Genomic DNA, 196,778 nt, shown 5'->3' on the forward strand with positions numbered 1-196,778 from the left:
TGTCTACGGTTATCGCAAGATCCATCGCGATCTTCGTGACTTGGGGGAAGCCTGCGGTAAGCACCGTGTGGCCAAATTAATGAGGCGGGAGGGGCTGCGTTCGCAAACTGGCTATCAACGCCGTAAGGGGCATTATGGAGGCAAGAGCCCACAGGCTGCCCCAAACACGCTGGCACGTCAGTTTAAGGTGCCAGCCCCCAACATCTCCTGGGTGACTGACATTACCTACATCCGCACTCAAGAAGGGTGGTTGTACCTGGCGGTGGTGCTCGATCTGTTTTCTCGCCAGATCATCGGCTGGGCCATGAAGCCACGCATGACGGCAGATTTGGCGGTTGATGCGCTATTGATGGCTGTCTGGCGGCGCAAGCCAACGCAGCCGGTACTGGTGCATTCTGATCAGGGCAGCCAGTTTACCGGTGGTGAATGGCAGGACTTCCTGAGGGCTCACAATCTGAGTTGCAGCATGAGCCGACGTGGCAACTGTCACGACAACGCTGTCGCCGAGAGCTTCTTTCAGTTGCTCAAACGGGAGCGGGTCAAGCGCAGGATTTACCCGACAAGAGACGAAGCCCGCAGCGATGTGTTTGATTATATCGAAATGTTTTACAACCCAATCAGGCGCCATGGTTCCAATGATGGGCTGTCACCGGTAGAGTTTGAAAAGCAGTTCAATGTTCAACAACAGAGTGTCTAGAAAACTAGGGGCGATTCAATCATCCATGCCACGCGTGATAAAGGGCATGCTCGTCGCTTGATGGCTATCTTGCTGCTACATGAAGGACGCACGGTCACTGAGGTTCATCACCTTACCGGCGCTGCTCGCTCAACCATCGGCCGTTGGCTTCGGTGGTATCAAGATGAAGGTGTGGCTGCGTTAGAAGCCTTACCGGCTGGCCGTGCCCCGGTCCTACCTGTCACCAAGATTGTCACCTTACTGGTGCTGCTCATGCAGTTTTCTCCACAAGATTTTGGTTATCAGCGCAGCCGCTGGTGTACCGAACTATTGGCTATAAAAATCAATCGGTTAACAGGCCTCAATATGGCAGCCTCCACGCTCCGCCGATGGCTACCTCGTATGGGCATTGTCTGGCGCAGGCCCGTGCCGACCTTGCGGATAAAAGACCCCGCTTATCAGGAGAAAATGGCGAATATCGACGCTGCACTGGCCCGCTGTGATGCCGCTAATCCGGTGTTTTATGAGGATGAAGTCGATATAGACCTCAATCCCAAATTAGGGGCCGACTGGATGTTCAGAGCGCAGCAAAAGCGGGTTGTCACACCGGGACAGAACGCGAAACATTACCTGGCAGGCGTTCTCCATGCAGGCAACGGAAGAGTGCTTTACGTCAGTGGGATAAAGAAAAACTCATCCCTGTTTATCGCCATGCTAGAAAAGCTGCGTTGCCACTACCGACGAGCCAAAACCATCACGCTGATCCTCGATAACTACATCATTCACAAAAGCAAGCAGACCGAGCGATGGTTGAAGAAGAATCCCAAGTTCTGCCTGGTATTCCAGCCAGTTTACAGTCCTTGGGTTAATCACATCGAACGGCTGTGGCACAAGTTACATGAAACCATCACACGCAATCATCAATGTAGAGGAATGGCCAGCCTGCTGGCCCGAGTGAAACACTTCATGGATACCATGTCTCCTTTTCCGGGGAATGGCTATGGCACAGCGAAGGTGTAGCACTATTAGGAACTGTTATTTAGAATCATAGGGGTGATGAACTCACCAGCATTTTCCTCTGTGTTTTAAAAAAGTGATGCTCCCTCGCTTGATAATGTAATAAATGAGTTCCTAGCATCACCAAAACAAATACTACGCCTCTGCTTAAGTAGTACAATTTATGAATTCCATGCAAAAGAAATACTCGCCAATGTATTAGGTAGAAAACTAATGTCATTCGCAAGGCAAGAGCGATTCATAACAAAACCGTTGTTAACAACAATTGATTAGGCCCATAACTTCCTAGGTAAAAAATCGGCCTCGATGAAAACACAATAAGCCTCGATGCTTTCGAAATAATTGCAAAAGAAGGTAGAAAGTATGGCCTTAATATATATTTGGCAACGCAAAGACCAAGGGATATAACAGAGGGGGGGGGAGGTAATTAGCCAGATGGGGACTTTAATAGTTCATAGACTCACAAACAATAATGATAGAGAGGTAATAGAAAGAGCATGCGGAGAAGCAGATAGATCTATAGTCTCATTTCTTCCTAATCTTAAACAAGGTGAAGTAGCCATTCTTGGTGTAGATTTTCCGATTCCATTAACAATACAGATTCACAAGCCATCACCACCACCATTATCTGACAGTCCCGACTATCGAAAATTATGGTCATAGTCTTTATTTTTAATATTTGTTGACTATATTCCCAGAGCCCACCAGCTCTGGGCATATAGCGGAAAAACAAACCGGTATTAATGGTGCTTTTCACTGTTCTACAGCTGCAGATTTGCATTGATGGCAGTGGATCCTGCAACGCCCTCCCCCGCCAGCAAACGAGTCGCGGGGTATCGCAGTGCGGGATCCTGGCTAAAGAACTGGCTCAGTTGCCGGTATACCGCGGGATAAACCTGCTGCAGCCGCAGCGGATCGGTAAAGAAGCACTCGCAGCTGACGGCGAAAAACTCGGCGGGATGTTCGGCAGCATAGGGATCGATGGCGGTCACTTCGTCCCGGTCGAGCTGCTGGCACAGCGCATCGAAGGCGGCCTGAAAGGCCTGCTGCCACAACTGGCTGCTCATCGGCCCCGGCAAGGGGGGCGTGCCGTCCGCCTCACCACCCAGCATGTCGAGCTTGTGGGCCAGCTCGTGGATCACCAGATTAAAGCCGTCCCAGTCACCGTCCTGCTGCAGATCGCTCCAGGCCAGCACCAGCGGCCCTTGCGGCCAGGATTCACCGGCGTTCTCCTCTTCCACTTCGCTCACCAGCCCGAACTCATCCTGTACCTCCTGCCTGCGCGTGACTGGTTCGGGAATGATGATGATTTCGTGAAAGCCGCGATACCAGTCAGCCCCAAGATGCAAAATGGGCAACGCCGCCTGCAGCGCCAGCACCGCCTGTTGACGGGGGCTGAGCTCTACCCCGATCAGGGTCAGGGTCTTGCGCTTGAGCAGCTGTTGCCCCAACCCGATAAGCGTGGTCTGCTCGGTTTCGCTGAGCCCTTGCAAGATAGGCACTGCCGCCAGCCCCTGACGCCACAGCGCCAGCTCATCTTCGCTCATGGGCGTTTGCGGGCGACCACCCAGCCATTTGAACCATCCCAGCACGCCAACTCCTTCTTTTTATGCAAAAAACCAGATCACAGCAGTTTGACGAACCGTTTCGGCCGCTCCTGATACGCCTGCGCCAGATAGAAACGGTGGGCAGCCTCACGCTTGAGGCTGCTGGAGAGCTCCAGCTGAGCGCAACCTGCGGCCCGCGCCATCTGTTCGACTCCCTTGAGCAAGGCTGCGCCAACTCCCGCCCCTCTTGCCCCTTCATCGACAACCAGCGCCGAAATCAGGCCCCACGCTGGTGCAACATGCAGCGGTGCCAGCCTGTGCCACACCAGCACACCGACCACCTTGTCGGCCAGGGAGGCGAGCAGCACCGCACTGGCGGGATCCGGTGCCAACAGGCGCGCCGTCACGTCTCCGCCCTCGGCAGGATACCCCAATTGGCTGAACAGCTGGGCGATTGCGCTCCCGTCAGCGGCCTCAGGGGCGCGGATCGTCAATGTTTCAGCAATCTCTTTCATGATTGGCCTTATGTTTGCTTTCCATTGTGTTACGCCCGTCACATTGCTCGGCGCAGATCAACAAGGAGGATCTCATTTTTACTCATAGAAAACGCTGCTTGCCATTATCCCCCCACCCTTGTCAATTCACAAATTTGCAACAAGGCAACATTTTTCACTGGGAAGTACCGATACAACTCGATATGTTACAACCCACGCATGGCGCGTGTTTGCGCCCTGCTTAACCCCGCAACCTCGTGCTCATTTGTTAACCGGATTGTTAACAAGCTGGGCCGAAAACAGTGACAGAGAGCGAGGCCAAGATCTCGCCAAGACAGCGCCACAAAAACAACAAAGGAGTTGTTGTACATGAATGAAATCGTCAATGCCATCAACGGTGTGATCTGGAGCCCTGCGCTCATCTACCTGTGTCTGGGGGTCGGTCTTTACTTCTCCCTGCGTACCCGCTTTTTGCAACTGCGCCACATGAAAGAGATGGTGCGCCTGATGTTTGATGGCAAGAGCACCGATGCCGGTGTCTCCTCCTTCCAGGCGCTGGCCATGACCCTGGCAGGTCGGGTGGGAACCGGTAACATCGCCGGTGTGGCCACAGCCATCACCTTCGGTGGCCCGGGTGCCCTGTTCTGGATGTGGATGGTGGCCTTCCTCGGCGCCAGCTCTGCCTTCGTGGAGTCCACTCTGGGTCAGGTTTACAAAGAGAAGATCAACGGTGAATACCGCGGCGGCCCGGCTTTCTATATCGAGAAAGGGCTTGGCATGAAGTGGTACGCCTGGACCTTCGCCATCGCCACCATCTTCGCCTGTGGCGTGCTGCTGCCGGGGGTACAGGCCAACTCCATCGGGGCCAGCCTGAAAACCGCGTTTGATATTGATCCGAACGTCACTGCCGCCGGTCTGGCGCTGCTGCTCGGCTTTATCATCTTCGGGGGCGTCAAGCGTATCGCCAGCTTCGCCAGTACCGTGGTGCCCTTTATGGCGCTGGGCTACATCATAGTGGCCTGCGTCATCATCGCCCTCAACATCTCTGCCCTGCCGGGCGTGATCCTGCTGATCTGGAAAAGTGCCTTTGGTATGGATGCCGGTTTCGGTGCCATTCTGGGTCTGGCCATCATGTGGGGTGTCAAGCGCGGGGTCTACTCCAACGAAGCGGGTCAGGGTACCGGGCCGCACGCCTCCTCCGCCGCCGCGGTGAGCCACCCGGCCAAGCAGGGTCTGGTGCAGGCGTTCTCCGTCTATATCGACACCCTGTTCGTCTGCTCCGCCACTGGCTTTATGCTGCTGATCACCGGTCTCTATAACGTACAAGGGCCGGACGGTGCCGCCCTCTATACCGGTATTGCCGGTATCGCAGCGGGCCCGGGTTATGTGCAGACCGCCATGGAGAGCATGATGCCGGGCTTTGGCAGCATTTTCGTGGCCATCGCACTGTTCTTCTTCGCGTTCACCACCATCGTTGCCTACTACTACATCGCCGAAACCAACATCGCCTATATCAACCGCAAGATGAATCGCCCCTGGCTCACCTTCTTGCTGAAAATTGCGCTGATGGCCGCCACCGTCTACGGCACCGTCAAGACGGCAGACTTGGCATGGGGTCTGGGTGATATCGGGGTCGGTCTGATGGCGTGGCTCAACATCGTCGCCATCTTGCTGCTGCAAAAAACCGCCTTCACCTGCCTGAAGGATTATGAAGCCCAGCAGGCACAAGGGCTGGATCCGGTGTTCCACCCGGAGAAGCTCGGCATCAAGAACGCCGATTACTGGATGGGCAAGCGCTCCGAGGACAATCTGGAGCGGGAGAAGTCCGGACACCCGTTCGAGCCGGATCCGGATCGCAAGATCTCCTGAACCACACCTGCGTAAAGCACCCATAAAAATGGCAGCCTCGGCTGCCATTTCTTTTACGCTCTATCTTTCTTTTGCTCTCTATCTGCTCGTGCTGCGCGCGGTCAGAGCGGATTGCGGCGCGGCCCGAATGGCAGACGCCAGCGAAACAGGCTGTTGAAGGTAGCGCGCCACTGATTGGGGCGACCCAGGATCTGCTTTTGCAACCGGGTCTCCTCTTTGAGCATCGCCTCGTCGCTGCGGGCCCAGGCCTGGCTGTAGAGCTGCTTGATCCCCGCCAGCGCATCGGGCGATTTGGTGATGAGGGTGCGGGCAAACTCCCGCGCTTCCACCAGCGGATCGGCGCAGACCCGGCTCACCATCCCGAGGGATTTCGCCTCGACCGCATCCAGCTCGCGCCCACTCATGGCCAGCTCCATGGCGGTATCCACCCCCATCAGGTTGCGCATGGTGACGCTGCCGCTCATGTCGGGAATGATGCCCCACTTGATCTCCATCACCGAGAAGCGGCAATCGGGGGTAGTGAACCGAAAATCGGCACCGAGGGCGATCTGCAAACCACCGCCGAAACAGACCCCCTGAGTCACCGCAATCACTGGCACCGGCAGCTGGTGCCAGCCATAGGCGACCCGCTGGGCCAGATTGGTGGCCTCGTCGGCCTCGCGTTTGAGAATATCGAGCGCCGCCACTGGCTGCTTGAGCATGGATTTCACATCCAGCCCGGCGCAGAAGGCTCGCCCCTCGCCGTGCAGGATCACCGCCCGCAGTCCCTTGTGTTGGGCAAGCTGCGTCAGAGTCTCGTCGATGGCGCTGAACATGCCGCGGTCCAGCGCATTGAGTTTGTCCCCCCGCGTCAGCATCACTTCGGCAATCCCGTCGTAGATCTCGCATTTGATCCTTGGTTTTTCCATCTCCCTTATCCTCTCCTTGATCCCTGAAACTGACTCACTGGTCATACCACCACGTTATCAGAGTGTGAACAGGCGGTACAGCTGAGACTAAAGTCGGCTGGTCGCCTCCCCCTCCCTTTGTCACACTGGGAGCTGCATGAGTGCCGCAAGCCAGCAGAGGACGCTGTCATGTCAACCCTGTTCAATTTTGCCAGACCACCGTTCGACCGACTGGACGAGGCGGCGCGCGAGCGGCTCTCTCGCCACCTCTCGCTCTGCTATTTTCGGGCCGGGGATCTGCTGCTCAAAGAGGGGGACGAGCCTCCCGGCCTCTATCTCATCATCAAGGGGGCGGTGGAAGAGTCGGCCCCTCACCACCAGTTTGGTGACTACGGGGTCGATGATCTGTTCGATGTGCGCGCCCAGTTTGACGGCCGCTGTCGCCACCGCTTCACCGCGCTGGAAGATAGCCTCTGCCAGCTCATCCCTCGCCACACCTTTCTGGCGCTCTGTGCGCAGGATCCGCAGTTTGCCAGCTACTTCACCGCCAATCTGGCCGAGCGGCAGCAACAGCAGGAGCAACGCGAACAACTGGGTCAGAAGAATCTGGCGGAATTTATCCTGACCCGCATAGAGCCGGGCCATCTGCAGGCACCGCTCATCGTCGACAGCAAGCTGTCACTGCTGGCGGCGACCGAAGCCATGGTGAGCAAGGGGACCGATTGCCTGCTCTACCCCGCTCATGACGGCTCCCTCACGCTGGCAACCCGCAAAACCTTGCTCCACGCCCTGACCCTCAAGGGCTTGCCGCTGACGGCCCCCCTTTCGGTACTGACCCCCACACCGCTGATTGGTCTGCCGCTGGAGAGCTATCTGTTTGATGCCCTGCTGCTGATGACCCGCCACCGCATCAAACGACTGGTGGTGTGGCACGGCAACGAGGTAGCGGGGATCTTGCAACTGACTCAGGTGTTGGGGCTCTTCTCCACCCACTCCCACGTGCTGACCCTGCGCATCGCCCGCGCCGATAGCCTGCCAGCGCTGGAGGCGGTGGCCCGCGAGCAGCAGCAATTGACCCGCTCGCTGTTTGCCCAGGGGATCCACACCGCCTTTTTGATGAAGCTGATCGCCACCATCAACGAGCAGCTGATCGCCAAAGCCTTTGCGTTGGTGATCCCCCCCGAGGTGCAGGATAACGTCTGCCTGTTAATGCTGGGCTCGGAGGGGCGCGGCGAGCAGATCCTCAAAACCGATCAGGACAACGCCCTGATCCTGCCAGAAGGGCTGGCATGGCCCAGCCAGGCTGCCGATCTGGCCGAATTCAGCGCCCTGCTGGAGCGACTCGGCTACCCCCTCTGCCCAGGGCAAGTAATGGTGAACAATCCGGCTTGGGTGAAAACGGGCAGCGAATGGCAACGAGCCATTGCCAGCGCCTGCACCACGGCAACAGAGGATGAGCTGCTGTGGCTCGCGACCCTGGCCGATGCTCACCCTATCGCGGGAGATCGCCAGCTCCATCTGCCTGTTGCCAGAGCGCTGCGCGAACAACTGGCCGACAGGCGAGATCTGCTGGCGGAGATGGTGCGACCGGCGGTAGCTTTTCATGCCCCGCTCACCCTGTTTGGCCGACTGGAGCAGCCACCGGAAGGGCTGGATCTGAAGCGGGGTGGGCTGTTCCCGCTGGTACACGGCATCCGCATGCTGGCCATTGAGGGGGGAATAATGGAGACCTCGACTCTGGGACGCATCGACGCGCTGGTGGCCGCCGAGCGGCTCAGTGCCGACTATGGCAGCAATCTGGCGGAGGCGTTTCGGCTCTTTATCCGGCTGAGACTGCGCAGCCAACTCAAAGAGCGCAGCCAGCTCAAGGGCGGCAACAGCCGGGTGCAGATACAGGATCTCAGCCATAGCGAGCGGGATCTGCTGCGCCAGGCGCTGCATCAGGTGAAGAAGTTCCAGCAGTGGCTCACCTTGCACTTTCGTCTGAGACAATAGCCATGTTGAGCCGCGCTCGACGCTACTGGTATGGCCGCGCCTTTCGCACTGGCGAGTTCGCGCCGCTCTTTGCCAGCCCACCGGAAGATGAGCGGATCGCCCTCGATTTCGAGACCACCAGTCTCGATCCCGAGCAGGCGGAGATCGTCTCCATCGGCGCGCTGCGCATTCAGGGTAACCGATTGCTGACCGGCGAGGCACTCGCCATCAAGGTGCAGCCTCCGGCCAGCCTGACCGGCCAATCGGTAGTGATCCATGGCCTGCGCCATCAGGATCTGCAACAGGGGATGACGCTGGAAGCCGCGCTGCGCTTACTACTCGACTTTATCGGCCCCCGTGAACTGGTGGGCTATCACATCGCCTACGACCTGCGCATTCTCAATCTCGCCTGCCAGAAATTGTGGGGGTTGACCCTGCCCCAGCGAGGGATCGAGGTGAGCCGGCTCTATCACGACCAGCTCTATCGCCGCTATCCCGATGCGGCCATCGACCTGCACCTGAGAGCCATCTGCAGCCATCTTGAACTGCCCCCCCTGCCTGCCCACGATGCCCTTGCCGATGCCACCACGGCCGCGCTCATCTACCTGCGCCTGACCTGCGGCTCGCCGCTGGCTTATCCCAAAGTCTAATTGCCCACAAATAACATTTAATTCACATTCTGCTTACATGAGCAGGTCCCCTGCTCGTCGGGGTTACCCCATCCACCGCTGACACTTATGTCATGGAGAACTGCAATGGAACAGCAAAGCTACCTGAGGATCCAGCAAGATCCCAACTTCCAGGAGCTGGTCGCCAAGCGCCAGCGTTTTGCCTGGGCCCTCTCGGCTCTGATGCTGGGACTCTACCTGGCGTTTATTCTGCTCATCGCTTTTGCCCCCGGCTGGCTGGGCACCCCGCTCAACGACAGTACCACCATTACCCGTGGCATCCCGGTCGGGGTGGGGTTGATCCTCTCCTCCTTCGTGCTGACCGGCATCTATGTGTTTCGTGCCAACGGCGAGTTTGACGAACTGAACCAAAAGATCCTCAAGGGAGTGCAGTCATGAGAACAAAAAGCATGAAAGGCACCTTGCTGCTGTTGGCCTCACTGGCCTCCTCCCCGCTGCTGGCGGCGGATGCGCTGACCGGCGAGGTACAACGCCAACCTCTCAATATGTCGGCCATTGTGATGTTTGTTATCTTCGTAGCCGCCACCCTGTGTATCACCTACTGGGCCTCCAAGCGCAACCGCTCGGCCTCCGATTACTACGCCGCAGGCGGCCGGATCACTGGTTTCCAGAACGGTCTGGCCATCGCTGGTGACTACATGTCTGCCGCCTCCTTCCTTGGTATCTCTGCGCTGGTCTACACCTCCGGTTACGATGGCCTGATTTACTCCATCGGCTTTCTGGTGGGCTGGCCTATCATCCTGTTCCTGATCGCAGAGCGGCTGCGTAACCTCGGCAAATACACTTTCGCCGACGTGGCCTCCTACCGCCTCAAGCAGACCGAAGTCCGCATCCTGTCTGCCTGCGGCTCGCTGGTGGTGGTGTCCCTCTACCTGATCGCCCAGATGGTAGGTGCCGGCAAGCTGATCGAGCTGCTGTTCGGCCTGCAATATCATGTCGCCGTGGTGCTGGTCGGTATCCTGATGGTGCTCTACGTGCTGTTTGGCGGCATGCTGGCCACCACCTGGGTGCAGATCATCAAGGCAGTGATGTTGCTCTCCGGTGCCAGCTTCATGGCCATCATGGTGATGAAGTCGGTCAATTTCGACATCGGTGCCCTGTTTAGCGAAGCCGTCAAAGTGCACGAGAAAGGGATCGCCATCATGAGCCCGGGTGGTCTGGTCGCCGACCCCATCTCCGCCATCTCGCTCGGTCTGGCGCTGATGTTCGGTACCGCCGGTCTGCCCCATATCCTGATGCGCTTCTTTACCGTGAGCGATGCCAAGGAAGCACGTAAATCGGTGTTTTATGCCACCGGCTTTATCGGCTACTTCTACATCCTCACCTTCATCATCGGCTTTGGAGCCATCCTGCTGGTCAGCACTAATCCTGCCTTCAAAGATGCCACCGGCACCCTGCTCGGCGGCACCAATATGGCGGCGATTCACCTGGCCGACGCAGTGGGTGGTAGTCTGTTCCTCGGCTTTATCTCTGCTGTCGCCTTCGCCACCATTTTGGCGGTGGTAGCAGGACTGACCCTGGCCGGTGCCTCTGCGGTCTCCCATGACCTCTATGCCAGTGTGCTGAAGAAGGGCAAGGCCAACGAGACCGATGAATTGCGCGTCTCCAAGATGACTACCCTGGCTCTGGGCGTGGTGGCCATTGGTCTGGGGATCCTGTTCGAGAAACAGAACATCGCCTTCATGGTGGGTCTGGCCTTCTCCATCGCCGCCAGCTGCAACTTCCCGGTGCTGTTCCTCTCCATGTTCTGGTCCCGTCTCACCACCCGTGGCGCAGTCTACGGCGGCTGGCTGGGGCTGGTGAGCGCGGTGACCCTGATGATCCTGGGCCCGACCGTGTGGGTGAAGGTACTGGGCCATGCCCAAGCTATCTTCCCCTACGAATACCCTGCCCTCTTCTCCATGGGGTTGGCGTTCGTCGGGATCTGGTTCTTCTCCATCACCGACAGCTCCCAGAACGCTGCCGACGAGCATGCCAAGTTCCTGCCGCAGTTCGTCCGCTCCCAGACCGGGCTGGGTGCCTCTGGCGCCACCTCCCACTGACGTTATCATTACCTCACCAAGCCGGCCCTGTGCCGGCTTTTTACATGGTGAATCCCTGTTGCGCCAAATAGACCTCTGACCGATCCAGATCACAGTTCTTGCTAAAACTTTCGACAGATATGTGCCATAATGCGCGCCATTTGATAGATCAATCGGGACACTCATCTTGTTAAGCAGCAACAACATCACCATGCAATTCGGCGCCAAGCCGCTGTTTGAGAACATCAACGTCAAGTTTGGCGGCGGCAACCGCTATGGCCTTATTGGCGCCAACGGCTGTGGCAAGTCCACCTTTATGAAGATCCTCGGCGGCGACCTTGAGCCCAGCGGCGGTAATGTGAGCCTCGACGTCAACGAACGCATCGGTAAGCTGCGTCAGGATCAGTTCGCCTACGAAGATACCCGTGTTCTGGACGTGGTCATGATGGGCCACGGCGAGTTGTGGGCTGCCATCGCCGAGCGCGATGCGATTTATGCCAACCTCGAAGCCACTGACGATGACTACATGAAAGCTGCCGAGCTCGAAGGGCTGGTTGCTGAATATGATGGTTACACTGCCGAAGCCCGTGCCGGTCAGTTGCTGCTGGGTGCCGGTATTCCTATCGAACAGCACAATGGCCCGATGAGCGAAGTGGCCCCGGGCTGGAAGCTGCGGGTGCTGCTGGCACAGGCGCTGTTCTCCAACCCTGATATCCTGCTGCTGGACGAACCGACCAACAACCTGGACATCAACACCATTCGCTGGTTGGAGCAAGTGCTCAACGATCGTGAAAGCACCATGATCATCATCTCGCACGACCGTCACTTCCTGAACTCCGTCTGTACTCATATGGCGGATCTGGACTACGGCGAACTGCGGGTGTATCCGGGCAACTACGACGAATACATGACCGCCGCCACTCAGGCTCGCGAGCGTCTGCTCTCCGACAACGCCAAGAAGAAGGCCCAGATCGCCGATCTGCAATCCTTCGTCTCCCGTTTCAGTGCCAACGCATCCAAATCCAGCCAGGCCACTTCCCGCCTCAAGCAGATCGACAAGATCAAAATTGAAGAAGTGAAGGTATCCAGCCGTCAGAACCCCTTCATCCGCTTCGAGCTGGAGAAGAAGCTCTATCGCAACATCCTGGAAATCGAAGGTGTGTCCAAAGGCTATGGCGAGGCGCCGCTGTTCAAGGGCCTAAACATGATGCTGGAAGTGGGCGAGAAGGTCGCCATTCTGGGTACCAACGGTATCGGTAAATCGACCCTGATCAAGACGCTGGTTGGCGATTTGACCCCAGATACCGGCCTCATCAAGTGGTCTGAAAATGCCCAGATCGGCTACTACGCCCAGGATCACGCTGAAGATTTCGACACCGACCTCAATGTGTTCGACTGGATGGCCCAGTGGAAACAAGAGAACGAAGATGAGCAGGCTGTACGCTCCATCCTCGGTCGTCTGCTGTTTTCCCAAGACGACATCAAGAAGCCGGTCAAGGTACTCTCCGGTGGTGAACAGGGCCGCATGCTGTTCGGCAAGCTGATGATGCAGCGTCCCAACATCCTGATCATGGATGAGCCGACCAACCACCTGGACATGGAATCTATCGAATCCTTGAACCTGGCGCTGGAAATGTACAAGGGTACCCTGATCTTCGTCTCTCACGACCGTGAATTCGTCTCCTCACTGGCGACCCGGATCGTCGAGTTGAGCGAAAATGGTATCCGTGACTTCGGTGGTACCTACGAGGATTACCTGCGTACCCAGGGTGTGGCGTAACGCTTCCCTGCACCACCTTGCAATGAAAAACCGGCACTCGCGTGCCGGTTTTTTTATATCCGGTATTTAAGAGGATTGATATTGGGTATGGCGGCGGCGCGACCCAGCCGCAAAGCGCAGAGAACTGAGAACTGAGAACTGAGAACTGAACTCGAGTGTCCTCGCATCCAGATAAAAAAACGGCTCCATCAAGGAGCCGTTTTCAATAGGGTGACGACCACTCAATTACTCGACGGTCGCTTCCACGCTGGTGAAGTACTCGATCTTGGCTGTTTTACGCAGCTCGTCGATCAGCGACTTGTAGTCTGCCTGGGCCTTGCCCTGGCCCAGCTGGCCTTGCAGCATGCTGACCATCTGGGACGGTGCAGCTGGCACATTCACCTTGTCCAGTGCCACCACAACGCGATCGTTGTTGCTCTCGGTGACCAGCGCCACGCTCGGCTTGCCATCCTTGGGATGGGGCAGCGTGAACGCCTGGGCAATCAGGTTCTGATCCATTTCCCGATCGAAGCGGGTGACACCCTGGTGGGTCTCGACCTTCAGACCGAGCGCGGTCAGATCGGCATTGATGCTCTCACCGACCTTCAGCTTGTCCAGCAGACCCTGCGCCTTGCCACGGGCCACTTCACCAGCCTTGTCATGCTTGATGGCTGCAATCACCTGCTCTTTCACTTCCGCCAGCGGCTTGACCGCTTTCGGACGATGGCCAGTGATGTGCAGCACCAGCGCTTTGCCATCTGCCAGCTCAATCACGTCGGAGTTGGTGTTGTCATCACGCAGTTGCTCGGAGAACGCAACCGAGAGTACCTTGCCATCATTGAGCGGAGCCGGGGCGTTAGCCTGGGTGAAGTAATCTGAAGATTGCACCTTCATCCCCATGGCATCAGCAGTCAAATCCAGCGAGTCCGGGTTTTCGAAGCTGTTGTCAGCCATCTTCTGCTGCTCGGCAAAGAACATCTCCTTGGCCTTGTCAGCTTGCAGACGAGTGATGGTCTCTTCCTTCACATCGGCAAACGGCTTGGTCTGGGCCGCTTCAACACCCAACAGCTTGATGATGTGGAAACCAAACGGGCTCTTCACCACGGTGGAGATATCACCGGCCTTGTTCAGGGCGAAAGCGGCTTTCTCGAAGGCCGGATCCATCACCCCTTGCTCGAACCAGTCCAGCTCGCCGCCCTTCTTGGCGGAGAAGGTATCGGAAGAGTCAGCCTTGGCCAGCACAGCGAAATCATCGCCACCCTTGGCTTTGGCCAGCACGGCTTCTGCTTTCTGCTCGGCCGCTTTCTCGTCCTTGCCAAACGGGATCAGGATATGGGCCACCTGACGACGCTCGGCACGCTGGAACAGATCCTGGTGCTGATCGTAGTAATCCTGGGCATCCTGATCGGAAACCTTGATCTCTTTGCCGAGGTTGGCGGCATCCAGCAACAGATAGTCAACCTTGACCTGCTCGTCATTCATAAAACGAGCGCCATTGGTCTTGTAGTACTGCTCCAGCTCAGTCTCTGACACCTGAACATCTGCAACGTAATTGGCCGCAGCCAACCGCACCAGACGCAGATCCCGGGTTTGGTTAAACAGCTTGTCGAGCTGTTCTGCCTCGCCCTTGAGCGCAAACTCGGTGCCCACCAGAGCGCCCATCAACTGTTGACGGACCGTATCCTGACGCAGGGAGTCGCGGAACATTTCAGGGGTCATGCCAGCACGGCGGATCAGCTGCAAATAGCGGTCATTATTGAACTTGCCGTTTTCGGCAAACTCCGGCATGGCGACTATGGCTTGCTTGATCTGCTCATCGCTGATGCGCAGACCCAGTTCACGGGCTTTGCTGTCCAGCAGCGCCTGGTCAATCAGCCGATCCAGCACGCCACGGCGAAACTGTTTCATGTAATCGGGATTGGTGGCCAGCTGGCTGAATGCCTCTCCCATTTGGGATTCCATCCGGGCACGCTCGTTGCGGTAGGCATTTTCCAGTGCCGCGGCACTGATCTCGGTGCCATTCACAGTGGCGGGGGCGGTACGAGCCGGGCCGTTGAGGTAACTACCTACACCAGCCAAGGCAAAGGAGAGGATGATCAGGCCCAAGATAACCTTGGCTACCTTGCCCTGCGCCCCTTCGCGTAGTTTATCCAACATCATGTTTGTACTTATGCTCCGAACTCGATGGGCGTAAACAATAAAAAGGCGCACCGATTGCGATGCGCCTTGGTCAATCAGTATGAGAGAAGACTCTCTAACTTGTCTGGTCTGCGACCAAGGACGGTAGCCGACGCATATCAGCGACCGACTTAGTTAACAGCGTCTTTCAGGGCCTTACCGGCTTTGAAGGCAGGAACTTTACCAGCAGCGATTTCGATAGTCGCGCCAGTTTGCGGGTTACGGCCTGAACGGGCAGCACGCTCGCGTACAGCGAAAGTACCGAAACCAACCAGAGCAACCTGGTCACCCTCTTTTAGAGCTTCACCTACAGCCTCAATGAAGGCATCCAACGCACGGCCAGCGGCCGCCTTGGAGATATCAGCACCGTCTGCAATCTTGTCAATCAGTTGAGATTTATTCACTCTTATATTCCCCTTTTATCAAATACCGCTGCGACGTCGATTTCCCTGGCCACAACAAGTGGAGGTTTTATAGCAAGCCTCCTGATCAGTTGCAAGTGACAATCTGGCGCAAACCCGCGCCACATAACGCATTGCGACTCATCACGAGTACCCGATCGGTGGTCAAGGCTACTTCCGTTATCGGGCGCATGCAAGCCTTAACCACCCACCGAATGCGCCAAATTTGCGGCGCATCAACATTTACGCGACAGAAACGCGTTCGAACCCCTGTGGATTGTCCTGCAATGCCAATTCCAGCACCTCGTCAATCCAGCGAACCGGATAAATTTCAAGGTCATGTTTGACGTTGTCCGGGATCTCTTCAAGGTCTCGCTCGTTCTCTTTCGGAATAAGCACTCGCTTGATGCCGCCACGATGGGCCGCCAGCAACTTCTCTTTGAGACCACCGATGGGCAGCACTTCGCCGCGCAGGGTGATTTCGCCAGTCATCGCCACATCCGCACGAACCGGATTACCGGTCAGGCTGGAGACCAGCGCAGTACACATGGCGATACCAGCACTCGGGCCATCTTTCGGGGTTGCCCCTTCCGGCACGTGCACGTGAATATCACGCTTCTCGTAGAAGTCGGCATTGATGCGCAGCTTCTCGGCACGGGCACGCACCACCGTCATGGCAGCCTGGATGGACTCCTGCATCACATCACCGAGCGAGCCGGTATACGTGAGCTTGCCCTTGCCCGGCATGCTGGTGGTCTCGATGGTGAGCAGTTCCCCCCCCACTTCGGTCCACGCCAGACCACAGACCTGACCGATCTGGTTCTGGTCAGCAGCCTTGCCGTAATCAAAGCGCTGTACCCCGAGGAACTCCTTGAGGTTGGCCTGATTGACCTGAACATGCTTGATGCTCTTGTCCAGCAGGATGCGCTTGACCGCCTTGCGACAAATCTTGGAGATCTCCCGCTCCAGACTCCGCACCCCCGCCTCGCGGGTGTAGTAACGGATCACCCCGACCAGGGCTGAATCCTCGATGGTGATCTCGGACTCTTTCAGGCCGTTGCGCTGGATCTGCTTGGAGAGCAGATGCTGCTTGGCAATGTTGAGCTTTTCGTCTTCGGTATAACCGGAGAGACGGATCACTTCCATCCGGTCCAGCAGCGGACCCGGGATGTTCATGGAGTTGGAGGTGGCCACGAACATCACGTCCGACAGGTCATAATCCACTTCCAGATAGTGATCGTTAAAGCTGTTGTTCTGTTCCGGATCCAGCACTTCCAGCAGGGCAGATGCGGGATCACCACGCATGTCCGAGCTCATCTTGTCGATCTCGTCGAGCAGGAACAGCGGGTTCTTCACCCCGACTTTCGCCATCTTCTGGATAAGCTTGCCAGGCATGGAACCGATATAGGTACGGCGGTGACCACGGATCTCCGCTTCGTCACGCACACCGCCCAGCGCCATCCGCACATATTTGCGACCGGTCGCCCTGGCGATGGACTGGCCCAGCGAGGTCTTGCCCACACCGGGAGGCCCAACCAGACAAAGGATCGGGCCCTTGAGCTTGTTCACCCGCGCCTGTACTGCCAGATACTCGAGGATGCGATCCTTGACCTTTTCAAGGCCATAGTGGTCGGCATCCAGCACCTCTTGCGCCTTGCCAAGGTCTTTCTTGACCTTGGAGCGCGCCTTCCACGGCACCTGTACCATCCAGTCCACATAGCTGCGAACCACGGTAGCTTCAGCCGACATGGGCGACATCATTTTCAGCTTGGCGAGCTCTGCCAACGCCTTTTCACGGGCGTCAGCTGGCATCCCAGCCTCTTCAATCTTGCGATTGAGGGCTTCGAACTCATCCGGGCTATCTTCCAGCTCACCCAGCTCTTTCTGGATCGCCTTCATCTGCTCGTTGAGGTAATACTCGCGCTGGCTCTTCTCCATCTGCTTCTTGACGCGCGTGCGGATGCGTTTCTCGACCTGCAGCAGGTCAATCTCCGACTCCATCATCGCCATCAAGAACTCGATGCGCTCGGAGACAGAGACGATCTCCAGCACTTTCTGCTTGTCTTCCAGCTTGAGCGGCATGTGGGCAGCCATGGTATCGGCCAGCCGTGCAGCATCGTCGATCGCCGAAATCGAGGTGAGCACCTCGGGCGGGATCTTCTTGTTAAGCTTGATGTAACCTTCAAACTGACCGATAGCAGAGCGAACCAGTACATCCTGGTCCTTCTCCTCGATGGTGCTGGAGGCAATGTATTGCGCCTCGCCAACGAAGAAATCCTTATCGTCGATCATCCGCTCCAGGCGGGCACGCTGCCCCCCCTCTACCAGCACCTTGACGGTGCCATCCGGCAGCTTGAGCATCTGGAGAATATTGGCCACTGTCCCGACGGTGAAGATCTCCTCCACTGTCGGCTCATCGGTTGATGCGTCCTTCTGGGCCACCAGCAGAACTTTTTTGTCCTGCTCCATGGCCGCTTCAAGACAGCGAATAGATTTTTCCCGCCCCACAAAGAGTGGAATGACCATGTGGGGGTACACCACCACGTCACGAAGAGGCAGGACGGGAATCTCGATGCGTTCTGAACGCTCTAGGTTCATATATGTCCTCTCGGCTTGTTATACCGTTGGCAAAGCGCTTGGCTGAGTATATGGGGGCGTAGAGATGAGATTCAATCGCCGAAACCGTAAAAAGCATGAAAGGGGCAAAAAGCCCCTTTCATTTGATTAAAAATCAGACATTTACTCTGATACAGCAGCCTGGGTCTCAGGATTTTCGTAGATCATCAAGGGTGCAGAGTCCCCTTTGATCACGGTTTCGTCGACCACCACCTTGCTGACCCCTTCCAGAGAAGGCAGGTCATACATGGTATCAAGCAGCACAGCTTCCACGATGGAGCGCAGGCCCCGAGCACCGGTTTTACGCTCCATTGCCTTGCGGGCAATGGCATTCAGTGCGTCGTCACGGAACTCCAGCTCAACCCCTTCCAGATCGAACAACGCAGCATACTGTTTGGTCAGTGCGTTTTTCGGCTGTTTCAGGATCTGGATAAGTGCGGATTCGTCCAGTTCAGTCAGGGTGGCGACCACCGGCAGACGGCCGATGAACTCGGGGATCAGACCGTATTTGATCAGATCTTCCGGCTCCACCTTGGCGAAGGTCTCGCTCAGGGTTGCCTTGGCATCCTTGGATTTCACCTCGGCACTAAAACCGATACCAGTTCCCTTGACGGAACGCTGCTCAATCACCTTGTCCAGACCGGCAAAGGCACCACCACAGATAAAGAGGATCTTGGAGGTATCAACCTGCAAAAACTCTTGCTGCGGATGCTTGCGACCACCTTGCGGTGGCACGGAAGCAATGGTCCCTTCAATCAGCTTGAGCAGTGCCTGCTGCACCCCTTCCCCGGACACATCGCGGGTGATGGAAGGGTTGTCCGACTTGCGGGAGATCTTGTCGATCTCGTCGATGTAGACAATGCCACGCTGGGCCTTCTCTACGTCGTAGTCGCACTTTTGCAGCAACTTCTGGATGATGTTCTCCACGTCCTCGCCCACATAACCGGCTTCGGTCAGGGTGGTCGCATCGGCCATGGTGAATGGCACATCCAGCAGACGAGCCAGCGTCTCGGCCAGCAGGGTCTTGCCGCTACCGGTTGGGCCGATCAGCAGGATGTTGGATTTGCCGAGCTCCACGCCACTGTTTTCGCCGCTGTTACGCAAACGCTTATAGTGGTTGTAGACGGCAACAGCCAGCACCTTCTTGGCATGGTCCTGCCCGATCACATAGTCATCAAGATGAGCACGGATCTGATGAGGGGTCGGCAGCTCGCTACCATCCCGCTTCGGCGAGATCTCGCGGATCTCTTCGCGGATGATGTCATTGCACAGCTCGACACACTCATCACACACGTAGACGGAAGGGCCAGCGATCAGCTTACGCACTTCATGCTGGCTTTTGCCGCAAAAAGAACAGTAGAGCAGCTTGTCACCCTCACCCTTGCGTTTATCTGTCATTCAGCAACCTCGTTTTATCAATAGAGGATGGATTAGCCTGTTGAGTTTACAACAGGCCGGAACACCCTGCTCAGCTACGCTGGCTCAGCACGCCATCAACCAGGCCATAGGCCACGGCCTGCTCGGCGGACATGAAGTTGTCACGATCGGTGTCACGCTCAATGTTAGCCATGTCCTGACCAGTATGGAAAGCCAGACGATCGTTCAAGGTATTCTTGATTTTCAGGATCTCTTGGGCATGGATCTGGATATCAGATGCCTGGCCCTGGAAACCGCCCAACGGCTGGTGGATCATTACGCGGGCACTCGGCAGGCAGAAACGCTTGCCCTTGGCACCGGCGGCCAGCAAGAAGGCCCCCATGGAGCAAGCTTGCCCCATACAGATAGTGCTGACATCCGGCTTGATGAACTGCATGGTGTCATAAATAGACATGCCCGCAGTCACCGACCCACCCGGAGAGTTGATATAGATGTAGATGTCCTTGTCCGGATTCTCGGACTCAAGAAACAGCAGCTGGGCAACCACCAGGTTGGCCATGTGATCTTCCACCTGACCAGTCAGGAAGATCACTCGCTCTTTCAGCAGACGGGAATAGATGTCGTAGGAACGCTCCCCTTTTGCAGTTTGCTCTACCACCATAGGGATGAGTGCATTGCGCGGGGATTCAGTTACATCGTTATAGTTTTTATACATAAGGCATTGTCCCTAAAATAAAATGGCCCGAGTGGAGATCACACGAGCCATTATACTTAACAGTCTTGACCTTAAGTCAAATGTTCTTAGGCAGCGACACCGGACTTGTTGATCACTTCGTCAAAGGCAAGTTCTTTTTCAGTGACTTGCGCTTTGGACAGGATCAGGTCGATGGCTTGATCTTCTACTGCCAGGTTACGAACGCCGTTCAGCATCTGTTCGTTCTTCTGGTAGTGCTCGATCACTTCCTGCGGATCTTCGTAGGCAGTGGCCATGGACTCGATGATGCTGGTTACGCGGGCATCGTCAGCCTTGATCTCGTTGGTGCGGATCACGTCACCCAGCAGCAGGCCTACGCGTACACGACGCTCGGCTTGAGCCTGGAACAGTTCAGCCGGCAGCTCAGGTGCGTTACCGCCCTGGAAACCACCGAAGCGCTGCAGCGCTTGCTGACGCAGGGTGTCGATCTCTTGAGCCACAGCGGCTTTCGGCAGATCGATCTGGTTGGCTTCAACCAGGCCGTTCAGAACCTGCTCTTTCACGCTGTTTTTCAGGGCTTGAGCCAGTTCGCGTTCCATGTTCTTGCGCACTTCGGCTTTCAGCTCTTCAACAGAACCGTTCTCGATACCAAAACGCTTGACGAACTCTTCAGTCAGCTCAGGCAGGATCTGCTCTTCAACCTTGTTCAGCTTGGAAGCAAACTTGGCTGCTTTGCCTTTCAGGTTTTCAGCGTGGTAGTCAGCCGGGAAGGTCACTTCGATGGTGAACTCTTCGCCTGCTTTCTTGCCCATGATGGCGTCTTCGAAGCCAGGGATCATGCGGCCAGCGCCCAGCACCAGGTTGAAGCCTTCAGCTTTGCCGCCGTCGAACTCTTCACCGTCGATGGAACCGACGAAGTCCAGGGTCACGCGCATGTCGTTGGCTGCTGCGGCATCAAAGTCAGCCCAAGTGGCGTGCTGCTTGCGCAGGGTGTCGATCATGTTGGCCAGATCTTCATCCTTCACGGTCGCAACCGGCTTCTCGACCTTGATGGTCTCGAGACCTGCCACTTCAAACTCCGGGTATACTTCGAAGGTTGCAGTGAATTCGAAATCCTGACCTTCCTGGATCTCTTTCGGATCCATGGTCGGGGCGCCAGCCGGGCTCAGCTTGTTTTCGATGATGGCTTTGATGAAGTTGTTCTGCATCATTTCATCAGCAACACGGGCATGAGCCATGGCACCAAACATCTTCTTGATGATGGCTACCGGCGCCTTGCCTGGACGGAAACCGTCGATGCGACGAGTTTTGGCCAGGCCATTCAATTCTTTACGCACAGCGGCGTCAACGGTAGCGGCCGGTACGGTAATGGTAAGGCGGCGTTCCAGACCCTGGGTTGTCTCTACAGAAACTTGCATTCTTCTACCTCGTTCAACTCAGCACTGAGTGCTGACCCTTTATTGCCCCTGGGCAAAGCCCGGAGTCTTCCTGTTTATAAAGACAACGATATGTCTTTGTGATGAGAAAATATGACGCGGCATTATAGCGGCGCACTTTGGTCGAGTCGAGCCACACATCCCCCACATTGAGTGGCGTGCCAGCACAATTCTTGCAAAACTTTCCTTTATATGGGGAGAGAGATGCACGACTTCAACCATTGGTTGGCGATAATTTTGCGTTTACGCCGTTCTTTTTATCCAGATGGCGGTTTATTGCCCGTTTTTCGGGTCAAAACCGGTCATAAACAACAGGCCAGCCGTGGCAACGACTCAATTTGTCCCGCCAAACGAAGATTGACCTAATCAGACATTGCGTCCCCTGCCCTCCCTCGTTATGGTGACAGCCAAATTGATGAATCTGGAGTCACTCACATGGGCTTTTTCCGCTTTTTGTTCAATCTGCTCTGGTTTGTCCTGGGAGGCATCGTTATGGGCCTGGCCTGGTGGCTAGCCGGTCTGCTCTGTTTTATCTCGCTGATCGGCATCCCATGGGGCCGCGCCTGCTTTGTGATCGGTACCTTTACCTTCTTCCCGTTCGGCAAGCAGGCGGTCAATCGCAAGAGCATGACCGGCTTCAGCGATATCGGCACCGGCACCCTGGGGCTGATAGGCAACATTATCTGGTTTGTGCTGATCGGTGTCTGGCTGGCAATCGGCCACATCGCTTCGGCGCTGGCCTGCTTCGTGACCATCATCGGCATTCCGTTTGGTATCCAGCACCTCAAGTTGGCACTCATCAGCCTGGCCCCCATTGGCCAGATGATCGTGACCAACCACGAGGCTGAATCAGGCCGCTATATCCGCTAAACGCGGGAAAATGCGCGGGCGTGCACTGCCCTGCAACGAAAAAAAGGGCAGACTAGGGTCTGCCCTTTTCTATTGCCACTGTTGAGACCGTCATGTTACCCAGCCACTTTTTCGCCAACCTCGCCCGCATGAAGCTGATCTACCGCTGGCCGCTGATGCGCAATATCCAGCCCGAGAACATCGCCGAGCACAGCCTGCAGGTCGCCATGGTGGCCCATGCCCTCGGCATCATCAAAAACCGGCTGTTTGGCGGCAGCGTGAATGCCGACCGCGCCGCCGTGATGGCGCTCTACCACGACAGCAGCGAAGTGCTGACCGGCGATCTGCCCACTCCGGTCAAATACTTCAATCCCGAAATTGCCCGCGAGTACAAGAAGATCGAACTCGCCGCCGAGCAGCGGCTACTCGCCATGCTGCCACTGGAACTGATCGAGGATTTTCGCCCGTTGCTCGACTCTCGCGTACAATCGGGCACCCAGTATGAGGAGCTAGCCAGACTGGTCAAGGATGCCGACACCCTCTGTGCCTATACCAAGTGTCTGGAGGAGATCAACGCCGGCAATCGGGAGTTCGAACCGGCTCGCAAGCGCCTCGAAGCCATGCTCGAAGCACGGATGAGTGAGGAGATGCGCTACTTTATCGACACCTTTGTGGCCAGCTTCTCGCTGCCGCTCGATGAGCTCAACGCTCACTAAGCCACGCCACCTGAAAACAGAAGGGCCCGCCGGTTTGCACCGGCGGGCCCTTCGTTATTTATTACGGATTAGATGCCAGCATCAATGACCCAGCTCGCGGGACGGCACCAGACCACTCGCCCGCCAGGCGGGATAGAGGGTTGCCACCAGACTCATCAGGATGGCGGCGCCAGTCACAATGAGCAGATCCTGCATATGCAACTCGGTCGGCAGAAAGTCGATGAAGTAGATATCCGGATTGAGGAAACGGTGGCCGATCAACCCCTCGATAAAACTTAAGATCTGGGTCAGCTTGCTGGAGAGCAGCCCACCCAGCAGAGCACCGAGCAGCGCCCCCGCTACGCCGTTGACCATCCCCTGAATCACGAAGGTGAGCCGGATCTGGCCGGGGCTCGCACCCATGGTCTTGAGGATGGCAATCTCGCTGCGTTTCTCGTTCACCGCCATCACCAGAGTGGAGACAATGTTGAAACAGGCCACCGCCACCACCATCAGCATCACCACATACATCACGGTACGCACCATCTGGATATCCTGATAGAGGTAGCCCTGGCTGTTCATCCAGCTGCGGATATAGACGTGATGGGGGAACTGCTGCGCGGCGGCAACCGTGATCGACTGCGCCTTGAGCACGTCGCTCACTCGCAGGCTAAAGCCCTCCACGCCGCTGCCCATGCCAGTGATGGTCTGGGCATCCGCCAGATGCATAAAGCCGAGCAGCCCGTCGAGTTGACCGCCGATCTCCAGCAATCCCACTACGGTCAGTGCTTCCCGTTTGGGATTTTTGATCCCCGCCTGATCGCCCCCTTGCGGCAGCAGCAGGGCGATAGAATCCCCCACCTTGACCCCCAGCTTGTCGGCGATGGTCTTGCCGAGGATCACCCCATGCTCGCCCGGTTGCAGCTCACGCAGGCCGCGACCCGTCATGTATTTGCCCGCATCCGACAAGTTGGCTTCCAGCTCCGGCAGCACGGCGCGCAGTTGCACCCCCTTGAGGGCGGAGCCGTGTTCCAGCAGGCCGTTCAAACGGATCACCGGTGCCGCAGCCTCGACACCGGGCTGGGCCAGCAGATAGTCCCGCAGCCGGGGCCAGTCGGGCAACGGCTGCTCGACCGCATCCAGCTCGCCCTGCGGCACCACAGATAACACCCGATCTTTGAGCTCCCGCTCAAAGCCGTTCATGGCGGAGAGGCCCAAAATCAGCGCCATCACCCCAAGGGCAATACCGATCAGGGAGGAGGCGGAGATAAAGGCGATAAACCCGTTGCGACGGCGGGAACGGCTGTAACGCAGGCCCAGAAAAAGGGGCAGCGGTTTGAACATCAGGCAACCTCCGCCATCACGCCGCTCACCAGGGTTACCCGGCGATGGAGCTTGGCCGCCAGACTCAAGTCGTGAGTCACCACCACAAACGCAGTGCCCAGTTCACGATTCAATTCGCACAGCAGTTCATAGACGGCAGTAGCACTGGCGTGATCCAGATTACCGGTCGGTTCATCCGCCAGCACCAGACTCGGCTCATTGACCAATGCACGGGCAATCGCTACCCGTTGACGTTCGCCACCGGAGAGCTCGGAGGGACGGTGATCCAAACGATGGGATAGCCCCACTCGCCCCAGCATTTTGGTCGCCTTTTCGGTGGCAACCGCCACCGACTCACCGGCGATCAGCAGCGGCATGGCGGTATTTTCGAGCGCACTGAACTCGGAGAGCAGGTGGTGGAACTGGTAGACAAAGCCCAGCTCGCGGTTGCGAAAGCGCGCCTGAGTAAGGCTATCCCAGTGGTGGATATCCTCCCCCTTGAACAACACAGCGCCGCTGGAAGGGTTATCTAACGCCCCCATCAAGTGCAGCAAGGTGGTCTTGCCGGAGCCCGAGCTGCCCACTACCGCCAGCATTTCGCCCGGTGCGACGCAAAGATCGATCCCCTTGAGCACCTGGGTCTCCAGCTCACCCTCTTGATAGACATGATTGAGCGCCTGACAGCGCAGCAGAGGTTCACGGGATACGGCTTCATTCATACAAGGGGCTCCACTTGCCTCAGTAACTACACTGGCACCGGTCACGGCACCATTAACAACACCGGCATTCACACCGGCGCTAACAACAGAAGATGCATTATTCACCGCGTTACTCATAACGTAACGCCTCAGCCGGTTTGACCCGCGCCGCACGAACAGCAGGATAGAGCGTGGCGCTGAAGCTCAACAGCACGGCGCCCAGCAAAATGGTTATGACCTGACTGGGCTCGACGATGACCGGCAAGCCACTGCCGCCCGCCGCCATATAGAGGTTGAGCCCCACCCCGTTGAGCAGGGGGTTGAGACCCAGGGAGAGCGCAAGACCCGCCAATCCGCCAAACAGGGCACCAATCACCCCGCTGGATGCACCGAGTACCATGAAGATCTTGACGATACCGGACTCGCTCATGCCCATGGTGCGCAAAATGGCCACTTCCCCCTCCTTGTCACTGACCACCATCACCAGTGCCGAGAGGATATTGAAGGTGGCCACGGCGATGATCAGCACCAGCATCAGCCCCATCATCCGTTTTTCCATGGCCACCGCCTGGAACAGCTCGCCCCGCTCGCGGCGCCAATCCTGCCACTGCAGCCCGTCGGGCAGCGCAGTTTTGATCACCTCATCGACCGCAAAGGGATCATCAAGCCAGAGGCGAATGCCCCCGACGGTGTCGGTCGGCAGGCGCAACAACCGCTGGGCATCCCCCAACGCAATGAGTGCAATCTGGTTATCCACGTCAGCGCCGACCCCGAAGATGCCGGAGACGGTAAAGAGACGCTGGGCTGGCACCCGGCCAAACGGCGTAAAACGGGTTCCTTCAGTGAGGAGCAGCCGCACCTGATCCCCGATGGAGACATTGAGACGGCGCGCTACCCCCTGCCCCAGCACAATCTGATAGTGACCGGCCTGCAAGGTATCAAGGCGCCCCCCCAGCATCTGGCTGTGAAGAATGTCATCCTTGGGCCAGTGGGCGGGGTCAATCCCCTGCACGCTGACCCCGGTCAGCTGGCCGGGGCTTTGCAGCATCCCTTCGCTGTCGAGCATGGGGGCCGTTGCCACCACATGGGGCAAGGTGGCCAGATCCGGCAAACCTTGCGGATCTGCATCAATGCGGCCGGCCTGACTGGTCACCACCACATGGGGGATCACCCCGAGGATGCGCCCCTTGAGCTGCCCTTCGAAACCGTTCATCACCGAAATGACCACCATCAGGGCGGCGACCCCGATGGCAATGCCAAAAGTAGAGAACAGGGAGATAAATGAGACGAAGCGATTGCTGCGCTTCGAGCCGGCATAACGCAGGCCGATGGCCAGCGAAAGGGGCTGAAAAAGTCCGGTCTTCAAGGATATGTACGTTGCCAACAAAATAAGATACCGGATAATAAAGGGAAACCGTCCATGACAACAAGGGATAGCCTCCATGCAGGAACAGTTCTTCAGCGTCACTCATGCCACGCCGGTCAATGTGATCCCCATGCCGGCCGACTTCCATCTCCCCTCGCTGGCGGAGCTGGATGCTGAGTTACCGGAGCCCTTTCGGATTTCGTCATCCATTACATCCATCGATCTGGTGACCACTCGCCTGCTGCGCAATCAAAACGAGTCGATGCACGATCTGATCGAAATCGTCAACCAGCAGTCCCGCAAGATCGACCTGATCATGGGATATGTGTTGTCAGTACAGGACCACCCGGAACAACGTTTCTACACCCTGCGCTTTAGCGCGGGTCAGCTCACTTACCTGCATCCCGCTCATGGCCATGGCGATGTTCCCCGGTTGCAGCAGATCGTGCGGCTCAAAATTTTCTTGCACGATGAAGCGGCTGCCATCTACTGCTATGGCCAGGTAAAACAGCTCGACCGCAGCGAGAATGGCACCCATGTGCTGCTCGATTATGTGCGGATCCGCGAAGATGACCGTGAACTGCTGGTGCGTGCCAGCCTGCATGTGCAGTCCAAGCAACTCAAGCTGCGCGCCCAAGAGCGTCAGCGCTGACCACAGCGAATGCCAACGATAGATCACGTCAACGTTAAAAGAATCGAACAATGCCCATAACGCTCCCCGCCTTACCCGCCAAAGCGGGCCAGAAGTTAACCCTCGGCCAGCTGGTCGGCAGCAGCCTCTCGCTGATTGCAGCCCGTCTCACCAGTGAAGCCAAGGGCCCGGTACTGCTTATCACCGCAGATACCCCGAGTGCCCTGCGCCTTGAGCAGGAGCTGCAGTATCTGCTGGCTGAGCAGGACTGTCCGGTGCTGCTGTTTCCCGACTGGGAAACCCTGCCCTACGACACCTTCTCCCCCCATCAGGACATCATCTCCCAGCGGCTCGAGACCCTCTACAAGCTGCCACAGATGAGTAAAGGGGTACTGATCGTCCCCATCTCTACCCTGATGTTGCGCTGCGCCCCCCGGGTCTATCTCGACAAATACAGCCTGGTGGTAAAGGCCGGGCAGCGCCTCAACCTGCAACAACTGCGGGGGCGTCTGGCCGAAGCGGGCTATGTGGCGGTGGATCAGGTGCTGGAGCATGGCGAATTTGCCGCCCGTGGCTCCCTGCTCGATCTCTTCCCCATGGGCAGCAACAGCCCCTATCGCATCGACTTCTTCGATGACGAAGTGGACTCCATTCGCCCGTTCGATCCCGAGACCCAGCGCTCCAGTGAACCGGTCAAGACCGTCAGCCTGCTGCCTGCCCGGGAGTTCCCCACCGACGAGGCGGCCATCGAGCTGTTTCGCGGGCAGTTTCGCGAGCAGTTCGAACTGTCGCGGGCCGAGGGTTCCGTCTATCAGGAGGTGAGCAAAGGGCGCTGGCCCGCTGGCATCGAGTATTATCTGCCGCTCTTTTTCAACCAGACCGCCAGCCTGTTTGACTATCTGCCACAAAACACCCTGCTGCTCACCGTGGGGGATATCTACCCCGCCGCCCAGCGCTTCTGGAATGACATCGACCAGCGCTATGAAGACCGCCGCTGGGACAACACCCGCCCCCTGCTGCCACCGACACAGCTCTATCTGCCGGTAGAGCAGCTGTTTGCCGCCCTCGGTCAATATGGCGCCGTACGGTTGCAAGAGGCCCCTACCGCTGGCGATGCAGGCCAGCACGATCTGCCCATCTCGGCGCTACCCGAGCTGCAACTTGATCACAGCAAGGAGCAACCCCTGCTGGCGCTGAACCAGTTCCTGCAAGGCTTTGCCGGTCGCACCCTGTTTGCGGTGGAGTCCGAAGGGCGGCGGGAAGTGCTCGGCGATCTGCTGGCGCGTATCTCGCTGCAACCCAAAGAGTTCGCCTCGTTAAGGGATTTCATGGCGAGCAAGGCCCGCCACGGTCTGCTGGTGGCGCCGCTGGAGCGCGGCTTCCTGTGGCAGGAGGCCGGTCAGGATCCATTGGCGCTGATCACCGAGACCGAACTGCTGGGCGGCAAGGTGCGCAGCAAGCGGGCGCGGGAGAAGAGCAAGAACCTGAGCTCTGATGCGGTGATCCGCAACCTCGGCGAGCTGACTCAAGGCCAGCCGGTGGTGCATCTGGATCACGGGGTCGGCCGCTATCTGGGGCTCGAAACCATCGACGCCGGTGGCCTGCCCACCGAGTTCCTCACCCTCGAATATGCCGGTGGCGACAAGCTGTTCGTGCCGGTCACCAGTTTGCACCTCATCAGCCGCTACACCGGCTCTGATAACCCGCCCAGCCACAAACTTGGCGGCGAAGCCTGGGTCAAGGCGCGGCGCAAGGCGGCCGAGAAGGTGCGCGACGTGGCGGCCGAGTTGCTGGATGTCTATGCCATACGCGCCGCTCGCGCCGGTTTTGCCTTCAAACACGACAAAGAGGCCTATCGCCAGTTTGCCGCCAGCTTCCCGTTCGAGGAGACCGACGATCAGCTCAACGCCATCAATTCGGTGCTGGGGGACATGTGTCAAGCCAAGAGCATGGATCGACTGGTGTGCGGCGATGTGGGCTTTGGCAAGACCGAAGTGGCGATGCGTGCCGCCTTCGTGGCCGTCCATGGCGGCAAGCAGGTCGCCGTACTGGTGCCCACCACCCTGCTGGCGCAACAGCACTACGACAACTTCCGCGATCGCTTTGCCAACTGGCCAGTGCGGGTCGAGGTGTTGAGCCGCTTCCGCTCCGCCAAGGAGCAGACCAGCGTCTTGAAAGAGCTGGCAGAAGGCAAGGTGGATATCATCATCGGTACCCACAAGCTGCTCGGCGCCGAGCTCACCTTCAAGGATCTGGGCTTGCTGGTGGTCGATGAGGAGCACAGATTCGGGGTGCGCCAAAAGGAGAAGATCAAGGCGCTGCGTGCCGATGTGGATATCCTCACCCTCACCGCCACCCCCATCCCGCGCACCCTCAATATGGCGATGGCGGGGATGCGGGATCTCTCCATCATCGCCACCCCGCCCGCCAAACGGCTTGCCATCAAGACCTTCGTGCGCCAGCACGAACCGGCGGTGGTGCGCGAAGCGGTGCTGCGGGAACTCAAGCGCGGCGGTCAGGTTTACTACCTGCACAACGATGTGGAGAGCATCGAAAAATGCGCCGCCGATCTGGCGGAGCTGGTACCCGAGGCACGCATCGGGATCGCCCACGGTCAGATGCGCGAACGCGACCTTGAGCGGATCATGTCCGACTTCTACCACCAGCGTTTCAATCTGCTGGTCTGCACCACCATCATCGAAACCGGTATCGATGTGCCGAGCGCCAACACCATCATCATGGATCGGGCGGATCACTTGGGATTGGCCCAGTTGCACCAGTTGCGGGGCCGGGTTGGCCGCTCTCACCATCAGGCCTATGCCTACCTGCTCACGCCACACCCCAAGCTGATGAGCAAGGATGCGGTCAAGCGGCTGGAGGCGATCGCCGCCCTTGAGGATCTCGGCGCCGGTTTTGCGCTGGCGACCCACGATCTGGAGATCCGTGGCGCGGGCGAGCTGCTCGGTGACGATCAGAGCGGCCAGATCGAATCGGTTGGCTTCACCCTCTATATGGAGATGCTGGAGCAGGCGGTCGAGGCGCTGAAAAATGGCAAGGAGCCGTCACTGGAACAACTGATGAGCCAGCACACCGAGGTGGAGCTGCGCCTGCCTGCACTGTTGCCGGATGACTATATTCCGGACGTCAATATGCGGCTCTCCATGTACAAGCGGATCGCCAGCGCGGCGGACGAGCAGGAGCTGCGCGAACTGAAAGTGGAGCTGATAGACCGTTTTGGCCTGCTGCCGGAGGCGTCCAAAACCCTGCTGGAGCTGGCGGCCTTCCGCCAGCGTGCCACAGCGCTGGGCATTCGCCGGGTAGAGATGAGCGAGCGCGGCGGCTATCTGGACTTCACACAAGAAACCAAGGTCAATCCGGCCTATCTGGTCAAGCTGCTCTCCAGCCAGCCACGGGTCTACAAGATGGACGGGCCGACCCGGCTGCGTTTTCAAATGCCCACCCAGGAGCGCGCCATGCGCCTCAAGCTGGTGGATGGCTTGCTGGCAGATCTTGCCAACAACAGCCTGTGAGGGCGAGCCTTGCTGGCAGATAGCCCAGCAAATGAAGCCAACGAAAACGGGAGCCAAATTGGTTCCCGTTTTTTTATTTGCTATGTGTCAACAGGGAACTATCAGCCTTGGTTGGCCGGATCCTCGTGAGCAGAGAACTCCCGCATAAAGGCCTCGGCCCGCTCCACCATCTTGGTGGAACCGACGAAGTAAGGGGTGCGCTGGTGTAGCGCGGTGGGCTGGATATCCATGATCCGGCCAAAGCCATCTGAGGCTTTGCCGCCCGCCTGCTCCACCAGAAACGCCATCGGATTGCACTCATAAAGCAGGCGCAGCTTGCCGTTCGGCGAGTTGGTGCCGGACGGATAGATGTAGATGCCGCCCTTAAGCAGGTTGCGATGGAAATCAGAGACCAGGGATCCGATATAGCGGGAGGTGTAAGGGCGATTGGTCGCCTCGTCGCGCTCCTGACAATATTTCAGGTACTTCTTCACCCCGTCCGGGAACTTGATGTAGTTGCCCTCATTGAGCGAGTAAATCTTGCCCTCTTCCGGAATGCGGATGTTCTCGTGAGAGAGGCAGAAGCAGCCGATGGAAGGATCATAAGTAAAGCCGTTGACACCAAAGCCGGTGGTGTAGACCAGCATGGTGGAGGAGCCATAGACCACGTAACCGGCGGCGACCTGACGGTTACCCGGTTGCAGGAAGTCTTCCAGGGTCACTGCGCCACCTTGCGGGCTCAAACGGCGGTAGATGGAGAAGATGGTACCGACCGAGACGTTGACATCGATGTTGGAGGAGCCGTCGAGCGGGTCGATCAGCACCACGTATTTGGAATTTTTGGAGAGTGGCGAGTCAAAGGCCACGAAGTCCTCTTCCTCCTCCGAGGCCATGCCACACACCTCACCACGGGCCTCAAGTGCGGCCTTGAAGCGCTCGTTGGCATAGACATCCAGCTTCTGCTGCACCTCTCCCTGCACGTTTTCAGCGCCCATTGAGCCGATGATATCCGCCAGCCCCGCCTTGTTGATCTCCCGGTTCACCACCTTGGCGGCGAGGCGGATCGAACTCAGCAGCGAGGTCAGCTCGCCAGTCGCGGTAGGGTAGTCCGCCTGCTTTTTGACGATGAACTCACCCATGGTGATCATGTTTCGCATTGTTATTCCTTTAGGTCGCATCAGTTGGCTTTGAAAACGTTTGCAGGGGTCGGCAAAAAAAACACCGATCACCGACGGCCTTGATTTGTAACCTAATGTAACGCCTGCCTTTGCTTTTTGCAGCGAATTAAGCGGTCTAATAAATCGACGATTTCGTCCCTTTTTCGCTCAATTATCCCCTTTAAAAGGTTTCATACGATAACTTCAAGCCGCTTAATTCGTGCAAATAAGCGGCTGTATCCCGCGTGATGACTGGCATTCTGCCGCTGGGTAATGCCCCTGCTGACACTTGTTTCCCACTTCTCCCCCACTTGAGATCCGATTGCCAATCCAGCACACTAATTTCGCTTTGGAAGCAAATAAAACTCAAGGATTATCAATGAACAAGACTCTCATTGCCGGCATGGTAGCCGGACTTTTCGCCCTTCCCGCCGGGGCAGCAGAAGTGCCAGCCGGCACCAAGCTGTTACCCGATGCCCAGCAAACCTATGTCACCAATATCGGCAGCGAGCCGACTACTATCGACCCCCAACTGGTGGAAGAGAGTGCAGGCAGCGCCATCGTCAACGATCTGTTTGAAGGGCTCTATACCCTCGACGCCAACGGCAAGACCCTGCCCGCTGGCGCACTCAGTTACGAGCTGGATAGCACAGGCACCGTCTATACCTTCAAACTGAGGCCGGAAGCCAAGTGGTCTAACGGTGAACCGGTCACCGCCGCCGATTACGTCTACGGCTGGCAACGGGCCGCCAACCCCAAAACCGCTTCCAACTATGCCTGGTTTATCGAATTGATGGGCATCACCAATGCCAGCGAGGTGATCCAGGGCAAGAAGAGCCCGGATACGCTGGGCGTCAAGGCACTGGATGAGCACACCCTGCAGGTGACCCTGAAAAATCCGGTCCCCTTCTTCCTGAAGACGCTGGCTCACTACACCACGTTCCCAGCCCCCAAAGTGGCCATCGAAAAATTTGGCAAGGATTGGGTCAAACCGGGCAATATTGTCTCCAACGGCGCCTTTGTACTCGAGGAGTGGACCCCCAACGAGCGACTGAGCGCCGAGCGCAATACCCACTACTGGGACAACCAGCACACCGTCCTGAACAAGGTGGTCTATCTGGAGATCGTCTCCGAAACCGCCGCCTACAACCGCTATCGCACCGGTGAGCTGCACTACACCACCTATCCGCTGGAGCAGTACAAGCACATCAAGAGCCAAAGCCCGCAAGATCTGGTCAGCGCCCCCATGCTCGCCACCTATTACTACGTATTCAATGTGAACCGCAAACCGTTCGATGATCCGAAAGTGCGCAAGGCCCTCTCGCTGGCCCTCGACCGTGAGACCATCACCGACAAGATCCTGGGGCAAGGGCAGCTGCCCGCTTTCAGCCTGACCCCACCGAGCGTCGATGGCTTTGATCTGAAAAAACCGGCCAGCCAGCAGCAGAGCAAAGAGGCGCGGATCAAGCAGGCCAAAGCATTGCTGGCCGAAGCGGGTTATGGCCCGGACAAACCGCTCACCGTGGATATCCTCTATAACACCAACGAGAGCCACAAGAAGATCGCGCTGGCCGTCTCCTCCATGTGGAAACACAACCTGGGGGTCACCGCCACCCTCAACAACATGGAGTGGAAGACCATGGTCTCCACCCTCAACGAGGGGGACTTCGGGGTGAGCCGCTACTCCTGGAACGGGGATTACAACGATGCCTCCACCTTCCTCGATATCCTGACCTCTAGCAGCAGTGCCAACAGCGGCAAGTGGTTCAACAAGGAGTACGACGCCCTGCTGGCCAAAGCCCATGACGCGCAGGATGCTGCCGAACGCAATCAGCTCTACCAGCAGGCGGAAGCATTGATCGAGGCAGAAGCCCCTATCGCGCCGCTCTACTTCTACGTCAAATCGCGACTGCTCAAGCCGTTCGTCAAGGGTTACCCCTATCAGAACCCGCAAGACATCGTCTATAGCCGGGACCTCTATCTGGTCGCCCAGTAACCGGTCGCGCACAGCCTGACCATAAAAAAGCGCCTGCATTGCTGCAGGCGCTTTTTCGTGCTTGGCCAGCACATCACGCTGCCAAATTACCCGTCCGGGCACGATTACTCCTCAGGACAGGGCGCCATGGCCAGTCGGCGGCGCCTCAGCACCACAGGTCGCACCAGCAGCTGCGCCAGCAAGACACCGAGCAGGGTCAGACCGCCCCCGATCAGGTGATAGCTGGTCAGCCGCTCCCCCAGCAGGGTGATGGCAAGGCCAGCCGTCAGTACCGGCAACAGGTTCATAAAAATGGCGGTGCGGTTGGCACCGAGCAGGGTGATCCCCTGCATCCAGAGCCAGGGGCAGAGTGCCGATGCGGGGATCCCCGCATAAAAGATCAGCCAGAGCGCCCGCCCCTCGGGCAACTGACCATCCACCAGCAGGAAGAAGGGGGTCAGGATCACCACACTGCAGAGCACCTGACCGTAGAGCAGCGACCAGTTATCCAGCCCCAGATCCCACTTCTTGAGCAGCACGCTATAGAGGGCATAGGTGCCCGCCGAGAGCAGCATGTAGACCGAGCCAATATGAATACCCTGGGTAAACAGCCGGGTCGGATCCCCCTGCCCCAGCAAGATAGACAAGCCAAGGATGGAGAGTAGCGCCCCCAGCACGGCGCCCCAGGTGGGCCGCTCGCGCAGTAGCCAGATGCTGAACAACACGGTCAACAGCGGTGTCAGCCCCATCATCAGCCCCATCTCGGTGGCCCCCAGGGTTTGCGCCGCGTAGTAACCAAAGGTCTGGTTGAGCACCATACCCAGCAGCGCCAGCATGGCGATCTGCCAAAGACCTGCCCGCAAGCGAGCACGGGCACGCCATACCCGACGGGCCAGAAACGGGCTCAACACCAAGGCAGCCACTACCCAGCGGGACCACGCCATCGCGGCGGGCGACAACACACCAACCGCCAGTTTGCTGACGATGCCATTGCCCGCCCAGATGGCAATGCAGGAGAAGGGAAACAAGAAGGCAAGGGGCATGCACACATCCAGGGTCACGGAGCAGACAACAGCGAGCGAGTATAAGGGGCGAGAAGCCAGAAACAAATATGCCCGCACAATCGCGGGCATATATTAACGGTCATCAACAGGCTGGTATATCTGTGCAGAAACACGTTCAGAAGAACGTCACGCCGCATCCATATGAAGTCTGGAGATCATCTGGTTGACCTCCGTAACCGTTTGGCGGTGAGGGATGTCGGCAGCGCTCGGCATCAACAACAAACCAAATTGAAAATCAAACCGACCTCGACCATGGATGTAAATCCGACCTTTGAAGAAGGTTTTGACGTGCTTTGCCACCATCAGTGGCAGATACTTCTTGAACACTCTCATCGTTTGCAACCTCTTGCAGTTGTATCCGTATGACAGCAGCTTCTGCGAAATAATTCCGTTAACTAACGATAAAAAACCGGAAAAATCGCCCATCTCTTCCCAAAAAATTCAATTTATAACTTTTTATTAACTTTTAGCCTATTGTATGCGGCCCTTCCAGCCAGAGCAAGGCACCTTTGCCATTGTGCCACTCGATACAGGCGATCCCTGAGGTAGCGAACATCGGTGCGCCTGCTGCCGGACAGAGGCTTTGCACCAGATAACCCACCAGCGGCAGATGGCTGACCATCAGGATCTGGTCGTGTTGTTCAGCCAGGGCGGTGAGGTAGCTGGCCACGAAAGCGGTATCACCGTAAGGGGTAATGTCACCACTCTCTTCAACGGCTGCTGCGTCAGGTAACTCACTGCATATGGCTTGCCAGGTTTGGCGGGCCCGCAGATAGTTGCTGTGGATCACCCGATCCAGCGGGCCGCTCAGCTGAGGCGCCAACCAGCGGGCCATGCCGATAGACTCTTCAATACCCTGCTCGGTCAAAGGACGCTGTTCATCTGTTTTCGCATTCATGCCAGCCTGGCCATGACGCATGATATAGATCTTCATTACAACCTCGCCCAACGGGCCTGTTTTGATAGCTGGCGGATCTTACCCCGCCACGGGTATGTAAACAATTGCGCTACCTCTCAGAAAAGGGTTTGCCTGACGGGATCGCGCGGTCGATAATCATGTTTAAATTCAAATAAATCCAACGTGAGTCACACGCCAATGAGCCCATATGCCAGTCCTAACGACCATCGGCAATACCATTTTCTGGCGCTGGCCAACCAGCTCAGGGTCTTGTTGATTTGTGATCCCGATACCGACAAATCCGCCGCCTCGCTGGCGGTCAATACCGGCCATTTTGACGATCCTGCCGACCGCCAGGGCATGGCCCATTTTCTTGAGCACATGCTGTTTCTCGGCACCGGTACTTACCCCAAGCCCGGTGAATACCAGCAATTTATGAGCCGCCATGGCGGCAGCAATAACGCTTGGACCGGCACCGAGTTCACCAACTTCTTCTTCGAGATCGACAACGGCTTCTTCGAAGCGGGGCTGGATCGCTTCTCCCAGTTCTTTATCTGCCCCACCTTCACAGCAGAATGGGTGGATAAAGAGCGCAACGCAGTCGACTCCGAGTACCGCCTCAAGCTGCAAGATGATGTGCGCCGCAGCTATCAGGTGCATAAAGAGACGGTCAATCCGGCGCACCCCTTCGCCAAATTCTCGGTGGGCAACCTCGATACCCTGGCCGATCTGCCGGGGCGGGATCTGCGCTCCGACCTTATCCGTTTTTACGAAAGCCACTACAGCGCGGATCGCATGGCGCTGGTAATGATTTCGCCAGCATCGATCGATACCCAGCTGCAGTGGTGCTGTCGCTATTTTGCTCCCATTTTGAATCGCAATTTGGGAACGCCGACCCTCACCATGCCGCTCTACCGGCTCGATGATCTCGGCGTGCGCATCCACATCAATCCGGTCAAGGAGACCCGCAAGCTGTCGCTCAGCTTCCCCCTGCCCAATGTGGATGAGTTTTACGACAAAAAGCCCCTCACCTTCCTGAGCCATCTGATTGGCTACGAGGGGGATGGCAGCCTGCTCTCCCTGCTCAAGGCGAAAGGCTGGGTCAACCAGCTCTCGGCGGGTGGTGGCATCAGCGGCGCCAACTTCAAGGATTTTGGCGTCAACTTCGGCCTGACCCCTCTGGGCCTTGAGCATGTGGACGACATCCTCGCCGCCCTGTTTGGCTATCTGAAACTGATTGGCCGCGAAGGGCTGCAGAGCTGGCGCTATGACGAAAAACGCACCGTGCTCGAATCGGCATTCCGCTTTCAGGAGCGCGGCCGCCCCCTCGATACGGTGTCGGGGCTGGTGCTCAACCTCTTTAGCTACCAGGCCGAAGATCTGCTCTACGGCGACTACATGATGCGGGAATATGACGAGGGGCTGATCCGCCGCTTCCTCGCCAAGCTCACCCCGCACAACCTGCGCATCACCATTACCGCGCCGGAAGTGGCGACCGATCGGCTGGCTCGCTGGTATCAGACCCCCTACAGCGTGGCGACCATCACCGAGGCCGAGAAGATCCGCTGGCAGCAGAGCGAGCCGGACAAGGCGCTGGCCCTGCCGCTGCCCAACCCCTTTATCAGCAACCGGCTCGATCCGCGCACGCCACAGCTTGCCGCCGACATGCCCGCCTGTCTTATCGATCGGCCCGGTTTTCGCCTCTGGCACCTCCATGAGCACCTGTTCAGCGTGCCCAAGGGCAATCTCTACATCTCCATCGACAGCGAACATGCGGTAAAAAATCCGCGCAATATCGCCATGGCGCGCCTCGCGGTGGAGCTGTTGGCCGACCACCTCAACGCCCTCACCTATCCGGCAGAGCTGGCGGGGCTGGGCTACCAGATCTATGCCCATCAGGGGGGCTTTACCATTAACCTGAGCGGTTTTGCCGACAAGCAGCCGCTGTTGCTCGACATGATCCTCGGCAACCGCACGCTGGGGTATCCGGATCCGGGCCGCTTCGCCGAGATCAAGGAGCAGCTCATTCGCAACTGGGAAAACCAGTCCAAGGCGCGCCCCATCTCCCAGCTGTTCAACCAGCTCACCAGCCTGTTGCAGCCGAACAACCCGCCGTTCGAGCAGTTGCTGCGCCACCTGCGCACCGTCGAGCTGGAAGAGATGCCCGCCTTCGTGGCCCAGCTGTTTGGCGAGGTGCATGTGGAGGCGCTGGTGCACGGCGACTGGACGGCCGCCGAGGCGCTGGAGCTGGCAGCCCTGATGGAGCGCCACCTGAGCGATATCAATGGCACCAGCAGCAAGCCGAGCGGCGAGACCCGCCGCCCGCTCATCTCCATTCAAGACAGGGGCACCCTTATTCGCGAGCAGGGTTGCGATCACGAAGATTCGGCGCTCTTGGTCTACTACCAGTCCCGCACCACCCGACCGCGGGATCTCGCCTGCTTTACCCTGGCGAACCACATCATGTCCTCCACCTTCTTCCACGAGCTGCGCACCCGCCAGCAACTGGGTTATGTGGTGGGCGCCGGCAACCTGCCCCTCAATCGCCATCCGGGCCTGATCTTCTATATCCAGTCGCCGGTGGCGGGGCCGCAGATCCTGCTGGATGCGGTGGAGGAGTTTATCGACCTCTTCCCGCTGGCCATGCTCGAATTCACCGAGCAGCAGTGGCAGGAGAGTAAAGCAGGGCTGCAAGCCCAGCTGAGCGAGCGGGATGCCAACCTGCGCAGTCGCGGCCAGCGGCTGTGGGTCAGCATCGGCAACAAGGATCTGGGATTCGATCAGCGGGAACGGGTATGCGAAGAGGTGGGTAACTTAAGCCGCGCCGATCTGGTGCGCTTTATCACCCAGCTGCGCTCGCGCACCTCCGATCGGCTGATCCTCTGCAGCTATGGTCAGGGGCACGAACATGACGAGCGGATCACCGGTCAGTTTATCGATGATCCCAAGGCATTTCGGCTCAATGCCGCCACCTTCGAGGCCTGATCGGGCCTCGATATCCCCCGTTTTTCCCTTCCTACGGTAAATCGCAGGCAATAAAAAGCCGACCCATCAGGGTCGGCTGGAAAAACCATAACAATTGCGACCAAAGCCGCCAAAAGTGAACATGAGCGTGAAAATCAGACACTGAGTTGCTGATCAGCAAGCGGGCTAAACCCTGAACTTGCGTTGCAATGCCAACAGTGATTGAGAAACAGCCTCATAGTAGGCACTCCCACCGCCAATCACGTTGATCTATGTCAAAGGAGGTAGCGAAGAACACGCAGCCCGACGATTTGTCGGCGCAGATCACCCTTTGCCCGCCCGTTAGCCACGGCGTACCAGCCGGTACGCCACCTCATCGAAGTAAGAGAGCTGACCCGCCAGCACTTTGGGATTATCTACCTCGGCGGCGCGCCCCAGCACCTCGATGCGAAAATCGCGCTCGAACAGCGCCCGCACCTCCATCTCCCCCACCGAGAAGGGGGGCTGAGTCTGCTGCTCCGGCTGATACTCGAGGGTCACCAGCAGGATCTGGCCACCGGTCTCCACCAGCGAGCTGATAAGAGCAGCATACTGGCGGCGCATCGCCGTCGGCAGGGCGATCAGCGCCGCACGGTCATAGACCAGCCGGTAACGGCGGCCCAACTCGGGGGCGGCAAAAAAATCCCCCTGGAAAATGCGCAGGCTGTCCACTTGATGGCACTGATAAGGGCCCACTTCGCTCACGGTAGCGGCAAGCTGGTTTTCACTGAAGAACTGGCTGACGGCAAGGCTGGATAACTCGAAACCGTCGATCGGATGACCCTGACCACTGAGCCAGAGCATGTCGCGGGACTTGCCGCACAGGGGAACCAGCACCGGCTCGTCCGCTTGCTGGGCCGACCACCAGGATTGCAGCCAGTGGTTGAAGTCCGCCTGATGAAAGCCAATCCGGTTCTCTTCCCAACGTTGATGCCAAAACGCAGCTTCCATCGTTATTACCCTTCTGTACTAAAGATGCCTCAATATCACAACTTAACCGGCACCGCGCAACCCTCTGCCCTGCCCTTTTTGCCGTGCAGCCCCAGTGTTTTTGCGGATGAATGACAGGAGTTCCCCTTGCCCTGCACCTCGCTGTCGCAATGGGCTCTGTTGGGTGCGTTTATGACGGGCAGAGGCACACCAACCCATGCAAACACGTCATGAGTTGGTGGCGATGAATGAATGAGAGGCATGGTGTTGGCAGGTCAAACAGCGCCTGCCAACGCCAAAAAAGTCACGACAGCGTGGCGCGAACGGCCGCCAGCTGACGGTCGATATAAGCAAAATCGGGGCGATCGGCGGGAACTTCCGAGAGACAGGCCGCTTTGAGCTGATGCAGCCCATCGAGCGGTGAGCACTGAGCGTCGCAATGCGCCAACAGCTCCTCCAGCAGGCAACCAAAGGCGCGCACTTCCAGTCGCTCAAGGCCCAGCGCCCGCTCGCGGTTGCTGCGGTCATAGCTGTTGCGTTCATACAAAGAGGCCGCGCCGAAATCCCCCAGCAAAGCGCGAGCCGGGGCATCAGACCTGCGGGAAAACAGGATATTGTGGCCGTAGAGATCCCCGTGCATGATGCCCGCGCGGTGCAGATGGCCCGCCACCGAGGCGATACCGTGGGCCATCGCCAGCGCATCCGGCACACTCAGGCGCAGCCCCTCGGGATAGATATCCCGGGTGCAGGAGTCCAGGCTCGGCGGCCCGGCCAGATTGGCAAAGGCCGGGTCGATCAGCTCCATCACCAGCACCGGAATGCCGGAGGGGTGATCCGCCACCTTGCCCATCACCTTGATAAGGTTGGGGTGGCTGCCCGCCGCCAGCGATGCTGCCATCTCGCAGCGGGGCAGCCCATCGCTGGTCACCGCCCCCTTGAACAGCTTGACCGCCACCTGACTGGCATCGGCTCTGTCGCTCGCCTGACTCACGGTATCGGCACTGGCATTGGCATCAGCCACGTCACCAATCATGTCGCCAACAAGGGTGGCGCGATGGATAACGCCGGATGCCCCCTGCCCCAGCAGCTCGCCCAGCGCCAGTGTGTCCCAGGCAAGGGGCGCGACATGGGCATCATCGATGGCCCGCGCCTCCTCCCCTTCGCTAAAAGGGTTGCCGGAATAGGCGAGCCAGGCGAGGCGCGGCAGCGACAGTAGCCAGTCGGGGAAGCGTTCGATGCGGTTGGCGGCGATGCGCAGCAGCTCCAGATTGCGGCAGTTGGCAAGGCTCGCGGGCAACTCGCGCAGGCGGTTGCCCGCCAGCATCAGCTTTTGCAGGGCGTCGCACTGGCCCAACTCATCGGGCAGTTGTTCCACCGCGTTGTCAGTCAGGATCAACCAGCGCAACCCCGCAGGCAGCGATTTGGCCGAGACGGTAGCAATCTGGTTGGCCTTGAAACCCACCATGGTCAGTGCCGGGCAGCGCCCCAACACCTCGGGCAGCTCGGTAAAACGGTTCTCGGAGCAGAAGATGATGCGCAATTTGCTGAACCCGGCCAGCTCGTCAGGGAGCGCGCTCAGCTGATTGCCGGTGAGATCCAGCACCTCCAGCGTCTCTTTCAAGCTCAGGATCTCGGGGGGGAAAACCTCGAGGTTTTCCGAGAGCTTCAGATGGCGGGCACCGCACAGTTCACCCGCGCGCAGCTGTTCCAGAGTATGCATAACCGTTTCTCAATCCTGATGATCTGCCTGATGGCGTAGCCAGCCATCAGCGCGCGCCGAACCTGGGTCCGGCGATTTTAAAGGGGGGCATTATAAAGAATTCGGGGCGCAGATCGCCCCTTTTGTTGCCTTGGCGAGGCATGGCGTTCAACAACACCCCCCAACAGATTAACGAAACACGTAGGGTGCAATAAGCGCAGCGCATTGCACCGTTTGCAGAGCAGCTTTTTGGCTAGCGACCAGACGCCATATTAGCGGTGCAATTTCATTGCACCCTACGGCACTGAAGATCTCGGAGGGGAAAACCGCCAGGTTTTCAGAAAGCTTCAGATGGCGGGCACCGCACAGTTCACCTGCGCGCAGCTGTTCCAGAGTATGCATAATTGTTTCTCAATCCTGATGATCTGCCTGATGGCGTAGCCAGCCATCAGCGCGCGCCGAACCTGCGTCCGGCGGTTTTAAAGGGGGGCATTATAAAGAATTCGGGGCGCAGATCGCCCCTTTTGTTTCTTTCGTAATGCTATTTTTTCCAATTGATAGTAACTCTCTGTTAAATCAATAGGTGTACACATAGCTTTCTTCTTCACAGTCACTTGAAGTCATTTGAAAACTAATTCATCATAGTCATGAACTAATTTAGATTACTCAATGTACATATAATGGCAAAAGTTAGAGTGAAAAATGAAAAAACCTATTAAGTGTGATTTAACTCTTCTCCATCTTTTAAAAAAAGTTGAAAAAAAACACATTGACTATCTAGTTGATGTATTGACAGACCATGGTAATGGTAGAATTGCTCTATCTTCATCTATTAAGGATTTGTTAATCACAGAAAAATCCGAGCCAAACTACACTGAAGAGTGCTTGCGTTATATACTAAATGAGTTCCAAGAATACGGTGGACATTCATTAGTTAATATTTTCCGTAGTGAGCCACTACCTTATTCAGAGTTGCTTACGGATGTGCATAAAAAGCTAAATGGAACTGACAGCAAAAGAAAATCATGCTCGCAAAAAGAACATGAAATAGTTTTAAGTTTGTTTGGTAACGAATGGCAATATTTAGAGGAACATGAGCGCTTAGAACGTTGCACCGAGACAAAGGTAATATCTGGTTTTTTCGAGATGGATAAACACCTAAACTTTGATGAAAAAGGTTTTTTAATGGGTCTTTCTACAGCAGCAAGTGCGGCTGCATTTTTTGCCTTTCGCATGTTTCCAGCTACTGCGATTGTAAGTACTCTCGGTTTAGCGGGCCAAAGTGTGGGCGAAGCATATCGGCTCACAATTCCATTTGTTGCTCATATAGCTATGCTGAAAATGCTACATGACATCGAATAAAAAGCAGATGGCAACCACAGCAACATTATTTAATTAGGTCCTATAGAATGTCTAAAGCCTCTACTACAACCAATATCGAAATTGTTGATTCAGAACATCAACCCCTTGTTAAGATAGATAATGCTACAGGAAGTTGGGATGAATATTCTTTATCCAAGGCTAGTAATGAGCTCGACCCTAAAAACATTTCCCAATTTAATCACTTGTTGAGCAGCCTACCAGCTACAGCTACAGCTGGAAACTCACCTCAACTTATGACATGTAGCATTGATTTTAATCGACTAACTCAGGCAAGAGATGGAAGTGGTGCATTGGGCTCTGTAATCGATCCAGAAACCAATAAATTTGTAGCCCAGGCCAGATTTCATGAAGCTGACAATCTGAAAAATATGGTCAATACAAATCTTATTTTCAACCTAGCCTCACAGATACTTGCCCAGAAACACCTTGCTGATATTAATGAGCGTTTACACGCTATTGAGAAAAAATAGACTCAATAAGCTCGCATCTTCAAGAATCACGATTCTCTAAAATTGAAGCATTCCGAGAGCATTTACAGATAGTTGGAAAATTAATTCACTCCGGCTAAGAAATCGATAAAACCAGCCTACAGAACATATCAAAGAGTGTACATGAAGTTCGCTCTGAAGTGAGTCACATTAAAAAAAAACATTATACAATCACATCAAGAAATAAATGCTTTTGATCCTGACAGGATATTTGGTTCAAACGATGTAAGGGACGATCTAAATGAAAAAATAAACAATATAGAGCGTTTGCATCGTGAATATTTCATTGGGATGCAATGTCTATTAATTGCAAACTTGATTTTATTCATTAAGCTTAAAGGAAATAGTGAATTTTCCATTGCAAGTGAACTATATATAAATGAGTTGAATAATGAGTTTGGTGTTTCATACAGTTGGGAAAAATGTAAACGCACGATCTCTCGTCATTTAAACATCATGAAGCCTTTGTTTGAGCGCACAATAAGCACTGAAGCGAATGTCACTATAGTGAAAAACAGACTCAATAAGACTGACATTATATTTGAAACTGAAAAATCGCAATTGATGCAGCTAAACAATAGAGTGCAAGAAGCTAAAACACCTACTATATTACTTGAGACAATTAATGGTGAAGTTAAAAGAGGACTGTATTTATCTAGTTAATTTAAGCATTTTATAAAAGACGCCCTAGGGCGTCTTTCTTATTGCTGAGCTGTGGAGCCCATCGATCCTATCACGCTGGTTCACGCTGCTGGTGATAAACGGATAAAAAAATCCCCGCCGGTTGGCGGGGATGTTTATTGGGTCGTTCTTCACTCCGTGAACGGGAGAGACAACCTAGCTGGCCTTGCGCAGGATCTGCTCAAGGTAGTCGGCGAAGCGGTGACCGTGATGCTCCAGCAGTTTCGGGAACATGGAGATGGAGGTCATGCCCGGGAAGGTGTTGATCTCGTTGAGCAGGATCTCGCCCTCGTCGGTCAGGAAGAAGTCGATGCGCGAGAGGTGGGTCAGTTTCAGCTGACGGAATGCCTTGAGGGCATACTCGTGGATCGCATCGGCCTGCGCCTGGGTCAGCCCTTGTGCCGTGAGGCTGGTTTCGGTGTGGCTGGCGCTGCTGTACTTCTCTTCATAGCTGTAGAACTTGTCCTGCGGGACACAGATCTCGCCCGGATAGGTGGCGATCAGCTCGTCACCGTACTGATAGGCCGCCACTTCCAGCTCGCGCGGCTTGACCGCTTTTTCGATCAACACCTGTTCGGAGTAACCGAAGGCATCGGCAATGCCCTTCACCAGGTCGGCTTCGTTGCTGGCGGAGTAGCAGCCAACGGAAGAGCCCTGAGAGGCGGCCTTGATAAAGACCTTGCCCCACTTGGCCAGCGCGGCTTTGGCATCAGCAAGGGCCGCGTCGCTCTGCTCGGTCAGGAACAGGTAAGGGGTGTTGGGAATGCCGATGGCGGTGAGCCACAGTTTGGTGCTGATCTTGTTGAAGCAGATCTTGCTCGCCTCGGCATCGCAACCGAGATAAGGCAATCCGGCCAGTTCGAGGAAGGATTGCAGATCGCCGGTCTCACCCGGATAGCCGTGAATGCAGGGCACCACGTAATCCACCGGACGGGCCACGCTGTCAAACGAAAGCAGCTTGTCGAGCCCCAGCTTGCACTCGCGGCCATCGGCACTGAGCCAGCGGTCGGCGAACATCTCGACACGGGTCACTTCGATGCCGGGCAGGAGAGCGAGTTGTTGCTCGAGGAAATTGGCGCTACGCAGAGAGACTTCGTGCTCGGAGCCACCGCCGCCGCACAGCAGCAAGACATGCATGTTCTTCATTTAGATGTGATCCCTTGGGAAAGCGGCCTCGTCATGACCATTTGATAAGCCAATCACCATAAAAACCGGACGAAGCCAGATACGAACATAAGTGCGCGCCAGTGTAGCAAGGGAGATCAACCCTTGTCAGCTGATGGGAGCCCCATCACCCTACTTCTTGCGGTGAAAAGCGCCCGTGCTGTCAAAAACCGGTAAAACCGCGCCTCAGCGGGGCGGATCTACCCGCCCCACACCATTGCCATTGACCCGAAACCAGCCAGCAATGCTGTAACGTTGTTGATTGGCGGGCAGCACTTCGTGGGGAAACTCCTCGGAGAGGAACAACACCAGCCGCCCCCCTTTGGGGCTGACATCCATCAGAAACTGCTCGTCGTTGTCATACACCCTGAGCACGCCACCGGCCTCGGGCTGCCAGTCGTTGTTGAGGTAAAACACCGAGGTGAAGCGACGGTTGGAGCGACCGGCAAAGGCATCGCGATGGGTGGCGTAAAAATCCCCGCTGCGATAGCGGGCAAAGTGAGCCTCGTAGTCAAACAGCCCCAGCATCAGCATCCGGTTGGCGGCGAGCCGCAGGGACTCCATTCGCGCGAGGTAATCGACCACTGGGGCGCCGAGTTCCGGCTCCAGCCAGTGGATCTGGTCACGACGAATATCGGCATTGCCTTGATGCAGCGTCTCACGGCCAATGCCGGCGGGTTGCCACTCTGTGGGTAGACACGCTTTGAGGGCATCCACTTCGGTGGCGGTTAAAAAATCATCCACAATCACCCATCCCCGGGTGTAAATGGCATCCATGACAGCTTGATAGTCCAAGACAGGCTCACAATGAGTGGAGAGAGGGCGCTTTGTAGCGGCTTACCGGCCAAGGTACAAACCGGTTTGCTTCTCTTGAGAAGTCCCGCCATCAATACGCTATTTCATTGATGACTATCTGATTTTTCCAGATGAGTGTGATCCCGCCCCTCCCCTTGCCGTATTGGCTGACGAAAGTGTGATATTACCCGCAATGAGCAGGTGCCATCACCGGCGAGTCTTGCCGCAGCAAGAGCCAACCGATACCGTAGCAGTAGCCCTGTTCCCCCTCTCTTATGCTGACAACCAACAAAAGGATAATGTCATGTCCCTGCCTGATCTGACTTTGCAACAACTGGATGACACCCCCTATCCGCTGACTCAGCTGGCCGGCAAGGTGATATTGGTGGTCAATGTGGCCAGTCGCTGTGGATTTACCCCGCAATACACCGGTCTTGAAGCGCTCTATCAGGAGCTTGGGCCCAAGGGCTTGGTGATCCTGGGCTTCCCCTGCAACCAGTTCGGCAATCAGGAGCCGGGGGATGCGGACGATATCGCCAGCTTCTGCTCACTCGACTATCCGGTCAGCTTTCCCATCATGGCCAAGTGCGATGTCAACGGCGAACATGCCCACCCCTTCTACCAGTGGCTTAAAAAGCAGAAACCGGGATTTTTGGGGCTGGAAAACGTCAAATGGAACTTCACCAAATTTCTGATCGACCAGGAGGGCAATGTGGTGGACAGATTCGCCCCGCAAGCCAAACCCGAGAGTCTGACCGAACAGATCCGCGAGATGCTCTGATCCCCCGACCCTGTTTTCGCCATATTTACACCATTGTGTGGCGGCCAGCACGACAGCTACTGCGTGCAGGCCGCTCTTCTGCTATATTACGGCCCCACTATCTTTTCCAGATGGTGATTGGTGCAACGCTGCCGATCACCCATTGAGCCCAAGGCTCACCTCAGGAGTGTCTCTCGAACATGTCATTTAACGAACTGGGTCTGTCCCCGCACATTTTGCGGGCCGTCAAGGAGCTGGGTTACGAGCAGCCAACCCCCATCCAGCAGCAAGCGATTCCGGCCATTCTGGCCGGTCAGGATGTGCTCGGCGGCGCTCAGACAGGCACAGGCAAAACGGCCGGTTTCACCCTGCCTATGTTACAGCGACTGCTGGTCAACCACGGGCGTAGCCGCCGTCAGGTGCGTGCGCTGGTGCTCACTCCGACTCGCGAGTTGGCCGCCCAAGTGGGTGAGAGCATCACCAAATATGCCCACCACCTGCCGTTTCGTACCCTGATCGCCTACGGTGGCGTCAGCATCAAACCCAACCTCGACGCCATCAAGCTGGGTGTGGATATTCTGGTCGCCACCCCGGGCCGCTTGCTCGACCTGCTGACTCAAGGTGCACTGACCCTGAACCAGCTGGAAGTGCTGGTACTGGATGAAGCTGACCGTATGCTCGACATGGGTTTTATCGTCGACATTCGCCGGATCATGAAGGCACTGCCTGCAGAGCGGCAAACCCTGCTGTTCTCTGCCACTTTCTCCAACGAGATCAAAGCGCTGGCCGATGATTTGCTCAAGGAGCCCACCCTGATCGAGGTTGACCCGAGCAATACCGCCGCCGAACAGGTGACTCAGCGGATCATCGAAGTCGATCGGGAACGCCGTCGTGAGATGCTTTCTCATATGATTGGCCGTGGCAACTGGCAGCGGGTGCTGGTGTTTGTCCGCACCAAGCAGATCGCCGATCGCCTCGCCCAGCAGATGCAAAAAGATGGCCTCAATACCGTGGCTATTCACGGTGACAAGAGCCAGGGCGCCCGCAACCGGGCACTGGCTGATTTTCGCAGCGGCGCCGTGCGGGTGCTGGTCGCCACCGATATCGCCGCCCGCGGCCTCGATATCGATCAACTGCCCTATGTGATCAACTTCGAACTGCCGCAAATGGCAGAGGATTATATCCACCGTATCGGCCGAACTGGCCGTGCCGGTCGTGGTGGTGAAGCCATCTCGCTGGTCAGCCATGACGAGCTGGATCAACTCAAAGCCATCGAAGCCCTGATCGGCCAGTCTCTGCCACGGGAGATCATGGCCGGGTACGAGCCCAGCGGTAAGGTGAGCCGCCAAACCCTGCCAGGTAGCAAGCCGGTGCAAAACCCGCCCCGTGACCGCGGCCATGCCAACGCCAAGAGCAATGCCAAAGGCAAACCCGCAGCAGGCAAAGGTAAAGCCAAGAGCGATGCCCCCAAAAAACCGGCACCAGCCCGCAAACGGGAAGTGGTCGGTGAAGATATCGGCTTTACCCCGATGCGCCGCCTGCCCAAGACCATGCGCGACAGCTATCAGGACAGCAGTGACGAATAAATCACGCCCTGAGCTGCCGCTCTAACCCCAAGAGGGAGCCAATTTGGCTCCCTCTTGCGTTATCAACGTGGCAGTTGCACCCAGCTGTTCAGCTCAGGATCAGACCAGTGAATGACCCACAGCGGCGGCGCCATGGCTGGGCGGCGCGGAACCATCGAGCGGATTGAGCTGCAAGAACTCGAACAAGCCAGCCTGCATATTGACGTTCCAGAAGCGACCGGCCAGGGTCAGCAACAGTCTATCGCCACCGATTTCAGCCAACCCGTGCTGCTGCCAAACTGCAAAGAGCGGCATAAGATGAGTCAGCAAAGGCGCAGGCAGACGATCCAGTGCCAGCACACCACAGTCGAGGGCCCCTCTTAGCACACCATCCATCCGCCCATTGGGATTGCGCCCCATCACCATCCCAGGCGCCCGCTTGCCGTTGGCCAACGCATCGTGCCAAGGGGCCAGTTCCCGGCCATACATCAAGCCGTGACCATGAACACTGCCCCCCGCCCCGGCGCCAAAAGGGAGGATCTCGGCGCCACGCTTGGCCATCTGGTTATAGCGGCTCTGCTCGGCCTGGCTGCGTCGCCAGTGGCTGCACGATAGGCGCTCCCAGCCGTGGGCTTCCAGTTGCGCTCCGCCATAGGCATACATGGCTGCTCGCTGCTGGCTGTCGGCTACCCAACCCAGGGTGCCCTTCTCCTGCGCCCGCTCAAGATTGGTGCCCTGCATGGCGATCAATTGGTAGAGATCCACCCCGTGCACGCCGCTCGCCATCACATCACGGATATCCTGCTGCCACACGGCATCATCCTGACCGGGCAGACCGAAGATGAGGTCTGCCACGATCACAGCCGCATCATCCCTGGTCAGCTCGCCAAGACGGGTCAGCAGGGTATCCCTGTCATCGAAGCGGGCCGCCTGCTGGCGCACTTGGGTATCAAAGCTCTGCACCCCGAACGAGAAGCGGTTGAAGCCACCCGCCAGTGCCGTCTGCCATTTTTCATCATCAAAACCGTTGAGCCGCCCCTCCAGCGTCACCTCGGCATCGGTCGCCAGCGGAAAACGGCGGATCACCTCGGCCAGCATCGCCAGCTCGTCAGCGCTCATATCCGTCGGCGTGCCGCCCCCCACATACACCGCCGAAAAAGCCATGCTCTGCGCTAATGGCGTCTCTGCTGCCTGAGCAAGCGACCCGCAGAGCGCATTGATGTAGCGGTTGATCCGCGCCGGATTGGCGCCATTTTCAAAAAAATTACAGAAGCTGCAGCGCTTGCGGCAAAACGGAATGTGGATATAGAGGGCTCGCTCTTGCGCATCGCTTTCGCGCTGCCACCAGCCCTGCCAACCGGCCTCATCCAGCGGGAAGGGGCGCATCCCTCCCCGACTGGCGTGAGCAGAAGTCTTGGCGCTAAAGGCAAATTTAAGGGGGTCCGGTGAGGCAATGCCGGTCATTGAGGGGGTCAGATTCATGGTGGTCACTATTCAGCAAATAATGACAATGATAACGATTATCGTTACTGGCAATTTGTTCTGGATCAACCCAAGGAGCAGCGCCATTCCCAGAGGCCATTTTGGCAACATGCATTACCGATCTACTTAACAGATTATTTACTCAAGAGCGGTTATGGTGTGCCGATAGAGAACCATCTCCCGCCGTTTCTTCGTCTACGATCAAGATGATACGGGATCTCATAACAACACCAAGCGCATGGAACTTGCCCAAGATGCATAACCTCTCCTTGAACTGGAAAATATTCCTCCCTCTTGCGCTGGTCATCAGCACCACCTTTGGCCTCTGCTTCGAACTCTCTGCCTGGCTACAACGGGATCTCGCCATCCGGCTGGCGGGAGAGAAAGTCGAGAGCGCGGCCAACACCTACATGGATCAGCTCAACGTGCTGATGATGACCGGTGGCATGGCCAACCGGCAGATTGTGCAGACCAAACTCAAAAGCGAGGCAGGTATTGTCGAGGCCCGCCTGATCCGTGCCCCGGCCGTCAGCAACCTGTTTGGCCCGGGTCACCCGGATCAGAAAGCGCAAGACCCCCTCGATGAGCGGGCCATCAATCAGGGAGAGACCATCCTCCAGCAACAGGGCAACCAGCTCACCCTGATCAAGCCGTTCAAAGCCTACAAGGAGTATCGCGGCACCCAGTGCACCAGTTGCCATCAGGTCAATGAGGGGACAGTGATGGGCGCGGTGCGGATCAGTTATGACCTCAGCCACACCTTCGGCGAGATCCGCCACAACAACCTGATCCTGAGCGGCAGCCTGGCAGCCGTCTTCAGCCTCGGCTTCGGCCTGCTCTGGTGGGTGTTGCAACGCTACGTGAAACGCCCGCTACGTCAGTTGCAACTCACCATGATCCAGATGGCCAAAGAGCGTGACCTGGCCCTCCCCCTGGTCAATCACAGCCGGGATGAACTGGGCCAGATGACCCGCGCCGTCAATGACATGGTGCAGGGGTTCCGCCACAGTCTGCAGGAGGTGGAAGGCGCCACCCACCAGCTCTATCAGGAGTCGAACCAGATCCGTCAGATCGCGACCCAGACCGAAAATTCGGCCAGCCAGCAAGAGGGGATGACCACTCAGGTCGCCGCCGCAGTGAGCGAACTGGCCGCCAGCTCTCACGAAGTGCGCGAACACGCCCGCCGCAGCGCCGAGCTCTCCGCCCTCACCAATCAGGATGCCGCCAACACCAGCCGGCTCGCCCAGCACTCCATCACCGATATGGACGAGATGTCGGCCGAAATTGATCGGGTGGATCAGGTGATCCAGCAACTCGACAGTCGCTGCCTCGCCGTTGACAGTGTGCTGGAAGTGATCAAAGGGATAGCCGATCAAACCAACCTGCTGGCGCTGAACGCCGCCATTGAAGCGGCCCGGGCGGGCGAACAGGGACGCGGCTTTGCGGTGGTGGCCGATGAAGTACGAGCGCTATCCAACCGCAGCCGCGCCGCCAGCGAAGAGATCTCCCGGATGATCGCAGCGCTGCAAAAAGAGGCCCAGAGCGCGGTTACGGTGATCGGGGATGCAAAAAGCAAGGCCGGTGAGAGCATCAGCAAGACCGAAGCGACCCTGGCAGCCATGCAGAACATCATCGGACGTATTGCCAGCATCAACGACCTCAACGCCCAGATGGCTCAGTCGGCCGAAGAGCAGGATCGGGTTTGCCATGAGGTGGACAGCTCGGTGAGCGATATTCGCAGCACCTCCAACGACACTCTGGGCCAGGCCCATGATGCCAATCTCGCCAGCATCCAGCTGGTAGAGCAGTGCCAGAAACTGGAGGCGCTGCTTAAAACCTACCGTTGGTGATCGCTGCAGCTCAGCAAAAAAATCCGATACCTGTACAGGTATCGGATTTTTCACTTATCAGATTGACCGATCACATGTTGGCTCTATATGCGATCAGTCATCGGCCATGCTGACGGCTTAAGCCCGTTTTTCCTCAAGCCATGCCCCCTGGCTCTGCATCTCGAACAGCTGGGCATAATGACCGCCAAGAGCCATCAGTTCACTGTGGCTGCCCCGCTCGTTCACCTGACCGCGGGAGAGCAGCAGGATCTCGTCCGCATCGACAATGGTCGAAAGTCGGTGAGCGATGGCGATGGTGGTGCGGCCACGACGCGCCGCAGAGATCGCCTGTGACAGCGCCAGCTCGGTCTGGGAGTCCACACTGGCGGTTGCTTCGTCCAGAATGAGGATGCGCGGATCCCCCACCAGCGCGCGGGCGAACGAGAGCAACTGACGCTGACCGGCGGAGAGGTTCTTGCCCCCCTCCTCCATCAGGGTGTTGATCCCCTCCGGCAAGCTGCGAACAAACTCGGCCAGCTGCACCTCGCTCAGTGCTTGCCAGAGCCGCCCCTCATCGATGCCAGCGCGGCCAAGACGCAGGTTCTCCGCCAGAGTGCCGACGAAGATAAAGGGATCTTGCTGCACCAGTCCGATAGTGCGGCGCACCGCGGCCAGCGACAGCGCCTCTAGCGAGTGATCATCAAAACGGATCGCTCCATGGTCTAGCGGATAGAAGCCCATCAGCAGACTGATGATGGTGGACTTGCCGCTGCCGGTATGGCCCACCAGCGCCAACATCTGACCGGGTCGCGCAGCAAAACTGACCTGTCGCAGCACCTGTTGCTGGCCATCATAGGAAAAAGTCACCTTATCAAAGCAAACCCGTCCTTGCAGATCCTGGTGTGCGCCATCGGTACTTTCACGCGGCTCATCGAGCAGGGCAAACACCCGCTCCCCCGCCACCATCGCCTGCTGCAGCTGGTTAAGCTGGTTGGTCATCTCGATCAAGGGCTCGATCATCCGCCCCAGATAGCTGATAAAGGCATAAAGCACCCCCACCTGAATGGCCCCTTCTGCACTTAATCCCTCTTTGGCAAACAACGCCAGCAAACCGATCAGCACCATCATGTAAAACATGTCGATCAGCGGGCGCAGCAGGATGCCATTGATCTTGAGACTCTTGAGCCGGGCCGACCAGTGTTGCTGGTTAACCTCGGCAAAGGCGTTGGCGAAATGACGTTCTTGTACCATCGCCTGGATCACCGGCATTCCCTGCAGCGACTCGTTAAGGCGACTGTTGATATCGGACAGCAAACTACGGGTCACTCGTACCACCGGCACACTCAACTTCTGATAAAGCCACATCACAGCCATTACCGCAGGCAGCAAGGTCGCACAGACCAGCATCAAGCGCAGATCCAGCAATGCCATTGAGATGAGAATGCCGCACAACAGCACCACCTTTTGCACCAGCATCCCGATCACCTGCACATAGAGGTTCATGATGGCTTCAGTGTCATTGGTGATCCGGGAGATGAGGGAACCCGAGCGATGCTGGTCAAAATAGCGAACCGGCAACCTTATGGCGGTAGCAAACACCTGCTCGCGCAAGGTCTGCACCACCGCCTGGGCGATGCGGTTAAAGCGCAGTGATTGCAAATAGAAACCCGCCGCAGAGAGTACCTGCAAGGCCAGATAACCGGCAGCAATCGCGCCGATGGCTGGCCACACAATATTGCGTGGTGCCAGATAGTCATCGATGAAGGTCTTGATCAGCAGTGGCCCTGCCACTTCAGCGCCCGTCGCCAGTAGCAGGCAGATGCCAGCTTGGATCAGCCAACGCGGATAACGGGCACAGTACCCCAGCAGCCGTTTGATAGTCGGGTTCACAGGCTCTCCTCCACGTCTTGCTCCAGACGCTGGTAGCGCACCATGTCAGCATACCAGCCATCATGTGCCATCAGCTCCTGATGACTACCCCGCTCACTGATCACCCCCTGCTCCAATACCAATATCTCGTCGGCCTGTTCCACCGCCGTCATCCGGTGGCTAATCAGGATCAAAGTGCGATCATGGGCCTTCAGCGCATGGAGGATCTGCTGCTCGGTGTGGGCATCTACCGCTGACAGCGCATCATCAAGTACCAGGATCGGCGCCTCTAGCAGCAGGGCGCGGGCAATGGCGAGCCGCTGTTTCTGACCACCGGAGAGGGTGACGCCCTTCTCCCCCACCTCGGTTTCATACCCCTTGGGGAAACGCACGATATCATCGTGGACACAGGCGATACGCGCCACCCGCTCGACCTCCTCGCGACTCGCATCGGGCTTGCCGAGGGCAATATTGGCGGCGATGGTGGTGGAAAACAGGAACGGCTCCTGCGGCACATAGGCAAACTGGCTCCGCAACACCGCCAACGACAGCTGCTCAATGGTCACGCCACCCATCACTATCTGGCCTGCAGTGGGATTGGCAAGGCGCATCAACAGCTTGAGCAAGGTGCTCTTGCCAGCACCAGTGCGTCCCACCACCCCGAGCATACCGTTCCGTTGCAGGGTAAAATCCACATCTTGCAGCAGGGTGCGTTGCTCCAGCCGATAACTCACCGCCTCAACATGAAGGGGAAACGCTGCGATAAATGCCGTTGGATGAGCAGGTTCTTCAATGTCGCTGCGTTCGCCAAGCAGGCTCTCGATGCGGGAATAGGCGGCACTGCCCCGTTCGATAATGTTGAACAACCAGGCGATGGCAAACATCGGCCAAATCAGCTGGCCAAGATACATGGTAAAGCTGGTGAGCTGCCCCAGGGTCAATTCATCTTGCAATACCAGCGCACTCCCCCCCGCCACCGCAAGAAAGTAAGAGCAACCGATACAGAGATAGATCACCGGATCAAACTTGGCATCGATACGGGCTACCGCCATGTTGCGATCCCCGGCCTGCCTTGTCAGCTCGGCAAAGCCTTCATCTTCAAGGGACTCAACCGCATAGGATTTGAGCACCCGCACGCCGGAAAGGGCTTCCTGTGTCTTGTTATTGAGCTTGGAAAAAGTCCCCTGCGCCGCCTTGAACTGGGTGTAGATCTGAGTGCCGAAACGGTTCATGAAATAGGCCATCACCGGCAGCGGTAACAACGAGAGCAGCGTCAATTGCCAGGAGTACTGGCTGCACATGATGGAGAGCACCAGCACCCCGACCATGATGGAATCTACCAGCGTAAGCACCCCTTCACCGGCAGTCATCTCAACCGCTTGAATGTCGTTGGTAGCATGGGCCATCAGATCGCCGGTACGGTGGCGCTGATAAAAATCGGGGCTCATGCGGGTGAAATGGCTGAACAGCCGATTACGCAAGACATAGGCCAGCCGGTATGAAGCGCCAAACAGCATCACCCGCCAGACGTAACGCAGCAGATAAATCAGCAGACCAAGACCAAACAACCCTGCCAGATAACGCATCAAGGTGCCATTATCGAGCTCTCCCCTGGTGATGCCATCCACCACCCAGCCCACCACTTTAGGGGGGATCACCGTCAACAGGGCCACCATCAGCAGCAGGGAGATGGCGGCCAGATAGCGAGGCCACTGCTCCTTGAAAAACCAGCTCAATCGTAAAAAAACGCTCACACCACCAACCTTTAGCGTTATCTGTCAGTGACCACTCGTCAGAGCAGCCGCCAGGCAAGCCACGCAAACTGAGAAAAATGAAAACAATCGCCTCCAACTGGAGGCGATTAGAATGAAAGCTCATCATATCCTGAACCGGCATGGTTGAGAATAATTACTATTTAATTCACTGTGACATGTGATCATCCCCTGATGAATAGGGATTATGCGAATTATCATGCTGCTCACCTGTGAGCAAAAAGTGCGACACCTCTTCCCGCGTCTGACCAAATACGTATTGCAACTGCTCCAGATCCACCTCGTTCAGCACCTCTTTTTGCCTTAAACGCCACTCCAGATCTCCGCTGACCATCTGCAAGCGAACCGCCGAGATGTTGGCCGACACCCCCTTGAGGGTATGCAACAACTTGCTGGCCACCTCGGGTTGCTGACTGCGCAAGGCGGAGCGGATCTCCCACAGATCGTCCTTATGCTCCGACATGAACAACTTGAACAGGATCTGCAACGCCTCCTTGTCCTGCTCCAACCGTTTGAGGGCCTCCTGCAAATCGAGGATATCCATCTGATCGGGTGGCCTGACCTCAACCAGTCCAGTCCGCGCAAAGTCTTGTGGTTTTACCCACTGTAGCAAGTTGTTATAGAGTTCCAGCTTGCTGACCGGTTTGGTGACATAGCCATTCATCCCAACACCCAGACAACGATCCTTGTCGCCAGGCATAGCGCTGGCGGTGAGGGCAATAATGGGCACATCGTGCTTATCGACCATTTTGCGGATCTGGCGCGTGGCATCGAGACCATCCAGCACCGGCATCTGCAGATCCATCAGGATCACATCAAAAGGTTGCTCAGCAACCCGCTCTACCGCTTCCCGACCATTACTCACCACACAGACCTTTGCATCAACCCGACGCAGATACTCCATGATCAGCTGTTGATTGACCCGATTATCTTCGGCCAGCAACACCCGGGTACCTTGCAACAAGGATTTAAAATGCTGTTGATCCCCCTGCACCTCCGCCTTGCGCAGATGCTGATCGTAGGAGCTGCCGTTGAGCACCTCATCCACCTTGGCCAATAACCCGTTTTCGGTCATCGGCTTGGACAGAAAATGGGTCAACCCCATACTGTCCATTCTGGCGTGCAACCCTTCCCTCGCCCAGGCACTGATCATCAGGATAGGGATCTGCCGCCACAGGCTATGTTGATACATCTCCAGTGCCAGATCGAGCCCGTCTTCCTGGCCCATGCGCCAGTCGAGAATCGCCAGACGCAGGTTTTGCCCCTCTTCCCATAACACCTGACGGGCACGAGAAAGGCTGTTGACTGACAATACCCGCACTCCGGCACGCGTCAGGATGTCACGGACGAGATCCAATACCAGCTCATTGTCATCCATCACCATCACTAGCGGCTGGTGCTCAAAGAATACCCGGTGCCCGGATACACCATACGCTGCTGTTGCCATCGGAATATCAAACTGAAACCGCGAACCAACGCCTGATTTGCTCTGTACGGTGATTTTCCCCCCCATCAGTTCCACTAGGCGCTGGGAGATATTGAGCCCCAAACCAGAACCACCATATTTACGGGTATTGCCCGCCTCCAGCTGGGTAAAGGCCTGAAACAACTGAGTCTGTTTCTCCTCGGCAATACCAATTCCGGTATCCCGCACACTGAAGCTGACCCTCATCGGATGGGCATTGACCAGCTGGATAGAGACTTCGACTTCACCACGCTCGGTAAACTTGATGGCATTGTTAACGAGGTTGACCAGCACCTGCCCCAGCCGCAGGGGATCCCCACGCAAGAAGACCGGCACCTCTGGCGATTTGCGAATGATCACCTCCACATGTTTGCGCTCTGCCAGATCGGCAAACATGCCCGCCAGAGAATCGAGCTGCTCGCTGAGATCGAAGTCGATCTCTTCGAGGGTCAGCTTGCCGGACTCCACCTTGGTCAGATCAAGGATGTCGTTGATAAGCAGCAGCAAGGTGTCGGAGGAGGATTTGATCTTGCCCAGATAGTCCCGTTGTTGCTGATCCAGTTCGGTCTGCAGTGCCAGCGAACTGAAGCCAATGATGGCGTTCATGGGAGTGCGGATCTCGTGGCTCATGTTGGCCAGAAAATCGCTCTTGGCCTGGGCCAGCAGGCCGGTATGGCGCGACAATTCACTCAGCTTATGATTACGGCGCCACAGGGTATAAGCGACCAGACCAAAGCAGATTAACGCACCGCCCAGCACCATCAGATAGAAGCGATTCATCAAGGCGCTGGCGCGCTCCAGCTTGTCGGTCTTCCAGCTGATAAGACTATCAACCACATGCATGTCGATGAGCCGATAACGTAGGGTGTGATACGCGACCACCTGCTGGCTCATGTCTTTGCTGAGGCGGATCAGCGCGGTAACCCCCGGCTCACTACCATAACGGGATTGCAACTGTTGTTGCAGCAGTGCCAGCTGCTGCTGCTCATTTTTATCCCAGCTACGCTGCAAATAGTTGGTCAGCTGTACCAGCTCAGCCACATCACGTTGTAGTGCGCTGTCTGACTGAGTGATCTCGCGCATTTTGATAGCCTGGGCCTGCAGTGGCGACTCGAGATATTCAATGGCCATCTCCATGGCGTGGAGTTTGGACAACTCCATCAGATAAACATCCATATCCGCCAGCAGCGCTTGCGACAGAGGGTCTTGCTCAGCGGCAGGATCGCTGCGGATGTGGCGAACAAAGCCGTCAAGGATGATGGATAACTGGCCGAGGCGCTGCTGGATATTACTGTCGTTGGCCTGCTCCCGCCCAAGCAGATAGACGGTATCGGCGTTGATCCTGTTTAGCACCACCTCTGCCGTGCTATTGAGCTCCTTCACCTGCTGTTGTTGACTGAGCAACTGCCAGCAGTAACCTGAAAAAGCGAGCAACAAGGCTGTGATCAGCACTGCCACAACACGGTTCTTCCGTGATCCTTTTTTCATCCCGTCTCGACTCTCATCTGGTGGTCGCTGAATTATCCGGTTGGGCGATAAACCCAGGGGAATTATCCACTCCCGCCGGCCACTGTGTTACCGTTATTTCACTGTAACCTTGCTGTTGTTTCATTCTGCCCCCCATCATATCTGCGGCCAGAGCCGATCTTGAAGGAGCCAATTATGTCATTTGTCACTACTTATTGTAGCCACTGCTTTACCAGAAACCGCCTGCCTGTCACCCATATCGACACATCAGCCAAATGCGGCCATTGCAAGGCGCCAGTGTTCAGCCAGACCCCAATCCTTGGACGATCAGATCAATTTGATACCCTGATCAACTCCGATATTCCGGTAGTGGTCGATTTCTGGGCTAGCTGGTGCGGCCCCTGCCAGCAGTTTGCACCGGTATTTCATGAAGTGGCGCACGAGTTAGAGCCCCGAATGCGCTTTGTCAAAGTCGATACCGAGCAGCAGGCCGCCATTGCAACCCGTTACGCCATTCGCAGCATTCCCACCTTGATAGTATTCAAGCAGGGCAACATCGTGGATCAGATAAACGGTTCGCTTCCCAAGAGTATGTTCAAGCAGTGGCTGGAACAGTTCATTGATGTTTAACTTATGCTGCACATATGTTTTATTCATGTTTAATTTCGCGCATTTTTATCAATCACTCTGTGAGTCGTGACTGATTTTGAGTAATGCAACCTGTTTCAAATAGGTGAACAGATGTAACCTCGGCAACACAAAAACAACCATAAATTAACCGAGAGAACATTATGCACACATCGGCTGTACCCTCTGCGCCATCTCGCTGGCTGGACATCAAATCAGGGATCGTCATCTTGGATGTCCTGCTACTTTGTGCCATGCTGGCCTGGCTCCCGTTTGATCCCATGGTCAACAAGGGGCTGGGCATTCTGGTCTTTATCGCCATCCTCTGGCTGACCGAAGCGCTGCACGTCACCATCACCGCCCTGCTGGTGCCCCTGCTTGCCACCGTGCTCGGGGTGTTTGACATGAGCAAATCCCTCACCGACTTTGCCAACCCGATCCTGTTCCTGTTTTTTGGCGGTTTCGCCCTCGCGGCCGCCCTCTCCAAACAGGGACTGGATACCCTGATGGCAGGCAAAGTGATGCACATGGCCAATGGCCATCTGGGTTGGGGCGTCATCCTGCTCTTTACCATTACTGCCGCCATGTCGATGTGGATCAGCAACACCGCCACCACCGCTATGATGCTGCCACTGGCTATCGGTATGCTGGCTCGCCTCGATAGCAAAAAAGATCGCGCAACCTTCGTATTCGTACTGCTGGGGATCGCCTACAGCGCCAGTATCGGTGGCATCGGTACCCTGGTGGGCAGCCCGCCCAACGCCATCGCTGCCGCCCAGATGGGGATCGGCTTCACCGACTGGATGAAGTTCGGTATTCCGGTGGTGCTGATCCTGATGCCCTGCGGCATTGCCCTGCTCTATCTGGTGACCCGCCCGCAGCTCAACCACCGCGTCGAGATCCAGGATGTCACCATCAGCTGGACCCGTGAGCGCAAAGTTACCCTGGCTATCTTCCTGACCACTGTTGTGCTGTGGATCGGCTCACAACCTATCTCCAACGCCTTTGGCGGCATCCCGCAACTCGACACCCTGATTGCCATGGGCGCCATCATTGCCATCGTGGTCAGCCGCGTCGCCAGTTGGGACGACGTCAACCAGAACACCGACTGGGGAGTACTGATGCTGTTTGGCGGCGGCTTGACCCTAAGCGCCATACTCAAAGCCACTGGCACCAGCGCCTTTCTGGCTGCACACCTGTCGGCCGTGCTCTCCCATGCCAATATCTTCGTGATCCTGCTGATGCTGGCGGCCTTCGTGGTGTTCCTGACTGAACTGGTCTCCAACACTGCCACCGCTGCTCTGCTGATCCCGCTGTTCGCCGGTGTGGCCGAGGCGCTAGGTGTCTCCCCCATCGTGATGGCGGTATTGATCGCTATCGGTGCCTCCTGCGCTTTTATGTTGCCGGTCGCCACGCCACCCAATGCCATCGTCTTTGCCAGCGGCCATATTCGCCAGAAGGAGATGATGAAAGCCGGTATGGCCCTCAACGTAGTCTTTACCGTGTTGCTCGCACTGCTGGCCTATTTTGTCGGTGATATTCTCTGATCACCTGTTACGCCAAAACAAAAAGCCCTCGCAATGCGAGGGCTTTTTCATATCCAGTGGTTAATCAACCCGCAACATTGCAACTCTTCAGGTTCCAAATCCGATCCACATAGTCCTGAATGGATCGGTCGGAGTTGAACTTGCCCATGGTGGCCGAGTTGATGATTGCCTTCTTGGCCCACAGCGCAGGATCCCGATACCAGGTATCGATCAGCTTGTGTGCCTCTGAGTAGGACTGGAAGTCCGCCAAGGCCAGATAAGGGTCTCCCCCTTCCAGCAAGGAGCGCTTGATGGAGGCCAGCTCACCCGGACGACCCGGTGTGAAGTAGTCAGTATCAAACCAGTCCAGCACGGCTTTGAGCTCTGAGTTGGCATAGTAGAAGTCGTACGGGTTGTAACCGCGCGCTTTCAACGACTTCACCTCGTCTACCGTCAGACCAAAAATGGCACAGTTTTCGGCACCCGCCTCTTCAGCGATCTCGATGTTAGCGCCGTCCAGCGTACCTATGGTGATCGCACCGTTGAGCGCCATCTTCATGTTGCCGGTGCCAGAAGCCTCATAACCTGCAGTGGAGATCTGCTCGGAGACATCGGCCGCCGGGATCAGTTTCTCCGCAAGGCTGACGCGGTAGTTCGGCATGAACACCACTTTCAGCTTGCCCTGGATACGGGTGTCGTTATTGACCCGATCCGCCAACTTATTGATGGCATAGATGATGTCTTTGGCCAGTTTGTAACCGGGTGCGGCCTTGGATCCGAAAATGAACACCCGCGGATGCATGTCATAGTCTGGGTTGGCCAGCAGGCGACGATACAACGCCATGATGTGGATAAGGTTCAGCTGCTGGCGCTTGTATTCGTGTAGACGCTTGATCTGGATGTCAAAGATCGCCTCGGCGCTAACATCAATACCGGTCTCCGCCTTGATAACCTTGACCAGTTTCTCCTTGTTATGACGCTTGATGGTCATAAACTGCTGCTGAAACGCCTTGTCATCTGCAAACTTCGCCACCCCACGCAGTTTGTCCAGCTGCAGCGGCCACTCTTTGCCAACCACTTCGGTATACAGCCCGGCCAGCTCAGGGTTACAAGCCAACAGCCAGCGACGCGGTGTCACCCCGTTGGTGACATTGCACAGCTTCTGAGGCCACAGCTCGGCATACTCGGGGAAGAGGTCCTCTTTCACCAGTTTGGAGTGGATTTCGGCTACGCCGTTCACTTTGGAAGAGCCGACCACACAGAGATTGCCCATCCGCACCTTGCGCACACTCCCCTCTTCGATGATGGAGAGTTTGGCCTTGATGACATCATTGCCTGGCCACTTGGGCTCGACCTGCTCGCTCAGGAAACGGGCGTTAATCTCATAAATCACTTCCAGATGACGGGGCAGCACCTTCTCAAACAAACTGACCGACCACTTCTCGAGCGCTTCAGGCAGCAAAGTGTGGTTGGTGTAGGAGAACACCTGATAGCAGATGGCCCAAGCGGCCTCCCAGTTCAAATCTTCCTCGTCCACCAGTACCCGCATCAGTTCGGGGATAGCCACCGCCGGATGAGTATCGTTGAGCTGAATGGCAATTTGCGCGGCAAAGTTGCTGAAATCAGCGCCATGCACCCGCTTGTAGCGGCGCATGATGTCCTTGATGGAGCAGGCACAGAAGAAGTACTGCTGGATCAGGCGCAGCTCTTTGCCCGCATCGGTATCATCGTTTGGATAGAGCACCTTGGAGATAGTCTCTGCCTGGGCTTTTTCAGCCTGAGAGTCGATGTAACCACCGGCGTTGAATACGTCCCAGTCGAAAAACTCGGATGCGCGGGATTCCCACAGGCGCAAAATGTTGACCGTGTTACCGCCAAATCCGACGACAGGGATATCCCAAGGCACCCCTTTGATCTTGCGACCGGCATGCCATACTTTTTTCAGGCCACCCTTGTCACCGAATACAGTCTCCACATAGCCGTAGAGCGGGATCTCTTGAACGGATTCCGGTCGGCAAATTTCCCAAGGGTTACCGTATTCACGCCAGGAGTCCGGACGCTCGATCTGACGGCCATCCTGGATCTCTTGACGAAACAGACCATGTTCGTAATGGAGTCCATAGCCGACTGCCGGATAGTTGAGGGTTGCCAGCGAATCGATAAAGCAGGCAGCCAGACGACCCAGGCCGCCGTTGCCAAGGGCCATGTCGGGCTCTTGCTCGCAAAGATCGGTCAGCTCCAGACCGAGCTCACCCAGCGCCTCTTCACAAGCCTTGTACAGGGAGAGGTTGTGCAGGTTGTTGGAAGTCAATCGTCCCATCAGGAATTCAGCAGAGAGATAGTGAATGGCACGAGTATCTTTCTTGAAGTGAGTCTGCTGAGTGCGGGTCAGGCGCTCGTACACCTGTTCATTGACGGCCGCAGCAGTGGCTTTCCACCACGCTTCGGGGGAGGCTTTCTGTTCGCTTGTTCCCAAGGTAGAACGCAGGTGACGCACGATACTCGCCTTGAGCTGATCTTTATCCAGTTGGAGATCCTGGTCTGTCTTCTTCTTGGTAGCCATAAACCATATTCCTTCGTTACAAATAAAATTGTTATCCCGCTTGCGGGACCGGCGCTGTTGTTATCTCAAAATATGTACCGGCGTGAGAATACTAACTAAAGCGGCAGAATTAAAAGTTAACGCAAGTCACACTTTAACCGATAAAAACAGCCTGAAAAGCTTGAAAACCCTTTCCTTTAACTGATTGTAGAAAAACAAACATAACCTTTATTATCAACAACTTATAAAGTAAATGAAAATATTATGGCATGAATAGGTTTTCAGAGATTGCCAAGCCTTGAAAATCCCTGAAAATAGGCAACAAGATGGCGCATTGAAACCGATTTCAATGCGCCTTAAAAATTACCGTATAAATATGAAGCAATCATTGCACCCTCAGAGATGTGCCTTGAACTGATTGCTCAATGGATCGTAATGGTACCCAATCTGATCCAGACGTCCTGCCAACTGGGCTTCACTCATATCGTAATAGGCCAGCAGCTCCTCCAACCCATCGCACTCCAGTCTCAGTTTTTCATTGATGATGCCCAGCAAGATGTTGGCATCCAGACGCTGCAAGGTACTTATATCCATAGCGGCACCTCCCTTTAAATAGCCTGTATAACCATGGGCGGTGCAGCGCCATTTGTCCATAGAGCAAAAAACACACGGCATGGTTTTTATAAAAAACCTTTAAAAACAAAATCATAAGTAAAACCCGTGCCAACGCCATCACAGATTTCAGCAAAAACACCTTGTCACTACCGCAGGATAGAACTACTGTATGCACATACAGCTTGGACATTCATACAGGAATTGAACTATGAACCAGCCTCTGCACTCACTGCCGTTTGCGATGAACCGTGCCATGAGTAACCCATGGCCAACCAGAACCGCTTGCAAAGCGGAATCTGCTCACTATGGCGTGACGATCAAGTCTGATGATCAGTTTCTGACTGAATTGGCCAAGCTAGGCAACACTCACGCCGGCTGGATCTTGCTGATAGCACCACCGGGGCGCCCCACCGCTGTGCGGCTGCAAGAGCAAGGCATAGATCCCAAAAGGGTACTGGTAGTACACAGCCCTAAAATCAAGAACTGGCAACAGACTCTGGAGCGCAGTCTGGGCAACGGCCACTGTGCTGCCGTGTTTACCTGGCTCCCCGAGCAGATCGAGCTGGATCACGCCAAGCTGCAACGTCTGGGACAACAATCTGGTGTGCTGACTCGTTTCTTTGGCACACAACGAACAAGCCCAATCACACCCCTGCTTGCCTATGCAGAGCAGGACATCTATCTCAATCATTAAGGCACGGTCACCCCATAGACACATCAAGATGATTCGCCGCAATTTGACACCATGGCAGCTATTTTGCCGTCAATATGACCCTCTTCTTGAAATTGTGAGTTACACAGGGTATAACCACGCGCTTTATCAGGTGAATTAAGTGAGCGGCATCATGCAAGCCCCCTTTTGGCAGACCAAGAGTCTGCAGCAGATGACTGAGTCCGAATGGGAATCCCTCTGCGACGGTTGTGGCAAATGCTGCCTCAACAAGCTGATCGATGAAGATACCGACGAGCTGGTGTTCACCAATGTCGCCTGTAACCTGCTCAACACCAAGACCTGTCAGTGCTCTGACTATACCAATCGTTTCAAAAAAGAGCCTGATTGCCTGCAGATCACCCATGACAAGATTGCCGAATATGACTGGCTGCCCTCTAGTTGCGCCTATCGTTTGCTAGCAGAAGGTGACACCCTGCCACAGTGGCATCCTCTGCTGACGGGCAGTCGCTCCGCGATGCATCAGGCAGGTCAATCTGTACGTGGCAAGGTCATTCACGAGGAGCAGGCAGGTGAATGGATTGATCACATCATCACCTGGGCCAGCTGACACGCTCCCCCCTATTTTCATTGAGACAAGGGCTGCACATTGTGCAGCCCTTGTTGTTTCTGCAGACATGGTTTTCCGCTTCATTGAGAAGAACCCAACGCATATCTGGCAGGATCACCGTAACCCCCTCCTTACAACACACCGGTACATTGGTAGAAGATAGCGGCAGAGAGGCAGAGGCAGAGGCAGAGGCAGAGCAGTCTCCCTAGGTGGCGATAGCACGCGAAGAAAGCGTGAGCGCGTTACAGGTAATGGCAAGGTCAATCTGGTAAACCGCTATGCCACAACCCTGTTCAAATACCCCATAACAACGTTTGTGATTGCGATGGTGCTTGATCCTGAAAGTCTATTCCCCCTGAATCGCACACATAAAAAAACCGGCGCCTTGGCGCCGGTTTTTACTCACTACGTCTCGATTACAGAGAAGCGGTGAAGGTACGGGTGATGACGTCTTGCTGTTGCTCTTTGGTCAAAGAGTTGAAGCGAACGGCATAACCGGATACGCGGATGGTCAACTGCGGATACTTCTCCGGATCTTCCATGGCGTCCAGCAGCATTTCACGGTTCATCACGTTAACGTTCAGATGCTGACCACCTTCCAGGTTGGCTTCGTGATGGAAGTAACCATCCATCAGGCCAGCCAGGTTGGCTTTCTGGGATTCCATATCTTTACCCAGTGCGTTCGGTACGATGGAGAAGGTATAGGAGATACCATCTTTCGCGTAAGCAAACGGCAGCTTGGCAACAGAAGTCAGGGAAGCAACTGCACCCTTCTGGTCACGACCGTGCATCGGGTTTGCACCCGGGCCGAACGGAGCACCAGCGCGACGGCCATCCGGGGTGTTACCGGTCTTCTTGCCATATACCACGTTAGAGGTGATGGTCAGAACAGACTGGGTAGCAACAGCGCCACGGTAGGTGTTGAGCTTCTGAATTTTCTTCATGAAGGTCTCAACCAGCTCACAGGCGATATCATCAACGCGCTCGTCGTTGTTACCGAACTGCGGGTACTCACCGTCGATTTCGAAGTCGATGGCTACGCCATCTTCGTCACGGATCGGCTTGACCTTGGCGTACTTGATGGCAGACAGGGAGTCAGCAGCAACAGACAGACCAGCAATACCACACGCCATGGTGCGATATACGTCACGGTCGTGCAGCGCCATCAGTGAGGCTTCGTAGCTGTACTTGTCGTGCATGTAATGGATGATGTTCAGCGCAGCAACGTACTGCTTGGCCAGCCAGTCCATGAAGTGATCAAGACGGCTCATCACATCGTTGTAGTCGAGGAACTCGGAGGTCACCATGTCAGTCTTAGGACCAATCTGGATCTTGAGCTTCTCGTCCATACCACCGTTGATTGCATACAGCATGGTCTTGGCCAGGTTGGCACGAGCACCGAAGAACTGCATCTGCTTACCAACGATCATCGGGGATACACAGCAAGCGATGGCATAGTCATCGTTGTTGAAATCCGGACGCATCAGGTCGTCGTTCTCGTACTGAACAGAAGAGGTCTCGATAGATACCTTGGCACAGTACTTCTTGAAACCGACCGGCAGCTTCTCGGACCACAGGATGGTCAGGTTTGGCTCAGGAGACGGGCCCATGGTGTACAGGGTGTTCAGCATACGGAAGCTGTTCTTGGTGACCAGAGTACGGCCATCAACGCCCATACCAGCCAGAGTCTCGGTAGCCCACATCGGGTCGCCAGAGAACAGTGAATCGTATTCCGGGGTACGCAGGAAGCGAACCATACGCAGCTTCATGACCATGTGGTCCATCAGCTCCTGGGCTTCTTGCTCGGTGATCACGCCTTTCTGCAGGTCACGCTCGATGTAGATGTCCAGGAAGCTGGAGGTACGACCGAAGGACATGGCAGCGCCGTTCTGGGACTTGACTGCCGCCAAGTAGGCGAAGTAGGTCCACTGTACAGCTTCTTTGGCATTCTTGGCCGGAACGGAGATATCGCAACCGTACTTGGCAGCCATGACCTTCATCTGTGCCAGGGCACGATGCTGCTCGGAGATCTCTTCGCGCAGACGGATGGTAGCTTCCAGGTTGACGCCGTTTTCCAGGTCAGCTTGCAGGGACTTGAACTGGGCCAGTTTGTCGGCCATCAGGAAGTCGATACCGTACAGAGCAACACGACGATAGTCACCGATGATACGGCCACGGCCGTAGGCATCAGGCAGACCGGTGATAACACCAGACTTACGGCAGTTCAGGATGTCTTTGGTGTAAACGTCAAACACGCCCTGGTTGTGAGTCTTGCGGTACTCGGTGAAGATCTTCTCGACCATCGGGTCAAGTTGACGACCGTACACTTCGCAAGAAGTTTTAACCATCTTGATACCGCCGTTGGCGATGATGGCGCGCTTCAGCGGCTTGTCAGTCTGCAGACCAACGATCTGCTCCAGGCTCTGATCGATATAACCGGCATCGTGTGCGGTAATGGTGGAGGGCATGTCAGTATCAAAATCGACCGGCGCATGAGTGCGGTTTTCGATTTTGATGCCTTCCATGACCTTGTCCCACAGCTTGGCGGTTGCGTCGGTCGCTCCAGCCAGGAAGGACTCATCACCTTCATACGGGGTGTAGTTCTTCTGGATGAAGTCACGGGCGTTGACAGAAGTCTGCCATTCACCGGCCGCGAAGCCTTCCCATGCTTTTTGGAACTGTTCGTTAAGTTCTGCCATTTTTCATTACCTCACACGGTATTGATGTAGTATCCCGCAATCATCCTTAATGATGACGACGGAAGATAAACCAGTAAGTCAAACCAACCATCACGCCACCACCAATGATATTACCGATGGTGACAGGGATGAGATTGTGTAGGACAAAGTTGGATACGGTCAGATCGGCAAAGGTCGCCGGATCCTGGCCGATGGCCTGCCAAAACTCCGGGCTGGCCAGGCTATGGATAGCGATGCCCACCGGAATCATAAACATGTTTGCAATGCTGTGCTCGAAACCGGATGCCACAAACATGGCCACGGGCAGCAACATTACCATCACCTTGTCGGTGGCAGTGCGGGCCCCAAAGGCCATCCACACCGCAAGACACACCATCAAGTTACAAAGGATACCCAGCGCCACCGCTTCAAAGAAGGTGTGGTGAATTTTGTGTTGGGCCACTTTCAGGGCATTCAGCCCCCACTGACCATCTGCCGCAGTATATTGCGCTGACATGATGATGAGGCCAACCATCAGCAAACCGCCGATCAGGTTACCGAAGTAGACCAGACCCCAGTTCTTGAGCAACTGGGCCCAACTGATGCGATTGGCGGCCTTGGCCACCAGCGTCAGGGTGGTGGAGGTGAACAGCTCGGCACCGAGCAACACGCAAAGGATCAGACCCAGGGAGAAACAGAGACCACCGACCAGCTTGGCCATGCCCCAAGACATGGAGCCTGAACCTGTGGTCACTGTGATGTAAAAAATAAACGCGATGGCGATGAAAGCGCCTGCGGTAATGGCCAGTGGAATGACCTTGTATGCCGGCTTGGTGGCCTTGGCATAGGTGATATCTTCAGCCAATGCAGCGATGGCTTCTGGCTTGAGACAATCGAATGGGGATTCAGCTTTCAATTCTTATCTACCTGAATGTTTTGCCTGTTGAAATCATAACAAAGGGCCAAATGGCCAAAATTGACATCGATCAAGTTTATCAGACTGTGAATGTAATTTTACTACAAATATTTTAGTGCAACGGCTGCGCCAGTTTACACCAGGTTTCAGCTGAAACAGAAATGCTGTGTGTTTAATTTAATGATTTCAAACAATTTATTACCATGCACGTAAAGATGATATTGGCAAGATATCTTTGCAGCTCGACAGCACATCCCCTGCCCCTTCATCAACCCCATTAGGGGTATTTTTTGTTTTTTATTTCATCTTGGAATAAAAATCACCAATCTTACCGCGCGATAAACAGAAGGGGCCACACGGCCCCTCCCTCTACCACAAGGTTACGCCCAGCTATGGGCGCGCTTGGCGTTTTGCAGCTTCTCATAAGCCGCCAGCAGCTTCTGATGCAACGGGAACTGCGACAGAGACAGGTCAGCGGTGTCCAGCCCGTGGAAGCGCGCTTCGCCACTGGCGTTGGCCCACGCCAGCGCCAGCGTCTCTTCGCCGTACATGCGGGTAAAGACGGCGCGATACTGCTCAGGATCCCGCTCGTCGTCGAGGAACAACTCGACACAGGCACGCAGGGCGCGGTAATAGCTGGCTCGCTCGGCAGTGAACACTGACTGGTTGAACTCCATGGTCCAGTCGATAAGATCCATGGCCGTCTCCAGCTCGCCAGCAGCCAGTGCCAGCATGGCTTTCAGCTCACCGACCCGCAGGGTGTGCAGCGCAGTACCCTTGGCGGCGGCGATGCCCAGCAGCTCACGCACACGGGTGCGCTCGTCGTGCCCCTCTTCATCCAGTTGATCAAACAACGCCATATATTGCTCGGCATCCCACTCCAGCGATGGCAACGCCAGGATCACTTCACGCAGGTTGGCGCCCATGTTGTTGTTGGCCAGCAGCAAATCTTCAACCGGATAGATGTCAGACATGCCCGGCACCAGAATGCGGCAGGCGTAAACACCCAGATGCTCGTAATCGGCGATATAGACCGGCTGCTCCAGCTCGTGGAAGATGCCGATCAGGTGATCAAACTCCTCCTGCGAGGTACCACGGAAGTCCCAGTCGGCGAACTCGAAGTCTGCATCCTGCTTGAACAGATCCCAGCTGATGAGGCCCGAGGAGTCGATGAAGTGGGTCTCGAGGTTGTGGTGATCCGCCACCTGCTCGTTGTCGAATGACGGCGGCACGAACACATCCAGATCTTTGAGGCCACGACCTTGCAGCAATTCGGTGACGGTGCGCTCGAAGGCCACTTCGAAGCGCGGGTGGGCGCCGAAGGAGGCAAAGCAGGTACCGTTGCTCGGGTTGAGCAACACCACGCAGATGACCGGATAACGGCCACCCAGAGAAGCATCGAAGCTGTAAATGGGGAAACCTTCCGCTTCCAAGGCCGCGATAGGAGCAGCAATCCCCGGATAACGGGCAATCACCTCGTCCGGGATCAGCGGCAGGCTCAGGGCCTCGGCGATGATCTTGTTCTTCACGTGGCGCTCGAAAACCTCGGAGAGCGCCTGGGTGCGGGCTTCGGTGCGGGTGTTGCCGGCGCTCATGCCGTTGGAGACATAGAGGTTGCCGATGATGTTCATCGGGATATAAACAGTCTGGTGATCGGACTGGCGCTCGAACGGCAACGCGACGATGCCGCGCTCCTCGTTGTTTGACTGCAGATCCACCAGCATGTCAGCGGTCACTTCACCGTCCGGGTTGTAGAACTTGCGGGTGAAGCTGTCGAGCAGACCGGCCGGGAACTGATCACCCTCAATGGGGAACCACTTCTCGTTCGGGTAGTGAACGAAATCACCGTTTGCTACCTGCTCGCCCAGATAGAAATCGGCGAAGAAGTAGTTGGTAGAGAGACGCTCGAAATATTCGCCAAGAGCGGAGGCGAGTGCCGCCTTCTTGCTGGCACCCTTGCCATTGGTGAAGCAGAGGGCGCACTCCTTGTCCCGAATATGCACTGACCAGACGTTGGGTACGGGATTGAGCCAGGAGGCCTCTTCGATATCAAACCCTAAGGCTTGCAGCTTGGTCTGGAAACGGTCGATGGAGTCTTCCAGTGCCGCGTCCTTGCCGGGAATAAAAGTGTGGTCTGTCATCACTGTATCCTGATTTTTATTGGCTCATGTTTGGCCGCAGATAATAGCAGGGGTCGGCGGCTTTGGCAGGACAAAAATCAGCAAACAAGGGGGATAGCAAGGTCATCAATGAGGCGGCTCCCCGCCCCTACACCACAAACAGCGCGGGCCCGGGGATTGCCCGGGCCCGCTTGTTACGCGAAGCGATACATCGTCAGAGCTGCTTGCCCTGGCTGGCGATCACCTGGCTGTACCAGTGGAAGCTCGCTTTCTTGATCCGGCGCAGCGAGCCGCCTTGTTCGTCACGCTCCACATAGACGAAGCCGTAGCGCTTCTGATAGCCGTTGAGCCAGCTCAGGATGTCGGTAAACGACCAAGCGCAGTAGCCGAGCAATTCCACCCCATCCTGCAGCGCCTCCTGGCACGCCTTGACGTGACTGCGCAGATAATCGATGCGGTACTCATCGTTCACCTTGTCGCCCGCCTCCAGCTGGTCGAACTCGCCAAGGCCGTTTTCGGTGATCATCAGCGGCAGACCGTAGCGGGAAGAGAGACGGCGCAGCGCAATGCGCATCCCGGTCGGGTCGATGGCCCAGTCCCAGTTGCTGGTCTCAAGGTGCGGGTTGGGCGCCGTCTTGAAGAGGCCGGGGATGCCGCTCGATGGGGTAGTCCCCTTCTGTCCGGTGGTGTTGATCCGCTGCAGGGTCTGACCGCCCAGGGGGTTATCTGTGTAGGTCAGGGTGTAGTAGTAGTTGACGCCAATATAGTCAGGCGTCCCTTCGCGCAGCAGCGCCAAATCGCCCGGCAGGATCTCCGGCGCCTCGCCGTTTTCTCGCAGATAGGCGAGCGCCGCCTGCGGATAGCGGCCAAAGCAGTAGGCATCCAGCCACCAGAGGTTGTTGAACTCCTCGGCGTTCTCGTAGGCCAGCATATCTTTCGGGTCACACGACGCCGGATAGGCAGGGGAATAGGCAAAGCTCGGGCCGATGAGGCCATTCGGCACATGCTGGCGAAACGCCTTGATCACCCTGGCGTTGGCCAGAAACGCAATGTGGTTGGCGGCGAAGAAGCGCTTGCGATCCTGCACGGCGGGCGGATGGGTGCCGAGCTGATAGGCGTTGGTCAGGTTGTAGTTCTGCTCGTTGAGGGAGACCCAGTACTTCACCTTACTGGCAAAACGCTGATAGAGGGTCACGCAGTAGCGCTCGAAATCGGCGATGATCCGTCTGTCTTCCCAGCCGCCGTACTCATCTTGCAGCGCTTGCGGCAAGTCCCAGTGGTAGAGAGTCAGCACCGGTTCGATCTTGTGCGCCAGCAGGGTGTCAATCAGCTTCTCGTAGAAAGCCAGCCCCGCCTCGTTCACCTCCCCCCGACCGGTGGGATAGATGCGCGGCCAGCTCACCGAGAAGCGGTAAGCCTTGAGCCCCATCTCGGCCATCAGCGCCACGTCCTCTTCCATGCGGTGGTAGTGATCCACCGCCACATCGCCGTTGCTCCCCTCAAAGGTCTTGCCCGGCAGCTTGGTGAAGAGATCCCACACCGAGGGGCCCTTGCCATCGGCATTCCAGCCCCCCTCCACCTGATAGGCGGCGGAGGCGGCGCCCCACAGAAAATCGCTCGGGAAGTCGTTGAACTTGTGGTGATGCATCTGGTGTTGCTCCTGCTGCGCTGATGGTGTCAGCCATCGCTGATAACTCGGCGCCCCCACTTTGGGGCGCCCGAAATGAATTGGCATCAGCATCCAACACTTCTAAAATTCCGTCCAATGACAAATATGACCACTCAACATTCCCGACAGGAATGAAAGGAGCCCTGATGGAGCTACGGGATCTGAAAGCCTTCGTCACCCTGGGGGAGGTACTGCACTTTGGCCAGGCGGCAGTGCGCCAGCACGTTACCCAGTCGGCCCTCAGCAAGCAGATCAGGCGGCTGGAGGAGGAGCTGGGGGGCGAGCTGTTCGAGCGCAACGCCAGCAGCACCCGCCTGACCGGACTGGGTAGGGCGCTGTATGAGGATGCTCGCGCGGTGGTCATCCAGAGCGAGCAGCTGGCGCGCACCGCCCGCGATGTGCTGGCGGGCAATGTCGGCACCCTGCGTATCGGCTTTGGCGTCGCCACCAAGATCCTGGTGCCCGCCGCCATCGCCCGTTTTCGCACCGAGCGGCCGCAGGTGACCATCGAGCTCAACGATCTCTCCACCCACCATCAGTTGCTAGCACTCAGTGAAGGCAAGCTGGATCTCGGTTTTTGCCGCCTGCCCGCCCCCAAGGGGTGGCATGCCCTGCCGGTGGTCGAGGCCCACTTTGTCGCTGTGCTGCCCGCCAGCTACCGCGATGTGAGGGAATTGGCCGATCTGGTGGACAAGCCGCTGGCGATCCTGCGCCGGGACAAGGCGCCGTCGTTTTACGATCACCTGATGAACTATCTGGCCCAGAGCGGGCTGCGCTTTCGCGATATCCAGTACGTCAACGACTTCGCCGCCGGGGTCGCCACCGCAGCGGCGGAGATCGCCTGGACCCTGGTCCCCTCCTCCACCACCATAGAGCACCCGGATGTGCTTACCCTGCCCCTCAGAGATGGCGAAGCCTGCTGGACCATCGGGCTGATCCGTCCGCCCCACAGCAAGGGGCCCTTGATTGATGCCTTCTGGGCAACCATCGCCGATATGACGCAGGGATAAACGCGCTGCTGGCAAATAACGGATGTCAGCAGCGCATCAACGATAGCGCGCGACAATGCGCGCCAACTCGCCACTTTGACGCAGCTGTTGTAGTGCCCGGTTGAACTCGGCTATGCGGATATTAAAGCGGGAATGGTTGCCAATGCAGAGGTTGAACGGGGTCGATGCCAGCTGCAGCGGCACCTCGACCACCTGCCCGGACAACCCCAGTTCGTTGAGTTTGAAGCGCGCCACCAGTGGATCGGTCACCATCAAGTCGCCCCGACCCGCCGCCAGCATTTTGAAGACGTTATCGACATTGATGGTCAGATGCACGCGAAAGCCTGCCAGATTCTCCTTGCCCCAGCCGTTACCGAAATAGTCGAGAAAGGTAAGCGATTTGAAGTCGCTCAAGCGGCTGGCACGCTGGAACTCCGCCATCTGGGGGTGGCCAAGCTGAGTAAATATGGTCATGACCGTCATGGTGACTGGCTCATCCACAATCAGGGTATAGCTGCGCCGCTCCCGGGTGGCGATGGTCACGAAGCCATCTGCCTGCGCCATCCGTACCATTTTTTGCGCCCGTTGCCACGGATACCCCTGATGAGTGACCCGCAGCCCCATCTGCACCGCCACCCGATCCATCACATCGATCATTAGTCCGCGCATCTTGCCCTGCTCGTCACGCCACGAATATGGGGCGAAGTCGTCAAAGTAAGCCATTTTCAACTCGGGAGCGGGCGCTGCCAAGGCACTCTGCCACATCAACAACCCCCACAGGATTAGGCTCCCTATACCCACTCTCATGGCCGCAACTCCATTCACCTCTGCCACCTCTGAGCCTAGTGCAAAGCGCGCTGCGGCAAGGATCAGGAGCCAGCGAAAAAAAGTGACCAGCGAAACAGTGGCCAACGAAAAAAGAGAGAGGAAGCACTGGCTTCCCCTCTCCTGTTAGCGTGTCAGCTTGTTAGCACGCCACCTTATCGATGGCGGGCATGGCTTGCGCTGGTTACGCCAGCTCGGCCCGCAGCGCCCTGGTGGCATTGACCATCACTTTGAGTGCGGCCTCAGTCTCTTCCCAACCACGGGTCTTGAGGCCGCAATCCGGGTTGACCCACAGTCGCTCGGCCGGGATCTGCTTGGCCGCCTTGCGCAGCAACCCCTCAATCCAGCTCTGGCTCGGCACGTTCGGCGAGTGGATGTCATAAACACCCGGGCCAATCTCATTGGGATAGTTGAAGCGCTCGAACGCTTCGAGCAGCTGCATCTGGCTGCGGCTGGTCTCGATGGTGATCACGTCCGCATCCAGCGCCGCTACCGCCTCGATGATGAGGTTGAAATCGCTATAGCACATATGGGTGTGGATCTGGGTGCTGTCCGCCACCGGGCTGGCGCTCAGCCGGAAGGCACGCACCGCCCAGTCCAGATAGGCCTGATGATCCTGCTTGCGCAAGGGCAAGCCTTCACGGATCGCCGGTTCATCGATCTGGATGATCTTGATGCCCGCGCTTTCCAGATCCGCCACCTCGTCGCGAATGGCCAGCCCGATTTGCAGGGCAGACTGCTCGCGGCTCACGTCTTCCCGCGGGAAGGACCAGCAGAGGATGGTCACCGGGCCCGTCAGCATCCCCTTGACCGGCTTGTCGGTCAGGCTCTGGGCAAACTGGGTCCACGCCAGGGTCATGGGAGTCGGGCGGTCGATGTCACGGGTGATCACCGGCGGCTTGACGCAGCGGGAGCCATAGCTCTGCACCCAGCCGAAGCGGGTGATGGCAAAGCCATCCAGCAGCTCACCGAAATACTCCACCATGTCGTTGCGTTCGGCCTCGCCGTGCACCAGCACATCCAGCCCGATCGCCTCCTGACGCGCTATAGCATCGCGGATCTCTGCCTGAATGCCCGCCTCATAAGCGCGGTCATCGATGCGACCGGCGCGCCAATCCTGACGCAATACCCGGATCTGCGACGTCTGCGGGAAGGAGCCGATGGTGGTAGTGGGCAGCAGCGGCAACTTGAGATCGGCCCGCTGCAGCTCGGCTCTGACCGGATAGGGGTTGTGGCGATCAAAGTCACTGTTGGTGAGGCTGGCCAGACGGGACTGCACCGCACGCTTGTGCACCCGGCTGTCGGACTCCCGATCGACGATGGGCTGGCTATAGGCGGTGATCTTGTCGAGCTCGCCTCCATCCAGATAGTCTCTGAGCAGCCCCAGTTCGTAGCATTTTTGCAGGGCGAAGGCGAACCAGCTGCGGGTCTGGGGATCCAGCTCCAGTTCCAGAGTCAAATCCACCGGGCTGTGCAGCAGGGAGCAGGAGGAAGCCACCCAGAGCTGCTCGCCGAGTCTGGCTTTCAGTGCCTTCAGGGTCGGCGCCAGCTTGGCCAGATTAGCGCGCCAGACGTTGCGGCCGTTGATCACCCCGGCAGAGATCACCCACTGGGCTGGCAGATGCGGAACCAGGGTCTCCAGCTGCTCGGGGGCGGCCACCAGATCCAGATGCAGGCCATCCACCTTCAAGCTGGTGATGATGTCGCGCTGATGGGCCACCGAACCGAAATAGGTGGTGAGCAGCAGCTTGCAGGGGCCCGCAAGGCGCTCGTAAGCGTTGAGGTAGGCCAGCCGCCACTCGTCCGGCAAGTCCAGCGTCAGCGCAGGTTCATCGATCTGTACCCACTCCACCCCCTGGGCAGCCAGTTTCGCCAGGATCTCCTGATAGACAATCAGCAGGCGATCGAACAGTTCAAGGCGGGAGAAGCCGCTCTCTTTCTCCTTGCCGAGCCACAGATAAGAGACTGGTCCCAGCAGCACCGCCTTGACCGGCAGCCCCAGTGCTTTAGCCTCTTCCACCTCGTCAAACAGCTGGCTCCAGCCCAGTTTGAAGCGCTGATCACGACTGAATTCGGGCACCAGATAGTGGTAGTTGGTGTTGAACCATTTGGTCATCTCGGCGGCGGCCGCCGCCGGGCCGGTCGGCGCACGGCCGCGGGCCACCCGGAACAGGGTGTCGAGATCGGTCTCGCCATGGCGGTGACGGGCAGGCACTGCATCCACCAGCAGGCTGGTGCCGAGCACCTGATCGTACCAGGCGAAGTCGCCAACCGGCAGCAGATTGACCCCGGCGCCGTGCTGGGCCTGCCAATGGCGCTCACGCAGCGTCTTGCCCACGGCAACGAGTTCAGCCTGAGTGGTCTCGCCACGCCAGTAGGATTCGAGGGCAAATTTCAGCTCGCGCTTGGCGCCGATACGGGGGAAGCCCAGGGTGTGTGCTCGTGTCATAGGTTCATTTCCTTATGCTCATTCATCTGATGGGAAACTGGATGATTTAGCCATCCAGATGTTTACACATCCAAAATGACAAGATAAGGTGACGCTGGCTATTGAATCCTCTTCAAGTGGCTCTCAAATAATCCTCAACTGACCGCCAGTCAGGTTCACCGCGAGGATACAGAGGCCGATGTTTACAGGTGCAAGAGGTGCCGGAGTCAAGAAGCGCAGCAGGGTAACCGCCGGCCGCAACCTCAGCACCATACGCAATCTCACAAGGAGCCATCTTATGGCAGTGCCAAGCAATGCAGGGATAGAGATCAAACACTTGAAAACATTGACCGCGCTGGCCGAGCAGGGCTCGCTGGCCGGTGCGGCGCTGACCCTCAACCTCACCCAGTCCGCCCTCTCCCACCAGCTCAAAGAGCTGGAGACCCGCCTCAATCTGGAGCTCTACCTGCGCAAAAGCCGCCCGCTGGTACTGACCGCAGCCGGCAGCCAGCTGCTCGCCCTCGCCCGTCAGGTGTTGCCTGCGCTATCCCAGACCGAGAAACAGCTGCAGGCCCTGCAGAGCGGCGATGCGGGCAGGCTGCATCTGGCGCTCGATTGCCACAGTTGCATCCAGTGGCTGTTGCCGCTGTTGCCCGATTTTCGCCGCCAGTGGCCTGGGGTGGATCTGGAGGTGGAGTCGGTGCCGGGCTTTGATGCCATCAATGCCCTGCTCGGCGGCCAGCTCGATCTGCTGCTCACCTCGGACGTGCAGGCCCGCGGCGATCTCCACTTCGAGCCGCTGTTTGCCTTCGATCTCACTCTGGTGATGGCGCCGGATCACCCCCTCTGCCACCGGAGCCGCATCGAGCCGGGCGATCTGGGGGCGGAGGTGCTGCTGGTCTACCCGGTGGAACGCAGCCGCATGGATATCTTCAGCCGCTTTTTGCAACCGGTCGGGGTGGAGCCCGCCCGCTGCAAGCCGGTGGACAACACCTCGGTGATGCTGCAGATGGCCGCCGCCGGGCTCGGGGTCGCCGCCCTGCCGCGCTGGGCCAGCGAGGAGTTTGTCAGACAGGGGATGCTTTGCGCCCGCCCCCTCGGCAGCGGTATCCGTCGCCATATGTATGGCGCGGTGCGGGCCGCCGACCGGGATCAAGCCTGCCTGCAAAGCCTGTTCGAATGCATTCGCAACAAGATGGGGAATGGTTGAGGAGAGGGAAAAATCACAGTTATCGCAGGCAATGCTGGCCTGACAAGGGGCAGAACAGTATCCTGATGCTTTAACGTTGCTTAACGGTAGCCATCATGTCCCACGTTGATCTGAATCTCTTTCGCGTCCTGGATGCTGTGATCCGCTATGGGGGCGTCACCACCGCCGCCGAGATGATGGAGATGACCCCCTCGGCCATCAGCCAGGCCATCAGCCGCCTGACGGCGCTGGTGGGCGAACAGCTGTTTGTCCGTCAGGGGCGGGGAATTACCCCCACGGCACGGGCGCTGAGCCTGCACCACGAGATCATGGTGCCGCTGCATGACATGGAGCGCAGTCTGCAACGCACCGATCTCTTTGATCACCATACCAGTCGGCGCACTTTTCGCATCGCGGGCGTCCCTGATATCGATGTCTTCTTCCTGCCGGAACTCAACAACCTGCTGCAGATCCAAGCCCCCAACTGCCAGCTGGAGTGGAACACCCAGGTGCAAGATGAAGCCTTGCGCCAGAACAGTCTCTACCTGCACAGTGTTGACCTGGTGCTGGCGACCAAACCCATGGTCGAGCAGAGTATTGAAAACGAGCAGATCATGTCCCAGCCCCTGCGCATCGCCTGCCGCAAGGATCATCCGCGGATCCGCCAGGCACCCGACATGACCACCTTCTTCAATGAAAAGCATGTGGTGCTGCAGGCCAGACGACTCGACAACCTGCTGCTCAACACCCTGACCAAGGCACCGCTGCCGCCCCGTCAGATCGCCTACGAGAGCGATTCCCTGCTCACAGCCCTCCATCTGGTGAGCCGTACCGACTGGCTCTGCGTTGCCAGCCAGTGGCACATGGATATGCTGGGCGATACCCTGGCGCTGGCCAGCTACCCCCTCCCCTGGATCTCGGAGGATTGCCCGGTTTACATGAGTTGGCACAAAAGCTCCAATCAGGATGCGGGGCTGAACTGGCTCAAACAACAAGTGCGCAATGTCTGCTCGTTTTAAGCTTGCTTCACAATTCTGCCCACCCATCTACTTATCTGGGCTATCGCTCTTCTGGGCAAGCGGCCTTATGGACAATTCCACTTCAGGATAATCGGGCGCGCTCTGCCAACCATTGAGGCGCAGATCATGCCGACGTCGTGGTGCCGAAATAGCTGCGCAGCGCCTCCACCACCCGCCGCACCTTCTCCGGGATCTCCCGCTGCGGCGTGATGGCGTGGATCTCCATCGGCGCCACCCGAAAACCGGGCAGCAGTTCGAGCAGCCGCCCCAGCGCCAGATCCTCACCAATCTCTCCCTCCGGTTGCAGCGAGATCCCCTGCCCCGCCAGCGCAAACTGCCGCAGCGGCAACACGTTATTGCAGAGCACCCTGGGTTTGAACCTGACCCTGTGTTCGCCGCCCTTCTCATCGAGTAGCAGCAAACCGTTACCCAGCATGTCGCCACAGAGCCAGTCGTGAGTCGCCAGATCGGCGGGCGTGCGCGGCGTCCCCTTGCGCGCCAGATAGGCGGGGGCGGCGCAGAGCAGCATCCGGGTCTGGCCCAGTTTGCGGGCCACCAGCGTCGAGTCGGGCAGGCTGCCGACCCGCAGCGCCACGTCGATCCGCTCGGCAATCAGATCCCGCTTCTCGTCGTCGGCGATGATCTGAATGGTGAGGCCGGGGTGGGCCTGCAACAGCGGCGAGAGGGCCAGTGCCAGCGGCTGGCCCGCCATCCCCACCGGGGCGGTGATCCGCACTTCACCGAGCAGGGCGTCGCGCACCTCGGAAAGGCGCAGCTCGGTCTCGCTCAGGGTCTGCTGCAACGCCCGGCACCCTTGCCACACCACCTCTCCCGCCTCGGTCAGACTGAGCCGGCGGGTAGAGCGATGGAGCAGGGTCAGCCCGAGCAGGCTCTCCAGTTGGCTAATATGCTGACTGACTGCAGAGGGGGTAATGCCGAGGGATTTGGCCGCACCAGTCATGCTGCCAGCCTCCACCACGGCGGCGAAGATGGCGTAACGTCTGAGCTGTTCCATTATTAAATCCAGCTTATAAGTGAATGCATTTTTGAGGTGATTATTAAATCACATCCGGGGGCGTAGGATAGCCTCATTCCAACAGTGAAGGAGAGTTCCCCATGAAGATTGCCCTGATCGGTGCCAGCGGTTTTGTCGGTTCAGCCATCCTCAACGAGGCCGTCAGCCGCGGCCATCACGTCACCGCCATCGTCCGCGATGTCAGCAAGGTGGCCGCCCATCCGCAGGTCACCGCCGTGGCGGTAGATGCCCAGAACCCGGATGCACTGGCCGAGGTGCTCAAGGGGCACGATCGGGTGATCAGCGCCTACAACCCGGGCTGGACCACACCGGATATCTATGAGCAGTACCTCAAAGGCGCCAACGCCATCGTGGCCGCCGCCGTGCAGGCCAACAGCTGGTTGCTGGTAGTAGGGGGTGCTGGCAGTCTGGAGATTGCCCCCGGCGTGCAACTGGTGGATACCCCGGAATTTCCGGCCGAGTGGAAACAGGGGGCACTGGCGGCCCGCGACGGTCTCACCGCCCTGCGCGGTGAAACTGCCCTCGACTGGCGCTTTGTCTCTCCCCCGGTGTTCCTGGAACCGGGCGAGAAGCGCGGCGGCTATCGGATTGGTGGCGATCAGGTGCTCTTTAGCGGCGAACAACCTGCCGGGATCAGCGCCGGTGATCTGGCCGATGGGGTGCTGAACGAGGCGGAAAAACCGGCTCACCTGCGTCAGCGCTTTACCCTGGGTTACTGAGCGCCAACAGGCGGTTAAGGCCAGAGATGCGCGGTCACTCGCCGGCCTCTCGGTCAGGTGATAACCCAGTCAAACAGAAGGGAGGCATCCGCCTCCCTTCTGTTTTGGTCATGTTGCCGCTGGCAGCTTGCCTCTGGTTGCCCTTAACAGGGCGCCCGACATCTGTCGTACTATGCGTCGCACCATACGCCGCACTATGCATCGCAACATCCGCAGCACTGTGCATCACACTAGGTTGGCCAGGCTGGCGGCAACCATCAGGGGATCGACACCCACAGTTCACCCGGGTCAAAACATGGTCAAATGATGTGACATCGATAGCGTCGGGTTACTTCTTGCCAAAACCCGACTGCTTGAGGGTATAGCTGGCGTTGTTTTGCCAGGCATCCAGACCACTGCGGTTATTGCCCGCCACCAGACTGGCAGCCAGACTCGGGCTGTTGAACAGCTGATCGGCGGTAAAGACAAAACCGCCCTGACTGCGGGGCACAATGATCCCCTTCTCCAACAACTCCAGCCGCAGCTCGATCACCGCTTCGCGCAAAGAGGCGGCATCCTCGCCATTGGCGGTGGATCCCGCCAGCACCATAAAGCCCGGATTTTGCCGCTTGCCCACCGGATAACCGTGGGCCTCGGCCCCCTTGCCGTTGAAGTGGTAGAGCTCGCGCTCCCCCGGCCGGTTGTCGGCGAGCGCCTTTTGCAGGGTCATCAGCTCGTTGTAGATCTCGATGGGGACGACGGCAGCCTGCTTGTTGCCCTTGCTATCGATGATAAAACTGACTTGCTTGTGTAACATCCTTGCTCATCCTGTGACCCATGGAAGCCTCTATTCTAACCACCTCGGGCAACCATGATCCAGCGAGGATCCACTGCTCTTTTGCCGCCTTGATCACTAACTGGCACTCTTGATCAACAGCAAGGCTGTGTTGATCATTGGCGGCCGTGGTAGCGTAACGACCATGATGAAAGCCATTGACCATCAAACGGTTAACCCATGCTGACCCTGCGCAACCTCTGCAAGAGCTTTGATAACGGCAGTGAACGACTGCCGCTGTTCCACCATCTCGATCTCGCCCTCCCTGCTGGCGAGATCACCCTGTTGCTGGGCCAAAGCGGCTGCGGCAAGTCCACCCTGCTCAATCTGATCGCCGGTCTGATTGCACCGGACGAGGGGGAGATCTGGCTGGGGGAGACCCGTATCGACACCCGATCACCCGACGAGCGGGCACGGCTGCGGGGTCGCCATTTCGGCATCGTCTATCAGGATTTCAACCTGCTGCCGACCCTGAACGTGGCCGAGAACCTGGCCCTACCGCTGGCCATCAACGGTCTGCCACCGGATGAGACCAAGATTGACCACTTGCTGCAACAGCTCGATATGGCCCACAAGCGCCATGCCTGGCCGGAGCAGCTCTCCGGCGGCCAGCGACAGCGGGTGGCGCTGGCCCGCGCCCTTATCCATCAACCTAGGTGGCTGCTCGCCGACGAACCCACCGGCAGCCTCGATGAGCACAATGCCGAACAGGTGATGGCGCTGATGATAGCGGCGGTGCGCGATACCGGCGCAGGCTTGCTGCTGGTGAGCCACAACCCGGCCTATGCTGCCCTGGCCGACAGGGTGCTGCGCCTCGAAGGGGGTCTGCTGATCGAACTCAAGGGGCCCCATCATGACTAAGCGGCGACTGCCGGTGGCCAGCTGATGTTGCCACTCAAAGCGCTGCTGCGCCTCTATCGCAGTCACCCCTGGCTGCTGTTGATGAGTCTGGCCGGGCTGGTGCTGGGGGTGTCGCTGGTGGTGGCCATCGAGCTGCTCAATCACAGCGCCCGCACCAACTTTGTCGCCGCCCGCAGCCAGCTGGCAGGGGAAGCCAACTACCGGCTGGCCCCCACTGGCGGGCTGGATGAACAGCTTTATGTGCAACTGGTGACAAGCCAGCCCGCCCTCGATGCCATGCCCCAGCTCCATGGCTGGCTCAAGGATGAGCAGGGCCGCAGCTTTCAACTGCTGGGGATGGATCTCTTCAACCCCGGCCCCCTGCGTCAGCTGTTTGGCACCCCGCCTGATAGCGACCCCACCTTCTCCTTAAACCGTGCCGACAGCGTCTGGCTGGCGGCCCCCGAGGCAGATCGCCTTGGCTGGCAACCGGGCCAGAACCGCCGCTTTGTGCTGGGGGGCAACGACGGTGCAAGCGCCCGAATCCTGACCCTGACGCTGGCGGGCACCTTCGAACCCGGCGCTGTCCCCATGGAGCGGCTGTTGGTAACCGATATCGGCCTCGCCCAGCCGCTGCTTGGCAAAACGGGTCGGCTCGATCGCATCCTCTTCAAACTAAGCGACGCCGAGGCTCGCACCCTGCAAGCCACCCTGCAAACCGATTACCCGAACCAGCCTTTGTGGCTTGAGCCCATCAGCCCGGCGCTCGATGCCAGCCAGCTTGGCGATGCGCTGGCCCTCAACCTGACGGCGCTGTCATTGCTCGCCATGGCGGTGGGATTGTTTCTGGTGTTCAATGCCCAGCGATTTGTGCAGAGCGTGCGCCGCCCCCAGCTGGCCCAGTTGATCATTCTGGGGATGGGGCCGAGCCGGGTGCTGCGTTGGCTCATTCTGGAGCTACTTATTCTCGCCACCATCGGCACCCTGCTCGGGGTGCTGCTCGGCAGCCTGTTGGCGCTAGCATTAATGGGACAGCTGACCCAGGCGCTGGCCGATCTCTATGGGCCCAACCCCATCGATCTGTTGCGCCTCTCCCCTGTGAGCCTGCTCAAGGCGCTGTTGATCGGGCTGCTCGGCACGCTGGCCGCCAACCTGCCCGGCTGGTGGCAACTGCTGCGCCAATCCCCCCTCGAACTGCGCGCCGGAAGCAGCCGTCCCCCCGCATACCCGTGGCGACGGCGCATTCTGGCCATCGCCATCTTGTTGCTGTGCGCCGTTTGCCTGTGGCTGCCGCAAACAGGTCTGAGTGGCGCCCTGTTTATCGCAGGCGGCTGGCTGCTGGCCATGGCGCTCTGGCTGCCCGATGCCCTGCGCGGCCTGCTTGGCTGGCTGCGACGGCGCGCGGGCGGCCCGCTCACCGCCCGGCTCGGGGTGGCCGAGACACTCTATCACCTCGATCGCACCGCCATCGCGGTGATGGCGTTGCAGCTCGCCATCGCGGCGGCCATCGGCATCGGGGTCATGGTGTCGAGTTTTCGCTCCAGCGTGGAGATCTGGCTCGGCCAGCGTCTGGCCGCCGATCTCTATGTCACCGCCCCCAAGGGGGTAGCGGGCAACAAGGGCACTTTGAGCGATACAACCCTTAAGACCCTGCTCGCCAATCCGCTGGTGAGCGCCGCCTCGCGCCGCTCGGTGCACCCTGCCCGCTGGCAGGGGCAGCCCATCGAGTGGGCGCAGATGGACTTTATCCCTCAGCTTAAAGCGGCCTATCCGCTGCTGGCCGGACGCTGGCCGACCCGTCCTGACGAGGTGCTGGCGAGCGAGCCGCTGACGGTGCGCCTCGGGGTCAAGGTGGGCCAGACATTGGCGATCAGCGGCGAGCAGGGGCCAAGGCAGTTCACCGTCACCGGCGTCTATCAGGACTACGGCAGCGACAAGGGGCAAATTCTGCACGCCTTCGAGGCGGGGGCGGTGCAATCCCTCGCCCTTTTTAGCAACGACCCCGAGCAGCTGGCCGACCGCCTGCGCGAGCGCTTTGGCGAGCAGCTCAATCTGCTTTCCGCCCCCGCCATCCACAGCGCGGCGCTCAAGGTGTTTGACCAGACCTTCGTGGTGACCGAGCTATTGAAGCTGCTGATCCTCGGCATCGCCTTTGTCGGCATTGGCTCGGCCTTTATGGTGCTGGGGCTGGCGCGCCGTGGCGAGCTGCAGACCTTGCAGAGTCTGGGCTTGAGCCCCCGCCACTGCCGCCAGCTGCTGGTGTGGCAAGGAGCGGGATTGGGGCTGCTCACCGCCCTGCTGGCCCTGCCGGTGGGATATGGCCTCGCCTGGGTGCTGATCGAGGTGGTCAACCCCCGCGCCTTTGGCTGGCGCCTCGCCTTCGAGGCCGCCCCCCTTCATGCGGTCACCGCCCTGTTGCTGGCGCCTGTCTGTGGCGCACTGGCCTCCTGGTATGCGGCAAGGAGAGTGGTATGAAACCTCGTTTACCGCGCTGGCTCAGCCATGGCTTGACGACCCCATTGACCGGTCCTGTATCCCCGGCCTTTCTCCAGCGCAGCGCGGCCGCAAACCATCCCCTCCCCCTTCGGGAGAGGGTCAGGGTGAGGGGAATGCTGAACTCATTGCGCGCCCGCTGGCTCGCCGCCCTCTTGCTCCCGCTTATCGCCATGAGCGGCAGCGCGCAGGCCAGCGATCTGGGCGCCCTGCTCGGTGGCGGCAGCGACAGCTTTAAAAAGGTGCTGCCGGGGCAAACCATCCAGTTGCCGGAGGATCACACCGCCCACCCCGATTACCGCTCCGAGTGGTGGTATCTCACCGGCAACCTCAAGGATGAACAGGGGCGCGAATATGGCATGCAGTGGACCCTGTTTAGGCAGGGTATCGAGCAAGCACTTCGCACCAGCAACCCCTGGCTCACCCCCCAGCTCTGGCTGGCCCAGTTTGCCATCACGGATCTCGACCGTGGCAGCCACCAGCAAGATGAACGGGCCAGTCGGCAGGGGCCGGGGCTGGCGGGGGCCAACGGCGGCCAATATTGGCTCAGGGAGTGGCGGCTTGCCTCGCAAGGGGCGGCGCTCTTCCCCGCCACCCTCAAGGTGCAGAGCAAGATTGGCGAGCTGAACCTCACCGTCACTGCCGCCAAACCGCTGGTGCTGCAAGGCAAGGCCGGTTACAGCGAGAAGAGCCCGGGCAACGCCTCCTTTTACTACTCCTACCCGCGACTCACTCTTCGCGGCACCCTGACTCGCGATGGCGAAACCCGCACCGTCACCGGACAAGGCTGGTTTGATCACGAGTGGAGCAGCTCGGTATTGGCGGAGTGGCAATCGGGCTGGGACTGGTTTTCGCTGCAACTGGCCGATGGCCGCGAGCTGATGCTGTTTCGCCTGCGCACCAAGGCGGGCCGCCGTGCTAATCCCGAAAACCAGCCCGAAAACCGCTACGGCATGTTGATTGAGCGGGATGGCAGCAGCCGGGTGCTTGCCCCCGACGCGATTCGCCTCACCCCGGGCAACACCTGGCGCGGCCCCAAGGGGCAGGATTACCCCGTTGAGTGGCAGCTAAACGCCGCCGGAATGAGCCTCACCATCAAAGCCCGTCAGCCCAATCAGGCCATGACCGGCCGCTTTGACTACTGGGAGGGAGCTGTCTCTGTCTCGGGGGATGCCAAGGGAGTTGGCTATCTGGAGATGACCGGCTACTAAAGTGGCCGGTTTGCTCAATGACCCGAAACCAATAGCCCTTATAAGAAGACATAAAACAGGCATTGAACAGCAATCCATATAACTGGGCATCAGCAATCAAGGATGACTGGCACGCTTGTTTATCGAACAAACCGCCCCCAGCCACCTTGGCTCAAGTCTGATCCCCGTCAAAAAACGATGCAAAATCTGAGTGCTAACTAACTCTCCACTCACTACCCCCGTCAGCGTTTGATACCCTACTCATCCGACCCTCACAGTCCCAAAAGCAGCCGAGGTGATCCCGTGATTTACCAATTTTCAATCTGGTTAAAAGCAGCACTCGGGGAGCTGTAACCCCGTGCGGTAGCAATGCTGCTATTTGGATAATGAGTCGCCAATAGACAGCAAAATAACTGGTCACCCGTTGCATCACCTCCACTAAAATCCTAGATGTTTCAAAATATCTTTTACATAAAACAAGGAAGGTCATATGAGTGCCGAGGGTATTTTAACCTTGACAGCAGACGTATTCAAAAAATATATCGAGAATTCACTTTCTAGTAGCTTTCATAAAATCCTCTCCATACATTATGGGAGTGAAAAAACACATAAACAAAAAATCAATCAAATTACTGATTGGTACCGGACTCAAAGGCTTGTAATGGTTCTAGGAGCAGGAACGTCTGTTTCCTATGGATTACCGGATTGAAATACATTACTCCAGAAACTATTACTAATAACAATAAAGCCTGATGATGACAAAAATAATATTGAAAAAGCAGGAGTTTTGGCCAAAACCTTCACAAGTATCTTCGAACCAAATTCACTTATATCGGCTAGGTACTTAAATAACTATTTCAAAAAAACAAGACCCGACTCAAAATTAGCGTTCGAGACAGCAATTCGTGACGTCCTATACATTGGAGTGAAAACAAATGAAGACTCAGCTCTTCTCAAAGAAATAAGACAATTCTGTATTGCCGCAGGAAAAAGCCCAAATCTAGATTCAATCATAACTTATAACTATGATGATTTAATGGAACAATGTTTAAGAAATATTGATGTAGATATACCTTTTATGCCTATCCATGCTCGGGGAATGAAGCATGAGTCTCATCAACTACCGATTTATCATGTTCATGGATTTCTGCCACAAAAAGGGCAATTGACCACAAAAAACAAAGTTGTTCTTAGTGAGGATGGATATCACCAGCAGTATAGTGATGTTTATGGATGGAGCAACTTGATACAAATTAATAAGTTCAAAGATCATAATTGTCTTTTTATTGGTCTATCTTTTTCTGATCCCAATCTTCGCCGACTACTTGATATCGCCAAGAATGAAAGGGGTGATGAGGATATCCATCACTACTGCTTTAAGAAGAGGCACGATAAAACGCATGTAAAAACTAAGCTTGAAAAAATTCTTTCAGAGAATGAAGGTATCTTAGATGAAGAAGCTAGAGCTCAATTAGGTTTGGATGACGTCGTTGATGATCTAATTAAGCTTATGGAGAAGTTTGAAGAAAATGATGCTTTATCTTTTGGCGTTGGTATATTGTGGGTAAAGGACTATAGTGAAATACCAGAAATACCAGAAATACCAGAAATACCAGAAATACTAAAAAATATTCGCCTTGGTCTATAGCTTTATAGCAATCACTTTTAACACCCTCACCAATAGCTTTTTCTGAAAAAACATATATAACTTGCAAAGCAATAATAACCTTTTGCATCACAATTAAAATTGTACTTCAGTAAAAGAAGTACAGCATTCACCCACATTATTTACTTCAAGAAAATGTAGATAGTTAGTCTTATATAGTACCATATATTACTGAAATACTGCTATGTAAATCGCACCGTCTCCGCTCAACAAACCTAGCTCAACGAGAATTAAGTTTCTATTTAAAATCAACATCACTTTCGATAAAATGACTGAGTCAATTATATTTAAATCGGACATTTATAACCAATGGGACAAATCCACTACTTTCAACGATATTCATCCCGCGAAAATGCGGTAACAAACAACACACTACTATTATTTGCAAAAATATACGAACACTCACCATTACAACTCGCTAATCTTTTGTCAGAAATAACTGGTGAAAACATTGAAATTGGAATAGATATCAATCAACAACAGCGTATGGGTGACTCTATACCGGATGGCTCTATTGGGCAACGCAGCTTCAAAATACTAATTGAAACTAAAGTGGATGCATCTATTGATTTGGGACAACTTGAACGTCATGCTAACCAATTTAAGGGGGAGGAACAGAAAATACTATTACTCCTTACAAAGGAAAACATAGAAACCAATAAACTGAAAAATATCGAGTCCAAAATTCAATCAACAAACCCAGGTGTGGTATTTTCAAGCATAACATTTGAAGATATATGTTTGATATCTAAGAGATTATTCAAAGAGCATGAAACGCAAATAAATTCAATTATTGAAGACTATTTGCAATATTGCAATGATACCGATTTATTTAATCAAGCTAGATACTTAATGAGGGTCTTACCTTGTGGTGTGAGTCTCGATCTAAATGCCAAGTATGGTGTTTACTACCACCCCTCAGATAGAGGGTATACTGACCATCGATACTTAGGTGTGTATGCTAATAAGTCAGTTCAATATATTTGGGATATTAAGTCAGTATTTGATGTGACATGGGATGGAGAAAAACTATCCAAGAAATATGTAAATGGGGTAGATACAGACGAATTTGATGAACGAATAATAGCGATCATAGAGGACTCTAAATCTCATTGTGGTTACTATATCGATGATGGTCATAGATTTTTCTGTGGGGAACCAGTCAAAACAGACTTTAAGAAAACGTCATCTGGAGGAATTCAAGGAGCGCGATTATTCAATATTAAAGAATTAATAGGTGAGCCGGTTTCAATCTTTGATATTTCTGAAAAATTAAAATCACTCACTTGGAGCTAACGCCAAAAAATTCATCAAAAACACAATATTCCTTATTTAAGCTCAACAGCATGACACATTTAATTTTTATTTATCGTCATTAATACAGATTCATCAGTCCCTTATAGATAACAAGAAAATTACGCCATACAGATCCCAAAGTTGGCATGAATACGTGGCTTGAAAGAGGGATTGACCTAATTTTTAATAGCGGGCACTAGCCTGGGTGGAAATAAACGCCAACGACTGCCGATTAAAGTGCTCCGGCTGCTCCACATTGCAGACATGGCCGCAGTTTTCGATGATCTCGAGCTGGCTGTAGGGGTCGCGGGCCACCTGTTCGCGTACCGGCGCCAGAAACATATGATCCTCCTCCCCCATCACATAGAGAGTGGGAATGGGCAGGGAGCGTTCGCGGAAGTAGCGCATCAGCGGGTTGACCTCGGTGGCGAGGCGGAACCAGCGTTTGAACTCTTTCTGGCACAGCTTGCGGGCCTCGCGCACAAACAGGTTGCGCGACTCCTGATGGCGCTGGCGCGGCATGATGATGAAGGCAAACAGCCGGTAGAGCCACATATAGGGCAGGATATGCTGGCCGAGTCGGCCCAGCTGTACCAGCACCCGTGAGCGGATATCGAGCCGCAGGATGGCGCCCCCCAATACCATGCTCTTGACCCGCTCCGGGCAGAGCTCGGCCAGATGGCGGATCAGGATGGTGCCAAGGGAGATGCCGACAAAGTGGGCGCGGCGGATCTTGAGATGATCGAGCAGCCGCACGATATCTTCGGTCACTTCCCGAAAGCTGTAGTGGCCCTTGACCACCTGCTGCAGCTGGTGGGATTGGCCGTGGCCACGCAAGTCCAGCAGCAGTACGTTGAAGTGTTCGCGATAGGCGCGCAGCTGTTTGAACCAGATGGAGGAGCTGCCACCGGCGCCGTGGACAAACACTACCCAATCCCGTTCGGGGCCAAGCTCAAAGGTCTTGTGATACAGCATCTTGCGACTCCCTCATCGACGGCATTGGGGTATAGTAGGCGCGCATCTTAGCAGATAATTTCAGCAAAAAAATACGTTTACATGGTAACCGGCAAGGAGCGTGAGGATGGAGTTGACGAGTTTGAGGGCCTTTCTGCTCACCCTGCCTGGCACGCAGGAAGATACCCCGTTTGGCCCGGAGATCCTGGTCTACCGCATCGCGGGCAAGATGTTCGCGCTGGTGGATTGGCAGGCCGAACCGCTCACCATCAACCTCAAATGTGAGCCCGAACTGGCCCTGCTGCTGCGCGAGATCCACCCCGAGGTCAAACCGGGCTGGCATATGAACAAGCAGCACTGGAACACTGTGACCTTAAGCGATGCACTGCCGGACGATCTCTGGCAAGGCTGGGTGCACCACTCCTATGAACGGGTTATCGCGGGTCTGCCCAAAGCCAAACGGCCGCAGGCGCCGCAACCCCTCCAACCTACTGACGGCAAAACCCCATGACCCCAGCACTGCGTATTGTCCCACTCAGCGAGCCACATATCCCCGCCCTCGTTACCCTGTTTGAGCAGGCGGTGCGTGGCAGCGGCCCCGAGCACTACAGCGCCGAACAGGTGGAGCAGTGGGCACTCGGCGCGCACCATCCCGGCTTTGTCAGCCAGCTGCGCGAACACCACGGCTGGGTGGCGGAGCTTGGAAATGTGCCCCTCGGTTTTGTCACCCTGAGTGCGGATGGCCACCTCAGCTTGCTCTATGTGGGCGCCGACCATCAGCGGCAAGGGTTGGGCAATCTGCTGCTCACCACGGCACTGGCGGGCGCCCGGGCGCGGGGCCTGCAGCGCATCACCACCGAGGCCAGCGCCTTCAGTTATGAGCTATTTTTACGACATGGCTTTGTGTTGACCGGACTGGAGCGCGTGGAGCGGGGCGGAGTCAGTTTTACTCGCCATCGCCTGCACTGCTGCTTGCCAAGCTAGGTCAAGTCACTAAAATACGCTTAATTTTCGTATTGTTACTGTATTGAGGCAGCAACCATGGTGGTAGAAAGTGAAGGCTATATCTCGCTGATCGAGTATCTGGTGGAGAGTCTGGGATTGTTTGAATCCCAACAGCAGAGCAACGGTGAAGAGACCATCGAAGATCTGGTCAGTGGCCGTGTTGCCAGCAACCTGATGGCCATTTGCGAGCAAAACCCGCAGATCGATCCCAAGGTGCGTTTTGCCATCATGCAGGAGGCCGACGCCGTGGTCGCCGATCTGGAAGAGGTGCTCTCTGCCGTCTGGCTGCGCGCCCCGACCCCGGAACAAAAAGCCTTCCTCATTGAGTTTATTGACCTTATCAAGAACCTCTTCGACAGCGCGATCGCCTGATCTGCTGCCCGGTTCTCCCGTCCAACGCAAGGTTTTAAAACACGCAGATATGAAAAGGGCCGCCTTGGTGGGCAGCCCTGCTTGCTATCACTTTCAATCCCCCCATGCGTTCATTCATTGGGTGGTTATCAAGGCAAGAAATGTGTCTGGACTTTGCATCCGATCCCTGGACGCTACCTAGTTAGTCCCGCCTAATAGCAATAAGTTCCCGCCAGACAGCATTTATTTTCACTTTTTTAAGAAAATCCCTACAAACCCGTTCAGCGGTTCAGACTTGGCGGCAAACAGACGCCAATGCCACCCAATCCGCAGTATCCGTCCGGGTTCTTCGCCAGATATTGCTGATGGTAATCCTCGGCGTAATAGAAGGGCGCCAGTGGCAGAATGCGGGTGGTAATGGCACGACTGTCGCCGCTCGCCGTCATCGCCTGCTGATAAGCCGCCATGCTCTGCTGGGCAATGATCTGCTGGCTCTCGTCATCGAAGAAGATCACCGAGCGGTACTGGGTGCCCACATCGCCCCCCTGCCGCATTCCCTGCGCCGGATCGTGCTGCTCCCAGAACAGTCTCAGCAGATCGCCGTAGCTGATAACAGCCGGGTCAAACACCACCTGCACCGTCTCGGCATGGCCGGTCAGCCCGCTGCACACCTCTTTGTAGCTGGGATTCTGGGTGACGCCCCCCTGATAACCGGCCGCGGTGGAATAGACACCCGGTTGCTGCCAAAACAGGCGCTCCACACCCCAGAAACAGCCCATGCCAAACCAGGCCACCGCCATCCCCTCCGGCCAGGGGCCCTGGGTCGGGTTGCCGTTCACCCCATGTTGCTGACCAATCACCATCGCTTCGCGTCGTCCCGGCAGGGCATCTGCCGGTGAAATAATCTGTTCCATGAATCCTGTCCTTGTATAAAACCCTGTGAAATCACACAGCTGACGAAAAGGAGCATCGAAGATAGCAGTTTATCGCGGCGGATCAACCGGCGGGCCCCCTCCCCGCTCGCCCCATAGTGCCATCTGCACCTCCCTACCCCCTTTTCCCGATCCGCACGGCTCGGCCGCCCCAAGTAGACCAGAAACAGCCAAAACCAATATTTAGTCTTGATTTGTGAATTAATTTTCATATATTGAGCCAATCGCTGTTTTTTTATGGAAGAAATATCAAGTGCGTGAACGCGAACCCAGTCTGGTCAATGCCTTCCGGCAATCCACCCCCTATGTCAATGTGCATCGGGGTGCCACGTTTGTGCTGATGATGGGGGGAGAAGCCATCAGCCACCCCAATTTTGCCAATATCGTCAGCGATATCGCCCTGCTGCAGACACTGGGCATACGTCTGGTACTGGTGTTTGGTTCACGGCCGCAAAATGACGAGGCGCTGGCCCATGCGGGCATCGAGGCCCAGTACCACAGACGCACTCGCGTTACCGATGGTGATAGCTTCGCCATCATCAAGCAGGTGTGTGGCGGCCTGCAATACGACATCACCGCCCAGCTCTCCATGGGGCTGGCCAATACCCCGATGCAGGGGGCTCGCATCAGTGTGGTGAGCGGCAACTTCGTCACCGCCCAGCCGCTGGGGGTGGATGATGGCATCGACTTTTGCCACAGCGGCCGGGTGCGCCGCATCGACGTGGAGGGGATCACCCGCCAGCTCGATCAGAAGAGTCTGGTGCTGATCTCCCCCATCGGCTGCTCGGTCACCGGCGAGAGCTTCAACCTCAGCTCGGAAGAGGTGGCCCGCCGGGTGGCGGTGGATCTCAAAGCGGACAAGCTGATCTGCTTCAGCAGCACCCAGGGGGTAATGGACAGACGCGGCGAAGCCATCTCCGAGCTCTTCCCCGAGCAGGCCGAAGAGCTGCTGGTGGAGCTCGAGCAGGCGGGAGAAGAGATGTCCGGCACCGCCCGCTATCTGCGCGCGGCCATTGCCTCCTGCCGTGGCGGGGTGCCCCGCTCCCATCTGGTGAGTTATCAGGATGATGGCGCCATGCTGCAGGAGCTGTTCAGCCGCGACGGCCTCGGCACCCAGATCGTGCGGGAAAGTGCCGAGCAGGCCCGCGCCGCCACCATCGAGGATATCGGCGGCATTCTGGATCTGATCCGCCCGCTGGAGGAAGAAGGCATTCTGGTGCGCCGCTCCCGCGAGCAGCTGGAGATGGAGATCGACAAGTTCACCATCATAGATCGCGATGGCCTGATCATCGGCTGCGCGGCGCTCTACTGCTTTATGGAAGAGGCGATGGCGGAGATGGCCTGCGTCGCCATCCACCCCGACTATCGCAACTCCAACCGGGGGGATCAGCTGGTGGCCAAGGTGGCCGAGCGGGCCAAACGGCTCGGCATTCGCCGCTTGTTTGTGCTCACCACCCGCTCCATCCACTGGTTCCGGGAGCGGGGCTTCGATCCGCTGGAAGTGGAAGATCTGCCGGTGGCGCGCCAGCGTCTCTACAACTGGCAGCGCCGCTCCAAGGTTTTGTCAAAGACCATTGTCTAAGCCGTTGATTCTGTGTTGAGTTAGCTGACAATTTGAACTTTTTCACAAACTCGATTGACAGTGCAATCCAACGCAGGGTATTTCTAAATGCACTCCACCGCCATGGTGGAGCCAGAAGAGGAGCGCTGCCCAGGCAGCCCAAGGGAGGACGCCAGCGTCCGGTGAACTTGGGTCAGGGGGAGCAGCGCCGAGACGAGTGAGGAGACTGGTGACCTCAACGTCGGCTGCGGGGGCTGAATCCCCCGGGTTGTCATCGGTAGTGATCATCCCCCACCGCGCCCTGTCAGGGGCGGTACGGGATGGGCTCTGCAGGTGGAGTGCTTCTGGCCGGGATAGCTTCGTTCATTCCTGCCATTTTCAGCCTCCTCCTCTCTTTTTTGCCCGATGGAACCGGAATCTTAAATTAAGACAGGAGTAAGCAATGAGCCCGATCAATGTCGCCAAGTTTGGCGGAACCAGTGTCGCCAACGCCGCGGCCATGAACAACTGCGCCGATATCGTGCTGGCCAATCCCGCCACCCGGGTGGTGGTCCTGAGCGCCAGCGCCGGTGTCACCAACCTGCTGGTCGCCCTGGCACAAGGGGAGCTGGACGAAGCGGGCCGCGACGAGCAGCTGGCCAAACTGGCCGGGATCCAGCAGGCCATTCTGGCGGATCTCGGCCACCCCGGCGATGTGAGCGCCCTCATTCATGGTCAGCTCGACGAGATCCGCCTCATGGCCCAGCAAGCGCACCAGCATACCGATGCGGAGCTGGCGGATCGCCTCATCGCCTGCGGCGAGCTGATGTCTACCCGCCTCTTTACCGAGCTGCTGCGCCAGCGCGGCGTCAAGGCCCACTGGCAGGATGTGCGCCAACTGATGCGCACCGACAGCCGCTTTGGCAAAGCCACCGTCGATCTGGCCACCACCCGCACCCTCTGCCAGCAGACGCTGGGCCCGCAGCTTGGCGATACCCTCGTCATCACCCAGGGCTTTATCGGTGCCGATGGCGATGGCCGCACCACCACGCTGGGTCGCGGCGGCTCTGACTACAGCGCGGCCCTGTTGGCCGAAGCGCTGGATGCCGCCAGTATCGAGATCTGGACCGATGTGCCCGGCATCTACACCACAGATCCGCGCCTGGTGACCCGCGCCCGCCCGATCCCCGAAATCAGCTTTGTCGAGGCGGCCGAGATGGCTACCTTCGGCGCCAAGGTGCTGCACCCCGCCACCCTGCAACCGGCGGTGCGCCAGAATATTCCGGTGTTTGTCGGCTCCGCCAAGGACCCTGCCGCCGGTGGTACCTGGATCCGCGCCAGCACCGATTCAAGCCCGCTGTTTCGCGCCGTCGCCCTGCGCCGCCAACAGGTGCTGGTGACCCTGCACAGCCTCAACATGTTCCACGCCTACGGCTTTCTGGCGGAAGTGTTCGGCATTCTGGCCCGTCACCGCATCTCGGTGGATCTCATCACCACCTCGGAGGTGAGCGTGTCGCTGACCCTGGATCACACCGGCAGCCAGAGCAACGGCGAGCCGATCCTGAGCGACAAGGTACTGGCCGAGCTGGGGCACCTCTGCAAGGTGGAGGTGGAAACCGGTCTGGCACTGGTGGCGCTGATTGGCAACCGGATGAGCGAAGTGAACGGTGTGGGCAGTCTGGTCTTTGACGCCCTGCGCGAGCACAACATCCGGATGATCTGCTACGGCGCCAGCGCCCATAACCTCTGCTTCCTGGTCAAGGAGGGCGAAGCGGGCAATATCGTCAACCGCCTCCATCAAGAGTTGCTGGACTAACCACTTGAGCAAGCTGACCAGATAAGGGTCGCAGAGCGGCATACAACAGGGCGCCTTTGCTAAACCAGCAAAAGGCGCCCTGTTGATTGGCAGACCCGGTTTTTAGCCAGATCCGTTATTGAACCCTGTATTAAACCGTGCAGCTCAAGCGAGAGACGTGGCAGGCAGCTGGCAGGCCACGGCTTCGCGGCGCAGCTGCTGCAAGCGGGCCCGCAGCCCGGTCTGACCCAGCTCCGTCTCCTGAGGCGAGAGATTATCCACCAGCAGCAGATAATGATCCGTCACCGCCTGCAACAGCCAGTCGAGACGGCGCAGGGTCAGCGGGCCACAGCTCTTGCCGCTCAGATCGTCCGCCACATCGAGCCGGTGACTGCGATACATGTCCCGCCACCAGTTGGCGACCAGCGCCTCGTCGCTCGCCAGCGCGGCACTCCACTCTCCCTGCAAGGTATGCAGTCTGGCCAGCACCGGCGCACTGGCCCCTTCACGGGTAAGGTGATGGATCTCGCGCTTGACCCACTGAAGACAAAGCTCGCGCCAGTAGCGAAACTGCGGCAAGGGATCGGCCTCATCGAGCCAGAGCCCTGACAGAGTACGGGTCTCCAGCCGCTCCGGCACATGAAACTGCGGATCAACCAGACCGTTGGAGTTGTATTCAAAGCGGGGATCGAAGGTCCACATATAGCCAAAATCGAACACGCTGATCTGTTCGCCGTCGTCGAGCAGGTTGCCCGGACTCGGATCCCAGTCAAACCAGCCCCAGCGCGCCAGCTCCCCCTGCACCTCCAGCATCTGGGCCAGATTGCGCTCGTTGAGCTGATGGACCGGCACGCCCCGCAGCCAGGGTGAGACCAGCACTCCGGCCCGCGCCGAGCCAAAGCTGGTGCAGACCACATGGGAGAGGATGGTGGGATGCAACTCGCGCAGCGCCTCGATTTCGCGCCGCCGCTCCAGCTCGGTCAGAAAGGCGGTTTTGCCATCGAGGTTGGCCACCAGCGAAGCCTGACGCCGCCGCTTGAGGCACCAGTGATGCCCCTCCACCTTGAGGTGAAACACCTCGGCGGTGAGACCGTGGCGATAGACCTTGATCACGGCCGGATGGGTATCCTTCAGTCTGACCAGCTGAGCCAGCGGCAGCGGGCAGTCGCGCTCGCGTCCGATCCGGATCTCTTCCTTGCTCTCCAGCATGCGCAGCAATCTGGCCTGACGCGCCATCACCTTAGGATTCATACATATACCTCCTGTCGCTATTGAGAGACTAAACAGCGCTCCCCTCCCAGGCCAGCGGCAAAACCCCATGATGACGCTTTCATCACATATTCCGTGCAACCCCTCGATCGGGATCACAATTTGCAGGGTTGAACAGTAACCAAATATTCATTAAACGGTCATTAAATTGACAAGCTGGAACAAGGCCCGCACCATCGGGTCAAACCCTATACGGATGAACGATCTCTCCCCCACTCGCTCAAAGGATGAGCTTATATGAATCGTCCCTCCTCAGGCCGCCAACCCGTCCTGAGTCTGCCCTCTGTGGTACTCGCTCTGCTAGGCGGATTGCTGCTGCTGACCCTGCTGTTGCCGCTGGTCAATCCCGGCAGCTGGCTGGGCCGTGCCCAACCGCTGGTGTTGGGGCCTGCCGACAATCCGCTGGCCACTCTCAGCCGCCACGCCCTGCTCTATAAAAGCGACAGCCGTGGCCTCTATCTGGTGGTGCGCAGCCAGTGGCAGTTGCGTGGGCCGCTGCAAGCGGGGGACAAGGTGCGGGTAGAGCTGCTCAACGACAAGGGCGAACGGATCGACGAGCTGAGTCAGGGGGTCGATAAACGTCAGGTTTGCCGTAACAACCGCTGCACCCTGGATCTCAACAGCACCCTGCGGGCCCCGGACGATGCGCTGGATAGCCGCTATCAACTGCGCATCGGCCTGCTGCTCAAAGGTCGCCCCGAGAGCGGTGATTTCAGCCAGATCCTGCAAACCCTGCCGGAGCAGGGTTTCAACCTCACCTATCTGGTGGTGAGCCTCACACTGGTGCTGGCCCTGAGCGCCGCCGTACTCAAAACTGTGCTGCCAAAGCTGCGCCGCAGCCTGCGCTGGCGGATCATCGGCAGCCTGCTGCTCGGCAACCTCACCTTCGTGCTGCTGCACGGCTTCGTGGTGTTCAAACTGGGGGAGTTTCTGCTCTGGTCAGGCTTTCGACCGGAGCACTACTACCTCGCCTGGGGCAGCATGGTGCTGGGCTGGAGCCTCTGCGCGCTGGCAGGCTTCAACCTCTATATGGGTCTGGTCTTTACCGCGCTGTCAGGCATAGGGCTGCTGGCCAACTTTATGAAGATCGCCATCTACGGCGTGCCGCTCGGCGGGGATGATTTTGGCAACCTGCTGGCGCTGCTGCGGATCCTGCTCGATCAGCATCCCATCCTGCCCATCTTCACCGTTTTGCTGGCACTGTTTCTCTGCTGGCGCTTTGCCCTGTCACGCTGGGTCTTGCGCACGGCTGCCGCCACCGTCGCCTTCTTTGCCCTGTGCGTCTTTGCCACCCAGACCGGCAACAAGCTGCTGGGGGCCAACATTCGTTACGTGGATCGCGCGGTCAACTACCACAGGGACATCATCCGCTCCGGCCCCGGCCTCTATCTGTTCAATCTGGTGGACGAGATGCTGCAAAGCGGCAGCGTATTTCGCTACCCCTTGCAGATCAACGAGCTGACCCCACAGCTGAGCCATCCGCCCCAAGGCATAGCGCCGCGCTGGGATCTGGTGATCGTGCTGCAATACGAATCGCTCTGGCTCGACTGGCAGGGGCGGATCTGCGCCCCTGCGCCTACCCTCTCCCTGCCCGCCAGCGTGCAGCAGTGGCACAAGACTATCCACTCCCCCACCACCGGCGGCATGACGGTGCTGGCGGAGTTCGAGATGAACACCGGCCTGCCGGTGGGCTTGCTCAAGCAGGGGGTAGTGCCCTACTACTACCTCTCGGAGCAGGTGCCGGGGCTGGCCCAGAGCGCCAGACAGAGCGGCTACCAGACCCTGTTTGCCCACCCTTATGTGGAAAAATTCTGGGGCCGCGCCAAGGCGATCCCTGCGCTGGGGTATGAGGAGCGCTGGTTCGATACCCGCTTCACCACCCTTGAGCACAAGGGGCTCTATATCTCCGACGATGCGCTGATCGACCACATGCTCAAGCGCAGCGATCAGGATGACAAGCCGCTGTTTGCCTACGCGGTCACCATGCAGGGGCACGGCCCCTTCGATGGTCCCCGCTATCAGGGGCAGGAGCGCAGCGGCGCCTGCCCGAACCAGAGCGAGAGCGACACCCAGCTACTCAACACCTACTACACCGGGGTGGTGGATGCCATGGCCTCGCTGGAGCGGCTGCTCAAGACTCTCGACCAGTCGGGCAAACGCTATCTGGTGGTGGCCTTTGGCGATCACCAGCCGTTTTTGATGTCCGCCAGCAAAGGCATTCACGGTGACAAACCGGCGCGGGATGCCACCTACCAGATCCCGATGATGGCCTTTGCCCGCGCCGATGACCCCCTCAATCTGGCGACCCAGTTTGCGCCGGTGCGCCAGCTCTACCAGATGGGTCAGGCCACCCGCCAACTGCTGGCGGGGGATATCACCCCCATCGAAGAGAAACCCCTGCTCCATCCGGTGCTGGGGGAAGAGAAGGGATTCGACCCTTCAAGCCTGGTGCCGCAGATCCGTGCCAGCTTCCGGCCCGATGCCCTGCCCTGATCCCTGCCCACAAAAACAGACAAGGCCGCTAAGCGGCCTTGTTTTTTGACATCCATTTTTGACATTCATGTTTGTTCACATCAGCTGTGTGCTCATTCTGCTCGCCACCAGGGCTGCAGCAAGGTGAGTTGCTGGCGATCGAGATCGAGCGCCACCTCGATACCCAGCGGCAACGTCAGCATGGGGTGGGTATGGGCGCAATCAAACTCCGCCAGAATGGGGAAATCCGGCTCCCCCACCACCTCCAGCAGGATATCGAGAGGGCGCTTGCCGCTGCCCCGATCATTAAACAGCTCGTGCTTGCCGAGGATAAGGCCGCCGATCCGATCAAAGATGCCGCACAGCTTGAGATGGGCGAAGGAGCGCTCCAGCGTCTCGGCAGATAAGAGGCTGTCCTCCAGCAGCAGAATGTCGCCGTGCTCGATGGTCGGCATATAGGGGGAGCCCCAGATCCCCGCAATGGTGTTGAGGTTGCCGCCAATCAACCGTCCCTCTACCCGCCCCGTGCCCACCGAGATCAGTCGGTTCGGCTGGCAGAGCTTGGCCCTGGTCTGGTTCTCCCAATCCAGTCGCTCATCGCTCCATTGCACGGGGGTCGGTATCGTACAGGGCACGCCAACTTCGTCAGCCAGCGCAATCTGTAAAAAGCTGGCCAGCGTCTCATCCACCAGCGGCGGCAACTCGCCAAAGGAGGCCACCAGCGCCGGGCCATAAAAGGTGACCAGGCCTGTTTGGGCATAGATGCCGAGCAGCAGAGCCGTCACATCGGAGTAGCCGATGATGATCTTGGGATCGCGCTTGAGCGCCTCAAAATCGAGGTAAGGGAGCAGGGAATTGGAGTTGCTGCCGCCAATCACCGACATGATGCAACGTACTTCGGGGTCGCGAATAAGGGCGTTGAGCTCTTCAGCCCGCGCGGCGATGGAGCCAGAGCGCCAGTGATCCTGCTGGCCGGTGAGGCAGCCCGCCTTGAGCCGAAAGCCCTGCCCCTCAAGAAACGCCCTGGCACGGGCAAAACGGTTGGGGGCCCAGGCGGTTGCCGCGCTGGAGGGGGAGAAAAAACCGATGGTATCGCCACGTTGGAGCAGCGGGGGAACCAGTAACGTCATGACACACTCATCCTTGCCAATATCCAGTCATCACAGAGTCTTTGAGACTCCTACATAACCCCTTTTATCACAACGGGTTTTATCATTAGCGTTTAGAAATTCAAAACGCTTGATTTATTATTAACAGATATTCTAAACACCATCCCTTTCTTAGAATGACCTCATTGCGATGGCCAACCCCAGTTGGCAATCAAAACGGTCGGCCTGACAGCCCGAACATTTTCTCTCCGACTTAACTTTTCTCTCTCACTTAAATGAGGTGCCTGTCATGAACAAAAACGCATCCACCAGCGCATTGGTTGTAGAAGGCGGTGCCATGCGCGGCATATTTGCCAGCGGTGTGCTGGATGCGTTTATCGAGCATGACTATCGCCCCTTTGACTTCGCCATCGGCGTCTCGGCCGGAGCCACCAACTTGCTGGCCTACCTGGCCAGCCAGCATGGCCGCAGCCACGACATCCTGACCAAGCTGGCATGCAGCCAGGCGTTTATGGATCCCATGCGCTTTGCCAAGGGGGGCAATCTGGTGGATATCCACTGGCTGTGGAACACCAGCTGCCGCAACTACCCTCTTGATATCCATACCTATCGCGAGACCGGCATCCCCTTCTACGCGGTGGTGACCAATACCCTGACCGGCAAGGCGGAGTACATCCGGGTCAAGCCGGAGAACATGAACGAGGTACTGCCCGCCAGCTGTTCCATTCCCCTCGCCTCTGGCGAATACCCGGAGGTACACGGGGTGCCGATGACAGATGGCGGGGTGGCCGACTCCATCCCGGTGATCGAGGCCTATCGCCGCGGTGCCCGTCATATGACAGTGATCCTCTCCGAGCCGCTCGGCTACCGGCTCAAGCCGATGCCGTTCCCCTGGATGATCCGCACCCTGCTCAAGACCCGCCCCGCGCTGGCCCATGCGCTGGAGCAGCGGGATCGCAGCTACAACGAGGCGCTCGATTTTATCGCCAACCCGCCGGATGACTGCCAGATCGAGGTGATCGCCCCGGCCGACTACTTCCCCGTTTCCCGTTTCACCCGCGACATCAACAAGCTGGAGATGGGATACGTGATGGGCAAGTGCGCAGGCTATCAGGCCGCCCTGCTCAATTGATAAGGATTTTACAGGCATGACCCGACCTGCCGCGACGCACGCGCCGCAAACACAATAACAATCGGGTCAGTTGAGCAACATGAGTCATAAAAACAGACCGTGGCGAGGCAAGCGCGGCCAGAACCGATGCCAGACATCCTGACCGGCCCGCTCCTCATCCCTATGCCAGGGCATCTCACCCTCATACAAGGTGTTTATTTATGTCGTTTCTTCTCACCCATCCCGCGCTGGCGCAGCTGTTCGAGCGGCTGCTGCCCGATTACCGGATCATGGCGCCCGCGGCCGAATATCGGGGCGGTCGCTTCTCCGACACCGACAACGTCACCTATCACAGCATCCGTCATCCGGCCGATCTGGTGTGGCAGGAGAAGTCCCACTTCTCCCCGAAAGAGGTGGTGCTCCCCATCACCCAGACCCTGTTCCACTTCGACAATCTGGAGCTGCGCGAATCAAAGGTGGAGGCCAAGCCCACCCTGCTGTTCTTGCGCAGCTGCGATATCCACGCCCTGCGCCGGCTGGATCAGGTCTACCTGAACAACGGCCAGAACAGCGACGTCTACTACGCCCGGCTGCGCAGCAAGCTCAAGCTGGTGCTGCTGGAGTGCCGCGAGAGCTTCGAGAACTGCTTCTGCGTCTCCATGGGCAGCAACGAGACCCAGGACTACGCCGCCGCCATTCGTCTGAGCGATGAGGGTGCCCGTATTGAGGTGAAGGATCCCGAGCTGCTCGGCTACTTTGCCGAACTGGGTGAATCCGACGACTTCACCCCGGAATTTGTCCAGAGCAACCCGGTCAAGGTACGCACCCCGGACAGCGTCTGTGACGACCCCCAGCGGATCCGCCAGATCCTCACCGCCCATCCGGTCTGGGCCGAGTACGACAGCCGCTGCATCGGTTGCGGCCGCTGTACCACCTCCTGCCCGACCTGCAGCTGCTACAGCGTGCATGACCTCACCTATGCGGAGAACCCCAAGCAGGGCGAGCGCCGTCGCCAGTGGGCCAGCTGCATGGTGGATGGCTTTAGCGACATGGCCGGTGGCCACGGTTTTCGCGCCAAACATGGCGAGCGCCTGCGTTATCGCGCCCTGCACAAGGTCAACGACTACAAGGCCCGTCAGGGAAAGGAGCACATGTGCGTCGGCTGTGGCCGCTGCGACGATCGCTGCCCTCACTACATCTCCTTTAGCAAAATCATCAACAAGATGACCGATGTGGTCGAACAGACCATCGCAGCCGACAACGCGCAGGGGGCGAACTGATATGTGCCAGTGCCAGCAAACCGCAACAGCAAAACCGCAGCAGGACGTGGTCGAAAACCGCCTGCTGCCCAAGGCCTACACCATTCTGGCCATCGAGCGTCACACCGAGCTGGAGTGGAACTTTCGGGTCTCCCGAGACTTTGATGTCCACTACGGCCAGTTTGTGGAGATCTCCCTGCCCACCGTGGGCGAAGCGCCCATCTCGGTCTCCGACTATGGCGATGGTTATGTGGATCTGTTGATCCGCAAAGTCGGCAAGGTAACCGATGCGCTGTTTGCCCTCGATGTGGGCGACAAGGTGTGGATGCGCGGCGTCCACGGCAACGGCTATCCGCTGGAGACCTACCGCAACCAGCACCTCATCGTGGTGGCGGGCGGCACCGGCGTCGCCCCGGTCAAGGGGCTGCTGCGCCGCTTCAGCAAACATCCGGAAGAGGTGAAAACCCTCGACATGATCCTCGGCTTCAAGAACGAGCAGGCGGTGCTCTATCGCCACGAGATGCCGCTCTGGGCCGAGCAGCAGAACCTCATCGTCACCCTGGACGAGGGCAAGGAGAGCGAGCAGTTTCGCATCGGTCGGGTCACCGACTACATCGACCAGCTGGATCTCTGTGACAAGGAGGATATCCAGGTGATCGTGGTCGGCCCCCCCATCATGATCCGCTTCGTGGTGCTCGCCTTCCTCGAACGGGGCATCCCCAAGGATCGCATCTGGGTCGACTATGAACGCCGCATGGCCTGCGCCGTGGGCAAGTGTGGCCACTGCCGGATGGGCGACACCTATATCTGCGTGGATGGCCCGGTCTTTCGTTTTGACCAGGCCCAGCATCTGATCGACTGAGGGAGAACACCATGAGTCTCGATATCGACATCATCAAGGCCCGCGCCAAAAACGAATACCGCCTCTCCAAGGTGCGCGGCGAAGCGATGATCAGCGTACGCATTCCCGGCGGGATCATACCCGCCCACCTGCTGGCAGTGGCCCAGCAGATCGCCGAACAGTACGGCAACGGCTTGATCCACCTCACCACCCGCCAGAAGCTGGCGATGCCCGGCATCAAGTATCAGGACATGGACAAGGTCAGCGCCGCCCTCGAACCCTTTATCAAGGAGATCGAGGTGGAGACCTGCGGCATCGAGGTGGCGGACACCACAGCCGGTTACCAGAGCATCGGCGGGCGCAACATCGTCGCCTGTCAGGGCAACACCATCTGCCAGAAGGGCAATATCGACTGCACCGGGCTGGCCCAGCGGATGGAGAAGCACCTCTACCCCAACCCCTATCACCTCAAGATGGTGATCGCCGGCTGCCCCAACGACTGCGCCAAGGCCAACATGGCCGACTTCGGCATCCTCGGCATAGCCAAAATCCACTTCAATGCCGAGCGCTGCATCGGCTGCGGCGCCTGCGTCAAGGCGTGCAGCCACCACGCGGTGGATTGCCTCGCCATCAAGCATGGCAAGGCGGTCAAGGAGGAGAGCAAGTGCATCGGCTGTGGCGAGTGCGTGCTCGCCTGCCCGACCCTGGCCTGGCAGCGGGATCCCAAGCAGCTCTATATGGTCAAGCTGGGGGGACGCACCAGCAAGAAGACCCCCCGTACTGGCAAGCTGTTTCTCAACTGGGTGACCGAAGAGGTACTGCATGCGGTGATCAAGAACCTGTTCGAGTTCGAGGCCGAGATGCTGGATGGCAAACCCATCTACCTGCACATGGGTCACCTTATCGACAGGGCCGGTTATCACAAGTTCAAGGAGCGGGTGCTGCGCGGCGTCACCCTCAACCCGGAAGCCATGGTCGCTGACCGCATCTTCTGGGCCGAAGACCAGTACGTCGCCAACATGCACGTCAAAGCGGTGCAATAGAAAAACCTCGTTTGGGGAAGCGTGATCAAGTGGCCGACACCGGTGGGGATCTGTCGTTGGCCCGGGCGTAGATCACCCTTCCCCTTTTTTATTCCCGTTGGGGGAGCTTTCCCCCAACCATCCGGGGTGCGTCACGGCGCGCCCCGTCATCTCGCCCGGCGCGGCATTGCGAGCGGGCCAGTATCCGGAGCCTGTTATGGACTTTCTCCCTCTCTTCTGTCAGCTGCAACACAAGCCGGTGCTTATCGTCGGTGGCGGTGAGGTGGCGGTGCGCAAGGCGCGCCTGCTGCTCGATGCCAAGGCGAAGATCACCATCAATGCCCCGCACCTTGAACCCCAGCTGATGAGCTGGGCCGAGCAGGGTCGCCTGACCGTCTGCGCCGCCAATTTTCATCCCGAACTGCTCGATGGCAAGTGGCTGGTGATCGCCGCCACCAACCAGCCAGAGGTCAATCATCAGGTATTTCACGAGGCGAACCTACGCCAGATCTTCTGCAATGTGGTGGACTCTCCGGCCTACTGCAGCGCCATCATGCCCGCCATCATTGACCGCTCGCCGCTGATGGTGGCCATCTCCAGCGCAGGCGCGGCGCCGGTACTGAGCCGCCATCTGCGGGAAAAATTCGAAGCCATGCTGCCGCAACACCTCGGCCAGCTCGCGGCGCTGGCGGGCAAGCTGCGCGAGCGGGTCAAGGCCATTCCTGACAAGCTGGCCCGCCGTCGCTTCTGGGAGCGGCTCTTTAGCCACGAGCACCTCGCCCGCCAACTGGCCCGTGGCCAGCAGCAAGCTGCCGAACAGAGCGTCGCCGAGCTGCTCGATGAGCAACCACAGAGCAAGGGAAGCGTGACCCTGGTGGGCGCCGGCCCCGGCGATGCGGGCCTGCTTACCCTGAGCGGTCTGCAGCAGCTGCAGCAGGCGGATGTGGTGGTCTATGACCGGCTGGTGTCGCAGGAGGTGCTGGCACTTGTTCGCCGGGATGCCGAGCGGATCTTTGTTGGCAAGGAGGCGGGCCGCCACTGCGCGCCCCAGCAGGCGATCAACCAGCTGTTGCTGGAGCAGGCCCGCCTCGGCAAGCAGGTGGTGCGGCTCAAGGGGGGCGATCCCTTTATCTTTGGTCGGGGCGGTGAGGAGCTGGAGACCCTGGCCGAGGCGGGTATCCCCTTCTCGGTGGTACCGGGCATCACGGCGGCGTCAGGCTGCGCCGCCTACAGCGGCATTCCCCTCACCCACCGCGATCATGCCCAGCGGGTGCAGTTCATCACCGGCCACGACAAGGAGGGCAATATCGCTCAGGAGTGGTCGGCGCTGGCCGCCCCTCACCAGACTCTGGTGTTCTACATGGGGTTGGCCCACGCCGCCTGCATTCAGGATGAGCTGCAAACCCACGGCATGCCCTGCCACACCCCGGTGGCACTGGTGGAGCAAGGCACCCAGCTCAGTCAGCGGGTGGTGCGCGGCGAGCTGCAGCAGTTGGCCGAACTGGCCCGTCAGGTGAAGAGCCCGAGTCTCATCATCATCGGCTCGGTGGTCACTCTGGCCGACAAGCTGGACTGGTATGGGGAAGCCAACGCCATCCACGGCATCTAACCCCGCACGGCGATCAACCGAGACAACAAAACAGAGAGCGGCCATGCCGCTCTCTGTTTTTTGCATCAATGACCAAGCCGTGGCACGGCACGTCTGTTACTCGAGCGTGATGGGGCCGGTATTCTGAACATCGCTGTCATTCCAGTCGCTCTCATCGCGAGTGCGCGGATCCCCCTGCAAGGTGTAGAGGATGGTGCCCTGACGAAACTGCAGCGCGCCATCTGCCCGCTTGGCCTTCACCTTGACTCCGTTAACCCACACCTGCTCCTTGCCATCGATCTGAATATTGGCCACCGTGGCACCGCTCTCGCTATTTTTGGCGGTCCACTTGCCCTGATAGGGAGAGTCCCCCTTGGCCATCGGCAGCGCAGCCTCCTTGCCCGCCGACCAAGCGCTGACCGTACAGATGCCGTTGGCCCGCTTGTCATGCTTGATGGCGTAATCAACGCTGGGTTCGCTGTTGGCCGATGCAGAGGTAATGCCGATCATGATCTTGCCGCTCTGGGCGCTATAGGCGGTTGGCGCATCGGTTTTCAGGGTGGCCTTTTTACCATTGATAAAGACATTGCCCCCTTGCGCCTTGACCTGAATATTCATCGGGCAGCTGGCGGTAAAGTTGGGAACGGCCGCGGCGGCACTACCGGCATAAGCGGCGATGGCCAGCGTGATAACAGTCAACAGAGCAGATTTTTTGTGCATCTTGATACGCCTTCAAAAATTGTGGTGCAAGCCAAAAAATAGTGGTTCAAGCAACGTGGGGTTCATCCGTGAGAGGTGTCGTCCTGATGGCACCTAATCTAGTCCAGCGGTTCAGGGGGACCCAGTTAAAAAAAATAAAACCCGCGCCAGCAAGTTATGAAAAAATATAAATGCTTAAAATCATGATGTTACCGTCACTGATGGCATTTTTTTCAACGCCTAGGCCACTCCTCTTTGCCCGCAATGGGGCATCAAAAAAGCCGATAACCCGGTTATCGGCTTTGGCCTGCACAGCTGGCGGCAGGATATCAGACCACCACGGCTGTGCCGCTGATGCTGACCATCAGCATACTGCCGTTTTGCCCCACCACCTCGTAGTCGATATCGATGCCGACCACCGCAGTGGCACCGAGGACGGCGGCACGCTCTTTCAACTCGTCAAAGGCGATCTCGCGGGCACGAGCCAGCTCTTTTTCGTAGGCGCCGGAGCGGCCACCGATGATGTCGCGGATCCCGGCAAAGAGATCCTTGAAGATATTGGCGCCGAGAATGGCTTCGCCTACCACTATGCCGCGGTATTCACGAATGGTTTTGCCTTCCAGCGTGGGGGTGGTCGAGAGGATCATCTTGAACTCCTGTGAGTAACAGAGCTTTCAGACTACCGCAACGGTTGGCAAATCCCAACCCGCCAACCATGGCCACCGACAAACATTGGCGACCACGAGACCCTGACCATATGGCCGCTGGTCATGGTCATGGTCATGGTCATGGTCAAGTTCCATCGGCTCATGCCACCTACTCAAGGGTTTCGTGACGGGCCAGAAAGCCATCGCAGATGGCTCACCATTTTCCTTATCAGATAATGTATTTCCCGACCTGAAACACCCGCTGATAAAAGCAGGCATCGCTATGATGGATGCCTTTTTCAGGCAGGCGGAATAATATTTTTTGCACTGCATCACATCAACCATGAAGCTTCACTTAATTATCAAACACAAGATATTTAATGGTTGTCTGTTTATAAGAAAACAGGCCACTTGTTTTCAGGTTTGATAATGCACAGCGATGGATGAATATCCGCCGACAGTGCGCCATAACCACGGTGCCATGACCAGGGTACCGACGGTGTCCAGGCCACCATCTTGCCCTACCAGCCACGATTTTACCGGCTCCCCGCCGCCCTCGGATAACCACCAGTTATATTCGCTATAAGGCGACAACTTACCCCGAACTGCATAGAGTAAAACGGTTGAAAGCTTATTGTGTTTAATTTCCCGATGGGATAGCCCACCGCCGTAACAATATATGCACAGTAGATTGCTATTTCGGTGTCTGCTTCGGTGTCTGCGCTGATTCGGAATAACGGTAACAGCACATTATTTATCTGCTTTCATACAGCATTTTTGTGTACTAAATCACATCAAATTAGGAGTGGGAGCCAATAATGGCCATTCATTTAAACAAAATAGCAATGAGCCTTGCATTAATGGCCACTGCTGGTAGTGCCACCGCAGCCGCCAAACCCAACATTCTTGCCATCATGGGTGATGACATCGGCTACTGGAACATCAGCGCCTACAACCAGGGCATGATGGGCTACCAGACCCCTAACCTGGAACGTATCGCCAATGAAGGCGCGATCTTTACCGATCACTACGGTCAGCAGTCCTGTACCGCCGGTCGTGCCGCCTTTATCACCGGTGAAGAGCCTTTCCGTACCGGCCTGCTGACCATCGGCATGCCTGGCTCTACCCACGGTATTCCAGAATGGACTCCCACCATTGGTGATCTGCTCAAAGAGCAGGGTTACATGACAGGTCAGTTCGGCAAGAACCACCTGGGTGACCGTGACCAGCATCTGCCGACCAAGCACGGCTTTGACGAGTTCTTCGGTAACCTCTACCACCTGAACGCGGAAGAAGAGCCGGAAACTTACTACTACCCGAAAGATCCGGAGTTCAAGAAGAAGTTCGGCCCGCGCGGCGTAATCAAGTCTTCTGCTGACGGCAAGATTGAAGATACCGGCCCCATGACCCGCAAGCGCATGGAGCACGCTGACGAGGAGTTCCTCGAATCCTCACTGGCCTTTATGGAGAAAGCGGTCAAGGCCAAGAAGCCTTTCTTCATCTGGCACAACGCCACCCGTATGCACGTCTGGACTCGCCTGCAAGAGAAGTATCAGGGCAAATCCGGTATCAGCATCTATGCCGATGGCATGCTGGAGCACGATGACCACGTAGGTATCCTGCTCAACAAGCTGGACGAGCTGGGTGTCGCCAACAACACTATCGTTATCTATACCACCGACAACGGCGCCGAGACCGGCAGCTGGCCGGATGGCGGTACCACTCCGTTCTACGGCGAGAAGGGCACCACCTGGGAAGGCGGTACTCGCGTACCTCAGCTGGTTCGCTGGCCGGGCGTGATCAAGCCGGGCACCAAGGTCAACGCCATGATGGCGCACCAGGACTGGATGCCGACTCTGCTGGCCGCCGCCGGTGTACCGGATGTGAAAGAGCAGCTGGCCAAAGGCTACAAGGCTAACGGCAAAGAGTGGCGTGTACACCTGGATGGCTACAACTTCATGCCGTACCTGTCAGGCAAGACTGACACTGCACCCCGTAACTCCATGCTCTACTTCTCTGCCAACGGCGAGCTGAACGCTGTGCGCTGGAATGATTTCAAGCTGAACTTCGCGACCATGCAGGGCAACATCACCGATGCCACCCGCGTGATCCCGAACTGGCCGCAAATCATCAACCTGCGCGCCGACCCGTTCGAGAAAGCACCGCACGAGTCAGGTCTGTACATGCGCTGGATGGCTGACAACATGTGGCTGTTCGTACCGGTACAAGGCATCCTGAAAGGGTTCTTCGATACCCTGCCAGGTTACCCGATGCAGCAGAGTTTCCAGATGAACCCAGCCAACATCAGCTCCCAGAGCCTGATGCTGCAGGGCAAGCTCGCCGAGCTGGAAGCACTGAAGCAGAAAGTCGCCACCATCAAGTAAGACGGTGACTCCAACGCCCATCACTCTCTGGTGGGCGTTTTCAATTTCCACATGGCTCGTCCCGAACCCTGTGAAAATTGAAAACCCGTTGACTCGTCTGTCAAACATCTCTCATCGCCTCGTTATCTGCACTGGAAATCCCTATGAACCCCTTGCAACAACAGATCTCTCAACTCATCGAACAGGTTGGTCAAAGCGTGGTCGGCCAGTCCCATGTGATCCGCGCCCTGGTGATTGGTCTGCTGACCAATAGTCATGTGCTCCTTGAAGGCTTGCCCGGTACCGCCAAGACCCGCTCGGTCAAGGCGCTGGCCCAGGCGCTCAATGCCAGCTTCGGCCGCATTCAGTTCACTCCCGATCTGCTCCCCTCCGATGTGACCGGCACCGAGATGTATCAGGAGCATGAAGGTGCCCACCAGCTGCGCTTCCAGCCCGGCCCCATCTTTAACAGCATTGTACTGGCTGATGAGGTGAACCGCGCCCCGGCCAAGGTGCAAGCAGCCCTGCTGGAAGCGATGGCCGAAGGCACTGTCACCGTCGGTGACAAGAGCCATCGCCTGCCCGAACTCTTTATGGTGCTGGCCACCCAGAACCCCGTCGAGCAGGAGGGCACCTACCCGCTGCCGGAAGCCCAGATGGACCGTTTTGCCCTCAAGGTCTCGGTCGCCTACCCCGATGATGAGGCCGAGCTGGCCATCATTCGGCTGGTGCGCGCCGAAGAGAGTGGCAACCGCCAGCAAGGCGACCATTTCGCCCCGCTCTCCCCTGAGCTGATTTTGCAGGCAAGAGCAGAGCTCTCGGCCATGACGGTATCACCGCTGGTGGAGCACTACATCATCGGCTTGGTGATGGCAACCCGCCATCCCGACCGTTACCCGGACACAGGGCTGCCCCAGTGGATTGCGGTCGGTGCCAGCCCCCGCGCCTCTATCTCGCTCGATAAATGTGCCCGCGCCTACGCCTGGCTGCAGGGCCGCAACCATGTGCTGCCGGATGATGTGCGGGCCATGGTGCCCAGCGTGCTGGGTCACCGCTTTACCCTCAGTTACGACGCACTGGCAGACGGGGTGGATCACCAGCAGGTGGTGATGGCGCTGCTCGATCACGTTGTCATCGGGTAAGCCATCCTATGGATCACCGTACCTTGCCCCATGGCGCAACGCCCCCCCAGCCAGATCCACGGATCCACTGTGACTACTTGCGACTGGTCCGGCTACAGAGTCTGGTCGGGCAGTTTTCCCTGCTGCCTCGGCGCAACAGCGGCAGCGTGTTGTGCGGTCGCCATCAATCCCGTTTTCGTGGCCGTGGTCTCAACTTCGAGGAGCTGCGTCACTACCAGCAAGGGGACGATATCCGGACCCTGGACTGGAAGGTGACCCTGCGCACCGGCCGACCCCATGTCCGTAGCTACAGCGAAGAGAAAGATCGCCATGTGATCCTCTGCGTTGATCAGCGCAGCAGCATGTTCTTCTCCTCGGTCGAGGTGATGAAGTCAGTGGTGGCCGCTGAAGTGGCGGCGCTGCTCGGCTGGCAGGTGCTTAAAGAGAACGATCGGGTCGGGCTTGCCATCATGCGCAGTGACGGCGTGGAGTGGATGCGAGCACAGCGCTCTCGCGGCCACTGGCTGGCCCGCTTGCGCCAGCTCTGTGCGGCCAACCACGCCCTCTCGGTCAGCAGCCACGACCACGAGGCGACCGGATTGGCGCCGTTGCTGGCCATGCTGGGCCGCCTCAAGCTCAAAAATGCCACCTTGATCTTTTTGAGCGACTGGGCGGGCGTCACCGAGGCCGATCTGACCCGCCTCGGCTATTTGCAGCAGCATAACGACGTGCTGGCCCTGCACATCGCCGATCCCCTTGAATCAACCCTGTCTGGCACCGCCTCTGACGCCAGCTGGGTGGTCGGCAATGGTCAATACCAGCTCAATATCGCCCCTCATCAACTGCCCCTGCTGGATCAGGGTCTGGCGTGCCAACAGCAGCTCAAAAAAGATCAGTTGCTGCGGCTGATGGCCATCAAAGGATTGCCCCTTATCACCCTCGACACCCGTGGCCACCACCTCGCCCATCTCACCACCGCATTGGGAGGAAATCATCGATGATCCACAAGTTGCCCGGCACCTATATGCTGCGTGAACTGCAGGATGTGACTGTCCTGCCAGCCATCAGTTGGCAACCACAAACCGCTGGCTGGGTACTGCTGGCCATGATCCTCGGGTCACTGGCATTGCTCTGGATCTATCACAGGGTGCAACTGTGGTGGCAACAGCGCTACCGCCGTGAGGCGCTGGCCGCCCTGCACACCCTCAACTGGTCCCATGCGGGCACCAGCCTGACACTGTTTCACATCATCAAAGAGGTGTTGACCCATCTCTCACCCGGCTACGCCAAGCTGTTCGGCACCCCCCTGCTGCAGACCCTCGACAGCGCCATGCCTGATCGCCAAACCCGCTTCGCCACCGAACTGGGTGAGCGCTGGCTGGTCTCGCTGGTGTGTGATCAGGTGGTGCTGAGTGTCGGCGATCAGCTCTGTCTGGTCTCCCTGTGCAGCGACTGGCTGCAACATCATCAAGCGCCATGCCCCAGCACTGCGCTGACGGTGGAAGCTCGTCATGCTTGATGCCGGTCTCGAGTTTGCCCACCCCCACTGCTTCTGGCTGCTGCCCCTGCCCTTGCTGGTGTTTCGCCTCATTCCGGCCTATCGCACCCGGCAAAGTGCCATCAAGGTGCCCTTCTTCGATCTGCTGGTCTCCCTGCTGGACGAACCGCCGCAAGAGGGGGCAACCCAGCTCACCGCCAGCTGGTGGCAACGGATCGCGCTGCTGCTGGTCTGGCTGATGGCGGTAGTGGCGCTGGCCAAACCGACCATCTATGGACCGCCTCAGGTACGGGAGCGGTTCGGGCGGGATGTGATGATAGTGCTGGATCTCTCCGGCTCCATGGCCGAAACCGACTTCTCCCCCGATCCCGGCAAGCCTATCAATCGGCTGGAGGCGGCCAAAGGGGTACTGACCCAATTTGCCGCCAAGCGCCAAGGTGATCGGCTGGGGCTCATTCTGTTTGGTGATGCCGCCTTTATTCAGGCACCGTTTACCGCCGATCTCGACACCTGGCAGACCCTGCTGCAAGAGACCGATGTGGCCATGGCGGGCCAGAGCACCCATCTGGGGGATGCCATCGGGCTGGCTATCAAGGTGTTCAACCAAAGTGATCGCACTGAGCCGAATGTCCAGACGGCCAGCAAACGGGAGAAAGTCGCCATCATTCTCACCGATGGCAACGACACCGGCAGTTTCGTCAGCCCCCGCGATGCGGCCCGGGTAGCTGCGGTCAACGGGGTGCGGCTGCACACCATCGCCATGGGGGATCCGGCGACCGTTGGCGAACAGGCGCTCGATCTCGATACCCTGCAGCAACTGACAACCCTGACCGGCGGCCAGCTGTTTCAAGCCCTCGACCAGGCCGCGCTGGCGCAGGCCTATCAGGTGATCGATACCCTGGAACCGCAACGTTACGAGAGCACCCATTTTCAGACCCGCGAAAGCCTGCACCACTACCTGATTGCCGCCAGCGTCGGCCTCTATCTCGGTCTCTTTTCCCTGTTGACCCTCAGGCGCTACCGCCTGCGCCCTGCTCGCCAAGGAGACACCCCATGATTGATACCCTGTTCTGGCAACAGATCTGGTTAAATGCCCACTTTCTGCGCCCCTGGTGGCTGCTTGCCTTTATCCCCCTTGCTGCCATCATCCTGCTGCGCTGGCGCATGGACGACGCGAAAAACTGGCAACAGCGACTGCCATCTCATCTGCGCAAGGCATTGACCCTGGGGGAAGAGGGCTGGAAAAAGAACCTGCCCCTCAAGGCGCTGGCACTGATCATGGGGCTTGCCATCCTGATCTGCGCCGGCCCGACCTGGAGCCGCGAGCCCTCCCCCTTTGGTGAAGATCAGGGCGCACTGCTGATCCTGCTCGATAACAGTGATTCCATGCTGGAAGAGGATATCGCCCCCAACCGGCTGACCCGCGCCAAACAGAAGATCGGTGATCTGCTGGCCACCCGCAGTGGCGGACGCACCAGTCTGGTGGTGTTTGCCGGCTCGGCCCATACCGCCATGCCGCTGACCCGCGACAATACGGTGTTCACCCCGTTTCTCGCTGCCATCAGCCCCGCGATCATGCCCAAAGCGGGCAAGCACACCGAGCAGGTAATCCCGCTGCTCAGCGAACAGCTGGCCAATGAAGCTGGCAGCACCGTCTTGCTGGTCAGTGACGGCATCAGCCCGTCGGCTATTGCCCCACTGGCTGACTATTTCAAGGCGCAATCCCATCAACTGCTGATCCTGGCTGCCGGCGATCCGGCCCTCAGTGGCAAACGCCCGCTGGAGCTGGCCTCACTGCGGCGACTGGCGAGCGACAGCAACGCCACCCTGCTTACCATGACGGTGGATAATGACGATGTAGCGAGCATCAACCGGGCGATTGCTCGCCACTTCTTGATCCACAGTGACTCCCTGATGCCCTGGCATGACATCGGCTACAACTTGCTGTTTCCGGTTGTGGCCCTGTTGCTGCTGTGGTTTCGCAAAGGGTGGCTGGTGCAGTGGGGTCTGGTGGCGGCAGTCAGCTTTTCCTTGCTACAAGCGGCACCGGCGCACGCCACCACCTTTTCGCTGGCCCCCGCAGAGCCCACCGAGCCTGCGACCAATCACTGGGTAGAGGAGCTGAAACAGCAGTGGCTCGATCTCTGGCTCACCCCGGATCAGCAAGGGCAGTGGTACTTCCAGCGCGGCGACTATCTCGATGCGGCCAAACGCTATGAAGATCCCCTCTACAAGGGGGTGGCCTACTACTATGGCGCCGAATTTGCGCTGGCCCAGTCGGCCTTTTTACAAGCCGATACCGAACAAGCGTTGCTCTATGCGGGCAATGCCCTTGCCAGACAACGGGAGTATCTGGCGGCCCGCCGGCTGTTCCAGCAACTGGCTGACGAAGCCAATGACCCCACGGTGCGTCAATCAGCCGCCCACAACTATCAGGTGATGAGGGGGATCGTCGATGAGATCAACCGCGCCAGCCAGAGCCAGACCGGGACACTGGACGGGCCTGACCACTCCCGTGAGTTGCCCGAAAATGAACCACGCACCGCCGAAGGGGCAGAGGAGAAAGTCGCCGCCGCCCTGATGGAGCGCGAGACCCTGACCGCGGACCAGATCCTGGCCAATCCTGCCCAGGCCGAAAAATGGCTGCGCCGGGTCGAATCCGACCCCGCTGATTTTCTGCAAGCCAAATTCCGCCTGCAGTTACACACGCGGCAGACTCAGGCGCTCTCACGCCCTCATCCCGCAGCCACCACCGAGGAGCCTGCCCATGTGCAACAGGCGCAATAACATTTGCCGCTGGCTGCTCGCCACGACCACAGTGCTGAGCACCCTGCTGCTGGCCCCGGTTACCCTGGGGGCAGAGGCGCAACCTGCGACCCAGATCACCCTGAAAAGCTGGCTGAAAGATCAGCCAGCGGAACATGGCCCTTATGCAGTCAACCAGCAGATCACCCTCTATCTGGAACTGGCCACCAACCGCTGGTTTACCGCCGGTACCCGCATCAGCCAGTTCGAACTGCCGGGGGTGATGGTCAAGCAGCGCAGTGAGATGGCCACCAACTTCACCCAGCGCCAAGACGGGGAGACCTGGTCGCACCAGCGCTGGGAGTTGAGCCTCTATCCCCAGCAATCGGGCCAGTTCGAGATCCCCGCGATTGCGGTACGCGCTACGGTTGCGCGCCCCGAAGGGGGCTCCCGGCAGATCACCCTCACCACCCGGCCCCAGCGTTTTGCGGCCGCCCTGCCCGACCCTGCCTTGACGGTCGGGGGGCGCTGGTTAAGCGCCAGCAAGCTCACTCTGAACCAGACATGGCGCAGCTCCGGCGACAACAGGGCCGAGGATGACAAGGGTAGTGACGCGGGCGAACTGCGGGTGGGGGATGCCATCACCCGCACCGTCACCGCCAGCGGGCAAGATACCCTCTCGGTACTGATCCCGGCGCTGATCCCGACGCTCGAGAACACTGGCCTGCAGGCCTATCCGGCGCAGCCTCGCCTGAGCGACACCCAGGAGCGGGGGGAGTATCTCTCAGCACGGGAAGATCAGACCACCTACATAGTGCAGCAAGGGGGGGAGTTGACCCTGCCCCCACTGGAGCTGAGATGGTGGAACAGCCAGCTCGGCCAACTGGAAACCCTGACCCTCCCCGGGCAAACCTTGCGGGTACACCACACTCCCGCCTCCTGGCTGGCGGCCTATTGGCCCTGGCTGGTCGGGGTGGCAAGCGGCTTGGCTTTGCTGGCACTGACACGCTTGGCCATCGCCCGTTACTACCGCCACCACCCACGCCCGCTCAGCTGGCAATACGGCACCGCCATCTGGCGCAAACAGTGGGGAACGGTGCGGGTATTGGCCTATCGCTATCTACGGGCCCGACGCGGAGCGCTGGAGCTGGCCAGTGTCAGCGGTGATCCGGCGTGGCAGCGGCAACAGGCGGCCTTTCAGCAAGCAGAGGGCGACCGCCCGCAAGCCTTCAAGATGGGATGGGCACTGGCGAAGCGGTTGTCATTGCCGACCGGTGATGGCATTGCCCGGCTGTGTCGCACCGTTGGCTGGCGACCCGCCTTGCCGGGGCTGACAACCAGGGTGGACAAATCGGCTACTACCGGCCTCCCAGCCAGCGACAAGGAGAGATAAGCCACCACCCGGCCCCTGGATGGTTGTACCTGCAGACGCACTTCATTACACTGCCGAGACTGGACACCGGCCTGCTGCCGCGCCAATGCACTGGCGCGGCAGCATTTCTTTCCCTTGCTACCAAGCAATCATGGCGGCCGCGTGATCTACTTCACGAACATGTAACGAGGCCCCCTTTGCTTGACATCAGAAGTACCGAGCTGAATCTCATCCCGATCTTTGTCGCCATCTATGAAGAGCGCAGCCTCTCCCGCGCGGCAACACGCATGGAGATCAGCCAACCTGCCGTTAGCAAAGCCCTCAAGCGACTGCGGGAGATCTACGATGATCCCCTGTTTCACCGCAAGGTGGCGGGGATGGAACCCACCTCGTTTGCCATCGACATCTACCCGGCGATGGCCGCTGCCCTGAAGAACTTCAGCTCGACCCTGTCAACCTCGCGCACCTTTAATCCAAAGACCTCACAACGGGTCTTCTCCATCGCCTGCATCACCCTGGTCAGTGCCAACCTGATCCCGGCCTTACTCTGCAAGATCAAAGCGCAGGCACCGGGTATTGCGCTGGAAGTGCACCCACTGTTTACCGAAGACATGGAAAGCGATCTGCGCATGCAGCGTTATGATCTCATCATCGACATGACGCCGAACGGGCGCAGCATGCTCAAGAGCGAGGTGCTCTATGCCGAGCAAGTCAAGGTGGTATGTGCCAGCGGGCACCCGCGACTGGGCACGACCCTGGCTGTAGAGGAGTATTTTTCCGAGGAGCATGTGGCGCTGGCCCAGTGGCAGGTCAGAGGCAGCATGATCACCGCCGAACACCTGCCACAAATGGCCAATCGCAATATCGTGGTGCGGGTACCCACCGCCATGGAGATGCTGCCGATCATCGCGCGCAGCGAGATCATCGGGGTATTACCCCACTCCACCATAGATACCTTTAGCAATATGTATGATGTGCGAGCGCTGCCCTTCCCCTTTGCGGAGTCAGTGTTCAGCCTCTCGGCCATCTGGCACCCGAGCAGAAGTGCCGAAGCGGGGCACCGCTGGTTACGCCAGCAGCTGTTTGAGGTGATCAACGAGCTGGGGCTGATCACCGCCCAAGCGGCGCAATGACTCCGCCTTAGCGGGCATCACGCACCAGACGCAATCCCATATCTGCCATCATCACCGACTGGCTGGCAAAATCACGCCGGTAGTTTTCCGACAGTTCCGCCTCGTAGGAGTAACTGCCGCCCCGCACTGATTTGTGGGCCAGGTGGATCTTGCTCTGCTGGGCATTGTTCGGGTTATCTTGCGGGCTGTGACGGTAGAAGGTCTCTTCATAGGCATCGGACACAAACTCCCCCACATTGCCGGTCATGTCATAGAGCCCCAGCTCATTGGGCTTTTTCTGCCCCACCGGATAAGCGCGATTCTTGGCATTGTCGCTGTACCAGGCAACCTCATCAATATCATTGGACCCGCTATAGCGATAACCCTGGCTAAGTTTGCCCCCCTTGGCGGCATACTCCCACTCCGCTTCGGTCGGCAGCCGGTAATGACCACCGGTCAGCTCGTTGAGCTTTGCCACAAACAGGTTGGCCTGCTGCCAGCTCAAGTTGTTTACCGGCACACTGGGTGCCTGGAAATAGCTGATCGAGGGCCCCATTACGGCTTCGAACAACGCCTGTGTCATCTCGAACTTCGCCATGTAGAAACTGTTGACCGATACCGTATGAACCGGCCCCTCGCTCGATTTGGCGGCGGGCTCCTCAGAGCCCATCTCGAAGCGCCCCCCCTCCACCAGCACCATGTCCGCTTCAATTTTTTGTTGCAACGGATGGATAGGTTTATTGGCCCGGGTTACCCAGAAAGTGCAGCCTGCCACCAGCACTGTGGTGGCCAGCAGCGGGAGTGCGAATTTGAATGCGCTATTTTTCATCATCTGACCTGTGCAGTAAAAAGGAGTGCCGCCGTTATTGGCCAGCAGAAACAGGGGATGCGCCAACCTTGCTCACCCGCTTGCCATTGAGTTCAGCCAGCACCTCGGGGGGCGCTATCTTGCCAAGCTCAGTCATACAAGCGTCGCTTTTGGGGTGAGCGTGGCGCAGATAGATATCGCACACCGCATAGAGCTGCTCCGGTGCGCCGGAAATTCGATAGGCCAGCTCGAACGAACCGATGGCTTTATCGAGATCCAGCGGCTCTTGCAGCACCCCGTTGAGATACCAGAAGTAACTGTTATTGCTGGCCAGCTCTGCCGCCTGCTCCATGGTCGCCGCAGCCGCTGTTTTATCGCCAAGCCGGACTTGGGTCAGCGCTTTGGCATAATACAGGCTGGCATTTTCCGGCACCGCGTTGATCCCTTTATCGAGCAGGGCCAGCGCGTTCGCATCCTGCTGCTGGGCCCGCAGGTTGTCGGCAAGGCCGAGCCAGAGCTGGGGATTATTCGGCTGGGTGGCAAGCAGCTGCTCGTAACCTGCCTGTGCCTTGGCCCACTGTCGGGTCCAGCGCAACAGGTCAGCGTGCAACTGCTGCAGCGCCGGATCTTGCTGCCGGGCCAGATAACCGCTCACTTCCGCCAGCGGCTGACGAATGGCGCTCAGTTGTCCCTCATCCATGGCGCCATAATCGCGCGCCAGATTGAGGGTGGCCGCACGACGCACCTCGGCACTGCTGTCTGCCAGCAACGGCGAGAGCAGCCGCCAGCGGTGGGTAAACTGATAGGGATCTGCCGCAATCACCGCCGCCTCGCGCACCAGCGCACTCTCGTCACGCAGGCTTCTGGCCACCGCCACCAGACTGTTCTGGTTCGGATAAGCCGCCAGCTGGCGCAGGGCATCGGCCCGCACTGTCTCGGGTTGGGACAGATCCTGGGCGCTGTAAGCCCACTGCTGGATCTGGGTCGCTGACGGCGCACTGACGGCAGCCGGCGCAGTGACTGCCGCACTCTGCGGCTCCGGGGTTGCCGGTCCGCTCGTCGATACCGCCAGTGCGGCGCAGGAAGAGACCAACCCCAGGGTCAGCCACAAGGTGCGAACGCTACCAGCAAGTCGCTGCCGACCAGCTATGTTGCTCAACATGCTCATTGTTTTATTTCCCCTGCACACTGTTTATCACCGCATCACGGAATTTACCGTGGGCCACCGGATAACCGGCCCGGCGCAGGATGAAGGCCATCGACTGATCGATGTGGCTGAAAAACTTGTGCCAGCCGGCGCAGAGGTAGTTCAAACCGGTTTCTCCCTCATGGGTGCGGATAAAGCGATTCTTCGGGCACTCGCCATAGCAGGCAAACTGGTAGTCACACTGCTGACACTGACGGGTCAAGGTACGTGACTTGGCAAAACCGAATGCTTGCTGAGCCGGTGAATAGGCCAGTTCGTTCAGCGGCTGATGGTGGATATTGCCGATCTGGTACTTGGGATAGACATAGTGGTCACAGGCGAACACATCGCCGTTAGGCTCCATCGCCAGCCCCTTGCCGCAGATCTCCCCCAGGGTGCAGAGCGGGTTCTTGCGTCCCATCCAGGTCTCGACACTGGCTTCGAAATACTGCACAAACACCCGGCCCAGATCCCGCTCTGCCCACTCGTTGAAAATGGTGATGAGAAAATCCCCCCACCCTTCGGCAGAGACACACCAGGGTTCGACCACCGAGTTTTTGTGCCAGGGGTTGAGGCGCTTGTCCCCCTGCTTGAGTTGCTCCTGCGGCTGCCAGGTCTGGGGCGCCGTGGTGCGAAAACTCTTTTGTTCGACAATGGGGATGAACTGCATCTGGGGCGACTTCACCTCGTCACGCAGGAAGCGATAGACCTCCAGCGCATTCTTGCTGGTGAGGTTGTTGACGCAGGTCAGAGTGGCAAACTTCACCTTGTATTTGTGCAGCAGCGCCACCGCCGCCATCACCTGGCGGAAGGTACCACGCCCGGCACGGTTGACCCGGTAAGTGTTGTGCAGCAGCTCGGGCCCATCGATGCTCAGACCGATGAGGAAGTTGTTGGCTGCTAGAAATTCACACCACTCGTCATTGAGCAAAATGCCATTGGTCTGCAGATCGTTGGCAATCACCACCCCTTGCGGCTGATATTTGCGCTGCAGTTCGACCACCTTGCGAAAATAGTCGAGCCCGAGCAGGGTTGGCTCGCCACCCTGCCAGGAGAAGATGATCTCGGGGGTATTCTGCCCCTCGATATATTGGCGGATATAGGTTTCAAGGGTCTGCTCATCCATCTCGGGGGAGCAGCCCTTTTTGTACTCCAGCAGCTCTTGCTTGCTGAGGTAGTAACAGTAGGTGCAGTCGATGTTACACACGGCCCCGATCGGTTTAGCCATCACATGCATCCGCTTGGATGCCTTGCCGTTGAACTGTGGACCCGGAGTAATCACCATAAACGCACCGCCTGAAAAATTGCTGTTTTGAGGGGTGCAGTATAAAGAGTCATGCTGTCACGCGCTGGTTATACCCCTTATAACCAGCAGATATGCATCCGCGGGTTGCACCGGTATGACTGCCCTCCTCCCGGCTAATAGGGGCAACAGCAAACCAGCGCCCCAACGTTTAAACATTCAACCTGCTCGTAGCACTCCACTGGCCAAAATAGCTTGGGCTCCGGCGAGGTCAGCAAGGCACTCAGCAAGGCACTATGTCGCTTAAAACCGGTTATCGACGGCCATTCTGTGCAGGGGGGATGGTAATCACGTAGAATGCCCGCGATTTGTGTGACGCGAGCCGAGGAAAACGTGAGTCAAACAACCTTACAGCATGCCCGATTGGACTGGAGCGACACAGGTACGCCTATCTCCAGCGAGTTCGGGGATGTCTACTTTGCCGATAACCACGGTCTCAGTGAGACCCGCTACGTTTTTTTATTGCAAAACCAGCTACCAGAGCGATTTTCACAGCACGATCGCGACTGTTTCGTCATCGGCGAAACCGGCTTTGGCACCGGTCTCAATTTTCTGGCGACCATGGAAACCTTTCTGGCCCATGCCCCCGATACAGGCCCCGGCGCTCGCCTGCACTTCATCAGTTTTGAAAAATACCCTCTTGCAACCGAGGACCTGCGCAAGGCTCATGGTGCCTGGCCAGAACTCGCCGCCTTGAGTCAGCAGCTGATTGCCCAGTGGCCGATCGCTACCTCTGGCTGCCATCGTCTGCACTTTGCCCATGGCAGGGTACGGCTCGATTTGTGGCTGGGAGATATCGAAGAGATGCTGCCGCGAGTGCCTCATGGGCCGCAAGGGCTGGTCGATGCCTGGTATCTGGATGGCTTTACCCCTGCCAGAAATCCCGAGATGTGGACCCAGACACTCTTTCAGGGCCTTGCACGCCTTGCTCGTCCCCACGCCACGCTAACCACATTTACCTGCGCTGGCTTTGTACGCCGTGGCCTGATTGACGCAGGTTTTGCCACGAAAAAAATCAAGGGGTTCGGCAGCAAGTGGTCCATGCTGGCAGGCCAGCGCGCAGACAAGCTCCCGCAGCAGAGCATTACCCCCTGCTATGACCGTCCTGCCGGGCGGGAGGGCGAGGTAGTGATCATCGGCGGGGGTGTCGCCTCGGCCATGACTGCCCTGTCGCTGGTGGAGCGGGGCCGCAAGGTGACCCTGTTGTGCGCAGATGGCGAACTGGCCACCGGCGCCTCCGGCAACCGCCAGGGCGCGCTCTACCCGCTGCTCAATGGTGAGCACGATGCGCTGTCGCGTTTCTATTCGCTGGCCTTTGGCTACGCTCGCCAACGGCTGCTGGCGCTGGCCGAGCGCCATCCCATTGCTTTTGCATTGTGCGGTGTGGTGCAACTGGGCTATGACGACAAATCCCGCGCCAAGCTGACCAAGATGAGTCAGGGCCCCTTCCCCCCTGCGCTGATGCAGCCACTGACCGCCACTGAGACCGAGACGGTCGCTGGCCTGCCCAGTGGCCATGAAGGGGTCAGCTACCCGCAGGGAGGCTGGCTCTGTCCGGCCGATCTCACCCGCGCCGCCATCGAGGAGGCGCAAGCCAGCGGCCTGCTGCAGGTTGAATACAATACCCGGGTGAGCGCCATTACCGAGCAGGCGGATGGCTGGCAAATAGAAAGCAAGGATGGCCGCCACTGGCAGAGCCCCAATCTGGTGGTCGCCGCCGGTCACCAGTTGCCCGCACTGCTCCCCTTTGCCGAGCTGCCGCTCTATCCGGTACGGGGTCAGGTGAGCCATGTGCCGACCTCGGCCAGCTTGCGCCAACTCAAGACAGTGCTCTGCTACGATGGCTACCTCACGCCGATGCACAACAAGCAGCACTGTATCGGTGCCAGTTATGGCCGCAACCAGAGCAGCCTTGAGTTTCGCGCCGACGAACAAATTCAGAATCAGGCGCGACTGCAAGCCTGCCTGCCTGATCAGCAGTGGCCCGCCGAGGTGGATGTGAGTGGCAACGAGGCGCGCGTAGGGGTGCGCTGCGCCAGTCGGGATCACCTGCCGGTAGTGGGCCCAGTGGCCAGATTGCAAGGCCTGGCGGATCACTATGCGCAGCTGCAGCAGGATCAGCACAATGCCCAACCGCTGCCCCTTCACCCCGGCCTCTATGTGCTGGGGGCGCTCGGCTCACGGGGTCTCTGCTCGGCCCCACTCTGTGGCGAGCTGCTCGCCAGCGAGATCTGCGGCGATCCCCTGCCGCTGGCTGCCGATCTGCTGGAGGCACTCCACCCAGCCCGTTACTGGGTGCGCAAGCTGCTCAAGGGTAAAGCCTTGGTCTAAACCGGACTCCGCAAGCAGTAACAAGGCCGCCCGATGGCCTGATGCCAAATCAGTCAAGGCGCCATTTATCGCGCCTTATGATCTGTAAAATCCGAAACCTGTTGATTGGTTTCGGATTTTTTATCTCTATCGAACAGGATCCCGGCTGACTTCACACCACTCATGCTACCGGCTTGAGTCATGCGCCGAGCTCATTATCGGCCTGCTTCGCGCGAAGGAAGCGACCTTATCCCCGCTGCGTGAAGCCAGGGCCACAGCAGCACAGTGCAAAAACCAATAAAAAAATGCCAGTCAGGCTTAACTGACTGGCATTAGCCATCATGGCTTCCGTTTTTATCCCTTATCCATCAACCGCTCAGCCCGCCCTGGCGGCACTCATCCTGGCTTTGACCATGCCAAACACCATAGGCAACAGCGAGATAGCGATAATGCCGAAGATCAGCAGGGTAAAGTTGTGACGCACCACTGGCAGGTTACCGAAGAAGTGGCCCGCGTAGACAAACGACAACACCCACAGCAGACCGCCGACCAGATTGAACGTCAGGAAACGCTGATAGGTCATGGCCCCCATCCCCGCCACGAACGGTGCAAAGGTACGCACTATGGGCAGAAAACGGGTGATGATGATGGTCTTGCCGCCATGCTTGGCATAGAAGGCGTGAGTCTTGTCCAGATAGTCGCGACGGAAGATTTTTGAATCAGGGTTGCGAAACAGCTGCTCACCGAAGAAGTGGCCGATGGTGTAGTTGACCACGTTGCCCAGCACGGCAGCCACGATCAGCACGCCCGCCAAGGTATGCACATCAAGCACACTGCCCACGGTCAGCGCTCCGGCAGCAAACAGCAGAGAATCACCGGGCAAAAATGGCGTCACCACCAGCCCGGTCTCACAGAAGATGATCAGAAACAGGATGGCGTAAACCCACACGCCATAGTTCTCGAACAGTTCTCTCAAATGCACGTCAACGTGCAGAATAAAATCGATAGCAAACAGGATTAGATCCATTTTTCCATACTCATAAAGTGAACGGCGTGGAGTCTACGCCAATGCAATCCGGGTCACAATCACCTGTTTGCGGGCTTTTTAATCAACGAGCAGGCAGACTCAATAAATGCCTTGCATCACCAGGTCATTCACCCTGCTGCAACCCCTTTCTGACCTGTTCTGGCAGACAACGCTCCCAGCCCCACAGCAACACCAACAATAAGGTCATGTCATCAAGCCAGCCCAGCAGGGGCACCACATCGGGGATCAGATCCACCGGACTGATGCCATAAAGCAGGATAAGGATGACCAGCCCTTTGGCCCACCAGGGGGTGGCCGGATGACGAAAGCCCCGATAGAGACGGCGCAGGCGTTGCCAGACCAGCCAGCGTTTCGCACTCATGATGCGATCAACTCGCCACGCAACCGCTGGATCTGATCCCGCAGCGCGGCGGCCTGTTCGAACTCCAGATCCCGTGCATGCTGGAACATCTGCTCCTCCATCCGCTTGATCTCTTTGGCAATCTCGCTGACCGAACGGGCATGGTACTCCCCTTGTGGTTCAGCTGCCTTACGAGCGCCGCGACCCGCTTTGCCGGCAGTGCGGCTGCTCCCGATGTCCATCACATCCCCCACCGACTTGTTGAGCCCTTTAGGGGTGATGCCGTGCTTGAGGTTATGTTCATGCTGCACGGCGCGGCGGCGATCAGTCTCCTCGATGGCAACCCGCATCGAGTTGGTGATGGTATCCCCATAGAGAATGACCCGACCGTTGAGGTTGCGCGCCGCCCGGCCTATGGTCTGGATCAGCGAGCGAGTAGAGCGCAGGAAGCCCTCTTTATCCGCATCCAGAATCGCTACCAGCGACACCTCCGGCATGTCGAGACCTTCCCGCAGCAGGTTGATCCCCACCAGCACATCGAACTTGCCAAGGCGCAGATCGCGGATGATCTCCACCCGCTCCACCGTATCGATATCCGAGTGAAGGTAACGCACCCGGACATCATGTTCTGCCAGATATTCGGTCAAATCCTCCGCCATCCGCTTGGTCAGGGTGGTCACCAGCACCCGCTCAGTCACGGCCACCCGCTTGCGGATCTCGGAGAGCAGATCGTCCACCTGGGTGGTCACCGGCCGCACCTCGATTTCGGGATCGAGCAGGCCGGTGGGGCGCACTACCTGCTGCACCAGATCGCCGCCAGATTTCTCCAGCTCGTAAGGGCCCGGGGTGGCTGAGACAAACACCGTCTGCGGCATCAGCGCTTCAAACTCGTCAAACTTGAGGGGGCGGTTGTCCAGCGCCGAGGGAAGCCGGAAGCCGTACTCCACCAGGGTCTCCTTGCGGGATCTGTCTCCTTTGAACATGGCGCCGATCTGCGGCACAGTGACGTGGGATTCGTCGATGATCAGCAGGCCATCTCCCGGCAGGTAGTCAAACAGGGTGGGGGGCGGCTCCCCCGGCGCACGACCGGAGAGATAGCGACTGTAGTTCTCGATGCCGGAGCAGTAACCCAGCTCCTGCATCATCTCCATGTCGAACTGGGTACGCTGGCTGATCCGCTGCTCCTCTACCAGCTTGTTCAGTGAAAACAGCTGCTCACGCCGCCCTCGCAACTCCTCCTTGATATGCTCGATGGCACCGAGAATGGTTTCGCGCGGGGTCGCATAGTGGGTCTTGGGATAGATGGTGTAACGCACCACCGTCTGCTCGATGGCACCGGTTAGTGGATCAAACTGGGAGAGCCGCTCTATCTCCTCGTCAAACAGCTCCACCCGCAAGGCCAATTTGTCTGATTCGGCGGGATAGATGTCGATCACCTCCCCGCGCACCCGGAAGGTACCGCGCTGAAAGGCCATATCATTACGGGTGTATTGCAGCTCGGCGAGACGACGCAGGATATCCCGCTGATTGATCACATCACCGACTTTCAGATGCAACATCATGCTGAGGTAGGCTTGAGGATCCCCCAAACCATAAATGGCAGAGACCGAGGCGACGATGATCACGTCGCGCCGCTCCAGCAGCGCCTTGGTGGCCGACAACCGCATCTGTTCGATGTGATCGTTGATCGAGGCATCCTTTTCTATAAAGGTGTCGGTGGTTGGCACATAGGCTTCAGGCTGGTAGTAGTCGTAGTAGGAGACGAAATACTCCACCGCATTGTCGGGGAAGAACTCCTTCATCTCGCCATAAAGCTGGGCTGCCAGGGTTTTGTTGGGGGCCATGATCATGGTGGGGCGATTCAGGGTGGCAATCACGTTGGCGATAGTGAACGTCTTGCCAGAGCCCGTCACCCCGAGCAGGGTCTGCTGGGCAAGGCCGGACTCGATGCCATCGAGCAGCTGGCTGATTGCCGCTGGCTGATCGCCGGCAGGTTGAAACTGGCTGACTAGTTTGAACAATTTGCTCATGAACACTCCCGACACAAAACCGCAGAAGCGCAGTGTAACCGAGGGATTGGCACCGGTACACTGGCGCGCTTCTCCTGCAGAGAATGGCTTGACCCCCTCAGACTGCTTCTGTATAGTGCTCCTCCTTGCCTGATGTTCCCCCGTAGTTCAGTCGGTAGAACGGCGGACTGTTAATCCGTATGTCACTGGTTCAAGTCCAGTCGGGGGAGCCAATTCCTCACCATCTCGGTGCAAGTTATCCACTTTAGTAGCCTCTCCTTCCGATTTTAATGCACAAGTCCCCTCTTGCTGCAGGCTTCCTCTTTTGTTACCCATCCATGCGCGACAGTGTTTTCTGCCGTCGCATCTAACTATATGATTTTTATACCAACTTTTTTAATGCGGTATTTTTTGAACAGTACTTGCATCCCAGTACTGGCGCGGCTTTCCGGTCAATGCGCAAGATTCATTAACAGGGTTATCCACAGATTCTGTGGGTAACTGCAGCAATCCCTGTCAGGACGCGGGATTGCCAGTAATCCCACCCTGCCGGGGTACTTTTCACCTATCAACCTGATTTTATGCTGTTTTGCCAACGCACTCATGGCCCTCTGCTACAGGGCTCTTTTGACCCTTTACTCCGATCTCTTTTCGCCAGACCTTGGTGCATCAACGATCGGGTAACAACGGCACCACTTTCGTCCATCACCAGCAGCCTGTGCCCCTGGTTGAATCTGCTGAGACAGAGTCGAGAGGTACGTTAGAGCAGCACAATCTAAAGTGGCCCCCCTCCCCCCGTGATGATCGCGGGTCATCAGCAGATTTCACTAATTGACAGCCCGACTCTCAGCAATAAACACTAACTTTCAACCATCCGCTTTACTGTCAAACTTCTTGCCGGTGAAATAGTGTCTGATAACTCCCGATTAATCGGTGGCTTGCGCTTCTTTATTGACGATAGTTCCGGCACAATATCGACCCCACTTTTCTCTCGGTTTTCCCGGGCATGACCATAGATTTCGTGACACTGCTACATCAAAGTGACTCCCTGCTGCTGTTCGTGGTATTGGCCTTTGGCCTGCTGCTTGGCAAAGTACGGCTTGGCAACTTCCAGATTGGTAACACCATTGGCGTGCTGTTTACGGCCTTGCTGTTTGGCCAGATGGGCTTCGAGTTTACCGCCACCACCGAAAACGTCGGTTTTATGCTGTTTATCTTCTGCGTGGGGATAGAGGCTGGACCGCATTTTTTCAGTGTTTTCCTGCGCGATGGCATCCACTACATCACCCTGACCCTGGTGATCTTGCTGACCGCCCTGCTACTGACGGTGGGGCTGGCCAAGTTCTTCAACCTGGGGCCGGGTATGGCAGCGGGGATCCTGGCGGGTTCCCTCACCTCCACCCCGGCGCTGGTGGGTGCCCAGGATGCGCTGCGCAGCGGCCTGCTCAATCTGCCCCATCAGACTGATATGCAGGCAGTACTCGATAATATGGGTATCGGTTATGCACTGACCTATCTGGTGGGACTGGTGGGCTTGATGCTGGTGGTGCGCTACCTGCCCTCTCTGGCACGGCTTGATCTCAATACCGAAGCCCAGAAAATTGCCCGTGAGCGAGGGCTCTCTGATAGTGACAACCGCAAGACCTATCTGCCTATCATCCGCGCCTATCGGGTAGGTCCCGAGCTGGCAGCCTGGATCGGTGGCCGAACCTTGCGCGAAACCAGCATCTACCCGCACACCGGCTGCTATGTCGAACGGATCCGCCGTAACGGCATTCTGGCCAGTCCCGATGGGGATGCAGTTATTCAGGAAGGGGACGAGATTGCACTGGTGGGGTATCCCGAAAGCCACGAGAAGCTGGACGTCAACTACCGCAACGGTAAAGAGGTGTTTGATCGCAATCTGCTTGACCTGCAGATCGTCACCGAAGAGATCGTGGTAAAGAACGACTCTGTGGTGGGCCGTCATCTGGTGGAGCTCAACCTCACCGAGAAAGGGTGCTTCCTCAACCGGGTGGTGCGCTCCCAGATCGAGATGCCGTTCGATCGCAACATCATGCTGCAAAAAGGCGACGTGTTGCAGATCAGCGGCGAGAAACAGCGGGTCAAACTGCTGGCCAACAAGATCGGCTTTATCAGCATCCACAGCCAAACCACCGATCTGGTGGCCTTCACCACTTTCTTTGTGCTGGGCCTGCTGATCGGCTCCGTCTCACTGGTGTTTGGCCAGCTTGAGTTTGGGCTGGGTAACGCCGTCGGCTTGCTGTTGGCGGGGATCCTGATGGGCTATCTGCGTGCCAACCACCCGACGGTCGGCTATGTGCCGCCAGGCGCGCTGCGCTTGGCCAAGGATCTCGGTCTTGCGGTGTTTATGGTGAGTACCGGCCTCAAAGCCGGTGGCGGCATCCTGGATCACCTCAGTGAGGTAGGTATGGTGGTGCTGTTCTCTGGCATGCTGGTGACCACCTTGCCGGTACTGGTTGGCTACCTGTTTGGAGTCTGGGTATTGAAGATGAACCCGGCTCTGCTGCTCGGGGCCATTACCGGCGCCCGTACCTGTGCCCCGGCGATGGATGTGGTCAATGAGGCGGCCAACAGCTCTATTCCAGCCCTTGGCTACGCGGGCACCTATGCGGTGGCCAACGTGATGCTGACCCTGGCAGGCTCCTTTATCATCGGTTTTTGGTTCTAGCCAGCCGTCATCTGATCATCCATATGCAAAAAGGGGAGCCAGGCTCCCCTTTTTGCTAATTCCCTAAATTGATACTGCTTGAATGGAACCCATTAAGGCTCGGTGATCTGAACAGCACCATCCCCTTCAAGTCTGCATCAGGGGCACGTCGCTTCACCCCATCACCAGCAAGCCTCAATACCACAGATTGCTGATTAACTGTGGCTCTCTCACTTTCTAACTACTTGTAAGCCCGCCCTTCCAGATAGTGTTTGCGGCACAGCGACACATAGCGATCGTTGCCGCCAATCTCCACCTGTTCACCATCACGCATCACCTGACCCGCTTCGCTCACCCGCGAGTTCATGTGGGCCTTGTTGCCGCACCAGCAGATGCTTTTCAACTCTTCGAACTTGTCGGCCAGACAGAGCAGATGGTAGGAGCCCGGGAACAGCTCGCCCCGAAAATCGGTCTTGAGGCCATAGGCCATCACCGGAATATCCTGCTCATCGACGATGCGCGCCAGCTGGTAAACCTGCTCACGGGTCAGGAACTGGGCCTCATCGACGATAAAGACATCGATGGCTTTCTCTGCATGACGCACCTTCACCATTTCAAACAGATCGCAGCTATCGCTAAATACATCCACTTTCAGCTCAAGACCAACCCGGGCACTGATCACCCCGACGCCAAAACGGTCATCAATGGCCGGTGTCATCGCCAGCGGGTGCATGCCCCGCTCCAGATAGTTGAAGTGCGCCTGAATAAGCTGGGTGGATTTGCCTGAATTCATGGTGGCAAATTTGTAGTGCAGTGAAGCCATGATACTGTTCCGAAACTGAATTTATGGGGCGCATGCTAACCAAAGCCCCTGACAAAACCAAGGGGCCCGTAGGCCCCTGCGCGTAAAGTGTATTTTATGTGCGTTATGCAGTTGCCAGGACGGCATGGGTTTTCGCTTTCCGCAGATGATAAGTGGTAAACACCACAAACCAAAGTGCGCTCACGCTAAAACCGGCCAGCACCGAGTGCATCATGCCCATGGCCAGATAACCGATGGCAGCACCGAACGCAATGGCCAGCGCATAAGGCAACTGGGTCATCACGTGATCGATATGATGGCAACCGGCACCGGTGGCCGACAGGATACTGGTGCTGGAGATGGGCGAGCTGTGATCCCCGAACACTGAGCCCGCCAATACAGCGGCCAGCATCGGCAGCATCAGGCTGATGTCACTGGCGGCAGCCATGTCACCGGCCAGCGGCAACATGATGCCAAAGGTGCCCCAGCTGGTACCGGTGGCAAACGCCATAGCACAAGAGAGGACAAAGACCACCGCGGGCAGCACTTCGACCGGCAGATTACCATTGGCGAGCGAAGCCAGGTATTTGCCGGTCTCCACATCACGCACCACGGCACCGATGGTCCAGGCGAACAGCAAGATATTGATCGCCGGCAGCATGGCCATGACCCCTTGCGGCGCAGCCTTCATCCAGTTCTTGGCACCCAGCTTGAGACGCATCGCCAAACCGATGGAGACCACCAGACTGCACAGCGCGCCATACACCAGCGAAGAGCCGACGTTGGTGTTTTCGAACGAGCCAAGCACGCTGAACGGCAGCCCCTTCTCGCTCAATACAGCAGCACCGGAGTCAATCATGAAGTAGACGGTCGCCAAGGTCAGGGTCAAGATCGGCAACACCATGTCAATCATGCCGCCATTGCTCTCTTCCGGGCTCTCCATGTCCAGACCGATGGGGCGCCCCTTGGACTCATCCCACAGCTTGCCTTCCAGTGCCCAGGCTTCGTGCTGACGCATCGGGCCGATATCAAGCTGAAACGCGATCACCACCAACACCATGATCAGGGTGAAGACGGCGTAAAGGTTCATCGGGATCATCTCGACAAACGCCGCGATGGGGCTCTGATCCGTCAGGCCATGCGCCGCCAGGATGCCGCCAACCAGGGCGATGATATAAGCACCCCAGGAGGAGATGGGCATCAACACACAGACAGGCGCGGCGGTCGAATCCAGCAGATAGGCCAGCTTGGCACGGGAGATCTGGAAGCGGTCAGTCACCGGACGGCAGATGGCCCCCACCGACAGACTGTGGAAGAAGTCGTCGATAAAGAAGGCAAACACCATCATGCCGGTGAGCGCTTTGGCCCCCTTGCGGGTCTTGGCACGGCGCTCGGCCCACTCGGCAAAAGCACGGGTGGCACCCGACACGCTCATCAAACTGATGAGCCCGCCCAGCAGCAGCATGAACAGAAGCATGTTGACGTTGTCACGATTGAGCGCACCGTCGACCCAGAAGATCTTGAGCACGGTATTCAACATGTAATGCAGGGAGTCGAGAGGGGAAAACTGATTGAGCAGCAGGCTGCCGGTCACGATACCGACGCCAAGGGACAGCAATACACGGCGGGTGGTGATCGCCAGGGCGACAGCTAACAAAGGGGGAAGAACTGACCAACCGGAGTCGGCAAAATGACTAATGTCCATGATCTCTTTGCACCTAAAAAGACAGGTGGAGATCTACCGAGAGGATCTAAAGAAACAAAACCTATGGGGAGGTTATACTCCTCAGCCCCTTCAGGTAGCGCTCCATAGTGGATGACTATGGCAGTCCTGCATCTGTTAGGTGCAGAACCAGCAGCCCGGTATGATGGCCTGGCCACTTCGGCGCTGACTCCTTTCCTTGTGCATCCCAGGCATCACCCTCCGCACAAATACTCATAGGCAGCGCGCCTCTACTTAAAGGTATTCGCCGATCATTCTATCGACATGGCAGCTTATAGCAAGTTTTTTGATTAAATGTTCATGATAAAAACATCAACACAGGGAGATGGTAGTCAAATGATGCAACAATCCCAGTTTTGGCGCTATTTTCATCTATTATGGTTTCATAGGTATCCAAGCCTCATACATAAATTCCTGCGTATGGTATATCCACGGCAAGTGACTCCTCCTCGATATAATATTTTGCACTTCTTGACTTATTTAAATTGCCACGCAAGAATCAGGAGGATATCTATATTCCCCTCTGACTCGGCGTGGTAAATTGTATGAATGAATTTTTTAAGGTACTGCTTAATATCCGCAGTCTGCGTGCAACCTGCCGCGAACTTTCTCTGGAGCAACTGGAAGAAGGACTGGAAAAACTTTCTGCTATCGTCGCAGAACGTCAGCAGGATGAATCCGCTGGGCGTCAGGCACGCGAAGAGCATCAGCGTAAGATTAACGAATACAGCGAAATGCTGAAAGCGGCTGGTATTGATCCGGCAGAATTGGTTAACGTTGTCGCTACCGCTCCCGGCAAATCAGAGAAAGCCAAGCGCGCGCCACGTCCAGCCAAATATCGCTATCAGGATAATGGCGTAGAAAAAACCTGGACCGGCCAGGGTCGTATGCCTTCGGCAATTGCCAGCGCCGTGGCAGCAGGTAAATCACTGGAAGATTTTTCTATCTGACCCCACTTGCTTTGCCAATAAAAAACCTCGCCTTGGCGAGGTTTTTTATTGGCGATTAAACGTGAAATATCAGATAGCCGTTTGCTGGCGATCTGCGGCCTTGACCCACACGACTTCACGCTCCCCCGCCACACAGATGAGATAGCGGGCAACGGTAAAGAACCAGTCACTCATCCGGTTCAGATAGGGCAAGACCTCGGGATTGACGCACTCTGCATGACTCAATGTCAGCAGCAAGCGCTCGCAATGCCGTACCAGGGTACGCACCACATGAGCCTGCGCCGCCGCGCGGGAACCACCGGGCAATATAAATTGACGCAGCGGTGGCAATGGCTCGCTATAACGATCGATCTGCTGTTCAAGGCGAGTGGTCCAGGCGGCATTGACTTGCCAAATAGATGGATTCTGGGCAGCACTGGAGAATGCCAGCTCGCCCCCCAGATCAAACAACTCCTGTTGCAGCAACTGCAAGTCAGCCAATAAACCGGCCTCTTGCGACGGCACGTCACAAATCAGCAGGCCGATATGGGAGTTGAGTTCATCGATATAACCGTAGGTTTCGACCCGCAAATGGTCCTTGGCCAGCTGGATGCCATCGGCCAGCCGAGTCATGCCCTTGTCACCCTGCCTCGTATATATTCTCATACCGACATCCTGTTAATAATGGGAATAATCATGGACTCGAGTCCATTGAGTTTGATCTCGTAAGCCAACGCCAGGGTCTGGCCCAATTTACCCGCCGGAAAACCGCTGCGTGCCATCCACACCAGATAGGGCTCGGGAATATCGATGATACGCCGCCCCTGATATTTTCCGTAAGGCATCTTGTTGGTCAGGGTCAGTAGCACCTGTTCGTCGGATAGCCAATCCATATTAATCGATATCCAGATATTTATGAGTCTGGATTGAGAGTCGCCAATTACGGGCGATACAGGTTTCCATCGCCAATTGGGTGGCCCGTGGTTTCTGGCTAATCGGCTGCAAGGCAATCACCACATCCGGACGCAGGGCCGCGGTCGCCAGCAGCGCATCCAACTCTTCAATATGGTGCTCGGTTGCCACCGGATGCTTGATCTCGTTGGCCCGCTCCAGCGCCGAGACCAGCACAGGCAGTCCCCCTTTCATGCCAATCTTGGGAGAGACAGTGACCCAGGTCTGCTCATGGGTCTTGATCTCGCTAGTGCCACTGGTTTCAATCTGCACCTGATAACCCGCCGCCAACAGCGCTGACGAGAGGTCGTGCAGATCGTAGAGGCAGGGCTCGCCACCGGTGATCACCACATGGCGCGCCTGATAACCCAGATCGCTAAAGCTGGCTATGATCTGCACGGTGCTGAGTTTGCTCCAGCAATCGGATTCGTTGGAGCGATCCAGCACTGCCTCTTTACCCACTTCACGAGTCGGATCAACAACCCAGGTATGACGGGTATCGCACCAGGGGCAGCCCACCGGGCAACCCTGCAGGCGAACAAAGATGGCGGGCAGGCCGGTAAAGATGCCCTCCCCCTGGATGGTCTGGAAAATCTCGTTGATTGGGTAGTGCATCTCGATCACGGCTTGTTGCAAAAGTCGCGGATTATACCCCAAGCCACGGCAAGACGCAGGCTCACTCTGCGCTTTTCTCACCCAGCCCGGTTTTTTCAAACAGCCTGGTCATGATGCCCGCCTTGTCAGCCAGATAGTTGTTCAGACCGCGACTGCGCAGCTCGCAAGCCGGACAAGTGCCGCAACCGTCACCGGCAATGCCGTTGTAGCAGGTCAGGGTCTGTTGGCGCACCGTGTCGAGGTGACCATAGTGATCCGCCAGCGCCCAGGTCTCGGCCTTGTCGAGCCACATCAAGGGGGTTTCAAAACGGATGCCGCGACCCAGCCCCAGCGAGACCGCTTGGTTAAGGGCCTTGACGAACTCGTCACGGCAATCGGGATAGCCGGAGAAATCGGTCTCGCACACCCCGGTGATCACCGCTTCGGCGCCGACCTGATAGGCATAGATGGAGGCCAGGGTCAGGAACAGAATATTGCGACCCGGCACGAAGGTATTGGGCAGGCCATTATCCTGCAGCTCGCAGCTGACCGGAATGTCGTCACGGGTCAGGGCAGAGACCGCCAGCTCATTGAGCAGCGTCACATCCATCACCTTGTGGGCGGCGATCCCCAGCGCACTGCCCAGACGGCGCGCGGTGTCGATCTCTTCCCTATGACGCTGGCCATAGTCAAAGGTGATGGCGTGCACTTCGTCATACTGCGCCAATGCCTGCACCAGACAGGTGGTGCTGTCCTGACCGCCACTGAAAACCACGACTGCTTTTTTCATCTTGATAACTCCTTGAAATGTCACGAGCGGCGGCCTTCGGCAAAGTCCTGCCACTGGGTATTCAACCGGTTGAACAGGGTCAGCAAGGGCGCATAGCGCTCCGGCCTCCCCTCCCACCGGGACAAGAGGTGATAGCCCGCCTCTATGGTAGAGAGGGCATCGGGAAAGGGTTTCTTGCGAATGGCATATTGACCGGCAATGGCGCCAATGCCGATGCGGGGCAAGCGGGCCAGTGCCGGGTTGCTCTGCAACATGCGATAGGCTTTGCGCCAGGTGCCATCGAGCAAAATAAAGGCGACGGACGCCGCGTCGGAGGGTTCACTCTCCCGCTGTTGGCGAAGATCGGTCAGCGAAATGGCATCCTCATCCGGCCAGAGTAGATAGCAGCGACGGGAAGTGTCTGTGAGCAGTGCGTTGAGCCACTCATCGCGGGAAAAGTCCTCCCCCACATGGATCTCGCACTGCAGCAAAGAGGCCGCCAGCAGCGCCGCAGTGCCCTTGGGATGTGCCACCTCGTTGGGGTGCTGCAAGATGTAGAGGGGCGTGTGATTGTCAACCGCCACAATATAATCGCACAGGCAGGCTTTGAGGGCTCGGGTGCAACGTGTACAGTATCGACTGTTCTTGTCGTTGGGCTGTTTCATGTTGTCAGACAAATCTGGATTGCTCTGGGTTATCACGCTCTCTCTCACCAGCTTGCTACTCTTCTTTACCGTTCCCAATCTTCAGCTCTCCTTCGATCGGCCCTTGATCGCCGAAGGCGAAGGGTGGCGGATCATAACAGGCAATCTGGCCCATACCAATCTGTGGCACCTGCTGCTCAATCTGGGTGGCCTCGCCATCCTCTATAGCCTGTTTCGCGACTACCTGGGCCGGGCTCGCCTGCCGCTGCTGATGTTGCTGCTCTGGCTGGCAGTGGGCTTGGGGATCTGGTGGTGGTGCCCGCAGACCCAGTGGTACATGGGGCTATCCGGCTCGCTGCATGGCTTGTTTGTCTGGGGGGCGATGCAGGATATCCGCCACGGACGCCGTACGTCGGGCTGGCTGCTGCTAGCGGGGATGGGGCTCAAGCTGGTGATGGACTTCTACAACGCAGGAGATAGCCCGATCGCCACCCTGATCAATGCAAGGGTACACATCGGATCTCATCTTATCGGGGCAGGTGCAGGCCTGTTGCTTGGCCTGCACCGTGTATCACTGAGTGAGCCTGTTACGCACCAGCCAGCTCGGCATTGATACTGGCCAGCATGGCGGCCGGATCGGTAGCCTGAGTAATGGGGCGACCGATAACCAGATAATCGGCACCCGCTTCGACCGCCGCTTTGGGTGTCATCACCCGGCGCTGATCACCCGCAGCCGAACCGGTCGGGCGAATGCCCGGGGTTACCAGCTTGAAATCTGCGCCCAGCAAGGCTTTCAGCTCATGGGCCTCGTTGGCAGAGCAGACCACCCCATCCAGACCGGATGCTTTGGTCAAGGTAGCCAGCCGGATCACCTGCTCGGCCGGGCTCACATCCAGACCAAGGGGGATCATGTCGGACTGCTCCATGCTGGTCAGCACGGTTACACCGATAAGCAGGGGCGCCTTGTCGCCATAAGGCAGCAGCGCCTCTTTGGCGGCACGCATCATCCGCTCACCACCACTGGCATGCACGTTGACCATCCAGACACCAAGCTCGGCACTGGCTGCCACGGCTTTGGCAACGGTATTGGGAATATCGTGAAACTTCAGATCCAGAAAGACATCGAATCCCTTGGCCACCAGCTGACGTACGAACTGTGGGCCAAACAGGGTAAACATCTCCTTGCCTACCTTGAGACGGCACTGGGCCGGAGAGATACGTTCAACGAACGCTAAGGCATCTGCCTCGTGCTGATAATCCAGCGCTACCAGTACTTTGGGATCTTGCATCTCACATCCTATTGCTTGTTATTCACCGTCCAGACCACGGATCGGCTTGATGGAACCCCACTGACGACAAGACGGGCACTGCCAGAACAGCGAGTGAGTGGCAAAGCCGCACTGCCGACACTTGTGGGTTGACTTGATTTTGATCTGCGCGCCAACCAGCTGTTGCAGCAGTTCGAGACTCTCCTTGGCAGGCCCCTCCTCCGCACTGGCCAGCTGAAAACCCACCAACTGGTAAAAACCTTTCATCGAGGGATGACGACGCAGTTGACGCAGCACCAGTGAACGGGCCTGGCTCAGGCCATCACGCTCTTCAACCAGCTTGGCAAGGGCGAGGGTCACGCTGACACCGGCGTGATCTTCCACCGCCTTTTCAAGCAGCGGGATCAAGGCTGGCGTGCGGCCCAGTTGCTGATAGCATTCCAGTAGCTTGGGCATCGCCTCGGATGCAAAATCGATATCCTGCTCAAACACCCGCAGTAATTGTTTACCTGCCTGCTCATACTCCCCCTGGGCCATGGCGTGGTCAGCCAAGCGCAAACTGGCGCGGGCACAGGCGGGGTTGATGCTGAGCGCTCGATTCAACCTGGCCAGCCCCTCGCCAGTATTGCCCTCACGCAAGGCAATCTCGGCCTGTTCGCAATAGAAGTGGGAGATGGGGGCTGCGAGTTTCTTGCCCTGGAATTTTTGCAGCCGGACTGCAGTATCAATAGCCTTGTCCCAATCCCGCAACTGCTGATGGATGATCAGTAGCTGCGCCAGCGCCGTCTCTTCGAAATCGCTGTCATCACACAGTTCGTTCCAGAGCGCTTCTGCCCTGTCCAGCAAACCTGCTGCCAGAAAATCGCGGGCAAGCTCCTGCAGGGCAAGCTGACGCTGTTCACGGGTCAGTTGGCGGGTCACCAGGTTCTGGTGGATCTTGATGGCGCGATCGACCTCCCCCCGCTGGCGAAACAGATTGCCAAGAGAGAGGTGGGTTTCGATGGTTTCACTGTCCACCTCAAGCAACTGGATAAAGAGATCCACCGCCTTGTCGGATTCATCGGACAGCAAATAGTTGAGGCCCGCCACATACTGGCGGGAAAACTCGTTACTCTGTTTCTGGGTGTCCTGGCGAACACTCCTGCGGCCCATGTACCAGCCATAGCCGGCAGCAATGGGTAATAGCAGGAAAAGCAGTTCAAGCATGGAGGAACATTATTCCTTACCCGGTAAACGGGCCAGCTCCAACTCGCGGGATTGACGACGCATGGTGCGGTTGAGGGTGCGGTTTTGCATCTTCAGGCGCAGGAACAGCAGGCCAAATACCAGCCAGCCCAGCAAAAAACCGCCAGCGAAAAAGAAGCCCAACAACATGGCAAGTGAGAACTCACCCTGAGCGATCAGGTAATTGAACTGAACCAGCTGGCCATTTTGTGAACCCAGTGCCAGCGTCAGAATGAATGCCAGCACCAACGGAATGAGTGCCAAGATACGCTTCATAAGAGCTCCCTGTCAGTATCTAATGAGAGGCTGATTATCCTTAAAATCGCAGGCAGACTCTAGCGTGAATGGGAAAAGAGTTTCAGAAACAAGACGATTGGCACAGGAATCCATGCCAAAAACAAAAAAGGCATACCTCAGGTATGCCCATTTCTACATTATTCGATGATGTTGACGCGCTCGCGCAACTCTTTACCAGGCTTGAAGTGCGGAACATATTTCCCGGTCAGTTCAACCTTGTCCCCAGTCTTGGGGTTACGTCCCACTCGGGGCGCACGATAATGCAGTGAAAAACTGCCAAATCCACGGATTTCAATCCGGTCGCCGTTTTGCAAGGTCGACGCCATCTGTTCAAGGATTTCCTTGATGGCGGCTTCGACATCCTTGGCCGGCATATGCATGCGGCTGGATGCCAGTTGTTCGATGAGATCTGATTTGGTCATAACGTTAAATCTCCTTCCCCGATCACATGCAATATTCATTTATGCCAAGATAAAAAAGGGCGGCGCAATGCCGCCCTTTTTATGCATCAAGGATTACTCACCCTTGGCGGCTTTGAATGCTTCCATCATAGCATTGCTGAACACAACTTCTTCTTGTTGGTTCAGGCTATCGATAGCAACACGCTCATCAGCCTCGTCCTTAGCACGGACAGACAGGCTTACAGTGCGGTTCTTACGATCAACACCCATGAAACGAGCTTCAACTTCGTCACCAACAGACAACACCAGAGTGGCGTCTTCTACACGGTCACGAGCAGCGTCGGAGGCACGCAGGTAGCCTTCTACGCCGTCAGCCAGTTCGATAACGGCACCTTTGGCATCAACCTCGGTAACCTTACCCTTCACGATAGCACCTTTCTTGTTATCAGCCAGGTACTTGTTGAATGGGTCTTCTTCGATCTGCTTGACACCCAGGGAGATGCGCTCACGCTCCGGATCCACTTGCAGAACAACGGCTTCGATCTCGTCGCCTTTCTTGAATTCACGCACGGCTTCTTCGCCCTGGTTGTTCCAGGAGATGTCAGACAGGTGAACCAGGCCGTCGATGCCGCCATCCAGACCGATGAAGATACCGAAGTCAGTGATGGACTTGATCTTGCCAGAAACACGGTCGCCTTTAGCGTGAGTTTCGGCAAACAGCTGCCATGGGTTAGATTTGCACTGCTTCAGACCCAGGGAGATACGACGACGCTCTTCGTCGATGTCCAGAACCATCACGTCAACCACGTCGCCAACGTTAACAACTTTGGACGGGTGGATGTTCTTGTTGGTCCAATCCATCTCGGATACGTGTACCAGGCCTTCAACGCCTTCTTCGATTTCAACGAAGCAGCCGTAGTCGGTCAGGTTGGTCACGCGGCCAGACAGACGAGTGGTCTCCGGGTAACGCTTGGCGATAGCAACCCAGGGATCTTCGCCCAGCTGCTTCAGACCCAGGGATACACGGGTACGCTCGCGGTCAAACTTCAGAACCTTGACAGCAATCTCGTCGCCAACGTTGACGATTTCGGAAGGATGCTTAACGCGCTTCCACGCCATGTCAGTGATGTGCAGCAGGCCGTCAACACCGCCCAGATCTACGAATGCACCGTAGTCGGTCAGGTTCTTAACGATACCCTTAACTTCTTGACCTTCTTGCAGGTTAGCCAGCAGGCTTTCGCGCTCGGAGGTGTTCTCGGTCTCGATCACAGCACGACGGGAAACAACAACGTTGTTGCGCTTCTGGTCCAGCTTGATGACTTTGAACTCGAGTTCTTTGTTTTCCAGGTGAGCGGTGTCACGGATCGGACGCACGTCAACCAGAGAACCCGGCAGGAAGGCACGGATGCCATTCAGTTCAACGGTGAAACCACCCTTGACCTTGCCGTTGATGATACCGATAACGGTAGCTTGCTCTTCGTAAGCCTTCTCAAGCTGCAGCCAGGCTTCGTGGCGCTTGGCTTTTTCACGGGACAGCTTGGTTTCGCCGAAACCATCTTCGATAGAGTCCAGAGCTACGTCAACAGTGTCACCCACGCTGATTTCCAGCTCGCCCAGGGCGTTCTTGAATTCTTCAGCCGGGATGGCAGACTCGGATTTCAGACCGGCGTCAACCAGTACAAAACCATTTTCGATAGCAACGACAGTACCCTTGACGATGGAACCTTGACGGGTTTCAACGGAGTTCAGGGACTCTTCAAAGAGTTGAGCAAAAGATTCGATCATTGTTTATGTCACAAATGAAACATCCACTTGCAATCCGGCACAAGCGGGGCTGTTTTAAATAATCTGCGCCATCCATGGTGCAGACGACCGGATGTCAGCTTGCGCTGGCATCACCAAGTTGTTGCTCTGCATAGGCAAGTACTGTTGCCAGCACTTCCTCTATGCTCATGGCGGTAGAATCCACCACCAGAGCATCTTCTGCCGCTTTAAGGGGCGCTACGGCGCGATTTCTATCGCGGTCGTCACGTTCCCGAATCTCGGTTAAAAGACGCTCAAAGTTAACATCAAAGCCCTTATCTTGCAACTGCTTATAGCGGCGCTGGGCCCGTTCTTCAGCGCTGGCATCGAGGAAAATCTTCACTTCAGCTTCTGGAAAAACCACGGTGCCCATGTCTCGACCGTCGGCAATCAGACCCGGAGCTTGACGAAATGCCCGTTGACGACGTAGTAACGCTTCACGCACCCGGGGGAAAGCAGCGATTTTACTGGCGGCATTACCCACCTCTTCGGTACGAATGGTGCGTGACACATCCTCCCCTTCCAGGATCACCTTCACGGCATCGCCTTCCACCTGAAATTGGACATCCAGATTGGCGGCCAGCGGCACCAGGGAGGCTTCACTATCCAACGCCACGTCGTGATGCAGAGCGGCCAGGGATAACACCCGATAGATGGCGCCGGAATCCAGCAAGTGCCAACCCAGCTTTTCAGCAAGCAGCTGACACAAGGTGCCTTTACCTGCACCACTCGGGCCATCAATTGTCATTACGGGGGCCATCTGAGGCATAATTTCTCTCCTGCACTGTGTTGCTCCCATCCCGGAGGGGTGGGTTAATGGGCGCCGATTATACCCGAATGTGATGTGCCTGGCAGTCATCAATCGGCACAAAGACTGAAAAGCGCCACTTCGTGGCAGTCCAGTATCACGTTTGGAAATTTCAGTAAGCAATGCAGGGACTTGTTCTTATGGTTGTTCCCGACAAGGCACGTTAAACTGGCCCCCCTTTTTTGAGCAGTGAGTAGTAAGGAGCAACCTATGAGCAGCGTTACCCTCGTGGCCAAATCCAAATTGCCAACCCCCTGGGGCACCTTCACGCTGGTAGGTTTTCAGGAAACCGGCACAGGCAAGGATCACGCCGCACTGGTGATGGGCGACGTTACCGGCGATGACCCTGTGTTGGGTCGTATCCACTCTGAATGTCTGACCGGTGACGCCCTGTTCAGTCTGCGTTGCGACTGCGGATTCCAGTTGCAAGCCGCCATGGAAAATATTGCCAAGGCAGGCCGTGGTGTCTTGTTATATGTGCGTCAAGAGGGCCGTGGCATCGGCTTGCTCAACAAGATCCGCGCTTATCACCTGCAGGATCAGGGGGCCGACACGGTCGAGGCCAACGTGGCCCTCGGCTTTGCCGCCGATATGCGCGATTACACCATCTGCGCCGATATGCTCAAGCAGCTCGAGGTGAAATCCCTACGCTTGATGACCAACAACCCACGCAAGATGAAGGCGATGGAATCCTTCGGCATTCCAGTCGCCGAACGGGTACCGCTGCAGGAAGGGCGCAATCCCCACAACGAGTTCTATCTGTCGACCAAGGCCAACAAGCTGGATCACATGCTGAAGAAGTGAGACTGCATTGACGAATAGGAGATAGTCAAACGCCTCCCGTTGGGAGGCGTTTTTCTTATGACGACCGCACACAGACCAAGGCTATCGCTGTGGCACAGTCAGATTGGCCAGCAGTGCATCAAACTCTTCGCCAATGCGGGCGGCGCAGCATTGCTCGACCTGCGCTCGGGCCAATTGCGGCGCGAGACGTTCAATCAGTTCGTACAGATAGCCGCACAAAAAGGCCCCTCTGCGCAGACCGATAGCAGCCACGCCACCAGGTAGCCAGGGCACAGCTTTGAGCACCAGATCGCCATCGCGCTGGGGCTCCCAGGCAAAGGTTGCCATGACACCAATGCCCATCCCTTGTCTGACATAGGTCTTGAGCACATCGCTGTCACTCGCGCTACAGGCGATCCGGCTCTCGGCATGGGCGCAATCGGTGCCATGAGCGGCAGAGAGCGCCCTTCCATCGGTCACCAGCGCAAACTCGACCAGCTCGGCAGGGGTCAGCGATGTCGCTTTGGCCAACGGATGATCCTTTGGCAGCACCAAGCCCCGTTGCCACTGAAAACAGGGGAGCATCAGCAGATCGCTCCCCTCTTGCAGATCATCGGCAAGTAACAGATTGGCAACGCCATCAAGCACTGCTGTACGGCACTGCACCACACTCCCCTGCATCACAGTTACGGCAACTTTGGGAAAGCGGGTCATGAAGCCCTTGAGAATGGCAGGCAGAATATAGCGAGCCTGCAGATGAGTGGCCGCAATGGTGAGGGTTCCCTGCTCCGGATGCACATGTTGCTTGGCCATCACCTTGATGGTGGCGACCTTGTCCAGCACCTCGGCAGCCACTTTGATCACATCCCGACCGATGGGGGTGATCTGGGTCAGGTGTTTGCCGCTGCGCTCGAAGATCTGGATCCCCAGCTCATCCTCCAGCATCCGCACCTGTTTGCTGATCCCGGGTTGGGAGGTATAGAGACTCTCGGCGGTGGCCGACAGATTCAGCCTGTGGTTGGCTACCTCGACGATATAGCGCAATTGCTGCAGTTTCATGGTGTAGCCCTCAAGCGAACCCACCCTTAATAGTAACAAACTTTCAGCAATGGCCCGCCGCCATCAGGCTGGACGATCTTTGAGTAGAAAATCGCGCAAGGCACGATTGGCCATGGAGAGCGGATCGCCACGCCGCCATGCCACGCAAAGATCGAGGTAGATGGGCGGGTCGAAGGACACACCACTCAGATCCGGCTCCTCTTCCAGCACCATCCGCAAGAAAGTGGTCACCGCAAAACCTTGCCGCACCACCGCCTTGAGCAGAGGGATCAGATTGCTCTCAAAAGCGATGTCGGGCTCGACGCCAAGGCCCTGTGCCAGCGCCTCCATATGCTCCCGGTGGTAGAAACCACGGCGAAACAGCGCCAGCTCCTGAGCAAAAAACTGCGAGAGGGTCACGGCCGGTTCGCCGCGCAAGGGGTGATCTTCCCCCACCACCATCAGCATCTCTTCACTCAGCAGATGTGCCCCCTCGATGGCGGGCGGCAGATCACTGGTGATGAGAATGGCCAGATCGAGGGAGCCATCCACCATTCGGCTGAGTAACTCGCGGGTGCCGGCCTCTTCGACCCGGATCTTGAGGCCGGGGTAGCGATGCTTGAAGGCCATCAGGCGAGGGGGAAAATAGTAGGAGCCCATCATATAGGGGATCCCGATCCGCACCTCCCCCCGCTCCAACCCCTTGAGTTCGGCCATCTCGGCCTCGGCCTGATGCATCTGCAACAACAGGCGCTCGGCATGGCGACAGAGCACCTCCCCCTCCGGGGTCAGCCGCACCGCCCGGTCCTGCCGATCAAACAGCCGCAATTCGAGCTGCTGCTCCAGTTTAGCGATAGCCATGCTGATGGCCGGTTGTGCCACATGCAGACTGTTGGCAGCCTTGGTAAACGAGCCGGCATCCCGGACCGCCAGCAGATAGGTGAGCTGTTTCAGATCCATGTATCAATTCATCTTATGAGATAGATAACTTAAATATATTATATTTATAACAACAAGGGCTCTACCCTGACCAAAAGCAGTCAGGACAATACGCAATGATTGAAGTCGGAAGTCGCGAATGGATACGCGCAACCCTGGCCCTCAGCCTGGGATCTTTTCTGGTGTTTCTGAACCTCTACCAGACTCACCCCCTGTTACCCCTGATTGCCGAGGTCTTCTCGGTCAACGCCCTCTCGGCCAGCTGGACCCTGGCCGGATGCACCTCAGGCCTCGCCGCCTCCCTGCTGATCTGCGCCAGACTGGCGGATCGCCATGGCCGTCGACAGGTCATGCTGGGCACGCTGACCCTGGCGATCCTGCTCTCACTGCTGATCCCGCTGGTTGAACAGTTTGGCTCTCTGCTATTGCTGCGGATTGTACAGGGGGCGCTGCTGGCTGGGCTGCCAGCCACCGCCATCGCCTACATGGGGGAAGAGTTCAGCAAACGGGCACTGCTCTCGGCGGTGGGGGTCTATATTGCCGCCAACTCCCTCGGTGGTATTGCCGGTCGGGTGGTGGGCGGCCTGCTGGCGGGCTGGTTTGGCGACTGGCAGCACACCTTTCTGGGGATTGGTGTTATCAGTCTCTTGCTGCTGCCGTTGGTCTTTTGGCTACTGCCCCATCAGGCCCGCTTTGTAGCGAGCGCCCCTATTCGCGGCCAATTTGCCCGCGCCTTGCAGCAACACCTGACCAACCCGTTGCTGGTTGGGGCCTATCTGATTGGCGGCCTCAACTTCATGGTGTTTCTGAACCAGTTCAGCTACCTCACCTTCCTGCTGGCCAAGCCCCCCTTCTCCCTGCCTACCCAGTGGCTCGGCATGCTGTTTCTTACCTATCTCTCGGGGACGGTTGCCTCCTCCCTGAGCGGTCGCTTTGCCAACCGCTGGGGGGCACAACGTATGCTGCTAGTCGGGATCGCACTGATGGCGATCGGCACTCTGTGGCTGCTGCTGGGTAGTCTGCCCGGGATCCTGAGTGGCTTGCTTGTCTCCAGCTTCGGCTTTTTCCTGGCACACGCCTGCGCCAGTGCCTGGGTCGGTCAGCATGTCGAACACCACCGGGCCCTCGCCTCCTCCCTCTATCTGGTGGCCTACTATCTGGGGGCCAGTCTGGGGGGGCTTTACTTGCACCCGTTCTGGGAACAAGGCCAGCTTGGCGGATTGGTCATGGGGATTGAGCTGGTCCTCATCCTGACGGCGGGCTTGAGCCTCTGGCTAGGCCGCCTCAAGCAGCGAAACGAATCGCCGCTGCCAGCCCAGCAACCCCACCGGCACGGGTAACGGGATCAGCGCAAACAGGGTCACCCACGACCCGATAACCATCTCGTGGTCCAGCGCAGCCAGATAGCAAAACGCACAGCCAGATAGCAAAAGGGGTCACACTTGTGACCCCTTTTGCTGCGGACTTCAAGAGCCTGTCAGGCTCGCGCGATGCATTGTATGCACAATCAATCCTGCTCAAAATAATCCGCAGGCACCGCAACCACAGCGTCGGTCGCCACCTCTTCGGCGATCACCTCAGCCAGCGGGCGCAGGTGAAACTTGATCTGGCCGGATGGCAACATCAGGCCGATATCAGGATTGCGGGTATCTTGCATATTGCCGGTTTTGAACGGCAGCTCGGGATAGCGCGCCACAAGTGCAGGGAGCGAGGCAACCACCAGCTCGATATGCTCAAGCCCGACCTGATGGACGCGACCCGGTTTCGGCGCAGCCAGTTCGATACAGGGCACCTGCACCTCGCCAACCTGCACCGGCTGATGCAGCTGATAGGTGACGATGGGACGACCGCCGATCATCCCCTCCACCAGCAAGGTGCCCGCCTCGGCCAGTACAGCGCATAGCGCGCGATACTCCTGCAAGGTGGCCGCCCGATAACAGAGGTGATCGACCGTTGGCTGGGGAATAGTGACGCCACTGGCGGCCAGTTCGGCCAACAGCTGAGAAACAAATGGGGCCATTGGCCCCAGTGTGGAATCGAGTGAATGAGACATACTTACCATTTCTTCTTGGGTTGAAACAGGACATCGAGCTCGTCGGTTTCCTTATCCTTGATATTCTGCAGATCCTGCGCGCTGTTCTGTTGCTGTTGCTCATCAAGCGCCTTGAGACCCTGCCGCATATCCTCTTCTCGGGCGACCAGATACGGATCTTTGTCGCCGACATTGCTGATGGCAGCGAGTCCCTTGGTATAGAGTTGGCGACAGGTACCAAATTGGCCCTGGATCTGCGCATCCATCGCCCGCTTAATCAAATTGGAGATATTGATTTTGAGCTGCATCAGCTCGAGCCGGCGTTCCTCTTGGGCAAAACCCTGAGGATCTATTTTCCCCTTGTTGTGCTCTACCCGCAGCAGGGCACGCAACTTTTTGACCAGTTGCAGCATCTGGATCGCTTGGCGATCAGACTCAGGGGTTTTGAAATGCCCTTCATCATGAGGACTGTAGTTTTCCTGTACGTTCTTGATCTGAATTTGCACATCGGCAATGCGCTGTTTGATCTGGTTGTTGGGCGTTACCTGCGCAATCGCACGATAGGAGTCGAGGATCCGGTGTTGCAACAACAGCACCATATTCTTGGAAAAAGGCACCAAGTTGACGTTCAGCAGCACCTCTTCGGTCTCATCCGCCATTGTCTTGTGTTTGGCGATAGCATGGCGCTTTTCCGATTCTGCTTTCTGTTTATATTGCTGTACCACGTTATAGGCGATAACCAAAAACAGGAGTGCGCCGATAGACAGCAATACCAAAGTTAAAATCATAGGATGTCCAAACCCCTGTCCCAATCCAATTGCGTGATCCTACAACAGCTTACCCACTTAAGGTAGCCTGCAGATCCCCCCTTGCCCACGATTCCACTATTTGTCACCAGGCTATACCTCCGATCTCATCCCAAGGTAGGAAGCTCGGGCAGGCAATGATCATGGTGGCCACTTCCCCATAGTATCGCCCATCAGCGCCATTACTTGAGGTTATAGCCCCGCGATTGCAAAAAGCCCATCATGAAAGGGCGGGACTCTTTACTTAAAATTGTGCGGATCTGGCCACTCCAGGTCTGCTGCTTATTGTTGTTACTGCGCGCCTGATAGTAGTCCGCGATCTGCTGATCGTACCGGGCCAGCAGATCGCGATCCAGCTGCTGTTGATAGCGATCCTGATGCACCACCAGCGCCTTGGGCAGACGGGGTTTCTGCTCTGGTTGTTGATCCGGATGACCGAGACAGAGGCCAAACAGCGGGATCACCCGATGGGGCAAGCCGAGCAGCTCGCTCACCTCGGCCGGATTGTTGCGAATGCCGCCGATATAGACACCTCCCAGCCCCAGCGACTGCGCCGCCAGCAGGGCATTTTGTGCCATCAGGGCCCCGTCGATGGCACCGATCAGCAGTTGCTCCGCATAACCGGTCTGGGCCTCGGGCACAATCTGGCTGTGACGATGGTAATCGGCGCAGAACACCAGAAACTCGGCCGCCTGCACCACATAGGGTTGATTGCCAGCCAACATGGCCAGCTGCTGACGCACCTCGGGTTCGGTCACCCGCACAATGCTGGTCACCTGCATGAAGCTCGAGGTCGAGGCTGACTGAGCCGCGGCGAGAATGGCATCCAGCTGCTGCGGGGCGATCGGCTCGGCAGTGAACTGACGGATGGAGCGATGGGAAAGGATAAGATCGATGGTCTGATTCATGGCACCTCCAAAATGAGGTCACACCATAGCGAAAAAAACGAGAGAGCCCAAGGCTCCCTCGCATAACCCTGTTTAAGGGGCAGGATAAACGTAAGGGGCTTGCAACCCGAGCGGGAACCCCAGCGCCCAGTAAAGCAGCAGGAAAATGGTCCAGCTAACCAGGAAGGCCAGTGAGTAAGGCAGCATCATGGAGACCAAAGTACCGATCCCGGTGCTCTTCACATACTGCTGGCAATAGACCACCACCAGCGGAAAGAAGACCATCAGCGGCGTGATGATGTTGGAGGCAGAATCCCCCACCCGATAGGCCGCCTGGGTCAGCTCGGGGGAGATCCCCACCGCCATCAGCATGGGCACCAGGATCGGGCTGATCAGCGCCCATTTGGCCGATGCCGACCCTACCACCAGATTGACGGCTGCGGTAAGCAAGATCATCCCGACGATGGTGACCTGACCAGGCAGCGCCAGCGCATGGAGCACTTCGGCGCCGGAGAGGGCCAACAGGGTGCCAAGATTGGAGTCGCCAAACGCCTTGATAAAGAGCGCGCAGAAGAAGGCCATCACCATGTAGGAGCCCATCTTGTTCATGGTGGCCGACATGGCGTCGATCACATCCTTGCCACTCTTGAAGCTGCCTGCGACAAAGCCGTAGACAATCCCGGGCAGGATAAAGAGCAAGAAGATCAGCGGCACAATGGACTTCATCACAGGAGCGGCAAAGGTAGTCAGTGAACCATCGGCAGCACGCAGCGGTGAATCAGCCGGCGACAAGGCCATAGCCAGCAGCACGATGGCCGCCAGCATGGCAAACCCGGCCCAGTTGAACGCCCGGCTCTCTTGCGCGCTGTAGCGGCCCATCTCGTCGGCACTTTCCAGATCCTCGTTGAGCGCCACATGCTTGAGACGCGGCTCCACCACTTTCTCGGTGACAAACCAGCCGACGCAGATGATCAGCAGCGAAGAAGCACCGGTGAAGATGATGTTGCACAGGGTGTTGACCATGTACTCAGGGTCGAGGATCTGGGCGGCTGACTGGGTAAAGCCCTGCAGCAGCGCATCCCCGCCTGAGGGCAAAAAGTTGGCGGCAAAACCACCGGAGACACCTGCAAAGGCGGCGGCAATCCCCGCCAATGGGTGGCGCCCGGCCGCGTGGAAGATGATGCCGCCGATGGGGATCACCAGCACATAACCTGCATCTGCGGCGGTATGGCTGACGATCGCTACCAGGATCAGCATGGGTGTGAGAAAACGGGCAGGGGTCACTTTGAGCAGCTTTTTCAGGCCAGTGTTGATAAAACCGGACTGCTCGGCCACCCCGACCCCGAGCATGGCTACCAGCACGATCCCCAGCGGGGCAAAGCCGGTAAAGGTCGTGACCATGGTAGAGAGAAACTCGGCCAGACCGGCACCGGTCAGCAGGTTGTTGACCACTACTGCCTCCCCGGTACGGGGGTTGACCAGATCAAACTGGAATTGTGACAACACCCAGGAACCGACCCAGACGATCAGCAAGGCGTAGAGGAACAGCATGGCGGGGTCGGGTAATTTGTTCCCGGCTTTCTCGACGCCATTGAGGAAGCGGTTCAGCCAACCTTTGGGAGGGCTGGCCGGACGGTCATTGACAGCAGCATGACTCATTATTGCGATACTCCTTTCCCTAGAAACGAGGTCGCATGCTAGCAATTCCAGTCAATCCGTCTCATGACCGATCGCAAAAGAATGATTAATTTTGATTAAATATTGCGGAATAAAATCCCAAGTTGTGGCCTAACGCACACTTGTTACTCTGCCATCACGGCATCTAGCAGTGGATAACGCCCGACCTGGCACTCCACCACAAAACCGCTCGCCTCGACTTGCGCCACTGTAAGCGGCTTGCTGAACAGATATCCCTGGAACACATGGCACCCCTGGGTCTGCAGGGCGGCCAGCTCGTGAGGCTCCTCCACCCCTTCCGCCATGATCCCCAACCCCAGATTGGTAGCCATGGCCGCAGTCGCCCGGATCACCGGCAAGTTGAGACCGACCACGAAGGAGCGATCCAGCTTGATGTTATTGATCGGCAACCGGTTGAGATAGGCCAGCGAGGAGTAGCCGGTACCGAAATCGTCGATGGCAATCTTGATCCCCTGCTCGCTCAAATCGTCGAGAATGCCGAGGCACCCCTTCATATCGAGCATCAGCACGGTTTCGGTCAGCTCCAGCGTCAACAGGGAGGCATCCACCCCGTGCAGCTCCAGCTGCTGGCGAACTTGCCCGGGCAACGCCGACGATAGCTGGAAACCGGAGAGGTTGACGGAGACCTGCACCCGCTGATGGAAGCGCTTCTGCCAGCTGGCGACTTGTGCCAGCGCAGTGGAAAGCACCCAGCTGCCGATCTCGCGGATCAGCCCCATCTCTTCGGCAAGCGGGATAAATTCCACCGGCGAGACATGGCCGAGCACCGGGTTGTACCAGCGCAGCAGTGCCTCGTAACCGATCAGACGCCGTTTGGCGGCATCGACCTGCGGCTGGTAACAGAGGCTCAGCTCCTGACGGCCGATGGCCTTGGCCAGAAACTGTTTGAGATTGAGCTTGCGCTGCAGGGTCTGTTGCATGCTGGGGGTGAAACGCTGCCAGCGCAGCCGCCCCATCTGCTTGGCCTGATACATGGCCATGTCGGCACGGGTGATGAGGTTGTCCCCGTCATCCGCATCATCGGGATAGATGGCGATACCGATACTGCCGCCGATGGTCACCTCCGGCAGCCCGCTCAGCTGCAGCGGTTTGGTCATCTGGGAGAGCATCTGATCGGCCACCTCTTGTGCCCGATCCCCCTGATTGCCCAGCGGCACCAGTGCGGTGAACTCATCGCCACCGAGGCGAGCCAGCTCAACATCCCGCGGGCAGATCTGTTTGAGGCGACCGGCGACCCGCTCCAGCAGGCGATCTCCCGCCTTGTGGCCGTAGTTGTCGTTGACCAGCTTGAAGTTGTCCAAATCCATGAATACCAGCGCGAAACGCTCACCCAGGCCGCAATAGGCCTCAAGGGATTTCATCAAACCATAACGGTTGAGCAGACCGGTCAGGGAGTCGTGCCAGGCGAGGTGGCGATGCTCCAGCTCCTCGAGTTTGCGGTCGGTAATGTCCCGCATGGTGAGCAGAATGCGGGCTCCCTGCTGGATATAGCGGAACTGATACTGGAACCAGCGCATCCCCTTGAGGGTACGGCACTCCCCTTCCGTCACCACCTCATCAAGGCGAGAGAGCTTCTGGTAAAAACTGTCGTCATTGCCAGAGAAGATCTGGGAGAGTTTGGCGATCTGGTGACCAAAACACATCTCGAAGTGATAGTTGCCACTCTCGAACACACCGTGGCTATCGAACAGGCAGGCCAGGGTATCGCCGGTCGCCAGAGAGGACTCCTGATAGAGGGTATCGGAGTCGAGCACAGCCTCGGTCATCATCATCAGACGGCCAGCCAGCTGAATGCCGGAGAGGCGCAGATAAATCTGCTTCTTGACCCCCTTTGGGGAGAGGGTCCACCACTCGTTGTAACTGCGTCCCTGCTGGAAATCCCCCAGATAGCGCTGCAACAACAGATCGATGGCGGTGGCCATATCAGCCGAAAAATCGCGGGCACAGAGCTCCGCGAGGGACGAGGCCTCCCAGACGGGAAGAGCCGCACGATTTGCCCAGAAAATATGATGATGCTCGATGTCATACACCCAAATCGGGGTATGTAGCACATCCATGGTTTTCAGTAACCGTTCGTCAAGGGTATTCATCAGATCAAGGTCATTCCTGCTGGATGGTCACTGGCTAACCAAGAGAGAAATCTAGCAAACTGCCAGAGGTCGAATGCAAGGAGCAAACACCGCTCGACCACCATTTTTAATATGGCCAAGAGCAGACAACACGACTTCAAAAATCAGTAACAAAAAGGCATTTCCAGCAATAGAGCGAAGGGAAATGCCAGTTTTCACCGCTAATTCAAGTGCGTTACATTGTCAATTTTTAACTTTTTTCTCCATTAAAAACAAGCACTAAGAGATACTCAGTCGAGCCCTTTCAACTCGAATTGCTGTTTTGCTGCGGCGACTTTTTTATTAACAGTTTAATCAGCGACAAAAATAGTCGTCATTCCTTTCACAAAACATCCATTAATTAACCAAGTGGATGGAGAAACAGACAAAAACACACCCGTACGGACAATATTTATGCATTAATCATTATTCTGAAATACACCATATTCATTCTCCGGCAAAACAGGGGGAAAACGTGAATACGTGATCGTGATCTCATTTTTATCGGAGGCCGAGGCGGCGATCCCCCAGCACGCCACTACTGCCATACCAAAATGACAGCATCACACAACCGAGTCACATCCCCTTTGCCCACAGACTCTGCGGTTGACCATATCGCACTCAGCAAACGTAACGAGTGCCATATTACCACCTAGATGTAATCATTTAGTTAACGAGTCACGGCAAAAGTGGTATCAGCAGAAATCGAATCCAGATCAATTAAACGCTGAATTACGCTTGCCAACCCTGGACGCTCTTTTTATGGTTGCCCCCTTGTTACACCCAGAACAGCGTTTATGAAGCACATCGAAGAGTTCTACCTGTTCGTCAAGGTGGTGCAAGAGGGGGGATTCTCCCACGCTGCCGCCGCACTGGGCATGCCAACAGGCACCATCAGTCGACGCATATCCCAGCTGGAAGAGCAACTGGGTTGCTCCCTGCTACATCGTTCTACTCGCAAAATCCGGCTTACTGATGAGGGTCTCAGATACTACGAACGGATCTGCACGCCGCTCGCGCAAATCGAACAGGCCACCAGCGAGATCCAGGGCAAAGAAGCCGACATCACCGGGCTTATCCGGATAGCCGCGCCGATCGCGCTCTCCAACACCATCCTGATCGATATGCTGGCCGAATTCGGGCTGCACTATCCCGAGGTACAGTTCGATATCACCCAGACCAATGATCACCAGCACCTGTTCGACAATGATCGGGATCTGGTGTTCTTCAATGGTGAGCTGCCCCAATCGCTGCCCAATGCAATCTGTCTCGGTCATATCGAATACGGCCTGTTTGCCTCGCCGCTCTATCTGACCAAAAAAGGAACTCCATCCCACCCCAATCAGCTGGAAGAGCACGATCTCATCTACTGCTGGCCGCACCAACACTGGCAGTTGACCGACAAGGATGGCCAGAGTGTCTGCATCAAACGCACTGCCAAGCTGACCGTCAATCAAACTCAGGCTGCGGTGCGGGCGGCAAGGCGTCATCTGGGGATCGTCAATGCCCCCCTGCACTATTTGAACAGCTTCCTCCATGACGAGCAGCTGGTGCCGGTACTGACTGACTGGCAAACCGGCAATCGCCCCTTTTACATGTTGTGTTGCCAACACCAGTTTGCCCCGTTGCGTGTTAAGATGTTCGTTGAATTTGTTGAAAAATACTCAGCGCGCTATCGCAATCGGCAATGGGACAACCAATTTTCACAAGGTGATACCCTTACCCATTGCATCTGACCGTTAGCGGGCCACACTTATAGCAATCCTTGCCAACAGAGCCTGCCTAACGCCATGAATGTATTGATATGTGATGACTCCGGGTTCGCCCGCAAACAGCTGGCGCGGGCTCTCCCCGCCGACTGGAAAGTCGATTTGCACTACGCGGCCAATGGTCTCGAAGGGATCGAACAGGTACTGATGGGTCATGGCGATCTCATCTTCCTCGATCTGACCATGCCAGAGATGGATGGTTACGGCGTGCTGGAGACCCTCAAACGGGAGGGGCTACGCAACAAGGTGATCGTGGTCTCCGGCGACATCCAGCCGGAAGCCTATCAGCGGGTCATGGGGCTGGGGGCGCTCGATTTCATCAAGAAGCCTGCCGCCCCTGACACCCTGCTCGCCCTGCTCAAACAACATGGTTTCTGGAGCGCAGCCCCGAGCGGCCAGCCGAGCGCCACCGAGCAATTGCCCGGCGGCGTGATAGCCGATGCGGGCGTTATCATCACCCCGGAGATTCGTGACGTTTATCAGGAGCTGGCCAACGTCTCCATGGGTCAGGCGGCCGACTTGCTGGCTCGTCTACTCAACGCCTTCGTGGTGCTGCCCATCCCCAACGTCAACGTGCTGGAGGTCTCCGAACTGCACATGGCCCTCTCGGCGGCCGCGGATTCAGATACCCTCTCCGCCGTCTGTCAGGGGTTTATCGGGGCGGGGATCGCCGGCGAAGCGCTGATCCTGTTCCATGACTCCAGCTTCAAAGATTTGGCCAAGCTGATGAACCATCAGGGGACGCTGGATCGCACCGCCGAACTGGAACTGCTGATGGATACCGCCAACGTGCTGATCGGCGCCTTCCTGCGCGGCTACGCCAACCAGCTCGATACCCCCTTCAGTCAGGGGCATCCTGTGGTCCTTGGCCAGCACAGATCCATCAACGAACTGATCAACACCAACAAGAGTCGCTGGCGCCGTACGCTCGCCATCGAGATCAACTACCGGATCCAGGATTACGCGGTGCAGTGTGATCTGCTGCTGCTGTTTACCGAAGATTCCATCGCCACCATGAACAACAAAATCATGCACATGCTCTAGGAGTGACTATGGAAATCCGTGAATTTCATTGGCTGATGAACATAGTCCAGAACCTGGACGTAGGCTTGGTGGTGCTCGACAAGGAGTACAAGGTACAGGTGTGGAACGGCTTTATGGAGAGCCACAGCGGCCGACTGGCTGGCGAAGTGCGCGACGGCGTGCTGTTCGAGCTGTTCCCCGATGTGGACAAAGCTTGGTTCGAGCGCAAGGCCAACATGGTCTTCAAGCTCAACAACCGCGCCTTCAGCACCTGGGAGCAGAAACCCTACCTGCTGCGTTTCTCCAACTACCGCCCCATTACCGGCTCGGCCCCCCACATGTTCCAGAACCTGACTCTGGTGCCACTGGCCGATTTTGGTGGTCAGGTGACCCATATCGCGGTGATGATCTACGATGCCACCGATGAGGCCATGCTGATGAGCGGCCAGCGGCAGGCTTAAGCTTGCTGCAAACAACAGAGGGCGCCACGGCGCCCTCTGTTGTTTCGGTTTAAACCACTTTTGGTATAAACAGGCTTCTGCATTACCAAACGGTCTCAACGCGCACCGAGATACTCGGTGAAAGCGTCGATCACCTCTTCAATATCGTCATCGTTGATCTGCAAATGGGTCACTAACCGCAGCTCGCCGTAACCGGAGAAGAGGATCCCCCGCTCCTTCATAAAGGCCAGCAGAGGGGCGGATTCCCCCTCACACAGCCGCAGGAACACCATATTGCTCTGCACCAGCGAGAGATCAAGCTCGATGCCCGGCAGCGCCGCCAGCCCTTCGGCCAGCCGTTTGGCACGGCGGTGATCATCGGCCAGACGGGTCACATGCTGCTCGAGAGCAAACAGACCGGCTTGCGCCAGAATGCCCGCCTGACGCATGCCGCCCCCCAACATCTTGCGCAGACGGCGCGCACGGGCGATGAAGTCGTGACTGCCCACCAGCAGCGAACCAACCGGAGCCCCCAACCCTTTGGAGAGGCAAATCGAGATGCTGTCAAACGGCGCGGCGATCACCGCGACCGGGGTTTCGCTGGCCACGGCTGCGTTAAACAGCCGGGCACCATCGAGATGGAGCTTCAAGCCGCGTTCGGCAACGAATGCCCCCATCTCCTGCAGATAGGAGAGCGGCAGCACCTTGCCGTTGTGGGTATTCTCAAGGCAGATAAGGCGAGTCTGGACAAAGTGGGCATCATCAGGGGCCAGCGCCGCCTTGATATCATCGAATGCCAGCGTGCCGTCACGCTGCATCGGCAAGGGTTGCAAGGCCACGGAGCCCAGCACGGCACTCCCCTGCGCTTCATAGCGATAGATGTGAGCGGCGGATCCCAGTATGGCCCCCTCACCACGCTGACAGTGGCTCATCACCGCCAGCAGGTTGGACATGGTGCCGGACGGCACAAACAGCGCAGCCTGTTTACCCAGCAATCTGGCCCCATGGGCCTCCAGCGCGTTGACGCCCGGATCTTCACCATAGACATCGTCACCAACTTCGGCGTGGAGCATGGCCTGACGCATGGCATCAGTAGGCTGGGTGACAGTGTCACTTCGTAAATCGATATAGCGCATGAGATCCCTCCTGAAACAGGAGAGTGACGTTAGCCATGCGCCCCTCGCTTGGCAAGGGGCGCATGAGCAGAATGTGAAGCCAATAGGCGTCCGGGGAACCCGCAGGCGGGATTTACCAGGGCAGCGGCTGACCGTTGAGATCCAGTAGCTGGCCCGATTGAGTCAACGATAACCCCTTGATGAGATTGAGCAGTTTCGCCGCCACCAGAGCAGGATCCTGCAATTGATCCGCAGGCAACTCGCTCAGAAAGGGAGCGTTCATCGGGGAGTCCATCAAACCGGGCGCCACCGCCACCACCCCCGCCTGCGGGAAACGCTGCGCCCACTCAAGAGCCAGGGTTTTCACCCCCATATCGAGGGCCGCCTTGCTCATCCGGTAACTGTAACGCCCCCCCTCCTGATTGGCGGTAATGGAGCCCGCCAGATCGGAGATGGCGCAGAGCCATAGCGGATGGTCATTCCCCATCAACCGGCTGAAGCGGGCAGCCAGCGCCAGCGTTGGCCAAGCATTGGCCAGCAGGCTGTCGCATAGCCACTTGGGGTGCACCTCTTCGACCCGCCGTTCCGGCATAAAGCTGACATCGTGCAACACGCCGATGGTGTTGATGACCACAGTGGGAAGCGGATCGGTATCGTAGAGGGTAAACAGTGCATCGAACGAGATCGCATCGACCTCTTGCAGCGGGAAGAAGGCCCCCATCTCGATCCCTTTTGGATAGGTGCGCCCGGCCAGCAGGAAGGATTCCCCCCTTGCCATCAGCTCTCTTGCCAGCGCCGAGCCCAGCGCACCGCTTCCGAGGATCAAGTAGCTCATCGCCCATTCCATGGAGAGTTATCTTGCTTAGAGCGTATCAGAATAATCAACCGGCCGTGACACGACCAAAGGGTAATATGCCCCTCGTCACGCTTCCCCCAGATGGCGACCAAACTCCCGCGCCAGCGCCAGATCGAGAAAACCGTCCGCTTTCTTGTGGGTACGCAAAAACTGGTAATAGGCGAGCAGGGTGACCAGCGCCTCCTCATCGGGCAACCCTACCCCGGGTTGCTGCTCGCCCAGCAGTTGCTGCGCCGCCGCCAGCGCCTCCCTGTCTACCACTTCCGCCTGACGGTAGAGATAACCGCAGCCGGTTGCCAGCCACTCCAGCGAGCAGTTTGCCCCCATGGCGATCTGGTTGGCCCGCGCCAGGCCAGGCTCGGCCCCTTTCAAATATTTACGGATCAGCGCTTCACTGAGCCCCACCTTGCGGGCAAAGGCACTCACGCTCATCTCCCCGATCAGGCTCTGCAAGCGCTCGGCAAATCCTTCCATCTATCTCTCTCCCTATGCCTCTCTGGTCAGAACCAAAGTTCGAATCATGCCACTGCCCATTATTGCTTTGCCAGCCACATGAGGCCAAGATGCCCGCAGTCATCTATGTTGCACATCGTTTTCGCATCTCGTTTGTCAAGGAGTCAACCATGTCTGTATCCCGTGTCGCCCTGCACCCGCAAGGCCCCACCTTCTCTCGCCTCATCATGGGTTACTGGCGCCTGATGGAGTGGCAGCTCTCCCCGGCCGCCCTGCTCGATCTGATGAAATATCATCTGGATCTGGGGGTCACCACCATAGATCACGCCGATATCTACGGCGGCTATCAGTGCGAAGAGGCCTTTGGTCACGCCCTGCGCCTCGAACCCTCACTGCGCGAGCGGATGGAGATCGTCAGCAAGTGCGGCATCGCCCTCACCGCCAAGCCGGAGCATGCCCTCAACCACTACAACACCGGCAAGGGCCATATCATCGCCAGTGCCGAGGCCTCGCTGCGCAAGCTCGGCACCGACCATCTGGACCTGCTGCTGATCCACCGCCCGGATCCCCTGATGAACGCCGATGAAGTGGCCGACGCCTTCATCACCCTGCAACAGGCGGGCAAGATCAAGCACGCCGGGGTATCCAACTTCACCGCCCGTCAGTTCGAGCTGCTGCAATCACGCCTCCCCTTCCCGCTGGTCACCAACCAGCTGGAGATCTCGCCGCTCCATCAGGAAGGAACCCTCGATGGCACTCTGGATCAGTGCCAGCAGCTTGGCATCAAGCCGATGGCCTGGTCATGTCTCGGCGGCGGCCGACTATTCAGCGATGACGCCTACGGGCCGCTGCGCGCCGAACTGGAGCAGATCCGCCACGAAGTGGGTGCCCAGACTATCGAGCAGGTGGTCTACGCCTGGGTGATGATGCTGCCAAGCCAGCCGCTGCCATTGATTGGATCCGGCAAGCGGGAGCGGATTGCTGCCGCCGTGGCTGCCGAATCCATCGAGCTCAACCGCCAGCAGTGGTTCCGCATCCGCAAGGCGGCGCTCGGTTACGACGTTCCCTGATAACAGCAAAACATCCAGAAACAAAAACGGCATGGGGGAAACCCATGCCGTTTTTCATTGCCGAGGCACCTTAGCGGTGGCGCTGTTGCGGGCGACCACGGGGAGCATCTGTCTTCGGTTTGGCCTGGTTGACGGTGATGGTACGGCCACCGACTTCCGTGCCATGCAGACCAGCGATGGCCTTTTCGGCATCACCATTGACCGGCATTTCAATAAAACCAAACCCCTTTGACTGGCCGGTATCGCGGTCGATGATGATATCAACCTTGTCGACCTGTCCAAACTGGCTGAACAGGGTTTTCAGTTCGTCGGCCGTCATCCGGTACGACAGATTTCCTACGTAAATCTTCATGCCATCCACTCTCGATTCAAGGTGCCTTCTCTATGCAATTCCCGGCATAACGGTAAGGGCACAACCCCTCTGCCGGACCTGCCATGGCGTCATGCCGTGGCCCTCACTGCACTGTCTTCAAGTGATTGATCTCTTGGGTTAACAGTGCAGACAAGATCAATTCGAGTCACTGGCAGTATCTGAGCTTTGCCGGGAATTGTCGAGAAAATAGTCGATTCAGGCCGATTGCAGATCTGACAATCGCCGCGCCAGCATCCGACGACCGTGCCAGGCTCGTTTAAAGCCGAAGCGATAGACCGACGGGCTCACCAGATGCAGCTCCCCCGCCTTGAGATCCAGCAAGGCCATGGCCGCCGCCAGCTCCTCTTCACTCAACTGCAGATCAAGGCTGAAGTCGAGCCACTGGCCGTCGTGGCCCACTCGCCGCTCCCGCTCGAGCGCCACCAGCTGGCTGCGCGGCAGTGCCAGCGCCTCATCCTTGTTGCCATTGAGCAGATAGATATGCTGTTCATCCCAGCCCAGCTCCGCCAGTCGCCAGGGCTGCCAGCTGCGGGGCAGCGATACCATGATCCCGGTGATGCCACCAAACACCACGCCCACCCAGTTGAGCAGCCCCATGGCGCCCCAGCCATCCCACAAGGAGGCCGCCACCACGCCCCAACTCACCAGCAACAGCAGAAAAATGACGCAGCGATAGCGCACCGCTGGCGGCATTAACAGCTGCACCTGCGAACCGGCAAGCAAGGATGTAATACGCATGAAAAGCTCCTGTCATCACTAAATGGCGCCATTGTGAATAGGCATCAGGATACTGACAAGGGGGTTTTCTTTGTCATCCCCCTATAAAATCAATACCATGGCGTAAATGATTCTCAGTGGAACCCGCTTCTTGACCAGCTCGCAACCCTGTGTGCGCTTTTGTGGCGTCGACAAATTCTATGGCGACTTTCAGGCTCTTCATCACATCGATCTCACCATTGAACGGGGAGAGAAGTGGGTTATCTGTGGCCCGTCAGGCTCGGGTAAATCGACGCTGATCCGCACCATCAACGGGCTGGAGGGGATCGACGGCGGCCAGCTGTGCCTGTTTGGCGAGCCGGTGACCCCCGCCTACCTGCGCCGCCTGCAAGGTCGGGTGGGCATGGTGTTTCAGCAGTTCAACCTCTTCCCCCATATGACGGTGCTGGAGAACCTGATGGTGGCGCCGGTGCATACCCTGGGGTTGCGACCCCAGGAGGCCAGGGCCCGGGCGCTCGGACTGCTCGAGCGGGTGCGCATTCAGGCACAGGCCGACAAGTACCCCCACCAGCTCTCCGGCGGTCAGCAGCAGCGGGTCGCCATCGCCCGCTCCCTCTGCATGCAACCCGAGCTGATGCTGTTTGACGAGCCCACCTCTGCTCTCGATCCCGAGATGATCCGCGAAGTGCTCGATGTGATCCGCGAGCTGGCTGACGAGGGAATGACCCTGATCTGCGTCACCCACGAGATGGGCTTTGCCCGTCAGGTGGCAGATCGAGTGCTCTTTATGGACGAAGGCAAGATCATTGAATCGGCCCCGCCCGCCCAGCTGTTCAGCGCACCGCAACACCCGCGCACCCAAGCCTTCCTCGAACAGGTGCTCAGCTATCATGGCTAGGCTCAAACGCCCCCACCTACTCGGCTGGCTGTCAGGCACTGTGGTGCTCTCTGCACTGCTCGGCTGGGCGCTGTATAGCGGTGCTCGCCAGATGGGCTATGAGTGGCAGTGGCCGCGAGTGCTACCTTTTCTCGGCGAGTGGGACGAGGGAACCTTTTATGCCGGCCCCCTGCTAAACGGCCTGCTGGTCACCCTGCAGGTGGCACTGCTCAGTCTGTTGGGCACTCTGGCGGTCGGGGTGTGCGTGGTCAGCCTGCGGCTGCTCCCCTCCCGGCTCGGTCCCTGGCTCGCCATCACCTATCTGGCGCTGGTGCGCACCACGCCCCAGCTGGTGCAGCTCTACATTCTCTATTTTTTGCTGGGCCCCATGCTGGGATTGGCCCCCCTTGCCTGCGCCGTGTTGAGCCTCTCCCTCTATCAGGGAGCCTTCACCGCCGAAGTGTTGCGCGCAGGGCTGCAGGCCATTCCCAAAGGGCAGTGGGAGGCAGCCCACTCCCTTGGCTTGTCGCGGGCTATCACCCTGCGCAAGGTGATCCTGCCCCAACTGGTGCGCATTACCTTGCCGCCGCTCACCAACGAGCTGGTGTCGCTTATCAAACACTCGGCGCTGGTGAGTGTGATCGCCATCTTCGATCTGACCAACGAAGGGCGTACTCTGGTTGCCGATACGTTTCTGACCTTTGAGGTGTGGTTTACCGTGGCCGCCCTCTATTTGCTGTTAACCCTGACGCTGTCCGCCTGTTCACGGGCGCTGGCACGTCACCTGAATCCGGACCAACAAGGACGCTAACCATGAATTTATCATTCAAGACCGCCCTGTCGGGCGCAGCCCTGCTGTTTACTGCCGCCTTGGCGACCCCTGTCCAGGCAGAAGAAACATCAGCGACCCTGTCACAGATCGAGCAGAGCGGTACCCTGCGGGTCGGCATGTCCACCTTCGCCCCTTGGGCGATGCGCGACAAGCAGGGGGCCCTGATCGGTTTCGAGATTGACGTGGCCCGTCGCCTCGCTACAGATAACGGCTGGCAGGTAGAGTTCGTGCCTACCGCCTGGGATGGCATCATCCCCTCCCTGCTGGCGAAAAAGTATGACGTCATCATCGGCGGCCTCACCATCACCCCCGAGCGGGAGAAGAGCGTGCGCTTCACCCAGGCCTACTCCCACTCCGGGGTGCAGCTGGCCGCCTCCAGTACACAAGCCAAAGCGAAGAAAACCATCGCGGACTTCAACCAGCGCGGGGTGATCCTGGCGGTACGTCGTGGCGCCTCGCCAGTACAGGTGGCAAAAGAGCACTTCCCCAAGGCCACCCTGCGCCAGTTTGATGACGAGTCACAGGTATTTCAGGAGGTGCTGAACGGCCGCGCCCACGGCGCCCTCTCCTCTTCCCCGAAACCGGAGCAAGAGGCGCTGCGCCACCCGGATGCCCTCTTTATGCCGTTTGCCGAGCCGTTGGCACAAGGCGATGAAGGCTTTGCCCTGCGCAAAGGGGATGATGCGTTAGCGGAAGAGTTCAACGAGTGGATCGCCGCCCGTCAGGCCGATGGCTGGCTCAAGGCGCGCCATGACTACTGGTTCAAGTCATTGGCGTGGGAAGCGCAGGTCGCCAATCCCTGATGCTGATGGCCCTCAAACAGAGCATCCGGCGCATAGTCCGGGAGCCATTTCGACACATCAACTGGCTGGATGGGATGATCGCCCTGTTCCTGCTGCTGGCTGGCCTCTGGCTGGCCAGCCGCTTGCACATCGGGGTGGCCTATCAGTGGCGCTGGCATAAGGCCTTCGATCTGCTGTTCACCCCTGGTCCTCACGGCGAGTTGCCCTACTTTTTCAGCGGTCTGCTCACTACCTTGCGCATCGCCCTGCTCGGCATGGTGCTGGCGCTGCTGCTCGGCACTGCACTGGGGGTAGCCGCCTTCAGCCGCCGCCCCTGGCTGGTGATGCCCGCGACCCTGTTTATCCAGCTGATCCGCAATCTGCCGCCGCTGGTCTTTATCTTCATCTTCTACTTCTTTATCGCCAACCAGCTGCTGCCTGCAAGCGGCCTCTCCCGCTGGCTCGGCACCGTATCGCTCTCCCCGTGGCAAGAGGCGCTGTTTGGCCCACCTGTCCGCTGGGAAAACCTCATCTCAGGCACCCTCTGCGTTGGCATGATCAGCGCAGCCTTCGTCGCCGAGATCGTCCGCGCCGGGCTGGCCGCCATCCCCCGTGGCCAGTGGGAGGCGGCACAGAGCCTCGGGCTCTCTCCCTGGGTGCGGCTGCGCCATGTGATCCTGCCGCAGGCCATGCTGCTGATGTTGCCCCCCCTCACCGGTCAGCTCATTGCGCTGGTGAAGGATACCGCCATCGTTTCGCTTATCTCGGTGCAGGAGCTCACCTTCGTTGGCACCGAAATGGCCAACTCCAGCGGACTGGTCTACGAGATCTGGCTACTGGTGGCGGCGGCCTATTTATTAATATGTTTGAGTCTGTTCGTGCTGCTGAGCCGACTCGAAGCAAGACAAGGAGCCCACTGATGCTGACGTCCCTGTTGCTGGCGACCGTATTGCAAGCGGAAGCCATCGGCGGTTATGCCGCCGGTTGCCTGAAAAACGGCGTATCCCTGCCCCTCGAAGGGCCCGGTTATCAGGTGATCCGCACCAAGCGGCTGCGCTACTACGGCCACCCCGACCTTATCCACTATCTGCAGACGCTGGCCAACCAGACCCGCATGGCCGGGCTGCCGGATCTCTATATCGCCGATCTGGCGATGGCCCATGGCGGCCCCTTTACTTCCGGCCATCGCAGCCACCAGACCGGTCTCGATGCCGATATCTGGTTTCGCATGGCCAACCGCCCCATTAGCAAATGGGAGCAGGATGCTCCCAAGGAGTGGGCGCTGATCGACGAACCCAGCTACAAGATGTTGCCGGGGCGCTTTGGCCCGCAGCAGCTCACTCTGCTACGGCTGGCCGCCAGCAAACCCGATGTGGCCCGCATTTTTGTCAATCCGGTGATCAAGGCCGAAGTCTGCAAGCAAGCGGGCGATGAGCCCTGGGTCGCCAAGCTGCGCCCCTGGGTCGGCCACTTCAGCCACTTCCATGTGCGACTGCGCTGCCCGATTGGCAGCCCCGATTGCGAGCCCCAGGCCCCCATTCCGCCCGGCAACGGCTGCGGCGAGGAGCTCACCTCCTGGCTCAAAGACAAACCCCAACTGCCCAAGGTTTCCGGCATCAACAAGCGACCTGAACTACCTGCGCGTTGTGGCAACTGACTCCAAGCTGGTATGGTGGTGCGCTATTTGGTCGCGCATTGCCGACCCAGTGGTAGTGCTCTATCCGCTCGACATTTCAAAGGAGAACAACAAGATGGCCACATCACTCTGGCGCAAAACCACGCAGAGCCTGTTGACCCTGACCCTGCTGCTCGGCCTGACCGGCTGTGGCATGAACAACATTCCAACCCTGGATGAGCAGGTCAAGGCGAGCTGGGGACAGGTGGAGAACCAGTATCAGCGCCGCGCCGATCTCATCCCCAATCTGGTGGCCACCGTCAAGGGTTACGCCAGCCATGAGCAGGATACCCTCAAAGCGGTCACCGATGCCCGCGCCCGGGTCGGCAGCGTGCAGGTGAGCGATCCTGCCCAGCTCAAGGAGTTTGAAGCGGCGCAGAACCAGCTCTCCAGCGCCCTCTCCCGCCTGATGGTGGTGGTAGAGCGCTACCCAGACCTCAAGGCGGACCAACAGTTCCTGACCCTGCAGGCCCAGCTGGAAGGGACCGAAAACCGCATCTCGGTGGCCCGCCGCGACTATATCGAGGCGGTGCGTCAGTTCAATACCGAGATCCGCACCTTCCCCGGCGTCATCTGGTCCAAGTTGCTCTACTCGGATCTGGCAGCCAAACCCAGTTTCAGTGCCAAGCCCGGCGCCGATGAGGCACCCAAGGTCAGCTTCCAATGAAGATGATGCTGCGCTGGTTTCTTCCCTGTCTACTGCTCTGGACGGCGGCGCTGCAGGCCGCGCCGAACTTTCCGGCCTTGAGCGGACGGGTGGTGGATGAAGCGGCACTGATGTCCCGCAAACAGGCCCATCAGCTGACTCAGCAGCTGACCGCCTTTGAAAAACGCAGCGGTATCCAGCTGGTGGTGGTCTCCATCGACAGCCTCGATGGGGAAACCATCGAGGAGTATGGCTATCAGCTCGGCCGCCATTGGGGGATCGGCCAGAAGGGCAAGAACAACGGCGTGCTGCTGCTGATCGCCCAGGATGAACGCAAGGTGCGGATCGAGGTGGGATACGGGCTGGAGGGCGCCCTGCCCGACGCTATCGCCGCCAACATCATCCATGGTCGCATCCTGCCCGCCTTCAAGCGCGGCGATATGGTGGCCGGCATAATGGCGGGCAGCCAGAGCATCATGAAGGCGCTGGCCGGAGAGTATCAGCCGGTCGAACAACCAAAAGATGACAAGTCCGGCGGATTCTGGCTGTTTGTTCTGATGGTGATTGCGATGATCGTGCTCCATAACCTGCGCGGGGGCGGTGGTGGGTCCGGCAGACGCCGTCGGGCAGCCTACACGGCCGGCGGCTTTGGTGCCGGTTCCTCAGGAGGTAGTTTTGGTGGTGGCGGATTCAGCGGTGGTGGTGGCAGTTTTGGTGGCGGTGGTGCCTCCGGTGGCTGGTAACAGGAGTAAAGAGAAAAATCATGATTTCTAAACAGTTCTTCCACACGCTTCAGGCCAAGGTTCGCGAGGCGGAGCTAGAAACTGATGCCGAGCTGGTCACCGTGCTGGCACCTGCCAGCGATGGCTATCGCTACATTCCCACCCTCTGGGCAGCCTTGCTGGCCATGCTGACCCCACTGCTGGTGTTCCAGCTCGGTTTCTGGCTCGGCTGGTACGAGATCCTGCTGGTGCAGTGGTCAGTCTGGCTGCTGCTGAGCCTGCTGTTCCACTGGACGCCCATCAAGATGCGGCTGATCCCGAAGAAGGTCAGCCAGCACCGGGCAGCCCTGATGGCTCGGCTGCAATTTGTCGAGCAGGGGCTGCACCGCACCCGTGATCGGCTCGGAGTGCTGATCTTCGTCTCGGCCGCCGAGCACTATGTAGAAATACTGGTGGATGACGGCATCGCCCAGCATATCGACAATGGCCAGTGGCAGGAGATCATCGACGACTTCGTGGCGCGAGTGCGCAACAAGGAGATCGAACAAGGTTTTCTGGAGTGCGTGGCGCGCGTCAGCGCCATTTTGACCGATGCCTTCCCGGCCACCCGGGATCAAAATGAGCTGCCGGACAGTCTGATCATCCTCGACAAGCCCTGATCCGGTTTAAAAAACCGGCATTCTGCGCAAGGGTTAGGCATTCTGAAAAGATTATGAAAAATAAGGGGAAAAGAGGTTGACCCACACAGCCCTTTCCCCTAAATTACGCCCCGTTCCAGCGCAACAGCGCAGCGAACAACGTGTTGGCTGAACACGCTAAACCACAGACAAAAATTTGGTGAGGTGTCCGAGTGGCTGAAGGAGCACGCCTGGAAAGTGTGTATACGGCAACGTATCGAGGGTTCGAATCCCTCCCTCACCGCCAAATTTAAAAAACCGACCTCAGGGTCGGTTTTTTGCTTTCCGGCAAACGCAAACACCGATGCAGACAAGGGAGGGTGAGAACCCGCGCCGGGTTCGAGCAGAGCAGCTTGCTGCGATGAACGGCCAACGGCCGCCCTGAAGGAGTGAGCCACGCAGTGGCGAATCATCCACTCCCTCACCGCCACATTGCAAAAAGCCCTGATGGAAACATCAGGGCTTTTTGCTTGCCGGATTTCGGACACTCGCCCCCATCCAGACCTTGCTCTTGTGATTGACCAGCTCTGCAAATATTTCCTCCTGTCACAACACGGTGCAACAAGGTGATTACAAGGCAATCTCATTACCGCCACACACCACCCCTTGCGAACGCTGCCCAGCGCTCATTAATTGCTCGGCGATTGGATATCATTTTGAAAAACTGATACTTAAGTAGCTACACTAGCCCTTATCAATATTCAGGGACGTAGAAAAAATGAGCTTGATAGGCCTTGTCTTTGCACTGATCTGCATTCTTGGCGGAAACATCATAGAGGGCGGCCATCCCAGTGCGCTGCTCGATCTGCCCGCCTTTCTTATTGTGATTGGCGGTACCGTAGGTGCAGCACTGACCCAGTTCCCCTTCTCCGTGGTCGGTAAAACCGTCAAGCGCTTCAAATGGCTACTCTCCCCCCTCAAGCTCGACATGCTGGAGCAGGCACAGTTGCTGGAGACCATGGCAGGTAATGCCCGCCGCAGCGGTATGCTGGCCCTCGAAGGCATGGTCGAAGAGATCAAGGATCCCTTTTTGAAAAAAGGGGTACAGATGATGGTCGATGGCTATGAGAAGGCCAAGATCCACGAGGTGCTGGAAAACGAGATCGAATTTGAACAAGAGGATCTTGAACAGACGGTCAAATTCTATGAAGCCATGGGTGGCTACTGCCCAACCATGGGTATAGTCGGTGCAGTATTTGGTCTGATCCACGCCATGGGTCTGCTGGATGCACCGGACAAACTGGGTGGCGCCATCGCGGTGGCCTTTATCGCAACCATCTACGGGGTTGCCGCCGCTAACCTGATTTTTTTGCCGTTTGGCAACCGTTACAAAGGATTTGCCCACGAGATCCGCCACTACAAGGAGATGACCCTGACCGGCATCCTCTGCATCGTGGATGGCGAGTCACAGGCACGGCTGCAAGTATCCCTCGAACCATTTATCGGAGGCCATGGTGGCCAAAAAGAAAAAAGCTGAAGCACCGGAGAACCACGAACGTTGGCTGGTCTCCTATGCCGACTTCATGACCCTGCTGTTCGCCCTGTTTGTGGTGCTCTACTCCTTTGCCATGGCCAAGCAGTCAGAGACTCGGGTGCTTATCCAGGGCTTTATCGAGTCACTGGGCAAAATTGGCCTCATCTCCCCGCCTGCCGGTTCGCCAGTGATGCAGGGTGGCACAGGTATTCTCGAACCAGAATCAAAAACGAGCCCCAGCAGTTCGGAAAAAGAGACTGTGCTGGAGAAAGACGCTCCCATGGCGGCGTCGGATCCCTTCAACGAAACCATTGGTGCCTCGGAAAAACCGAGTGCCACCGAAGCTTGGCCCCACAAGACCAAAGAACAGGAGTGGGTGCAAGTGAGCAAGCAGAAGCTGGAGCAGCAACTCAAGGCGCAGATTGAATCCAAGGATCTCGAGGTCGAGCAGCTTGGCAGTCAGCTGGTGATCCGCATCGGTGAGAAGGCATTGTTCCCATCCGATTCAGCGTTCCTACAACCCCAGTTCGTGCCGCTGGTCCACAAGATCTCCGGCATCCTGGCCGACATCCCGGGACAGGTGGTGGTGACCGGCCATACCGATGACTCACAGGCGCCGGTGGAGCTCTACCGCAACAACTGGGAACTCTCGGTGCTGCGGGCCTCTTCCATCGTGCAGACCATGCTGACCAATCCCCAGCTAGATGCCAGACGAGTCATCGCTCAGGGTGTTGCCGACACCCAACCCCGTTTTGCCAATGACACCCCCGAACATCGCCAGGCGAACCGCCGGGTCGATATAACCCTCTCTCAAGGCAAGGCGGCAGAAGAGTCGCTGCAACTGCTCAAGCCCTGACCCTCCCACTCCCGCCTCGCGCGGGAGTCTCCTTTAAAAATAAATAACTCAATAATATCAACACCATAAGATCTTAATGATAATGATTTCTATTTATTGTCAAGTGGTCAGGCCTCTGCAATAATGCCGCCCTCAGGCTTAAATAAAAACAATTATCATTATGAACAAACTGCTTCAGGCATGGCCGGCACTCCTGTGTGCCTCCGCTGGCGCGGCCGATCTTCCCCCTGTGGAGAAGACTCGCAGCGACGACACCATCATTGTCACCGGGCAACGGGTACAACAGAAACTCTCCGATGTCTCCGGCTCCATCACCGTCATCACCCAGGAAGAGCTGGACCGTCAGGTCGCCAGCGAGCTGACCCATGTGTTTCGCAAGATCCCCGGTGTCTCGGTCACCGGCTCTGCCGGGCGACCGCAAAACATCAGCGTGCGCGGCATCGGTGGCAACCGTATCCTGCTGATCAAGGATGGGGTGCGCGTCAGTGACGGCTTTGGCGCCGACAACATCAATGACAAGGTGGGTCGCTTCAACTTCGATCTCGATGACATCAAACAGATTGAGGTGGCCAAGGGGGCCGGCTCCTCCCTGCATGGCTCCGATGCCATCGGCGGTACCGTGGTGATGAATACCAAGCAGCCGGAAGATTATCTGCAACAGCAAGATAGCTATCTGGCGGCCAAGACCCTCTACGGTGGCGACAGCAACAAGAAGAAGCTCAGCATGACCGGTGCGGTACGGGCACTGGAGAGCGAACATCTCTTGCGCCTCTCCGGCTGGCGTGGCAACGAAACCGCCAACTTTGAGGAGAACCGCATTCCGGCTGATTTGGATGGCATGAGTGCCTCCACCAGCAGCCGCCTCCCCCTCAATGCCCATCACGCTCTGCGGCTGGAGCTGGACTACTACGAGGATCACGCCAAACGCCAGATGGGGCCCAAAGCGGTGCCCCAACCCGATGGCAGCTGGGACGTGGTCGGTTTTCAGGAAGATGGCGATCAGCGCACCCAGGGCGGCAAGTTCAGCTGGGAAGCCAGCGATCTGGGCATGATCGATACCCTCAACTGGAGCCTGTTTGGCAACCAGTCACGCAACGAAGCCAACCAGCGCCAGCTGCTGCGCAACGATGCCCTGAGCGGCTATCCCAGATATCGCAGCCAGCGCACCCTCTCCACATTCGAGGAGCTGCGCCTTGGCAGTGAGCTGGAGCTGCAGAGCAAGCTGAGCACCGGCTCGCTGGATCACACCTTCAGCTACGGTGTGGAGCTGGAGCAGGCCAACCACGAGCGGCCGGTCAGCAATCTGACCCTGGAAGATGGCATCACCACCCAGGGACAGAAAACCCCCTTCAGCAAGGCCGAGACCCGCCGCGATGGCATCTGGCTGAGCGATGTGATCGATCTGGGCAACTGGCAGTTTACCCCGACCCTGCGCTTTGACCGCCAGCGCCTGCGCGCACCGGACAGCAATCTGGCCGAGAACCACAGCGACCACATCTCCCCCAGTGTGGCGGCCAGTTACCGCTTCAACGAGACATGGCGCAGCTGGCTCAGCTATGCCAACGGCTTCCGCGCCCCCGCTTATGATCAGGTTTACGGCAACATTCCCCACTACTTTGCCATGCCGCCATTCGAGATCATTGCCAACCCCAACCTCAAGGAGGAGACCAGCCACAGTCTGGAGTGGGGAGTGAATGGCCAAAGCGACAACTGGAGCGTCAAACCGGCCGTTTTCTACAACCGCTACTACAACTTCATCGACTGGCGCCAGACCGGTTTTCGCCTCGATGACGGTGTCTTCCTGCGCCAATATCGCAACGTTGCCAAAGCAGAAACCTGGGGCGCCGAGCTGGCCGCCAGCCTCTGGCTGAGCGACGAGTGGGAGCTTTCGACCAATCTGGCCTGGATGGATGGCAAGGATCACCGCGGTGAGCCGCTGCGCACCCAGACACCGCTGGAAGGCAACACCACCCTGCGCTGGCAGCAGCTTAACTTGGGGGTTGAGCTCAGTGGCAACTATGCCGCCGCCATGACCAAGGTGCCCCAGTGCGCCAATGCGCAGACTGGCTACAACGGTGCCTGCCAGAGCAGCGCAGGCTGGTTCAGCCTGGACCTCACCGGCGACTGGCAGATCACCGAGGCGCTCAAGGTCAATGCCACCATCGGCAACCTGCTCGATACCCGCTATGTCCGCTATCAGGATGTGGCCGGACTTCCGGCTGGCAGCGATACCTCCCTCTACAGCCAGAGCGGCCGCTACCTGTCAGCCAGCCTCAGCTACCGTTTCGTGGGGATGTGATGAAGCATCATGCAATCATGGCGGCCCTGTTGGCCGCCCCGTTGGCGTGGGCGCAAGAGGCCCTGCCACCGCCGATCCCATCCCAATCGCACCTGATTTCAGGCAATCCCGTACGCCAGGATCCCTACTTCTGGTTGCGGGACGAGAGCCGTAGCAACCCGGCCATTCTCGCCCTGCTCAAGCAGCAAAATCGCTGGAGCGAGCAGCAACTCGCCGCGCAGCAGCCGCTGGAAGCAACCTTGCGCGCCGAATTTGCCCGTCATCCGGCGGGTGAACCCGTACCGGACAACTGGCTTGTCCGCGGCGATCAGGCATGGCAGCTGCGCCCGGATGGCTCACTCTGGCAACGCCACGGGGGCAAGGTGCAGCAGCGGCTTCCCGCCAGAGCGGTTGAGGGCTATTACGAAGCGGGCGGCTGGGCCCTGAGCCCGGATAACCGCACGCTGGCCATCGCCGAAGACAGGCGCGGCGATCTCGACTATCAGGTCACCCTGCTCGATCTCCAAAGCGGCAAGGCGCTGGCCAGTTTGGCACAGCGCAGCGCTGATCTCGCCTGGTCACAAGATGGTCGCACCCTCTACACCATCGCCAACGAGCGCTACACCCTGCGCCCCTGGCAGCTGCGCGGCTGGCAGGATGGCCAGGAGCAGACTCTCTATGAGGAGCAGGATCCCGCCTGGCTGCTCAGCCTCTATCGCACCACGGATGGCCAGCATCTGGTGTTGCAGGGCAACAACCACGATAGCTCGGAGCAGTACCTGCTCGACTCGGGCAAGCCGCAGCGGGTCAAACCCCGCCAGCGCGGGGTGGAATACTATCTGGACAGCCAATCCGGCTGGGTGATCAAGAGCAACCGGGAGGGCGCATTTGCCCTCTATTCAGCCAACACGCCGCTCGGTGAGTGGCAGCGCCTGTGGCCCGCCAAAGGGGAAGATCTCGGCGATCCCGACAAGTGGCGGCTGTTTGATCGCCATCTGGTGGTGCAGTTTCGCCAGCAGGGGGAGGATTGGCTCGCCCTGCTCGATCGCCACGGCCATGAACGCCGGCACCTGCCGCTGGCCAGTGGCGCGGGTACCGGCTGGCTGCAAGGAGAACATGACCCGGCCAGCGACCGCATTCTGGTGCGTAGTCAGGGCTTGAGCCAGCCCCCAGGCCAGCGCTGGCTGGATTTGAATAACGGTCAGTGGAGCAACGACCAGCACACCGGTGACGACAAGGCATTGCCCTATCAGAGCGAGCGGCGCTGGGTCACCTCTGCCGATGGCACCCGGGTGCCTGTCTCGCTGGTGTGGCGCAAAGATCTGGCTCCCCGCGCCGTGCTGCTCTACGGCTATGGCGCCTATGGCACGCCGATGCGCCCCTACTACCAGAAAGAGCTGCTGAGCCTGCTGGATCGGGGCTTTGTCTACGCCATCGCCCATGTGCGCGGCGGCGGCATGCTGGGGGAGCAGTGGACCCGCGACGGGCGGGGCATCCACAAGCAGAACGGCATCAGCGACTTTATCGCTGCCGGTAACACCCTGCGCCACTGGTCGCCCGACGTCCCCCCTCTGCCCCTGTTTGCCATGGGTGGCAGCGCCGGAGGCACCCTGGTCGCTGCGGCCCTCAACCAGCAACCGACGCTCTTTAGCGGCGCCGTGTTGCAGGTTCCCTTCGTCGATATGCTCGGCACCATGAGCGATCCCGCCCTCCCCTTGACCCGTCAGGAGTATCAGGAGTGGGGCAATCCCTCCCAGCCCGCAGAGTATCAGGCTATGCGCCGCATCAGCCCCTACGACAACCTGCACCGCGCCCCCTACCCGCCCCTGCTGGTAACTACCGCCCTGCACGATAGCCAGGTTCCCTACTGGGAACCGGTCAAGTGGCTGGCCCGCCTGCGGGAGCACAGCACGGGCTCCGGCCCCTACCTGCTGTTGACCGAACTGGAGGGTGGCCACCGCGCCGGTGGTGGCGATCGGGCTCGTGAATTTGCCTTCTTGTTGCATCTGGCGGGGATCAATCAATGACCCTGCCGCTGATTGGGAGTACCACTATGAAACCCCTGTTGCCCGCCCTCTTGCTGGGGCTGGCTGGCTTTTCCACTCAGGCCGCCGAACTGCGTTTTGTCGAACAGGACGCCCCGGCCGATCCCCGCCTCTGGCTCGAACAGCAGCTCGGCGTCACCCTGAGTGATGCCCCGGCCTATCAGCGCCAAGGCAAGCTGGGCCACTATCTGCATTATCGTCAGCAGCTCAATGGCGCACCGATCGCCGGCCTGATGGCCGCCGTCAGTCTCGATGAGCAGGGTCGCCCGTGGCGCCTTTATCACAATACCCGACTGATGCAGGCACAGGCGACGCCATGTGATGAAGCAAGCCGCGCCGGGGTGGATGCCTATACCGCCACGCTGGATGGTACTGTGTGGCAATTCGCTGGCAGTGACGAAGCCCAGCCTTGGTACTGGCAGGATGGCGACACCCTGACTGCGGCCTGGCGTCTGCTGGCGGTGGAAAGCCAGCCGGGCAACAGCAAGAGCAGCCACTGGCAACTGTTTGTCACCTGCGATGGCAGCGCCCTGCTGGGACGCACGCTGCAAGAGGCCAACACCCGTGCCGAAGCGGCCCCGCTGGCAGGGGAAGCGGCCACGGTGCAAGCCCGCATCTTTGCCCTCGATCCCCGCACCCAGCTGCAAGATGGCAACCTGCTGTGGCGCCATGATCTGGTGCTGGACAACGGTGCCTATCGCACCGTCCCGCTCACGGTACAAAAGGTGGATGACACCTACCTGCTGAGCGGCCCTCGCGCCCGGGTCGTGGATGGCACGGCGCCGGCAACCGTTCCCTTTAGCAGCCCTGATGTCGATGGCTTCCAGCTGGATCACCAGCAGCCCGCCTTCCTTGATATCAATGGCTACTACCATCTGGATCTGGCCCAGCGCCATGTGGAATCTCTTGGCTACCCAACGCTGATGGGCGGCCCCCTGGCCATCGATACCGATGCTGGGGAGCAGGACAACTCTCTCTATGACCCCTTCCTGCGCCGGTTGGAGATTGGCCGGATCGGGGTGCCCGATGCCGAAGATCCCATGGTGATCTGGCACGAGTTTGGCCATGCGGTGCAGCACCATATCCTGCCCGACATGGGAGACGAGGGTGACTGGGGCGCCATCGGCGAGGGCTTTAGCGACTATCTGGCCGCCAGCTGGCGCCAGCGCAGCCCCGAAGCTCGCCAGTTTGAGCCTTTCATGGTCTTCAACTGGGATGCCAGGATCAGCGGCCGGACGCCGCGTCAGCTCGATGACCTGCGAGCGCGCTATCACCCGGGCTTCCTCTATCCGGCTCACCTCACCATCAACGGCAGCAACGGTGACCAGCTATGGGGCACCCCGCTCTTCACCGCGCTGCGCCAGGCCGTTGAACAGTATGGCGAGGTAGCCCGTGACGAGTTCGATGCCCTGCTGATTGAATCCCACTTCGGCCTCGGCCCGCAGATGCGGATGCCCCAGCTGGCGCGGGTCACCGTGGATACCGCCAACCGCCTCTATCCGGATCGCAGCTACGGCAAGCTGCTGGAGCAGGCCTTCCGCCACCACGCCCTGCTGCCCACTCCCATCGCGGCCCGTCTCGCCGATGACAGCTACCTGCTGCCCGGGGAGAAAAAGAGCCTCGCCATCGAATTGACCAACCAGAGCGGCCGCCCCCTGACCGTGGCTGACGCCAGCGTGCTACCGACCAAGGGGATCATGGGTGACGGTCACTGGCAGGGAGAGCTCAAAGCCAATGGCACCGCCCGCTGGACCCTGCCGCTGGAAGCGGCGAGCAACCTGACCTGTGGCGAGACAGTCACCTTGCCGCTGCAGTTCCAGCTCACCCTGCCCAGCCCCACCGAGCGCCAGACCCGCCTTGACCTGCAACTGCCGATTGGTGAACCGCTCTGGCAGCGGGCCATCGGCCAGGGTGGCCAGATCAAGGATGCGGTGAGCAATGAACGGCACGGCCTGTCCCGTTTTACTCTCACCCTGCCCGAGAGCAAGGCCCGCATCGACAGCGGATTCGTGGTCGCCCTCGATCTGGAGCACAGCAAGCTGGAGCAGTTGGAGATCTGGCTCACCTCCCCTTACGGCACCCGGATCAGTCTGTGGAACAAGGGCTACGCCAGCCATACCCGGCTCAAGGGGGAGTTCCCCCGTGAACTGGTACCGTTCGAATCGCTGGATAAGCTCCACGGCGAACCGCTCGCTGGCCGCTGGCTGCTGGAGATCAACGATACCAGCGCCGGTGACACCGGTCAGTTGCGCAACTGGCGTGTCGCCCAGCAAGTCGGCGCCCGCTGCGACAAGGATGAAGCCCTGCCCAACACCGGCATCATTCCCCTTGAGCAGGATGAAGGGGGTGGCGGCACGACTTCCCCCCTGCTGCTGTTGCTGGCCCTCTGGCCCCGCCTCTGGCGCCGGAGCACCCCGCGCCGTTGAACCCTGTACCACGGGGGGTAACCGCCCCCGTGAACCTGTGACCGAATCAAGGAATGTGAAGTGAAACCATCCGTACTGGTTATTGCAACCCTCTCAGCCCTGCTCAGCGCCTGTGGCGGCGGGGAAGATAACGCACCACTGGCAATCCCGGACTATCGGGTCAATGTCGCCCTGCCGAGCGCCGGTACCCTGTGCGCCGATCTGGATCAGAACTGGCAATGTGATCTCGCCGATCCCGCCGTCAGCGGCGAAGGGACGGTGGCCCTCATCAGCCGTTCGGCCAACATCGTCAACTCGCCCCTGCTATTCGTACCACTCGCCGGAGGGCTGCTGCTGGCGCATCCGGCCGTCAAAGGGGAGCCACAACGGCTGCAACCGACGCTGCTCAGCACACTTTGGCAGAGCCGCATTGCCGAAGGGGTGGCCGCCGATCGCGCACTGGCGCAACTGTTGGCCGATCTCGCGCCGCTGCAACCAGGCAGCGACCGCGCGGCCCTCGCAGGTCTCGGCCAGTTTGATCAGGCGCTGCAGCAGGTGGCGATCAGCTTGCAGCAAGAGGCCCGCACGCGCCTTGCCACCGCCAAGGAGACCCAATTGCTCACCACCAGCTATCGCGCCATCAGCCTGATGCTGGAGCAATTGGCTCAAGAGTGGCAGCGCAACGGCCAGTTTACTGAAGAGACCCAAAGCGAGCTTCTGACCCTGCTGGTGCAACAGCAGCCACGCAACCTGCTGACCGTCACCGGCGTCACCACCTTCAGCGATGGCAACGATCCGCTGCTGGAACAGGAACCCGCCGACTATCCGGGACAAGATGCCAGCTGGAATCGCACTCGTCCCCAGCTTGCCTATCGCAAACTCGATGATCGCGGTCAGGTGCTCCCCGACAACGCGCCGAGCTGGCAGTGCGTCAAGGATCTCAATACCGGTCTGGTGTGGGAGGTCAAATCGGACGATCCCTTGAGCCCGGCCTGGAAAAGCAGACCCTTTGCCTATGAGGATGAGCAGTTCAAGGCGACCGCAGGCGAGCAGCAAGCGGCCTACCAGCATATTCATAACAGGATCGAACAGCTCACCGCCGAAGGAGATCTGGCGGCCCTCGCCCGGGCACAGGCGCTGACCACCATGCTGACCACCCGCGCGTATCAGCAGTGGCTCAATGGCGAGCAGCGCTGCGGCATCAGCCAGTGGCGGCTGCCCACCATGGGTGAACTGATGTCACTGATGCACTACGGTAGCCTGGCCAAGGACCCGCTGGGTCAGCGTATCATCGTGGATACCCGTTACTTCCCGGATATCGCCCCCTCGGAAGATGACACCTACGATGGCTACTACTGGAGCTCCACCAGCAACACCGCCCAGCGCTTCTCCGGTGGCCCCATCAGCAAACGCACGGCCCTGTTCCTGGGAGAAGATGCGGGCACCACCTATCCCGCATTGGTTCAGCAAGATGACTATGTCGAACTGATGCAGGTGCGACTGGTCTCCACTCCCCAATAATCCGAGGAATATCATGAGCCTTTATCGTTTTTCGTTCGCCATGCTGGCACTGCTGGCCCCCCTTGCCCACGGCGCTGCCATTTGTGATGACACCATGGATCGCACTGCACCCTCTGCCCGTTTTCTTGACCATGGCAACGGCACCGTCACCGATCAACACACCGGCCTCACCTGGATGCGCTGCAAACTGGGGCAAACATGGAATGGCAGTAGTTGCCTGGGGGAACCGACCACTTACTACTGGCAGCAGGGGTTGCAAGTGGCGGAGCGGATCCGCAGTGACAGCAGCCATGCTCTCTATCACTTCGGCGGTGTCAGCCAGTGGCGCCTGCCCGACATCAAGGAGTTAGCGACCCTAGTCGAGCATGCCTGCTACAAGCCCTCTCTCAATGAAGCCATTTTCCCGCGCGCCATGGCGGGAGATGGTAAAGAGGTCAACGACGGCTACGTCTATCTGATGAGCAGCACGGTGGCCTCCGCCAATGGCCAGCGGGCGTATCTGGATATCACCTCGGGAGATATCGGTTTTCGCGTCATTGGCGCCTACCCGGATCAGATTTTGCTGGTCGCCAATAAACCCTGACCGCCCCACTTTCGAAACCGGAACGTTATGACTGGAGAGGCTTGCGAGCCTCTCTTTTTATTGCCAATGCCATAGCCCCTATCTCACCCGCCATCACGCTCTTCATCCACCTATGCTCCCTGCCCGCGATACCGACCTGATTCGGCTTCGCACGCGACATTTACCTCTTTCAGGTGATGGCGAGGAACAGCTTTCTGCTCTTTCCAAGCCTTTCCTGCCTGCCATAACCAGTAAAAAAGTGCGCTCCTTAACAGAATTTAATTTCCAGTTAACAGATTAATAATTAACTCGTAAAAATGGCATGTAAATCAGTGCGAAAGTGTCATAATGCGTAACGTCATTGTTAAGTCGCATGATTAATTTGGTTAGGAAAAACCTCTATGTTTGCTGATATTTCTGCTCAACATTGGGCTTTTGCCATTTATGTCATAGGTGCCATCGCTATCTGTTTGACGATGATAGGTCTCGCCGCGCTGCTGGGGGGACGCGCCTATGGTCGTGCCAAAAACAAGCCCTTCGAATCTGGCATTGACTCGGTTGGCACTGCCCGCCTGCGTTTTTCCGCCAAGTTCTATCTGGTTGCCATGTTCTTCGTCATCTTCGACGTCGAGGCACTCTATCTTTTCGCCTGGTCTGTCTCCGTTCGCGAAACAGGCTGGGTCGGTTTTATTGAAGCCGCTATTTTCATCACGCTGCTCTTAATCGGTCTGATCTACCTGTGGCGCATCGGCGCCCTGGAGTGGTCACCGCGCAAGCCGCAGCTGAACGATAAAAAAACTGATTGAACCACAGACCCTTTCCTTGAGGTTGCACCATGAAGTACACCCTGACCCGGATTGACCCGGATGCGCCGGTTGAGCGCTATCCCCAGGAGCAGCGCCAGACCGTCGATGATCCGCTGGCGCAAGAAGCGACGCGCGGCATCATGATGGGCCGTCTCGAGGAGGTGCTGCAAGACACTGTCAATTGGGGCCGCAAGAACTCCCTCTGGCCCTACAACTTTGGTATCTCCTGCTGCTACGTGGAGATGTGTACCGCCTTCACCTCCCCCCATGACGTAGCCCGCTTCGGCGCCGAAGTTATCCGAGCCTCGCCCCGTCAGGCCGATTTCATGGTGATTGCAGGGACGCCCTTCATCAAGATGGCGCCGGTCATTCAACGACTGTACGAGCAACTGCTCGAACCCAAGTGGGTGATCTCCATGGGTGCCTGTGCCAACTCCGGTGGTATGTATGACATCTACTCGGTAGTACAGGGTGTCGACAAGTTCCTGCCGGTCGATGTCTACATTCCGGGTTGCCCGCCCCGTCCCGAAGCCTTTTTGCAAGCCCTGATGCTGCTGCAGGACTCCATCGGCAAAGAGCGCCGCCCCCTATCTTGGACGGTAGGCGATCAGGGGATCTACCGTCCCCAGATGCAAGCCGAAAAAGAGCGCAAGCGCGGCGAGCGGATCAATGTGACCAACCTGCGTACGCCGGATGAGATCTGACCATGAAACTGACTCGTGATTTTCCCAGCAATTACGCCATGGCCCAGTGGCAGCCCAGCGACCACCAGGATGCCAAAATCATTGGCGAACTGTTTGCCTACTTCGGAGCCGAGCACTTCACTGTGCAAAGCACCCGTACTGGCGTGCCGGTGGTCTGGCTCCCTCGCGAGCTGCTGCAAGACGTGATTGGCTTCCTGCGCAAGGTACCCTCTCCGTTCGTGATGCTGTTTGATCTCAGCGCCACCGACGAGCGGCTGCGCAGCCATCGCGACGGCCTGCCCCCCAGTGACTTCACCGTCTTCTATCACCTCATCTCCATCGACCGTAACGCTGATGTGATGTTGAAAGTGGCGCTGACCGAGAGTGACCTGCACCTGCCCACCATTACCAACCACTTCCCCAATGCCAACTGGTACGAGCGGGAAGTGTGGGACCTGATGGGCATTACCTTCGACGGTCACCCCCATCTGACCCGCATCATGATGCCCAAAAACTGGCAGGGTCACCCGCTGCGTAAGGATTACCCGGCGCGCGCCACTGAATTTGATCCCTTCATGCTCGATGCCGCCAAACAGGACATGGAGCAGGAGAACCTGCTGTTCAAACCGGAAGAGTGGGGCCTGGCCCGTGGTAACGAGAACGAGGACTACATGTTCCTCAACCTCGGCCCCAACCACCCCTCTGCCCACGGCGCCTTCCGGCTGGTGTTGCAACTTGACGGGGAAGAGATCCGCAACTGCGTGCCCGACATTGGCTACCACCATCGTGGTGCCGAGAAGATGGGCGAGCGCCAGTCCTGGCACAGCTACATCCCCTATACCGACCGGGTCGAGTATCTGGGCGGTGTAATGAATAACCTCCCCTATGTGCTGGCAGTCGAGAAGCTGGCCGGTATCAAGGTGCCGCAGCGGGTCGACATGATCCGGGTGATGATGGCGGAGCTGTTCCGCATCCAGAGCCACCTGCTGTTCCTCGGTACCTATATTCAGGACGTGGGGGCCATGACTCCGGTCTTCTTCACCTTCACCGACCGGCAGAAGGTCTACACCATCATCGAAGCGATCACCGGCGCCCGCATGCACCCGGCTTGGTTCCGTATTGGCGGCGTGGCGCACGATCTGCCGGTAGGCTGGGCTCGTCTCATCCAGGAGAACCTGCTGAACTGGCTGCCCAAGCGGCTGATGGATTACGAAAAAGCGGCGATGCGCAACAGTATCTTGCGCGGCCGCACCATAGGCGTCGCCCCCTATACCACTGAGCAGGCATTAGCGTGGGGCGTCACCGGCGGCGGTCTGCGCGCCACCGGCCTCAACTTCGACGTGCGCAAATGGCGCCCTTACTCCGGCTACGATCAGTTCGAGTTCGAGGTGCCGGTCGGTGCCAATGGTGATGTTTACGACCGCGGAATGATGCGCTTCGAAGAGATGCGCCAGAGCCTGCGTATCATAGAGCAGTGTGTGAATAACATGCCTGAGGGGCCCTTCAAGGCGGATCACCCGCTCACCACCCCGCCGCCAAAAGATCGCACTCTGCAAGATATAGAGACCCTGATCACCCACTTCCTGCAAGTGTCCTGGGGCCCGGTAATGCCGGCCGCCGAATCCTTCCAGATGATCGAGGCGACCAAGGGGATCAACAGCTATTACCTGACCAGCGATGGCTCCACCATGAGCTACCGGACCCGGATCCGCACCCCGAGCTTTGCTCACCTGCAACAGATCCCCTCGGTGATCAAGAACAGCATGGTGTCGGATCTCATTGCCTACCTGGGCAGTATCGATTTCGTTATGTCGGATGTGGACCGTTAAGTAACCGCTGGGTGTCCGCCTGATGGGGACAGCCACGGATTACGAGACAACAGGACTCGCAGTTAAAGGACAAGCCACAAAAGGTCAAGTCATGAGCCAGCAATGTCAGTGTCACAATAATCAGACCCCAAAGGGGCAAGGGGCTTGCAGCAGCAAACAGAGCGATTTCGTTCTGAGCCAGGCTGAACGCGATGCCATTGAACACGAGAAACATCACTACGAAGATCCCCGCGCCGCCAGTATCGAAGCGCTCAAGATCGTGCAGCAGGCCAGAGGCTGGGTACCGGACGGTGCCATTCATGCCATCGCGGCCGAGCTCGGCATTCCTGCCAGCGATGTCGAGGGGGTCGCCACCTTCTATAGCCAAATCTTCCGCCAGCCAGTAGGGCGCCACATCATCCGGGTCTGCGACAGCATGGTCTGCTACATCAATGGCCATGAAGAGCTGATGGCCGGTCTCAAAGAGGTGATGAACCTCGGCCCGGGTCAAACCACGCCTGACGGCCGCTTCACCCTGCTGCCGGTCTGCTGCCTTGGCAACTGCGACAAGGGGCCAGCCATCATGATCGATGACGACACCTATGGCGGCCTCGATCCGGTGACATTGCTGAAAACGCTGGAGGCGTATCCATGAGCCAGCCTCAGAGCAAAATGCTCGCCTCTCTTGGCACCGCCAACCGCACTGCCCGCGCCGCCGACACCCACCCCCTCACTTGGCGGTTGCGGGACGACGGCCAGCCGGTGTGGCTGGATGAATACCAGAGCAAGCAGGGCTATGAAGCCGCGCGCAAAGCGCTTGGCCAGATGAGCCCGGACGAGATCGTCAGCACCGTCAAGGATGCCGGTCTCAAGGGGCGTGGCGGCGCAGGCTTCCCCACCGGGGTTAAGTGGGGGCTGATGCCCAAAGACGAGAGCATGAACATCCGTTACCTGCTCTGCAACGCCGATGAGATGGAGCCCAACACCTGGAAAGATCGCCTGCTGATGGAGCAACTTCCCCATCTATTGATCGAGGGGATGATCATCTCGGCACGAGCGCTCAAGGCCTATCGCGGCTACATCTTCCTGCGCGGCGAATACGTGGATGCCGCCATCAACCTGCGCAGGGCCGTAGAAGAGGCAAAAGCAGCAGGCCTGCTTGGCAAAAACATTCTCGGCTCGGGCTTTGACTTCGAGCTGTTCGTCCATACCGGCGCCGGTCGCTACATCTGTGGCGAAGAGACGGCCCTGATCAACTCGCTGGAAGGGCGCCGCGCTAACCCGCGCGCCAAACCGCCATTCCCCGCCGTCTCCGGCGTCTGGGGCAAGCCTACCTGCGTCAACAACGTCGAAACCCTCTGCAACGTCCCCGCCATCATCGGCAACGGCGTGGCCTGGTATCAGGGGCTGGCGCTGCCGGGCTCGGAAGATCACGGCACCAAGCTGATGGGTTTCTCCGGCAAGGTGAACAACCCCGGGGTCTGGGAGCTGCCTTTTGGCATCACCGCCCGCGAGCTGTTTGAAAACTATGCCGGCGGCATGAAGAGCGGCTATCGCCTGAAAGCCTGGCAACCGGGGGGCGCCGGTACCGGCTTCCTGCTGCCTGAGCACCTCGATGCCCGGATGTATACCGCAGGCATCGGCAAGATGGGCACCCGAATGGGAACTGGTCTTGCCATGGCGGTGGATGACTCCATCAGCATGGTGAGCCTGCTGCGCAATATGGAGGAGTTCTTCGCTCGCGAATCCTGCGGCTGGTGCACCCCCTGCCGCGACGGCCTGCCCTGGAGCGTCAAACTGCTGCGGGCACTGGAGCGTGGTGAGGGGCAATCCGGCGATCTGGCCACCCTGGAGCAACTCTGCAGCTTCCTGGGCCCGGGCAAAACCTTCTGTGCCCATGCTCCGGGCGCCGTCGAACCGCTCGCCAGCGCAATCAAATATTTCCGCTCCGAATTCGAGGCAGGGATCAAGGGCGCGGGTGACAACCACAAGCCATTTAAAGGGATCCAGCCCAATCTGCTGGGCGAACGCTGGTAACAACACCACCGATTTCACAAAACAGGTTTCAGGGAAGTTGTATGGCAACCATTTATGTAGACGGTAAAGAGTTCGAGGTAGACGGGGCAGACAACCTGCTGCAAGCCTGTCTGTCACTGGGTCTGGACGTCCCCTATTTTTGCTGGCATCCGGCGCTGGGTAGCGTCGGCGCCTGCCGCCAGTGCGCGGTCAAGCAGTATCAGAATGCCGACGACAAGCGCGGTCGTCTGGTCATGTCCTGCATGACCCCCTCTACCGATGGCACTTATATCTCCATCGAAGATGAAGAGGCAAAAGAGTTTCGCAAGTGCGTGGTGGAGTGGCAGATGACCAACCACCCCCACGACTGCCCGGTCTGTGAAGAGGGGGGCGCCTGCCACCTGCAGGACATGACGGTGATGACCGGCCACAACAGCCGTCGCTACCGCTTCACCAAGCGCACCCACCAGAATCAGGAGCTGGGCCCCTTCATCAATCACGAGATGAACCGCTGCATCGCCTGCTATCGCTGCGTCCGTTATTACAAGGATTATGCCGGTGGCGAGGATCTCGGAGTCTACGGTGCCCACGACAACGTCTATTTCGGCCGGGTCGAAGATGGCACCCTGGAGAGCGAATTTTCCGGCAACCTGGTGGAGGTCTGCCCCACCGGCGTCTTCACCGACAAGACCCACTCCGAGCGCTACAACCGCAAGTGGGACATGCAGTTCGCCCCCAGCATCTGCCAGCAATGTTCCGTGGGCTGCAACATCAGCCCGGGTGAGCGTTATGGCGAGCTGCGCCGCATCGAAAACCGCTTCCACGGCAGCCTCAACCACTACTTCCTCTGTGACCGTGGCCGCTTTGGCTATGGCTACGTCAATCTGGCGGATCGCCCGCGTCAGCCGCTGCTCAAAGATGGCAACGACCAGCTGACCATCACAGTCGATGGCGCCCTCAACCGCGCAGCCGATGCCCTGCGCACCGCCAATGGCCTCATCGGCATCGGCTCGCCCCGCGCCTCGCTGGAGAGCAACTTTGCCCTGCGCGAGCTGGTGGGTGAAGGCAACTTCTACGCTGGCGTCGAGCAGGCCGAATGGGCCTGTCAGCTGAAGATGCTGCAGATCCTGCAACAGGGCGGCGTGCCGACCCCGAGCCTGCGGGACATGGAAGAGGCTGACGCCATTCTGCTGCTCGGCGAAGATGTCACCATGAGCGCCGCTCGTATCGCGCTGGCGCTGCGTCAGGCGGTCAAGGGCAAGGCTCGCGAGCTGGCCCGCAAGATGAAGGTCGATCTGTGGCAAGTCGCTGCCGTTCAGACCCTGGGTCAGAACGAGCGCTACCCGCTGCTCATCACCAGTCTCGACACCACCCGTCTTGACGATGTAGCGGCCGACAAGCTGCACGCCCCCTACGCCGATCAGGCGCGCCTTGGCTTTGCCATCGCCAACCTGCTCGACCCGAGCGCACCGGCCGTAACCGATCTCTGCCCCGAGCAACAGGCACAAGCGGCTCGCTGGGCCGAACTGCTGGGCAACGCCAAAAAGCCGCTCATCATTGCAGGTTCCAGTGCCCGCGATGTGGCATTGGTCGACGCGGCCAGCAACATTGCCCGCGCCCTGAAAGGCCGTGGACTGGCAGCCAGCATCGCGCTGGTTGGCCAGGAGGCCAACTCGCTGGGTCTGGCCATGCTGGGCGCTCAAGCATTGTCAGACAAGCCGCTTGAAGCCGCCCTTGAGCGTATCGAGGCCGAAGAGGGGCTGGCGCTGGTCACCCTGGAGAACGATCTCTACCGCCGCGCACCGCGCAACCGGGTGGACGCAGCGCTGGCCCGGCTGCAACACCTGCTGGTCATCGACCATCAGGCGACCCTGACCGCCAACAAGGCCGATCTGGTGCTGCCTGCGGCCAGTTTTGCCGAGGCCGATGGCACCCTGGTCAATATGGAAGGGCGCGCCCAGCGCTTCTTCCAGGTCTATGCGCCCGCCTTCTACAACGCCGACATTCAGGTGCGTGAAGGGTGGCGCTGGCTGGCTGCGCTGCAAGGGGCGCTCGAGCACAAGCCGCTGCGCTGGCAGACCTATGAACAGATAAGCCATGACTGCGCCACCAGCCATCCGCTGCTAGCCACCATGCTGGAAGCGGCGCCCAACGCGGGCTTGCGCATTCGTGGCATGCGGTTGGCTCGTGAGCCACACCGCTACAGCGGTCGCACCTCCATGCTGGCGGATCAGAACGTCAGCGAGCCGCGGGTGGCGCAAGATCCCGACTCCCCCTTCAACTTCTCCATGGAAGGGTATGCCGGTGCCCGCCAGAACATGCCGCAAGTGCCCTTTGCCTGGGCACCGGGCTGGAACTCCCCCTCTGCCTGGAACAAGTTCCAGGATGAAGTCGGTGGTCATCTGCGTGCTGGCGATCCGGGTCGCCGTCTGCTGGAAGTAAACGACCAGCAAACAGAAGGTAAAGAGCCGCTCGGCTGGTTTGCCACCATCCCCGCCCCCTTCAAGGCCGCAGAGGCACTGCAGGTAGTCAATTATGCCCAGCTGTTTGGCGGCGAGGAGCTGTCGGCCCGCAGCCCGGTGATTCAGGCCCGCATGAACGAACCCGAGCTGGTGCTAAATCCGGCAGATGCACAGCGTCTGGCCCTCCATGGGGGCAGTCAGGTCTCATTCTCCTGGGGCGGTAGCCACTGGCAACTGCGCCTGCGTCTTAGTGCACAGCTGAGCGCCGGTCTGGTGGGGCTCCCCCTTGGGGTGAACGGCCTGCCAACGGCCCTGCAACAGATCTTTATCACTAACCTGCAGGAGGTGATCGCATGAGCGAGTCGCTGATCGATCTGTTGCTGGAGGTGGGCAAGGCACTGATCGTGCTGGTGGGGATCGTAGGGGCTGGCGCCTTCATGAGCTTCATCGAGCGCCGTCTGCTGGCCCTGTGGCAGGATCGCTACGGCCCCAACCGGGTGGGGCCGTTTGGTCTGCTCCAGCTGGCCGCCGACATGATCAAGATGTTCTTCAAGGAGGACTGGATCCCGCCGTTCGCCGATCGCCGGATCTTTATCCTGGCCCCCATCATCGCCTTCACCGCCTTTATTCTGGCGTTTGCGGTGGTGCCTATCACCCCCACCTGGGGCGTGGCGGATCTCAACGTGGGGCTGCTCTACATCCTGGCCATCGCGGGGCTGGCGGTCTATGCGGTGCTGTTCGCCGGTTGGTCGAGCAACAACAAATACTCCCTGCTCGGCAGCTTGCGCGCCTCGGCCCAGACCCTCTCCTACGAGGTGTTTCTCGGGCTCTCCTTGATGGGGATCGTGATCCAGACCGGCAGCTTCAACCTGCGGGATATCGTCGAGGCGCAGGCAGACCTGTGGAACGTGGTGCCCCAGATCCTGGGCTTTGTCACCTTCCTGTTTGCCGGTGTCGCCGTCACCCACCGTCACCCGTTTGACCAGCCGGAAGCCGAGCAGGAGCTCGCCGACGGCTATCACATCGAGTATGCGGGGATGAAGTGGGGTCTCTTCTTCGTGGGCGAATATATCGGCATAGTGCTGATCTCTTCGCTCATCGTGACCCTCTTCTTCGGTGGCTGGCATGGCCCCTGGTTGCCCCCCTTCATCTGGTTTGCGCTGAAGACCGCCTGTTTCATGGTGTTCTTCATCCTGCTGCGGGCTTCCCTGCCTCGCCCGCGCTTTGACCAGGTGATGTCGTTTGGCTGGAAAGTCTGCTTGCCGCTGACCCTGATCAATATGCTGATCACCGCGGCAGTTGTACTGATAAGTACGCAGTGAGGCACTCATTATGAAAATTTTTAGCATTATTCAGGGTGTCGGCACCCAGTTACGCAGCCTGGCCATGGTCTTCTCCCATGCCTGGCGGCCCCGTGAAACCCTGAGCTATCCGGAAGAGGCTGTCTATGCGGCCCCCCGCTACCGCGGTCGCATCGTACTGACCCGTGACCCCGACGGGGACGAGCGCTGCGTGGCCTGCAACCTCTGTGCGGTCGCCTGCCCGGTCGGCTGCATCTCGCTGCAAAAGTCCGAGCGGGAAGATGGTCGCTGGTATCCGGAGTTCTTTCGCATCAACTTCTCTCGCTGCATCTTCTGCGGCCTGTGTGAAGAGGCTTGCCCCACTACCGCCATCCAGCTGACGCCGGATTTCGAGATGGGTGAGTATCGCCGCCAGGATCTGGTGTATGAGAAGGAAGATCTGCTGATCAGCGGGCCCGGCAAATACCCGGACTACAACTTCTATCGCATGAGCGGGATGGCCATCGACGGTAAACCGAAAGGGGATGCCGAAAACGAAGCCAAACCCATCGATGTCAAGAGCCTGCTGCCCTGAGGAGTCAATCATGGAACTGGCATTTTATGCCTCGGCCCTGGTGGCCGTTTACAGCACGCTGCGGGTGATCAGCACCAGCAATCCGATGCATGCGCTGCTCAATCTCATCATCTCCCTCATCGCCGTGGCCATGATCTTCTTCTGCCTGGGCGCCGCCTTTGCGGGCGCTCTGCAGGTGATCGTCTACGCAGGTGCCATCATGGTGCTGTTCGTGTTCGTGGTGATGATGCTGAACTTGGGAACGGCGCAAGTGCAGGAGAAGAACTGGCTTACCCCCATGACCTGGGTTGGCCCTGCCCTGCTCTCGCTGGTGCTGCTGGGCTTTCTGGCCCACGGTATTCTCGGCGTGACCGGGGGCCTGATCGGGGTGACCGAGGTGACTGCCAAGCAGGTCGGTATCGAGCTCTTTGGCCCCTATGTACTGGCTGTCGAGCTCGCCTCCATCCTGCTGCTGGCCGGTCTGGTGACCGCCTACCATCTGGGTCGGGAAGAGAAGAACGGTGAAGTGCTCTCGGTCCCTCGCACAGCATCCCGCTCTGCACAAGAAGGAGATCAGCAATGAATGGAATCCCTATGGAACACGGGCTTTTGCTGGCCGCGGTGCTGTTCTGCATCGGCTTGTGCGGTCTGCTGATCCGCCGCAACCTGCTCTACATCCTGATGAGTATCGAGATCATGATGAATGCCTCGGCACTGGCGTTTGTGGTGGCGGGTAGCCGCTGGGCCCAGGCCGATGGCCAGATCATGTACATCTTGGTGATTTCTCTGGCGGCAGCAGAGGCCAGTATCGGCCTCGCCCTGTTACTGCTGCTCTATCGTCGTTACCACACCCTGAACGTGGACATTGTGAGCGAGATGCGCGGATGAGCCTCTTATACCTGACTTTTCTATTTCCGCTGCTGGGATGGCTGGTGCTGGCCTTCTCCCTCGGCCGGTTTGGCGAGCGTACCTCGGCACTGATCGGGGTGGGCTCCATTGGCCTGTCGGCCCTCACCACACTCTGGGTCGGCATCGACTTTCTGGGCAACCCGCCCGAGGGGGGCGTCTATGTCCAGCGCCTGTGGCAATGGATGGCGGTGGGCAACTTTACCCCGAGCTTATCTCTGGCACTGGATGGCCTGTCGCTGACCATGCTGGGGGTGGTGACCGGGGTCGGTTTCTTCATTCACCTGTTTGCCTCCTGGTATATGCGCGGAGAAGAGGGTTACTCCCGCTTCTTCACCTACACCAACCTCTTTATCGCCAGCATGCTGTTTCTGGTGCTGGCCGATGACCTGCTGTTTGTCTACCTCGGCTGGGAAGGTGTGGGGCTGTGCAGCTATCTGCTGATCGGTTTCTACTACAAGGATCGCAACAACGGCGCGGCAGCCCTCAAGGCCTTTATCGTGACCCGGGTGGGTGATGTCTTCCTCGCCATTGGCCTGTTTATCCTCTACCGGGAACTGGGCACCCTCAATATCCACGAGCTGCTGGTGCGGGCGCCGACCATGTTTGCCGAGGGCTCCCCTGCCCTGTCGCTGGCCTGCCTGATGCTCTTGGGTGGTGCGGTCGGCAAATCGGCCCAGCTGCCGCTGCAAACCTGGCTGGCGGATGCGATGGCAGGCCCGACCCCGGTCTCTGCGCTGATCCACGCAGCCACCATGGTGACCGCCGGTGTCTATCTGATTGCCCGTACCCACGGCCTGTTCCTGCTGGCACCGGAGATCCTCCATCTGGTCGGGCTGGTTGGCGCCATCACCCTAGTGCTGGCAGGTTTTGCGGCGCTGGTTCAGACCGACATCAAGCGGATCCTCGCCTACTCCACCATGAGCCAGATTGGCTACATGTTCCTGGCACTGGGGGTCGGCGCATGGGAAGGGGCCATCTTCCACCTGATGACCCACGCCTTCTTCAAGGCGCTGCTGTTCCTCTCCGCCGGTGCCGTCATCGTTGCCTGCCACCACGAGCAGAACATCTTCAAGATGGGCGGCCTGCGCAAGAGCCTGCCGCTGGTTTATGCCTGCTTCCTGGTGGGTGGCTCTGCGCTGGCGGCATTGCCACTGGTCACCTCCGGTTTCTACAGTAAGGACGCCATCCTGTGGCAAGTAGAAGCCTCTGGCCAAAGCGCTCTGCTGTGGGCAGGCTTGGTGGGGGCATTCCTCACCTCGCTCTATACCTTCCGGCTGATCTTTATCGCCTTCCATGGCCAAGAGCAGACCAAAGCCCATGCGGGCCACGGTCTGGCTCATCACTTGCCGCTGCTGGTATTGCTGGTGCTTTCCACTGGCATCGGGGCGCTGATCACCCCGCCGCTAGCTGGGGTACTGCCGGCAGGCCCCGGGGATCATATCGAAGAGGGTCGCCATGCGCTGGAGATCACCTCTGGCATCATTGCTATCGCAGGGATTGCACTGGCGGCCTTGCTGTTCCTCGGTGAGCGCCGACTGGCCACCTCGATTGCCAACAGTGCACCGGGCCGCCTGCTCAGCACCCTCTGGTTCAACGCCTGGGGCTTTGACTGGCTCTATGACCAGCTGTGGGTCAAACCCTATCTGCTGGCTACCCGGCTGCTGGCCAGGGATCCACTGGACCGCACCATGGAACTGCCCGCCTGGTTTGCCCTGCGTGGCAACCAGCTGCTGGCCTGGACCGTGACCGGCAAATTACGCTGGTATGCCGCCTCCATGGGGATCGGCGCCGTGCTGGTGCTGGCGCTGTTGCTGCTGGGGTAACGCGATGAACAACCGGACAATCATACAGCCAGGCTGTTTGCTCTCCCTGATGGAACAGGGAGCGCAATCTCATATGAACTTGAACGAGAGCTGATACCGTGACCTTACTCTGGATCTTGCTAATTCCTTTTATCGGCGGCTTGCTCTGCTGGCAGATGGAGCGTCTCGGCGGGCAGTTTGTCCGCTGGGTAGCCCTCATCTCCATGAGCGCCAGCCTGCTGCTCTCCTGCGCCATCTGGCTCGGCAGTGACTTCTCGCTTGCCACGACCGGCCTCGACAGTGCTGGCGTCACCGGTGCCGCCTCCGCCTGGGCCGCCGAGTGGCGTCTTCCGTGGATCCCCCGCTTTGGCATCTCTTTGCATCTGGCGGTGGATGGCCTGTCGCTCTTGATGGTGATCCTCACCTGCTTTATCGGGGTGCTGGCCATCCTCTGTTCGTGGAAAGAGATCGTGCAGCGCATCGGCTTCTTCCACCTCAACCTGCTGTGGATCCTGGGCGGGGTGCTCGGCGTCTTCATGGCGCTGGACCTGTTCCTCTTCTTCTTTTTCTGGGAGATGATGCTGGTCCCCATGTACTTCCTGATTGCGCTGTGGGGCCACTCGGTCACTGACGGCAAATCACGGATCAACGCCGCGACCAAGTTCTTTATCTACACCCAGGTGAGTGGCCTGATCATGTTGGTGGCCATCATCGGGCTGGTGCTGACCCACCAGCATGCGACCGGTGTCTTCACCTTCAACTATCTGGAGCTGCTCAACACCCCGATGAGCAACAGCGTTGAGTGGTTGCTGATGCTGGGCTTCTTCATCGCCTTCGCGGTCAAGATGCCGCTGGTGCCGCTGCACGGCTGGCTGCCGGATGCCCACAGTCAGGCGCCGACCGCAGGTTCGGTGGATCTCGCCGGTATTTTGCTCAAAACCGCCGCCTACGGTCTGCTGCGTTTTGCCTTGCCGCTCTTCCCCGAAGCGTCCGCCGAATTTGCTCCATACGCCATGGTGCTTGGCCTGATCGGTATCGTCTATGGAGCCATCGTGGCCTTTGCCCAGACCGACATCAAACGGCTGGTGGCCTACACCAGCATCTCCCACATGGGCTTTGTGATGATCGCCATCTACTCGGGTAGCGAAGTGGCCCTGCAGGGCGCCGTGGTGCAGATGATCGCCCACGGTCTCTCCGCTGCCGGCCTCTTTATCCTCTGCGGTCAGCTCTACGAGCGGTTGCACACTCGGGATCTGCGCCTGATGGGCGGCCTGTGGGGGCGCCTGCGCTATCTGCCCGGTGTGATGCTGTTCTTCTCGGTGGCATCACTCGGCATGCCGGGCACCGGCAACTTCGTCGGCGAATTCCTGATCCTGGTCGGCAGCTTCCAGGTTGCCCCGGTTATCACGGCAGTTGCCACCTTCGGTCTGGTGCTGGCCTCGGTCTACTCCCTTATCATGTTGCAGCGCGCCTGCTTTGGCCCCGCCAATGATGAGAGCATGCTCAAGGGGCTTGATCGCCGTGAACTGACCATGATGATGGTGATCGCGGGCCTGCTGGTACTGCTTGGCCTCTATCCCCAACCCGTGATTGATACCGCCAGCAGCAGCCTTATCAACGTGCTGCACTGGTATCTGCTGCCGACTGCTGGAGCCCTGCAATGACTTTCTCCGCTTCCCAACTGCTGGCACTGCTTCCCCTGCTGTTGACCACCGGGGCCATGGCGGCCCTGATGCTGGCCATCGCCTGGCGCCGCTGTGTCACCACCGCCTTTACCGTGACCATTGTTGGCCTCAACCTTGCTCTGTTCTCGCTGCCCATCGTGATGGCGCAAGGGGATCAGGGGGTCACCCCGCTGCTGCAAGTGGACAGTTACGCCGTCTTCTACATGGGACTGGTGCTCATCGGCGCCCTGGCCACCTGTACCTTCGGCCAGTCATGGTTGAAAGCCTACCCGGACAACCGGGAGGAGTTCTTCCTGCTGCTGTTGATCGCCACCGCCGGTGGTCTGGTGCTGGCTTGCTCCCGCCACCTCGCCTCTCTCTTTATCGGGATCGAGATGCTGACCCTGCCGATGTTCGGTCTGGTGGGTTACGCCTACCGCGAGCGCCACTCGCTGGAAGCCGCAGTGAAGTACATGGTGCTCTCTGCCGCGGCTACCGCCTTCCTGCTGTTTGGCATGGCGCTGCTCTATGCCCAGGCAGGCAGCTTGAGCTTTGCCGCCCTGGGGCAGACCCTGGCAGAGAGCCCCGCTCACCACCCGCTGCTGATGGGCGGTTTGGGGTTAATGCTGGTCGGCTTTGCCTTTAAACTCTCCCTGGCCCCCTTCCACCTCTGGACCCCGGATGTCTACGAAGGTGCCCCGGCACCGGTCGCCACCTTCCTCGCCACCGTCAGCAAGGTCGCCGTGTTTGCCGTGCTGCTGCGCTTCTATCTGGCGGTACCGGCGGCGAGCGATCCCATGATCCACTGGCTGCTGGCAGCCATGGCGGTCATCTCCATCCTGGTCGGCAACCTGCTGGCCCTGGTGCAGACCAACGTCAAACGGATGCTGGGTTACTCCTCCATCTCCCACTTCGGTTACCTGCTGGCGGTGATCGTGGCGAGCCGATTCGGCCAGATGCCGGTGGAAGCAGCCGGGGTCTACCTGCTGATGTATCTGTTCACCAGCCTGGGTGCCTTTGGGGTGGTGAGCATGATGTCGAGCCCCTATCGCGGCAAGGATGCCGACTCCCTGCACAGCTATCGTGGTCTGTTTTGGAAGCGCCCCTATCTGACTGCCGTACTGACGGTGATGATGTTGTCACTCGCGGGCATCCCGATGACCCTCGGCTTTATCGGCAAGTTCTACCTCATCGGCGTCACCGTCGAGGCGCAGCTCTGGTGGCTCTCCGGTGCCATCGTGCTCGGCAGCGCACTGGGTCTCTACTACTACCTCCGTGTGATGGTGACCCTCTATCTGCGCGAACCGGGTATGCAGCAGCGGGATGCCAGCGCCGACTGGGCACTCTCCTCCGGTGGCGTGGTGGTACTGCTCTCTGCGGCGCTGGTGGTGTTGCTGGGGCTCTATCCCCAGCCGGTCATCAGCCTGGTACAAGGGTTCCAGCACGTGGTGTTGCAGTAACCTTCGCTGACATTCCCCCTCATCATTACCCGTAAAAACCGGCAGCCAAGGCTGCCGGTTTTTTCTTTCCAGCCCGATTAACGTGCTTCCGCTCTCTTTGACTCGCCACCCAATCCCCCTGCGACATGAGAGTCGCTGTCACCCGAGTTGGTGTCCAGTCACAGTCACAGGGATTAAAAATATCCTTATGAATCTCATGTTGATATAGTCATCAGATTCTGGAATGGAGTTCAGATTGATGAAGCAACATTACGTTTGCCAATTTAACCCGACAGAACTGGCAGCTACGCTCAGGCTCTATCAAGGCGGCAAACTGACCATACTGCTGGCTGAACAGGAAAGTTCACAGGTCGCGCTGTTGCAGCAGTTGTGCAACGACCTTGAGATCACCCTCGATGGCGCCATTTTCTCACAGCTGCTCGGCGCGCAAGGATTGCTACCAAAAGGGGCATGGTTACTGCCCAGACCTGAACCCTATCAGGCGACCTTGATACCACTGCCACCAGAGGGGGATGCCGCACAGCTGGCCCGACTGATCGCAGATCAGGTGGCAAGCATACTGGCCACCTGGCCAGCCCTCTCGCCGCCACCGACCCTGTTTCTGACCTTCGACAACCTCATTCCCAATATTGCCTCCATTCTGGATGCGCTTTATCTGCAGCTGGCCAATCGCGTCAACTATGCCGGTACCAACGCTGGCAGCGGCAGCTTCACCCCCCTTGCCTGTCTGTTCGACAACCAGCGGCAACTTGCCTACGGGGTCACCTGCACGCTGCTGCCAAACAACAGCTTTCCCTTTCTGGAGCATGGCTATCAACTCTCGGCCCAACCGATGCTGGCCACCAGCAGCAGTGCCAACACCATCACCTACATCGATTGGCAACCGGCTTTTCACACCTATCAGGAGCTGATCCGCCAGCAGTTCCAACACTCGTTGACGCACGAGGAGTTCTACCACTTCGTGGTACACATGCCCCTTGGCCTGTTGCGGGCCAATGGGGATGTGATTGTCAGGATCCCGGTCGATGTGACGGATGAGGGTGCCCTGATCTGCTCGAGCGAAGTATCCGAGCACAGCATCCTCACACTGCTGAAGGCGCCGGAGAGTGCCACCGAGCATGCCTGCTCACTGGCCCGTCGCCTCTGCCAACAGCAGGATCTCACCCGGGCGCATCTGCTGGAGGTCTACTACTGCGCGGGACGCCAGTTGCACTTTGGCCAGCAGACGGTGACCGAGTTGCACACCCTGCTGAGCGACTCGGGCGCTGGCGAGCTGGCAGGCGCGCTCTCACTGGGTGAAATTGGCAGCATCCGCAGTGGGGATTATCCCCAGTTTCATAACGGCGCCATTCTCTGCAACGGGGCATTGGTATGAATAACGATCACGCCATGGCGATTGTGTGCGATCTGGCGCTCTGTATCGGGCGCGAAGTGACGCTGGACGCCTTGCTTACCAAGGTATTGCAGCGTTTCATGTACCACTGCGCCACGCCGGTCGGTGTGGTCTTGCAACAAAAACTGGAGGGATACTCCCTGCTCAAGGCGATTGGCGACGAGCAGTTGTGCCAGCATACCGGTACCACCCTGACCCTGCCTGCATGGGTCAGCGAGGAGGCGCACTGCCTGCTGCAGCAGACGATCCCGCTGCCGGGTAGCCGCCCCTATCGCTTCGCCTATCGTCTCAGGGTCGACGGGGGCTATCTCATCTTGTTGCTCGCCCCCCAGCCACAGCAGCAACTGGTGCCCGTCTGTCATCTGTTCAGCCCGGTGCTCGGCAATCTGGCGCGCACCATTCAGTTGTGCAAAGACAGCGAACTGCTCGCCCTGCGCCAGCAAGCCGAATTGAAAGATCTGCAGCACTTCAACGAATCCCTGCTCAAAGCCATCCCGATCCCGGTGTTCTACAAGGATATCGAGGGGCGTTTTCTGGGCTGCAATCCGGCCTTCAGTCAGGTGATCGGGATCAGCAAAGAGGCGCTACTCGGCAAGCGGACCAATGAATTGCTGCCAATCGGCATGGCGGAGGAGTACTCCGTACGGGAAACCGAATTACTGCGAAACCGCCAGCCCCAGTGCTTCGAGCTACAGCTGCACGATCGCAATGGCATGCGCTATCAGGTCATCTGTTTCAAGGATCTCTTCTACGACCATCAGGGGATGATCGCGGGCATCATCGGCACGCTGGTCGATATCACCCGCCTTAAAGAGAGCGAACGCCACCAGCGTGATCTGCTGTTCCAGGCCATTAGCGCCCTCGCCAGCGCCATCTCTCACAAGGATCGCAACAGCGCAGGCCATGAGCGGAGGGTGCATGATCTGGCGCTGGCTATCGGGCAGACCATGCAGCTGCGTCAGGAACAGCTCGATGGGCTGGGGCTGGCCGCCATGGTGCACAATATCGGCCTGCTGCAGACCCCCACCGAGATCATCACCCGCCCCCGTGAACTGCGACCGGTGGAGTTCGAACTGATCAAACAGCATCCGCAAGCAGGTCATGACATCCTCAAGCAGATCGACTTCCCCTGGCCCATCGCCACCATAGTGCTGCAACACCACGAGAACCTTGATGGCAGCGGCTATCCGCAAGGGCTGGCGGGCAATGCCATTGCCCTGGAAGCAAGAATAATCCGGGTGGCGGACTCGCTGATCGCCATGACGGCCCACCGTCCATTCCGCCGCGCCATGCCCCTGAGTGACGCCTTTGCCGAACTGATCCGCTATGCCGGGATCCGCTACGATGAACAGGTCGTCAATACCTGCATCCAGCTGTGGCAGACCGGCTACCACTTCAGCCCCCCCATCAGCTAGGCCATGAACAAGGCGGGATAATATGTCTGAACTGCTCACCCCCTATTCACTCCACCATCACCTGCCAGATGCCCTCCCCTCATCGGCCATGTTGCTGACTCAGGTGATGGACCAGCTCCCCTACCGGGTGCTGCTCAAGGACACCCGCTTCATCTACCTCGCCGGCAACCGCCTGCTGGCAGATGATCTGGCCCTTCCTCCCGAGGCATTGGTCGGCAAGAATGACAGCGATTTTTTTCCGCCCGAACTGGTGCGACGCTATCGGGAGGATGACACTCGGGTGATGCGCGAAGGCATACGTCAGCACATCGAAGAGCCCTATCTCAAGGGCAGAGAGTCCCGCTGGCTCAGCACCACCAAGTTTCCCCTGCGCGATGAAGCGGGGGCGATCGTGGGGGTCGGCATCTTCTTTGAAGACATTACCGAGCAGAAGTGGCAGCAGGAGAAACTGCAGCAGTACAGCTGGACCCAGCAGGCGATCAGTCGCGCCCATCACGCCCTGCTCAAACCGGGCGATGAGCCTCTGCTGCTGCAAGATATTTGTGATGCCATCGCCTTCGACGACCGCTTTCCGTTGGTGGCCGTGCTGCAGAACGCCCCGGATCCCGGCCAACCGCCCCGGATCGTGGCGCGAGCAGGTAGTGCCGACGCATCAGAGCAAGCACTGTGGTTGACCGATGATGCCCTCGGACCGGCCATCCTCCACCAGCGTAGCCTCAATCAAATCATCTGCCATGAGCGGCCGCAGCACAGACGCCACCCACTTTACTCCCACCTGCTGATCCCCCTGCCACTGCAGGGAGAACAGCCGGGTGCACTGATCATTCACAGCGACCAGCAACGGCTGTTCAGTCAGGAGGAGGAGCAACTCTTCATCCAGTTGACCGACTACCTCGCCTACGGCCTGCAAGCGCGCCATACCCAGCAGGCCTACCTGCACTCGCAGCAGGAGAAGATCCTCCACGCCCGCCAGCTGGAACTGGCACTGGAAGATGCGCTGGGCGCCATCGCCGCCGTGCTGGAGCAGCGCGATCCCTATACCGCAGGCCATCAGAAACATGTGGCCCGGCTGGCGCAGGCCATCGGCAGGGAGCTCCGGCTGGCAGAAAGGCAGCTGCGGGGACTCTATCTGGGGGCCATGGTGCACGATATCGGCAAGATCCAGGTGCCCGCCGAGATCCTCACCAAACCGGATCGCCTCACGCCGCTCGAGTTCGAGCTGGTCAAGGAGCACCCGGCCATCGGCTATCTGGTGCTCAAGGATATCGACTTCCCCTGGCCCATCGCCCAAATGATCCACCAACACCATGAGTATCTCGATGGCTCCGGCTATCCGCAGGGGCTCAAGGGGGATGAGATCCTGCTGGAGGCCCGCATCCTCACCGTCGCCGATATCGTCGAATCCATGTCCTCCGATCGCCCCTACCGCGCCGCCCTTGGCATTCCCCAGGCCCGTGAGCAGATCATCCAGATGTGCGGCCACCAGCTCGATGCGGATGTGGTGGATGCCTGTCTGCGGATCCTCGACCGGGGGGACTTTATCCCCCAACCGCTCGGCAAACCGTAACGCGGCGGATAAAAAAACCGGCCAAGTGGCCTAATGCCAGTCAGTTAAGCCTGACTGGCATTGTTTTTATTGGTTTTTTTAACTCCATACTTCTGTGGTCTCGGCTTCACGCAGCGGGGATAACTTCGCTCCCTTCGGGCCGGTAATACAAACTGCCC

Annotated in this window: 166 protein-coding genes, 2 tRNA genes, 1 other RNA gene and 2 riboswitches; of the genes, 97 read left to right on the forward strand and 72 right to left on the reverse strand. The window is 58.1% G+C overall.

Annotated features, from left to right (window positions below):
- Together BN4575_RS08430 and BN4575_RS08435 are read left to right on the forward strand one after the other, a co-directional pair.
- The coding region (locus tag BN4575_RS08430) for an IS3 family transposase (RefSeq protein WP_068977858.1) at nt 1–697 on the forward strand (697 nt) is incomplete at its 5' end.
- Nucleotides 698–715: 18 nt separating this feature from the next.
- Nucleotides 716–1,696 carry an IS630 family transposase gene (locus BN4575_RS08435; RefSeq protein ID WP_068977859.1) on the forward strand — a complete coding sequence of 327 codons (981 nt, stop codon included), beginning with the start codon at nt 716–718 and terminating at the stop codon, nt 1,694–1,696.
- 758 nt (nt 1,697–2,454) lie between these two features.
- On the opposite strand, the gene BN4575_RS08440 is transcribed toward BN4575_RS08435, so the two are convergent.
- Complete coding sequence (locus tag BN4575_RS08440; protein WP_068977965.1) at nt 2,455–3,240, reverse strand: M90 family metallopeptidase; 786 nt, start codon at nt 3,238–3,240, stop codon at nt 2,455–2,457.
- Nucleotides 3,241–3,317: 77 nt separating this feature from the next.
- Complete coding sequence (locus tag BN4575_RS08445) at nt 3,318–3,755, reverse strand: GNAT family N-acetyltransferase (RefSeq protein ID WP_068977860.1); 438 nt, start codon at nt 3,753–3,755, stop codon at nt 3,318–3,320.
- A 348-nt stretch (nt 3,756–4,103) separates the two neighbouring features.
- On the opposite strand from BN4575_RS08445, the gene BN4575_RS08450 reads away from it, so the two are divergent.
- Nucleotides 4,104–5,603, forward strand: coding sequence for an alanine/glycine:cation symporter family protein (locus tag BN4575_RS08450; protein ID WP_068977861.1), 1,500 nt, complete (start codon nt 4,104–4,106; stop codon nt 5,601–5,603).
- Between the two features lie 101 nt (nt 5,604–5,704).
- Here the strand turns inward: BN4575_RS08450 and BN4575_RS08455 are convergent, their stop codons facing one another.
- Nucleotides 5,705–6,511 carry a crotonase/enoyl-CoA hydratase family protein gene (locus BN4575_RS08455; RefSeq protein ID WP_068977862.1) on the reverse strand — a complete coding sequence of 269 codons (807 nt, stop codon included), beginning with the start codon at nt 6,509–6,511 and terminating at the stop codon, nt 5,705–5,707.
- Nucleotides 6,512–6,679: 168 nt separating this feature from the next.
- Here BN4575_RS08455 and BN4575_RS08460 point away from each other — a divergent pair, with 168 nt between their 5' ends.
- The 5 genes from BN4575_RS08460 (at nt 6,680) to BN4575_RS08480 (ending at nt 12,954) form a co-directional block, all read left to right on the forward strand.
- Nucleotides 6,680–8,485 carry a putative nucleotidyltransferase substrate binding domain-containing protein gene (locus BN4575_RS08460; protein WP_068977863.1) on the forward strand — a complete coding sequence of 602 codons (1,806 nt, stop codon included), beginning with the start codon at nt 6,680–6,682 and terminating at the stop codon, nt 8,483–8,485.
- 2 nt (nt 8,486–8,487) lie between these two features.
- Nucleotides 8,488–9,114, forward strand: a complete 627-nt coding sequence (locus tag BN4575_RS08465) for a 3'-5' exonuclease (protein ID WP_068977864.1) — start codon at nt 8,488–8,490, stop codon at nt 9,112–9,114.
- Between the two features lie 105 nt (nt 9,115–9,219).
- Complete coding sequence (locus BN4575_RS08470) at nt 9,220–9,531, forward strand: DUF485 domain-containing protein (protein WP_042020869.1); 312 nt, start codon at nt 9,220–9,222, stop codon at nt 9,529–9,531.
- An 11-nt stretch (nt 9,532–9,542) separates the two neighbouring features.
- A complete protein-coding gene (locus BN4575_RS08475) occupies nt 9,543–11,195 on the forward strand; it encodes a cation acetate symporter (protein WP_068977865.1) in 1,653 nt (550 codons plus the stop codon).
- 166 nt (nt 11,196–11,361) lie between these two features.
- Nucleotides 11,362–12,954: an ABC-F family ATPase gene (locus tag BN4575_RS08480; protein ID WP_042020873.1), complete on the forward strand. Its 1,593-nt coding sequence runs from the start codon at nt 11,362–11,364 to the stop codon at nt 12,952–12,954.
- Nucleotides 12,955–13,179: 225 nt separating this feature from the next.
- On the opposite strand, the gene ppiD is transcribed toward BN4575_RS08480, so the two are convergent.
- The 6 genes from ppiD to tig form a co-directional block, all read right to left on the reverse strand.
- On the reverse strand, nt 13,180–15,093 hold the full coding sequence (ppiD, locus tag BN4575_RS08485) for a peptidylprolyl isomerase (protein ID WP_068977866.1): 1,914 nt from the start codon (nt 15,091–15,093) through the stop codon (nt 13,180–13,182).
- Between the two features lie 149 nt (nt 15,094–15,242).
- Nucleotides 15,243–15,515, reverse strand: coding sequence for a nucleoid-associated protein HU-beta (gene hupB / locus BN4575_RS08490; protein WP_042020877.1), 273 nt, complete (start codon nt 15,513–15,515; stop codon nt 15,243–15,245).
- Between the two features lie 240 nt (nt 15,516–15,755).
- A complete protein-coding gene (lon, locus tag BN4575_RS08495) occupies nt 15,756–18,110 on the reverse strand; it encodes an endopeptidase La (protein ID WP_068977867.1) in 2,355 nt (784 codons plus the stop codon).
- 141 nt (nt 18,111–18,251) lie between these two features.
- Entirely contained in the window at nt 18,252–19,526 is a 1,275-nt protein-coding gene (gene clpX, locus BN4575_RS08500) for an ATP-dependent protease ATP-binding subunit ClpX (protein WP_042020881.1), read from the reverse strand.
- Between the two features lie 70 nt (nt 19,527–19,596).
- The gene (gene clpP / locus BN4575_RS08505; protein ID WP_042020882.1) at nt 19,597–20,220 is read right to left on the reverse strand and encodes an ATP-dependent Clp endopeptidase proteolytic subunit ClpP; all 624 of its coding nucleotides are present in this window, start codon (nt 20,218–20,220) and stop codon (nt 19,597–19,599) included.
- Between the two features lie 86 nt (nt 20,221–20,306).
- Nucleotides 20,307–21,617, reverse strand: coding sequence for a trigger factor (gene tig, locus BN4575_RS08510; RefSeq protein WP_068977868.1), 1,311 nt, complete (start codon nt 21,615–21,617; stop codon nt 20,307–20,309).
- Between the two features lie 453 nt (nt 21,618–22,070).
- Between tig and BN4575_RS08515 the strand changes: the two genes are divergently transcribed.
- Together BN4575_RS08515 and yfbR are read left to right on the forward strand one after the other, a co-directional pair.
- Nucleotides 22,071–22,505: a YccF domain-containing protein gene (locus BN4575_RS08515; protein WP_068977869.1), complete on the forward strand. Its 435-nt coding sequence runs from the start codon at nt 22,071–22,073 to the stop codon at nt 22,503–22,505.
- 92 nt (nt 22,506–22,597) lie between these two features.
- Nucleotides 22,598–23,200 carry a 5'-deoxynucleotidase gene (gene yfbR, locus BN4575_RS08520; protein WP_068977870.1) on the forward strand — a complete coding sequence of 201 codons (603 nt, stop codon included), beginning with the start codon at nt 22,598–22,600 and terminating at the stop codon, nt 23,198–23,200.
- Nucleotides 23,201–23,281: 81 nt separating this feature from the next.
- Here yfbR and lolE read toward each other — a convergent pair whose 3' ends face one another.
- The 3 genes from lolE to BN4575_RS08535 form a co-directional block, all read right to left on the reverse strand.
- The gene (gene lolE, locus BN4575_RS08525) at nt 23,282–24,523 is read right to left on the reverse strand and encodes a lipoprotein-releasing ABC transporter permease subunit LolE (RefSeq protein ID WP_068977871.1); all 1,242 of its coding nucleotides are present in this window, start codon (nt 24,521–24,523) and stop codon (nt 23,282–23,284) included.
- Entirely contained in the window at nt 24,523–25,221 is a 699-nt protein-coding gene (lolD, locus tag BN4575_RS08530) for a lipoprotein-releasing ABC transporter ATP-binding protein LolD (RefSeq protein WP_068977872.1), read from the reverse strand. Before lolD ends, lolE begins: the two co-directional genes overlap by 1 nt.
- 109 nt (nt 25,222–25,330) lie before the next feature.
- A complete protein-coding gene (locus BN4575_RS08535; protein ID WP_068977873.1) occupies nt 25,331–26,566 on the reverse strand; it encodes a lipoprotein-releasing ABC transporter permease subunit in 1,236 nt (411 codons plus the stop codon).
- Between the two features lie 76 nt (nt 26,567–26,642).
- Between BN4575_RS08535 and BN4575_RS08540 the strand changes: the two genes are divergently transcribed.
- A complete protein-coding gene (locus tag BN4575_RS08540; protein WP_042020891.1) occupies nt 26,643–27,218 on the forward strand; it encodes a hypothetical protein in 576 nt (191 codons plus the stop codon).
- 50 nt (nt 27,219–27,268) lie between these two features.
- Nucleotides 27,269–30,727, forward strand: coding sequence for a transcription-repair coupling factor (mfd, locus tag BN4575_RS08545; protein WP_068977874.1), 3,459 nt, complete (start codon nt 27,269–27,271; stop codon nt 30,725–30,727).
- Between the two features lie 101 nt (nt 30,728–30,828).
- Here mfd and fbp read toward each other — a convergent pair whose 3' ends face one another.
- Nucleotides 30,829–31,863 (reverse strand): class 1 fructose-bisphosphatase, encoded by a 1,035-nt coding sequence (gene fbp, locus BN4575_RS08550; protein ID WP_042020895.1) that lies wholly within the window; start codon nt 31,861–31,863, stop codon nt 30,829–30,831.
- Between the two features lie 379 nt (nt 31,864–32,242).
- Here fbp and BN4575_RS08555 point away from each other — a divergent pair, with 379 nt between their 5' ends.
- Complete coding sequence (locus BN4575_RS08555; RefSeq protein WP_068977875.1) at nt 32,243–33,859, forward strand: peptide ABC transporter substrate-binding protein; 1,617 nt, start codon at nt 32,243–32,245, stop codon at nt 33,857–33,859.
- Between the two features lie 104 nt (nt 33,860–33,963).
- Here BN4575_RS08555 and BN4575_RS08560 read toward each other — a convergent pair whose 3' ends face one another.
- The 3 genes from BN4575_RS08560 to sixA form a co-directional block, all read right to left on the reverse strand.
- Nucleotides 33,964–34,881, reverse strand: a complete 918-nt coding sequence (locus BN4575_RS08560; protein ID WP_068977876.1) for a DMT family transporter — start codon at nt 34,879–34,881, stop codon at nt 33,964–33,966.
- 147 nt (nt 34,882–35,028) lie between these two features.
- Nucleotides 35,029–35,235, reverse strand: a complete 207-nt coding sequence (locus tag BN4575_RS08565; protein WP_042019251.1) for a DUF1107 domain-containing protein — start codon at nt 35,233–35,235, stop codon at nt 35,029–35,031.
- A 133-nt stretch (nt 35,236–35,368) separates the two neighbouring features.
- A complete protein-coding gene (gene sixA / locus BN4575_RS08570) occupies nt 35,369–35,836 on the reverse strand; it encodes a phosphohistidine phosphatase SixA (RefSeq protein ID WP_042019250.1) in 468 nt (155 codons plus the stop codon).
- Nucleotides 35,837–35,998: 162 nt separating this feature from the next.
- On the opposite strand from sixA, the gene BN4575_RS08575 reads away from it, so the two are divergent.
- On the forward strand, nt 35,999–38,785 hold the full coding sequence (locus BN4575_RS08575; protein WP_042019249.1) for an insulinase family protein: 2,787 nt from the start codon (nt 35,999–36,001) through the stop codon (nt 38,783–38,785).
- A 321-nt stretch (nt 38,786–39,106) separates the two neighbouring features.
- Here BN4575_RS08575 and BN4575_RS08580 read toward each other — a convergent pair whose 3' ends face one another.
- The 3 genes from BN4575_RS08580 to BN4575_RS08590 all read right to left on the reverse strand — a co-directional run bounded on the left by BN4575_RS08580 (nt 39,107) and on the right by BN4575_RS08590 (nt 41,834).
- Nucleotides 39,107–39,754, reverse strand: a complete 648-nt coding sequence (locus tag BN4575_RS08580; RefSeq protein ID WP_068977877.1) for a thiopurine S-methyltransferase — start codon at nt 39,752–39,754, stop codon at nt 39,107–39,109.
- Nucleotides 39,755–40,037: 283 nt separating this feature from the next.
- Entirely contained in the window at nt 40,038–41,453 is a 1,416-nt protein-coding gene (locus BN4575_RS08585) for a leucine-rich repeat-containing protein kinase family protein (RefSeq protein ID WP_068977878.1), read from the reverse strand.
- Nucleotides 41,454–41,621: 168 nt separating this feature from the next.
- A complete protein-coding gene (locus BN4575_RS08590) occupies nt 41,622–41,834 on the reverse strand; it encodes a hypothetical protein (protein WP_068977879.1) in 213 nt (70 codons plus the stop codon).
- 300 nt (nt 41,835–42,134) lie between these two features.
- Between BN4575_RS08590 and BN4575_RS21720 the strand changes: the two genes are divergently transcribed.
- The 3 genes from BN4575_RS21720 (at nt 42,135) to BN4575_RS21730 (ending at nt 43,966) form a co-directional block, all read left to right on the forward strand.
- A complete protein-coding gene (locus tag BN4575_RS21720) occupies nt 42,135–42,794 on the forward strand; it encodes a hypothetical protein (RefSeq protein ID WP_141689750.1) in 660 nt (219 codons plus the stop codon).
- A gap of 47 nt (nt 42,795–42,841) precedes the next feature.
- The gene (locus BN4575_RS21725) at nt 42,842–43,285 is read left to right on the forward strand and encodes a hypothetical protein (RefSeq protein ID WP_141689751.1); all 444 of its coding nucleotides are present in this window, start codon (nt 42,842–42,844) and stop codon (nt 43,283–43,285) included.
- Between the two features lie 285 nt (nt 43,286–43,570).
- Nucleotides 43,571–43,966 carry a hypothetical protein gene (locus BN4575_RS21730; protein ID WP_141689752.1) on the forward strand — a complete coding sequence of 132 codons (396 nt, stop codon included), beginning with the start codon at nt 43,571–43,573 and terminating at the stop codon, nt 43,964–43,966.
- Nucleotides 43,967–44,140: 174 nt separating this feature from the next.
- Here the strand turns inward: BN4575_RS21730 and BN4575_RS08605 are convergent, their stop codons facing one another.
- Both BN4575_RS08605 and BN4575_RS08610 read right to left on the reverse strand, forming a co-directional pair.
- Nucleotides 44,141–45,130 (reverse strand): D-alanine--D-alanine ligase, encoded by a 990-nt coding sequence (locus tag BN4575_RS08605; RefSeq protein ID WP_068977882.1) that lies wholly within the window; start codon nt 45,128–45,130, stop codon nt 44,141–44,143.
- Nucleotides 45,131–45,334: 204 nt separating this feature from the next.
- Nucleotides 45,335–45,943 carry a 2OG-Fe(II) oxygenase gene (locus BN4575_RS08610; protein WP_042019241.1) on the reverse strand — a complete coding sequence of 203 codons (609 nt, stop codon included), beginning with the start codon at nt 45,941–45,943 and terminating at the stop codon, nt 45,335–45,337.
- A 304-nt stretch (nt 45,944–46,247) separates the two neighbouring features.
- Here BN4575_RS08610 and BN4575_RS08615 point away from each other — a divergent pair, with 304 nt between their 5' ends.
- Complete coding sequence (locus tag BN4575_RS08615; RefSeq protein WP_042019240.1) at nt 46,248–46,724, forward strand: glutathione peroxidase; 477 nt, start codon at nt 46,248–46,250, stop codon at nt 46,722–46,724.
- 179 nt (nt 46,725–46,903) lie between these two features.
- Complete coding sequence (locus BN4575_RS08620; protein WP_042019238.1) at nt 46,904–48,289, forward strand: DEAD/DEAH box helicase; 1,386 nt, start codon at nt 46,904–46,906, stop codon at nt 48,287–48,289.
- A 99-nt stretch (nt 48,290–48,388) separates the two neighbouring features.
- On the opposite strand, the gene hutW is transcribed toward BN4575_RS08620, so the two are convergent.
- The gene (gene hutW / locus BN4575_RS08625; protein WP_068977883.1) at nt 48,389–49,750 is read right to left on the reverse strand and encodes a heme anaerobic degradation radical SAM methyltransferase ChuW/HutW; all 1,362 of its coding nucleotides are present in this window, start codon (nt 49,748–49,750) and stop codon (nt 48,389–48,391) included.
- Between the two features lie 254 nt (nt 49,751–50,004).
- Between hutW and BN4575_RS08630 the strand changes: the two genes are divergently transcribed.
- Nucleotides 50,005–51,600, forward strand: coding sequence for a methyl-accepting chemotaxis protein (locus tag BN4575_RS08630; protein ID WP_068977884.1), 1,596 nt, complete (start codon nt 50,005–50,007; stop codon nt 51,598–51,600).
- A gap of 117 nt (nt 51,601–51,717) precedes the next feature.
- Here BN4575_RS08630 and BN4575_RS08635 read toward each other — a convergent pair whose 3' ends face one another.
- The 3 genes from BN4575_RS08635 to BN4575_RS08645 form a co-directional block, all read right to left on the reverse strand.
- Nucleotides 51,718–53,469, reverse strand: coding sequence for an ABC transporter transmembrane domain-containing protein (locus BN4575_RS08635; RefSeq protein ID WP_068977885.1), 1,752 nt, complete (start codon nt 53,467–53,469; stop codon nt 51,718–51,720).
- A complete protein-coding gene (locus BN4575_RS08640; protein ID WP_068977886.1) occupies nt 53,466–55,202 on the reverse strand; it encodes an ABC transporter transmembrane domain-containing protein in 1,737 nt (578 codons plus the stop codon). The genes BN4575_RS08635 and BN4575_RS08640 overlap by 4 nt, the downstream gene beginning before the upstream one ends.
- Before the next feature lie 166 nt (nt 55,203–55,368).
- Entirely contained in the window at nt 55,369–58,173 is a 2,805-nt protein-coding gene (locus tag BN4575_RS08645) for a hybrid sensor histidine kinase/response regulator (protein WP_068977887.1), read from the reverse strand.
- Nucleotides 58,174–58,347: 174 nt separating this feature from the next.
- Here BN4575_RS08645 and trxC point away from each other — a divergent pair, with 174 nt between their 5' ends.
- Both trxC and BN4575_RS08655 read left to right on the forward strand, forming a co-directional pair.
- Complete coding sequence (gene trxC, locus BN4575_RS08650) at nt 58,348–58,782, forward strand: thioredoxin TrxC (RefSeq protein WP_042019231.1); 435 nt, start codon at nt 58,348–58,350, stop codon at nt 58,780–58,782.
- 161 nt (nt 58,783–58,943) lie between these two features.
- Nucleotides 58,944–60,326: an SLC13 family permease gene (locus tag BN4575_RS08655; RefSeq protein WP_068977888.1), complete on the forward strand. Its 1,383-nt coding sequence runs from the start codon at nt 58,944–58,946 to the stop codon at nt 60,324–60,326.
- Nucleotides 60,327–60,390: 64 nt separating this feature from the next.
- Here BN4575_RS08655 and BN4575_RS08660 read toward each other — a convergent pair whose 3' ends face one another.
- Nucleotides 60,391–62,868 carry a glycogen/starch/alpha-glucan phosphorylase gene (locus BN4575_RS08660; RefSeq protein WP_068977889.1) on the reverse strand — a complete coding sequence of 826 codons (2,478 nt, stop codon included), beginning with the start codon at nt 62,866–62,868 and terminating at the stop codon, nt 60,391–60,393.
- 375 nt (nt 62,869–63,243) lie between these two features.
- A complete protein-coding gene (locus BN4575_RS08665) occupies nt 63,244–63,441 on the reverse strand; it encodes a DUF4250 domain-containing protein (protein WP_042019225.1) in 198 nt (65 codons plus the stop codon).
- A 229-nt stretch (nt 63,442–63,670) separates the two neighbouring features.
- Between BN4575_RS08665 and BN4575_RS08670 the strand changes: the two genes are divergently transcribed.
- Both BN4575_RS08670 and BN4575_RS08675 read left to right on the forward strand, forming a co-directional pair.
- Entirely contained in the window at nt 63,671–64,156 is a 486-nt protein-coding gene (locus BN4575_RS08670; RefSeq protein ID WP_068977890.1) for a cell division inhibitor, read from the forward strand.
- 151 nt (nt 64,157–64,307) lie between these two features.
- Entirely contained in the window at nt 64,308–64,742 is a 435-nt protein-coding gene (locus BN4575_RS08675) for a YcgN family cysteine cluster protein (RefSeq protein WP_042019284.1), read from the forward strand.
- Between the two features lie 416 nt (nt 64,743–65,158).
- Here the strand turns inward: BN4575_RS08675 and pflB are convergent, their stop codons facing one another.
- The 4 genes from pflB to BN4575_RS08695 form a co-directional block, all read right to left on the reverse strand.
- A complete protein-coding gene (gene pflB, locus BN4575_RS08680; RefSeq protein WP_068977891.1) occupies nt 65,159–67,441 on the reverse strand; it encodes a formate C-acetyltransferase in 2,283 nt (760 codons plus the stop codon).
- Between the two features lie 46 nt (nt 67,442–67,487).
- A complete protein-coding gene (gene focA / locus BN4575_RS08685; protein ID WP_068977892.1) occupies nt 67,488–68,336 on the reverse strand; it encodes a formate transporter FocA in 849 nt (282 codons plus the stop codon).
- Nucleotides 68,337–68,716: 380 nt separating this feature from the next.
- Nucleotides 68,717–70,477, reverse strand: a complete 1,761-nt coding sequence (gene ycaO, locus BN4575_RS08690) for a 30S ribosomal protein S12 methylthiotransferase accessory factor YcaO (RefSeq protein WP_068977893.1) — start codon at nt 70,475–70,477, stop codon at nt 68,717–68,719.
- Nucleotides 70,478–70,670: 193 nt separating this feature from the next.
- Nucleotides 70,671–72,104: a glycoside hydrolase family 1 protein gene (locus BN4575_RS08695; RefSeq protein WP_068977894.1), complete on the reverse strand. Its 1,434-nt coding sequence runs from the start codon at nt 72,102–72,104 to the stop codon at nt 70,671–70,673.
- A gap of 167 nt (nt 72,105–72,271) precedes the next feature.
- Between BN4575_RS08695 and BN4575_RS08700 the strand changes: the two genes are divergently transcribed.
- Nucleotides 72,272–73,135, forward strand: coding sequence for a LysR family transcriptional regulator (locus tag BN4575_RS08700; protein WP_068977895.1), 864 nt, complete (start codon nt 72,272–72,274; stop codon nt 73,133–73,135).
- 36 nt (nt 73,136–73,171) lie between these two features.
- On the opposite strand, the gene BN4575_RS08705 is transcribed toward BN4575_RS08700, so the two are convergent.
- Nucleotides 73,172–73,921, reverse strand: a complete 750-nt coding sequence (locus tag BN4575_RS08705) for a substrate-binding periplasmic protein (RefSeq protein ID WP_068977966.1) — start codon at nt 73,919–73,921, stop codon at nt 73,172–73,174.
- A 202-nt stretch (nt 73,922–74,123) separates the two neighbouring features.
- Nucleotides 74,124–76,388 (reverse strand): 5-methyltetrahydropteroyltriglutamate--homocysteine S-methyltransferase, encoded by a 2,265-nt coding sequence (gene metE / locus BN4575_RS08710; RefSeq protein WP_068977896.1) that lies wholly within the window; start codon nt 76,386–76,388, stop codon nt 74,124–74,126.
- Nucleotides 76,389–76,665: 277 nt separating this feature from the next.
- On the opposite strand from metE, the gene BN4575_RS08715 reads away from it, so the two are divergent.
- Nucleotides 76,666–77,577: a LysR substrate-binding domain-containing protein gene (locus BN4575_RS08715; RefSeq protein WP_068977897.1), complete on the forward strand. Its 912-nt coding sequence runs from the start codon at nt 76,666–76,668 to the stop codon at nt 77,575–77,577.
- Nucleotides 77,578–77,672: 95 nt separating this feature from the next.
- On the forward strand, nt 77,673–78,575 hold the full coding sequence (locus tag BN4575_RS08720) for a LysR family transcriptional regulator (protein WP_042657726.1): 903 nt from the start codon (nt 77,673–77,675) through the stop codon (nt 78,573–78,575).
- 124 nt (nt 78,576–78,699) lie between these two features.
- On the opposite strand, the gene BN4575_RS08725 is transcribed toward BN4575_RS08720, so the two are convergent.
- Nucleotides 78,700–79,590, reverse strand: coding sequence for a LysR family transcriptional regulator (locus tag BN4575_RS08725; RefSeq protein WP_068977898.1), 891 nt, complete (start codon nt 79,588–79,590; stop codon nt 78,700–78,702).
- Nucleotides 79,591–79,691: 101 nt separating this feature from the next.
- On the opposite strand from BN4575_RS08725, the gene BN4575_RS08730 reads away from it, so the two are divergent.
- A complete protein-coding gene (locus BN4575_RS08730; RefSeq protein ID WP_068977899.1) occupies nt 79,692–80,330 on the forward strand; it encodes an NAD(P)-dependent oxidoreductase in 639 nt (212 codons plus the stop codon).
- A gap of 328 nt (nt 80,331–80,658) precedes the next feature.
- On the opposite strand, the gene BN4575_RS08735 is transcribed toward BN4575_RS08730, so the two are convergent.
- Nucleotides 80,659–81,126, reverse strand: a complete 468-nt coding sequence (locus BN4575_RS08735; RefSeq protein WP_042019202.1) for a DUF4357 domain-containing protein — start codon at nt 81,124–81,126, stop codon at nt 80,659–80,661.
- 198 nt (nt 81,127–81,324) lie between these two features.
- Here BN4575_RS08735 and BN4575_RS08740 point away from each other — a divergent pair, with 198 nt between their 5' ends.
- The 6 genes from BN4575_RS08740 to BN4575_RS08760 all read left to right on the forward strand — a co-directional run bounded on the left by BN4575_RS08740 (nt 81,325) and on the right by BN4575_RS08760 (nt 88,629).
- Nucleotides 81,325–82,005, forward strand: a complete 681-nt coding sequence (locus tag BN4575_RS08740) for an ABC transporter ATP-binding protein (RefSeq protein ID WP_068977900.1) — start codon at nt 81,325–81,327, stop codon at nt 82,003–82,005.
- 24 nt (nt 82,006–82,029) lie between these two features.
- Entirely contained in the window at nt 82,030–84,459 is a 2,430-nt protein-coding gene (locus BN4575_RS08745) for an FtsX-like permease family protein (protein ID WP_068977901.1), read from the forward strand.
- A gap of 173 nt (nt 84,460–84,632) precedes the next feature.
- Complete coding sequence (locus BN4575_RS08750) at nt 84,633–85,688, forward strand: lipocalin-like domain-containing protein (RefSeq protein WP_176716425.1); 1,056 nt, start codon at nt 84,633–84,635, stop codon at nt 85,686–85,688.
- A gap of 469 nt (nt 85,689–86,157) precedes the next feature.
- On the forward strand, nt 86,158–86,376 hold the full coding sequence (locus BN4575_RS22290) for a hypothetical protein (RefSeq protein WP_218060766.1): 219 nt from the start codon (nt 86,158–86,160) through the stop codon (nt 86,374–86,376).
- A 78-nt stretch (nt 86,377–86,454) separates the two neighbouring features.
- Nucleotides 86,455–87,315 (forward strand): SIR2 family protein, encoded by an 861-nt coding sequence (locus BN4575_RS08755; protein ID WP_218060767.1) that lies wholly within the window; start codon nt 86,455–86,457, stop codon nt 87,313–87,315.
- A gap of 327 nt (nt 87,316–87,642) precedes the next feature.
- Nucleotides 87,643–88,629 carry a hypothetical protein gene (locus BN4575_RS08760; protein WP_141689753.1) on the forward strand — a complete coding sequence of 329 codons (987 nt, stop codon included), beginning with the start codon at nt 87,643–87,645 and terminating at the stop codon, nt 88,627–88,629.
- 183 nt (nt 88,630–88,812) lie between these two features.
- On the opposite strand, the gene BN4575_RS08765 is transcribed toward BN4575_RS08760, so the two are convergent.
- A complete protein-coding gene (locus BN4575_RS08765; protein WP_068977903.1) occupies nt 88,813–89,604 on the reverse strand; it encodes an alpha/beta fold hydrolase in 792 nt (263 codons plus the stop codon).
- A gap of 106 nt (nt 89,605–89,710) precedes the next feature.
- On the opposite strand from BN4575_RS08765, the gene BN4575_RS08770 reads away from it, so the two are divergent.
- The 3 genes from BN4575_RS08770 to BN4575_RS08780 are packed head-to-tail and all read left to right on the forward strand — an operon-like array spanning nt 89,711 to nt 90,960.
- The gene (locus tag BN4575_RS08770; RefSeq protein ID WP_068977904.1) at nt 89,711–90,094 is read left to right on the forward strand and encodes an MmcQ/YjbR family DNA-binding protein; all 384 of its coding nucleotides are present in this window, start codon (nt 89,711–89,713) and stop codon (nt 90,092–90,094) included.
- A complete protein-coding gene (locus BN4575_RS08775; RefSeq protein WP_068977905.1) occupies nt 90,091–90,567 on the forward strand; it encodes a GNAT family N-acetyltransferase in 477 nt (158 codons plus the stop codon). The genes BN4575_RS08770 and BN4575_RS08775 overlap by 4 nt, the downstream gene beginning before the upstream one ends.
- Before the next feature lie 57 nt (nt 90,568–90,624).
- Nucleotides 90,625–90,960, forward strand: a complete 336-nt coding sequence (locus BN4575_RS08780; protein WP_042019186.1) for a DUF3802 family protein — start codon at nt 90,625–90,627, stop codon at nt 90,958–90,960.
- A gap of 260 nt (nt 90,961–91,220) precedes the next feature.
- Here the strand turns inward: BN4575_RS08780 and msrA are convergent, their stop codons facing one another.
- Nucleotides 91,221–91,853, reverse strand: a complete 633-nt coding sequence (msrA, locus tag BN4575_RS08785) for a peptide-methionine (S)-S-oxide reductase MsrA (RefSeq protein ID WP_068977906.1) — start codon at nt 91,851–91,853, stop codon at nt 91,221–91,223.
- A gap of 271 nt (nt 91,854–92,124) precedes the next feature.
- Between msrA and argA the strand changes: the two genes are divergently transcribed.
- Together argA and lysC are read left to right on the forward strand one after the other, a co-directional pair.
- Nucleotides 92,125–93,453 (forward strand): amino-acid N-acetyltransferase, encoded by a 1,329-nt coding sequence (argA, locus tag BN4575_RS08790; RefSeq protein WP_042019181.1) that lies wholly within the window; start codon nt 92,125–92,127, stop codon nt 93,451–93,453.
- Between the two features lie 107 nt (nt 93,454–93,560).
- Nucleotides 93,561–93,784, forward strand: a riboswitch (Lysine riboswitch).
- Between the two features lie 90 nt (nt 93,785–93,874).
- The gene (gene lysC / locus BN4575_RS08795) at nt 93,875–95,227 is read left to right on the forward strand and encodes a lysine-sensitive aspartokinase 3 (RefSeq protein ID WP_068977907.1); all 1,353 of its coding nucleotides are present in this window, start codon (nt 93,875–93,877) and stop codon (nt 95,225–95,227) included.
- A gap of 144 nt (nt 95,228–95,371) precedes the next feature.
- Here lysC and BN4575_RS08800 read toward each other — a convergent pair whose 3' ends face one another.
- The gene (locus BN4575_RS08800) at nt 95,372–96,457 is read right to left on the reverse strand and encodes a hypothetical protein (protein ID WP_068977908.1); all 1,086 of its coding nucleotides are present in this window, start codon (nt 96,455–96,457) and stop codon (nt 95,372–95,374) included.
- Nucleotides 96,458–96,712: 255 nt separating this feature from the next.
- On the opposite strand from BN4575_RS08800, the gene BN4575_RS08805 reads away from it, so the two are divergent.
- On the forward strand, nt 96,713–98,968 hold the full coding sequence (locus BN4575_RS08805; RefSeq protein ID WP_068977909.1) for an LTA synthase family protein: 2,256 nt from the start codon (nt 96,713–96,715) through the stop codon (nt 98,966–98,968).
- 92 nt (nt 98,969–99,060) lie between these two features.
- Here BN4575_RS08805 and BN4575_RS08810 read toward each other — a convergent pair whose 3' ends face one another.
- On the reverse strand, nt 99,061–100,077 hold the full coding sequence (locus BN4575_RS08810) for a S66 family peptidase (RefSeq protein ID WP_068977910.1): 1,017 nt from the start codon (nt 100,075–100,077) through the stop codon (nt 99,061–99,063).
- A 268-nt stretch (nt 100,078–100,345) separates the two neighbouring features.
- Here BN4575_RS08810 and BN4575_RS08815 point away from each other — a divergent pair, with 268 nt between their 5' ends.
- The 5 genes from BN4575_RS08815 to cysG all read left to right on the forward strand — a co-directional run bounded on the left by BN4575_RS08815 (nt 100,346) and on the right by cysG (nt 105,898).
- The gene (locus BN4575_RS08815) at nt 100,346–101,188 is read left to right on the forward strand and encodes a patatin-like phospholipase family protein (RefSeq protein WP_068977911.1); all 843 of its coding nucleotides are present in this window, start codon (nt 100,346–100,348) and stop codon (nt 101,186–101,188) included.
- Between the two features lie 200 nt (nt 101,189–101,388).
- Complete coding sequence (asrA, locus tag BN4575_RS08820; protein ID WP_068977912.1) at nt 101,389–102,447, forward strand: anaerobic sulfite reductase subunit AsrA; 1,059 nt, start codon at nt 101,389–101,391, stop codon at nt 102,445–102,447.
- A 1-nt stretch (nt 102,448) separates the two neighbouring features.
- Complete coding sequence (asrB, locus tag BN4575_RS08825; protein ID WP_068977913.1) at nt 102,449–103,288, forward strand: anaerobic sulfite reductase subunit AsrB; 840 nt, start codon at nt 102,449–102,451, stop codon at nt 103,286–103,288.
- Nucleotides 103,289–103,299: 11 nt separating this feature from the next.
- The gene (gene asrC, locus BN4575_RS08830; protein ID WP_068977914.1) at nt 103,300–104,310 is read left to right on the forward strand and encodes a sulfite reductase subunit C; all 1,011 of its coding nucleotides are present in this window, start codon (nt 103,300–103,302) and stop codon (nt 104,308–104,310) included.
- A 196-nt stretch (nt 104,311–104,506) separates the two neighbouring features.
- Nucleotides 104,507–105,898 (forward strand): siroheme synthase CysG, encoded by a 1,392-nt coding sequence (gene cysG / locus BN4575_RS08835; RefSeq protein WP_068977915.1) that lies wholly within the window; start codon nt 104,507–104,509, stop codon nt 105,896–105,898.
- A gap of 96 nt (nt 105,899–105,994) precedes the next feature.
- Here the strand turns inward: cysG and BN4575_RS08840 are convergent, their stop codons facing one another.
- On the reverse strand, nt 105,995–106,597 hold the full coding sequence (locus BN4575_RS08840; RefSeq protein WP_068977916.1) for a hypothetical protein: 603 nt from the start codon (nt 106,595–106,597) through the stop codon (nt 105,995–105,997).
- A gap of 308 nt (nt 106,598–106,905) precedes the next feature.
- Nucleotides 106,906–107,223, reverse strand: coding sequence for a heavy metal-binding domain-containing protein (locus tag BN4575_RS08845; protein WP_068977917.1), 318 nt, complete (start codon nt 107,221–107,223; stop codon nt 106,906–106,908).
- Nucleotides 107,224–108,068: 845 nt separating this feature from the next.
- On the opposite strand from BN4575_RS08845, the gene BN4575_RS08855 reads away from it, so the two are divergent.
- From BN4575_RS08855 to BN4575_RS08890, 8 genes are all read left to right on the forward strand, one after another.
- On the forward strand, nt 108,069–109,607 hold the full coding sequence (locus tag BN4575_RS08855; RefSeq protein WP_256028929.1) for an arylsulfatase: 1,539 nt from the start codon (nt 108,069–108,071) through the stop codon (nt 109,605–109,607).
- A 143-nt stretch (nt 109,608–109,750) separates the two neighbouring features.
- Nucleotides 109,751–110,728, forward strand: coding sequence for an AAA family ATPase (locus BN4575_RS08860; RefSeq protein WP_068977920.1), 978 nt, complete (start codon nt 109,751–109,753; stop codon nt 110,726–110,728).
- 8 nt (nt 110,729–110,736) lie between these two features.
- Nucleotides 110,737–111,708 carry a DUF58 domain-containing protein gene (locus tag BN4575_RS08865; RefSeq protein ID WP_042019159.1) on the forward strand — a complete coding sequence of 324 codons (972 nt, stop codon included), beginning with the start codon at nt 110,737–110,739 and terminating at the stop codon, nt 111,706–111,708.
- Nucleotides 111,705–112,226: a DUF4381 domain-containing protein gene (locus BN4575_RS08870; RefSeq protein ID WP_068977921.1), complete on the forward strand. Its 522-nt coding sequence runs from the start codon at nt 111,705–111,707 to the stop codon at nt 112,224–112,226. Before BN4575_RS08865 ends, BN4575_RS08870 begins: the two co-directional genes overlap by 4 nt.
- A complete protein-coding gene (locus BN4575_RS08875) occupies nt 112,219–113,262 on the forward strand; it encodes a vWA domain-containing protein (RefSeq protein ID WP_068977922.1) in 1,044 nt (347 codons plus the stop codon). Before BN4575_RS08870 ends, BN4575_RS08875 begins: the two co-directional genes overlap by 8 nt.
- On the forward strand, nt 113,259–114,992 hold the full coding sequence (locus BN4575_RS08880; RefSeq protein ID WP_068977923.1) for a VWA domain-containing protein: 1,734 nt from the start codon (nt 113,259–113,261) through the stop codon (nt 114,990–114,992). Before BN4575_RS08875 ends, BN4575_RS08880 begins: the two co-directional genes overlap by 4 nt.
- On the forward strand, nt 114,973–116,343 hold the full coding sequence (locus tag BN4575_RS08885; RefSeq protein ID WP_068977924.1) for a BatD family protein: 1,371 nt from the start codon (nt 114,973–114,975) through the stop codon (nt 116,341–116,343). The genes BN4575_RS08880 and BN4575_RS08885 overlap by 20 nt, the downstream gene beginning before the upstream one ends.
- A 176-nt stretch (nt 116,344–116,519) precedes the next feature.
- A complete protein-coding gene (locus BN4575_RS08890) occupies nt 116,520–117,455 on the forward strand; it encodes a LysR family transcriptional regulator (RefSeq protein ID WP_083221019.1) in 936 nt (311 codons plus the stop codon).
- Nucleotides 117,456–117,462: 7 nt separating this feature from the next.
- On the opposite strand, the gene BN4575_RS08895 is transcribed toward BN4575_RS08890, so the two are convergent.
- From BN4575_RS08895 to BN4575_RS08905, 3 genes are read right to left on the reverse strand one after another with little or no spacing between them, the layout of a single operon-like run.
- Nucleotides 117,463–118,329: a formylglycine-generating enzyme family protein gene (locus tag BN4575_RS08895; protein WP_256028930.1), complete on the reverse strand. Its 867-nt coding sequence runs from the start codon at nt 118,327–118,329 to the stop codon at nt 117,463–117,465.
- Complete coding sequence (locus tag BN4575_RS08900; RefSeq protein WP_083221020.1) at nt 118,298–119,410, reverse strand: hypothetical protein; 1,113 nt, start codon at nt 119,408–119,410, stop codon at nt 118,298–118,300. Before BN4575_RS08900 ends, BN4575_RS08895 begins: the two co-directional genes overlap by 32 nt.
- A gap of 4 nt (nt 119,411–119,414) precedes the next feature.
- Nucleotides 119,415–120,713 (reverse strand): anaerobic sulfatase maturase, encoded by a 1,299-nt coding sequence (locus tag BN4575_RS08905; RefSeq protein ID WP_042019149.1) that lies wholly within the window; start codon nt 120,711–120,713, stop codon nt 119,415–119,417.
- Between the two features lie 330 nt (nt 120,714–121,043).
- Between BN4575_RS08905 and mnmC the strand changes: the two genes are divergently transcribed.
- Nucleotides 121,044–123,062: a bifunctional tRNA (5-methylaminomethyl-2-thiouridine)(34)-methyltransferase MnmD/FAD-dependent 5-carboxymethylaminomethyl-2-thiouridine(34) oxidoreductase MnmC gene (gene mnmC / locus BN4575_RS08910; protein WP_218060768.1), complete on the forward strand. Its 2,019-nt coding sequence runs from the start codon at nt 121,044–121,046 to the stop codon at nt 123,060–123,062.
- Between the two features lie 355 nt (nt 123,063–123,417).
- On the opposite strand, the gene BN4575_RS08915 is transcribed toward mnmC, so the two are convergent.
- The 3 genes from BN4575_RS08915 to uvrB all read right to left on the reverse strand — a co-directional run bounded on the left by BN4575_RS08915 (nt 123,418) and on the right by uvrB (nt 126,459).
- A complete protein-coding gene (locus BN4575_RS08915) occupies nt 123,418–124,068 on the reverse strand; it encodes a DedA family protein (protein WP_068977926.1) in 651 nt (216 codons plus the stop codon).
- Between the two features lie 124 nt (nt 124,069–124,192).
- A complete protein-coding gene (locus tag BN4575_RS08920; protein WP_042019144.1) occupies nt 124,193–124,450 on the reverse strand; it encodes a YkvA family protein in 258 nt (85 codons plus the stop codon).
- Nucleotides 124,447–126,459, reverse strand: coding sequence for an excinuclease ABC subunit UvrB (gene uvrB / locus BN4575_RS08925; protein WP_042019142.1), 2,013 nt, complete (start codon nt 126,457–126,459; stop codon nt 124,447–124,449). The genes BN4575_RS08920 and uvrB overlap by 4 nt, the downstream gene beginning before the upstream one ends.
- A 136-nt stretch (nt 126,460–126,595) precedes the next feature.
- Here uvrB and BN4575_RS08930 point away from each other — a divergent pair.
- Both BN4575_RS08930 and BN4575_RS08935 read left to right on the forward strand, forming a co-directional pair.
- Nucleotides 126,596–126,671: transfer RNA gene (locus BN4575_RS08930), tRNA-Asn, on the forward strand.
- Nucleotides 126,672–127,444: 773 nt separating this feature from the next.
- Nucleotides 127,445–129,130 (forward strand): aspartate:alanine antiporter, encoded by a 1,686-nt coding sequence (locus BN4575_RS08935; RefSeq protein WP_042019141.1) that lies wholly within the window; start codon nt 127,445–127,447, stop codon nt 129,128–129,130.
- Nucleotides 129,131–129,350: 220 nt separating this feature from the next.
- Here the strand turns inward: BN4575_RS08935 and BN4575_RS08940 are convergent, their stop codons facing one another.
- Together BN4575_RS08940 and BN4575_RS08945 are read right to left on the reverse strand one after the other, a co-directional pair.
- On the reverse strand, nt 129,351–129,932 hold the full coding sequence (locus tag BN4575_RS08940; RefSeq protein ID WP_042019140.1) for a thymidine kinase: 582 nt from the start codon (nt 129,930–129,932) through the stop codon (nt 129,351–129,353).
- Between the two features lie 103 nt (nt 129,933–130,035).
- On the reverse strand, nt 130,036–131,616 hold the full coding sequence (locus tag BN4575_RS08945; protein WP_042019138.1) for a Na+/H+ antiporter NhaC family protein: 1,581 nt from the start codon (nt 131,614–131,616) through the stop codon (nt 130,036–130,038).
- A gap of 87 nt (nt 131,617–131,703) precedes the next feature.
- Nucleotides 131,704–131,875: riboswitch (Lysine riboswitch) on the reverse strand.
- Nucleotides 131,876–132,179: 304 nt separating this feature from the next.
- Between BN4575_RS08945 and BN4575_RS08950 the strand changes: the two genes are divergently transcribed.
- On the forward strand, nt 132,180–132,584 hold the full coding sequence (locus BN4575_RS08950) for an H-NS family histone-like protein (protein ID WP_068977927.1): 405 nt from the start codon (nt 132,180–132,182) through the stop codon (nt 132,582–132,584).
- Nucleotides 132,585–132,653: 69 nt separating this feature from the next.
- Here BN4575_RS08950 and BN4575_RS08955 read toward each other — a convergent pair whose 3' ends face one another.
- From BN4575_RS08955 to BN4575_RS08975, 5 genes are all read right to left on the reverse strand, one after another.
- Nucleotides 132,654–133,229, reverse strand: coding sequence for a cob(I)yrinic acid a,c-diamide adenosyltransferase (locus BN4575_RS08955; RefSeq protein ID WP_068977928.1), 576 nt, complete (start codon nt 133,227–133,229; stop codon nt 132,654–132,656).
- On the reverse strand, nt 133,226–133,456 hold the full coding sequence (locus BN4575_RS08960) for a DUF3820 family protein (protein WP_005337126.1): 231 nt from the start codon (nt 133,454–133,456) through the stop codon (nt 133,226–133,228). Before BN4575_RS08960 ends, BN4575_RS08955 begins: the two co-directional genes overlap by 4 nt.
- A gap of 1 nt (nt 133,457) precedes the next feature.
- Nucleotides 133,458–134,129 carry a 7-carboxy-7-deazaguanine synthase QueE gene (queE, locus tag BN4575_RS08965; RefSeq protein WP_068977929.1) on the reverse strand — a complete coding sequence of 224 codons (672 nt, stop codon included), beginning with the start codon at nt 134,127–134,129 and terminating at the stop codon, nt 133,458–133,460.
- A 61-nt stretch (nt 134,130–134,190) separates the two neighbouring features.
- Nucleotides 134,191–134,898 (reverse strand): 7-cyano-7-deazaguanine synthase QueC, encoded by a 708-nt coding sequence (gene queC, locus BN4575_RS08970; protein ID WP_042019134.1) that lies wholly within the window; start codon nt 134,896–134,898, stop codon nt 134,191–134,193.
- A gap of 20 nt (nt 134,899–134,918) precedes the next feature.
- Complete coding sequence (locus BN4575_RS08975; RefSeq protein ID WP_042019133.1) at nt 134,919–135,542, reverse strand: tRNA-uridine aminocarboxypropyltransferase; 624 nt, start codon at nt 135,540–135,542, stop codon at nt 134,919–134,921.
- On the opposite strand from BN4575_RS08975, the gene rrtA reads away from it, so the two are divergent.
- On the forward strand, nt 135,541–136,134 hold the full coding sequence (gene rrtA / locus BN4575_RS08980) for a rhombosortase (RefSeq protein WP_176716424.1): 594 nt from the start codon (nt 135,541–135,543) through the stop codon (nt 136,132–136,134). The genes BN4575_RS08975 and rrtA overlap by 2 nt on opposite strands.
- Here the strand turns inward: rrtA and pyrF are convergent.
- The 6 genes from pyrF to cmk form a co-directional block, all read right to left on the reverse strand.
- Entirely contained in the window at nt 136,109–136,810 is a 702-nt protein-coding gene (gene pyrF / locus BN4575_RS08985) for an orotidine-5'-phosphate decarboxylase (protein ID WP_068977930.1), read from the reverse strand. The genes rrtA and pyrF overlap by 26 nt on opposite strands.
- An 18-nt stretch (nt 136,811–136,828) precedes the next feature.
- On the reverse strand, nt 136,829–137,995 hold the full coding sequence (lapB, locus tag BN4575_RS08990; protein ID WP_068977931.1) for a lipopolysaccharide assembly protein LapB: 1,167 nt from the start codon (nt 137,993–137,995) through the stop codon (nt 136,829–136,831).
- 9 nt (nt 137,996–138,004) lie between these two features.
- A complete protein-coding gene (locus BN4575_RS08995) occupies nt 138,005–138,289 on the reverse strand; it encodes a LapA family protein (protein ID WP_068977932.1) in 285 nt (94 codons plus the stop codon).
- A gap of 158 nt (nt 138,290–138,447) precedes the next feature.
- Entirely contained in the window at nt 138,448–138,732 is a 285-nt protein-coding gene (gene ihfB / locus BN4575_RS09000; RefSeq protein ID WP_033136607.1) for an integration host factor subunit beta, read from the reverse strand.
- A 93-nt stretch (nt 138,733–138,825) separates the two neighbouring features.
- The gene (gene rpsA, locus BN4575_RS09005) at nt 138,826–140,496 is read right to left on the reverse strand and encodes a 30S ribosomal protein S1 (RefSeq protein WP_042019129.1); all 1,671 of its coding nucleotides are present in this window, start codon (nt 140,494–140,496) and stop codon (nt 138,826–138,828) included.
- Between the two features lie 94 nt (nt 140,497–140,590).
- Complete coding sequence (gene cmk, locus BN4575_RS09010) at nt 140,591–141,283, reverse strand: (d)CMP kinase (protein ID WP_042019128.1); 693 nt, start codon at nt 141,281–141,283, stop codon at nt 140,591–140,593.
- 249 nt (nt 141,284–141,532) lie between these two features.
- Here cmk and ribA point away from each other — a divergent pair, with 249 nt between their 5' ends.
- A complete protein-coding gene (gene ribA, locus BN4575_RS09015; RefSeq protein ID WP_042019127.1) occupies nt 141,533–142,126 on the forward strand; it encodes a GTP cyclohydrolase II in 594 nt (197 codons plus the stop codon).
- A gap of 81 nt (nt 142,127–142,207) precedes the next feature.
- On the opposite strand, the gene BN4575_RS09020 is transcribed toward ribA, so the two are convergent.
- Nucleotides 142,208–143,164 carry a LysR substrate-binding domain-containing protein gene (locus BN4575_RS09020; RefSeq protein WP_068977933.1) on the reverse strand — a complete coding sequence of 319 codons (957 nt, stop codon included), beginning with the start codon at nt 143,162–143,164 and terminating at the stop codon, nt 142,208–142,210.
- 63 nt (nt 143,165–143,227) lie between these two features.
- Nucleotides 143,228–144,103: a LysR family transcriptional regulator gene (locus BN4575_RS09025; RefSeq protein WP_068977934.1), complete on the reverse strand. Its 876-nt coding sequence runs from the start codon at nt 144,101–144,103 to the stop codon at nt 143,228–143,230.
- Nucleotides 144,104–144,198: 95 nt separating this feature from the next.
- On the opposite strand from BN4575_RS09025, the gene BN4575_RS09030 reads away from it, so the two are divergent.
- Complete coding sequence (locus BN4575_RS09030) at nt 144,199–145,422, forward strand: MFS transporter (protein WP_068977935.1); 1,224 nt, start codon at nt 144,199–144,201, stop codon at nt 145,420–145,422.
- 167 nt (nt 145,423–145,589) lie between these two features.
- Here BN4575_RS09030 and BN4575_RS09035 read toward each other — a convergent pair whose 3' ends face one another.
- The 5 genes from BN4575_RS09035 to BN4575_RS09055 all read right to left on the reverse strand — a co-directional run bounded on the left by BN4575_RS09035 (nt 145,590) and on the right by BN4575_RS09055 (nt 151,562).
- Nucleotides 145,590–146,144 (reverse strand): VOC family protein, encoded by a 555-nt coding sequence (locus BN4575_RS09035; protein ID WP_068977936.1) that lies wholly within the window; start codon nt 146,142–146,144, stop codon nt 145,590–145,592.
- Complete coding sequence (locus BN4575_RS09040) at nt 146,138–146,902, reverse strand: DNA repair protein (RefSeq protein WP_068977937.1); 765 nt, start codon at nt 146,900–146,902, stop codon at nt 146,138–146,140. The genes BN4575_RS09035 and BN4575_RS09040 overlap by 7 nt, the downstream gene beginning before the upstream one ends.
- A gap of 200 nt (nt 146,903–147,102) precedes the next feature.
- Complete coding sequence (nfsA, locus tag BN4575_RS09045) at nt 147,103–147,828, reverse strand: oxygen-insensitive NADPH nitroreductase (RefSeq protein WP_068977938.1); 726 nt, start codon at nt 147,826–147,828, stop codon at nt 147,103–147,105.
- Between the two features lie 72 nt (nt 147,829–147,900).
- Entirely contained in the window at nt 147,901–149,466 is a 1,566-nt protein-coding gene (locus BN4575_RS09050; protein ID WP_068977939.1) for an AbgT family transporter, read from the reverse strand.
- Nucleotides 149,467–149,609: 143 nt separating this feature from the next.
- On the reverse strand, nt 149,610–151,562 hold the full coding sequence (locus BN4575_RS09055; protein ID WP_068977972.1) for a putative bifunctional diguanylate cyclase/phosphodiesterase: 1,953 nt from the start codon (nt 151,560–151,562) through the stop codon (nt 149,610–149,612).
- 848 nt (nt 151,563–152,410) lie between these two features.
- Between BN4575_RS09055 and BN4575_RS09060 the strand changes: the two genes are divergently transcribed.
- Genes BN4575_RS09060 through BN4575_RS09070 form a run of 3 tightly spaced genes read left to right on the forward strand, consistent with a single transcriptional unit; the run spans nt 152,411 to nt 154,866 of the window.
- Nucleotides 152,411–153,349: a LysR family transcriptional regulator gene (locus BN4575_RS09060; RefSeq protein ID WP_068977940.1), complete on the forward strand. Its 939-nt coding sequence runs from the start codon at nt 152,411–152,413 to the stop codon at nt 153,347–153,349.
- 54 nt (nt 153,350–153,403) lie between these two features.
- Nucleotides 153,404–154,426, forward strand: coding sequence for a response regulator (locus BN4575_RS09065; protein ID WP_068977941.1), 1,023 nt, complete (start codon nt 153,404–153,406; stop codon nt 154,424–154,426).
- 8 nt (nt 154,427–154,434) lie between these two features.
- Nucleotides 154,435–154,866 carry a PAS domain-containing protein gene (locus BN4575_RS09070; protein WP_033137631.1) on the forward strand — a complete coding sequence of 144 codons (432 nt, stop codon included), beginning with the start codon at nt 154,435–154,437 and terminating at the stop codon, nt 154,864–154,866.
- A 95-nt stretch (nt 154,867–154,961) separates the two neighbouring features.
- Here BN4575_RS09070 and ltaE read toward each other — a convergent pair whose 3' ends face one another.
- The 3 genes from ltaE to BN4575_RS09085 form a co-directional block, all read right to left on the reverse strand.
- Nucleotides 154,962–155,981 (reverse strand): low-specificity L-threonine aldolase, encoded by a 1,020-nt coding sequence (gene ltaE / locus BN4575_RS09075; RefSeq protein ID WP_068977942.1) that lies wholly within the window; start codon nt 155,979–155,981, stop codon nt 154,962–154,964.
- Between the two features lie 112 nt (nt 155,982–156,093).
- Nucleotides 156,094–156,795, reverse strand: a complete 702-nt coding sequence (locus tag BN4575_RS09080) for an SDR family oxidoreductase (RefSeq protein ID WP_068977943.1) — start codon at nt 156,793–156,795, stop codon at nt 156,094–156,096.
- An 87-nt stretch (nt 156,796–156,882) separates the two neighbouring features.
- Nucleotides 156,883–157,290, reverse strand: coding sequence for a helix-turn-helix domain-containing protein (locus BN4575_RS09085; RefSeq protein WP_033137628.1), 408 nt, complete (start codon nt 157,288–157,290; stop codon nt 156,883–156,885).
- Nucleotides 157,291–157,439: 149 nt separating this feature from the next.
- On the opposite strand from BN4575_RS09085, the gene BN4575_RS09090 reads away from it, so the two are divergent.
- The gene (locus BN4575_RS09090; protein WP_068977973.1) at nt 157,440–158,339 is read left to right on the forward strand and encodes an aldo/keto reductase; all 900 of its coding nucleotides are present in this window, start codon (nt 157,440–157,442) and stop codon (nt 158,337–158,339) included.
- A 70-nt stretch (nt 158,340–158,409) separates the two neighbouring features.
- On the opposite strand, the gene BN4575_RS09095 is transcribed toward BN4575_RS09090, so the two are convergent.
- Nucleotides 158,410–158,691, reverse strand: coding sequence for an RNA recognition motif domain-containing protein (locus BN4575_RS09095; RefSeq protein WP_005337180.1), 282 nt, complete (start codon nt 158,689–158,691; stop codon nt 158,410–158,412).
- Between the two features lie 216 nt (nt 158,692–158,907).
- Nucleotides 158,908–159,450: a hypothetical protein gene (locus tag BN4575_RS09100; protein ID WP_068977944.1), complete on the reverse strand. Its 543-nt coding sequence runs from the start codon at nt 159,448–159,450 to the stop codon at nt 158,908–158,910.
- 106 nt (nt 159,451–159,556) lie between these two features.
- Here BN4575_RS09100 and BN4575_RS09105 point away from each other — a divergent pair, with 106 nt between their 5' ends.
- The 33 genes from BN4575_RS09105 to BN4575_RS09265 all read left to right on the forward strand — a co-directional run bounded on the left by BN4575_RS09105 (nt 159,557) and on the right by BN4575_RS09265 (nt 196,620).
- Nucleotides 159,557–160,327, forward strand: a complete 771-nt coding sequence (locus BN4575_RS09105; protein WP_068977945.1) for an amino acid ABC transporter ATP-binding protein — start codon at nt 159,557–159,559, stop codon at nt 160,325–160,327.
- Nucleotides 160,320–161,117 (forward strand): amino acid ABC transporter permease, encoded by a 798-nt coding sequence (locus BN4575_RS09110; protein ID WP_068977946.1) that lies wholly within the window; start codon nt 160,320–160,322, stop codon nt 161,115–161,117. The genes BN4575_RS09105 and BN4575_RS09110 overlap by 8 nt, the downstream gene beginning before the upstream one ends.
- Before the next feature lie 2 nt (nt 161,118–161,119).
- Nucleotides 161,120–161,941, forward strand: coding sequence for a transporter substrate-binding domain-containing protein (locus BN4575_RS09115; protein WP_068977947.1), 822 nt, complete (start codon nt 161,120–161,122; stop codon nt 161,939–161,941).
- Entirely contained in the window at nt 161,941–162,840 is a 900-nt protein-coding gene (locus BN4575_RS09120) for an amino acid ABC transporter permease (RefSeq protein WP_068977948.1), read from the forward strand. Before BN4575_RS09115 ends, BN4575_RS09120 begins: the two co-directional genes overlap by 1 nt.
- Nucleotides 162,840–163,577, forward strand: a complete 738-nt coding sequence (gene mepA, locus BN4575_RS09125; protein WP_068977949.1) for a penicillin-insensitive murein endopeptidase — start codon at nt 162,840–162,842, stop codon at nt 163,575–163,577. Before BN4575_RS09120 ends, mepA begins: the two co-directional genes overlap by 1 nt.
- A gap of 94 nt (nt 163,578–163,671) precedes the next feature.
- Nucleotides 163,672–164,262, forward strand: a complete 591-nt coding sequence (locus tag BN4575_RS09130; protein WP_042019098.1) for a LemA family protein — start codon at nt 163,672–163,674, stop codon at nt 164,260–164,262.
- On the forward strand, nt 164,259–164,984 hold the full coding sequence (locus tag BN4575_RS09135) for a TPM domain-containing protein (RefSeq protein WP_068977950.1): 726 nt from the start codon (nt 164,259–164,261) through the stop codon (nt 164,982–164,984). Before BN4575_RS09130 ends, BN4575_RS09135 begins: the two co-directional genes overlap by 4 nt.
- 20 nt (nt 164,985–165,004) lie before the next feature.
- Nucleotides 165,005–165,622: a TPM domain-containing protein gene (locus BN4575_RS09140; RefSeq protein ID WP_042019095.1), complete on the forward strand. Its 618-nt coding sequence runs from the start codon at nt 165,005–165,007 to the stop codon at nt 165,620–165,622.
- 177 nt (nt 165,623–165,799) lie between these two features.
- Nucleotides 165,800–165,887: transfer RNA gene (locus tag BN4575_RS09145), tRNA-Ser, on the forward strand.
- Between the two features lie 53 nt (nt 165,888–165,940).
- Nucleotides 165,941–166,070: non-coding RNA, RtT sRNA (locus tag BN4575_RS09150), on the forward strand.
- A 288-nt stretch (nt 166,071–166,358) separates the two neighbouring features.
- Complete coding sequence (locus BN4575_RS09155) at nt 166,359–167,117, forward strand: flagellar motor protein (RefSeq protein WP_068977951.1); 759 nt, start codon at nt 166,359–166,361, stop codon at nt 167,115–167,117.
- Nucleotides 167,092–167,970, forward strand: a complete 879-nt coding sequence (locus tag BN4575_RS09160) for a flagellar motor protein MotB (RefSeq protein WP_068977952.1) — start codon at nt 167,092–167,094, stop codon at nt 167,968–167,970. The genes BN4575_RS09155 and BN4575_RS09160 overlap by 26 nt, the downstream gene beginning before the upstream one ends.
- Before the next feature lie 160 nt (nt 167,971–168,130).
- Nucleotides 168,131–170,269 carry a TonB-dependent hemoglobin/transferrin/lactoferrin family receptor gene (locus BN4575_RS09165; RefSeq protein WP_068977953.1) on the forward strand — a complete coding sequence of 713 codons (2,139 nt, stop codon included), beginning with the start codon at nt 168,131–168,133 and terminating at the stop codon, nt 170,267–170,269.
- Entirely contained in the window at nt 170,269–172,275 is a 2,007-nt protein-coding gene (locus BN4575_RS09170) for a prolyl oligopeptidase family serine peptidase (protein ID WP_068977954.1), read from the forward strand. Before BN4575_RS09165 ends, BN4575_RS09170 begins: the two co-directional genes overlap by 1 nt.
- Complete coding sequence (locus BN4575_RS09175; protein WP_083221021.1) at nt 172,272–174,719, forward strand: proprotein convertase P-domain-containing protein; 2,448 nt, start codon at nt 172,272–172,274, stop codon at nt 174,717–174,719. Before BN4575_RS09170 ends, BN4575_RS09175 begins: the two co-directional genes overlap by 4 nt.
- Nucleotides 174,720–174,779: 60 nt before the next feature.
- Nucleotides 174,780–176,219, forward strand: a complete 1,440-nt coding sequence (locus BN4575_RS09180) for an Lcl C-terminal domain-containing protein (RefSeq protein ID WP_068977955.1) — start codon at nt 174,780–174,782, stop codon at nt 176,217–176,219.
- Nucleotides 176,220–176,232: 13 nt separating this feature from the next.
- Nucleotides 176,233–176,802: an Lcl C-terminal domain-containing protein gene (locus BN4575_RS09185; protein WP_068977956.1), complete on the forward strand. Its 570-nt coding sequence runs from the start codon at nt 176,233–176,235 to the stop codon at nt 176,800–176,802.
- Between the two features lie 380 nt (nt 176,803–177,182).
- Complete coding sequence (locus BN4575_RS09190) at nt 177,183–177,587, forward strand: NADH-quinone oxidoreductase subunit A (protein ID WP_042019051.1); 405 nt, start codon at nt 177,183–177,185, stop codon at nt 177,585–177,587.
- A gap of 29 nt (nt 177,588–177,616) precedes the next feature.
- The gene (locus BN4575_RS09195; RefSeq protein ID WP_042019050.1) at nt 177,617–178,291 is read left to right on the forward strand and encodes a NuoB/complex I 20 kDa subunit family protein; all 675 of its coding nucleotides are present in this window, start codon (nt 177,617–177,619) and stop codon (nt 178,289–178,291) included.
- Between the two features lie 2 nt (nt 178,292–178,293).
- Entirely contained in the window at nt 178,294–180,099 is a 1,806-nt protein-coding gene (nuoC, locus tag BN4575_RS09200) for an NADH-quinone oxidoreductase subunit C/D (protein WP_068977957.1), read from the forward strand.
- Between the two features lie 91 nt (nt 180,100–180,190).
- Entirely contained in the window at nt 180,191–180,733 is a 543-nt protein-coding gene (nuoE, locus tag BN4575_RS09205; RefSeq protein ID WP_042019048.1) for an NADH-quinone oxidoreductase subunit NuoE, read from the forward strand.
- Complete coding sequence (gene nuoF / locus BN4575_RS09210) at nt 180,730–182,115, forward strand: NADH-quinone oxidoreductase subunit NuoF (RefSeq protein WP_068977958.1); 1,386 nt, start codon at nt 180,730–180,732, stop codon at nt 182,113–182,115. The genes nuoE and nuoF overlap by 4 nt, the downstream gene beginning before the upstream one ends.
- A 41-nt stretch (nt 182,116–182,156) precedes the next feature.
- Nucleotides 182,157–184,913, forward strand: coding sequence for an NADH-quinone oxidoreductase subunit NuoG (nuoG, locus tag BN4575_RS09215; RefSeq protein ID WP_068977959.1), 2,757 nt, complete (start codon nt 182,157–182,159; stop codon nt 184,911–184,913).
- Nucleotides 184,910–185,878 carry an NADH-quinone oxidoreductase subunit NuoH gene (gene nuoH / locus BN4575_RS09220; RefSeq protein WP_042019045.1) on the forward strand — a complete coding sequence of 323 codons (969 nt, stop codon included), beginning with the start codon at nt 184,910–184,912 and terminating at the stop codon, nt 185,876–185,878. Before nuoG ends, nuoH begins: the two co-directional genes overlap by 4 nt.
- A 10-nt stretch (nt 185,879–185,888) precedes the next feature.
- The gene (gene nuoI, locus BN4575_RS09225) at nt 185,889–186,431 is read left to right on the forward strand and encodes an NADH-quinone oxidoreductase subunit NuoI (RefSeq protein ID WP_042019044.1); all 543 of its coding nucleotides are present in this window, start codon (nt 185,889–185,891) and stop codon (nt 186,429–186,431) included.
- A gap of 10 nt (nt 186,432–186,441) precedes the next feature.
- On the forward strand, nt 186,442–186,993 hold the full coding sequence (gene nuoJ / locus BN4575_RS09230; protein ID WP_042059362.1) for an NADH-quinone oxidoreductase subunit J: 552 nt from the start codon (nt 186,442–186,444) through the stop codon (nt 186,991–186,993).
- On the forward strand, nt 186,990–187,298 hold the full coding sequence (gene nuoK / locus BN4575_RS09235; RefSeq protein WP_042019042.1) for an NADH-quinone oxidoreductase subunit NuoK: 309 nt from the start codon (nt 186,990–186,992) through the stop codon (nt 187,296–187,298). The genes nuoJ and nuoK overlap by 4 nt, the downstream gene beginning before the upstream one ends.
- The gene (gene nuoL, locus BN4575_RS09240) at nt 187,295–189,142 is read left to right on the forward strand and encodes an NADH-quinone oxidoreductase subunit L (RefSeq protein ID WP_068977960.1); all 1,848 of its coding nucleotides are present in this window, start codon (nt 187,295–187,297) and stop codon (nt 189,140–189,142) included. Before nuoK ends, nuoL begins: the two co-directional genes overlap by 4 nt.
- Nucleotides 189,143–189,240: 98 nt before the next feature.
- The gene (nuoM, locus tag BN4575_RS09245; protein ID WP_068977961.1) at nt 189,241–190,785 is read left to right on the forward strand and encodes an NADH-quinone oxidoreductase subunit M; all 1,545 of its coding nucleotides are present in this window, start codon (nt 189,241–189,243) and stop codon (nt 190,783–190,785) included.
- Nucleotides 190,782–192,245 (forward strand): NADH-quinone oxidoreductase subunit NuoN, encoded by a 1,464-nt coding sequence (gene nuoN, locus BN4575_RS09250; RefSeq protein WP_005359824.1) that lies wholly within the window; start codon nt 190,782–190,784, stop codon nt 192,243–192,245. The genes nuoM and nuoN overlap by 4 nt, the downstream gene beginning before the upstream one ends.
- A gap of 238 nt (nt 192,246–192,483) precedes the next feature.
- On the forward strand, nt 192,484–193,620 hold the full coding sequence (locus BN4575_RS09255) for an FIST C-terminal domain-containing protein (protein ID WP_068977962.1): 1,137 nt from the start codon (nt 192,484–192,486) through the stop codon (nt 193,618–193,620).
- Complete coding sequence (locus tag BN4575_RS09260; RefSeq protein ID WP_068977963.1) at nt 193,617–195,053, forward strand: HD domain-containing phosphohydrolase; 1,437 nt, start codon at nt 193,617–193,619, stop codon at nt 195,051–195,053. The genes BN4575_RS09255 and BN4575_RS09260 overlap by 4 nt, the downstream gene beginning before the upstream one ends.
- A 22-nt stretch (nt 195,054–195,075) precedes the next feature.
- On the forward strand, nt 195,076–196,620 hold the full coding sequence (locus BN4575_RS09265; protein ID WP_068977964.1) for an HD domain-containing phosphohydrolase: 1,545 nt from the start codon (nt 195,076–195,078) through the stop codon (nt 196,618–196,620).
- Nucleotides 196,621–196,778: the final 158 nt, after the last annotated feature.

Source organism: Aeromonas sp. EERV15 (assembly GCF_900079845.1).
GTDB classification, from domain to species: Bacteria; Pseudomonadota; Gammaproteobacteria; order Enterobacterales; family Aeromonadaceae; genus Aeromonas; species Aeromonas sobria.

What these genes read in the sequence shown, in the direction of transcription:
- BN4575_RS08440 (WP_068977965.1), bottom strand. Translation starts at nt 3,240, where the DNA reads ATGAGCGAAGATGAGCTGGCGCTGTGGCGTCAGGGGCTGGCGGCAGTG.
- BN4575_RS08445 (WP_068977860.1), bottom strand. Translation starts at nt 3,755, where the DNA reads ATGAAAGAGATTGCTGAAACATTGACGATCCGCGCCCCTGAGGCCGCT.
- BN4575_RS08450 (WP_068977861.1), top strand. Translation starts at nt 4,104, where the DNA reads ATGAATGAAATCGTCAATGCCATCAACGGTGTGATCTGGAGCCCTGCG.
- BN4575_RS08455 (WP_068977862.1), bottom strand. Translation starts at nt 6,511, where the DNA reads ATGGAAAAACCAAGGATCAAATGCGAGATCTACGACGGGATTGCCGAA.
- BN4575_RS08460 (WP_068977863.1), top strand. Translation starts at nt 6,680, where the DNA reads ATGTCAACCCTGTTCAATTTTGCCAGACCACCGTTCGACCGACTGGAC.
- BN4575_RS08465 (WP_068977864.1), top strand. Translation starts at nt 8,488, where the DNA reads ATGTTGAGCCGCGCTCGACGCTACTGGTATGGCCGCGCCTTTCGCACT.
- BN4575_RS08470 (WP_042020869.1), top strand. Translation starts at nt 9,220, where the DNA reads ATGGAACAGCAAAGCTACCTGAGGATCCAGCAAGATCCCAACTTCCAG.
- BN4575_RS08475 (WP_068977865.1), top strand. Translation starts at nt 9,543, where the DNA reads ATGAAAGGCACCTTGCTGCTGTTGGCCTCACTGGCCTCCTCCCCGCTG.
- ppiD (WP_068977866.1), bottom strand. Translation starts at nt 15,093, where the DNA reads ATGATGTTGGATAAACTACGCGAAGGGGCGCAGGGCAAGGTAGCCAAG.
- lon (WP_068977867.1), bottom strand. Translation starts at nt 18,110, where the DNA reads ATGAACCTAGAGCGTTCAGAACGCATCGAGATTCCCGTCCTGCCTCTT.
- clpX (WP_042020881.1), bottom strand. Translation starts at nt 19,526, where the DNA reads ATGACAGATAAACGCAAGGGTGAGGGTGACAAGCTGCTCTACTGTTCT.
- clpP (WP_042020882.1), bottom strand. Translation starts at nt 20,220, where the DNA reads ATGTATAAAAACTATAACGATGTAACTGAATCCCCGCGCAATGCACTC.
- tig (WP_068977868.1), bottom strand. Translation starts at nt 21,617, where the DNA reads ATGCAAGTTTCTGTAGAGACAACCCAGGGTCTGGAACGCCGCCTTACC.
- BN4575_RS08515 (WP_068977869.1), top strand. Translation starts at nt 22,071, where the DNA reads ATGGGCTTTTTCCGCTTTTTGTTCAATCTGCTCTGGTTTGTCCTGGGA.
- yfbR (WP_068977870.1), top strand. Translation starts at nt 22,598, where the DNA reads ATGTTACCCAGCCACTTTTTCGCCAACCTCGCCCGCATGAAGCTGATC.
- lolE (WP_068977871.1), bottom strand. Translation starts at nt 24,523, where the DNA reads ATGTTCAAACCGCTGCCCCTTTTTCTGGGCCTGCGTTACAGCCGTTCC.
- lolD (WP_068977872.1), bottom strand. Translation starts at nt 25,221, where the DNA reads ATGAATGAAGCCGTATCCCGTGAACCTCTGCTGCGCTGTCAGGCGCTC.
- BN4575_RS08540 (WP_042020891.1), top strand. Translation starts at nt 26,643, where the DNA reads ATGCAGGAACAGTTCTTCAGCGTCACTCATGCCACGCCGGTCAATGTG.
- mfd (WP_068977874.1), top strand. Translation starts at nt 27,269, where the DNA reads ATGCCCATAACGCTCCCCGCCTTACCCGCCAAAGCGGGCCAGAAGTTA.
- fbp (WP_042020895.1), bottom strand. Translation starts at nt 31,863, where the DNA reads ATGCGAAACATGATCACCATGGGTGAGTTCATCGTCAAAAAGCAGGCG.
- BN4575_RS08555 (WP_068977875.1), top strand. Translation starts at nt 32,243, where the DNA reads ATGAACAAGACTCTCATTGCCGGCATGGTAGCCGGACTTTTCGCCCTT.
- BN4575_RS08560 (WP_068977876.1), bottom strand. Translation starts at nt 34,881, where the DNA reads ATGCCCCTTGCCTTCTTGTTTCCCTTCTCCTGCATTGCCATCTGGGCG.
- BN4575_RS08565 (WP_042019251.1), bottom strand. Translation starts at nt 35,235, where the DNA reads ATGAGAGTGTTCAAGAAGTATCTGCCACTGATGGTGGCAAAGCACGTC.
- sixA (WP_042019250.1), bottom strand. Translation starts at nt 35,836, where the DNA reads ATGAAGATCTATATCATGCGTCATGGCCAGGCTGGCATGAATGCGAAA.
- BN4575_RS08575 (WP_042019249.1), top strand. Translation starts at nt 35,999, where the DNA reads ATGAGCCCATATGCCAGTCCTAACGACCATCGGCAATACCATTTTCTG.
- BN4575_RS08580 (WP_068977877.1), bottom strand. Translation starts at nt 39,754, where the DNA reads ATGGAAGCTGCGTTTTGGCATCAACGTTGGGAAGAGAACCGGATTGGC.
- BN4575_RS08585 (WP_068977878.1), bottom strand. Translation starts at nt 41,453, where the DNA reads ATGCATACTCTGGAACAGCTGCGCGCGGGTGAACTGTGCGGTGCCCGC.
- BN4575_RS08590 (WP_068977879.1), bottom strand. Translation starts at nt 41,834, where the DNA reads ATGCATACTCTGGAACAGCTGCGCGCAGGTGAACTGTGCGGTGCCCGC.
- BN4575_RS21720 (WP_141689750.1), top strand. Translation starts at nt 42,135, where the DNA reads ATGAAAAAACCTATTAAGTGTGATTTAACTCTTCTCCATCTTTTAAAA.
- BN4575_RS21725 (WP_141689751.1), top strand. Translation starts at nt 42,842, where the DNA reads ATGTCTAAAGCCTCTACTACAACCAATATCGAAATTGTTGATTCAGAA.
- BN4575_RS08605 (WP_068977882.1), bottom strand. Translation starts at nt 45,130, where the DNA reads ATGAAGAACATGCATGTCTTGCTGCTGTGCGGCGGCGGTGGCTCCGAG.
- BN4575_RS08615 (WP_042019240.1), top strand. Translation starts at nt 46,248, where the DNA reads ATGTCCCTGCCTGATCTGACTTTGCAACAACTGGATGACACCCCCTAT.
- BN4575_RS08620 (WP_042019238.1), top strand. Translation starts at nt 46,904, where the DNA reads ATGTCATTTAACGAACTGGGTCTGTCCCCGCACATTTTGCGGGCCGTC.
- hutW (WP_068977883.1), bottom strand. Translation starts at nt 49,750, where the DNA reads ATGAATCTGACCCCCTCAATGACCGGCATTGCCTCACCGGACCCCCTT.
- BN4575_RS08630 (WP_068977884.1), top strand. Translation starts at nt 50,005, where the DNA reads ATGCATAACCTCTCCTTGAACTGGAAAATATTCCTCCCTCTTGCGCTG.
- BN4575_RS08645 (WP_068977887.1), bottom strand. Translation starts at nt 58,173, where the DNA reads ATGAAAAAAGGATCACGGAAGAACCGTGTTGTGGCAGTGCTGATCACA.
- trxC (WP_042019231.1), top strand. Translation starts at nt 58,348, where the DNA reads ATGTCATTTGTCACTACTTATTGTAGCCACTGCTTTACCAGAAACCGC.
- BN4575_RS08655 (WP_068977888.1), top strand. Translation starts at nt 58,944, where the DNA reads ATGCACACATCGGCTGTACCCTCTGCGCCATCTCGCTGGCTGGACATC.
- BN4575_RS08660 (WP_068977889.1), bottom strand. Translation starts at nt 62,868, where the DNA reads ATGGCTACCAAGAAGAAGACAGACCAGGATCTCCAACTGGATAAAGAT.
- BN4575_RS08665 (WP_042019225.1), bottom strand. Translation starts at nt 63,441, where the DNA reads ATGGATATAAGTACCTTGCAGCGTCTGGATGCCAACATCTTGCTGGGC.
- BN4575_RS08670 (WP_068977890.1), top strand. Translation starts at nt 63,671, where the DNA reads ATGAACCAGCCTCTGCACTCACTGCCGTTTGCGATGAACCGTGCCATG.
- BN4575_RS08675 (WP_042019284.1), top strand. Translation starts at nt 64,308, where the DNA reads ATGCAAGCCCCCTTTTGGCAGACCAAGAGTCTGCAGCAGATGACTGAG.
- pflB (WP_068977891.1), bottom strand. Translation starts at nt 67,441, where the DNA reads ATGGCAGAACTTAACGAACAGTTCCAAAAAGCATGGGAAGGCTTCGCG.
- ycaO (WP_068977893.1), bottom strand. Translation starts at nt 70,477, where the DNA reads ATGACAGACCACACTTTTATTCCCGGCAAGGACGCGGCACTGGAAGAC.
- BN4575_RS08695 (WP_068977894.1), bottom strand. Translation starts at nt 72,104, where the DNA reads ATGCATCACCACAAGTTCAACGACTTCCCGAGCGATTTTCTGTGGGGC.
- BN4575_RS08700 (WP_068977895.1), top strand. Translation starts at nt 72,272, where the DNA reads ATGGAGCTACGGGATCTGAAAGCCTTCGTCACCCTGGGGGAGGTACTG.
- BN4575_RS08705 (WP_068977966.1), bottom strand. Translation starts at nt 73,921, where the DNA reads ATGAGAGTGGGTATAGGGAGCCTAATCCTGTGGGGGTTGTTGATGTGG.
- metE (WP_068977896.1), bottom strand. Translation starts at nt 76,388, where the DNA reads ATGACACGAGCACACACCCTGGGCTTCCCCCGTATCGGCGCCAAGCGC.
- BN4575_RS08715 (WP_068977897.1), top strand. Translation starts at nt 76,666, where the DNA reads ATGGCAGTGCCAAGCAATGCAGGGATAGAGATCAAACACTTGAAAACA.
- BN4575_RS08720 (WP_042657726.1), top strand. Translation starts at nt 77,673, where the DNA reads ATGTCCCACGTTGATCTGAATCTCTTTCGCGTCCTGGATGCTGTGATC.
- BN4575_RS08725 (WP_068977898.1), bottom strand. Translation starts at nt 79,590, where the DNA reads ATGGAACAGCTCAGACGTTACGCCATCTTCGCCGCCGTGGTGGAGGCT.
- BN4575_RS08730 (WP_068977899.1), top strand. Translation starts at nt 79,692, where the DNA reads ATGAAGATTGCCCTGATCGGTGCCAGCGGTTTTGTCGGTTCAGCCATC.
- BN4575_RS08735 (WP_042019202.1), bottom strand. Translation starts at nt 81,126, where the DNA reads ATGTTACACAAGCAAGTCAGTTTTATCATCGATAGCAAGGGCAACAAG.
- BN4575_RS08740 (WP_068977900.1), top strand. Translation starts at nt 81,325, where the DNA reads ATGCTGACCCTGCGCAACCTCTGCAAGAGCTTTGATAACGGCAGTGAA.
- BN4575_RS08745 (WP_068977901.1), top strand. Translation starts at nt 82,030, where the DNA reads ATGTTGCCACTCAAAGCGCTGCTGCGCCTCTATCGCAGTCACCCCTGG.
- BN4575_RS22290 (WP_218060766.1), top strand. Translation starts at nt 86,158, where the DNA reads ATGAGTGCCGAGGGTATTTTAACCTTGACAGCAGACGTATTCAAAAAA.
- BN4575_RS08760 (WP_141689753.1), top strand. Translation starts at nt 87,643, where the DNA reads ATGGGACAAATCCACTACTTTCAACGATATTCATCCCGCGAAAATGCG.
- BN4575_RS08765 (WP_068977903.1), bottom strand. Translation starts at nt 89,604, where the DNA reads ATGCTGTATCACAAGACCTTTGAGCTTGGCCCCGAACGGGATTGGGTA.
- BN4575_RS08770 (WP_068977904.1), top strand. Translation starts at nt 89,711, where the DNA reads ATGGAGTTGACGAGTTTGAGGGCCTTTCTGCTCACCCTGCCTGGCACG.
- BN4575_RS08775 (WP_068977905.1), top strand. Translation starts at nt 90,091, where the DNA reads ATGACCCCAGCACTGCGTATTGTCCCACTCAGCGAGCCACATATCCCC.
- BN4575_RS08780 (WP_042019186.1), top strand. Translation starts at nt 90,625, where the DNA reads ATGGTGGTAGAAAGTGAAGGCTATATCTCGCTGATCGAGTATCTGGTG.
- msrA (WP_068977906.1), bottom strand. Translation starts at nt 91,853, where the DNA reads ATGGAACAGATTATTTCACCGGCAGATGCCCTGCCGGGACGACGCGAA.
- lysC (WP_068977907.1), top strand. Translation starts at nt 93,875, where the DNA reads ATGAGCCCGATCAATGTCGCCAAGTTTGGCGGAACCAGTGTCGCCAAC.
- BN4575_RS08800 (WP_068977908.1), bottom strand. Translation starts at nt 96,457, where the DNA reads ATGAATCCTAAGGTGATGGCGCGTCAGGCCAGATTGCTGCGCATGCTG.
- BN4575_RS08805 (WP_068977909.1), top strand. Translation starts at nt 96,713, where the DNA reads ATGAATCGTCCCTCCTCAGGCCGCCAACCCGTCCTGAGTCTGCCCTCT.
- BN4575_RS08810 (WP_068977910.1), bottom strand. Translation starts at nt 100,077, where the DNA reads ATGACGTTACTGGTTCCCCCGCTGCTCCAACGTGGCGATACCATCGGT.
- BN4575_RS08815 (WP_068977911.1), top strand. Translation starts at nt 100,346, where the DNA reads ATGAACAAAAACGCATCCACCAGCGCATTGGTTGTAGAAGGCGGTGCC.
- asrA (WP_068977912.1), top strand. Translation starts at nt 101,389, where the DNA reads ATGTCGTTTCTTCTCACCCATCCCGCGCTGGCGCAGCTGTTCGAGCGG.
- asrB (WP_068977913.1), top strand. Translation starts at nt 102,449, where the DNA reads ATGTGCCAGTGCCAGCAAACCGCAACAGCAAAACCGCAGCAGGACGTG.
- asrC (WP_068977914.1), top strand. Translation starts at nt 103,300, where the DNA reads ATGAGTCTCGATATCGACATCATCAAGGCCCGCGCCAAAAACGAATAC.
- cysG (WP_068977915.1), top strand. Translation starts at nt 104,507, where the DNA reads ATGGACTTTCTCCCTCTCTTCTGTCAGCTGCAACACAAGCCGGTGCTT.
- BN4575_RS08840 (WP_068977916.1), bottom strand. Translation starts at nt 106,597, where the DNA reads ATGCACAAAAAATCTGCTCTGTTGACTGTTATCACGCTGGCCATCGCC.
- BN4575_RS08845 (WP_068977917.1), bottom strand. Translation starts at nt 107,223, where the DNA reads ATGATCCTCTCGACCACCCCCACGCTGGAAGGCAAAACCATTCGTGAA.
- BN4575_RS08855 (WP_256028929.1), top strand. Translation starts at nt 108,069, where the DNA reads ATGAGCCTTGCATTAATGGCCACTGCTGGTAGTGCCACCGCAGCCGCC.
- BN4575_RS08860 (WP_068977920.1), top strand. Translation starts at nt 109,751, where the DNA reads ATGAACCCCTTGCAACAACAGATCTCTCAACTCATCGAACAGGTTGGT.
- BN4575_RS08865 (WP_042019159.1), top strand. Translation starts at nt 110,737, where the DNA reads ATGGATCACCGTACCTTGCCCCATGGCGCAACGCCCCCCCAGCCAGAT.
- BN4575_RS08870 (WP_068977921.1), top strand. Translation starts at nt 111,705, where the DNA reads ATGATCCACAAGTTGCCCGGCACCTATATGCTGCGTGAACTGCAGGAT.
- BN4575_RS08875 (WP_068977922.1), top strand. Translation starts at nt 112,219, where the DNA reads ATGCTTGATGCCGGTCTCGAGTTTGCCCACCCCCACTGCTTCTGGCTG.
- BN4575_RS08880 (WP_068977923.1), top strand. Translation starts at nt 113,259, where the DNA reads ATGATTGATACCCTGTTCTGGCAACAGATCTGGTTAAATGCCCACTTT.
- BN4575_RS08885 (WP_068977924.1), top strand. Translation starts at nt 114,973, where the DNA reads ATGTGCAACAGGCGCAATAACATTTGCCGCTGGCTGCTCGCCACGACC.
- BN4575_RS08900 (WP_083221020.1), bottom strand. Translation starts at nt 119,410, where the DNA reads ATGAGCATGTTGAGCAACATAGCTGGTCGGCAGCGACTTGCTGGTAGC.
- BN4575_RS08905 (WP_042019149.1), bottom strand. Translation starts at nt 120,713, where the DNA reads ATGGTGATTACTCCGGGTCCACAGTTCAACGGCAAGGCATCCAAGCGG.
- BN4575_RS08915 (WP_068977926.1), bottom strand. Translation starts at nt 124,068, where the DNA reads ATGGATCTAATCCTGTTTGCTATCGATTTTATTCTGCACGTTGACGTG.
- BN4575_RS08920 (WP_042019144.1), bottom strand. Translation starts at nt 124,450, where the DNA reads ATGAGTGCGAAACGCTGGCTGGTCTGGCAACGCCTGCGCCGTCTCTAT.
- uvrB (WP_042019142.1), bottom strand. Translation starts at nt 126,459, where the DNA reads ATGAGCAAATTGTTCAAACTAGTCAGCCAGTTTCAACCTGCCGGCGAT.
- BN4575_RS08935 (WP_042019141.1), top strand. Translation starts at nt 127,445, where the DNA reads ATGACCATAGATTTCGTGACACTGCTACATCAAAGTGACTCCCTGCTG.
- BN4575_RS08940 (WP_042019140.1), bottom strand. Translation starts at nt 129,932, where the DNA reads ATGGCTTCACTGCACTACAAATTTGCCACCATGAATTCAGGCAAATCC.
- BN4575_RS08945 (WP_042019138.1), bottom strand. Translation starts at nt 131,616, where the DNA reads ATGGACATTAGTCATTTTGCCGACTCCGGTTGGTCAGTTCTTCCCCCT.
- BN4575_RS08950 (WP_068977927.1), top strand. Translation starts at nt 132,180, where the DNA reads ATGAATGAATTTTTTAAGGTACTGCTTAATATCCGCAGTCTGCGTGCA.
- BN4575_RS08955 (WP_068977928.1), bottom strand. Translation starts at nt 133,229, where the DNA reads ATGAGAATATATACGAGGCAGGGTGACAAGGGCATGACTCGGCTGGCC.
- BN4575_RS08960 (WP_005337126.1), bottom strand. Translation starts at nt 133,456, where the DNA reads ATGGATTGGCTATCCGACGAACAGGTGCTACTGACCCTGACCAACAAG.
- queE (WP_068977929.1), bottom strand. Translation starts at nt 134,129, where the DNA reads ATGCACTACCCAATCAACGAGATTTTCCAGACCATCCAGGGGGAGGGC.
- queC (WP_042019134.1), bottom strand. Translation starts at nt 134,898, where the DNA reads ATGAAAAAAGCAGTCGTGGTTTTCAGTGGCGGTCAGGACAGCACCACC.
- rrtA (WP_176716424.1), top strand. Translation starts at nt 135,541, where the DNA reads ATGTTGTCAGACAAATCTGGATTGCTCTGGGTTATCACGCTCTCTCTC.
- BN4575_RS08975 (WP_042019133.1), bottom strand. Translation starts at nt 135,542, where the DNA reads ATGAAACAGCCCAACGACAAGAACAGTCGATACTGTACACGTTGCACC.
- pyrF (WP_068977930.1), bottom strand. Translation starts at nt 136,810, where the DNA reads ATGCAAGATCCCAAAGTACTGGTAGCGCTGGATTATCAGCACGAGGCA.
- lapB (WP_068977931.1), bottom strand. Translation starts at nt 137,995, where the DNA reads ATGCTTGAACTGCTTTTCCTGCTATTACCCATTGCTGCCGGCTATGGC.
- BN4575_RS08995 (WP_068977932.1), bottom strand. Translation starts at nt 138,289, where the DNA reads ATGAAGCGTATCTTGGCACTCATTCCGTTGGTGCTGGCATTCATTCTG.
- ihfB (WP_033136607.1), bottom strand. Translation starts at nt 138,732, where the DNA reads ATGACCAAATCAGATCTCATCGAACAACTGGCATCCAGCCGCATGCAT.
- rpsA (WP_042019129.1), bottom strand. Translation starts at nt 140,496, where the DNA reads ATGATCGAATCTTTTGCTCAACTCTTTGAAGAGTCCCTGAACTCCGTT.
- cmk (WP_042019128.1), bottom strand. Translation starts at nt 141,283, where the DNA reads ATGCCTCAGATGGCCCCCGTAATGACAATTGATGGCCCGAGTGGTGCA.
- ribA (WP_042019127.1), top strand. Translation starts at nt 141,533, where the DNA reads ATGAGCAGCGTTACCCTCGTGGCCAAATCCAAATTGCCAACCCCCTGG.
- BN4575_RS09020 (WP_068977933.1), bottom strand. Translation starts at nt 143,164, where the DNA reads ATGAAACTGCAGCAATTGCGCTATATCGTCGAGGTAGCCAACCACAGG.
- BN4575_RS09025 (WP_068977934.1), bottom strand. Translation starts at nt 144,103, where the DNA reads ATGGATCTGAAACAGCTCACCTATCTGCTGGCGGTCCGGGATGCCGGC.
- BN4575_RS09030 (WP_068977935.1), top strand. Translation starts at nt 144,199, where the DNA reads ATGATTGAAGTCGGAAGTCGCGAATGGATACGCGCAACCCTGGCCCTC.
- BN4575_RS09035 (WP_068977936.1), bottom strand. Translation starts at nt 146,144, where the DNA reads ATGGTAAGTATGTCTCATTCACTCGATTCCACACTGGGGCCAATGGCC.
- BN4575_RS09040 (WP_068977937.1), bottom strand. Translation starts at nt 146,902, where the DNA reads ATGATTTTAACTTTGGTATTGCTGTCTATCGGCGCACTCCTGTTTTTG.
- nfsA (WP_068977938.1), bottom strand. Translation starts at nt 147,828, where the DNA reads ATGAATCAGACCATCGATCTTATCCTTTCCCATCGCTCCATCCGTCAG.
- BN4575_RS09050 (WP_068977939.1), bottom strand. Translation starts at nt 149,466, where the DNA reads ATGAGTCATGCTGCTGTCAATGACCGTCCGGCCAGCCCTCCCAAAGGT.
- BN4575_RS09055 (WP_068977972.1), bottom strand. Translation starts at nt 151,562, where the DNA reads ATGGATGTGCTACATACCCCGATTTGGGTGTATGACATCGAGCATCAT.
- BN4575_RS09060 (WP_068977940.1), top strand. Translation starts at nt 152,411, where the DNA reads ATGAAGCACATCGAAGAGTTCTACCTGTTCGTCAAGGTGGTGCAAGAG.
- BN4575_RS09065 (WP_068977941.1), top strand. Translation starts at nt 153,404, where the DNA reads ATGAATGTATTGATATGTGATGACTCCGGGTTCGCCCGCAAACAGCTG.
- BN4575_RS09070 (WP_033137631.1), top strand. Translation starts at nt 154,435, where the DNA reads ATGGAAATCCGTGAATTTCATTGGCTGATGAACATAGTCCAGAACCTG.
- ltaE (WP_068977942.1), bottom strand. Translation starts at nt 155,981, where the DNA reads ATGCGCTATATCGATTTACGAAGTGACACTGTCACCCAGCCTACTGAT.
- BN4575_RS09080 (WP_068977943.1), bottom strand. Translation starts at nt 156,795, where the DNA reads ATGAGCTACTTGATCCTCGGAAGCGGTGCGCTGGGCTCGGCGCTGGCA.
- BN4575_RS09085 (WP_033137628.1), bottom strand. Translation starts at nt 157,290, where the DNA reads ATGGAAGGATTTGCCGAGCGCTTGCAGAGCCTGATCGGGGAGATGAGC.
- BN4575_RS09090 (WP_068977973.1), top strand. Translation starts at nt 157,440, where the DNA reads ATGTCTGTATCCCGTGTCGCCCTGCACCCGCAAGGCCCCACCTTCTCT.
- BN4575_RS09095 (WP_005337180.1), bottom strand. Translation starts at nt 158,691, where the DNA reads ATGAAGATTTACGTAGGAAATCTGTCGTACCGGATGACGGCCGACGAA.
- BN4575_RS09100 (WP_068977944.1), bottom strand. Translation starts at nt 159,450, where the DNA reads ATGCGTATTACATCCTTGCTTGCCGGTTCGCAGGTGCAGCTGTTAATG.
- BN4575_RS09105 (WP_068977945.1), top strand. Translation starts at nt 159,557, where the DNA reads ATGATTCTCAGTGGAACCCGCTTCTTGACCAGCTCGCAACCCTGTGTG.
- BN4575_RS09110 (WP_068977946.1), top strand. Translation starts at nt 160,320, where the DNA reads ATGGCTAGGCTCAAACGCCCCCACCTACTCGGCTGGCTGTCAGGCACT.
- BN4575_RS09115 (WP_068977947.1), top strand. Translation starts at nt 161,120, where the DNA reads ATGAATTTATCATTCAAGACCGCCCTGTCGGGCGCAGCCCTGCTGTTT.
- BN4575_RS09120 (WP_068977948.1), top strand. Translation starts at nt 161,941, where the DNA reads ATGCTGATGGCCCTCAAACAGAGCATCCGGCGCATAGTCCGGGAGCCA.
- mepA (WP_068977949.1), top strand. Translation starts at nt 162,840, where the DNA reads ATGCTGACGTCCCTGTTGCTGGCGACCGTATTGCAAGCGGAAGCCATC.
- BN4575_RS09130 (WP_042019098.1), top strand. Translation starts at nt 163,672, where the DNA reads ATGGCCACATCACTCTGGCGCAAAACCACGCAGAGCCTGTTGACCCTG.
- BN4575_RS09135 (WP_068977950.1), top strand. Translation starts at nt 164,259, where the DNA reads ATGAAGATGATGCTGCGCTGGTTTCTTCCCTGTCTACTGCTCTGGACG.
- BN4575_RS09140 (WP_042019095.1), top strand. Translation starts at nt 165,005, where the DNA reads ATGATTTCTAAACAGTTCTTCCACACGCTTCAGGCCAAGGTTCGCGAG.
- BN4575_RS09155 (WP_068977951.1), top strand. Translation starts at nt 166,359, where the DNA reads ATGAGCTTGATAGGCCTTGTCTTTGCACTGATCTGCATTCTTGGCGGA.
- BN4575_RS09160 (WP_068977952.1), top strand. Translation starts at nt 167,092, where the DNA reads ATGGTGGCCAAAAAGAAAAAAGCTGAAGCACCGGAGAACCACGAACGT.
- BN4575_RS09165 (WP_068977953.1), top strand. Translation starts at nt 168,131, where the DNA reads ATGAACAAACTGCTTCAGGCATGGCCGGCACTCCTGTGTGCCTCCGCT.
- BN4575_RS09170 (WP_068977954.1), top strand. Translation starts at nt 170,269, where the DNA reads ATGAAGCATCATGCAATCATGGCGGCCCTGTTGGCCGCCCCGTTGGCG.
- BN4575_RS09175 (WP_083221021.1), top strand. Translation starts at nt 172,272, where the DNA reads ATGACCCTGCCGCTGATTGGGAGTACCACTATGAAACCCCTGTTGCCC.
- BN4575_RS09185 (WP_068977956.1), top strand. Translation starts at nt 176,233, where the DNA reads ATGAGCCTTTATCGTTTTTCGTTCGCCATGCTGGCACTGCTGGCCCCC.
- BN4575_RS09190 (WP_042019051.1), top strand. Translation starts at nt 177,183, where the DNA reads ATGTTTGCTGATATTTCTGCTCAACATTGGGCTTTTGCCATTTATGTC.
- BN4575_RS09195 (WP_042019050.1), top strand. Translation starts at nt 177,617, where the DNA reads ATGAAGTACACCCTGACCCGGATTGACCCGGATGCGCCGGTTGAGCGC.
- nuoC (WP_068977957.1), top strand. Translation starts at nt 178,294, where the DNA reads ATGAAACTGACTCGTGATTTTCCCAGCAATTACGCCATGGCCCAGTGG.
- nuoE (WP_042019048.1), top strand. Translation starts at nt 180,191, where the DNA reads ATGAGCCAGCAATGTCAGTGTCACAATAATCAGACCCCAAAGGGGCAA.
- nuoF (WP_068977958.1), top strand. Translation starts at nt 180,730, where the DNA reads ATGAGCCAGCCTCAGAGCAAAATGCTCGCCTCTCTTGGCACCGCCAAC.
- nuoG (WP_068977959.1), top strand. Translation starts at nt 182,157, where the DNA reads ATGGCAACCATTTATGTAGACGGTAAAGAGTTCGAGGTAGACGGGGCA.
- nuoH (WP_042019045.1), top strand. Translation starts at nt 184,910, where the DNA reads ATGAGCGAGTCGCTGATCGATCTGTTGCTGGAGGTGGGCAAGGCACTG.
- nuoI (WP_042019044.1), top strand. Translation starts at nt 185,889, where the DNA reads ATGAAAATTTTTAGCATTATTCAGGGTGTCGGCACCCAGTTACGCAGC.
- nuoJ (WP_042059362.1), top strand. Translation starts at nt 186,442, where the DNA reads ATGGAACTGGCATTTTATGCCTCGGCCCTGGTGGCCGTTTACAGCACG.
- nuoK (WP_042019042.1), top strand. Translation starts at nt 186,990, where the DNA reads ATGAATGGAATCCCTATGGAACACGGGCTTTTGCTGGCCGCGGTGCTG.
- nuoL (WP_068977960.1), top strand. Translation starts at nt 187,295, where the DNA reads ATGAGCCTCTTATACCTGACTTTTCTATTTCCGCTGCTGGGATGGCTG.
- nuoN (WP_005359824.1), top strand. Translation starts at nt 190,782, where the DNA reads ATGACTTTCTCCGCTTCCCAACTGCTGGCACTGCTTCCCCTGCTGTTG.
- BN4575_RS09255 (WP_068977962.1), top strand. Translation starts at nt 192,484, where the DNA reads ATGAAGCAACATTACGTTTGCCAATTTAACCCGACAGAACTGGCAGCT.
- BN4575_RS09260 (WP_068977963.1), top strand. Translation starts at nt 193,617, where the DNA reads ATGAATAACGATCACGCCATGGCGATTGTGTGCGATCTGGCGCTCTGT.
- BN4575_RS09265 (WP_068977964.1), top strand. Translation starts at nt 195,076, where the DNA reads ATGTCTGAACTGCTCACCCCCTATTCACTCCACCATCACCTGCCAGAT.